Source organism: Flagellimonas profundi (assembly GCF_017313275.1).
Classification (GTDB): Bacteria; Bacteroidota; Bacteroidia; order Flavobacteriales; family Flavobacteriaceae; genus Flagellimonas; species Flagellimonas profundi.
The window spans coordinates 420,455-651,140 of sequence record NZ_JAFLNM010000002.1; the positions used below are offsets into that span (position 1 = coordinate 420,455).

Here is a 230,686-nt window from a genome sequence, read left to right on the forward strand (position 1 = left end):
CTTCATCCTCGTTTCACTCACATTCAGAATGACAAAGTGGGCTTGTAACTTCAACTTGTCATACTGAGCAAAGCGAAGTATCTCGAACAAAAGATAAAATCAACAGGGGATTCTTCATCCTTACTTTGTTCGTCTTCAGAATGACAGGTACTGTGAAGACTTGTGTCATACTGAGCAGAGCGAAGTATCTCAGTGGAGCATTGATGAGATTCTTCATCCTCGTTTCACTCACATTCAGAATGACAAAGTGGGCTTGTAACTTCAACTTGTCATACTGAGCAAAGCGAAGTATCTCGAACAAAAGATAAAATCAACAGGGGATTCTTCATCCTCACTTTGTTCGTCTTCAGAACGACAGGATGGGCAATTTAGTAACCCAACTTTTCGCGAACTCTCGCCAACACTTCATCGGCGACTTTACGGGCTTTTTCTGCACCAAAGGCCAGTGCTTCGTCCACTTCGTTTTTGTGGCTCATATAGTATTCAAACTTTTCCCGTGGTTCTTCAAACCTCTCCAAAATAAGTTCGTACAATGCCTGTTTGGCGTGACCGTAGCCATAGTTCCCAGCTAGATAATTGGCACTCATTTCCTCTATCTGCTCAGGGGAAGCCAATAATTTGTACAAAGCAAATACATTATCCTTGCTCGGGTCCTTGGGGTCTTCCATTGGTGTGCTGTCCGTAACAATGCCCATGATCTGCTTTCGCAACTTTTTGTCCGGTTGGAACAAATTGATGAGGTTGCCGCGGCTTTTACTCATTTTTTCGCCGTCGGTTCCGGGCACGTACATAGTTTGCTCGTGTACCTTTGCTTCGGGCATTACAAAAGTTTCGCCCATTTGATTGTGAAAACGTGAGGCCACATCGCGTGTCATTTCCAGATGTTGCAACTGATCTTTCCCTACAGGAACAATATCCGCATCATACAGCAAAATATCGGCTGCCATTAACATAGGGTAGGTGAACAGGCCTGCGTTTACATCTTCCAACCGATCGGCCTTGTCTTTAAATGAGTGGGCCAATGTTAATCTTTGATAAGGAAAAAAACAGCTCAGGTACCAGGCCAACTCAGCGGTTTGAGGAATATCGCTCTGTCTGTAAAAAACGGTCTTTTCAATATCAAGGCCAAATGCCAGCCAAGCGGCCGCAATAGCATAGGTATTGTTCCGTAGCAGTTCCCCATTTTTAATTTGGGTGAGCGAGTGCATATCGGCAATAAAGAGAAAGGAATCGTTTTTGGGGTCTTCCGCCATTTCAATGGCCGGTGCAATTGCCCCCAAAATATTACCTAAATGTGGTGTTCCTGTACTTTGTATTCCTGTCAGAATTCGGGCCATTCTTAATTTTTGCCCGTAAAAGTACGCATCCGTGACTTATAAAAAAAGTGACATGTTTCTTAAAAAACCGGTTGTTTTTAAAGTAAAATCTTGAAATGCGTTACTTTTGACAGATGCTTCGAGTAATCAAAAATGCAGGGCATTTGTTGTATAGGGTCTGGTTCTATATTTTGGTTACCGTTCCCATTTTCTTGTTTTTTCCGTTTTTGCTCGTGTTTACCATTTCGGAGAGGACCTATGCTCAATTTTTTTGGTTGGCCCGGAATTTATGGGCCCGTCCCATTCTATACGGTATGGGCTGCATTCCTGTAGTTATACGTCAACAAAGGATGATTCAAAGAAAGAGTTACATGTTGGTTGCCAATCACACCAGTATGTTGGATATTATGTTGATGCTTTATGTTAGTAGAAACCCCTTTGTTTTTGTTGGTAAAAAGGAATTGGTGAACATTCCCATTTTTGGCTTTTTCTATAAAAGGGTCTGTATCATGGTAGATCGAGATAGTGTTCGGAGCAGAACGGCCGTTTATCGGAGGGCCCAAAGGAGATTGGACCAAGGTTTGAGCATATGCATTTTTCCTGAGGGGGGAGTTCCTGAAGAAGATGTGGTTTTGGACAAGTTCAAGGACGGGGCATTTAAAATGGCCATTGCCCATAAAATTCCAGTGGTGCCCATGACTTTTTATGATAACAAGAAAAGGTTTTCATTTACATTTTACAGTGGAGGACCGGGCCCTATCAGAGTTAAGGTCCATCAGTTTTTTGAAACAGGTATTTTGAGCGCGGAGGACACTTCCACACTAAGGGAAGAGGTCAGGGAAACCATTCTTGACGGACTGACCTGAACCTTCTTATATTCAAGGCTTTATTTAAACAAGATTCGGAAGCTGTATAACTTTATGTTTTCTATGTATTCCATTATCAAAAGAACTGGTTGTTTTATGGGAAATACCATAGCCTTTAACGGCATTTATCAGTTCAATCTGGTCTTTCCATTTCATCATATTTTCCCTGTACCAACGGTTTTCCAGGTTTTCGGATCCTAAGCCTTTGCAATGATAGTGCACTTCTATCCGCACCATATTTTTTAAGGCTTTTATGCCAATTTTGAAATGTTGGTCGGTAACACCGTTTATAACGGATTGCTCGACCATATTCTCAAATAGCGTAAGTATTACAAATGCGGGTATTACCGCTTCTTCGGACTCGACACTGTTCTCCTTTTCGATGGATATGGTGTAATCGAACGAATCGTCGTACCTCAACTTTTGAAGCTTAAGGTACCAATGCAACATATCGATTTCGGCATATAGCGAGGCCGTATCCTTGCCAAGCTGCTTCAAATAAAAACGAACAAGCCTGCTGAATGTGGAAAAGTAGTCAAGGGCCAATTTTGTGTTCTGGGATGTTATAAAATATTGTATGGCATTTAGGGAGTTAAAAACAAAATGGGGATTTAATTGTGAATTGAGTGTTCTTAACTTAAGCTCCAACATTTCCTCCCGTACTTGTATGAGCTTCCTTCGCTTTTCCAAAAGTCTTTTGTTTGCCCTAACGCTTTTAATTTTTATCGCACAGATGGAAGCTATTGCGGAAAGCATTTTTAGATGCCGTTCGGAAAAGAAGTTTTTTGCGGGGTGTTCACAATCAATTACGCCATAAAGGATGTCCTCATAAGCGATGGGGACACAAATTTCCGAGAGCCTATTGTCATCATCGACTATATAACGGGAATCTGCAGATGTGTCGGGAATTAACTCCGGTTTCCCCGTTTTTGCCACGCTTCCTGTAATCCCTTTACCAATAGCTATTTCCACCGGATTATAAAGCGTTCGGTCTTTTGGGCTTTTTGCATTGTAAGCAGCTTTTTGTACCAGTAAGGTGTCATTTTCATCCACCAAGTAGATCACACAGTCGACAAACCCCAATTTTGAGATACAGTTCTTTGCAACATCCCATAGAATGTCTTCTTCGTTTTCCTTTCCCATAAGTGATTTGGAAAAGTATATGAGAATGTCTTCAAACTGATCAGCTTTCACATTTTCTAAGGGGTTGGTTCAAGTTTACGTAATTAATGTAAGAAAAATACACGGATTTTTACCAATAAAAAAACGCTCCAAATAAATGGAGCGCTTAATTGATTGCATGAAGGAGCAATCTTCCTAACCAACTTTTTACATGTTAAAACCTAAAACTAAAACCGCTATAAACACCAATGGAGTAAGGCCTAAAATCACCTGAAACATTGGAAAAAGTATTTAGTTGGTATTTAAAAACAGGTTCTACATTGAATCTTATTTTTGGACTGAACTTATAATTGAGCCCCATACCCACATTGGCACTAAAATTCAACGAATTAATATTATTCGCTTCGCCCATTTCCGTAACCAAATCATTGGACTCCAGTAAAACGGCATTATCAACAAGAAAGAGTGAGCTTACGCCCCCAATAAGGTCAACACCAAATTTTTTGTCCATAAGAACATAGTTCAGTTCCAGTGGGACTTCAATATATCCAAGTTGTTGAACCATTTTTCCATCTAACGAAGGCGCAGTGTTCAGTGCTATTTCTTTAGAGTTGACAGCCGGCGTGTTTTTGGCATTGTCCTTACTTTGAACCACAATGGATTCTGAGTTTGGACTGTAATCAATATTTGCGATTTTATCCGTTGAAGCTGCTCGCAAGGTAGAGGAGAAAAGCACATCGTTGGTGCTATATCCATAGTTTACACGATGGACCCCTGAGCGAATCTTTAATTTTTTTCCCACTTCGTAGGCTACGGTAAGGCCATAACTCAGATTTAGTTTTCCCGATTTTGAATTGGAAGAGAAGTCGGGCCCAACGGGCGAGCCATCTCCGGAAGCATCAAAATAGACGGGAGCCACGGACGGACCTACCGACCATTTTCCGGATTTGTTTTCGGCAATGGCTTCCTCCTCCTCACGCTGTTCTTCCATTGCATCATAGATGGATTTTTTTTCAGGCTGCTCCTTTTTATCCGTTTCCTGTGAAACTTTATTGCCTTTCTCCGAAGGACCAGTTATGTTTTCTTCCTGGGTTTCTCCAGTATTCATAGCTATGGCAGCGCTATTTCTTGAACTATTTTGTTCTGTGGAAACAGCAACAGCATCAGTCAAACGGTTGTTTTTAGTTTGATTTTCCTCACGTAAACCATTCTTGCTTGAAATGGAAGACGAATTCTCGGCAATCGATACAGCTTTATCTTCATCCGTTTTATTTATGGTTACTTGATTGTTCTCTGATCCAGAGTTGTTTCCATTGGAAGTATTTGCCAATTCCCCTTCTTCATTTTCAGAAGTGATTGTGGCAGGATTGGAATCTTCGCTTTCCGCTTCCACTGACGTACTGGACTCTTGAGGAACGGAAATATTTTCCGTATCCGTGACCGTTTGTTCGTTTACTGGTTCCTCAGTAAATGGATTGAATACCAATAGCAGCAGTACAAGGGCAGCGGCAACGCCCCCCAGACTCCACCAAATGGGTATCACCCGCTTTTTTTGTTTCTTTTTGTCCAAAGAGGCTTCAATGGAGCTCCATACTTTTTCGTCTGGAACTTCTTGAAAATCCTTAAAACGTTCTTTGAACAATTGCTCTAAATTCTTTTTCCCCATCATTGTTCTGTTTAAGCAATGTTTATTTTGGTTTTTTCTATTTTATCCCTCAAAATTGCTTTGGCGCGTGCCAAATTGGACTTTGAGGTACCCGTGGATGTCCCCAACATCTCACTTATTTCCTTATGACTATAGCCGTCCAATACATAAAGGTTAAAGGTTAACCTGTATTTGTGCGGAAGCTCTTGAATATATCCCAAAAGGGTGGATAGACTAATGTCCGTATCCTCTGTATCAACCTCTACTTCGTCTTCTGTATTTTCCGAAACAAGGTTGAGGTATTGGTCTTTTCTGTATTTCTGAAGTACGGTGTTTACGGTTATCCTTTTGATCCAGCCCTCAAAAGATCCTTTGAAGCTAAACTGATCGACCTTGTCGAATATGGTCATAAAACTGTCGTGCAGATTGTCCTCCGCCTCTGTTTTGTTTTTGGAATACTTGAGGCACATACCATAAAGGATACCGGAATACCTCCGGTACAGCTCAGCTTGTGCCTGTCGATTTCCCTTTTTACAGTTATGTATCAATTCTTCAAGATCCAAATGTTGGTCAATTCTGGATTACTATCTTAATTTGTAGGTTCCGCCATCGTTACTGGAACTGTATACTCCAAATAGGTGGCATTTCCATCCGCATCATCGCCGGCATAAAACCTAAAGGTATACTCATCGCTATAAATAACGTTGAACCTTAATGTGGCCACAACTTCCTCAACGGCTTGGGTGCAAACTCTGTTTTCATCTGTCAACACAGAACCGATTACCACAACATCCCGACCGGTTTCTGCAGTTTGAACCACATCAAAACCTTCAAAAAAGGTACAACCATTCGGTCTTAAAAAGGTTACTTCAATATCGTAGGTTTCACCAAATTCAAATGATTCCGGCACATCTGCCTCCACAGTATTCAAGGCAGTAAAGTAAAAATTGGGGGAATCATCGTCCACCTCACAAGAGATGAACCATGAGCATGCCACAATCAAAATAAAGGGCATTAGCACTTTTTTCATAACAAAATCCTTTTACTCCCTAGATGTTCAGTACTAGCAAGGGTTGCGTAGGATTTTATAACCAAAAGTTAATCTACTAAAAAAATCGATAAAAAGGTTATTCGCTTACCGCAGCGATGGCCTCCCTTATTTTACCTTCCAATTCTTCGGATAGTTCGGGGTTGTCCAAAAGAAGTGATTTTACAGCGTCTCTACCTTGACCAAGTTTCGTATCTCCATAACTGAACCACGAGCCACTTTTCTTGACAATTTCGTAGGCAACTCCCAAATCTAGGATTTCTCCAATTTTTGAGATTCCTTCACCGTACATAATATCGAACTCTGCTGTTTTAAATGGCGGGGCAACTTTGTTTTTCACCACTTTTACACGGGTTTTGTTCCCTTGTACGTCACCATCAGTACTTTTTATTTGGGTGGACCTTCTAATATCCAACCTCACGGAAGCATAGAACTTAAGAGCGTTTCCACCAGTGGTTGTTTCAGGGTTTCCGAACATGACACCGATTTTCTCCCTCAATTGGTTAATAAAGACCACCGTACATTTTGTTTTACTGATGGTGGATGTCAGTTTTCGCAAGGCTTGTGACATCAGTCTGGCGTGTAATCCCATTTTGGAATCGCCCATTTCCCCTTCGATTTCACTTTTAGGGGTCAAAGCTGCCACGGAATCGACTATTACAATGTCAATAGCCCCTGAGCGAATCAGGTTATCTGCAATTTCCAAAGCCTGCTCTCCGTGATCGGGCTGGGAAATGATCAAGTTATCGATATCAACACCAAGTTTTTTGGCATAAAAACGGTCAAAAGCATGTTCTGCATCAATAAAAGCGGCAATACCACCAGCTTTTTGAGCTTCGGCAATGGCATGTAAGGTCAATGTGGTTTTACCAGAAGATTCCGGACCATATATTTCTACAACCCTTCCTTTTGGATATCCTCCAACACCAAGGGCAATATCCAACCCCAATGAGCCAGAAGGAATAACCTCGACATCTTCAACAACACTGTCCCCCATTTTCATGACAGCACCTTTGCCGTAGGTTTTATCTAGCTTATCAAGTGTAAGTTTGAGGGCCTTTAATTTTGCATCTTTCTCTTTGCTCATGGTAAAAATTATTAGGAAGGCTAAAATACCATTTCTTTAAATATGCTACAAAGAGCACGCAACCTTTTTAATAACATTACATCTTAAGTGTACTAACTCATCTACATAGAGCTAACTTTAGCTCACAATTGCTATGAGGAAGAAAATAGCTGTGAACAAGAAACAGTGGATCAGGGGGCCGTTAACAGGCCCTTTTGATTTACTCTGCCATTAATTCCTATCTTTGCCCCCACATTTTTAAAGAACCATTCTTTAACTTAATCAGGTATAGCATGCAACTGTACAATACATTAAGTGCAAAAGAAAGGGAAGCCCTTATTGAGGAAGCCGGAAAAGACCGGCTTACCATCTCTTTCTATAAATATGCACATATAGGAAACCCTCAAATTCTGAGGAACCATCTTTTCTTGGCTTGGAACGATATGGAAGTGCTTGGCCGCATTTACGTGGCCCAAGAAGGAATCAACGCTCAGCTTTCGGTTCCTGCGGACAACTTCAATGTTTTTAAGGAGCACTTGGACAGCATCTCATTTTTGGAAAATGTACGATTGAACATTGCCATTGAGCAGGACAACAAATCATTTTTAAAGCTGAAGGTAAAGGTCCGCAAAAAAATCGTTGCCGATGGTTTGAATGATGACACTTTTGATGTGACCAACAAAGGAATCCATGTAGGTGCTCAACAGTTCAATGAACTTATTGAAGATGAGAACACCGTTTTGGTGGATATGCGGAACCACTACGAAAGTGAAATAGGCCATTTTAAAAATGCCGTAACTCCCGATGTGGATACCTTCCGTGATTCCCTCGATATTATTGAACAAGACCTGGCAGAGCACAAGGAAGACAAAAAATTGGTGATGTACTGCACCGGAGGTATACGCTGCGAAAAGGCAAGCGCATATTACAAGCATAAAGGCTTTAAGAATGTCTATCAGCTGGAAGGCGGAATTATTGAATACACCCGACAAGTGCGCGAAAAGCAACTGGAAAATAAATTTCTTGGCAAAAACTTTGTTTTCGACCACAGAAGAGGGGAACGTATTTCTGAAGAAGTGATCGCACATTGTCACCAATGTGGCAAGCCTTGCGACACTCATGTGAACTGTGCCAATGAAGCCTGCCATTTGTTGTTTATACAATGTGAGGAGTGCGCCGAAAAAATGAACAATTGCTGCTCCGTGGATTGTATGGAAGTGCACGCATTGCCCTACGAGGAACAAAAACGTTTGCGTAAAGGCAAGGGAGCCAGCAATAAAATATTTAAGAAAGGTCGCTCTCCTGTCTTGAAATACAAGAAATAGCATTTCACTACTGCAACAAATTGTACTATATTTACAACTAGTAATTTTTATGAACCCTTTTTAAGGAAGTGCTTTAAGTTTCCTTAAATCAAGATATTATATATGGCGTGTAGCAGTTGTTCAACCGGCAAGGATGGACAACCGCGTGGTTGCAAGAACAATGGTACTTGCGGCACTGATGGTTGTAATAAGCTAACAGTCTTTGATTGGCTTTCCAATATGTCGTTGCCCAACGATCAAAAACCCTTTGATTGTGTTGAGGTGCGTTTCAAAAACAGTAGAAAGGAATTTTTTAGGAATACGGAGAATCTCTCGTTGTCCATTGGCGATGTGGTGGCCACCCAGGCCAAATCCGGTCACGATGTCGGGGTGGTTACCTTAACAGGTGAATTGGTTAGGATACAGATGAAACACAAAAAAGTATCTCCGGACGACAAGACCATCCCTAAAATCTACAGAAAAGCTACCCAGCGAGACATTGATATTTGGCAAAAATGTCGTGATAAAGAAGAAGGGATTAAAAAGCGTTCCCGCGAAATAGCCATTTTATTAAAACTTCAAATGAAGTTGAGTGATGTGGAGTTTCAAGGCGATGGCTCCAAAGCCACATTTTATTACACAGCCGATGATCGAGTGGATTTTAGGCAATTGATCAAGGATATGGCCAAGGCTTTTGGCATCCGTATTGAAATGCGCCAAATAGGGTATAGGCAGGAGGCCCAGCGATTGGGGGGGATTGGATCTTGCGGTCGTGAACTTTGTTGCTCCACTTGGTTAACGGATTTCAGGTCCGTGAGCACTGCATCTGCCCGTTATCAACAACTGGCGCTGAACCCACAAAAATTGGCAGGACAATGTGGTAAGCTAAAATGTTGCCTCAACTACGAATTGGACATGTACTTGGAGGCACTTAAAAACTTTCCGCCATCCGATTGCAAATTGAAGACCAAAAAAGGCATCGCATTTTGCCAAAAGGCCGATATTTTTAAAGAAACCCTTTGGTTTTCCTACAAAGATGAGCCAGCAACATGGCATACACTCAGCAAAGACCAAGTATTGGAAATCTTGGAATTGAACAAGAAAAACGAGAAAATTGCTAGCTTGGAGGAATATGCCGCAGACAATGTAATTGAAGAAAAAACAACTTTCGAAAATGTAGTTGGTCAAGATAGTCTTACTCGTTTTGATAGGCCAAAAAAGAAAAAACGCAGAAAGAAAAAACGCAGAAAACCAAAATCTAAAGCATCTTCCAATGCGAAATAAATTTTTGTTACTACTTATTGCGGTCCTCGCCCTATCATCCTGCAATGAGTCGTTGGTTTATTCCGACTATACGCCCATCAAGGATGGTAAATGGGAGATGGACCAAGGTGTCGACTTTCAGTTCTCTGAACTGGATTCCACCCAGACCTACAATATGTTCATCAATATCAGAAATGATGATACGTTTGCCTTTAGCAATTTATTCCTGATTACCGAGTTAGAATATCCGAGCGGAAATACCGTTAAGGATACATTGGAATACAGAATGGCCGAATCCAGCGGGGAATGGTTGGGAAAAGGTATGGGAAGCGTCAAGGAAAATAAACTTTGGTACAAGGAAAAGATCGATTTTCCGAATTCTGGCGTATATAAAGTGAATGTTTCCCATGCCATGCGTAAAAATGGCGATGTGGAAGGCCTTCATGTTTTAGAAGGAGTAACAGATGTTGGTTTGGAAATAGAAAAAGCACCCAAATTATAATGGCAAAGAAGCGTCAAAAAAAACAGAAACAAAATTTTCTTCCTTTTATTAAGTGGTTCTGGATTTTATTCGGGGCAGGAGTACTTTCCGTTGTACTTATTTTTCAATTGGCTTCCTGGGGAGTATTCGGGGAAATGCCCACGTTCGAACGTTTGGAAAACCCAAGTACCAATTTGGCAACGGAGTTTATCTCATCGGATGGAGAAACATTGGGTAAACTATACCTTAACGATAACAGGACCCCAGTTACTTATGACGGACTGCCCGAGAATTTGGTGAATGCATTGGTTGCAACCGAAGATGCTCGTTATTTCGATCACTCAGGAATAGATGCGAGGGGAACACTTAGGGCCGTGGCCTATTTAGGCTCGAAAGGTGGGGCAAGTACCATTTCCCAACAGCTCTCGAAGTTGTTGTTTACGCAAAAACCTTCTGGAGGAATAGAACGGATCATTCAAAAAATAAAGGAATGGGTGATAGCGACCCGTTTGGAAAGACAGTATACCAAAGAAGAAATCATAGCGATGTACTTAAATCAATATGACTTCATTAACAATGCAGATGGTATACGTTCCGCAGCCAGAATTTATTTTGGAAAAGAACCAATCGATTTAAGAACGGAAGAATCCGCTGTTTTGGTGGGCATGCTTAAAAACTCATCCCTTTATAACCCTATGCGCCGGAAGGAACTGGTATTGAACAGAAGGAATACGGTGCTCGGTCAAATGGCCAAATACGGGTACATTACCGAAGAGGAAAAGGATTCGCTCCAAGCGTTGGAGATGAAAATCAACTTTAATCCGGAATCCCACCGAGAAGGTTTGGCCACCTATTTTAGGATGTATCTTCAACGTTGGTTGAACAATTGGGTGAAAGAAAACCCAAAACCGAACGGCGAAGAATATAATATCTATCTGGATGGCTTGAAGGTATATACCACTGTGGATTCCAGAATGCAACGTAATGCCGAGGAAGCCGTGCAAGAACACATGAGTAATTTGCAGGCGGAGTTTTTTCATCAAAACACACCGCAAAGAAATGCGACAGCACCCTTTTTGGATATTTCCAGGGGCGCTATTGACACGATTATGCGAAGTGCCATGAAGCGATCGGCCAGATGGCGTCATTTAAAAAGAGAAGGCCTGTCCGAAAAAGACATTGAAGCCACTTTTCAAGAAAAAACGGAAATGACCGTTTTTGATTGGAACAGTGATTCCTATGAAAAGGATACTATTATGACCCCGATGGATTCCATAAGGTATTACAAAACCTTCCTTCGCACCGCCATGATGTCCATGGAGCCGCAAACAGGTCATGTAAAAGCGTGGGTCGGGGGAATTGACTATAAACATTTTCAATATGACAATGTAATTCAAGGAGCCAGACAAGCAGGTTCTTTGTTCAAGCCTTTTGTATATGCTGCGGCAATTGACCAATTGCGCTATTCGCCTTGTTACACCCTTCCCGATAATCAATATTGTATTGAGGCCGGCAAGCATGGAAATATGGAAATGTGGTGCCCTCACAACTCTGATGGGACGTATTCTGGAGAAAATTTGACATTAAAAAGCGCCTTGGCCAATTCGGTGAATTCAGTTACGGCACAGCTTATTGACAGAGTAGGACCAGGTTCTGTAGCCTCAATAGCTAAGAGTATGGGAGTTACCAAGGAAATACCTCCGGTACCTTCCATTGCATTGGGTACGCCCGATGTAAGTGTCTATGAAATTGTGGGTGCTTTCGGTACTTACGCCAACCAGGGCGTATATGTAAAGCCTGTAATGGTTACCCGTATCGAAGACAAAAACGGAACCGTGCTTTACGAATACAAACCAGAAACCAAAGATGTATTGAGTAAAGATGTGGCCTATGCCATGGTCAACCTTTTGGAAGGGGTTACCGAATACGGATCAGGTGGAAGGTTGCGACACACCTTTGGTAAGGACCAAACCGTGTACAAAGAAATTATAACGGGTTACCCCTACGAACTGACTAATCCCATAGCAGGAAAAACAGGAACCACTCAAAATCAAAGTGATGGATGGTTTATGGGGATGGTGCCCAATTTGGTGACCGGTGTTTGGGTAGGTGGTGAGGACCGTTCCATCCATTTCGAACGATTGGCTTATGGACAAGGAGCTGCCATGGCTTTGCCTATTTGGGCTTTATACATGAAAAAGAACTACGCCAACGAAGAAATTGGTGTATCAAAAGAAGCTTTTGAAGAGCCTGAAGAAATGTCGATTAATATCGATTGCTCCAAGGAGCAAGAAGATGAGGAGGAAGAAAAAATTGATACTGAAGACGATTTGGACGATTTGGATTTTTAAGTCAAAACCATTTCGACAAAATAAAGCCCCAAGCATATCCTAATTTGCTTGGGGTTTTTTTATTTAAATCGTAATTTCAGGGAATATAAATAAGAATTCTATGATCAATAAAAAAGTTGCCAATGTTGCCGAAGCTTTAAGTGGTGTCGAAGATGGCATGACCTTTATGTTGGGCGGGTTTGGTCTGTGTGGAATACCGGAAAACGCTATTGACGAATTGGTCCGTTTGGGCATCAAGGATATCACCTGCATCTCAAACAATGCCGGGGTGGACGATTTTGGTCTTGGGCTGCTCTTACAAAAGCATCAAATCAAGAAAATGATTTCCTCGTATGTCGGCGAAAACGATGAGTTTGAACGTCAAATGCTTAGTGGTGAGCTCGAAGTGGAACTGACCCCTCAAGGCACGCTGGCCGAAAAATGTAGGGCGGCGCAAGCAGGGTTCCCTGCCTTTTATACTCCTGCAGGATACGGAACCGAAGTGGCAGAGGGAAAAGAAACACGTGAATTTGACGGAAAAATGTACGTGCTTGAGCCTGCTTTTAAAGCCGATTACGCTTTTGTAAAAGCTTGGAAGGGTGATGAGGCCGGCAATCTTATTTTTAAAGGAACAGCCCGTAATTTTAATCCCTGTATGTGTGGAGCTGCGACGATAACCGTAGCTGAAGTGGAAGAACTCTTGCCCGCAGGAAGCCTCGACCCGAACGAGATTCATATCCCGGGGATATTTGTACAGCGAATTTTCCAAGGAGAAAAATTTGAGAAAAGAATAGAGCAACGAACAGTACGTAAAATGGAATCAATGTAATAAATTAACCAATGGTTAAAAGGGAAAATGTAATCGTTGCCAAATCCGTTGATTTTGCCCTAAGGATAATTGATTTTTGTGAAGTTCTGGAAAAGAAACAAAAATTTGTTGTTGCTAATCAACTACTAAAATCTGGAACCAGTATTGGCGCTAATATTCACGAAGCACAGAATGCAGAGAGTAGAGCTGACTTTATTCATAAAGTAAAAATTGCCTTAAAAGAACTTGAAGAAGTGAAATATTGGTTGACCCTTTGTGAAAAGGCAGAAAATTATCCTTTTGAACCAACTTTAAAAGATGACATAAAGGAGTTAGGATTAATCATGTATAAAATTATTAGTACGAGTAAAAAGAATCTGAAAAACTAAAATTGATTCATTGCTACATTAAAAACATTAGAACATTTTTGATATGTTAGATAAGAACGGAATAGCAAAACGAATTGCAAAAGAGGTCAAGGACGGATATTATGTGAACCTTGGTATTGGAATACCAACCTTGGTCGCCAACTTTGTACGTGACGATATAAGTGTTGAGTTCCAGAGTGAGAACGGTGTATTGGGCATGGGTCCATTTCCATTTGAAGGAGAAGAGGATGCGGACATTATTAATGCCGGAAAGCAAACAATAACCACTTTGCCCGGCGCCTCTTTTTTTGACTCGGCCATGAGTTTTGCCATGATTAGGGGGCAGCATGTGGATTTGACCATTTTGGGAGCTATGGAAGTTGCTGAAAATGGTGATATCGCCAATTGGAAGATTCCTGGAAAGATGGTGAAAGGAATGGGCGGTGCAATGGATTTGGTTGCATCCGCAGAAAACATCATTGTGGCCATGATGCATACCAATCGAGCAGGAAAATCCAAATTATTGAAACGATGCACCTTGCCATTGACGGGGGTTGGATGTGTAACCACCATTGTGACCAATCTTGCCGTATTGGAGGTTACCGAGGATGGATTTAAATTACTGGAAAGGGCTCCTGGTGTTTCGGTCAAGGAAATCGAAGAGGCCACTGAAGGGAAATTGGTTGTGGAAGGAGATATTCCCGAAATGAATATTTCATAAATATCCTAGGCTTTTTTACAACAAAAATAAGTGATTACACAACATAAGTTTTAAATTGCCATTCATCGATAATATATTTGGTTATATCGAATTTTTTACCCAAATTAACACCGTTAAACCCCGTAACCATGGCACTAAAATCAAAAACTACGATGGACGAAAATGTACAAGTTTACAGAAATGATTTTTTCACAGGTTTTATGCTTTTGATCAAGAAGCTTTTTATGCTATAGATCAGTATTTATCCCCCTGAAAAATATGGAGCCAACGTTTTGTTAGGCTCTTTTTTTTGCAATAATTTTAGGCAAAAGCGATTGCTATGCCCTTATCTGTTCGGGAATGTGTCAGATCTGATTTGGAAACCTTGGTCGTGATGTCCAAAAACACTTTTTCCGAAGCGTTTGAGAAGGACAACGACCCCGAAGATTTCCAAGCGTACATTAAAGAGGCGTTCCACCCCGACAAGCTTGCCGCAGAACTGGCGAATAGGAACAGTCTTTTCTATTTTGTGTTTGATGATGATGAAATCGTCGGCTACTTTAAATTGAATATTGGTGCGGCACAGACCGATGTTCATGATCCCAATGCTTTGGAAATTGAACGCATTTATGTACTGGGAAACCATCAAGGTAAAAAGATAGGCTCCTGGATGCTCCAACAAATAACCGCATTGGCCAAAACCTTTGGTAAGGTCTACATTTGGCTAGGGGTTTGGGAGCACAATCCAAATGCAATTCGTTTTTATCAAAAGCATGGGTTTGTAAAATTTGGGGAACATCCGTACTACATTGGCAGCGACAAACAAACAGATTGGTTGCTACGGTTAAATGTTCAATAAATTTCCAAGGTAAAGCATGTCCCCTTCAGCCTGTAATTTATGGGCAATAGTGTTTTCAAATGCCGCATGGATAAGCAGGGAAATGGCATGGGCATTTAACTTTGTTAAACTATTGGTCCGGTAAACCACATCTCGGATAGTGGAAAAGCTCACATTGCACTTTATGGCAATATTGGCAAAATCGTTTTTAGAAGTATTCCTTCTTAGCACTTCGGAAAGTTGTTCGGTAATCGGCTTTCCATAATCTTCTTCTCCAAAAATCAATTCAGTTTTTACAAGCGGCCCAAGGCCTTTGATTGAACCCATACATATGTAGTGTTTATGATTTATATGTCGGGGTCTTATCCTATTTTCTATATTTGGCCTGTAACCCAATTACAGAAAACTAGATAAATTGCTGCGTTAAGTGCATATTGCGTAACAATATTACACAATATAGAAATAAATGTATATAATTAAGCAGTTAAGGAGAAAAAATAGTATCAGTCAATCACAATTGGGTAAAGAAATTGGGGTCAGTTTGCGTACTATTCAACTCTACGAACGCAAGGACGCCAACATTCCTATTAAAAACCTCACCAAGATCGCGGAGTATTTTGGGCTCACCATTGCAGAGCTATACATGCATGAGGTCAACGATATGGGAGAGGCCTATACCAAACGACAGCCTTTTATCAAACATGGAAGTGTTTTTTACCCTTTGGAGCACGGAAAGTATTTGGTAATGGCTCCGCTTGTATTGGTGGAGTGGCATCAAAAGTACATAAAGGATGTACAGAAGGATAACCTCATCAATCCGTTTCAAGGTGGATTTATTATTGACTTTTTGACCGATGAACCCCATCGCATTTTTGAAGTGTCCGGTGATTCCATGGATGATAAAAGTGCAGCTGCCATTCCGAATAAAGCCTATGTGCTTGGGCTGGAAATCAAAAAAGAATCTTTGACCCGTAACAATGAAACCTATTGGAACCGATCTTACGTATTGGTTTGTACGGACAGGATTATCTGTAAGCGGCTTACAGGGTATCACAAGCAACATAAATCGCTAATGTGCCATAACTTGAATACGTCGCCGGAGTTTCAGGATTTTGAACTGCATCTGGATGATGTATTGCAGGTCTTTAAGGTTGTGAAAAAGCAGTTTTAACCCCTCAACACTCAAATTGAATTCAATATTTGGGAGGCTTTGTCCAAAACATCGTTGGTCTTCGCAAAGCAAAACCGAAGGAATTTCTTGTCATAATCCGACTTGCAAAATACAGAGACAGGAATACTCGCAAGCTTATGTTCCTTGATCAAACGTTCCGCAAAAACCGTATCCTTTTCGTCCGTGATTTCCGAGTACTCCAACAATTGAAAATAAGTGCCGGCCGAAGGAACCATTTTAAATCTGGAGCCTTTGATGGCATTTAAGAAAACATCCCGTTTCTCTTGATAAAAACCACCGAGATTTAGATAATGCTGGGAATCATTTAAGTATTGGGCTAGAGCAAGTTGCAGCGGATGGTTTACCGAAAATACATTGAACTGGTGCACTTTTTGAAATTCCCGCATCAAAGGTTTTGGGGCTACGCAATAGCCCATTTTCCAACCAGTGGCATGAAATGTTTTTCCAAATGATGAACAAATGACACTCCTGACAGCCAAATCTGGATATTTCGACGCACTCTCATGCAACTTGCCATCAAAAACAATATGTTCATAAACCTCATCGCTTAACAAGATGATATCGGTATCCCTTAAAATTTCTTGAAGCTGTAGCATATCGTCTTTAGACCAAATGGTGCCCGTAGGATTGTGCGGAGTATTACAGATGACCATTTTGGTTTTTGGGCTTATGGCCGATTTAAAAGCGCTCCAATTCATTTTAAAATCATTTCCCACTAAAGGCATCGCGACACTTTTGCCACCAAAAAGGGATATGGCGGGTTCGTAGCAATCAAAGGCGGGCTCTATAACAATCACTTCATCTTTGGGGTGCACAAAGGCAGCAATGGTGGTGAAAATCGCTTGGGTTGCACCGGCCGTAACGGTGATTTCAGATTCAGGATGATAATAGGTGCCATACAAACGCTCAATTTTTTCTGAAATGGCCTCCCGAAGGGATAGAGCCCCTTGCATAGGTGCATATTGATTGTTTCCTTTTTTATAAGCTTCGCTCACGAGTTTCAGAAGTTCCGGGTCGGGGTCAAAGTTTGGAAATCCTTGGGATAGATTTATGGCATTGTGGGCACTTGCCAGCTGACTGATGGTTGTAAAAATGGTAGTACCCACATGAGGTAGTTTCGATAGTGGTTCAATCATTGGCGTGATGTTCTTTTAAAGCGTTGAGGACTTTTTCCAGGCAACTTTCCAAGTCTTTTTTCACTTCGGTTTCCCAAAAGCGGAACACGGTGTAACCCATTTGCTCCAATGCTTCGTTCACTTCTTGGTCTCGTTGTATGTTGCGTTCAATTTTGGGAATCCAAAACTCGCGGTTGCTCTTTATCTTATGTTTGCGTTCTTCCCAATTATGCCCGTGCCAGAACTCCCCATCAATAAATATGACGGTTTTGTACTTTTTTAATGCAATATCAGGCCTTCCAATGAGCTTTTTGTAATCCACGCGATATCTGTATCCCGATCGCCATAACGCCTTTCTGAAGGCAAGCTCCGGCTTGGTGTTTTTACCACGTATTTTCCCCATGATCTTGGAACGCTCGGGTGTGGTGTAAAAACCGGATTCCTCATCGAACCGTGGTACTTTTATACGCTCTTTTGGGTATTCTTTGGGCATACCGTAATATACACAAGTTTACAGCAAAAGTAAATAACTGTATGGTATAGTTAAGGTCTTTCAGTCAAAGGTATTGTTTGTCATTCTGAGCACAGCGAAGAATCTCTTTGAAGGTAAAGGGTTGAAAGGTGAAAGAATTGACACGGTTTGCACGAATCCACACTAATTTATAATGTAAAAATGGCTGCGGTGTCATTTCAAAATGAGGAATATAGGGACGAGTGAGAAATCTGGATGTCTTTTGAGATTTCTCACATTCGTTCGAAATGACATAGGGTTTAAAGGCAAAAGGGATGGACACGATTTACGAGAATTAAAAAACCCAAACTCCTAATGGAATTTGGGTTTTCTATATAGTTTAGGATAGCGTTTTTATCCCTTCAAAGTAGCGGATAAGTACTCACGGTTCATTCGCGCAATGTTGGTCAAGGAAATACCTTTAGGGCATTCCACTTCACAAGCTCCGGTGTTGGTACAGTTACCAAAACCTTCCAGGTCCATTTGGCGAACCATATTTTGCACACGCTCTGTAGCTTCGATTCTTCCTTGGGGCAACAAGGCAAATTGAGAAACTTTGGCAGAGGTAAACAACATGGCACTTGCATTTTTACAAGCCGCCACACAGGCACCACAACCAATACAGGTGGCGGCGTCCATTGCTTCGTCCGCTGCGTATTTGTTAATTGGGATGGTGTTGGCATCCACCGTGTTACCAGAAGTGTTTACGGAGATATATCCACCAGCTTGCTGAATGCGGTCAAAAGCGCTTCGGTCCACAACCAAATCCTTGATCACGGGAAATGCTTTGGCTCGGAACGGTTCGATAACAATAGTGTCCCCATCATTGAACTTGCGCATGTGCAATTGGCAAGTGGTCACCATTCTATCCGGGCCATGGGGTTCACCATTGATTTGTAAGGAACACATGCCACAGATACCTTCCCTACAGTCGTGATCAAACTCCACGGGTTCTTCTCCTTTGGAGATCAAGTCTTCATTTAAAATATCCAGCATCTCCAAGAACGACATATCACCTTCTACACCATCTAGGGTATAATCAACTATTTTTCCAGGTGAGGATGCGTCTTTTTGACGCCATATTTTTAGATATAATTTCATAGCTTCTTATTTGTAGGATCGTGTCTTCAGTTCAATATTTTCGTATACCAAATCCTCTTTGTGCAATTTGGCATCTTTTGGCTCGCCTTTGTATTCCCAAGCGGCCACATATTTAAAGTTTTTATCATCGCGGAGCGCCTCGCCTTCTTCGGTCTGGTACTCTTCACGGAAGTGTCCACCACAGGATTCGTTTCTCTCCAAGGCATCTTTGGCGAAAAGCTCTCCCAGTTCCAAGAAGTCGGCAACACGTCCAGCTTTTTCCAACTCTTGGTTTTTGGAATCGATGCTTCCGGGAACTTTAACATTCTCCCAGAAATCTTTTCGTAGCGCGGAAATTTCCTTGATGGCTTCTTTAAGTTCTTTTTCGTTACGGGCCATACCACATTTGTTCCACATGATCTTGCCCAGTTTTTTGTGATAATAGTCCACGGAATGGATTCCTGAACCGCCCGTCAACTTCTCCATTCTTTCACGGACCTGTTGCTCCGCCTCTTCAAACTCCTTGGAGTCTGTTGGAATGGCACCTGTTCTAATATCATCGGATAAGTAATCACCTATAGTGTAAGGCAGAACAAAATATCCGTCGGCCAGACCCTGCATCAAGGCGGAAGCTCCCAAACGGTTGGCGCCGTGGTCACTAAAGTTGGCCTCTCCTGCCGCGTAACAACCGGGAATGGTGGTCTGCAAGTTATAATCTACCCAAAGGCCTCCCATGGTATAGTGTACCGCAGGATAGATCATCATTGGAGTTTTATATGGATTCTGATCCACGATTTTTTCGTACATCTGGAACAGGTTTCCATACTTGGCCTCCACTACCTCTTCACCCAATTTGGTGATGGTTGCTTTGTCTGGATTTTTAAATCCAGAGGTCAGGGCTTTTTCCTTTCCATACCGTTCAATGGCAGATGCAAAATCCAAGAACACGGCTTCACCAGTTTTGTTTACTCCAAAGCCGGCATCACAACGTTCCTTGGCAGCTCTGGAAGCCACATCTCGGGGCACCAGGTTACCAAATGCGGGATACCTTCTTTCCAAATAGTAATCCCTGTCTTCTTCAGCCAGTTCCGTTGGCTTCAGTTTGCCTTCGCGAATGGCAATGGCATCCTCTTTTTTCTTAGGTACCCAAATACGTCCATCGTTTCTGAGCGACTCGGACATCAATGTCAATTTGGATTGATGGTCACCTGAAACAGGAATACAGGTTGGGTGGATTTGTGTAAAACATGGATTGGCAAAGAAAGCGCCCTTACGGTGTGCTCTCCATGCGGCCATTACGTTACTTCCCATGGCATTGGTGGAGAGGAAGAATACATTTCCGTAACCTCCAGTTGCCAAAACCACTGCATGGGCACTATGTCTTTCAATTTCACCGTTTACCAGGTTTCTGGCGATGATACCTCTCGCTTTGCCATCCACCAAAACCAAATCCATCATTTCGTGACGGTTGAAGGCTTGGATCTTACCACGGTTAATTTGACGGTTCATGGCAGCGTAGGCTCCAAGCAATAATTGTTGCCCGGTCTGTCCTTTCGCATAAAATGTCCTGGATACGAGTACCCCACCAAAAGAACGGTTATCCAACATACCTCCATACTCACGGGCAAAGGGAACCCCTTGTGCCACACATTGGTCAATGATGTTGCCCGATACTTCTGCCAATCGGTAAACGTTGGCTTCACGGGAGCGGTAATCGCCACCTTTTATGGTATCGTAGAAAAGGCGGTAATTACTATCACCATCTCCTTGATAGTTTTTTGCTGCGTTGATTCCACCTTGGGCAGCAATGGAGTGAGCCCTACGTGGAGAATCTTGATAACAGAATGTTTTTACGTTGTAACCCAACTCGGCCAAAGTAGCTGATGCGGCACCACCTGCAAGTCCTGTACCTACAACAATGATGTCGATGTTCCTTTTGTTGGCAGGGTTAACTAGATTGATGTCGTTTTTATGCTTGGTCCATTTGTCGGCCAACGGCCCAGATGGAATTTTAGAGTCCAATATGCCCATACTTAATGTGTTATTGGGTTAAGGTGGTGGTATATGGCGATAAATGCAAATGCCAAGGGTACCACTACCGCAAATATTTTAGCAAATTTTTTGAATCCAGCGGTGTACTTGTTGTTCGCACCCATGGATTGTAACGAGGAGGCAAAGCCGTGCCACAAGTGCAAGCCTAGCAACACAAAGGCAACCACGTAAAGAACGGTTCTCCAGATCGGTTCGAATTTCTCGACCGTTTCGTGATAGTAACGTGTTGGGTCCTCAGGATTGGCCTCAACATATTTATAGGCCATTTCGTGCACCCAGAAATCGTAGAAGTGCAATGCCAAGAAAGCAAGGATCACCAAACCTGAATAAATCATGTTTCTGGAAACCCAAGATGCGTTCGCACTGCCTTTGTACTTAACATAACTTACATCCCTGGCCTTCTTGTTCTGGATTTCCAAAACAAAGCCCATTACAAAATGTATGATTACACCTGCAATTAAAATAGGCTGCATCAAAAATTGTACGATGGGGTTGTAGCCCATAAAGTGGGATGCTTCATTAAAAAATTCCGGGGAAATTACCGAGGCCAAATTGATGGTCACGTGAAGAATCAAAAATGTGACCAAAAAAAGACCCGATAGGGCCATGACATATTTTCGGGCCAACGAAGATTTTATCAAACTCATTAGAAGTTAGTTTTTACACAAAAATACAGTACGGATGAGTTTTTAACAAGCTTTCAACATTGTAAAACCGTTTATTTAGATTCATTTTAAGCTACTGGGATTTAATCCTTCGGAATTTGATTTTGCGAATTTTAACCGATATTACGGTTGATTTTCAAACCAATGCAAAAAACATGGATGTCGCCATTCTTTCCGTAAGCCTTAATGTGTATTCCACAGCTAGGATTGCCGAGGAATTTGAAAAGGCAGGCCATTACGTGGAGCATATTGACCATACGAAATGCTCGGTACAATTGGGAGGGGACCAGTCAAAAATTTTTTATGGAACGGAGGATATTACGGATGAGTTCGATGCCGTTGTCCCACGAATCGGTACTACGGTGACCAGACATGGAGCGGCTATTGTAAAGCAGTTTGAGATGAACCATGTTTTTAGTACAGCGAAGTCATTGGGGATCATTAGGGCAAGAAATAAGGTTTCTACCTTACAGATGATGTCCAAAAAGGGTATTTCCGTTCCAAACACGGTGTTTTCCATCAACCCAAACAATGTTGAAGATCAGATAGAGCTTTTGGGCGGGGCACCTGTAATCATAAAACTACAGGAGGGCACCCAGGGTAAAGGGGTTATTTTGGCCGAAAGCAAAAAGTCGGCAAAATCCGTGATAGATACGTTGTACAATATGAACACCAGCATTTTGCTACAGGAGTATATCGAAGAGGCCAATGGAGAAGATTTGAGAATAGTAGTGGTGGGCAACAAAATTGTGGCCAGTATGAAGCGCACCAGTGAACTTGATGATTTTAGGTCCAATGTGCACAGGGGTGCAGAGACCCAGAAAGTACAACTGACCCCACGAGAAAAATTCATGGCCATCAACGCAACCAAGCATCTGGGTCTTGGTGTTGCCGGTGTGGATTTGATAAGATCAAAAAGAGGGCCTTTGTTGATCGAGGTCAATGCCTCTCCTGGTCTTAAGGGCATTGAGGCCGCCACGGGGGTAAATGTCGCCAAATCTATTGTTCAATTTGTAGAAAAGAATGGTAGAAGAAACAGAAAATAAGCTGGTTTGCCCTAGTTTATCCAGGCTGTTCCATTATTTTTTTGTTGATTTCGTTCAAGCTCCATTTTATGGCGTCTTCCAGATTGCAAAATTGACGTATGTTATTTCGAAAGAACATGTTTTCCAACACCAAACTAGCCAATCCACTTTGGTTATAGGCAACTACTGAATAAAATTCCAGTTGATTGTGATGTTTATAGAATTTTAACCAATCCGTTGGAACAATCGAGTAATTATGGATTCGGTTGCTGATATAGGCAAGGGGTTCGTCTTTTCCTAGAACCTCGTTGGCTACCCCTATAATTTTTTCAGCAACTGACCAATCAAAGATCTCTCCTTCCTTCATTTCGGAAATGACCAATCCATTAAAGAAGTAGAACACCCCAAATTCGTATTCCCTGATTTCCCTGATGGTTTTAAAAAATTGTAAATCTTTGACACGCTGCATAATTTCTCTAGTGTTCTTAATGAATAGTATCCATTAAAAATAGATTTAGGCAGTGGGTCTTTTTGAGTATAATCAATCAATGGTGTTTACGAATTGGTACAATGGCCTTTTCAATTGACGACCATTTTTTCATTATAAAAGCCAAAAGAGTTATTCTTACAGAAGCTGTTTTATTACCGTATTATTTCTCCATGCTTTTTAGTTGAATTCCCAATGCTCTTGTGGATAACTGCACTTCCAAAAGGGAGAGAATCAAAGAGATCATTAAGAAAACCAAGCTGATTCCGAAGATGGCATTGGCCCAAACCCGCATTTCCACATAGATCAAAAACATGGTAACTGCAGCCAATAAAAAACTTACGATGGCAGAGGCCTGCATATTTTTAATAATGCCCAAGCGTGTACGTAATTGGTTGATTTGTTGTTTTAGAGGTTGGGCAGAAGTTTCCTCGAACTGCTTGTGAAGTTGGCGGATCAGTGCCGCAATGGCCAGATACCTTGCATTGTATGCTAACATTGTTAAGGAAATAGCAGGAAAAAGAAGCGCGGGAATACTTAGGTTGAGTTGCATTTTTTCAATTTGATAAGGAAGTTAAGGATTTGTCTTCGGTAACGCAATTACCTAAATTTGGGCAAATCAAATCATAGATATGAAATACGCTCAAATAGACAGTAATCTTTTTGTAAAGAACCGTAAAAAATTCACGGCTCAAATGAGGCCTAAAAGTATAGCAGTTTTTAACTCGAACGATATTTATCCCATTGGTGCCGATAGTACCCTGCCCTTTGAACAGGATCGTGATATTTTTTATTTGAGCGGAGCAGACCAAGAGGAAACTATTTTATTGCTGTTCCCCGATGCGATGGACCCCAAGCACAGGGAAATTCTTTTTGTGAGGGAGACGAACGATCACATCGCCGTTTGGGAAGGGGCGAAGCTAACCAAAGAGAAGGCAACAGAAGTTTCCGGCATAGAAACGGTTTATTGGCTCACTGATTTTGACAAGATCTTTTTTGATTTAATGACCGAGGCGGATACCATTTACTTTAATACCAACGAACATTACCGACAAGCGGTGGAAACCCAAACTCGGGAAGATAGGTTCATAGAAAAATGTAAAAAGGAATATCCAGCGCATCAATGGGCCAAGAGCAATCCTATTTTACAAAATATTCGCGGGGTCAAAGAACCAGAAGAGATCAAATTGATGCAAACCGCTTGCGATATCACCGAAAAAGGATTCAGAAGAGTATTGGAGTTTGTAAAACCAGGTGTTTGGGAGCATGAAATTGAAGCGGAATTTTTGCACGAATTTATCCGAAACCGTTCCAAAGGATTTGCATATAGCCCAATTATCGCCTCGGGCAACAATGCCAACGTGCTCCATTACCTGGAAAACAACCAACAAGTACAGGATGGTGATATGATATTGTTGGACCTTGCGGCTGAGTACGCCAACTATTCCAGTGATATGACACGTACCATACCGGCAAACGGTAAATTTACCGATAGACAAAAAGAAGTTTACAAGGCAGTACTCCGTGTAAAGGACGAAGCAACCAAAATGTTGGTGCCTGGAACCATTTGGGCAGAATACCACAAGGAAGTAGGCAAACTGATGACTTCCGAGTTGATTGGTTTGAGCTTGTTGGACAAGGCCGATGTACAAAACGAAAATCCAGATTGGCCGGCCTACAAAAAATACTTTATGCACGGGACCAGCCATCACATTGGATTGAATACCCACGATTACGGCGAATTGAAAAAGCCGATGAAAGCCAATATGGTATTTACAGTGGAACCCGGTATTTATATTCCGGCTGAAGGAATGGGAATCCGTTTGGAGGATGATGTCGTGATCCAAGAAAAAGGGGAGCCGTTCAATTTGATGCGCAATATCCCAATAGAAATTGAAGAGATAGAGGAGTTGATGAATAAATAAATACTCTAAAAGGCAATAAAAGGCAATAAAAGGCAACCTGAAAAAGGTTGCCTTTTTTTATGGAGTTAATTCAACAAAACTGGTTCGTCAGTTAAGAACAAGCATTCATCAATTCAAATCTTTTACCTGTCAATTGGGAAGTATGTAGAAGCTCATTTATTTATAGATTTAATATGAACTGAAACATTAAGATATGAGGCTTTTATTAAAATCATTGATAATCTATTTTGTTGTATGTTCTTGCAGCAACAACAATCCTGAGCCCTACGAAAACGAAGATCTTTCATTGTCACTTAAAGCACCGAACGGAGAACTTTTGGCAAACAATTTAAAGGAATTATCTAAAAAGCTTTCCATAGATTCAAACAACTTACAAATCACTAATATTGAATATTTTAACATAGAACAAAAGGGAAAGTTGGCAGCTTCGGTTGCGTATTCACTGAACAATAATTTACATAAAGTGATCATTGTCAGAAATATTGAAAACTTCAATTTTGAAAAGGGTACCATTTTAAAATTTGAAAGCCGGCCTAAATCTGGCGAGCTAACCGCTAAACTAAATAAAGACATTTATATTAGTTGCTCAGGTGGGCGTTGTTGTTATGCAAGTGGATCCTACGACCCGAATACTGGAACCATTACAACGAGTTGTAAATGTGAAGGCGGCACCAATTCACAATGTGTGATGAAAATTAGTGAAACACCCCCTCAAAACTAGTTATGGTGATAAGTTCATTTAACCTAAGTTTGTAATGAATCAATGAAATAGGGATAATTTGAATAACATTGCGTTTTCCCTGAAGCGAAAATTGATAATAAAATGAATCCCATTCTTCTATTTCAACAAACCAACATTGAAAAAAAGATGGAGGAAGCTCCCGATAGCGCCTACGAAATTGGAGTGGTCATCGGTAGTTACCTCCCTTTCGTGGTTTTGGCGGCCATAGCATATGGTATCTACTACTACAATAAAAAGAAGAAGGATTCGGAATAAGGAATTGAAGTTTCGAGAACCCAGCTTGGCTTTCCACTATAAAACTGCGAACTTCACCAAAAGCGAAATCAATTCATTTTGGAAAAGCAGGATAAACTTTACCGTACCGCATTTGGCCTGGCTTTGTTCACCATCTTTTACAACATTGCAGAAGGCATAGTCTCCACATATTTAGGGTTTGAGGACGAAAGCCTTGCCCTTTTTGGTTTTGGTACGGACAGTTTTATCGAAGTGATTTCGGGGCTCGGCATTGCCCACATGGTTTTGCGTATTCAAAAATATCCTGAGAGCAACCGCGACAACTTTGAACGGACAGCGCTAAGGATAACAGGAGTGGCTTTCTATATCTTGGTTGTAGGACTGGTTGTATCCAGTGTTTATAATATTTGGACAGGGCACAAACCGTTGACCACCTTTTGGGGTGTGGTTATCTCAGCTATATCCATATTAATTATGTGGATTTTGGTTTGGTGGAAACGAAAAGTTGGTCGTCAGCTCAACTCCGCACCGATTATGGCCGATGCCAACTGCACTTTGGTTTGCGTGTACATGTCTATAATCTTGTTGGTGAGTAGTGGGATCTATGAGCTTTTTGAAATACCGTATATTGACAGCTTAGGTACTTTGGGGTTGGCGTATTTTGCTTTTACCGAAGGAAAAGAATGTTTTGAAAAGGCGAAGAGCAACAAGTACTGTTGCTGCGACTAGGAAAATGTCCTAACTTTAGGTTTTTCCAACTAATCCAAATTACAGATAAGATAATGTCCAAAACAATCTCGATTCTTTCACTAATTTTTATGTCCGTTTTTTCCATGGCCGCCAACACAGCGAACAAAACCATTCAAGAAAATTTTAAAGTAACACTGGTTTCACCCGAAAATGGTGCATATACCGTTTCTCCCGAAATTCCCGAAGATGGTATGGTTCCATCCGGAACAGAGTTGACCGTACAGGCCAGTCCTTCCGAAGGATTTAGTTTGGACGCTATTTATTATACCTATAAAGGAGGAATGTGGGGAACCACAAGTGTAGAGAACTTTACTGGCTCCATGAAAATTACCGTAGATAAGGATATGTCCATTGGAGCCACTTTTGTGGAGGATGGCTTGGTGAGCAACTTGAATGTAACCCGCGATGTGGTATATGCAAAGCCAGGAGTAAAACCTTTAAAGTATGACGTGTATTCCCCAAAAGGAGCAGAAAATTTGCCTTTCGCCATTATCGTGCACGGTGGGGGATGGTCATCCAATAATGAGGATATTATGAGAGGCTTGGCTCGTGAGCTTGCCAAAGGTGATCAGTATGTGGTCGTGAGTATAGATTATAGGTGGGTGAACCAATTGGATGGTGATGAAGAACCCAATGCCATGCATGAACTTATTGAAGATGTTTTTGGAGCCATTGCCCACATTCAGGAACATGCTGCCGAATACGGGGGAGACCCAACCAAAATTGCTATAACCGGAGATAGTGCAGGAGGTCATTTATCTGCATCTGCTGCAATATTGAGCCCTATGATCGGTGACGGTGGTTTTGGCAAGGCTAACGATGTTTATGAATTTATGCCATCCTATATGCCAAATGGAAAAACTGTCGAGGCCGTGAATAAAGAAATAACAGAGGCTATAAAAGTCGTAGCGCCGAGTTACGGACCATTTAGCGCTGAGGATTTTAAGCAATTTATGCCTCAACAAGCAGGAAAGGAATATTTTGATGCTGTATCTCCAGCGGCCCATGTGCCCAATGTGGCAGATCGTGCCATACCTCACTTTATAGTAAGAGGAACCCAAGACCCATTGATCAGTAATGAGGTCGTTCAGCCTTACGTGCAAGACTTGAAAAAGAATGGTCAAACGGTCGAATATATTCAAGTTGAAGGAGCAGGGCACGCGTTTTTTGATTGGAAACCCGACGCTCAAACAAGAGCGACCTTTGCTAAATTTGGAGTTCCCTACGCTGCAGAAATGAAATCCTTTTTTGATTCAGTTCTGTATTGACCAAAAATGAGCGAAATGGACAGAAAAACACACTGGGAAACCGTTTATAAAACAAAAAAACCGGATGAGGTAAGTTGGACCCAGGAGATTCCGCAGACTTCTCTGGATTTTATCCATTCGTGCAAACTGGACAAAACAGCAAGAATCATTGATGTTGGTGGTGGCGACAGCAAATTGGTGGATTATTTGCTCAGTGAAGGCTTTGAAAATATTACAGTTCTCGATATTTCGGGCAAAGCCTTGGGGCGTGCCAAAGCAAGGCTTGGCGATAAAGCCCATAACGTTAAATGGGTGGAAAGTGATATCCTCAATTTTAAACCACAAGAAACTTATGATCTATGGCACGATCGGGCGGCATTTCACTTTTTAACGGAACCCGAACAAATTAAAACCTACGTAGAGCTGACCAAAAAAGCGGTAGCTGGACATATGATTTTGGGCACATTTTCTAAAAACGGTCCCAAAAAATGTAGTGGGCTGGACATTAAGCAGTATGATGAAGAGCAAATGGAGGCAGCATTCTTTAATGGTTTTCATCAAATCCAATGCAAGACTGAAGACCATACGACCCCATTCGAAACAACACAGAATTTTATCTTCTGCAGTTTTGAAAGAAAACAGGATTAATTTGGAGTTGGTTGCTTACCGTAAACAATATTCAAAACCACAAATGCGATTAGTGCGGGAAGCACCCAACCGAGTTGGTGTTCGCTAAATGGAATCCAATCAACATAAGGGAAAATTAATTCTTCAAAACCAATGCTTGCCAAAAAATCAGGAACGCTGAACAAGATGGTTGTCCAAACCACTTGTTTAAACACCTTTGGCGAACTCCACTTATTTGGAACAACATTCAGTAAAATCAAAACAATGGTTATCGGATAAATAAACATTAGTGACGGAACAGCTACGGTAATAATATAGCCTACATCAAACTGACCCACGAGCACTCCCAGCAAACAACCAAAAAAAGCGGTAATGCGATAAGCCAATAGGGAATCGTTGAATCGTCCTTTAATAAAATCTGAAGTTCCGGTTACTATGCCAACAGCAGTAGTAAAACAGGCTAAACTTACCAAAACACTGAGTAACAGATTGGCTGTTTGTCCTAAGGTTTTTGAGCTGACTCCCCGTAAAAGAGCTGTCCTGGAAATGTCTGTACCAAAGGAATCCCCGAACAAGGCCCCTGTAAGTATTAAGCCTCCATATACCAAAAACAGGCCGATTCCCGCCCATAGTCCCGCGCTGCCAATGAGTCTCTTTTTTTCTTCAAAGGAAGCAGCTTTTTCTTTTAAGTTGATGGAAATGATGATTACGGCTCCTACCACGACTGCGCCAATGGCATCAAAAGTTTGATAACCTTCCAAAATGCCCGAGCTAAAAGGTTGGTTCATTTGAGCAGGCATAAAGTCAAAATCCAAAGTAAAAACAGCGGTGGAAATCATTATCAAAAGAATGATAAGGATACCTGGGGTCAAAAGTTTGCCCAATGCGTCCAGAACCTTAGTGCGGTTGATGGCAAACACAAACACGAGCATGAAATAAACAAGACTGGTAAGCAATGATGGGGAATCCCAAAATGGCTGGATGGCCATTTCGTGCGTTACAGATGCCGTCCGTGGTGATGGCAACGCAATGGCAATGGCATAGATTAAATAACAGTAGATCACACTAAAAGTGGGCGATACTTTTTTGGCAAAATCAAAAAGGGTGCCCTGTATTTTTGAATGGGCAATTATCCCTAAAATAGGAATAACTACTCCCGAAATACAAAACCCCAAGGTGACCAACCACCACAAATCACCGGATTTAAACCCCAAAAGAGGGGGAAGTACCAAGTTTCCAGCGCCAAAAAAAAGGGAAAAAAGAGCAAAAGCGGTAACTGTTAACGATTTTTTACTAATGCGTTGTTGATAATTTGTTTTCAATGTACTATATTACGAAAGTGTTTTTGAGCGAAAAAAGATGGCTTTTTGTCGATTTTATTGTATTTCATCGAAAAAAATACTTTATGAAAGTAAATATGAAATAAAAAGTTATCAACATTCGTTCCTATTAAAAATGAACTTCTAAAATCAATTTGTATAACAAAAAACTACGAACCAATTTAAGCATTTTTCGAAGCCCCATTTCGTAAATCATCGCTTTTCTCCAAACATGCACCAGCTTATGAAAACAACTACTACGCAACATGGCAACAAATTTTCTTCTTTCTTTTGCAACTTGTTCGGGCACCATTATGTGGTTTCAAAAAAAGTAACCCAGCACATTAAAGAGTACAAATGCATTCATTGCCAAAAAGAGGTCACAACCGATGTTAGTGGCAAGCTTTCTGCCTTGACTCCTCAAATGCAAGAAATAAACAGTACATTGGAAGATATGTACAGAAAAAGAAAAAGCAGGGTAGTGCACCAAGTGGCATAGCCTTTTTTTATTTTAGGAAAGACCCAAATCTTATCCCGGAAACTTAAGTAATTGCCTGCTGCTAATGGTTGCGTGCCCCAATGCCATGATGTAGGGATGCCCTTGATTTTCGGGATTTTTTTATTCGTTGAACGAGTTCCAGCCCTGTGCGGTAATCGGAATTTTGGCCTCCCCTCTCGTAATCAAGTGAATGCCCTCGTTCTTTTCCGTCATATGTCCAATCACGGTCAGGTTAGGATTCCCTTTTATTTTTGGAAAATCTGCTTGGTCAATGGTGAACAATAACTCATAATCCTCACCACCGCTCAAAGCGATCATGGTGCTGTCCATTTTAAATTCCTCTGATGCTGAAATCACGGTCGGGTCCAATGGGATTTTCTCCTCAAAAACATTACAGCCAACATCACTGTGCTTGCACAAATGAATCACTTCGGAAGAAAGGCCGTCGCTAATGTCGATCATTGAAGTAGGCTTTACTTCCAATTTTTTGAGCAACTCAACAATGTCCTTCCGAGCTTCGGGTTTCAATTGGCGTTCAACGATGTAGGAATAGGGTTCAAGATCGGGTTGACTGTTCGGATTTACTTTAAAAACCTCTTTTTCACGCTCCAGCACCTGAAGTCCCAAATAGGCTCCTCCAATATCACCGGTTACAACCAACAAATCGTTGGGTTTTCCGCCTTTTCGGTAAACGATGTCGCTCTCATTTGCAGCACCGATCGCCGTTACGCTAATAATCATTCCCCTTGCGGAAGAAGTGGTGTCGCCACCGACCAAATCCACATTGTACAATTTACAGGCCAATGCAACTCCAGCATAAAACTCCTCTAGCGCTTCCAAAGGAAACCTATTGGAAATGGCCAACGAAACGGTAACCTGAGTAGCTATGGCGTTCATGGCGTAGATATCGGAAAGATTGACCATAACTGACTTGTAGCCCAAATGTTTTAGGGGCATATAACTTAAGTCAAAATGGACCCCTTCCACCAACATGTCGGTGGACAGAACAGTTTTTTTGCCATTGTAGTCCATTACGGCGGCGTCGTCGCCCACCCCAATTATGGAAGATGGTTGTTTGAGCTCAAAGTTTTTGGTTAGATGGTCGATCAGGCCAAATTCGCCTAATTTTTCCAAAGATGTACGTTCTTGATTCTTGTCTTCTAGCATTTTGCAAAAATAATGAGGATAATCGTAAATTCTGGTGTCGGATGGCACATAAAATTTTTTTCGGTGAAACGGCGTCAAAAATCATGTAAATACTTGCGAACAGGGGCTTGATAGGCCTTGTGGAGGTATAAACCTGATTTTCCATAGGAAAAGCCTATGGAATCATACGTTATAATAATGTTAGTTGCTATGGTAAAACCCTATATATACAGTATATTTGTGGGCTATTTAGATTAATTACAAGTAAGATGATTAAGGTTTCAGAATCAGCAAGGCACAAAGTGGTGGCGCTCATGACCGAGGAAGGTTTTGATGCAACCACGGATTTTGTGCGTGTTGGCGTAAAAAGTGGAGGGTGCAGTGGATTGTCTTATGAATTGAAGTTTGATAAATCCGCAGCGGATACAGATAAGGTTTTTGAAGATAATGATGTGAGAATCATTGTGGATAAAAAGAGCTTTTTGTATTTGGTGGGCACCACATTGGAATATTCTGGAGGTTTGAACGGGAAGGGTTTTGTGTTCAACAATCCCAATGCCCAACGAACCTGCGGATGTGGAGAAAGTTTTTCACTATAAACATTGACTAAAGGCCTGTAATTGGCTAACTTAAAGATATATGGCTTATACAGAAGAAGAATTAAAAAAAGAACTGGAGACCAAGGAGTACGAGTATGGTTTCTACACTGACATTGAATCGGACACCCTTCCCAAAGGGTTGAACGAAGACATTGTTATTGCCATTTCCAAAAAGAAGGAAGAACCGGAATGGATGACGGAGTGGCGATTGGAAGCTTTTCGTGCCTGGAAAGAAATGGAGGAACCGGAATGGGCCAATGTGACCTACGAAAAACCGGACTTCCAAAATATTTCTTACTACTCAGCTCCGAACAAAAAACCCAAGTATAACAGCTTGGATGAAGTGGACCCAGAATTATTGGAAACCTTCAAAAAGTTGGGGATTTCCGTGGATGAGCAGAAAAAATTGGCCGGTGTCGCAGTGGACATTGTTATGGATTCTGTTTCAGTGGCGACCACATTCAAAAAGACATTGGCCGAGAAAGGGATCATTTTCTGTTCCATTTCCGAAGCCATTCAGGAACATCCCGAATTGGTGAAGAAATATTTGGGAACAGTAGTTCCAAAAAAGGACAACTTTTATGCCGCCCTGAATTCAGCAGTGTTTTCCGATGGGTCTTTCTGCTATATTCCCAAAGGAGTAAGGTGCCCCATGGAACTTTCCACCTACTTCCGAATCAACCAAGCGGGAACGGGACAGTTCGAAAGAACCTTGGTGATTGCCGAAGAGGGTAGTTACGTGAGCTATTTGGAAGGATGTACCGCGCCAATGCGAGACGAGAACCAGCTGCACGCAGCTGTAGTGGAGCTCATTGCTTTGGACAATGCAGAAATCAAATACTCTACCGTTCAGAACTGGTATCCTGGTAACAATGAAGGAAAAGGAGGGGTTTTCAATTTTGTTACTAAGCGTGGACTTTGTGAAAAGAACGCTAAGATTTCTTGGACACAGGTAGAAACTGGATCGGCCGTAACTTGGAAGTACCCATCTTGTGTATTGAAAGGAGACAACTCGATCGGTGAGTTCTACTCCATTGCCGTGACCAACAATTTTCAGCAAGCAGATACAGGAACCAAAATGATTCACTTGGGCAAGAACACCAAGAGCACCATAATTTCCAAAGGTATCTCTGCCGGTCAGTCACAAAACAGCTACCGTGGATTAGTGCAGGTGAACAGCCGTGCCGAAAACGCAAGGAACTTCTCGCAATGTGATTCCCTGTTGATGGGCAACCGTTGCGGGGCACATACGTTCCCTTACATTGAAGCCAAGAACAAAACAGCACAAATAGAGCATGAGGCAACCACCAGTAAAATTGGTGAGGACCAAATTTTCTATTGTAACCAAAGGGGAATCGATACGGAGAAGGCCATTGCCCTGATTGTAAATGGATTTAGCAAGGAGGTGCTGAACAAACTCCCAATGGAATTTGCCGTAGAAGCGCAAAAACTGTTGGAAATTAGTTTGGAAGGCTCCGTAGGATAATAAACCACCATCATAAAATAATATTTGAAGAAGAATAGCATGCTAGAAATCAAAAATTTACACGCAAGCGTAGAGGATAAGGAAATCCTGAAGGGAATAAACCTAAAGGTGAATGCAGGTGAGGTACACGCCATTATGGGACCTAACGGTTCCGGTAAAAGTACCTTGGCCGAGGTAATCGCAGGTCAAGAAGAATTTGAAGTGGGAGAAGGAAACATTCTCTTGGAAGGAGAGGATTTGGAAGAGCTTTCCCCAGAAGAAAGAGCCCACAAAGGAGTGTTCTTGTCTTTCCAATACCCAGTTGAGATTCCAGGAGTATCGGTGACCAACTTTATGAAGACCGCCATCAACGAATCCAGAAAAGCACAAGGTCTGGAAGACATGCCGGCCAGCGAAATGCTCAAAAAGATTCGTGAGAAGTCCGAAATGTTGGAAATAGACAGGAAATTTCTTTCCCGTTCCTTGAACGAAGGGTTCTCCGGAGGTGAAAAAAAGCGTAACGAAATATTCCAAATGGCAATGATGGAACCCAAATTGGCCATTTTGGACGAGACCGATTCCGGTTTGGATATCGATGCCCTGCGCATTGTGGCCAATGGTGTCAACAAATTACGCAGTAAGGACAACGCTATCATTGTAATTACGCACTATCAACGTTTGTTGGAATACATCATTCCCGATTTTGTACATGTGTTGTACAATGGAAAAATCGTAAAATCCGGAACCAAGGAATTGGCCTTGGAATTGGAAGAAAAAGGATACGATTGGTTAAAAGAAGAAGCTGCGGTATAACCAGTTTTGTCATTCCCATGAAAAGGGGAATCAAAAAAAAAGAATCATTAATTAGATTTCTGCTAACGCAGGAATGACAATTAAAAACGAATGGATTTAAAGGAAAAATTAGTCTCCTCTTTTATGGCTTTTGAAGATGGCTTGGATTTAGATCATCCAGTGCATGAAGAAAGATCCAACGCCATTAAGAACTTTGAGACCAAAGGCTTCCCAACAAAAAAGGATGAAGCTTGGAAGTATACTTCGTTGAAAGGCTTGCAAAAAATCGATTTCAGTATTTTTCCAAAGCAAGAAACGACCTTGGAGTACAAAGATGTGAAGAAGTACTTCCTTCATGATATAGACACCTATAAAATTGTATTCGTAGATGGAGTCTACAGTTCCTATCTGTCTGAAACAACACACGATGGTGTAGATGTTTGCTTGATGAGTTCCGCATTCAGTAAGCCAATGTTCCAACAGGTGATTGAAGTGTATTTCAACAAAGCGGCCTCCAAAGATGAGTCGTTGACCTCGTTGAACACTGCTTTCAGCAAAGAAGGAGCCTATATCTACATCCCAAAAAACAAAATGCCCAAAAAGCCTATCCAAATATTGCATTTGGCCACGGGCAACGAGGCAGCCTTGATGTTGCAACCACGTAACTTAATAGTAGCGGAGGACAACGCTGAGGTCCAGATTATAGAACGTCACCAAAGCTTGACTGGAAATGAGGTGTTTACCAATTCTGTAACGGAGATTTTCGCCGGTAAAGATGCCATTGTGGACTATTACAAGGTTCAGAACGATGCGCCTACCGCTTCTTTGGTGGACAACACCTACATTTCGCAAAAGGATAAAAGTGTAGTGAGGGTACACACCTTCTCTTTGGGCGGAAAACTGATTCGCAACAACCTGAATTTTTATCAGAATGGTGAGCGAATCGATTCTACCTTGAAAGGGATAACTATTTTGGGTGACAAACAGCACGTGGACCATCACACCTTGGTGCACCATGCACAGCCTAATTGTGAGAGCCATCAAGATTACAAAGGAATATTTGGCGACAGCTCCACAGGGGTGTTCAATGGAAAGATCATTGTGGACAAGATTGCCCAAAAAACGGACGCCTTTCAACAGAATAACAACATATTGTTGAGCGATAGGTCGACAATCAACTCAAAACCCCAATTGGAAATCTTCGCGGATGACGTAAAATGTTCGCATGGATGTACCATTGGTCAGTTGGATGAAGAAGCACTTTTCTACCTAAGATCAAGGGGGATTCCAAAGAAAGAGGCCAAAGCGCTGATGATGTATGCGTTTGCCAACAACGTTTTGGAGAGTGTCCGTATTCCTGAGCTAAAGGCGAGAATCAACAAGATTATTGCTGAAAAATTGGGTGTTCGTATGGGGTTTGACCTCTAAACTGAACTTTTCACCACAACATTATAATGATAGAGACCACTTTGGACATACAGGCCATTAGAAAGGATTTTCCCATCCTCCAAAGAGAGGTCAATGGTAAGCCTTTGGTGTACTTGGACAATGCAGCCACCTCGCAGACACCGCAGCAGGTGATCGATGCCATTGTAGATTATTACCAAAGGTATAATGCCAATATCCATCGTGGAGTACATACCTTGTCACAAGAGGCAACCGATGCTTACGAAGCAGCACGTCAAAAAATCCAAAGGCACTTTAACATTGCTCATTCACACGAAGTGATTTTTACTTCGGGAACCACGCAAAGCATTAATTTGGTGGCAACCGGTTTCACTTCTTTTTTAAAGGAGGGTGATGAAATTTTGGTTTCGGCTATGGAGCATCACTCCAATATTGTGCCTTGGCAAATGTTGTGCGAGCGCACTGGTGCTATCCTAAAAGTGATTCCAATGAATTTGGAAGGGGAGTTGGTCATGGAGGAATACCACAAGCTATTGTCAGATAAGACAAAGCTGGTCTTCTGCAACCATGTTTCCAATGCTTTGGGTACCATCAACCCGATAGAAGAAATCATCGAAGCCGCTCATAAAGCAGGAGCCGCCGTATTAATAGACGGTGCACAGGCAGCGGCACACATAAAAGCAGACTTACAAACGCTGGACGTGGATTTTTATACCGTTTCGGCCCACAAAATGTGCGGGCCTACGGGCGTTGGAATGTTGTATGGAAAAGAGGAATGGCTTAAAAAATTACCACCGTATCAAGGGGGTGGTGAAATGATCGCTGAGGTAACCTTTGAAAAGACCACCTATGCCGATTTACCCCATAAGTTTGAAGCAGGAACACCCAATATCTGCGGAGGCATTGCCTTTGGAGCTGCTTTGGATTATATGAACAGCATTGGTTTTGATGCTATTGCCCAATACGAAGATGAGCTAGTGCAATATGCCACGGAACAATTGCTTGCTATTGAAGGCTTAAAGATCTATGGGACCGCAGCGCACAAAACTTCGGTAATATCCTTTAACATTGAAGGCGTTCACCCCTATGACATAGGCACCATTGTGGACAAATTGGGCATTGCTGTGAGAACAGGGCACCATTGTGCTCAGCCCATCATGGATTTTTATAGGATTCCGGGAACAGTAAGGGCCAGTTTTAGCTTTTATAATACCAAGGAAGAAGTGGATAAACTGGTGGAGGGGGTTACACGCGCAAAGAATATGTTGCTGTAGCCGAACCGTTATCTTTATCATAAAGACTTGAATGGCAATCCACCGAGTTGTATTTTTGAATAAAACCATCGCATGACCATAAAAGAGATACAGGAAGAGATAATAGACGAGTTTTCCATGTTCGACGACTGGATGCAGCGTTACGAATACATGATAGAACTCGGAAAATCGCTTCCCCTTATAGAGGAACAGTACAAAACCGATGACAACCTGATCAAAGGTTGCCAGAGCAAGGTGTGGGTGCATGCCGAACTCGATGGGGATAAATTGGTTTTCACAGCCGATAGTGATGCCATTATCACCAAAGGAATCATAGCTATTCTGGTTAGGGCGTTCAGCAACCAAAAACCACAGGATATTATTGATGCCGATGTGGAGTTTATAGATGAAATAGGCCTCAAGGAGCATTTATCGCCCACGCGTGCAAACGGATTGGTAAGTATGATCAAGCAGTTGAAATTATATGCGGTTGCTTATCAAACACAGTTAAAATAACTTAGGATGAGTGAAGAAACTACTATAGATACGCAAGAACTGGGAGAAAAAATCGTAAAGGTGCTCAAAACTATTTACGACCCGGAAATTCCTGTGGATATTTACGAGTTGGGTTTGATTTACGACGTGTTCGTTAACGAGGAATACGAAGTAAAGATTTTGATGACCCTTACCTCTCCCAATTGTCCGGTTGCGGAAACGTTGCCCGTGGAAGTAGAGGAAAAGGTAAAGTCCATTGATATGCTAAAGGATGTAGAGGTGGAAATTACCTTTGACCCCCCATGGACCCAAGAGCTGATGAGCGAAGAGGCGAAATTGGAACTCGGACTCTTATAATAAACCCGAAAAATTTCAAAAAATGACCACAAGACAGATTGATAGGATTATTGAGATGGCTTGGGAGGACAGAACCCCGTTCGAGGCCATTGAATACCAGTTTGGCCTAAAGGAAAATGATGTAAGGGAGGTAATGCGCAGCAACCTCAAACGTTCATCTTTCGAGTTATGGAGAAAACGGGTAAAAGGGAGAAAGACCAAGCACCAAAAAACGTCATCGGCCGACAGATTTAGATCGCAGAACCAAAAACTATAGTGAATTCTCGAAGATTAGCTGGATTTCAGAGGTAAGACTTGAGAATTCTGATGTATATATAAAATAAATATCGAACCCCCGATATTAATACTAAAATCGAATGAAAAAGGGGTTTGAACAAATTGTCTCTTGGCAAAAGGCGAGAGAGTTAAACAGGGAGATATACCAAATCCCTAGTGAAAATGAATTTTGCAGGGATTTTGCCCTTCGAGACCAAATTAGAAGAGCTTCTATTTCAGTCTCTTCGAATATTGCTGAAGGGTATGGAAGAAAAACCAATAAGGAGTTCATTTATTTTTTGAATGTAGCCAAAGCTTCCTGTTATGAAGTGAAATCACAATTATATTTGGCCTTGGATATTGAATATTTGGATGACAAAAATTTTAGAAGGCTTTATGCCATTTGTGATGAAATTTCAATGACTATTCATGGATTGGTAAAACATCTAGAGAAGAAAAATTAAAGTCTTAATCGGACCACTGAAATCTGTATTCTTATGTCTGAAGAAATAATAAACAGAGTAGCCCAAAGCAAGTTGATCACCTTCAATCTGGAGGATTATTATCCGAAAGGGGAGCGTAAGGTCCTGGACATTAAAGATTGGTTGTACGAGGGCTTTATTCTGCGCGAAAAGGAATTCCGTGCCCATGTTGAAGCACACGATTGGTCGGCATACAAAGATGCTTATGTGGCGCTTCAATGTTCTTCGGATGCCATAGTACCAGGTTGGGCCTTTATGCTGATTGCTTCCAAACTACAGCCCTACGCTAAAAAAGTGGTCCAAGGGAGTTTGGAAAACCTGGAAACCGCGCTCTATCAATCCATTTTGGAGAATTTGGATATTACCGAGTTTACCGATAAACCCGTGATCATAAAAGGGTGTTCCAATAAGCCAGTTCCAGAGAATGCCTATTTGATGGCAGTGGCCAGAATACAGGAGGTCGCTAAAAGTGTGATGTATGGGGAGGCTTGTTCCTCGGTTCCGCTTTATAAAAAGAGGAAGTAACGGTTATTCCGTCACAAACCGTGACATTTCTTACTTTTACGGTTCTAAACATTAAACTCCATACTATGAAAAAATTGCTTTTAGTTGGCATGGGATTGTTTTTTGCATTTTCTGCCCAGGCCCAAACCCAAGAAGAGCTCAAATCGGAAATTGGATCAAAAAAGGATTCGATCAAAGCCATTCAGAAAAGAGTGGACGGCCTACAGGCAAAATTGGATGCCTTGCCAGGTTGGAAAGTAGGTGCTTTCGGAACCATTGGGGGAAGTATATCCCAGTTCAACAATTGGTTTGCACAGGGAATTCCGAACAACTCTTCGGGCAATATTGGGTTTACCGTAAACGCTTTTGCCAATCTAAAGGAAGAAAAATTCTTTTGGAGAAATGCGGCCAACCTTAACCTATCTTGGGTAAAGTTGGACGATAAGGATGACCCCAACGATGACGATAGCTTCCGCCAAGCCACGGATGTGTTCAATATCACTTCTTTGTACGGTAGAAAATTGAGTGAAAAGTTTGCTATTTCCACCTTGGCAGAATACCGAACTACCATTCTGAGCAATTTTAACGACCCAGGTTACCTTGACCTTGGTGTAGGTGCTACCTGGACCCCAATAGCGGATTTGGTAGTGGTGATACATCCGCTCAACTACAACTTTGTGTTCAGTAGCGAGGATACCATTTTTGAATCCTCCATGGGTGCCAAGATCGTTGCGGATTATACCAAACAAATTGGTGACGTTAGCTTTAAAAGTAACCTATCTTTATTCCAAAGCTATGAAAGTAGCAACTTGAGCAACTGGACATGGACCAATTCTTTTAGCTATACCTTATGGAAAATGATTGGTGTAGGTTTTGATTTTGGGTTGAGAAACAACAAGCAGGAAACTTTGAATTATATTGTAAACAATGCGCCGACCCCGGATCCTGATGCTACTTTTGACAGCATAGATAATGAATTGCAGACCTATTGGACTTTAGGTTTAAGTTATAAGTTCTAAAAACGGATGGAAACAGCTATAAAAAAAGCCCTCGATCAAGAGGGCTTTTTTGTGGGGTGAAAAATGTTTTCTGTGTTTTTAAGACCATGTCTAAGTAGGTTAAGATCCGTAAGATCTGCGTGTGACACTAAAATGACTTAAAAACAATATGAAAGTAGCTTTTCAGTGGTCACTCCCTAAACTTTTGTTGTGAATTGGCCCAAAAATGTTGTGAACAGGTTTTTGTTTTACCGTTCATCGAGGAACTTGGCTGCTTAACTGTAAAAGTTTTAGTACTCGTCCAGGTGCTCTGGGTATAAAAAGTTGTTGTACGGAAAGCGGGTCACATGAATATCGCGGACGGCATCATAAACACGCTTTCTGAATTCGTCTATGTTTTCCTTGTTCAGGGCAGAAATAAACAAGGCTTTGTCACCAAGTTTATTGAAATAGGTTTTTTTCCATTCTTCCAGGGTAAAATGTGCTTTGGTGCGCTCGGTCACTAAATCGTCTTCATCAATGGTTTCGGGTGTGTACTGGTCTATTTTGTTAAAAACCATAATACATGGCTTGTCCGAACTATCTATTTCATCCAAAATTTGATTAACGGAATCAATGTGCTCCTCAAAATTAGGATGCGAGATATCGACCACATGCAGTAAAAGGTCAGCTTCACGAACCTCGTCCAAAGTACTTTTAAAACTTTCGACCAACTGTGTGGGCAGCTTTCTAATAAAACCTACCGTATCACTCAAAAGAAAAGGAAGATTGCCCAAAACCACTTTACGAACCGTAGTGTCCAGGGTGGCAAATAGCTTGTTTTCTGCAAAAACCTCACTTTTACTGATCACGTTCATTAAGGTGGATTTCCCTACGTTGGTATACCCCACCAAAGCAACGCGTACCAAAGAACCCCGGTTACCCCGTTGGGTCTCCATTTGGCGGTCTATTTTGGCAAGTTTCTTTTTGAGCAAGGCTATTCGGTCACGAACAATACGTCTATCCGTTTCAATTTCCGTTTCACCGGGACCACGCATACCAATACCCCCACGCTGTCTTTCCAAGTGGGTCCAAAGACCGGTCAGTCTTGGCAATAAATATTCATATTGGGCAAGTTCCACCTGTGTACGGGCATAGCTTGTCTTGGCGCGCTGGGCAAAAATATCCAGGATCAGGCTGGTCCTGTCCAAAACCTTGCAGCGGAGTAGCTTTTCAATATTGTTTTGTTGTGCCGGGGAGAGTTCATCATCAAAAATAACGGAACCTATATCATTTTCCTTGACATATTTGCGTACTTCCTCCATTTTACCACTGCCAATATATGTTTTGGGATTGGGTACATCAACACGTTGCACAAATCTTTTTTCGACTTCGCCACCGGCCGTGTAGGTCAAAAATTCAAGCTCATCCAAGTACTCCTTTACTTTCTCTTCGTTTTGGTGCTGGTTCATGACACCAATGAGTACCGCCTTTTCATATTCTATGGACTTCTTTTCTAGCATTAAATGGATTTAGAATACAAATTTACGCAATGTTTTGAAGCTGTTTTATGCTTTTCGCGTTTAAGGGCCGATGAACACGGGAAAAGGCTATTAATTGATGGGATTCTTCCCTATCTTGATGCCCCTAAACCAACCCAGCCAAATAAAAATGCTAAGATTTCAATCTTTTACTCACCGTAAAAAACATCTTTTTCCAGAATTTATCCTTGGTTTTGTTCTGTTGACACTGATATTTCCAGTGAATCTTCAGGCGCAAAATTCATCCATTCCAGACCCTGACGATGTTATTGGATTTGAAATAGGCTCTGATTTTCATTTGGCCACTTACGAACAATCCATTGAATACTTTAAAAAACTGGACGCCGCCAGTGACCTTGTAGAAATGCGGGAAACTGGAAAAACTTCTGAAGGTCGTGCTTGGTATTATGTTCTGATTTCTTCCAAAGAAAACTTGGGCAAGATCGACCACTACAAAGAAATATCCCAAAAGTTGGCCCACCCCAATGGAATGTCCCGTGAAGAAGCCAAAAACTTGGCCGTAAAGGGCAAGGCCATTGTGGACATAAGTGGGGGATTACATGCTTCAGAAGTCGCAGGGGCACAACATATCATTATATTGGCCCATCAAATTGTAACCGAGGCAGACACCAAAAAACTTAAACCCATTCTGGATAATGTGATTTTGGTGTTATGGCCATCATTGAATCCTGATGGACAGGATATTATTGCAAACTGGTATATGTCCAACGTGGGAACACCCTATGAAACTGCAAGGACACCATGGCTTTATCAAAAATATGTGGGACATGACAATAATCGGGATGCGTATATGCTCAATATGCTGGAGTCTCGGGTTGTGGGCAGAACATGGAGGGAATGGGAACCTAATGTGATTCATGTCCATCATCAATCCTCTCCTTTCCCAACCCGAATTTGGTTGCCTCCCTTTGCTGAGCCCATTGCGCCACAAACGCCACCCATTGTTGCCCGTGAGGTGAACATGATCGGAATGGCCATGGCACAAGAATTGGAAACCGAAGGTTTGCCTGGGGCCGTGCACATGGGTAAGGGTTTTGATGCTTGGTATCCCGGGTACATTGATTATTTGCCCGTGATGCAGAACATTCCTTCATTTTGGACCGAAACGGCATTGTACCGATATGCCACCCCTTATTTTTATACCATTCGGGATTTTCCTGAAAACAGAAAGGACTTAAGGGTGGAATCGCTGTACAACAGCCCATGGAAAGGCGGTTGGTGGCGATTGAGCGATGCCATGCAGTATATGCAAACCGCCTCGATTGCCGTATTGGACTATTCTGCCAAGTATAAGGAAACCTTGTTGTTCAATAAATACCAGGCTGCCGTAACCACCATTGAAAAATATAAAAATGAAGCTCCTTATGCTTACATCATCCCGCAAAAACAGCGAGATCCTGTTCGCCCGGTCGAACTTTTAAAGCGTTTGGCTTTCAATGGAATAAAAATCTCCCAATTGGACCAACCAATGGAATATTCGGGGGTTACCTATCCTAAAGGTACTTGGGTGATACCTATGGATCAAGAGTTTGCCGAAATGGCGCGTCAGGTTTTGGATGTTCAAGTGTATCCTGATCTAAGGGAATCTCCGGATGGGCCCTTGGAACAACCTTATGATGCTGCAGGATGGACCCTTCCTTTTCAGATGGAAGTGGAGGTCGTTACGGGAACAATTCCCTTGACGGATGTATTTAGGGAAGCATTGATACCTGTTGAAGGTAACCCGCTCAATACCACGGATGATGAAAAACAAGACCTGAACAAAACCGATTTTGCCCCAGGAGTAGGTTTTGATACGGATAAAGTGGCAGCTGGTATTAAACCATTGTCCGGAACCCTCCGAGGTAGCGGAAGCACATTGTGGCTAGATCCAGCACAAAACAATATTTTCCGGGTTTTAGGAGAAGCCATTAAAAATGGCTACAGTATTGGCTATAATGTGGATACCAAAAAATATGGGGTAAGAGGTGTTTCACGAAGCAAAATAAATCAATGGGTCAAGGAGTATGCAATCCACGCCAACATGGGCTCAGGGTATGGTGATTCCAAAGTAAAATCCAGGATTGGCCTTTACCGTCCATGGACGGCAAGCATGGATATGGGATGGACCCGTTGGTTGCTGGATAATTTTGGTATTCCTTATGCCTCTGTCAGGGATATGGATTTTAAATCCAATAATCTAAAAGATCGTTTTGATGTTATTGTCATGGCTTCCGAATGGCCAGGTTCCATTGAAAATGGGTTGGAGCCCGGCTCAGCACCACCAGAATATGCGGGAGGATTGGGTGAACTTGGTATACGCAACTTGAATGCTTTTGTGGAACAGGGAGGAACATTGATCACGTTGAACCGAAGCTCTAATTTTGCCATCAATGCGCTGCACCTACCCGTAAAGAATGTGGTGGATAAAGTGAACAGGGCAAAATTTTTTACCGGAGGTTCCATTGTTCAGGTGGAAACCAACCCAAGTCATCCGGTTATGGCGGGTATGCTCCGGAAATCCAATGTTTTTGTATATAACAGTCCTATTTTTAGCACTGAAGAAGGGTTTGAAGGTGAAGTCTTGGCCAAGTATCAGGAAAAAGGTTCTCCTTTAATGTCAGGATTCTTGGTAGGGGAAGAATATATGAACGGAAATGCTGTGGCGTTAGACGTAAATCATGGCAAGGGCCATGTTTTATTGTTTGGATACCAGCCCCAGTGGAGAGGTCAGTCCATGGGAACGTTCAGGACACTGTTCAATGCCCTACTGTATGCAAATGATTTACCTAAAATAGATCGCGAGGTTTCCGAAGATTGGCGGTTCATACCAAGTAATCTTGATAAAGATAAATCGAATAACAAAGATGTAGACCCTAATAAGAAATAGTAGCATTGCGGAAAAAGGAAAACAGATATACCATAGCATTTTATAATCTAGAAAACTTTTTTGATACCAAGGACGACCCTTATTTGTTGGATGATGATTTTACGCCCAAGGGATTTAAAAAATGGAACAAATCAAAGTTTTGGAAAAAAGCAAAGAAGATTTCCAGGGCAATTTCAAAAATTGGTTTGAAAGATAGTGGGCATCCACCCGTTTTGGTAGGTATGGCCGAGGTGGAAAACAAGGGTGTGATCGAAACTCTTTTGCAAACCAAAAAACTTCGGAATTTGAATTATGGTGTTATTCATTTTGACTCTCCCGATGAAAGGGGGATCGACACGGCACTGATCTACGACAAAGGACATTTTTCGGTTTTGGATGCAGAGACGATTCCTTTAATCGTTCAAAATACCAATGGAGAGCGCGATTTAACGCGTGACATTCTGTATGTACACGGTAAATTGCATAAAGAGGAAATACATGTTTTTGTAAACCACTGGCCATCCCGAAGACAAGGAGCCGAAGAGACCAGCTATAAGCGAATTAAAGCGGCGGAAATTATGCTGCAAAAGATTGATGAGATCGAAGCTGATCGGCCAAATATCATTATTATGGGTGATTTTAACGATGACCCCAATTCGGAGAGCATACAAACGCTTATGGATACAGGAATGTTCATTAACCCAATGCAAAAGTTATTGTCTCCCGAATCGGGCAGTGCTAATTATCGGGGGGAATGGAACCTTTTTGATCAAATATTAATTTCCCATAGTTTTTTAAACTATAAAAAGGGAACCCACAGCTTTGTAAAAGCAAAAATATTCTCGCCCCGCTTTTTAAAGGAATGGAAGGGAAGGTATAGAGGCAATCCGTTCAGAACTTTTGCTGGATCAAAATATTTGGGCGGTTATAGCGATCATTTTCCAGTATATATCGTTTTAGATGACAATTAAAAGATTGTAAGAAAATAGTTACGCCACATAAAAGTTAATTTTCACAACATATTGAGGTAAAATGCTATGCATTTCGTCGAATAAAGTAGGAATTTTATCGATGAATCTTATATATCCTCATATATTAGTAGTCCAAATCTTACCTAAACTTAATTATGGACTACAGATTTCCTTTAGGGGCCAAGGGAGTTATCTTCTCCATTTTATTCTTGCTTTTAGGCATTTCTTCCACTTATGCCCAATCCAAAAAAGCCAAAGACAACATACGTTCTTCCTACGATCAAGGAAAAATATCCACAGTTATTTCCGCAATGGAAATGGAACACCGATCCAAACTTCGTAAAATAGGAGAGTTGGTAAAGTCCAAAGGACTTGAAGCACTAGAGAACAAAAACAACGGTACTCAAATAGCATTGAAAGATATCGGTACCGATGGCACACCACTTTATTATACTACACTTAACGACCCTGCCTCCCAAACTTCGAGAGCACATACACTTTATGATAAAGGCCTTTTGAATTTGGGCTTGACAGGAACCAATATGGAAGTGGGTGTCTGGGATTCGGGCGTTGCCCTACCTTCCCATCAGGAGTTTGACACTCGCGCTAAAATTGCCGACAATGCGGATGAGATTAGCCTACACGCTACTTTGGTCACTGGAAATCTGATTTCTGCCGGGGTAGAGCCCAATGCCAAAGGTGTAGCTTATGGTGCCCAAGCGTTGACCCACGATTGGAGCCGCGATAAAATTGAAGTGGCTGAAGCGGCTGCGAATGGTATGCTTTTAAGTAACCATTCCTATGGAATTTTGTCCGATAGGGTTCCCGATTGGTATTTTGGGGCATATATTAAGGTGACCCAAGATTGGGATAGGATTATGTACAACGCTCCTTACTATTTAATGGTTACCGCTGCGGGCAATGCTCAAAAATCTTATGATAACGAAGCACCAAATTTTGGCAAAACAGCAGATGGTTTTGATTTGTTGCTTGGCTTTACCACAACAAAAAACGGACTGACCATTGCCGGTGCCAATACCGAAATTGATAGCAACGGTGATTTGAAAAAGGCATCCGTTGCCGGTTACAGTAGTTTTGGACCTGTTGATGATGGCCGAGTAAAGCCCGATTTGGCTGGCGATGGAGGGAACATACTTTCCACAAGCTCCGTTACCAATAGTAGTTACCAGGTTTCCGCTGGAACTTCAATGGCTGCACCAGGCGTAACAGGTACACTTTTGTTGTTGCAACAGTATTACGAAGAATTGTTCGGCAACTATATGAAAGCTGCAACTTTAAAGGGACTTGCGCTTCATACGGCAGATGATGTTGATGCCAAAGGACCCGATTACAAAATGGGCTGGGGCATTATGAATGCCAAATCTGCAGCAGAGGTGCTTCAGAATAAAGAGTATACCACCTTGGTGAACGAAGAAAGCCTATCAAACGGGGAAACCTATAGCATCACGGTAAATGCAATTGAAGGTACTCCGTTGGTTGCTTCCATTTCTTGGACCGATCCAGAATCGGAAAACATCAACAGAGGGGAGCTTAACAGTACTACCGCAGCTTTGGTGAACGATTTGGATATTAGGATAACCAAGGATGGGGAAACCTATTTCCCATGGAAGTTAAATCCCGCAAAAGCAAACGATGCCGCTACCAAAGGAGACAACAAAGTAGATCCTTTTGAGCGGGTTGAGGTGGAAAACGCAAGTGGAGCATATACCATCACAATTTCGCACAAGGGTGTATTGAAAAATGAGCTTCAGGATTTCTCCTTGATCGTTACAGGCGCCCAGATTTCCAGCTGCTCCATTAAAACTCCTTCGGATGTATCTTTGGAAAACTCTTCGATTGAGGGTACGACCATTTCTTGGAAAGAAGCGGAAGAAACCTTGTTCGAGCTACAGTACAAAAGTATTGATTCGGATAACTGGGAAAGTGAATTGATTTGGGAAAACAGTTTTGAACTTGCTGCCTTGGAAGAGGGCAAAGTGTACGAAGCTCGTGTTCGTGCAATTTGTACCGAGAGTACGGTTTCCGAGTTTTCCGAGACCATTGAATTTGAATTCAACGGAGCCGAAACTGCTTTGATGGAAAACACCACCATGTTTGTTCCACAGGAATTGAACATCTCAGTATATCCCAACCCAACCGTCGACTATTTGAATGTAAATGCGGATTTGTCCAAAGATGCCGAGTTCTCCATCGTAACTACGTCGGGGAATATCATCAAAAAGGGCAAGACAGCGGGTTCTATAAATGTGTCTTCCCTTTCTTCAGGACTATATGTGCTGGTTGTTCAGGATTATGCGGGCATCAAGAGCACGAAGTTTTATAAAAACTAGTTCCAATAATCGATTGGTAATTTACAATGGACTCCATACTGATAAAGATTCCATTTGGGTTAATTCGTGAAATTCGTGTCATTCCAGTTTATAATGATCAAAGTTTAATAAGCAATTCAATAGATTCTTCGCTGCGCTCAGAATGACATTGGTCATTGAGAATTGTTTATTGCATAATTGATGACGACTGTCAGTTCGAAGTGACAAATTCCCATTACCACAAACAAAGGTCATGCTGAACTTGTTTCAGCATCCCATGGGAGGGGAGTGAATTCCACATTGCGCTTCGACTCCGCTCAGCGACCAAGGTAGCATTGGTGTATATCCGAACAATTCGTGTCAAACCCACTTTCTTTTGGGTCAGATGGGATTCTTCGCTACGCTCAGAATGACAATGATACTGAACCCTTTACCTACCATCCCCTTTTTACGTTGCACCCAACAAAATCAAACCTTTTTGATTTCATCATCCGTTAAGAGTTCCTCATTGCGCAGTCGCAGGAATACCTGGGCCGTGGTCACCACGTCCAGTTCGCAATAGTTGATAATCCTGTCAATATCGTTTTCCTTGTAGAATACATCTTTTACCATACTACCGTCCATATCTTCCTTGGGGGAGGGAATCCCCAGCACGTGGGCCAGCAGTTTTAAGGAGGTAAAGTGCTTGTAGTCGCCAAATTTCCAAAGTTCCATGGTGTCCAAATGAGGTACTTCCCATGGTTTTTTCCCGAACAAATCCAGTTTATAGGGCAGATTGATGCCGCTTATGATCATTCTGCGGGCGATATATGGGAAATCGAACTCCTTGCCATTATGGGCGCACAAAAGATGTTTTACGCTGCTAAAATAACCTGTGAGCAATTGCTTGAATTCCTTTAGTATTGTAGTTTCATCACCATAAAAAGAAGTGGTCCTAAAGGTTCTTAAATCTCCTTGCGTCTTAAAATAGCCCACGGAAATGCAGACTATTTTGCCAAATTCGGCCCAAATGCCCGCACGTTCATAAAACTCCTCGGGTGTGAATTCATCTTTGCGCTGGTACTGTGTTTTCTGTTCCCATAATTGCTGGGAGGTTTCATCCAAGTCGGAGAAATGTTGTTGTTGGGGTACGGTCTCGATATCCAAAAAGAGGATATGCTCCAGGTTAAGTTTATAAAGCATGGTAATAAATTAAAAAAGAGTCGTCTGCTTTGCAGGACTCTCGTGTTCCAATAACCATTTTTTTCTATGCAGTCCACCTGCATATCCTGTGAGGTCTCCGTTGGTTCCGATTACACGATGACAGGGAACCACAATCCAAAGTGGATTTTTGCCATTGGCCGAGGCTACTGCACGAATGGCCTTTACATCACCGAGTTGTTTGGAAAGTTCCAAATAAGAAATGGTTTTTCCAAAAGGTATTTTTAAAAGGGCATCCCAAACTTTCTTTTGAAAATCGGTGCCAGTAGGATTCAATTTAAGGTTAAATACCGTTCGGTCTCCTTTAAAATATTCCTGAAATTGACGAACAGCATCCTTTAAATCATCAGGAATTGTACCACTTGTTTTTTTATTGTCCAGAACGCTAACAGAGCTCAGGCCATGTACATCACCTTCTAACTTGGCGGTTCCGATAGGTGTTTGTATATAAGCAACTTCCATTACTCTATTTCATCTTCATCTTCAATAATGCCCAATCGCTTCGCTCGGGCGTGCCAGTTCTTTCTGGCCAGCTTTTGAAGGTCTTCGACATTGTCACTTTCGTCCATGATCTCGAAACCGAGCAGGGTTTCGATCACGTCTTCCATGGTCACCAATCCACTTACCGAACCGTACTCGTCCACCACTAAGGAAATGTGTTCTCTTTTCTGAACAAACTTTTTGAAAAGCTCATTGATGGACTTGCTGCGGTTGGTCACCAATAGTTCCCTTCTTAGGGTAGCCAAGGTTTCATTCCCTTTATTGTTGATAATGGCCTCCAACAATTCGTCCTTTAAAAAGAAGCCTGTAATGTTGTCCATGCGATCCTTGTACAGTGGTATCCTGGAAAAGCGTAGGGGTCTGTTTTTTTCAAAAAACTCCTTAATCGGCATGTCTTCCGAAGCAATTTTCATTACGGTTCTTGGGGTCATTACATCCCGCGCTAGGATTTCATCAAAATAGAGCAGGTTTTTGATCATTGTGGATTCCGATTCCTTGAACACTCCTTCTTCGTGGGCGATTTCCGTCATGGCACTAAAATCCTCACGGCTCAATATGCTTCCATGTTCCCCTTTGGCACCGACCAGTTTGGTAAAAAGTTGCAACAGCCATAAGAGCCCTGTCCATTTTAAGATGAATACCATGATGTTCAGCGCCTTGCTGGTAAAGTTGGCCAACTGCTTCCAAAAAGTAGCCCCAATGGTCTTGGGGATGATCTCCGAGGCCACCAAGATCAATATGGTCATTAACGTGGAAACAATCCCCACCATAAGATCTTCGGTAAAGGTGAAACCAAAAATGGTCCGCTCGGTGCTTCCATACATTTCGGCATATGCCACTTTTGCCTGCACCCCTACCAAAATGGCACCGACCGTATGCGCGATGGTGTTCAGGGTGAGGATGGCGATCAGCGGCTTGTCAACGTCCTTTTTAAGGGTTTCCAATGTGGCTGCGTAATCTTTTCCCTCTTGCTTTTTTACATTGATGAAGGTAGGTGTGATGCTCAACAGCACCGCCTCCAGAATGGAGCACAAAAAGGAGAAAAAGATGGAAATAAGGGCATAAAATATTAGTAGTCCCATAGGATGGCAGAATCTTTAGTACCAAGATAGGGAATAGGAATTAATTTTGAATGTTTAATCCTTCTGCTTTATAAAAAACATCTTGTAAGGCTGTTCGGATGTTCAAATCATACAGTTGACGATGGTCTCTGGACGGATAAACCCGGTTGGATAGAAAAATAAAAGTGAGCTTGTTTTCGGGGTCGGCCCAAACAAAGGTCCCAGTAAAACCGGAATGCCCAAAACTTTTTGGTGATGCCAAAGGAGAAGGGTAGGCTTCCTCCAATGGAAGTTCTGCATTATCCAACATGGGTTTGTCAAAGCCCAATCCTCGGCGGTTTTCGTTTTCGGGATATTGTATTTCGGTAAATTCTTTTACGGTCTTTATTGAAATGAGCTGTTTCCCATCTACATTGCCATAATTTTGATAAAAGAGCATCAATTTGGCCAGATCATCTGCAGTGCCGAACAAACCTGCATTGCCCGAAACACCTCCCTTGAGTGATGCATTTTCGTCGTGTACCCAACCTTTTACCAGTGTTTTTCGAAAAAGTGTATCCACTTCGGTGGGAACAATGGCATTTACATAATTGTTTTCTTCAGGCAGATATCCCAACGTATGGCAGCCAAGTGGTCGATAGAAACTGTCATCCAAATAGGTCTGATAATCGGTCCCGGTTAGTTGTTCGATCAAACTTGGAAAAATTAAAAAAGTAAGTCCCGAATACACATATTTTTTTTCATCCGAAACTTTGGACCGGTTGATGATTCGGTTCATTTTTCGTTCAAAACGATTGTTGATGTAAAGTCCATCATATACTTGTCCTTGGTATCTTTTGTCGGATGCACGATGAACAAACCTCTTTTTGATTTTCCCATTTTTCCGAAGCACTTTCTGAAGAAACACAATGTAGGGCACCAATCCCGCCTGATGCGCCAAAATTTCCCGAAGCGTCAGGTCTTTTTTGTCTTTTCGGTGTCTCCAAGGGTTCCAATAGGTACTAAAAGGTTTGTCCAGATCGAGTTTTCCCTCGTCCACTAACTTCATCAGGGCGGGCAGCGGCCCGGAAATTTTGGTGACCGAGGCCAGATCGTACAAATCGTTCAATGCGACGGGTTGGATGCTATCGTAGGTGTGAAAGCCGTATGCTTTATGGAAAATAACGGTATCTTTCTTGGCGACCAAGAGCTGTGCTCCTGGAAAGGCCAGACTATCAATGCCCATCCCCATGATAGAATCCACTTTCTGGTTGATGTAAATTTCATCAAAACCTAGTTTGGAAGGATAGGCGTGGATAAGTTCCCGTTGGCCGAATCCAAAGGGCACCACCAAAGTGATGAGTAGCAACGAAACTGCTAGTTTTTTCATTTTTGGTTAGGGTTTATCCCAAAGTACGGATAAAATCCTTCGCAAAATAACTGGCAATAATATCGGCGCCTGCCCTTTTAATGGCTGTCAATTGTTCGAGCATCACGGCATCGTGGTCCAACCAACCTTTTTCGGCGGCAGCTTTTACCATGGCATACTCTCCCGAAACTTGATATACGGCAACAGGCACTTCGACCTCATTTTTTATTTCCCGAACAATGTCCAAATAGCACAATCCAGGTTTTACCATCACGATATCTGCCCCTTCGTCAATGTCCATTTGGGTTTCCTTGATGGCATCATACCGATTGGCATAATCCATTTGATAGGTTTTTTTATCCTTGGGTACATCAGCAATATCAACGGGAGCGGAATCCAACGCATCTCGGAAAGGTCCGTAAAAGGCACTGGCATATTTGGCAGAATAGGCCATAATTCCCGTGTTGATGAAACCTTCTTCTTCCAAAGCCTCTCGAATAATCAGGATCCTACCGTCCATCATATCGCTTGGCGCCACAAAATCTGCCCCTGCCTTGGCATGGGATATGCTCATTTCGGCAAGGACTTCAGCAGTCTCATCATTTAGGATTTCCCCTTCGGCCACAATACCATCGTGTCCATAAGCGGAAAACGGATCAAGGGCAACGTCTGTCATTACCAGCATTTGCGGACAGGCGTTTTTTACGGTTTTTATGGCACGTTGCATCAATCCGTTGGGATTTAGCGCTTCGGTTCCCTTGTTGTCCTTTAGTTTGTCATCGACCTTTACAAAAAGGAGAACGGAGCACAAACCCATTTTCCATAGTTCCTTCACTTCTTTTTCAAGATTGTCCAAACTCAACCTAAAATAGTTGGGCATGGAGGGTATCTCTTCTTTGATTCCTTTTCCTTCGGTCACGAACAAGGGCACCAAAAAGTCGTCTGGGGTCAAAGTGGTTTCACGAACCAACCTTCTGATGGATTCGGATGCGCGGAGTCTTCTATTTCGGATTAATGGATACATATGCTAGTTTTAAGTTATAAGCTGTAAGTCTTAAGCTTCAAGCTATTGGGTTTAAAGTTGTTCTCAAATATCAATTTCTCCTGTGAGGTAAAGCACGGCCTTGCCCGAAATTTTAACACGTTCGCCCAAATATTCACAGACCAAATCCCCTCCTCGTTTGGAAAGCTGTTTGGCTGTCATTTTGGTTTTGTCCAGGACTTCTGTCCAATAAGGAATCAAGGAAGTGTGGGCGGAACCTGTTACTGGGTCTTCTGGAACACCACAGGCCGGAGCAAAAAAACGTGAAACAAAATCCACATCGTCTCCCGGTGCTGTAATAATAACCCCCCGAACATCCAATTGTGCCAACAGATGATGGTTGGGCTCAATGCTTTCAATCTCTTTCTGAGATCCATAGACCATCATATAGTCGGTTTTGCCTTTCAGGGTTTTTATCGGGGCTTGCCCTATGGCCATATCCAATTCATCAATATTTTGAATGGCGACCAAGTTATCCGCTGGAAAATCCATAGTTAACCAACCATTATCGGCCTTATTTACTGTTAAATCACCACTTCGGCTTGAATAAAACTGAATGGTATCTTTTTCGAGCTCATAAAAATGAAATAACACAAAGGCTGTTGCCAAGGTGGCGTGTCCACAAAGGTCGACTTCCACTTCGGGGGTGAACCATCGTATTTCGTAAAGCTCATCTTTTTTGACGGCAAAAGCGGTTTCCGCCAAGTTGTTCTCTTGTGCAATTTTTTGCATCAATTCGGGACTCAACCATGAATCCAAAATGCATACCGCTGCTGGGTTTCCACCAAAAGGCTGGCTAGTGAAGGCATCTATTTGATAAATTTTCTGTCTCATAAGCTTGTTTTCAGGTCAAAACTACGGATTAAACCCAATTTTTTGGGCTTTGCAATACTTGTATCAATTTCTCTTCTTCGCTTCCTTTTTCCGGATGATGGTCGTAGCGCCATTGCACATGAGGGGGAAGACTCATCAAAATACTTTCGATACGGCCATTGGTTTTTAAGCCAAAAAGAGTACCCTTATCGTGCACTAAATTGAATTCCACGTAGCGGCCTCGACGAATTTCTTGCCAATCCCGTTGTTCTTGGGAATAGGGTAGGTCTTTTCTTTTTTCAACAATCGGGGCATAGGCATCCAAGAAACTATTCCCCACCTCGGTCACAAAATTGTACCAATCCTCCAATCTGGTTTCATCGGTGGCTTTGCAATAATCGAAGAACAGTCCGCCGATACCACGAGCTTCATTTCGGTGGCTATTCCAAAAATATTCGTCACATTTCTTTTTGTAGGCAGGATAAAATACCGGGTTGTGGGCATCACAGGCTTTTTTACAAACAGCGTGAAAATGAGCGGCATCTTCCTCGAATAAATAATAGGGGGTAAGGTCTTGTCCGCCACCAAACCATTGATCTACAATAGTGCCCTCCTTGTCGTACATTTCAAAATAGCGCCAATTGGCGTGAACGGTGGGGACCATTGGACTTTTTGGATGAATGACCAAGCTTAGGCCACAGGCAAAGAAATCCACATCTTCCACTCCAAAATAGTTCTGCATACTTTTTGGCAATGGGCCGTGCACTTTGGAAATATTGACTCCTCCTTTTTCAAAAACGGAACCATTTTCAATCACCCTGGTCCTGCCTCCCCCGCCTTCTTCCCGTTCCCAAAAATCTTGTTGGAACTTGGCGGTTCCGTCCAATTCTTCCAATTTGGAAGTAATGGTGTCCTGTAATTGTTGAATGTACTGGTAGAATTTATCTTTCATCATTGTTCTAAAATATGTACCATTTGGTTTTTGTACTCAGAAAGTACTGAGTTCTCATCGATTTTGATGGATTCCAAGGCCATTTTCTTTAATAGCTCAACGATTTCCCTTTCGGATTTTTCTGCGTTTTGCACAAATATGAAACGACCCACCTCATTGTTGTGCAAATCCATGGCCTTTGGTAATTGTTTGTTCGGAAATGAATCCTCGTGCCAATCGGTTATTTTTTTTGCCCAGGCCAAAACGGTTTGCTCGTTTCTCTGCCATTTAAAACACCGTTTTGCAATCAAATAATTCCAAAAAGCGTGTCTAAAAGCATTTGCCGGACCATTCTTATGATGCATCTTGCCAAAGTTTTTGGTCGAAACGGCTATGCAATCCTTGGTTGCCTTGATGGTGGGCAGTATAAATAACGGACGACTCAAGCCAATAGACATACCTTTCAGTATATTTTTAAAATCAACCCGCTTTACTACTGCAAAAAGGTTCACTCCTTGTAATCTTTTACCGCATCTATAAAGGCTTTGGCATTTTCCACGGGAATATTTGGCAAAATTCCGTGGCCTAGGTTCACGATATATTTATCCTTGCCAAAATCACGAATCATTTGTGTGACCATTTCCTTGATTTTTTCTGGAGGAGAAAGCAAGCGAGCTGGATCAAAATTACCTTGAAGGGTAACATTGCCTCCCGTTAAATATCGTGCATTTTGAGCAGAACAAGTCCAATCCACACCGACGGCGGAAGCACCTGAATTGGCCATCTCCTTTAGTGCGAACCAACATCCTTTTCCAAATACAATAACAGGTGCTTCGTCTTTCAAAGCATCTACAATCTGTTGTATGTATTTCCATGAAAACTCTTGATAATCTTGTGGGGACAACATACCTCCCCAAGAATCAAAGATTTGGACGGCATTTACACCTGCCTTTACCTTAGCTTTAAGATACGCAATGGTCGTATCCGTTATCTTTTGAAGCAGTTCATGTGCCGCTTTGGGTTGGGTAAAACAAAAACCTCGCGCTTTGTCGAAACTTTTGCTGCCCTGCCCTTCCACACAATAACATAGGAGTGTCCAAGGAGAACCTGCAAATCCGATCAAGGGTACTTCATTGTTCAGTTTTTCCTTGGTCATGGTAATGGCATCCATCACATAACCCAAAGTTTCCTGAATATCCGGTACAATTACCTTGTCCAAATCGGCTTGTGACCGGATAGGGTTCGGCAAATAAGGCCCAAAATTGGGTTTCATCTGCACCTCGATGTCCATGGCCTGTGGAATCACCAAAATATCGCTGAACAAAATAGCGGCGTCCATGCCATAACGTCGGATGGGCTGTACGGTAATTTCCGATGCCAGTTCCGGTGTCTGGCAACGGGTGAAGAAATCGTATTTTTTACGGAGTTCCATAAACTCGGGCAAATAGCGCCCTGCCTGTCGCATCATCCATACAGGTGGACGTTCGACGGTTTCACCTTTTAATGCTTTTAGGAACAAGTCGTTTTTTATCATAAGTGTTTAAAATGATTTATCGCCTGAACCAACACATTTTCTATGGTTGGTTTGTTGGCTGGAATAATATTTTTTGAATGTTTTTGAGCTTCAGCGGCCGTTGTGTTACCAATGCAAAACAAGGTGCTGTTTCCTAGGGTGTTTTTCAAAAGATAGCTTCGAATACCACTAGGGCTAAAGAACAGGATACCGTCAAAATCCCTTTGAAAAGCCTTTGCGTTTAATTGGGTTCGATAGACCTCCAACTCTTTATACTGAACGTTATTTTTTTTTAAAGATGCTGGGAGTTCATCCCTTCTTTTATTGCCGCACAGGAATAAAAAAGACTCTTTTTGATGCTTTTTTACCAGAATTTCTGCCAATGCTGATGCATTTTCGGCCATTTCTATAACTTTCACACCGTTTTCTTCCAAAATGGATTTTGTCTTTTCCCCAACACAAAAAGCATTGTAGTTGGACAAATCCAATGCTTTTGCCTGATTTAAAAATGCTTTTACGGCATTTTTACTGGTGAAAATATAGTTGTTGTGATCCAAGGGGATTTCGGTGTTCAAGAAATCAATTTTTAGGGCATCGTACTCCACCAATCCCAAACCAGAATTTAGAAAAAGCTCCTTTTGGGGTAAACTCAACATTTTAGTGGACAGTACTGTTTTCATTTCTGATTTCTTGCATCAATTTGTCACCGCCTTTTTGCAACACTTCTTCCGCGCTGATTTTTCCGAGGCCTTGCACATTGGAGAGCTTTACTTCTTTTTTAATGTCGATTTTTTGCCTTCCATCCAAGGAGAAAACCACCCCTTCAAAATAAACGGTTTCATCTTTTATCTGGGCCAAAGCCCCTATCGGCGCAGTACAACCACCCTCTAAAGTGCGTAAAAATTCACGTTCAATGGTTGTGGACATTTCAGTTTCGGGATGGTTCTGTTTGCCCAAAGCTTCTTTGGTAAAATCGTCCTCTTCTTTGGCAACCACCAACATAGCCCCTTGAGCTGGAGCTGGTATCATCCAATCCAATGGAATGGCATCCTTGGGCAAAAGCTTGATGCGTTCCAGTCCTGCCTGTGCAAAAATGGCACCTTGCCAATCATTTTTGATGAGTTTAAGGAGTCTGGTATTTACATTTCCCCTAAGGTCGACTACTTTATGGTCGGGGTATTTGTTCAACCATTGGGCCTTTCGTCGCAAACTTCCTGTGGCGATAGTGGCAGGTCCGTTGTTTTCCAAAAACCCGGAACCTTTGTGCACTAGGATATCGTTGGTTATGGCTCGTTCCAAAACGGCCACTTGTACAATTCCCTTGGGGAGTTGGGTGGGCACATCTTTCATGGAATGCACTGCAATATCAATATCTCCTTTGAGCAGCGCAATGTCCAAGGTCTTGGTGAATATTCCCGTTACTCCAAGCTCATAAAGTGGCTTGTCCAGCACTTGGTCCCCCATGGATTTTGTAGGTACTAGAATGGTGTCGTACCCGAGTGCTTCCAGCTTTTGTTGCACGGTGGTTGCTTGCCACAGAGCCAATTCGCTGTCGCGGGTTCCAATGCGGATTATTTTGCTCATTTGGAGTGTAGTTCTAGCTGAAATACTTTCTGGATCAGTTCCAGACTATCATCGGTGTCGACCTCGTTGCTCTTTAGGTGATTGGCAAACTGCTTGGTAATTTTTTGAATGATCCTGTCGGAGATGATTTCGGCTTGGATTTGGTCGAAACCTTCGATTTTTTTGGTCTGAAAATCAATTTCCTCGGCCTTCATCATGTTTAATTTGTCCTTAAGTGCATTGATAACAGGGGCAAATTTGCGGGTCTCCAACCATTTTAGGAAATCCTTTTTTACTTTTTCTATTATAGCTTCCGCTTTGGGAACGTATTCTTTTCTTTTGGCCAAGGTTTCATCTGTAATTTGGGAAAGCTCATCCAAATGTACCAAGGTTACATTGTCGAGTTCCTTTACATCGTCCGATACGTTTTTGGGCACGGACAAATCCAATATCAACAATGGTTTTTTTGGATATATCAAAGCTTTTGAAACGGTTGGCAACTGTGCTCCGGTAGCTACTACAAGTATGTCGGTCTTTCGGATTTCTGTTTGCAGGTCACCATAATCCTTCACGGTCAGTTGAAATTTGCCTGCAATGTCTTCGGCCTTTTCCCGGGTTCTGTTGATTAGGGTAATGTGGGAGTTGTTCGAGTGCTTTACCAGGTTTTCACACGTATTTCTTCCAATTTTACCTGTTCCGAACAACAAAATGTTCTTGTTGGAAATATCGTCAACATTGTCCAAAATATATTTTACCGAAGCAAATGCTACCGATGTGGCACCCGACGACAGTTCCGTTTCGTTTTTGATGCGCTTGCTGGCCTGAATCACGGAATTGCACAAACGCTCCAAGAATGGATTGGCCATTTCTTGTTTTTTAGACCGGTAAAACCCCTGCTTTATTTGACTGATGATTTCAAAATCACCTAAAATCTGGCTGTCAAGGCCGGTCCCTACTTTGAACATATGCGAAATGGCATCGTGGTTTTTGTACACGTAGGCTACCTCTTGGAACTCTTCAACGGTTCCATTGGTCTCATCGCAAAGCAATTTGATAAGCTGGTAGGGGTGTTGTGCAAAACCATAAAGTTCGGTCCTGTTACAAGTGGAAATGGCCAAAAGGCCATCTATTCCGATTTCCTTGGCCTTGCCCAGAATATGGTCAATGGCAGGAACATCCAAACTGAACTTTCCTCTAACCTCTGCATCCGCCTTCTTGTAACTCAACCCAACGGCATAGAAGGAATTATGTTTTGAAATATGGTAGTCCCTCATAAAGGATATTAATCGCTGCACAAAAATAACAGGGTTATGGGTCAAAAAATAACGCTAGCGGTACTATAAATGTCCAGGGATGTTATTTTATGGTTTATTTTTGATAAAAATGACCTAAAGCATTGTTATTATTGATAAATTTGGTAATGTAAAACACAATTTAGAGCGATTCTAAATTAATGAAAAAGCAAATTTAGATTGAAAACCAATATGAAAAATATCGCTAGAGGTTCTTATGACGAAATTTTGGTGGAGGACGGGATTTATATTCTAAAAATCCAAAATGACACCCAAGAACCTAAGCTTATAGAGCGGGATATTGATAGTTCCTACATACAATTTCACTTTTGTTTGAAGGGCAAGTCAAAGTTCAATTTTAATGAGGGGAACTACTATTTGGAGGTAAATGAAGAAAACTCCCTGTTACTTTACAATACCCAGAAGGACTTACCGCTGGATCTAGTGGTTTCACCGGGGTCTTGGTTGCTCTCGGTAGTGATGACCATCAGAAAATTCCACTCTTTGTTTTCCGACGAAGCGGATTATATTCCGTTCTTGAGTGAAGAAAATAAGGAGAAGAAATACTATTCCCAAGAAATGGTGTCGCCTGCCACGGCCGTTGTCCTAAGCCAGTTGATGAACTACAACTTGCATCCGTCCATCAAAAAACTGTATTTAAAAGGAAAGGTCTACGAACTGATTTCCCTCTATTTCAATAAAACCGAAGATGCCGATTTGGAGCAGTGTCCCTATTTGGCCGATGAGGACAATGTGCGTCGAATCCGAATGGCGAAAGAGATCATGATTTCCCGTATGGCCGAGCCGCCAACATTGGCCGAACTATCGCAAGAGGTTGGGCTGAGCCTTAAAAAGTTGAAGGAGGGCTTCAAGCAGATTTACGGGGACTCTGTGTTCGGGTTCTTGTTCGATTATAAAATGGAATACGCCCGCAAAATGCTGGAAACGGGCAAGCACAATGTCAATGAAGTTGGGTTGAAAGTAGGCTACAGTACCGCCAGTCATTTTATAGCCTCATTTAAAAAGAAATTCGGCACCACACCAAAAAAATATTTAACTTCAAACGTCTAAACAAACATCTATGAAATCCTTTGCACTTTCGTTGCTTGCTTTTTGTTTTATGTTTCAAATAGCGGCACAAGATGAACCTACAACAGAGGCCGAATCAAAAAAAATGCCTGAATTGGTAATGGTATTTACCAAAACAGAAGGCTGGAGGCACAAATCCATTGAAAAGGGAGTTCAGACCTTAAGGGAACTTGGAAGAAAAAATGGATTTATCCCACTACAAACAGAATCTGGAGAAGATTTTACCCCGCAAAATTTAAATAATTACAAACTCGTGGTTTTCTTGAATACAACTTTGGATGTATTGAACAATGCCCAGCAGAAAGCCTTTGAAGGTTATATACAGGGTGGCGGAAGCTTTCTTGGGATTCATTCCGCATGCGACACTGAGTATGATTGGCCTTGGTACGGAAAATTGGTAGGCGGTTATTTTGATTCCCACCCCAACGACCCTAACGTCCGAAAGGCCACAATTGATGTGGTAAGCAAAGCGCACCCGGCTACCGAACATCTACAGGATTCATGGATAAGAACCGATGAGTGGTACAACTATAAAAACCTAAGTTCCGATACCACAGTTTTGCTCAAATTGGATGAAAACAGCTATGAAGGCGGGACAAACGGCTCCAACCACCCGATAGCTTGGTATCACGAATTTGATGGGGGAAGGGCCTTTTATACCGGGGGAGGCCATACAGAGGATTCTTATGATGAACCCATGTTTCGTCAACACCTTTTAGGTGCCATTGAATGGTGTTTAAAGCGAAAGTAAGGTCGGTCTTGCTACAATAATTCCAATATTGCTTTTGATGTTTTTGAGGTAATCTGCCAAAGGCAATTCAGAAATTTCCACTTCCCCGTTTTTACTGGAGGCATGCAATAAATGCAACCTTCCATCCGGTTGGTGGATGGCAATTCCCGTATGTGTCACGTCCAATCCCTTTATGGAGGTGGCCAGGGCGATGATATCCCCTGACTTGATGAGCTGTTCTTTGCTTTCGATTTGTTTCTGTGGTAAATAGTGGAGCTTTTCCTTGGCAAGTTCCTTTTCCACAGCTAACATCGCTTCAAAGTTTTCATCGCTGGCCAAAAAAGGATATAGGTTACGGTGGGTGCCCATAAAATTAATGGGTTTTTCTAGCTCTATTCCTCCCAGTTCGGCAGTAATGTCCTTTAACAATCCTTTTTTCTCGTTGTTGCGTATCCATTCGGTAAAGTAATGCAAACGAGAGGGATACCCGTCTAAATTGCCATTCCTATACCTAACGGTCTCTAGGTTGCTCGTAAAATTTTCAAAATCTTTTTGCTGTTTTTCCAGCATCAGGCTAAATGCCATTACATTTTCAACAAAGGTGGTACAATCCAACCCGCCAAAATTCACGACCAAGGTTTCTTTGTCCCCGACCTCGAGCGTTTTTTCTACATATGGTGTTCCCAAAAAGGATTGACCTACCAAGGCTATGGTGTCGCCCAGACTGGAGGCTCTTATTTTCTCCAAATCCGAGATCTTGACCTCAAAAAGCGATTTGTCCTCGGGAGAACATGTAATCTGTTGGGCATTGGCATAGGTGGCCAAAATCAAAAAAAGCACAAAAAATCTATTCCTCATTATCGTTGTCTTTACGTTCAACCGTCAATCTCGTGGTCCTTGCAATGCTTTCTGGATAGTTTTCCTGAAGATATACGATCAGTTTTTCCCGGACGTGCACCCTCAAATCCCAGGCAGTAGGGGAATCCTTCGCACTTACTAGCGTTCTTAGCTCTACATAATTGGGCTTGGTATCCGTAACCTGTACCACATTTACGTTACCGTCCCAGAGATCGGTATTTTTCAATATACGTGTTTGTTCTTCGCGTATTTTATCAAAGGGAACATTGTAATCCACATATAAAAAAACGGTTCCCATAAGTTCCGAGGAGGTTTTGGTCCAGTTCTGGAAAGGTTGGTTGATAAAATAGGGGGTCGGGACGATCAAGCGTCTTTTATCCCAAATGCTCACCACCACATAGGTTAGCGTAATTTCCTCAATTCGGCCCCATTCACCTTCAACGATCACCACATCATCCAGCTTTATGGGTTGAGCGACCGCTATTTGGATTCCAGCTAAAATGGTACCGATAAATTGCTGGGCAGAAAATCCAATAATGATTCCCGCCACACCTGCAGAGGCAAAAATACTGATGCCCACTTCACGGATTTCCTCAAAACTCATCAACGTAAATCCAATACCAAGTAGCACGATGATGAAAATAAAAATACGTTCCAGAATGGTAAATTGGGTATATACTTTGCGTGCCTTGAGATTGTCGATTTCTCCAATGTCGTAATTGCTGATCACAACTTTTTTAATGATTTTGATCAAAGCGATCATTACCCAGGCCATGGCAAAAATAAAAAGGATCGTACTCGCTTTTCTGAACCAGAAACCTGCATCCTCAAGACTCAAAATTTCCCTTAGGGCCTTTAATCGGAGCAATACGGAGACAAAAATCAAAATCAAGGGAAATGCCAAGCGTTTAAAAGCACTTTTGGGCAAGAGGTATTTTGGATTTTTGCCCAAACGCTTTAACACTACCGAGGTACTCCAATAGAGAATAATGAGCACTAGCAGGGCAACACCCAAGTAGATGAGGGATTCTTTGGAAACATTGTTATAGAAGGACTCCATATTCCAAAAATAAGACAGAAATACCCAAGGAAGGAAGATTGCTTAAACAAAATCGAGAAACATTATTTCATCATAAGAAAGTATTTTGATGAGGAAAAGGTGAAGTCCACTTCGTGTTGTATTTTAGCGGCCTAAACTAAAAGCCGTGAAAAAAGGAGTTTTATTGGTCAATTTGGGTTCTCCGGATAGCCCTACCGCAAAGGACGTAAAGCCATATTTGGATGAATTTTTGATGGACGAACGTGTTATTGATGTGAATCCCATTTTGAGGAACATTATCGTTCGCGGAATAATTTTGAACACCCGTCCCAAAAAATCGGCCGAGGCCTATTCTAAAATTTGGTGGGAGGAAGGCTCCCCATTGATCATCCTTTCCGAAAGATTTACGGAAAAAGTGCAAAAGCATACAGACCTGCCCGTGGCTCTTGGAATGCGTTACGGTTCCATGTCCATTAAAGAAGGATTGCAAGAGTTAAAGGATAAAGGTGTTGATGAGGTCTTCTTGGTGCCCTTGTATCCGCATTATGCCATGTCTTCTTATGAAACGGTTGTTGTAAAGGCATTGGAGGTACAACAACAGGATTTTCCGGAAATGCAGGTGACCACATTGCCCGCCTTTTACAGTAACCCGGATTACATCAAGGTTTTATCAAAAAGTATTGCCGAAGGGCTTAAGGGTTTTGATTACGACCATATCCTTTTCTCTTATCACGGAATTCCCGAAAGGCATATCAAAAAATCGGACCCGACCAAGTTCCATTGCCAGTTGAACGGGCAGTGCTGCAAAATCAACTCTGTGGCGCACCATACTTGTTACAGGCACCAATGCTACGATACCACCGAATTGGTAAAAAAAGAGCTTGGACTGCCCGAGGATAAAGTGAGCACCTCTTTCCAATCCAGATTGGGCAGTGACCCATGGTTGCAACCCTTTACGGATAAAGAATTTGAACGATTGGGGAAAGAAGGTGTTAAAAAGTTGGCCGTGATCACCCCGGCATTTGTTAGTGACTGTTTGGAGACCTTGGAGGAAATCGCCATGGAAGGCAAGGAACAGTTTGAAGAAGCAGGAGGCGGCGATTACATCCACATTCCATGTTTGAACGACCGCGAAGATTGGGCCGAACTTATGGCCAAGTGGATAAAGGAATGGGAAGAAAAAGACACTTTGCCCGAAACCAACATCCGATAGATCGCAAAAAAAGAGAACAAAAATTTCCTATGAAAACTGAAAACTTGCAGCAGGAGCTTCAACCCTTGCGTGAACAACTCAGGAACCATCCACTATATGCCCAATTGGAATCGGTTAGTGATATTAAAACCTTTATGGAGAGCCATGTCTACGCCGTTTGGGATTTCATGTCGCTTCTAAAAGCCTTGCAGCAGCACCTTACATGCGTGGGCTTGCCATGGCATCCAGAAAAGGACACCTCGGTGGCACGATTCATCAATGAGATCGTATTGGAAGAAGAGAGCGATTTCAACGAGAAAGGAGAAGCAAAAAGCCATTTCGAAATGTACTTGGACGCGATGCAAGAGGTACATGCCGATACGGAAAAGGTTTTAGCGATCATTTCTTCTTTTACCGATTTGGAAACTATTTCAGCAAAAATTGAAGCTACCGAACTCGATCAGGCAGAAAAGAATTTTCTGCAGTTCACCTTCGAGGTCATCAACAGTCAACAACCACACCTTATAGCCGCTGCCTTTACCTTTGGTCGCGAAGACTTGATTCCCGATATGTTCCTGGGCATCATCGAACAATCCGGGGAACATGGTGCCAGCAAGTACAAAAAACTGGAATACTACCTCAAAAGGCATATCGAATTGGATGGTGATGAACACGGGCCCTTGGCCTTGCGCATGATCAAGGCCCTATGTGGTTCCGATGACCAAAAATGGAACGATGTACTGGAATACAGCAAGCAGGCGCTGCACTATCGAATTGAACTTTGGGACAGTATCGCCGAAAAACTAAAAGAGAACAAAGGTAATTTGGTGAATGCGTTGTAGCTTTGAGTCAGATTTGCTGTTCACTCTAATATAAAATACAACGAATACCCACTGGCATGGCCAAAATCACCTCTGATGAACTTGGGCAAGAGCCCATTGGAAAAATACTGATCAAACAGGCCGTACCCGCTTCTATCGGTATTTTGGTGATGTCGCTGAACGTTCTGGTGGACTCTATTTTTGTGGGAAACTGGATAGGTTCCATTGCCATTGCCGCTATTAATGTGGTATTGCCCGTATCCTTTTTTATTGCTGCCTTGGGAATGGCCATTGGTATTGGTGGGTCTAGCATTATTTCACGTGCACTGGGTGCCAATAATCGGGAAAAGGCCCTCAAAACCTTTGGGAACCAGATTACATTAACCTTATTGGTTACCGTTACCATGGTAGCCCTTGGGCTTTACTACGTTGACAACCTCATTCCCACCTTTGGAGGCAAAGGTTCCATTTTTGAACCTGCAAAGATTTATTACACCATCATTTTGTACGGGGTTCCTTTCTTGGCACTTTGTATGATGGGCAATTCCGTAATCCGTGCCGAAGGCAAACCGCGATTTGCCATGATCGCGATGATCATTCCATCCGTAGGTAACCTGCTCATGGACTATATTTTCATCTACGTGTTCGATTGGGGCATGCACGGAGCGGCATGGGCAACGACTGTTGGTTATTTGCTTTGCTTCTTTTATGTCTTTTATTTTTTCTTATCGGACAACTCCGAATTAAAGATCGATGTTTCCCACTTTGGATTGGACCGCCCCATTCTTCGAGAAATCGGTTCGTTGGGATTTGTGACCTTGGCCCGCCAAGCGGTGACCAGCATCACCTATTTATTGATGAACAATATATTGTTCAATTTGGGGGGAGAGGCCATGGTAGCAGTGTATGCCATTATCGGTAGAATGCTGATGTTCGCCCTGTTTCCGGTCTTTGGGGTCACACAAGGATTTTTGCCCATTGCTGGATACAATTATGGAGCGGTAAAGTACGATCGTGTAAAGGAATCCATTTATACGGCTATTAAATATGCGGCTTTGGTCGCCACGGTGGTTTTTGTTTTGCTCATGATATTTCCGGGGGAAATAGCCTCATTATTTTTGAGTGACAGGCCTGGGTTATCGCCTGAAGAAATTGAAGCCAATGCCTTTGTTCTGGAGCATATACCCTTAGCCATGCGATTGGTGTTTGCCGCTACGCCTATCATTGCCATACAGTTGATCGGGGCAGCTTATTTCCAGGCTATTGGCAAAGCCATTCCTGCCTTATTGTTGACCTTAACACGTCAAGGTTTCTTTTTTATCCCGTTAATATTATTGCTTCCCAATTTTATGGGTGAAATTGGGGTATGGGTTTCATTTTGCATAGCCGATGTGCTTTCGACCATTGTAACGGGAATTTTTCTTCAAAAAGAAATTAAGACTGAACTATCCTAATGCTTCCTTTTTGATTTAGAATGTTTAATTTGGATGCCCTAACCAAACAGCCATGAATAAAATTGTTCTTATGGGCTTAATTGCAGTTTTGGCAATGGCCTGCACCGAAAAAACTGAAGAAAAACCCATGTATACCCTGTTTGTTGGAACATATACCGACGGTGACAGCGAGGGCATTTACACCTATACTTTCGACGCGAATACAGGTGAGCTTTCCAACAAAAAACTGGCAGCAAAGCTGACCAACCCTTCCTATTTGGCGATTTCGAAGGATAAGAAGAACCTATATGCCGTTCAGGAAACAGCCGATTTTGACAGCTTGGGTGGAGGAGTTACTGCCTTTAGTTTGAACATGGGAATTTTGGAACTCCAAAACAGTATGGGAACACAAGGGGCCCACCCTTGTCATGTTTCACTTTCCGGGGATGGTCAATTGGCCGTTGCCAACTATACAGGGGGGAATGTTTCCATATTTTCTTTAAATGATGACGGTTCACTTGCCGAAAACCCACAAATAATTGATCATAAACCATTGGATTCCGTGAAAACCTCACATGCACATATGGCCCAGTTCAATGCCGATGGCCTCATGGTAACGGATTTGGGACTGGATGCGGTTAAAAGATATAAGAAAAAAGAGGGAAAGTTTTCCCCAGCAGAGCAATATTCCCTACCGTTTGAAGATGGGGCGGGTCCACGACATTTCACCTTTGGTGAAAATGGTCGGCTGTTATATGTCATCAACGAACTGAACAGTACCATTTCGGTTTTTGAAAAAGGGACCAAGGGTAATTATAAAGAAGTTCAGGTAGTGCCCACCTTGGCGGCCGATTTTGATGGCGAAAGCTTTTGTGCCGACCTTCATTTATCGCCGGATGGCAAATTTTTATATGGTTCCAACCGTGGTGAAAATACCATTGTGATTTTTGCGGTCGATCCTACTTCAGGGCAATTGGAATTGGTGGGCAGGGAATCCGTTCATGGGGATTGGCCCAGAAATTTTTCCATGGATCCTACGGGGGAGTTCTTGTTGGTCGCGAATAAAAAGACAAGCAATATTGTGGTTTTCAAAAGAGACAAGGAAAATGGGACACTAACTTTTTTGAATGAAATCAATCACCCAAACCCTGTTTGCTTGGTGTTTATGTAAAGGTCTCCATGTCATTCTGAGTGTAACGAAGAATCTCGTGATTAGTCAATAGATACTTCGTCATCCTTTTGAAACGCTCGGTATGACTTCTAATAAAATTATTTTTTGGCAAGGAAGACGATTACACCTATAACGGCGATTACAGCAAGTACGGTAAAGAAGATTTTCCAAAAACTATAGGGACGTGTGCCCGAAATTCGTCCGTTTTCCCCGTTGATGAAAAAATTATATTCCTTGCTGTTGTAACGGTAGGCACTCACATAAACGGGCAATAGAATGTGTTTAAACGTTTCCTCGGTTAATTTCATGTCCATTGAAAGCACACGTTGGGTGTCGCCGCCAATATCGCGTCTGCACCAAGAATCTGCAATCCCCTTAGCTACTTCTTTGGAATGAAGGTGGCCATCTTTTAAGGGAATAGTATATTTTTCCGTAACAAATCCAGAGAGGAACCCACTGTTGAAAGGCTGGAGTTTATTTAAGTCCCAAGAAGCAATTTTGTAAGGAATCCGACCCGTTTTTTGGTGTGAAGCCTTGATCAATGTATCGTCCACAAAGCCCGAAACCTCTCCGGATGCTGGGTACCATCTCGTTTTTCTGACTCTTTGGGTTACCATTTTGCCGTTAGAATTGCGGACCCTTCGCGTCTCGTAATAATATTCGCCCCGCTGGCCTGTGTAGGATGCGTACAGTTGTGCATCAAAAGTCCAATAGGGCAAGTATAATCCTTTGGTAAATTGAGGGTCGAGAGATGCTTTTTTTAAGTTGTTCGGTGCAAACCACAGTCGTTTTACCCAATTTTTAAATATGATAAAGGATTGTTTTTTATCTATTTGAAAGGGCAAGACCGCACCTGGCAAAATCCAGTTTTCCTTGTAAGCATCTTCGATTACTAAAGGTTGTCCACAATACACACAATGGAGCGATTTGTAATTTTCCTCTACATGTTGATCGGCACCGCAATTTTTGCAGTGCAGCATGGAAATTTCCTCACTGTGCTTTTGTGCGCCCATTTCCTTTAGGAAAGGGTACAGCTCCAATTCCTCAAACCCCTTCCCATCCAATGATATGGTTTCCTCATGGCCACAATACTCACAACTGATACTTGTGGTCCCTGGCTTGTATTTTAGTTCTGCCCCACAATTGGCACAGGCTTTTTTGAGTTCGGTCTTTTGGATTTTCTGTTCTTCCATATCTTCATTCCCGTAAAGGCGGGAATATTGATGGTTTATTGGATTCCTGTTTTCATAGGAATGACAGGATGAAAAATGATTACTCCGTTGGCAAAGGCGGTGGCGTATAGCCTCCCAAGAACGATTTTAATTCTTCCACTTCTTTCAATGCCGTCCATGCGGACATGCCCTGTTTCCACACCAAACTATCACGGTTAATGGTTCGAGAAGCGAACAGGGATTGCATTTGCTCAAAACTCACTGGACCATGTTGTGTTCCGTTTGTAGCATAATAATACATGGTTTGTGTTGGCATTGGGGGAGGCACCGCCCCTGTTGGCTGCACAGTTTGTTGAGGTGCATTTTGAGCGTTTCCGCCCATCATACCGCCCATTTGTTGGGCCAGGACAAATCCCATTCCCATTCCCATTCCGGCGCCGGCAGTGCCACCTTCGTTCTGGGCAGCGGCTTCAATGGCCTTGGCTGTTTTGAATTTGGTCAATTTATCCAAGTCAAGTTTATCAATTCTACTGTACTCGAAGATTTCTTTTTTAAGATCCTCGGGCATGGATACATTTTCGATGTAGAATTTTTCCAAGGAAATACCTACACTTTCAAATTCGGGAGACATTACCTCTCGGCACGTATCCGAAAGCTCGGTGGTATTGGCCGCATAAAGCTCAATGGGCAAATTGGCTTGGCCAACGGTATTTGTGAATCGCGTAGCGATCAAACTTTTTAAGTGTTCATTGATTTCAAAATTGGTAAAGTTGCTGTCGGTCCCTACAATATCTTTGATGAATTTTCCAGCATCGGAAATTTTAAAAGCATATGTTCCAAAGGCTCGTATCTCAACCAAACCAAAACGGTCATCACTTAAGGTAATTGGACTTTTGGTGCCCCATTTCTCGTCGGTAAATAGATGGGTATTTACAAAGTAAATTTCTGCTTTAAAGGGAGAATTAAACCCATATTTCCAACCCTTTAAGGTGGCTAAAATGGGCAGGTTTTGGGTAGTAAGCTCATAGGTGCCGGGTTCGAACACATCGGCCAATTGACCCTCGTTGATGAAAACAGCGGTCTGTCCTTCACGAACGATCAGTTTTGCGCCATTCTTTATTTCATTTTGATACCGTTCGAACCGATAGGCAATGGTATCATCTGTGTAGTCGAGCCACTCAACAATGTCAATAAACTCATTGCTGAGTTTTTCCTTTATTTTTCCAAAAATATCCATGGTAGTGTTTTTAGTTTATCCGATGTTTAATTTATAAAAAAAGAAGATTGCTTCACTTAGATTAGTGTAAAATGACAGAGGATTGTTACAGATGGTATATCATCGGTCTATTTTCCCTGCCTCTTTCAACATCTCCAACACTTTTTTCTTTGGAAGTGCCTCAATTTTGTGCCCATCACGTCCAACAGTAGTTTCACCAGCAAAAAGGGAGTTCAGAATAGCTTCTTCGGTTGCTTCAATGGTAGCAAGGAACAACGGTGTCATGGCCTCATTCCGTAAGGTCGGTACTTTTTGAATTGGGCTGTCCGATTCATAAGGAATTCGACATGCCTCCGCTGTAGAAACAGCAATCACATAATCTCCACTTCCATTACTGGCAATCCCTCCTGTTCTAGAAAGGCCCAACATGGCCCGTTTGGCCAAGCGTTCCAGGTTTCTGGAATTCAATGGAGCATCGGTAAGTACTACCATCATACAGGAACCATCGGGCGAATATGTAAAACTGTTGGAATAGCGCCCTAGTTTTTTACCGACTTCCACACCAGCCACTTGGAGGACCCCGCCAAAATTGGTCTGTACCAAAACCCCCACGGTATAACCTCCCGACTTTTTTGGCAACACTCTGGATGATGTCCCTATACCTCCTTTATAACCAAAGCAAATGGTTCCCGTGCCTGCTCCAACATTACCTTCGGTAACAGGTCCTGATGTTGCGTTTTCAATGGCTTTGAGCACATGCTCTTCTATGATATGTCGTCCTCGGATATCGTTAAGATAGCCATCGTTGGTTTCACCGACCACGGCGTTGACAGACCGCACATTATCATTTTCTGGAAGATTGAGTGTGTAACCGATCATGGCATTCACTGCTATTGGAACACTCAAGGTATTGGTCAAGATAATAGGAGTTTCCAAGTTGCCCAGTTCCTTTACTTGTGTGTAACCTGCCAATTTTCCAAATCCATTGCCCACATAGATGGCCGCGGGAACTTTTTCCTGAAAAATGTTTCCGGAATGGGGTAAAATTGAGGTAACCCCAGTTCGTATACTATCTCCTTTATTTAATGTGAAGTGACCAACTTTGACCCCAGGAACATCTGTGATGGCATTGAAAGTCCCAGGGTGCAGCACCCCTATCTCAACACCATGATCTCGAAGTCTGTTTTGTGCTAGCATCAATACTGGGAATAAAAAAAGTAAAAAACAAAAATATTGCTTTGGTCCACCCATAAATCTATTGATTTTTTAACACACTAACCGTTACCAATAATTGCCCCACATGACGTTGGCTATGCTCTGCTGCATGAAACAGTAATCCGATCACGGTCGTGGGCAATTTTTTACGCCCCACAAATCGTTGTTCGGTGAGAATGGTTTCGGGGATGGTTTTAAAATAAGCCAACGCTTCGCCCACTTTTTGTTCAAAATCTAAAATCAATTGTTGTAAAGAAGGAGCTTTCTCGCCGTTCCCCTCGTTTTTCAAGAACTGGAATTGGGCTTCTGTCAAACTTTCTTCTTTGGCGTAGGTGAGTAAGCGGTCCAACACACCACTCAAATGCCTTAGATGAAACCCTACCGCAGCCCTTCCAAAAGGTTTTTCCCAAAGTTTTTCTTCTGGAAAATCGGAAACATACTCCTTTACCTCCCTAACCGATTGCAACAAGGCATGGGCCGCAGGTTGCAAAAGTGCTGGTATTTCAGGGATGGGGCCGCTCAACCAGTACTCTTCGGGGGGTGACATGGGATTTTGTTTTTTCATAAATTAAAAATCCCGATAATCCCCGGCCAAATATTTATTGGCTTTTTCTTCCTTGAACCGGGCGGTTTCTGCATCCCAATGCAAGGTTTCACCAGGGAACCTTCCGGCGATGGTACCCAACAAAATGGTTTCGGTCAATCTGGCCGCATAATCAAAAGGGGCTGTTGTGGTGTCCTTGCCCAAACAAGCATCCACAAACTGGTGGTAGTGCTTTGGCCCTTCGGTGGCATAATTTCTGATGGGTTCTCCCAAATTGTGTTCTTCGGAAACCTTGGCAATTTCTTTGGAGATGTCCACATATTTCCCTCTTCGTATCTTTTTTGGTAATTGCATAAAATGGGGCAGGAGCAAACGTCCTTTGGTACCTACGAACATAGCGCCCTGTTCCGGCAATTCGTTTTCTGCGGCTACACCGGCATCCAAGGAAATGCTGTTATCATCATTTTTCTTGTTTGTGTTTTTGCCCTTTTTCATTTCCATTCCCGGTAACATTAGGTCCTCGTGCATCTCGGGAGCTCCGGGACCATCGTACCAAATCCATTTAAGTGATTTGTCAGTATATTTTGTTCCGGGGAACTCGTAAGTAACTGTATTCTTTTCGGGGAACCCAAATCCGTTTGTGGGTCGGCACTCCGTCATAATGGTTCTGGGCACATCCAGCTCCAAAGCATTGTAGGGTGTATCAAAGATATGGACTCCCATATCGCCCAAAGTGCCACAGCCGTAATCCATGAGTTTCCTCCAGTTTCCGGGATGGTACATATCTTTTTTATAAGGACGTTCTTTGGAGGTGCCTAGCCAAAGGTTCCAATCCAATTGGTCCGGAACGGGATCCTCACCTTCTGGCAATGGGCCATCGTATCCCCAGTTTTTGGGAGACCATGCATGTACGGTGTGTACCTTTCCAATAATCCCGGATTGAATTAAAAGCGTGGCCAGTTTGTAATCGTAAAACGAGTGCACCTGTATCCCCATTTGAGTGACCAAGCCTTTTTCGGCAGCTATTTTTTTCATCTCCCTGGATTCGGAAACATAGTGGGTCAGTGGTTTTTGACAGTACACGGGTTTGTCCATGTTCATCGCCATTAATGAAGCGGGTGCATGTGTATGGTCTGGTGTTGAAACAATTACCGCATCTATTTCATCGCCCATTTCTTCCAACATGGCACGATAATCAAAAAAGATACGTGCTCCCGGGTGCATTTTATGTGCCGTTGATAGATTGATGGCATCAACATCGCAGAGTGCCACTACTTCCACTGCCCCGTGCGATGAAACCGCTTTTAAATCCTCCATTCCCATATTACCGACTCCAATGTGGGCCGTTCTAAGCTTGTCTTTTGGAAATCCTGCCTTTAAAATGGAAGGTGCCAGCATAATACCGAGTGCACCTACACTACTTTTCTTGATAAATTCTCTTTTGTTCATTTTCTGGGGGTTATAGTTTTTTAATTTTTATGTTTCTGAACCAAATTGGGCTCGCATGGTCTTGAAGGGCAATATAGCCCGTTTTGTATTTTCCGTAATCGGGGGCATTGTCCCATTTTCCTGAATTTTTTTTGGCTTTCCAATCGTCGGACCATGGCACAAATTCCAATAATTTTTTGCCGTTTAGCCAGTGCTCCACTTTTTCGGGAGTGAACACGATTTTAGAGGAATTCCATTCGCCCACGGGATTTAATTGTTTTTGCGAATCGTCCGCAACGTGCATGGCATAATCGGCACCTGTTTTCTGCCAATCTTGAAGCAATTCCGGGTGCTCGGCGCCAAACTGTGAATTGTAGCCCACCAAATCGTGGATGTCCGCGTAGTTCGCATCATCGATGATTTGATATTCCGGAGCCACTTCAGGCGGACCGTCATACCCTTCTTTCACATGGTAAAAAATACCACTATTGGCTCCTTCAGGTATTTTCCATTCCAGATAGAGCTCAAAATTATCGAACTCTTCGGCTCCATAAATAATATCTTTTCCACCCGTATAATTCTGTTCCAGTCCTAATTCTGTGTCAAAAGTGAGGATGCTGTCTTTAATGGTCCATCCAGGAGGGAGCGAATCCATATTGTAGCCGCGCCATCCTTCCAAACTGGTGCCATCAAAAAGACAGGTCCATTCAGATGTTTTTTGTTCGGGCGGGGCCGTTGTTTCTTCTGTTTTTTTGTTTGATTGGTCCTTACAAGCTGCAATGATCAAAAGTAAAGTTGCGAGCTTAAAAAATTTGAGCATGATTTAGTTTTTGAGTTTTTATGCTGGGTTAAAGTACAAAATATTGGGCAACTTTTTTTGCGCCTTTTTCACTACATTTAAGGCTGACTAACTCAACACTTTTAACATGAAGACTTGCTTTTTCAAATTTGGTATGCTTTTGCTTACCGCAACCTTGTTTATTACCCCAATGCATTCCCAGCGCAGGAACAAAAAACAAAGCGCGCCTGAATATCCCGAAGAACTTTACTCGAGCTTGGATTACCGATTGATCGGCCCTTTTCGCGGAGGACGTTCCGGAACGGTTGCCGGAGTTCCTGGAGAACCGAACTTATTTTATTTCGGTGCCACAGGAGGAGGTGTTTGGAGAACTAAGGATGGAGGTCGTTCCTGGGAAAACATTTCGGATGGTTACTTTGGTGGCAGTATTGGTGCCGTTGAGGTAGCGCAAAGCGACCATAATGTGATTTATGTAGGTGGTGGTGAGCAGACCGTTCGTGGAAATGTCTCTTCAGGATATGGCATTTGGAAGACCGAAGATGCCGGTAAAACATGGACATCTTTGGGCTTGGATAAAAGCCGTCATATTTCCCGAATGAGAATCCATCCCAAGGACCACAATATTGTATATGCAGCGGTAATGGGAAACCTGTACAAGCCAACCACCGAGAGAGGTGTCTATAAAAGTACGGATGGTGGCAAAACATGGAAAAAAGTACTTTATGCCAACGATATGGCAGGGGCTGTTGATCTTACTTTTGATCCCAACAATCCTAGAATATTATATGCATCAACATGGAGAGTACAACGTACACCTTATAGCTTAAGCAGCGGCGGCGAAGGTTCCGCGCTATGGAAAAGTACCGATAGCGGGGAAACTTGGACGGAAATTTCCAACAACGAAGGTTTTCCGACCGATACATTAGGTATTATTGGTGTGACCGTTTCGCCTCAAAACAGTAATAGAGTGTGGGCGATGGTGGAGAACAAGGACAAAGGTGGTTTGTACCGGTCGGAAGATGCAGGTAAAACGTGGTCCTTGGTTAATAGTGATAGAAGTTTGAGACAGCGTGCTTGGTATTACACAAGGGTTTATGCCGATACCAATGATGAAGACGTCGTATATGTTTTGAATGTGCGTTACCATAAAAGTACCGATGGGGGAAAAACCTTTGAATCCAACAATGCTCCGCACGGTGATCACCATGACCTTTGGATTGCTCCAGAAGATTCCAACCGTATGATCATGGCCGATGATGGTGGGGCCCAGGTAAGTTACGATGGTGGAGAAACCTGGAGTACCTATCACAATCAGCCCACTGCACAGTTTTACAGGGTCACTACGGATAATGCATTCCCATATCGAATTTATGTGGCACAGCAGGATAACTCAACGGTAAGAATCAACTATAGAAGCGATGACGGGTCCATAGGAGAGGATGATTGGGAATCTACAGCAGGAGGTGAGTCTGCTCATATTGCCGTAGACCCAACCAACGACGATATTGTATACGGTGGCAGCTATGGTGGATTTCTTACTCGTATCAACCATGCTAAAAATACCAGAAGAGCCATAAATGTTTGGCCAGATAACCCTATGGGTTATGGTGCTGAGGGAATGAAGTATCGTTTTCAGTGGAACTACCCTATTATGTTCAGCAAGCATGATCCCAAAAAGCTATACACCTTCTCCAACCATGTTCACATGACAACGAATGAAGGTCAAAGTTGGGAATTGTTGAGCGGTGACCTCACTAGGAACGACCCTTCGAAATTGGTGTCCAGTGGAGGACCCATTACCCAAGATAATACCAGTGTGGAATATTACTGCACCATTTTTGCAGCCAACGAAAGCCCCTTAAAAGAAGGGTTGCTTTGGGTAGGCAGTGACGACGGACTTATCCACGTGACCAAAGATGGAGGCCAAACTTGGGAAAACGTGACTCCTCCGAACATGCCCGAGTGGAACATGGTCAATAGTATTGAGCCCTCTGCTTTTGATGAAGGTACTTGCTACGTTGCCGCTACACGCTATAAACTGGGCGATTTTGCACCCTACTTGTACAAAACCACTGATTATGGTAAAACTTGGACCAAAATCACCAATGGAATAGAAAATGAACACTTTACCCGTGTGGTCCGTGAAGACCCAAAAAGAAAAGGCTTATTGTATGCGGGAACCGAGACAGGCATGTACATCTCCTTTAACGATGGTGCCGATTGGGAAAAGTTTCAATTGAACCTGCCCATAGTACCTATTACTGATCTGGCCATTAAAGATGATAACTTAATCGTGGCAACCCAAGGTAGAAGTGTTTGGGTGATCGATGATCTTACCGTTCTACATCAATTGGATGAAGCAAAGAAATCCGCAGATGCCATTTTGTACAAGCCAAGAGATAGCTATAGAACCAAAGGTAGAGCTGCAAGTAGGCCATCCAAAACAGAAGGTGAAAACCTGGCCAATGGAGTAATTACCCATTTTTACTTGAAAGATTTCTCCGAAAAGGATAGTATCGCATTGACCTATACCAAAATGAACGGGGATACCTTGGCTACCTACAGTACTTATGCTGAGGAAAAAGACAAAAAGTTGGAGGCAAAAAAAGGAGGCAATACCTATGTTTGGAATACAAGAGGTAAAGGAGCTGAATTGTTGAAGGGTATGATTCTTTGGGGTGCCAACTTAAATGGGCCAAAAGCAGTACCGGGAACATACAAAGTTACATTGAACGTAAACGGCGAGACCCAAACGGAAAACTTTACCATTCTCCCTGATCCCAGGGCCGAGGTAACGGTGGCCGATATGCAAAAACAATACGATTTCATCACCGAAGTGAACGAAACTGTGGACAGGGCACATCAATCCATCAAAAAGATCAGAGTTATTAATGGTAAGTTGGATGAATTCATCAAAAAGTATAAAGATGATGAAGCAACAAAAGCTTTGGTGGATAAGGCCAAAAAGTTGAAAGAAGAGTTTGGGGCAATCGAAAAGGAACTCTATCAAACCAAGAACAGAAGTCGTCAGGACCCATTGAACTTCCCCATCAAGTTGACCAATAAATTAGCGCATTTGAACAGTTTGGTTTCCTTTGATGATTTCCCTCCAACAGAGCAGGATATTGCTGTTAAAAATGAGATGTCAGGAAAAATAAACGCACAATTGAATGCTTTTGATGCCTTGATCGACAAGGAAATTTCAGCCTTCAATGAAGAATTCAATCAGCTTAAATTGGATTATTTGAGCATTGAAGAATAGATAAAAAGGCCCTTATGTTTTTCATAGGGGCTTTTATTTTACACATTACATTACTTCTTTAAAACAAACCAACCAACACCATGAAAAAAGGACTTCTTTTTTTAGTAAGTGCAATTTTTGGAACACTCACTTTTGCACAGACCGCCAACGATTATTTTGAACCGATGAAATTTAGGAACATTGGCCCTTTTAGGGGTGGACGTTCCGTAACCGCAAGTGGCGTAGTAGGTGACCCCTTGACCTATTATATGGGCACAACTGGAGGTGGTCTTTGGAAAACCACCAATGCTGGAGGCCTATGGGAAAACATTTCGGATGGATTTTTTGAAATGGGTTCAGTGGGAGCGGTTGCCGTATCGCGATCCAACCCTAATGTTGTGTATTGTGGAATGGGGGAACATGCACCAAGGGGCGTAATGACTTCCTATGGTGATGGCATGTACAAATCCAACGATGCAGGAAAAACATGGATAAAGTTGGGTCTCGAAAAAACACAGCACATTTCGCGGATCATTGTCCACCCGACCGATCCAGATATTGTTTACGTGGCAGCTCAAGGCGCATTGTATGCTCCAAATCAGGAAAGAGGGGTATACCGTTCCATGGATGGAGGAAAAAGTTGGGAGAAGATTCTTTATGTGGACCAAGGCACTGGCGCAGCGGAACTTTCCATGGATGCCAACAACCCCTTGGTATTGTATGCGGCCATGTGGGAGCATCAGCGTAAACCCAATAAAGTGATCAGCGGAGGACCGGGAAGCGGTTTGTATAAAAGTACCGACGGCGGGAACACTTGGAAAGAGATGACCAAAGGTCTTCCAACAGAAAAAGGGAAAATGGCCATATCTGTGAGTCCTGCCAATTCGGATAAGGTGTATGCTTTGATTGAAAGTGACTCCAACCAAGATAAAGGAGGTTTGTTCGTCTCCAACGATGCTGGGGAAAGTTGGCAGATGGTAAGTGGAGATAACCGTTTGGTGCAACGCGCTTGGTACTATATCGAAGTTTTTGCAGACCCAAACGACGAAAACACGGTGTATGTGTTGAGTGCACCCATGCTGCGTTCGGAAGATGGGGGTAAAAGCTGGGAAACCATTTCCGTTCCCCATAGTGATACCCATGATCTTTGGTTCAATCCGGAGGATTCAAAAAACATGGTCATGGCAAATGATGGTGGGGCTACAATCACTTTCGATTATGGGAAAACCTGGACACCATTGGACAATATGCCAACCGCCCAATTTTATCGTATTAACACGGACAACCTTTTTCCCTACAATATTTATGGAGGTCAGCAGGACAATACTTCGGTCAAAATCGCAAGTTTATCTGTGGGTAGATGGAGTATCGGAAGAGAAGACTGGCACTATTCCGCTGGGGGTGAAAGCGCCTTTTTGGGCTTTGACCCGGATAACCCCCGCTATGTAATGGGCGGTAGTTATTTGGGAACCATTGAACTATTGGACATGGAATCTAAAATGTCCAGCAATGTGATGGCGGCACCTATTCAATATTTGGGACGTGATGCCCGCGATATGAAATACCTGTACAATTGGAATGCACCCATAATTTGGTCCAAGCACGAGCCAGGAACTTTTTATCATGGAGCACAATTGGTCCTCCGAACAAGGGATAACGGGGTAACTTGGGAAGAAATATCCCCAGACCTTACCCGGGACCAAGATGAACTGCAAGGAAAAGGCGGCGGGCCATACACCAACGAGGCGGTAGGAGCGGAGAACTATGGAACTTTGGCTTACCTTATTGAATCACCACATGAAGCCGGTGTTTTGATCACAGGCAGTGATGACGGGTTGGTGCACATGACCAAAAACGGTGGTGAATCCTGGGAAGATATTACCCCAAAAGGGTTAAAGGAATGTTTGGTGAACGCCATTGAAGTATCCCCCCATGATCCAGCAACCTTATACATTGCCACCACTCGATATAAGTTCAACGATTATACCCCTGGACTTTACAAAAGTACCGATTACGGGAAAAGTTGGACCAACATTAGCGAAGGAATCCCTTATGGGGCCTTTACCCGTGTAGTCCGCGAAGATCAGGAACAAAAAGGATTGTTGTACGCGGGCACCGAGAAGGGACTTTATGTATCGTGGAACGATGGTAAAAAATGGGAGCCTTTGCAACTGAATTTACCGAAAACACCGATTACCGATTTAAAAGTGCACAAAGGGGACTTGATCGTGGCGACATCCGGAAGGAGTTTCTGGATTTTGGACAACATTACCACACTTGCTCAGTACAAAGGGGCTGCCAATGCGCTAAAACTATATCAACCTGAAGAAGCCATTCACGCCAACTGGGGTAGCCCAATGAGCCGTAATTCCAAAAACCTGGATGGCACCGATCCTTATGAGGGAGTGAATCCTGCCAACGGCATGGTGATCTATTACAATCTTCCAGAAAAAATGGATTCCAGTGAAGTGACCATGGAAATTTTGGACGGACAGGGCAAAGTAGTTCGCAGTTTTACCTCCACAAAAGATGAAAGTTATATTCCGCACAATGGAGGAGGGGCGCCACCAAAACCTGTTTTGGGAACAGAAAAGGGACTGAACCGTTTCGTTTGGGATTTAAAAACACCTATTGTTCCAGGTGTGCCGGGAGTTTATATCGAGGCCAATTTTACAGGACATAAGGTGCCGCCGGGGAATTACACCATCAATTTGAAAGCCGGAGATAAAACAGTCTCAACCCAAGGAACTATTGTACCAGCACCAAACACCGATATTTCCCAAGAAAGGTTTGAAGAGTACCACGCCATAATGACGGATTTCGAGACCAAGTTGACGGACATGCACAACAAAGTGAACAAATTGAAAAAAGTGCAAGACCAGTTGGAGGAGCTTTTGAAGGATTTGGATAATGAGGAACTTAAAAAAGAAGGTCAGACATTGCTCGATAAATTAAAGAATTGGGATGGAGAAATGGTTCAACGCAAATCACAAGCGTATGACGATGTGGAGAACTTCCCCAACAAGTTTACCGCAGAATATCTGTTTGTAATGAACCATAGCAACAGTGCATTGCCACAAATCAACCAACCATCAAAAGATAGAAAAGCGGCACTGGAAGCACAATGGGTCGGATTAAAGCAACGTGCAGAGATCTTAATGAATACAGAAATCCCTAATTTTAACACCAAACTTTGGGAGAATGGCATTGGTGCCATTCGTATGTAAATTTTAAAAGTTGGACAATTGCTATATCCCTATATAAAATCGCTGCACCTCATATTTGTGGTAACCTGGTTTGCGGGTTTGTTTTACATCCCCAGGCTTTTTATCTACCATATTGAAGCTTGGCAAAAACCATCGCCCGATAAGGAAATACTATCCGATCAACTAAAGTTGATGACGAAAAGACTTTGGTATATCATCACTTGGCCGTCGGCAGTTTTGTGTACGCTTACGGCGATTTGGTTGTTGATTTTAATGCCAGGGTGGTTGCAACAACCTTGGATGCACGTAAAACTGGCTTTTGTGCTTTTACTTTTTGTGTACCATTTTAAATGTCATCAAATATTTAAGCAGTTACAGCGCGATGAGGTCAAATACACTTCAAAATTTATGCGGATGTGGAACGAGGTGGCCACTATTATCCTTTTTGCAGTCGTTTTTTTGGTGGTTCTAAAAAGTGCCTTCAATTGGATCTATGGCATAGTGGGCATGATTGTGCTTATGGTGCTACTGATGCTCGGCATTCGATGGTACAAGAAAGTACGGGACAGGAACCCCAATGCGTAGCAAGTCCGAATTAAAGCCCAAGTTAAACAATCAGGGAAATGGTCGCCTTTTTTGGGATTTGAAGTCGACTCCTGTACGTGTACTTTATTTGGCTCGATAATTGCTAAATTTAACATTAAATCAAACGATCTTGCTAAGAAAACTCTCCTTACGGTCGCGCATATTCATTGCCATGATTACCTTGGTAGTGCTGGCTTCCGTATTGATTGCAGGGGTCACTGTTTATCAATATAAGGAGCAGGGGAACGATTATCACAAAGAAAGGTTGGAGCGAAAGGAGGAACAGTTGATGAAGAGCATTAATTACACGCTCAAAGAGACTACCTACCCAATTACGACCGAAAACCTCCATCTGATCTTCAGCGAAGAGATCTATGAGATAGCCAATATCCAGAATGTTAATTTTAATATTTACGACCTCGAGGGCAATTTGATCAAAAGTTCAAGGCCTACCTTTGAATCCAATACCATAGCGACTTGTCTTGATGCCGAAGTGCTGAATTTTCTAAGAGAAAGTGGGGAAACCAGATTTGTTGAGGAAAAAAGGGCGGCAGGAGACAACTATCAGGCTACCTATAGGTACATCTACGACCTCAAGTTTAAGCCCATCGGCATTATGAACCTTCCTTATTTTGAAGATAACACCTTCAACAATATGGAGTTGAAGGAGTTTCTTTTCAGATTGGGGATGGTGTACCTTTTAATGCTTATAGTTGCCATCATCTTAGCTTATTTTATTTCAAAATACATTACAAGATCGCTTCAGACCATATCCGACAAGATCAACCGGACCAACTTGACCCATCAAAATGAAAAAATATATTTGGAAAGCCCAGGTGAGGAAATTGCCAAATTGGTGGACTCTTATAACCGGATGATCGATGAATTGGAAGAAAGCGCTGTAAAATTGGCACGAAGCGAACGGGAACAGGCATGGCGCGAAATGGCAAAACAGGTTGCCCACGAAATCAAGAACCCATTGACGCCATTGCGCCTTTCCGTACAAAGCTTTGAGCGCAAGTTCGACCCGAACGACCCCGACATACAGAAAAAGGTGAAAGAGTTCTCCAAAACCTTGATTCAGCAAATCGATACCATGAGCAACATTGCCACCGCCTTCTCCAGTTTTGCGGATATGCCGGCGCAACAAAACGAGACCTTGAACGTGGTAAAAGTGGTAAAGCTGGCACTGGAAATTTTTAATGAGGATTACATTCATTTTATAGCTGACGAGGAAGAAATCATAGCCAAACTAGATCGCACACAATTGATCCGCGTTATCACCAACTTGGTGAAGAACGCCATTCAGGCCGTTCCCGATGTGGAATCGCCCAGGATTTTGGTAACGGTTGCCACGGTGGGTGAGCATGTAAAAATCTCCATAGCAGATAATGGACTTGGTATTGCCGACGAGTATAAGCATCGTATTTTTGAGCCCAAGTTCACCACTAAGTCCAGCGGAACGGGATTGGGCTTGGGCATGGTAAAGAACATTGTGGAAAACTATGGGGGAACCATTAACTTTACCTCAAAAGTGGGAAAGGGAACCGTGTTTACCATTGAGTTTCCTAAAGAACATAAATAATAATGGCGGACACGTCACAGACCGTCTCAAACATCAGTATATATGGATTTTGAAAACATTTACATTGAGGAAGAGAACAATTTGGCCACCATAACCATAAACAGACCCAAAAAGCTCAATGCCCTTAACAAAAGAACCATTGATGAGCTCCATGTAGCTTTCAAGGAATTGGATGAGGACAATGAAACAAAAGTCATTATTATAACCGGAAGCGGTGAAAAAGCTTTTGTAGCGGGTGCCGATATTTCTGAATTTTCCGATTATTCCGTTAAAGAGGGGCGTCAATTGGCCGCCGCAGGGCAACGGAAACTCTTCGATTTTGTTGAAAACCTTTCCACGCCGGTTATTGCCGCTATTAATGGTTTTGCTCTTGGTGGTGGATTGGAGCTGGCCATGGCCTGTCATTTTAGGGTAGCCAGCAGTAATGCAAGAATGGGACTTCCTGAGGTCTCGTTGGGGGTTATCCCAGGTTATGGAGGCACTCAACGACTGCCCCAGTTGGTCGGAAAGGGCCGTGCTATGGAAATGATCATGACAGCGGGGATGGTTGATTCCGACAAAGCCTTTGGTTATGGATTGGTGAATCACGTTGTATCCAGTGAAGAACTGTTGCCATTCTGCAAAAAAATAGCGGGCAGGATATCGAATAATTCTACCGTTGCCATAAAACACGCAATAAAAGCAATAAATGCTGGTTTTAAGTATGACGCTGATGGCTATTCGGTGGAAATTGATGCTTTTGGCACTTGCTTTGGTACCGATGATTTTAAAGAAGGTACTTCCGCGTTTTTGGAAAAACGTAAAGCCGATTTCCCCGGATCATGACCATTGGCCTAACCAAGCCAGACCATGAAAAAAACCCTATTACTACTTTGCTTTGTACTTGCAGGCATGGCGGTGAACGCCCAAAAAATGCCGGTATCCTACGATTTTGGTGAAAAGTATCGCGACAGATATCGCTATTCCAACCTTGTTGCCTTGGATGAAGACGATTCGGGAGGATACATTTTAGTGCGTGCTTACTACCAAGGATTGATTCTTAAACCCAAAGGATACCTTATTGAAAAATACAACAGCGATTTGGAACTGGTATCCGAATACAACTATAAGCTCAAGGGACTGGATTTTCTGAATGCCTTTCTCAAAAATGGTCAGTTGAACTTGATGTTCCTCAATTATAATGGGTTAAGTGGACAATACGAATATTGGATACATACCAGCCCCATTATAGATTTTAATTTTAAGGAGAAGAAGTTGCTTTCCATCGCTTCTGAACAGGTGAACGATCCCGTAGGGAAAAACTACTACAATAGGGATTTTTCGAGAGGGTTTACCACCGCCATTCTTTTTGATGAAAATAAGGCCGGCTTTGTAATCAGTACGCACCATAAAAGAGGGAAGAGCAACAAGCATATGATCCATATGTTCGATACGGCACTTAACAAAAAATTCGAATACGACTTTTCCGATGAAATAGAAGAAAAAAACTATGCTTTTGAAAATGTTGCTTTTTCGCCAGACCTTAAAACAGCATATGTGGTTGGTAAGGCGTATTTTAAAAAGCGACGTTTTAGGGTAGATGAGAGAAAGTTTCAGTACGAGTTGATCAAGTTTTCACCATATGGCCACAAAACGCAGTCTTTTGTGGATCCGGGAAAATACCCGGAAGCATTGTATCCGGTTCCCATTAAAGATAAACTGGTGTGCGTAGGCTTTTATGCGGATAGAAAAGACAATCGGTACAACGGCATTGTCTATTTTGACACAGACCCTAACACCTTGGACATTAGGACACAAAAATACAACCCGTTCTCACAACAGTTCATGGAAGACAAATTTGGTCGTGAAGGAGATAATGACATTAAAAATTTGGTTTTTAAGGGTGTGGAGGTAACAGATGAACAAGAGATTTTATTTAATGCGGAAGAGTATTTTGTAACAACCGGATTGGAAACAACAGGGGCCGGACAACGCGTAAAGATCGAGCGGTATCATTACAACGATATTGTCAGTGTTAAACTGGGCCGGAACGGCACTATGGAATGGGCACGCAACATTAATAAAACCGAGGTGACACAAGGTGATGGTGCTTACGCATCCTATAGTTCCTATTGTAAAGATGGCAGCACGTATTTCTTTATCTGTACTTCTGCGGAAAACCCGCAACTTATCAATAACGAACGATTGATTTTTAAACAAGGATTCAGTCGTAACCGCAATGTTTTCATGATTTCTTTGGATGAAAATGGGGTTATGGATTATGAAAAGATCATAGATCAACAAGAAGCCAGATTACCGTTTATGGTTTCCAAACCACTCAAGGACCAGAGCCAGGACAAAATGCTTTTCTACGCTAAAAGAGGGAGCAGAAAACAATTGGTGAAAGTGGATTTCAAATAAATTGAATAGCCGTAATCAATCATAAAAGCAATAAGTTGTCAGGTCGGGCGCAGTCGAGAGATCTTATAAACAAATTAACTCTAACCCTTGCTGGCAAATAGGAGATTCTTCACTCTGTTCAGAATGACATGATCTTCTGTGGTTGTGGACATTTGTGTAATTCTTGTCACCCTTTATTTCTGAAGTGTCATTTCGAGTGCAGTCGAGAAATCTCATAAACGAAATGATTTTTCACCCTTGCTGGCAAATAGGAGATTCTTCACTTCGTTCAGAATGACATCATCTTCTGTCTTTGTGGACATTTATGTGATTCGTGTCAACCCTTTATTTCTGAAGTGTCATTTCGAGCTCAGTCGAGAGATCCCATAAACAAATCAACTCTCACCCTTGATACCAAGGTGGAGATTCTTCACTTTGTTCAGAATGACATCATCTTCCGTCTTTGTGGATATTTGTGTAATTCTTGTCACCCTTTATTTCTGAAGTGTCATTTCGAGCGCAGTCGAGAAATCTCATAAACAAAATGATTTTTCACCCTTGCTGGCAAATAGGAGATTCTTCACTTTGTTCAGAATGACATCACCTTCTGTGGTTGTAGACATTTGTGTAATTCTTGTCACCCTTTATTTCTGAAGTGTCATTTCGAGCGCAGTCGAGAAATCCCATAAACAAAATGATTTTTTATCCTTGTTGGCAAAGAGGAGATTCTTCACTTTGTTGAGAATGACATCATCTTCTGTCTTTGTGGACATTTGTGTAATTCGTGTCAACCCTTATTTCTGAAGTGACAGCACACGAAGAAGGTTTTTGGACCATAAGAAAATAAATCACCCACAAAAGAAAATAATGGCCCCGGTTCGGGGCTTTTTAATTTTTCATCGACCAAAAAAGAAAGAAAAAACCTACAATAAATTTTGGTTATCAATTCTTAACCGTCATTCATCAAACCATAACCACCATTGGTTAGTTAGGCCCCAAAACCACCCTACATCTGCAATACTTTTGGAGCCATTAACCCTTTTAACAATTAATAAAAAGTTATGAAAACATTAAAATTTTTAAGTATGGCCATCATGTGTATGGCAATGGTTTTGGTTTCTTGCACAGGGGATCGGGGAGAGACCGGACCTCAAGGAAAGCAGGGAATAGCCGGAGCCGATGGTGCCAATGGTGGTGATGGTGCTGATGGCACCGATGGTATTAGCTGTTGGGACCTTAACGGAAATGGTGTAGGGGATGCCGATGAAGACATTAACGATGATGGTAATTTTGATGCATTGGATTGCCAAGGAGCCGATGGCACCAATGGTGTTAATGGCTCCGATGGTAATGCAAATGTTCAGGCATTTAATATTCTTCTTACTGATTTTTCAGGAACTAACTTGCCATTTACAATACCAATGGATCCTGTTGACCTACCAAATTATGCCATGCTTTTCTATCTAACGAATAAGAATAATGTAGTTTATGCTGTACCAGGCCCAATGGAGGCGAATCTTTTCTATACAAGATTGTTTTACAACCAAGATAGCAGTAATGGTTCGATTCAATTCGTAGACTCGACCAATGACGCGGCTTATAATATCTCGGCAGGATATTTTATTAATTTAAAGATAATCGCCATAGAAACTACAACCGGTGCTAAAAATGCTCAACAGAGTATTATGGACGAACTTAAAGCTGCTGGAGTGGATACCAACGACTATGATGCTGTGGCTGAATATTTTGGTTTGGATAAATAAGTAAAGGATATTTTTACCCTCTAATCGAGGCAACCTGACCATTGACTAAAAGCTGGGCAAATGCCCGGCTTTTTTATTTGGCAAAGAGGAGATTCTTCACTCCGTTCAGAATGACATCATCTTCTGTCTTTGTGGACATTTGTGTAATTCTTGTCACCCTTTATTTCTGAAGTGTCATTTCGAGCGCAGTCGAGAAATCCCATAAGCAAATGAACTTTCACCCTTGCTGGCAAGGTGGAGATTCTTTACTTCGTTCAGAATGACATCATCTTCTGTCTTTGTGGACATTTATGTGATTCGTGTCAACCTTTATTTCTGAAGTGTCATTTCGCGCGCAGTGGAGAAATCCCATAAACAGATTAACTTTCATCCTTGATGCCAAGGTATAGATTGTTCACTTCGTTCAGAATGACATCATCTTCTGTCTTTGTGGACATTTGTGTGATTCGTGTCATCCTTTACTACATGAATCATTTTGGTTGTTTGTTGTCCATTAATCCTTTGCCCTTTACCCTTTACCATCAACACCGCTCCTCAATGTCCCGACCGCACTCGATAGGACAGAGCCTATAGTTAATTGACAATGATAAACGGAATAAATCCATATATTTGGAATAAATCCATAAAATGTCGTTCAAAGAATTTTTGAAAGGAAGGGGCGCTCAACAAAATACGAGCAACAGGTTTTTAGAACATGTGTTCGAAACACGGGATGACTTTTTGGAATTCTGCAGGTTGGAAGGTGAAGAAGCGGAAAGCAACAAAACCAAATACATTCCTATTTTTCCAAAGACCATTGTGAACAAAGTCGATAGTCCGGATGTTGGAATGATGTATTCCATGAACCCCTACCAAGGCTGTGAACATGGCTGTATTTACTGCTATGCCAGAAATACCCACGAGTATTGGGGTTATAGCGCCGGTCTGGATTTTGAAAGAAGCATATTGGTCAAGAAATCGGCACCAGAACTTCTGGAGGCAAAGATCAAACACAAAAAATGGACGGCACAGACCATTGTTTTATCGGGGAACACCGATTGTTATCAGCCAGCGGAGCAAAAGCTTGGGATTACGCGCAAATGTCTCGAAGTGTTTTTAAAGTATAAACATCCCGTGGGCATCATTACAAAAAATTCCTTGGTATTAAGGGACCTTGATATTTTAAAAGAATTAAATAAACACCAATTGGTAGGTGTGAATGTTTCGGTGACCACATTATCGGAAAAAACAAGAAGGATACTGGAACCAAGAACTGCATCGATAGCTAAGCGTTTACAGACCATAAAAACACTCTCCGAAAACAACATCCCGGTCAACGCCATGTTGGCTCCCATTATTCCAGGAATTAATTCCCACGAACTATTACCACTGGCCAAAGCTGTCGCCGACCACGGTGCACTATCTTTTGGGCTCACGGTGGTAAGGCTCAACGGGGCCATAGGACAACTGTTTTCAGATTGGATAAAGAAGACCATGCCCGATAGAGCCGAAAAGGTACTCCATCAAATTCAGGATTGTCACGGAGGAACCGTAAATGATAGCCGTTTTGGTACTAGAACAAAAGGAGAAGGGAAAATCGCGGAGCAAATACACGAAATGGCTCAAATAGCCAAAAAACGATACTTTAAGGGGAAAAGCTTTCCGTCTTTAAACAGCCAACTCCATGAACAATACAAAAATGGTCAGCTAAAACTGTTTTAATATAATGGAGCAATGAGCAATGAAAATATGTCATTTCGAGCGCAGTCGAGAAATCCCATAAACAAATGAACCCTCACCCTTGCTGGCAAAGAGGAGATTCTTCACTCCGTTCAGAATGACATCATCTTCTGTAGTTGTAGGCATTTGTGTAATTCATGTCAACCTTTATTTCTGAAGTGCCATTTCGAGCGCAGTCGAGAAATCCCCTGAACAAATGAACCCTCACCCTTGATAGCAAGGTGGGGATTCTTCACTTCGTTCAGAATGATATCATCTTATGTGTTTGTGTGCATTTGTGTAATTCATGTCAACCTTTATTTCTGAAATGTCATTTCGAGCGCAGTCGAGAAATCCCATAAACAGATTAACTTTCATCCTTGATGCCAGGTCGAGATTCTTCACTTCGTTTAGAATGACATCATCTTCTGTGTTTGTGGGCATTTGTGTAATTCGTGCTAAACTTTATTTCTGAAGTGTCATTTCGAGCGAGTTTGCGACGAAAACTCCCATAAACAGATTAACTCTCTTCGTTGATGGCAAGGTGGGGATTCTTCACTTCGTTCAGAATGACATCATTTTCTGTCTTTGTGGGCATTTGCGTGATTCGTGTTTAGCCAAGCATTATAAAAACAAAAAATGACCCCCAAGCAGGGGCCATTTTCCAGTACTGTTATTTGTTGATCTATTACAGTTCCCAACCTTCGCGGTAATCTCTGGTTACCCAGTCGTTTGCCTTTTCGTAGTTGGTGATCTTCATATTGTCACCGTCCCAGAACAACTTTCTTCTTCCTGGAAAAGCATAAGGCGCCCAATCACCCACTTTTTTGCCTTCTTTCAATTCTTTGTATTGATAAGCTTTTACGGCGAGGTTACCCATGAGCACGGTCTCTGTCAATCTACCGGCTTTTTCAAAATTGGAAGAGGTTGGTGTACCATTTTGGCAACCATCCACAAAATTGGCAAAGTGACCTCCGATACCTCCTGGAACCCTTGGGTATTTTGGTTCTGGGGCGTTATAGAGGTCCATCATTTCTGAAGGCAACAATCTGGCATTTTGGGAATACGTATCACATACCAGGATTCCTTTGTCTCCATAAATTACGGTACCACCACCGGTGTCACCAATGGTTTCATCATCTTTGAGTTCGTCCGGCAGGTTGGGCTTTAATCCCCCATCGTACCAATTCAAGGCAATATCACCGTGTTCCTCATGCTCGAATTTCAAGTGTATTTTGGAAGAAGGTGGACAGGAATGGCTGTAATCTGCCTCCACAAAATCATCTACCCATACCGTTGTACAACTTGCCTCCGCCTCAGTGGGATATCCAAGATCCAATACACTAAATGGCGTTTCCATGATGTGGCATCCCATATCACCTAGAGCCCCGGTACCAAAATCCCAGAACCCTCTCCATTTAAAAGGAAGATACGCATCGTTATAATCTCTCATTTTTGCAGGGCCTAACCAAAGATCCCAATCCAATTCTCTTGGAATACGGTCTCGTTTTGTGGGCATGGGCACTCCTTGTGGCCAAACAGGACGGTTGGTCCAACAATCTATGGTATGTACGTTTCCAATTATGCCAGACTCTACCCATTCACGAGCTATTCGGCTACCATCGCTGGAGGCTCCCTGGTTCCCCATTTGGGTTACAATGCCATTTTCTCTAGCAGTTTTGGTCATTAACCGTGCCTCATAAATATTGTGTGTAAGGGGCTTTTCCACATAAGCATGCTTTTTTTCACGCATAAACGGTAAAGCTATGGTAGCGTGTGTATGGTCCGGCGTAGCCACGGCTATGGCATCAATGTCGTTCAGATGTTTGTCAAAAACCTTTCGAAAGTCCTTATATCGTTTTACATCCGGAAATTGTTCGTAGGTTTCTTGGGCACGACGGTCATCCACGTCGCAGAACGATACGAATTTCACTCTTCCAGTGTCGTTCAAGCCATTGATTACATTATTTCCCCTTCCTCCAACACCAAAAGCACCTACATACAAGGTGTCGCTTGGGGGAATATGGGTTTTGCCTAAAACATGACTGGGAACAATGGAAAAAGCAGCTGAAGCGGCTGCCGTATTCTTGATGAACTTTCTTCTTTGCATTTTGTTTAGTTTGATTTATGTGAATCCCTAAGATACAAAAAAGAGTAAGAGCACTGTTATGGACTATTCTTTGCCATTCCACTCTTTGTAAAACTGTTCCAGATACTTCAGCATGAACAGATGCCGTTCCTCGGCCAGTTTTTTTCCTGTTTCGGTGTTCATTTTATCCTTGAGCAGCAATAGCTTCTCATAAAAATGATTGATGGTGGGAGCAGTGGATTTTTTGTACTCCTCTTTGGTCATGTTTGGTTGTGGTGGAACAGCTGGATTGTAAAGTTCCCTGTTTTTAAAACCTCCGTAGTTAAAAGCTCTGGCAATTCCAATGGCTCCAATAGCATCCAAACGATCGGCATCTTGTACTATGTGAAGCTCCTTTGAGCTAAACCTTGTTCCATCTTTTTCCAAACTATTTTTAAAGGACATGTGCTTGATGATGTTGACTACGTGTTCGATGGTCTTCTCATCAACGGATTGGGATTCCAGAAAGTTTCTGGCCATTTTTGGTCCTATACGTTCATCCCCATTATGGAATTTTGGGTCGGCAATATCATGAAGCAATGCAGCCAATTGAACAATCAAGGAATCCCCCTTTTCATGTTTCAACAATAATTTGGAGGTATTGAAAACACGTTCAATATGGAACCAATCGTGACCCCCTTCCGCGTTTTTAAGTTCGCCCTTAACAAAATCAATGGTATGGTTTATCAATTGGTCCTCCTTCATAATTTGGCATCAACCCCAGAAACAATCTGTTTTTCAATTCGGGCTATGAGTTCATCGGCGTTTCCGCTGTTTTCAATGGGAGGATGTACATTGAAAGTAACATGTGACCCTAATCCCATCGGAAATTTACCATAACGCAATAACTTCCATGAGTTGTTTATACTTATGGGGACGATCAATGCAGAGGGTGCATTTTTCATCATCACTTTAAGTCCCGTAGTCCTAAAAGGTTTGGGAACTCCGTTCCTGCTGCGTGTGCCTTCGGGGAAAATAACGGCACTCCGGTTGTTCGCCTCAATATATTTCGCCAACTTTTGAAGTTCGGCGATGGATTGCTTCGGGTCCTTTCTGTCAATCAAAGCAGAACCGCCATGCCTTAAGTTGTACGATACACTTGGAATTCCCTTTCCCAATTCAATTTTGCTCACAAATTTGGGATGGTACTTTCGCATATACCATATAATCGGTGGTATATCGTACATGCTTTGGTGGTTGGTGACAATGATGAGCGGCCGATCGGTAGGGATATCTTGTTCGTTTTTAAAACGATATCGAGTTCCGAGCACATTGGTGCACCGCATAATGAACCAATTTAGTATGGAAACACTTTTTTTGTGCGCATTGTACCCGAATATTTTAAGGCAAACCCATTGAATGGGATGGAAAATGACCAGGACCAAACCAAACAACAAAAAGAAAATGATGGTGAGGGGGTACGATAACAGTTTTAGCACGGTTATATGTTTATTGATTGGCGTAAAAATAAAAAAACCACCCTTTAAGGGGTGGCCTTTCCATATCTTATTTACTTGAATTTAGCAAAATTCGTTGTAAGCTTCCATCAGGTTTTCTGCAATAAGTTCAGCAGGTCTTCCTTCAATATGGTGCCTTTCGATCATGTGAACCAATTCTCCGTCTTTGAACAAGGCCATGCTTGGGGAAGAGGGAGGGAATGGGACCATGTGGTTTCTGGCCGTTGTAACAGCTTCCATGTCCACACCGGCAAAAACAGTGACCAGGTTATCTGGTGTTTTACTATTTTGCAGGCTCAATTTGGCTGCTGGTCTTGCGTTGGCCGCTGCACAACCACAAACCGAATTTACCACCACCAAGGTGGTTCCGTCCTTTTTTAAGGCATTTTCAACTGCTTCACTTGTATGTAGTTCTTCAAACCCGGCTCCGGCCAAGTCTTCGCGCATAGGTTTTACCAATTCTTCTGGATACATAGACTTCTTTTTGATTTTGTTACAAAGATACAGTATTGTTGGGTTTTTTCATTACCCTTAACATTGCTTAAAGCTTTGTTTACCTATCAAACCCCTATCTTTGCGCTTTAATTTTTGAAGTATGATCAAGTGGATAGCCGCTTTTATCGGTTATTTTTTATTTCGATTTCCCGGTGCGGTTTTAGGATTTATCGTCGGGACTTTTTTGGATAATTTCGGAGGCTCTGGTAAAAAATCGGGATCCGTGTTCCAAGATTTCACAAAACAGACCGTTTCTCCGGCAGATTTTGAGTTGAACTTGTTATCGCTTTGTTCCGTTATCATAAAGGCAGATGGGCAAGTAAATCAGCGTGAGCTCGATTATGTACGCCAGTATTTTTTGAGCACATATGGAAAAGAAAGGGCGAATGCTATTTTTAGGACGTTCAACGAGGTTATAAAAAAGCGGGAGATATCCACGCAGCGCATATGTAATTTTATGGTGCAACGTACCAGATATGAGGTGAGGTTGCAAATGCTTCACTTTTTGTTCGGTATAGCACAGTCCGATGGTCAGGTAAGCAAAGCTGAAGTTCAAAAATTAAGGGAGATTGCCGGGTATTTTCGAATAAATGAACACGATTTTGAAAGTATCATGGCCATGTTCATTAAGTCGGTGGACAACTCTTACAAGATTTTGGAGATAGAAAGGACTGCTACGGATGAAGAGGTAAAGAAGGCCTACCGAAAAATGGCCAAAAAATACCATCCCGATCGTGTGGTCACTGAAAATGAAGCGATCAGAAATGGGGCCGAGGAAAAATTCAAAGAAGTGCAAAAGGCCTATGAAACCATACAAAAGGAAAGGGGATTATCTTAACCAATGGTTATGCAGGAGTTTTTATTTTATATCAAATTAGGTCTTGATCATGTTCTCGATTTTAGCGCTTATGATCATATTTTGTTCCTATCCGCCTTAACAGTTCCTTTTACATTTAGGAACTGGAAACGTGTATTGGTCTTGGCCACTATTTTTACCCTAGCCCATTGCACCTCCTTGGCATTATCCGTTTACGAGGTGGTTACCATGGATGTCGGTCTGATCGAGTTTTTGATTCCCGTCACCATCTTGCTCACTGCTCTTTTCAATTTTGCCTATGTGTACAAAGAGTCCTTGAACGTTGGTATTTTACTTCATATTTTGGCTACAGCTTTCTTTGGATTGATCCATGGTTTTGGTTTCTCCAACTATTTTAAGATGTTAATGGCCGAGGAAGAGGACAAGATTACACCCTTACTTGGTTTTGCAACCGGCATAGAGTTATCTCAAGTTACCATCATATTGATTGTTTTGGCTATTTCATACGTGATTTTGGAACTGTTCAAGGCAAAGCGCTGGATTTTTATTGCCATAGCATCAATTTTGATCATTGCCATTACAATACCCTTGCTGATTGCTACGTTCCCCTTGTAGGAACTACGTTAAATTTTATCGAATAAGGTTGTAAGGGTCTTTCAAAGCAGGTATATTTAATTAATTATCAGCGTTTTTGGATAAATGAAGGCGAGCAAACAAGAAAAATACGATAAAGCCTACTTGCGAATGGCCCAGGAATGGGGCAAACTATCTTATTGTAAAAGAAAACAGGTTGGTGCCATTATTGTAAAGGATAGAATGATCATATCCGATGGGTATAACGGAACTCCCACGGGATTTGAGAATATTTGTGAGGATGATGAGGGATTTACCAAATGGTATGTGCTCCATGCCGAGGCGAATGCCATTCTTAAAGTTGCTTCGTCCACACAATCTTGTGAAGGGGCTACATTGTACATTACATTATCCCCATGTAGGGAATGTAGCAAGCTTGTGCACCAAGCTGGCATAAAACGTGTGGTATACCTGAATGCGTACAAAGATGACTCTGGATTAAAATTTCTGGAAAGGGCAGGAGTGGAGATCGTGCATTTGCCCATTTTGGAAGAAATGGTTTAACACCATAATTGCTATATGAAAAAGATCAAAGGATATATTTGGCCAACACTTCTTGCTTTAGCGGTGGCACTCGGTATTTTTATTGGAGGCAAGCTCCATTTTAACGACTCACCTGAAAAGCTTTTTTCCACCAATTCCAAAAAAGACAAACTCAATCGGCTTATAGACTATATCGACTACGAATATGTGGATGATGTGGATACCGATAGCATTGTTGACGTCACCGTAAACAATATTCTTGGAAAACTAGACCCGCACTCCGTTTATATTCCCAAAGATGAAATGAAGGATGTAGCCGAAAGTATGAAAGGTGACTTTGCAGGTATAGGGGTGAGTTTTTATATGTTCAGGGATACCATTACGGTTATTAGAACCATCAAAAACGGGCCAAGTTACATCAGCGGGATAAAACCTGGGGACCGAATTCTAATGGCGGATAGGGACACCCTGTTCGGGAGAAGAATTTCCAACGATGATGTGGTCTCTACCCTTAAAGGTAAAATAGGTACCAAGGTAAATCTAAAGGTGTATAGAAAAACCGAGGATAAATTGATGGATATCCCCGTGGTTCGAGACCGGGTCCCGATCAGGAGCGTGGATGCCTATTATATGCTCACCAAGGATATAGGATACATCAAAATAAACAGATTTGCAGAGTCCACTTTTGATGAGTTCAAGGATGCCCTTAGAAAATTAAAGCTACGGGGCGCGAAAAAATTAACATTAGACCTTAGGGACAACCCGGGCGGCTATTTGGGAATTGCTGAAAAATTGGCCGATGAATTTTTGGGAGAGGATAAGTTGATCCTTTTTACCAAGAACAAAAAAGGCAGGATAAAAAAAGCATACGCAACCAAAAAAGGCGATTTTGAGGATAAGCCGGTATATGTATTGATCAACGAACGGTCTGCTTCGGCCAGTGAAATAATTGCGGGAGCCTTACAGGATAACGATATAGGGACCATAGTGGGAAGACGTTCCTTTGGAAAAGGATTGGTGCAACGGGAAATGGATTTGGGAGACGGTTCTGCGGTAAGGCTGACCGTATCCAGATATTACACCCCAACGGGTCGATCTATCCAAAAATCGTATAAGGACGGCAACCACGATTATTACAAAAGATTCATGGAACGCTATTCCAACGGCGAACTTACATCCGCCGATAGTATAAAAGTGGCGGACTCTTTAAGGTTTGTAACGCCCAAAGGGAAAGTGGTTTATGGCGGTGGCGGTATTATTCCCGATGTTTTTGTGCCAATCGGAAGCAACCAGGAAGAGGCCATAGAAAGTATGGAGGATACCTATCAATTTTTTGCAAGATTTGTTTTTGAACACTTGGAAGAAGATAGAACCTTATATGACGATTACACCCAAAACCAGTTTTTGGATGAATTTAGTGTGGATGATATTCTCTTTGACAATTTCATTCAATTTGTATTGGACAGAAAGATAAAATTGGATTTCTATGCCTACGAGGATAAAATAAAAGCATACTTAAAGGCCAACATCGCCGAACAATTGTATTCGCCCAATCTTTCTGCGCAGATCAAAGGAGACCACGACTCCATGCTTAAAAAGGTGAAAGCATTGGATAAAGCGGATATCGATCAATCCCAAATTGGCGCTGTAGAAATTAAACCTTGATCTATTTCTTCAGCTTTTTGTCGATTTTTTTGGAAGTCATAAAAATCAATGTCAACACAATAGCACATAAAGAGGCCAAAATACCGATCAAGGCAATAGTGCTGTCACCTTGAATTGGATTTTCAAAATCCACCAAGGTCACGTTGTAAGCAATAAGTGCCAACGCAAGAATAATTAAAACTATAGCAAAGGTCTTGTTCATATCTATGTGTTAAGCGGCGTGAGACAGTAGCTCATTTATATTGGTGGCAAATAGTTTTACGGCAATTGCCATAAGGATAACACCAAACACTTTTCGTATAATATTGAGTCCATTTTTTCCCAAAATCCGCTCAATTCGAGCACTGGACTTTAGTACGATATACACAAAGATAACGTTTATAATTATGGCCACTATAATGTTCTCCACATGATATTCTGCCCTAAGGGACAAAATAGAGGTCAAGGTACCTGCACCGGCAATAAGTGGAAATGCAATGGGTACGATAGAAGCGGTTTCCGGCTCATCATCCCTGTAAAGTGATATACCCAAAATCATTTCAATGGCCAGGAAAAATATGATGAAAGCACCGGCAACGGCAAACGAATTTACATCGATTCCTATTAAAGAAAGAATGCTTTCCCCAACAAACAAAAAGGCAATCATGATCGCGGTGGCCACAATCGAGGCCTTTTCAGATTGCACATGACCAACCTTGTTGCGCAGCGATAGAATAATAGGGATACTTCCCAAAATATCTATTACGGCAAACAATATCATTCCAGCGGTCGCTATTTCTTTAAAGTTAAAATTCATACCCTCATTTTTTTCGGACGGCAAATTTACGTGTAAAAAATACTTTTGGACCATATAGTATGTTTAGAAATCATCAATTTTTTGGTTTTGAATTACCTTTGCCAAAAAGTTGAGGTCTGTATGTTTCAAATAGGGAAAACCATTGTATCCGAAGAAATATTGGAAAACGATTTTGTATGCAATCTAAACGCCTGCAAGGGAGCTTGTTGTGTTGGAGGGGAGTATGGAGCACCGTTGGAAGATTCGGAAACCGATAAGCTGGTCGACATCTATCAAGATGTGAAACCTTTTTTACGCCCCGAAGGGATAGCGGCCATCGAGGAGCATGGAGTGTTCGTTAAAGGAGAAGATGGTGAGTGGGAAACCCCTTTGGTGAACAACAATGAATGTGCTTATGTGGTTTTTTCGGAAGATGGGATAGCCAAGTGCGGACTGGAGGCTGCCTATGAGGCAGGTGCCACCAAATGGAAAAAGCCAATTTCTTGCTATTTGTATCCGGTAAGAACCAGGGAGTACTCCGAATTTACAGCGGTAAACTATCATAAATGGGAGATTTGTGACCCGGCTTGTGCCTTGGGCGAGGAATTGAAGGTTCCTATTTACAAGTTTGTAAAAGATGCCTTGATCAAAAAGTTTGGAAAGTCTTGGTGCCAAGAACTGGAAGAAGTAGCAGCGGAGAATACTAAATCGTAGGGATATTTAAAACCACTTTGGTACCAATGGGGTTACCTTTGGTATCGAAAAGATCCAAAATATCCACATCAAACTTATTTTGGTAATCCTTGGCAAAATTGGCCAGTCGCTCCTTGGTAATGCGAATACCCAATGATTTTCTTTTGAGAACCCTATTTTCTTTATTGACCTCTGCCATGGTCCTCCCTATACCATTGTCCACAATTTCTATGCTCACGTGGCCCTTATCTTTGTTCTTTACATTGATCTGGATTTTCTTGTCACCCTCTTTTGGCGAGAGTCCGTGCCAAAGGGAGTTTTCCAAAAATGGCTGTAATGTTAGGGAGGGAATTTTGATATTGTCTATATTGATATCCTTGTCCACCTGTATTTTAAATTCTATTTCGTTCGAGAACCGTATATTTTCGATATTCATATAGAGTTCCATTGTTCCAAGTTCCTCGGATAAAGGAATTTCTTTTTGCGAAGAGGCCTCCAGAATTTTTCGAACCAACTTGGAAAACTTATTTAGATAATGTACTGCATTTTTTTGCTCATTATTTATAATGTACAGCTTTATGGAGTTTAATGAGTTGAACAAAAAGTGTGGGTTCATTTGACTTCGCAGCATCTTTTGTTCCAAGGTAAGAACCCTTTTTTCGTTTTTGTTCTGGTATTGACGATAAAGTATATAAAGAATGGAGGATATTAGCCCTACGATCAATGCACTCACCAATAGGGTTGTCTGTTGTTTCTTTAACCTTAAGCGAACAATCTCATTTTCTTTGGCGAGGACGGCAATTTGGCTGTTCTTCTTGTCGTTCTCGTACTTGATGATGATGTCGTTCATGTACCGAAGGTTGGTAGCACTGGAAATCTCCTTATCGATCTCATCGGCTTTTTTATAAAACTCATAAGCCTGTTTGTAATCACCTTTTGTATTTTCAAGGTCCGACATTTTCTCATAGGCATACAAAATGTTACTTGGAATATTTCGAGTTTGGGCCATTTGCAATCCTTCTTGAATAAAGTTCTCCGCCTCGTTATAATTGCCCAGTTTTGTATGCGCCCACCCTGTGTTGATATGAACAACAGAGGTTATGGAATAGTCACCGATTCTCTTGGATTCCTCAATAAGCGGTTCTAGCAGTACCAATGCCAGGTAGGGCATATCTTGTTTTAGATATATCTGGGCGAGGCTGTTCTTACAGATTACCCGACCAATGTCCGAATTTATTTCTTCGTTGTATGCCAGTGATTTCCGGTAATTTTCAAGGGCTGCTTCCAAATCCCCCTTTTCTTCCAAACAATGTCCAATATTTTGATGGTTGATGGCCAAGCCAAGTTTGTTTCCAAGTTCCTCTTCAAGTTTTAACGCTCTTTCAAATTGTAAGATGGCCAAATCATATTGTTCCAAGGCTTGATACAGGTTCCCGATACCGTTTAAAGCTACATTGATGCTTCTTTTGATATGGTTTGAAGGGTTTTCAACCTGCTCGGCCAATTCCAATGCTTTTTGATTGTAGTCCAAAGCCGTTTTAATTGCATCTGTGCGCCTGTACACAACACCGAGCATATTTAGGCTAAGAACCCTGAATTCGGTGTTATTGGCTTCCTGGGAAGCAGCGAGGGCCTGTCCATGAAGTTCCGCGGCCTTTTCATATTGTGAAATGTTTCTATAATTCATTCCCAAATGGTTCAGCGCATATGCCTCACCCTCCAAATAATTGGCCTCCCTACTTAAATTGGCAAAATATCGCAACAGCGTGGTGTCTCTTTTTTCAGGATAGAGTTCTTTATCCAGTGACTCATAGGTCTTAGGTCTCAGTTGAACAAGTGTTTCAACTTTTTCTTGAAATTCTTTAGGAATGTCTTGTGCCCTTAACGAACCAAAAAGGAAAAATAACAGTAGGGCGAGCAGCGCAATTGTTCGCATTCGATGTAGGCTTTCGATTTGTTGGAACTTTGTTATAGGCACTGGAACATTATGGATTTAAAGCATATCCAAAAAATCGGATTTTTTTTGCCGGGAAACAGGAATTTTATGATTGGATTCCAAAACCACATAACCGTCGGTTTTTAGGAATTCCTTTATTTTGTTGAGATTGATGATGTAAGAATTATGTATTCTAAAGAAGCTGCTCTCGGGCAAAAGTGCATTTACTTCCTTTAGTTTTTTGGTAAGGAGTATTTTTTGGCCATCGGCAAGGAAGATTGTACTGTAATTACCGTCCGATTCTGCATATAGGATATCGTCACTATTCAAGAAAACCAACTTTCCGTCTGTGTTGATGGTGATTTTTTTGCTTTTGGATTCTGCATTAAAATTCAACAGAATCTTCTCCAATCGCTCTACAGTAAGGTTTTTGGCATTGTACCTTTTTATTTTGGCAATTGTTTCCTCGAGGTCATCCGTATCAATTGGCTTTAAAAGGTAGTCGATGGCCTCATTTTTTAATGCTTGTAATGCGTACTGGTTATAGGCAGTGGTAATTACCACAGGGAAATCCTTGTTCTTAAGGTTTTTAATGAACTGGAACCCATCCATAGCTGGCATCTCTATATCCAAAAACAAACAATCTGGGGTGTTTTGCTCAAGATAGTTCAAAGCTTCGCCCGCATCGGTGAACGATGCAACAATATCCACTTCATCACTCAAATTGGTAAGTTCCCAACTTAAGCTTTGAAGCGCCTTTATTTCGTCGTCAACTATTACTGCTTCTAGCATAATATAGAATAGGTAATATCAAATTTAGGATTATTCTTTACATAGTAATAAAATTATGTGTTAATGGATATTTAGCGCGTATAACTGGTACAAAAAATTAAACCAAGTGAAAAAGCCGTTTATTCTCAGTACTTAAACCCAAGATTGTAAGAAAACACTAGCATTTTCTAAAAAACCAAACACCAACTATACACAAAAAGCAACAATTTATACATAGACCCAACACGAGAGGTTTTTTGTTGTCTATATTCGAACGTCGATATTTAAAGGACAATTTGAATTAATCTGATTATGAAAAAATGTGCGGTGTTGTTTCTGATTTTAGTAGTGGCATTGATCTTTGCGGCTATTTCAGAAAAGAATGATGCGGAATTAGTTTCGGATTTGAATGAGGTTGCTGCACGAAAATAATCTTGTAGCCAACCAAACATCGTATTTGCTCTTAGAAATTTTGTATTACCAAATAATGGTACGGCCACAGCAACCAATCTTTTGATTGTATTAACCGCTTGCACGATTAAATCTTCAGTTGGGTCAAATCCATTTGATTTTAGGTTTCGGGGGAACTACCTAGAGCAAAAAAGGATTTATCAAGGCCATAATTGAAGAGGCCGTACTCTTTGGTAATATTTGGCCAATGGCCAGTTCATCATAAAAGAAAGACCAAGTTAGTATGTGGTGATACTTCTTGGTCTTTTTATTTGTACCATTTGTTTACATACTTGCCCTGTACGTTGTCTTCTATCCTAGATGTCAACATTTTATGTTAAAAACTTTATGTGGTTTTAAGGGGGTCAAACTTTAAAATTTGATCACATTTTTAAATATTTGCCTAGCTAACTTTTGGATTGAGATTTATAGGATTCTACCTTCCCGATCTATAAAAAGCAGAAACAATTTTTTGAAAAGAATCGAAAAGATAGCTGTATATTATTTAAGCTGTTGCTTAATGTGTGTGTAGTTCAATTTGTACTGAAAATTCAGTACGTGTGATAGTGTTTATTGATTTAATACCTCGGAGAAGTTCACCCCACTTTGGAACATTCCGGGGTATTTTTATAAAATTAAAGACATAAAAAAAACCTCCAGTTCTGGAGGTTTTTATTTTTAGTTGTGCAAAGACAATATTTATAACGACCAAGCTTTTCCACCGGTCAATGTCTCGAGGTCCCCACAGGGAACGTACTCCCCGGGAATGGGCAAATAAGCCAATACTTCCTCACCGACATATTCTGAGTTTTTGTAGGCCCAAGTGGCCAGATCCCTCAAATCGTTGGCAAAGGAGAAACGGGCGATTTCATCGTCCAATACGGCCTCGCCACCTTGCATAATGGCCTGCATATAGCTCATGATGGCCTCGGAATGTGCCTCTTCTTCTTCATCGGTACGTTTCTTGAGATATGTTTGCAAGGCTGGCTCAATGTCCGCTGCCTCAATATCCATTAATGTTTCCTTACCTGAATCCGCAAGTACCTTATCGTAGAATTTGTTCATTTTCATGACGACAAAATCCCTTTGGTCCAAGGGCATTACTTCATCCAGATAAGCATCGATGAATACATGTACATTCACTTCGGTTGCAGAAGGGGTATCTGTTTTAGGAAGGATCACGTCCAATGTCTGTGCCATGGCATATCCCTGTTCCTTGTCAAGGAAACTAGGAGTCCATTCGGCATAGGCTGGCTTGTTTTTACAGCTCTGCAATAACGATAATAAGGTCGGTGTGGCCACGGCATATCCAAAGGCCAATCCCATATTTTTAAGTGCTGATCTTCTTTCCATTATATATTTCCTTTTTTAAGTTCTTGGGCGGCGTGGTTGGCGGCCCTTGCAGTAAATGCCATATAGGTCAACGATGGGTTTACGCAACTTGCGGAAGCCATGAAGGCACCATCGGTAACATATACGTTTTCACATCCGTGTACTTGGTTGTTGCCATTTACAACGGAAGTTTTTGGGTCTAGTCCCATACGCGCAGTACCCATTTCGTGGATACCCAGTCCAAGTGCATAAGGAGCATCAAAAGCCATAACATCCTTAGCTCCGGCTTTTTCTAGCATTTGAACAGCTTGTTCCTGCATGTCCTTGCGCATGTTATATTCATTTTCCCTGATTTCGGCATCGAAAGTTACAGTAGGTAGGCCCCATTGGTCCTTTTTGTCGTAATCCAAGGTCATTTTGTTTTCATGATAAGGAAGTGTCTCACCGAAAGCATTGATGCTCATGTTCCATCCTCCTGGTGTCATCATGGCATCTTTATAGGCTTTTCCGTAAGCAGCTTCAGCAACCATTTCTTCATAATTGCCCCTACTGGCACCACCTTGGTAACCATATCCGCGGATAAAGTCTTTCATGTTGGAGTCACCGCCAAGGTTCCTAAATCTTGGGATATATACTCCATTAGGTTTTCTACCCTTGTAATATTTGTCTTCGTATCCTTCAAACTTACCTCTCGCACCTACCAAGAAGTGGTGATCCATTACGTTGTGTCCCAATTCTCCGGAATCGTTACCTAATCCATTAGGGAATCTGTCCGATTTGGATTGCATCAATATGGAAGTTGAGGCAATGGCTGAGGCACAAAGGAAAATCACTTTGGCCTTGAACTCAAATTCTTCTTTGGTTTCCCTATCGATTACCTTGACACCTGTAGCTTTTTTGGTATTAGGGTCATAAATGACTTCATGAACTATGGAATCTGGTCTTAGCGTCATATTACCTGTAGCCTCTGCTACTGGCAGTGTGGATGATACGCTGCTAAAGTATGCTCCGAAAGGACATCCTCTGATACAGCGGTTCCTGAATTGACAGCGCACTCGGCCATCACCTTCAAATTGCTTGTCACTATTAATATGCGCAACTCGACCAGCTGTAATTACACGACCGTTAAAATGTTCGGCAACTTTCCCCCTTACATGGTCTTCTACACAGTTAAGCTCCATCATGGGCTCAAATTGTCCGTCGGGTAGTTGTGGCAAACCTAAATTTTCACCGGAAACTCCAATGAAACTTTCAACCTTATCGTACCAAGGGGCTATATCTTTATAGCGTACTGGCCAATCTACGGCAATTCCATCATTTTTGTTTGCAGAAAAATCAATATCGCTCCAACGGTAACTATGTCTTCCCCACATAATGGAACGTCCACCAACATGGTAACCTCTCATCCAATCAAACCTTTTGGTTTCATTGTAAGGGTGTTCCAAATCGTTTACGAACCAATGTTTGGAAGCTGCTCCAGTGGTATAACCGGTTCTGGATTGTTTCTCTTGTTTTTTAACGTCTTCTCGGGTTGCTCTTCCCGCATGAGGAAAATCCCATGGATCTTTGTTGGCTGTTGGGTAATCTTCACGGTGTTTTACCATGGGTCCACGTTCCAAGACCAAGGTCTTGAGACCGTTTTCGCACAATTCTTTGGCAGCCCAACCACCGCTGATACCCGTACCTACCACGATGGCATCATAGGATTCCTGCTCCTGATTGTAATAAAATTTACTCATTTATTCGGATTGTTTATTTGCTAAATGTATTAATTATTAAATTAATTTTCTACATTTAATCCCTATGTTTATTGAGAATTCAGCACTATAACGTTGTAGTTTTTGGATTCCGCACTAAATTAACTAACGCAATAATATGAACAGAAGTAGATTAACACAAAAAAGTATTGTTACACTCATTGCAGTGGCTTTATTCGGATTTTATTCCTGTAAACAGAACCCAAAAAAGGAAACAACCGAAGAAACAACAACTGAAGCGGTAGCGGCAGAAGAAACCAAACCGGACATTAAGCTCTCTTTGGCACAATGGTCTATCCACAAAATGATTTTTGAAGAAGGCGTAGATCCTTACACTTTTGCAGAAAAAGCTAGTAAATGGGGATTTGAAGGTCTTGAGTATGTGAGTGCCCTCTATTATAAGGAATTGCAAGCAGCAAACTTTTCTGAAGAGGCCATGAACAATTGGGTGGAAAAAAGCAAGGCCGAAAGTGAAAAATACGGTCTAACAAATGTTTTGATCATGGTTGATGGGCAAGGAGATATTGCCGTTCCCGATGAAGCTGCAAGAACAGAGGCAGTGGAAAACCATTATAAATGGGTAGATGCAGCTGCAGCCTTGGGTTGCAGTTCTATTCGTGTTAACCTGAACGGAAGTATGGAGCCAGAAGTTTGGATGCCGGCATCTGTGGCAGGATTAAAACAATTGGCGACCTATGCTAAGGACAAGAATGTAAATATCATTGTAGAAAATCACGGAGGCCCTTCTTCCAATGCGCAGATGTTGGCCGAGGTAATGGAAAAAGTAGGAATGGACAATTGTGGCACCTTGCCCGATTTTGGCAATTTCTGTATCAAAAGGGAAGAGGGTGATTACTATTCATCCAAATGCTTGGAGGAATATGATCGCTACAAGGGAACCGAGGAGTTGATGCCGTACGCCAAAGGTGTTAGTGCAAAATCCTACAGCTTTGATGAAGAAGGAAATGAAACCAGAGTGGATTACCCAAAAATTATGGATATAGTTTTGGATTCTGGATATGAAGGTTTTGTAGGTGTCGAATATGAAGGCTCGGAACTGAGTGAAGAGGAAGGAATTCTGGCCACCAAAAAGCTTTTGGAAAGAATACTGGAATAATCCAAGTTAAAATGGGCCGATGAAGGGATTTTTGCAACAACTCTTCGATTACAATTATTACTGTAATAAAAAAATCATGCAACAATGCAGTGGTCTGGACCATGTTCCGGGCAACTGCATTAGACTTTTTAGTCACATGCTCAATGCCCATCATATTTGGAACCATAGAATTTTGGGTACGCCCACGGAGTTTGGTGTTTGGGACAAACACAATATTGATCAATGGGAAGATATCCATTACGAAAACCAACGTACATCTTTTGAAATTGTTTCCAATACGGATACTTTTGAAAAACGAGTGGAGTATACAAACAGTGAGGGAAAGAATTATTCAAGTGTGCTAAAGGATATACTTTTTCATATAGTTAATCATTCCACTCATCACAGAGGACAGATTATGATGGAATTGAGGAACTCTGGAGTTGAGCCAAAACCTTTGGATTACATACATTACAAACGATAACTACTAACTAAATACTTAACATGAATATTAAAACCAAATTTCAACTGTCCTTTATGATGTTCCTGGAATTTTTTATCTGGGGCGGTTGGTTTGTTACCTTGGGGACTTTTCTGGGTAACAATCTTGAAGCTACGGCAGGACAATCATCAATGGCATTTTCAACACAGTCGTGGGGGGCAATTATTGCACCCTTTATTATTGGATTGATAGCCGACAGATATTTTAATGCTGAACGAATCTTGGGTGTGCTGCACTTGATAGGTGCATTTTTAATGTACCAAATGTATCAATCAACAGATTTTGTGGCCTTCTATCCGTATGTGTTGGGTTACATGATCTTGTATATGCCTACATTGGCTCTGGTCAACTCCATTTCTTTTAATCAAATGAAAGACCCGGCAAAGGAGTTTTCCAACATTCGGGTTTTTGGTACCATCGGGTGGATTATTGCTGGATTGGTGATAAGTTATCTGTTTGTCTGGGACTCACCAGAGGCCTTGGAAGCGGGATTGCTTAAAAATACATTTTTGATGGCAGGGATTGCCTCGGCAATTTTGGGGGTTTTCAGTTTTACATTGCCAAAGACCCCTCCAAAAGTGGACAAAAGTGAAAAAGTTGCCATTTCGGATGTGTTGGGCTTGGACGCCCTTAAACTATTGAAGGATAAAAACTTCTTGGTTTTCTTTATTTCTTCGGTTTTGATCTGCATACCATTGGCTTTCTATTATCAGAATGCCAATCCGTTCTTAGCTGAAATAGGACTTCCCAATCCAACGGGCAAAATGGCTATCGGTCAAGTATCGGAAGCATTGTTTATTCTTGCACTGCCATTCTTTTTTACCAAATTCGGATTCAAAAAAACCATTTTGGTGGGAATGTTGGCTTGGACAGTACGTTACGTATTGTTCGCTTATGGTAATGCGGACGAACTATCCTTTATGTTGATCATTGGTATCGCATTGCACGGAATCTGCTACGATTTCTTCTTTGTTTCCGGACAGATCTATACGGACACAAAAGCAGGGGAAAAGTACAAAAGTGCCGCACAGGGACTGATTACTTTGGCAACTTATGGTGTTGGTATGCTTATCGGTTTCTGGATTGCAGGACAAATAACAGATTCGCTAACAATGGATGATGGAGCACATGCATGGGAAACCATTTGGATGTATCCTGCAGGATTTGCAGCGGTAGTATTCGTGTTGTTCGCATTAATATTTAAAAACGAAAAAGTAGAATATAAATCATAAAGAAAAATGCCTAAAAAGATTAGACTTGGAATTCTTGGAGGAGGAGGCGATTCTCTTATTGGGGTGTTGCACAGAGTGGCCTCTTTCATTAATGACAATTATGAAATCGTAGGAGCTGTATTCAACCCTAATTTTGAGGACAACATGCAGTTTGCCAAGGAAATAGACATTCCCACAAATAGAATTTACAAAGATTTTGATACGCTTGTCGAGGAAGAAATGAAGTTGCCCGAAGATGAACGTATCCAAGTTTGCTCAATCCTTACACCAAACTTTCTTCACTTTCCAATGGCGAAAAAGTTATTGGAGAACGGTTTCAACGTCATCTGCGAAAAACCGATGACCACAACATATGAGGAGGCCAAAGTGTTGCAGGAAACCTTGGAAAAAGCGGGAACCGTATTCGCCGTAACCCACACCTATACAGGTTACCCCATGGTTAGGCAAATGCGTGAAATGATAAAAGAAGGTGTTATTGGCAAAGTTCATAAAGTTGATGCGCAATACTATCAAGGCTGGATGAATCCGATTATCCACGACAAGGAAAAGCGTGGCACCGTTTGGAGATTGGACCCTAAAAAAGCGGGAATAAGTTCTTGCATGGGAGATATTGGTGTCCATGCATTCAATATGGTCGAGTACACAACTGGGTTGCAGGTACAGTCCCTATTATGCGACTTTAATTATCTCTATGATGACAACCAGATGGATATGGACGGCACGGCCCTTATCCGTATGGACAAGAACGTTAAAGGCGTAATTAGGGCCAGTCAAGTGGCAACAGGGGAAGAAAACAACCTGTCCATTGCTATTTACGGTCAAAAAGGAGGATTAAAATGGGAACAGGAAAACCCTAATTATTTATACAAATTGAACGATCCCGAACCATTACAGGTATATAAACCAGGACACGAATACAATTCCAAATTGTCTTTGGACGGTACAAAATTACCGCCAGGACACCCAGAAGGTATATTTGATGCCATGGCCAACATTTACCTAGGGGTTGCCAAGGCTATCCGCAAAGAGGAATACAACAGCGGGGAATTCCCAACCATGAAAGATGGGGTTAGGGGCCTCAATTTTATTGAGAATACCGTAGCTTCCCATAAACAAGGTAATATTTGGGTAGACATGGATTAATAGGAAACCCAAAAAACAGGAATGATGGCTGCCTACTGGCGGCCATTATTTTTTGTAGAGCATCTCAAACTCCTCAAAAACCACGATCATACTTTCCTTGGGAGTTTTGCCAAACTCCGCAAGTTCTCGGGTATAGTAATCCCAATGTGTTTTTTTCCAATGATCAAGGCTTTTATCGCCCTCACCTTCTAAACGCGCATGCTCCTCACGAATGCTGAAATAGGGCAGCAGTTTTACCCTGGTCGTTCGGATGATGCATTTAGCATTTCCATTCCAATCGGTGACCACATGGAAATCTCCAATTTTGGGCAAGGCCTCATTACGTAGTTGCAGCCCTTGCAAAGAGTGGCTGGTAGCTCTTTTGGTTTCTTTGCATATCAAATCGGCACATAAATCGGCATCTTTTTCATTATCACAAAAATGAATGACCTTGGGCGCATCTTCGGAAGCAAACTCTAAATGGGCATCCAAAAAATCGCCCCACAGATTTCGGGCAGAAGCATTTTCCATAAGCAGGTTTTAAGAAAATTTATGTTGTTTGAATTGTTCAGCGGCATGATTTGCTGCCCTTGCGGTAAAGGCCATATAGGTTAGAGATGGATTTACGCAACTGGCAGAGGTCATAAAAGCACCATCGGTTACATAAACATTGGGAACCGAGTGCAATTGATTGTGCTTGTTCAATACGGAAGTTTTTGGGTCGTGTCCCATGCGTGCACCTCCCATTTCGTGTATGCCAAGTCCAGGGCCCGTCTCGGTATCGTATGTATGGACATCTGTAAAACCAGCAGCTTTTAGCATGGCAGCAGCTTCCTCTTTTATGGCTTCACGCATTTTATATTCGTTTTCCTTGAACTCGACATCAAAATCCAATTGTGGAAGTCCCCATTGATCTTTTTTGTCCTTGCTCAAGGTAACCCGATTATCATGATGCGGCAACATTTCGCCAAAACCGGTCATGCCTATTTCCCATCCACCAGGTTTTAAAATCGCCTCTTTATAGGCGGCCCCATGTCCAAGTTCAGCAACCGTTTCGGACCAACTGCCCCTACTTGCCCCGCCTTGAAAGCCAAAACCACGTAAAAAATCCGTTCGCTTTGTTTTCTCATCAAGGTTGACAAATCTCGGAATGTAAAAACCGTTCGGTCTTCTTCCTTTATAGTATTTGTCCAAATGCCCATTAACTTTGGCAGAAGCCCCTAATTGATAGTGATGGTCCATGATGTTCCGCCCCAATTGATCGTGATTGTTTCCCATACCATTGGGGAACTCCTTCGATTTGGATTGTAATAAGATCCCAACAGAGGCCATTGCCGAAGCACAGAGAAATACAATTTTGCTTTTATATGCTATTTTTTCATGGGTCTCGGCATCGATTATGTTTACCCCGGCTGCTTTTTTACTATTTTCATCATAAGAGATTTCATAAACGATGGAGTTTGGCCTTAATGTCATATTTCCGGTTCGTTCCGCAGCGGGAAGGGTAGAGGAGTTACTGCTAAAATAGCCTCCAAAGGGGCATCCTCTCCAACAACGATTACGATATTGGCAAGGTCCGCGACCTTCAATATCCGTTGTGTTTTCAGTAATATGGGCTACTCTTCCAATGGTGAGCAAACGCCCATCCTTAAAATTTCCTAAGGACGCCTGTAAATCTTTTTCAACACAATTCAACTCCATAGGCGGCTGAAACTTACCATCGGGCAGTTGTTTAAGTCCTAAAGCTTGACCGCTAACACCAATATAGGATTCCACTTTGTCGTACCACGGAGCTATATCTTTATAGCGAACAGGCCAATCCACTGCAATGCCTTCTTTCTTGTTGGCTTCAAAATCAAGGTCGCTCCATCGGTAACTTTGACGCCCCCAGGTTAAGGATCGCCCACCAACTTGGTAGCCTCGAATCCAATCAAATCGTTTGGTTTCTTGATACGGATGTTCCAAATCGTTTACAAAAAAGTGCTTTACATCATCTTTTGGAGCCCATCCCACTCTGAGTTGCTTATGGTATTTTTCTTTGTCATCTCGGGTAAGTTCCCCTTTAAAAGGATAATCCCAAGGGTCGTCGTTCATGGTTTTGTAGTCTTCAACATGCTTTACCATGGGACCGCGTTCCAATACTAGAACGTTGAGGCCATTTTCGCATAGTTCCTTGGCTGCCCAACCACCACTTATTCCTGTACCTACAACAATAGCATCATAAACTTTGGTTTCAATCACTTTAATGTTGTTTTAATTGTTAATGAATCCCTATATTTATCTCTTACCACATGAGACTTAAAAATAGCATAGTTTTTTTCTTAAATATAGAAGATAAATCCCAATTTATTTGGGATTTCCTAATTCCTAAAAATTAAATTCAATGAAAACAATAAAAGGACCAGCAGTATTCCTAGCACAATTTGTGGACAGTGAGCCTCCGTTCAATTCTTTGGATGGAATATGTAAATGGGCCGCTGATTTGGGCTATAAGGGTATCCAGATTCCAACAACGGAATCGTTCCTGATAGATTTGGACAAAGCTGCAGAAAGTCAAGATTACTGCGACGAACTAAAAGGGAAAATCAATTCGTACGGTTTGGAGATTACCGAACTGTCCACGCACTTACAAGGCCAATTGGTAGCGGTGCATCCGGCTTACGATATTATGTTCGATAATTTTGCGCCAGATGCTTTAAAAGGAAAACCGAAAGAACGGACCAAATGGGCAGTGGACCAAGTAAAAAAGGCGGCTACGGCCAGTCGAAGATTAGGTCTAAAGGCACATGCAACCTTCTCCGGTTCACTTTTGTGGCATACTATGCACCCTTGGCCGCAAAGGCCGGACGGTTTAGTGGAAATGGGTTTTGAGGAGCTGGCAAAAAGATGGATGCCCATCCTTGATCATTTTGATGAAGAAGGTGTGGATGTCTGTTACGAGATTCACCCAGGGGAAGACCTTCACGATGGAGATACTTTTGAACGTTTCTTGGAAGCAACAGGAAACCACAAAAGGGTCAACATTTTGTACGATCCAAGTCACTTTGTATTACAGCAATTGGATTACATCGAATACATCGATTTTTATCATGAGTTCATCAAATCGTTCCATGTAAAGGATTCTGAATTTAACCCAACAGGAAAAAAAGGTGCCTTTGGAGGATATAACGATTGGGGAGACAGGGCTGGAAGATACCGTTCCCTTGGAGATGGACAAATCGATTTCAAGACCATTTTCTCAAAATTGACCCAATACGGTTGCGATGTTTGGGCCGTAATGGAATGGGAATGCTGCATAAAAAGTCCAGAACAAGGGGCAAGGGAAGGGGCCAAATTTATCAAGGACCACATTATAGAGGCAACCACAAAGACCTTTGATGACTTTGCTGGCGGAGATATAGATGAACAAAAACTTAAAAATATATTGGGACTATGAGAAAATCAATATGGTTTGTAGCACTTGCTCTTGTTTTTGCCTGTAAGGATAAACCAAAAGAAAGCCAGGAGGAAATGGAAGAGACAGTTGAGGCAACAAAGGAAAAAGAATCCGATTGGGTCACGTTATTCGACGGAACAAGCTTTGATGGTTGGCACATGTACAATGGTGGTGAAGTAACCGAGCCATGGAAGTTGGAAGATGGGGCAATGGTGCTTTACCCACCGGAGGAAAGACCAGAGGGCGCCAATTATAATTTGGTGACCGACCAAGAGTTTACCGATTTTGTGCTTACCATGGATTGGAAGATTGCCGAAGGTGGCAACAGTGGTTTCTTTTGGGGAGTAAAAGAAGATGAGAAATATGGAGAACCCTACCTTACCGGACCAGAAATACAGGTATTGGATGATGAGAGACATCCAGATGCACAGAATGGTACCGATCGCTTGGCCGGTGCTTTGTACGATATGGTCTCTCCGTCGGAAAATGTAGTTAAGCCAGCAGGAGAATGGAACTCAGTTGAGTTAATGATAAATCATAAAACCAATGAAGGCCACGTAATTTTGAATGGTGTAAAGATAGTAGAGTTCCCGGTTCAAGGACCAGAATGGGAAGAGTTGGTCGCCAATTCAAAATTTGCAGATTGGGAAGATTTTGCCGCTTTTAAAACAGGTAAAATAGGACTACAAGATCATGGGAACATGGTAGCCTTCAGAAATATTAAAATTAAAGCATTGTAGTATGTCAAGATTAACAAACAGACTATTGGTTTTGTCCCTACTTGTTGCCGGATTTATCACCGCACAAGAGGTAGAACCGACAACCCCCGAGGAAACGGAATTTTATAAGCCCGTTCCCCCTAAAGTTACCCCAGGGGAAAATGGAGCCCCTCCCAGTGATGCCATTGTACTTTTTGATGGCACCTCTTTGGATAAATGGATAAGTTCCCGAGATAGTACTGCGGCAAAATGGATTTTAAATGAAGATGGGAGCATGACCGTAAATGATAGGACCGGCGATATTCAGACTAAACAAAATTTTGGAAGTGTACAGCTTCACATTGAGTGGAAATCGCCCGCTGAAGTGCAGCGTGATGGTCAAAACCGGGGCAATAGCGGAGTGTTTTTAAACAACCTTTATGAGGTCCAGGTATTGGACAACAACGACAACGACACCTATGTAAACGGGCAAGTAGGCTCCATTTACAAACAACATGTGCCCTTGGCAATGGCTTCGGTGCCCACTGGTGAATGGAACACTTACGATATTATCTACCATGCACCCGAGTTCGAAAAGGGCCAAAAAGTGAAATCCGGTACGTTGACGGTGATCCACAATGGCGTTTTGATTCAGGATCATGTGGAGATCAAGGGAACCACTCCATATATCGGATGGCCCAAAAACCCACCACATGGTAAGGGACCGTTAAGACTTCAGGACCACGGCGATAACAGCAGGGTAAGTTATAGGAATATTTGGGTAAGGGAGCTGGATTAGCTCCCTTAACCCAATCTTAAAATAGAAATCCACTAAAAGGGCCAAAAACCTATTTTGGTTACCTTTGACAAAATTTATCATAGGTATATGATTCAATCCATGACAGGCTTTGGGAAGCATGTAGTGCAGCTTCCTTCCAAGAAAATCACCATTGAGTTGAAATCGCTCAACAGTAAAAACCTGGACATCAATGCCAGACTTCCCCAATTTTACCGGGAAAAGGAACTGGAACTACGTAAAATGATCGCTAGTGCCTTGAACAGGGGCAAGGTGGATTTTAGTCTGTACGTTGAAATTACCGGAGAGGAAACCACCGCTGAGGTGAACAAAGGGGTGGTGAGAAACTATATGGACCAATTGGCCGATATAGCCAAAGGCGACGATATAAAATTATTGGAAATGGCCCTGCGGATGCCCGATACCCTCAAAACCGATAAGGACGACATTGATGAGGAGGAATACAATGCAATAAAACAGGCCATGGACGAGGCACTTTCCAAAATAGTGGAATTCCGAAATGAAGAAGGAAAGGTGTTGGAGAAGGATTTTGTGGCAAGGCTTAAAAACCTTAACGAATTATTGGAAGCCGTTAAGGCTATGGACCCAGAACGCTTAGCAACGGTCCGGGAGCGATTGGAGAAAGCAGTGGCCGACCTTAAGGTGGAACTGGATGCCAATAGGTTTGAACAAGAACTGATCTACTATCTGGAGAAATATGACATCACCGAGGAAAAGGTCCGCTTGGCCAACCACTTAAAATATTTTGAAACTACTTTGAATTCAGATGATTCCAATGGAAAAAAACTTGGGTTTATTTCGCAAGAAATCGGAAGGGAGATCAATACCATCGGTTCCAAGGCCAATTACGCCCCAATGCAGCAGTTGGTGGTCCAGATGAAAGATGAACTGGAAAAGATAAAGGAACAAATGCTCAATGTGTTATGACAGAAGGCGGTAAACTTATTATTTTCTCGGCACCTTCGGGCAGTGGTAAAACCACAATCGTGAAGCATCTGCTGAATCAGCCTGAATTGAACCTGGCTTTTTCCATTTCTGCCACATCCCGTCCGCGTAGAGGAAAGGAAAAGAATGGGGTCAACTATTATTTTATGTCCGTTTCCCAATTTAAAAGACACATTAAAGAAGGTGATTTTTTAGAGTGGGAGGAAGTATACCGAGATAACTTTTACGGGACCCTTAAAAGTGAAGTGGAACGACTCTGGGCAGAAGGTAAAAACGTAATTTTTGACATTGATGTTTCAGGTGGATTACGAATCAAAAAAAAGTTTCCGGAAAAAACCTTGGCCGTGTTCGTAAAGCCCCCAAGTGTTGATGAACTTAAAATCAGACTGAAGAAACGGAGCACGGAAAGCGACGATAAAATCAACATGAGGATTGCCAAGGCATCCGTGGAACTTGCCACCGCCCCCCAGTTTGATAAAATCATCAAAAACTATGACCTTGATGTCGCCCTGGACGAGGCGCATAAATTGGTCGCTGATTTCGTGGGAGCGGAAATACCCCCAAAAGAAGATTAGGTATGAAAAAGGTAGGGCTCTTTTTTGGAACCTTTAACCCCATACATATCGGCCATTTGGTAATTGCCAACCATTTGGTGGAGTATTCCGATTTGGATGAGGTTTGGTTCGTTATAACGCCACAAAGTCCATTTAAAGTAAAGCAATCACTTTTAGATAACAACCATCGCTATCAAATGGTGTTCGAGGCCGTGCAGGACTATCCCAAGCTACAACCCTGTAAAATCGAATTTGATTTGCCCCAACCGAATTACACCTCCGATACACTTGCCCACTTGGATGATAAATATGGTGAAGACCATCAATTTTCCCTTATTATGGGAGAAGACAATTTAAAAAGTTTCCATAAATGGAAAAATTATGAGGCCATTTTAGAACTCCATTCCATTTATGTGTATCCCAGGATTTCTCACGGTGAGATAGAGCATCAATTTAAGGGGCACTCAAAAATCACAAAAGTTGATGCGCCCATCATGGAAATCTCATCGACCTTTATTCGTAAGTCGCACAAAGCGGGTAAAAATGTGCGCCCGTTGCTCCCACATGCTGTATGGAAGTACATGGATGAAATGAACTTTTACAGGTAAGGCTATTCTTTTGTAGTGACCACACCCACCATACTATCGGCAGTTCCATAATACAAATACCATGTTCCATTGAACATAACAAGTCCTTCCACAAAGGTTGTTCCGTCTTTGTATTGTCCCGATTTTTCAAAAGGCAGTTCCGGTTTGATGAATGGTTCATTGGTTCGGTCCAAAAGTTTCCATGGTTCATTGACGTCAAAAAGAGCCTGTCCGCCGGTATAAATTCTATTGCCCAGATCTTTCACCCCAATGTTTTGTGAATTCCCTGCGTTATAAAGCATTACAATACCATTACTGGTGAGCAATGGTGGTGGACCGGCCTCCACTAGCCAAGAATCAAAATAGCCTGGTCTAGGGCTTAAAACTGGAGCTAACTTACCTTCATAAGTCTCTACAGGTTCCCAATCTATTAAATTCGTTGAAGAAGCCAACCAAACGTGGGGTACACCGTAGTACATCCAATATTTGCCATTGATTTTGGCAGCTACTAATTTTCCATGCTGTAGTTCGGTAACGATGGCACCCGATTTGCTCTCCTTTTCGTGATAAATGCCGTTTTTATAGTTTTGAAAAACGGGGCCGTGTTTCTCCCAATTCACTAAGTCTTTTGATGTGGCAACAGCTAGATTGGGTACTTTTCTGTTCCATTGGGTATAGGTCAACACATAAAGCCCATCTTCGGTTTCAACTATCCTTGGGTCTTCAACTCCGCCCGGCCATTCGTTGGTTTTTTGATTGTCGTTTTGTGGGTAAAAAACGGGTGCTGGCCATCTGTTATAAGTGAGCCCATCGGAAGAAGTGGCCATACCAATCCGTGAACGGTGCCCACCGATTTCTTTCTCTCCCAATTTTTCTTCGGCACGGTAGAGAACATAGATGGAGTCACCTTTTACAATTGCAGCAGGATTAAAAGTGGCCATGGATTCCCAGTGAACTGTTTTATTGGTTATGGGATCGGTAAAGGTAGATGCACCATCTTTTTGTAAGATCGGTCGAGCATTATCTGGACGCTTAAATGGTCCCAACATCCATTCTTTTTCTTTGGTTTGTGAAAATATGTTGGTGTTAGAAAGTAAAAGAATGGATAGCGATAGAATTGCTGTTCTCATTAATTTTAAATTTTTTCCAATGTATCTGTCCCCAAGTATTTATCATCCTTGTTAACATACCAAGCCCTGGTCTTTGGCATTTTTATCCCGTTGATTTCCTCCAGGCCTTTCAAAAGAATGTATTCACCATCATTTTTGCTCTCATCATGGTAAAACTGATAAACTTCCATGGCGTAGGTAGTGGGGTCAAAATAAAAATACCATTCATCGGTGCCTACCTCTGAATCATAGGTGACGTTCAGCACCAAATATTCCTTGTTTTTAAATGTCCTTTTTTGGACTTCGGGGTTCAAATGGGTGCCGGGGTCTTTTAATTTCATGGGAAGACCGTACAAGTAGGTATAGTAGTCTTTCATGAATTGACCACGCTCGCAGTTCAACCTGAATTCTTCAGCTTCATCTTGCGAAAAGTCCGTACTTCCATTCAAGCGAATTTCACAAGAATCTTCATCAAAAGAATAGGCGTATGAACTGCCATCCTGTTCAACGTCCAAAGTAAATTTTTGCTGAGGAAAATCCAGTCCAATAAGACTTGTACGTTTTGGACGGCTTGGGGTTTCCATAACTACTTTAAAAGTAGTGTTCAAACTTGCCCAATTGCTATTGGGATCATGATAAGCAATGGCTTTCTCCAATACCTCTTCCGCAGAAAGCGACTGCGCATTACCAGCAACAACGGAAAATAACCCGAGGGTTAAGAAAGCTAAACAATATCGTTTCATATCAAATTAATTAAGTTGATAGGAAAGATACCGCTTTTTATTTCTTTTCGATGGTAGCTGGAGTTATGGAACTGTCATGCTCCGCATAATACTGCTCCAAAAGGTTCATCATGGCTGTGATCAAATCCTTGCTTTCCAATAATAGGGAGAAATAGAGGGTGGTGTTCTTTGGACTGGATTCCTCGGTCCTGGTTCTGGAAACCTGCTGATTGATTTTCTGCGAAACCATCTCGTAAAGCTTCTCTTTGGAATTTAGAACCGTACCAATTTGCTCAAAAGAACGGTCTTCAAAAGCTTTTTGGGTGCTGTTGAACACATTTTCCAAAGCGACATCGATTTCTTTGAGCTCTTTGATCTGGTTATACTTTAATTTTTTGTGATTGTTGTTCACATGGTTGTAGCTCACCTTACCAATATATTCCAAGGACTGGGACATGTCCGTTAAGTGTCCCATAACGTTGATGTAAAAGTTACTGGCACCTACATGGGCTTCATCCAAATTTTTGATGAAGTAGAACGTATCGTTTCGCAATCCTTCGATTTCATTGGCCAATTTTTTACTCTGCTTCTTATTCTTTTTCAAGAAATCAAGATCGTGCTTGGATAATCCTTGCATAGAATTGGAGTAAATACGGTTACTACGCTTAACCACATTGGCAATGTTGGCGGCAGTTTCCTCGATAACACCTTGAATGGAACTGCTTTCGGCTCTTCTTAGGCTATCCTCTGCCTTAATTTCCTTGGTTTTTTTGTTGTGGGAGATATAATTGCGAAGCAAAATGGCAGCTGCGGCAATCAACATCAACACCAGTGACACGAACTTTCCGACAAACAACAAATATGCGATTAAAGCTGCAGCAACAAACGCACTAAGAGCGGTAAAGAACCATCCACCTATAACATTAAGCACCCCTGCTACACGGTACACCGCACTTTCCGCTCCCCAGGCCCTATCGGCCAGAGAAGTACCCATGGCCACCATAAAGGTTACGTAAGTGGTGGACAACGGTAGTTTCATAGAAGTGGCAATGGAGATAAGCACGCTCGCCACCATAAGGTTTACAGAAGCCCTGACCAGGTCAAATGCAGGTTGTTCCTGTGTTTTGCTTTTGGGCACGTAGGTCTGTGGTAAAACAAACTGCTTATCTATTCTGGACTGAATGGATGGCGGAACAATTTTCGAAATATTCTCAAAGGCAACAATACTGAACTTTACAATTTGTCTGGACAGATAATTAGGCTGGAAGCGCTCGTCGCCTTCGTCTTGTCTCGCCAAATCGACACTCGTTTTTACTACTCCTTTCGCTTTTGATGAAAACCAAAGTGTAATCACCATGACCGCTCCGGAAAGCAACAATAGCATGGTTGGTGTTTGTACAGCGGCCGCCAATCCCCTCATATTAAACTCCCCGGGAGCTATACCGGAAGCTTGCCAGTCCTGATAGGATTGAAGTGCGGCGATTGGCACTCCGATAAAGTTGACCAAGTCGTTACCTGCAAAGGCCATGGCCAAGGCAAAGGTTCCAAAACCAATAACTATTCTATAAATATTCCATTTTAATAGGTTGGCCACAATAAATGAACCCATGGTCCAGAACACAAAATTACCAGCTAAAAAAGCCAAAGGCTGGGTTGCAACAAACTCCGAAAGCACACCATCAAAAAGAGCGGCACTTTTAAGTCCTTTCACCAATATAAAATAAACTATGGCTGTTATGGCCAGACCGCCAAAAACAGACTCGACCCATTTGGATCTATTTTGAAATTTAAAGGAAATCAATGCCCTGGAGATAAATTGCACCAAGGCACCAATGGAAAATGCTATGAAAACGGAGAGGAGTATTCCAAATATAATTTCAGCGGCCTTGTCGGTATTGATGTAGGTGGCCAAATCTGAAAAACCACCTTGCGTATCGGCTATTTTGATGAGGGAAATGGCCACGGAAGCACCCAACAGCTCAAAAACAATGGATACCGTGGTAGAAGTAGGCATTCCCAAGGTGTTGAAAAAATCCAGTAGGAGAATGTCGGTGATCATCACGGCCATAAAAATGAACATGATTTCCTCGAAAACGAACTCGCCGGGGTTAAAGATTCCTTTTCTGGCAACTTCCATCATTCCACTAGAAGACATGGCACCGAAAGCAATACCGACACTGGCAACGATCATGATGGTCCTAAAAGAAATCGCTTTGGAACCAATGGCCGAGTTCAAAAAGTTAACGGCATCGTTGCTAACGCCCACTACCAAATCGGTTATGGCCAATATGCCGAGCGCCACAACCATGAAAATGTAAATATTCTCCCCCATTCTTTCAGAAATATGACAAAAATGCCATTATAAATCCGCAATAAGGTTAACAAAATGTTACCAAATACGGCCCCAAAAATATCAATATTTTCCATGTGTTGGACATAGGTTCATCTTTTGATATATCTTCGCTACAAATCAATGGCCAATGAACTGGGAGCAGTTACTCTCTTTAAAACGACACGGAGATACAGGAAAACGACTACGAAAGGAACAAAATGAGACCCGACTAGGGTTCGAGGTGGACTACGACCGAATTGTTTTTTCGTCGGCTTTTAGAAGTTTACAGGATAAAACCCAAGTATTTCCCATGCCCATTGCCGTAGGTTCACAAAAGAACTTTGTGCATACGCGATTGACGCATAGTATGGAGGTGTCGGTTGTGGGAAGAAGCCTTGGGCGAATTGCCGGGCAACAGATTTTGACCAAATACCCATTTTTGTCCGAGGTCCACGGACACCATTTTAATGATTTTGGAGCTATTGTGGCCGCTGCGGCGTTGGCCCACGACATTGGGAACCCTCCATTCGGACACAGTGGGGAAAAGGCTATTGGCAATTATTTTAAACAGGGCAAAGGGAAATTCTACGAAGATGCATTAACGCCAGAGGAATACCAAGACCTTATCGACTTTGAAGGCAATGCCAATGGGTTTAAACTTTTGACCGAATCCAGGGAAGGGGTTCCGGGCGGCTTACGGTTGAGTTATGCCACTTTGGGCGCTTTTATCAAATATCCAAAAGGATCATTGCCCAAGAAACCGTCCAAAAATATTGTCGATAAAAAATTTGGCTTTTTTCAATCTGAAAAGGAGTTTTTTTATGAACTCGTGGAAGAAATTGGTTTACTGCCCAACCCGACCCATCCAGAAACCGGGTTTTTGAGACATCCATTGACCTATTTGGTGGAGGCAGCAGATGATATTTGCTACACCATCATTGATTTTGAAGATGGAATCAATTTAGGGTTGATTCCCGAGGAATATGCTTTGGAATATCTTATCAATCTGGTGAAGGATAACATCAATACCAAAAAGTACAATGCCATGACTACCTCAAGTGACCGATTGAGTTATTTGAGGGCACTTGCCATCAGTACTTTGATAGGGGATGCGGTCGATGTTTTTGTGAAGAACGAAGCCAAAATCCTAAAAGGCGAGTTCAATGTATCGTTGTTGGACAAAGGCAAGTATACCGCACAGGTGGAAGACATCATTAAATTGAGCGTGGAGAAAATTTACCAATCCACCGAAGTAATCGATAAGGAATTGGCGGGCTACCGAATCATATCTGACTTATTGGATATGTACACCACTGCCCTGATCAATGTGAAGGAGGGAAACGATACCAATTATGATCGATTGCTTATTAAAAGCTTGCCTGAAAATTACCGGAACACGGGTGCATCGCTTTATAAAATATTATTGGATACGAGTTGTTTTGTGGCCAGTTTGTCCGATAGTGCAGCGGTACATATCCACGATAAACTAACAGGACGTAACATCTAAAAAGAATAGAGCAATCCAACCCCCAGTAGTTGTTTAAACTGGATTTTTGCCACTCCCGGGTTGATTACGGTACCGTCCTGCGCAATTTCTTCATCAAACTTAATGTCATCATCATAGATGATATGAGTGCCGATGTTGGCATTTAGATATTCGTTTACCTTGAGATTAAAGTTCAACTCCCAATCCACATCTATGTTTCCAAAACTTTGGAGATAATCGGTATAAAGATTGAGCCGATGACTCATCTGGACATTATTGGCAATTTGGGTATCCCAGGTATTGGTAATCAGGAAACCAAGTTCCAAAAAGAGGTTTTTCCCTTTCTCGACACCAAAAGCGCCTTGGTTGGAGAGCGCCTCATCCAACACAAAGGTAGATTTCATAGTGGCAGGTGAAATATAAAGGTTGAATTGGTCCTTGGGTGGAATATAGGATGTACCGACACCGACAAACAAATACCCAGGGGCCATAAATCTGGAAATCGGTGTTTCCCGATCAGGATATTTATAACCATTGGAAAACTGGGTTCTTATATTGGCCTTTACGGAATAGTACCAGTTGGTAATGGTGTCCTTTCTGAAACTGAGTGTGGTGGACAATCGGATTTGGTCGTCCGTTTTCCGAAGTTTTCTACCCTCTTGTGCATTGAGACCGTACCGAAGTTGTGCCTCATTGTTCCAACTTAAGTATCGGAATTTGTAGTTTCGGGCAAAATCTGCACTTGCAAGTGCCGACACGGAGTTATCGCCCCCTGCATTCCAGTTCACAAAGGAAACTTCGCTTATGTTAAGTCCGAATTTGTTGACTTTTTTCCAAAATGATGTGGGATGGAACCGATTGTACCAAATGCGCAATGGCTTTACCCTATTTAAAACGGTACGGGGGTCGGTGAGCTTGGCACTCCTGGTCAAGTATCTTAGTTTAACATCCTTGATACGAACAATTTTAAACCCAGAATCAGTACTGTCTGGTTCAAAAACCTTTAAACGGGTTATCTGTGCATTGGCAGAAAGAAAAACAGTAAGGAATAGAATTAAAAAACAATTTATTCGCATTGGTCTAAGGTTGATTGTATGTAAGAATGTATCGTATCAAAATCCATACCAGCCAGTTTGTGGGTTTCAGGTATGGTTCCCTGCTCCACAAATTGATCGGGAACACCGAAAATTTTAATGGGTTTTGTTAGTCTTTCTTCATTGGCAAATTCAAGCACTGCTGAACCAAAACCACCCATTTTTGCACCATCCTCAACGGTTACGATGTGTTGGTAGGAATTAAAAATGGTACGAAGAAGATCCTCGTCCAAAGGTTTTACAAAACGCATATCGTAAAGCCCTACGGCTTCAGGGGTATCCAAGCTTTCAATAAGTTTGGAAATGCCATTACCCATATGTCCTATGGTGAGTATGGCGATTTTCGATCCTTTTTTCAAACATCTTGCTTTACCTATCTCAATCGGCTCAAAGTCATTTTTCCAGTCTATGGTGGCACCTCGTCCTCTGGGATATCTTATCGCAATGGGTTTGTCCAGACCTAATTGCGCGGTGTACATTATATTCCGAAGTTCCATTTCGTTCATTGGGGCAAAAACGATGAGGTTGGGAATACAACGTAAGAAGGCCATATCAAAAACACCATGATGTGTTGGGCCATCCTGTCCCACCAAACCAGCCCTGTCCAAACAAAAAATAACGGGAAGCTTTTGTAGGGCGACATCATGTATCACCTGATCATAGGCCCTTTGTAAAAAAGTGGAGTAAATATTGCAAAAAGGCACCAAACCTTGGGTGGCCATACCCGCTGCCAATGTTACGGCATGCTGCTCGGCAATGCCCACATCAAATGCTCTGTCGGGCATTTGGTCCATCATAAATTTTAGGGAGCTTCCACTGGGCATGGCCGGGGTGATCCCAACAATTTTTTCATTTTTTTGAGCCAATTCCACAATGGTATGCCCAAACACATCTTGATATTTGGGTGGTTGCAATTGCCCGGATTTCTTCAAGCGCTCCCCTGTGATTTTATCAAACTTTCCAGGGGCATGGTACACCACTTGGTCTTCCTCTGCCTGTTTTAGCCCTTTCCCTTTTGTAGTGATGATATGGAGCAATTTTGGACCGTCAACGTGTTTCAAACGTTCCAATTCCGCAACCAAAGCTTTCACATCGTGTCCATCAATAGGGCCTGTATAGTTGAGGTTGAGGCATTCAAAAATATTTTCGTCCTTGGCGGTACCTGCCTTTACGTTGGTAAGATACTTTTTTAAGGCCCCAACACTGGGGTCAATCCCAATGGCATTGTCGTTAAGAACAATAAGTGCATTTACCTGGGTCACTCCCAAATGGTTGAGTCCTTCAAAGGCCATTCCGCTGGCAATTGAGGCATCGCCCACAACGGCAATATGCTGTTTTTTAAAGTCACCTTTAAGTTTGGAAGCCATTGCCATGCCGAGTATCGCAGAAATGGAGGTAGAGCTGTGCCCTGTTCCAAAATCGTCGTACTTGCTCTCGCTTCGTTTGGGAAAGCCACTTATGCCGCCCAATTGGCGGTTGGTTTCAAAAATTTCTTTGCGGCCGGTCAAGATTTTGTGTCCGTAGGCTTGGTGTCCCACATCCCAAATAAGTTTGTCAACAGGTGTGTTGAACACATAGTGCAGGGCTATGGTGAGTTCCACAACCCCCAAACTGGCACCTAAATGCCCCTCTTTGGTCGAAACAATGTCAATGATGAATTCCCTCAATTCTTGGGCAAGTTTGGGTAACTCGTCCAAGGTCAATTTTTTGAGGTCCTCGGGGGATTCGATATGTGTCAACAGTCTTTCCAATGAATAAAAAACAAAAGTATCGATTCTCCCTAAAATTATTTTATGTGTAGCTTAGCAATCTGTTGAAAAATCACATAATAATTGTGGAGAACCCTTTTGATGACAATTATTTTATGAAGAAGGCCCTGCAAGAGGCCGAAATCGCCTATGAAAATGGTGAAGTTCCTGTTGGTGCCGTTGTTGTGGTGGACAACAGAATAATTGGAAGGGCCCACAACCTTACCGAACGGTTAAAAGATGTTACGGCACATGCCGAAATGCAGGCAATTACGGCGGCATCGAACTTTTTGGGCGGGAAATACCTTCAGGGCTGCACGTTGTACGTTACTCTGGAACCTTGTCAAATGTGTGCAGGAGCATTGTATTGGAGCCAAATCTCGAAAGTGGTGTATGGAGCCGCTGACCTAGAGCGCGGATTTAGTGTGATGGGGGGACATTTGCACCCTAAAACCAAATTGGTGGGCGGAGTAATGGAAAAAGAGGCTGCGGAACTTCTGAAACGATTCTTCATCCAACGGAGAAACTTGAACTAAATAAAAAAACCCCGGCTTTGCCGAGGTTTTAAATCAAAATCAAAATAAAATATTATTATCCGATTACTTGCACTTGTGCAGCAACCACTCCTTTTCTTCCTTCTTCTTCGATGTATTCTACTTTGTCGCCTTCGTTCAATTCCACTCCGTTCAATGCCGTAACATGAACAAAGATGTCTTTTCCTGTGTCGTCGTTCGTAATGAACCCATAACCTTTGGACTCATTAAAAAATTTTACTGTACCAGTCATTAAAAAATAAATAAAATGTTAAAATACGAAAGTAGTTTATTTTGTGGGTGATTGTATGAAAAGAACTTTAAATCTTATGAAAATTATTGATTTTCAGGGTTTTTGCGTTCTTTTTCTTGCATTTTCTTAATATTTTCATGGGTGAGCATGTAATCTTTCATGTTTTTTACCTTACTCTCTTTCCAAAGAAAAAGAGGCATGGCCACCAAAAATAGCCCAACGGTACCACCTCCAATGTATTTTGGTGCATCCGGATGTTCTTCATCCAAAGACAGCCCGTAAAAAATAGCACCTAGCGATGCCAGCATGATGAGGAAAATGATATGTTTCAGTTTTATTTTCATTGGGAATAATTAATCAATTTTCTACGATAGGCAGTCAACATTTTTGATTTGGAGATGAAGCCCTCATATTTACCGTTTTTGATGACGGGCAGGTTCCAAGCGCCACTATCTTGAAATTTTTTCATCACCTGTTTCATGTTGTCCGTTTCGTAAAAGATAACCTCTGGCGGCGCATGCATCAAATTTTCAACAAAAACAGTGTCGTACAGATCGGTATCGAACATCATAGGCCTAATATCGTCGAGGACTATAATTCCGATTAATTTTTTATCATCATCCAAAACGGGAAAAAGGTTTCTTTTGGATTTGGATACGGATTGATGCAGCATTTCTCCCAAGGTCATTTGTGGAAGTACGGGCCTGAAATTTTTTTCTATCACATCGTCCATTTCCATTAGTCCTAGCACCATTTGGTCTTTGTTATGTGATAAAAGCGCTCCGATTTTGGCCAGTTCCTTAGTGTAAATGGTGTAGTCCAATGCGTTTTTGGTAATCAAATAGGAAATTGCTGCTGTAATCATCAAAGGGACAAAGAGTTGATAACCCCCTGTTATTTCCGCAATCAAGAAAATGGCGGTCAGTGGAGCATGGATTACCCCTGCGATCAAACCTGCCATTCCTATAAGGGTAAAATTACTTTCGGAAACAGAGAATCCCAAGCCTAGGTTGTTGATTACTTTGGCCACTACATTTCCAAGCGCGCTTCCCATAACCATGGTTGGAATAAACACTCCACCCGCACCTCCGGCACCAATGGTCGTTGTCATTGCAATTGCCTTGAAAATGGTAATTCCGAACAAAAGGGCAATAACCACCCAGATATTATGGGTGTAATCATCAAAAGGAGTAGTGCCAAGTGCTTTTAAATGGTCGCCATCCAACAAATTGTTTATAAAACCGAAACCTTCACCGTAGAGAGGGGGGATTGCATAGAGCATTACTCCTATGGCAATTCCACCTACCAATAGCTTATACTTTGGACTTTTCAATTTTTTGAAAAGAGAGAGTATGGCGAAATACATTTTGGTAAAATATATGGAAGCGAACCCTGTACCCACGCCCAACAAAATATAAAAAGCGGTATCCTTCAGTTTAAATCCTTCGGAAAGGGAAAAACTGAAGAGGATTTCATTTCCCAGAAAGAAATAGGATGTCAACACCCCTGAAATCGATGCTAAAAGTAAGGGCAGCATGGACATCATGGTCAGGTCCAATGTAAAAATCTCCACAGCAAATATGATGGCGGCAATGGGGGACTGAAAAATTGAAGCAATAGCCCCAGCAGAGGCACAGGCCACCAAAAGGGTTCTGGTCTTTGCATCGATATGGAACAAACGACTTAGGTTGGAGCTGACTGCCGAACCTGATTTGACGGCCGGTCCCAACAAACCCACTGAACCACCAAAACCCACCGTGAGCGGAGCGGTGATCAAAGGGGTGTAGATGTCCTTTAGGCGGAGCAACCCTCTTTTTTTGGAAAGAGAGAATATAATTGAGGAGACAGCGTGCTGCAGTGGTTCTTTGTGAACAAATTTCACATACAGATAGATTAGGGTAAGCCCTATTGTTGGTAGTATAAAATACAGTTGGTTCTCCGAAAAAACGATTCCTTTTTTTAATAGGGATTCGATAAAATAGGTAGAGTTTTTTAAGGTAACGGCCACCGAACCAGCCAAAAACCCTACGATTAGACTCATTATTTGAATAAAAGTCCTGTTGGAGATATTTCTATATCGCCATTTGAGAAAACGGGTAAACAGTTTTTTAGTGCTGTAGGGCATCGAAGTCTATAATACTACTAAAAGTATTAAAAAATCCCGCTTTATCGCGGGATTTCAATAGATTATAGGTCCAATTTTAAATGGAGTTCTTTTAGCTGTTCGTCATCAATATGGGCAGGGGCATCGATCATAACATCGCGTCCGCTATTGTTTTTAGGAAAAGCAATAAAATCTCGAATTGTTTCCTGTCCTCCCAAAATAGCTACCAATCTGTCCAGGCCAAACGCAATACCGCCATGGGGTGGAGCCCCGTATTGGAAGGCATCCATTAAAAATCCAAATTGTGCCTTCGCCTCTTCAGGGGTAAAGCCCAAATGTTTGAACATGGTCGCTTGGGTCTCTTTATCATAAATCCTGATAGAACCTCCGCCGATTTCATTTCCGTTCAACACCAAATCGTAGGCATTGGCCTTTACTTCGGCGGGCTTTGTGTCCAACAATTCCAACTGTCCTGGTTTTGGCGAGGTGAACGGATGGTGCATAGCGTGGTAAGCACCTGTTTCCTCGTCCAATTCCAACAATGGGAAGTCCACTACCCATAATGGTGCGAATTCATCGGGTTTTCTGAGGCCCAAACGGGTGGCCAATTCCATACGCAATGCACTTAATTGAGCACGGGTTTCGTTGGTGTTTCCAGAAAGCACACAAATAAGATCTCCGGTTTTGGCTCCTGTTACCTCGGCCCATTTTGCCAGATCTTCTTGGTCGTAGAATTTGTCCACGGAAGATTTGTAGGTACCGTCCTCATTACACTTTACATAAACCATTCCCTTGGCACCGACTTGTGGACGTTTTACCCAATCCACCAATTTGTCTATTTCTTTTCGGGTATAGGAAGCAGCTCCCGGAACGGCAATCCCAACCACCAATTCTGCGGAATTGAATACATTGAAATCTTTGTGTTGTGCCACTTTGTTCAGTTCACCGAACTGCATTCCAAATCGGATATCGGGTTTATCGTTACCATAAAGTCGCATGGCATCATCGTAGGTCATACGTGGGAATTCGTCCACCTCTACACCTTTTATCTCTTTCAAAAGATGTTTTGTCAAACCTTCAAAAGTATTCAAAATGTCTTCTTGCTCAACAAACGCCATTTCGCAGTCAATTTGAGTAAACTCGGGTTGGCGGTCGGCACGAAGGTCCTCATCCCTAAAACATTTCACAATTTGGAAATACTTGTCCATTCCACCGACCATCAACAATTGTTTAAAAGTCTGTGGAGATTGGGGTAGGGCGTAGAATTGCCCCTCGTTCATACGACTTGGCACCAAAAAATCCCTAGCTCCCTCGGGTGTGGATTTAATCAAATAAGGTGTCTCAATATCAATAAAACCTTGGTCGGACAGGTATTTTCTGACCTCCATGGTAACTTTATGCCTGAAGATAAGTTTGTTTTTGACAGGATTCCTTCGAATGTCCAAGTATCGGAACTTCATTCTAATATCCTCACCACCATCGGTCTCATCTTCAATGGTGAAAGGAGGAAGTAAGGAATTGTTCAGGACGGTAAGCTCTGTTACCAGCACCTCAATTTCCCCTGTTGGAATATTTGGGTTTTTTGAAGCGCGTTCTATCACTTCACCTTTTGCTTGGATAACGGTTTCACGACCCAATTCACGGGCTTTTTCCAAAAGGTCTTTGGAAGTTCGTTCTTGGTCAAATACCAATTGAGTAATACCATAGCGGTCGCGTAGGTCGACCCAGGCTACAAAACCTTTGTCGCGTACTTTGTGTACCCATCCACTTAAAATAACTTCTGAACCTATGTCCGATGCCCTTAAAGCACCGCAAGTATTGCTTCTGTACATGATGTTAATTATAAGAGCGCAAATTTAATAGGAATGTGGGTAATTTTTAGGAGATATGCTTTTTTTCTGCTTACTGGGATTTTAAACAGTAAGAAACTGATGAATCTAAGACTTTCGGATAACGTTAAGTTAACATTTTGGATACATTTTAGAGATTTTATAGCAGATAAAAGCCTAAAAATCGATGTTAAAACCCAAAATTGGAAGATTTATATAATATTTAACTATTTGTAATACAAGTATTTGACAATTTAAAGTTAATTTAATGTAAACTAAATGTTACGTAAATGTGTGATTAACGTAAAATTTAAGTAACTTTGTTACGTTATCATTAGGTAATAACAATATTAAAATCCCATATCATATGAAAAAAGCAGTATTATTTTTGGCGGTGATGTTTGTGGTTGGCGTATCTGCACAAGATACCGAACCGACCTTTGAAAAAATGGGAAATATGGTGAAAGCCACTTATTTTCACGACAATGGCGAAATTGCCCAAACAGGTTATATGTTGAACGGAAAGTTGCATGGAGATTGGGTCATGTTCAATGTCGAAGGTAAAAAAATTGCCACTGGCCAATACGAAAACGGACAAAAGAGCGGTAAATGGTTCTTTTGGAAGAATGATGAACTAAGCGAAGTGGACTTTACGGATAACCGTATTGTAGAAGTAAAAAATTGGAGCCAAGGCGATGCCGTTACGGTAAACCAATAGTTAAAATCAATGTTTAAGAAAAAGCCCCGACCATTTGGTCGGGGCTTTTTTTGTTGAGCGTTTCATAAAGACTATACCGAAACAGGCTCTATCCTTTCTTGCTTGCGCTCCTGTCTTTCTAATTTTCTTTTTCGAATCCTTAGTTTTAATTTATACACCAAACTAAATAGTATGGGTACAACCACCAATGTTAAGAAGGTGGCTACCAGCAATCCGTAGATAACCGTCCATGCCAAAGGTCCCCAGAAAATTACGTTGTCACCACCAAAATAGATATTCGGGTCAAAGTCGCTCATCAATGTAAAAAAGTTGATATTGAACCCTGTGGCCAATGGAATCAAACCTAGAATGGTGGTTATTGCCGTAAGCAACACAGGACGTAATCTCGCCTTTCCACCTTTTACAACAGCCTCCATAAAGTCATCCGGCTCCAACAATTCGTCCTCTTCCAAATCCAATTTCACTTTCCTTCGATCAATCAACAGTTGTGTGTAGTCCAAAAGTACCACACCATTGTTCACCACAATTCCCGCCAACGAAATAATCCCCATCATGGTCATCATGATTACAAAGGCACTACCTGTGGCAACAATTCCACCGAAAACACCTATCAAACTCAGGAAAATAGCAAGCATTATAATTCCTGGTTTACTAATGGAGTTGAATTGGAATATCAGTATAAAAAAGATAAGGCCGAGACCTGTGAAAAAGGCGCCCATCAAAAAGGCCATTTGCTTGTTCTGCTCCTCGATTTGTCCAGTGTAATCAATTTTGATGTTGTCCGGAAGATTTTCAAAATCATTCATCTCTTCCTGAATCTTGCCCACAATGGCACCGGCATCCGTATAGCCTGAAGCCAATGCAGAATACACCGTGACCACACGTTTTACATCGCGGTGCTTTATGGCGCTGAATCCTGTGCTGCTTGTTTGTTTGGTCACAGCGGAAATCGGAACCTCCTTGATTTGGCCACTGGAAGGATCCCTAAACGTAATGCGTTGGTTGAACAAAGCACTTTTGTTGTATCGGTCGTCCTCGTTAAACCTCACGTAAATGTCATAATCCTCACCACCTTCTTTGTAAATACCTGCCTTGGAGCCGAAAATGGAACTTCGCAATTGTTGCCCTACTTGACCTGTGGCTATACCAAGCTCACCGGCCTTTTTACGATCTACGTCGACCAGTAGGGAGGGTTTTGATTTGTTCACATCTATTTTAAGTTCATCGATTCCTGGAATGTTGCGCGAATTAATAAAGTTTCGCATTCCTTCGGCGGTGGCTATCAACTCTGTATAATCTTCCCCTTCCAATTCGATGTTGATGGGATATCCTACAGGAGGGCCAACGGCATCCTTCTCCACGGAAATGGCAACGCCTGGATAAACATCCTTTAGGGCTTCTTGGACCTTTCTCAGCAATTCCTGACTGTCCGCACCCTCACGATATTTAAACTCACGAAGCGTAGCGGTAATTTTACCCCTGTTCGGCATTTCGGCACTCGAACCACCGTCCGTTTGTGGATTACCGGCACCTTCTCCAACTTGTGAGACAGCACTTTCCGTCATAAAATTGTAATCCCCGTGCATGTAGGCCTCAGAGTTGATGATGTCATAGACCTTTCCCTCAATATCCTTGGTAATTTTATTGGTTTTTTCAATATCGGTGCCTTCCGGGTATTCGATATATACAATGATCTGGTTGGGCTTGTTATCTGGAAAGAACTCCACTTTGGTTCTCTGGCTTCCTACCGATGCGCCGAACCCAACAAAGGCAATCAATAATAAAATAAAAGTGGTGATCGCAATAAAAATGGGTTTTCGTCCAGCCAAGGCATATCGCAAAGTTTTCTCGTAAAAGCTCTCCCATCGGGGCAATATGCTGTTTTGAAAAATGCTGGCCCAGTTTCTCAGGAACAGGCGATAAATCCATAGTAAGATGGCGGTTACCACCATTACGCTTCCCAAGGCTCGGTATTCACCACCAAAAATAATGATGAGGATACCTATTGCCGAGATAATGGAAGTGATGCGAATGATTTGTTTTAAAGGCATTTCCTTGTCTTCGGTGGTCATATATCGCGATACCAGAACCGAGTTGAAGAAGATGGCCACAAAAAGCGAGGAGCCCAAAACCACGGAAAGTGTTATGGGGAAATACTTCATAAACTGCCCCATAATACCCGGCCAAAGACCTAGCGGCACAAATGCTGCAACAGTGGTCAATGTGGAGATGATAATCGGGAAAGCGATTTCTCCAATACCTTTTTTGGCCGCTTCGATTCGTGGCATCTTTTCCTCGTCCATGAGTCTGTAAATGTTCTCTACGACCACAATACCGTTATCCACCAACATACCCAATCCCATGATCAGTCCAAAAAGAATCATGGTGTTCATGGTGTACCCCATGGCATTCAATATCATGAGGGACATGAACATGGACATGGGGATCGCAAATCCAACGAACAAGGCATTTTTAAACCCTAAAAAGAACATCAATACCGTTACCACTAATATGATTCCGAAGATGATGTTGTTCACCAAATCATCCACTTGACCAATGGTTTTGGAAGATTGATCATTGGCAATGGTAACCTTAAGGTCCTGTGGAAATTCATTTTCAATGGCATCATCAACGATCACTTTGATTTGATCTACGGCGGCCACCATGTTTTTACCGGAACGTTTCTTCACATCCAGCATTACCACGGGTTCTCCGAACTCTCTGGCGTACGTTGTTTTATCCTCTTCCTTAAAAGTGACCTTGGCCAAATCTTTAAGGTAAATAGGATTTCCATTTTCCGATTTCACCACAAAATTTTCAAGTTCTTGAGGTTCATCTATTTCCCCAACAATTCTGATGGTTCTTCGTTGCCCACTGGCAACAAGGTTTCCAGCCGAAGTTGTCAAGTTTTCGTTGCTGATACTACTTATGATATCATTAAAACTGACTTTGGCGGCCATCATTTTATAAATATCCACGGCAACTTCAACTTCTTTTTCTTGGGCTCCACGGATATCTACTTGTTTGATTTCTGAAAGGCCCTCTATTTCATCTTCGAGGTATTCACCATATTCTTTCAGCTTCTCAATAGGATAATCCCCGGAAATATTAATGTTGAGTATGGGCATTTCCTCGGACAGACTCAAATCGAAAACATTGGGCTCCACTTTGGCTCCGTTAAAGGTGGGCCAGTCTTCACCAGCTGTTTTGGAGTCCACTTCGTCCTTTACTTTTTGTAAAGCGGCTTCCACCGAAATATTTTCATCGAACTCCACAATGATCATGGAATAATCTTCTTGGGAGTTGGAGGTGATCTCTACCAGATTGCTCACGGTCTTGAGTTCATCCTCCAAGGGGTCGGTAATCAGTTTTTCAATATCCTCCGCCGTATTTCCCGGATAGATGGAACTAATATATATCTTGGTTTCTTTTACCTCTGGAAAGCTTTCCCTCGGCATACTAAAATAGGCCATGCCACCAAGAATTAAGATAACCAAAATCAGCACGTACATGGTGGTCTGGTTATCGATGGCCCAGGAGGACAACCGAAACTCCTTATCTACACTTTTCTTTTGTTTGCTCATAATTTGTTCTTGCTTTGGCTGTCCTAGCTATTTTTTATATTGACTTTCTGTCCTTCTTTTACGCTTCTGGCACCTTCATCTATAATGGCGTCCCCTTCGTTGATTCCGGAAAGCACTTCTACATAGTCCCCTTGGGTTTTTCCTGTTTGTATGACCACTTTTTTGGCCACTGGATCATTTTGAACGGAATCTGCTTCGACAAGGAAAACGTACTGTTCACCCTCTGCGTTTTCGGATAGAATACTTTGAGGGATAAGAATGGCGTTTTCACTGGTATAATCGTTGATCATGACCCTTGCCGTAAGATTGGGCTTTATTTTACCTTCGTGGCTGGGAACAGGAATCTCCGCTGTAAAAGATCGGTTGCTTGGATTAATAAAATTACCGGTCTGTCTAATTTTGGTTGCGACACTATCACCTAGCACTGGAAAGTAAACTTTTACGTCTTTTCCAGCAGTTACGTTGGGCAAATGACTCTCGGGCACTTCCACTTCAATATACATGTTGGAAAGGTTTACGATCCGGAATACCTCAGCACCTGGACCAGGGCTTACAACAGTACCTTCATCTTTGATTACATCATCTATAATTCCGGCAAATGGAGCCCGAATACTACTTTTTCCTACTTGACTTTCCATTTGTTTTACGGCACTTTGTTGTGCTTCGTAATTGGTTTTGGCCTGTAGGTACTGTATTTCTGAACCAATATTTTGTTCCCAAAGTCTTTTTTGACGCTCAAAAGTGGTCTTGCTCAATTCTGCTTGTGTTCTAAGCTGTGCCAATTGGCTGGATAGACCGCCATCATCAATGGTGGCCAATAATTGTCCCTTGGATACTTTTTGTCCCTCTTTTACATATACCCTATTAAGGGTCCCTGACATTTCAGGGTAAATCAGCACATTTTGCTTGGTCATCACATCTCCTTGAAGTTCTAAGTAGTGGTCGAACTTTTGTGGATGAACCTCTATGGTGGTCACTAGTGGAAGCTTGGCCCTATCGTCTAAAAGGGCAATGGCGGAATCCAAGGATTTTAACTGCATTTCCAGAGCTTTCTTTTCCGAGGAAATCTCTGCGTGCTTGGCACGAATGGCCTCAACATCCTTGCTGGCCATTACTTTTTCCACAGATTTGCCGCTTTTGTCCCCACATGATGCCAGAACCGCTGCTGTTAGTGTTATATATATTGCTTTTCTCATGATGGAATGGTTTTCTCTTGTTTATTGATTTAAAATGTTTTCCAGCTCGGTCTTTTTGTTGATGACATCGACCATGGATTGCAAATACTCTTGTTGACTGGTATATAATTGGGTCTGGGCCTGCCTCAGCTCAAAACTGGTTGCCAAACCTTCGGAATATTTAATTTGATTTTTCTTTTCGATGCGCTCCGCAAGCTCCAAATTGTCCTTGTAGGTACCATACTGTTCTATGGCCAGGATATAATCACTTTTGGCACTTTCCAATTGAAGGCGGATCTGTGCCTGTGCTTCTGTAAATTGGGTTTTTGCTTTTTCCAAAGCAATCTTGGCCCGTTGGGTACTGGCACTTCTTTTTAAGGAACTAAAAATCGGAATATTAAGGTCTATCCCTAAAATAGATGAGCCAAACCATTGTTGGCCGCTATTTAAAAAGTTGAAATTGTCGCTAAAGGAATTCCCTCCATAATTGACAAAGGCGTTCAATGTGGGCAAAGCATAGCTTTTGGCCAATTTTAACTCCAATGCCCGTTGTTGGTTGAGGTTCGCGGCCATTTTGTAGTCCACATTGTTTTCTATGTTGAATTCGGAATCAATCAATCCCAAATCAATTTTGCTTTGGGTAAGGTCGTCCAAGTTTTCCGTAAGCACAGTTGGGCTTTCAATGGGAAGCCCTAGAACAAGGTTCAACATTTGTAAGGTGATTTCCTCCATGCGACGGGCATTTTTAAGTTGGTTGTCCACCGTGGATAGGGTTATCTGCAATTGGTCCACACTTTCTTCGTCACCCAGTCCGTTTTCGTAAATGCGCTTGGTTTCATAAAGATTTTCTTCAAGTGTAGCCTTGTTCCTCTCCGAGATCAATACGCTCTCCCGGGCCAGTAGTACGTTGCCATAAGCCTCTACAACGGCTTTTCGAACATCCAGTTCGGTTTTTTCCTTGTTGTTTTGACTATATTCCAAAAAGGTTTTGGTTGCTTGCACCCCAACAATGTAGGAGCCATCAAAAATTTGTTGTGTCAATGTCGCTGTTGCCGACATGGATTGTGCTTGTCCAAAAACAACTTCTTGGTATGTTCCAGGTTCCCCGCCAAAAAATTCCGCAGGAATCTGGGCAACGGGTTGCTTTAATTGATTTTGATAACTCACTGCCCCGGAAATTTGAGGAAGTCCATCTGCAATGGTTTCCCATTTTTGTTTTTGTGCATCTATAATGTCTCTCGAGGCATTGATAGCGCTGTAATTGTGTTCCAATGCATAGGATATTGCCTGGTCCAAGCTAAAGCTGGGTATGGTATCTTGTGCAGATGCCATCCAGGGAAGTATGAGCAGTAGACTGATTAACGTTTTTCGCATTTATTCTTGATTTGAATTGATGATTGAGTTGAGTATTTTTCTTCCTTTTGGCGTAACAATGCCTCTTAGGTGATATTCCAAATAGTTGTCCAACAATTGCGGTTGACTAAAAATATCGGTGGGGAAAAGTTTGTTGTTTTTAATGGCCATAACCCCGGTAAAATAAATTCGGGATACAAATTCAACATTGAGATTGTCCCTGTATATCTCCATTTCCATGCCCCTCTTTACATTTTCCGAGACACATTTATTGGTGCACTCAAACTGTATTTCCATAAGGGACTTGAATATTTTGGGGTAATATTTTTGTAGCTGGTACAATGGTGAGGATTTTTCATCTTTCATATGGACCATGACGAATTTTTTAATCTCGTAGAGTTCTTCAATAGGGTTCTTTTCCAACGAAATGATATCGTTGATACCGCATGTGATAAATTCGGACATGGTCATGGTTGTTTGTTCGACCAAATCACTTTTGTTTTTGAAATAGGTGTAAATCGTTTTTTTGGATATCCCCATTTCATTGGCAAGATCGTCCATGGTAACGCTCTTGAACCCTAGGTTCAAAAACATTTCAGATGCTTTTTGTATAATACTTTCCTTCATAATGAGGGGCCAAATGTATACATGGAAACTTTAAAAACAAAAAAAGTTTCCATGGTTTTACATTTTTTTAACGAAGGATTGATTTTTTGTTTAAATGGATTCCTTTCCATTTACCAACACGGGGCTAAGTTGGGGATCCTTGTTCTCGGTGTCGGCATCAATTTTGCCCAATCGCCAAAAAAAAGGACTGAATCGTGGTACGTATTTCTTTTTATGGCTATTCTTCTTTTGCTTTATCATGATTCTCGTTTTTGATTTTTTCAACATATGCTTTAAAGGCTTCTTCGCCCTCCTCTTTCCAAAATTGGTCATAGTGTTTCCACTCATCAAAATCCCTTCTCCAGGGCGTACATTTATTGGAGGATTTAATTTTCTTTTTGTGACTTGAGCCTCCCTTGCTTTTTCCACCGCCACCTCCTCCAAAGCCAAATAATAGTTTAGCAAGGATGAAAATTCCAAGGGCCTGCCAATAGGTAACCGTTCCCACACCAAAAAGGTCGGGCATGAGCCAGTTCCAAAGCCTCATCAACAAGTAGTTGGCCAACAGGAATATCAGTACGCCCAGTATGACCATGGCAATAACTTTAACCACTTTTTTTACGGTATTTTCCACCTTCTTTTCTACAGCCTTCTCAAATTCTTTTTTATGTTCCATAACTCAGTTCTTTTAAATTCTCCAATGTTTTTGATAATTCCGACATGGCACGATGTCTTCGGGACATCAGGGTTCCTGCCGGTATTCCGGTTTTTTCTGCTATTTGTTTGTAATTGTATCCTTCAAAATCTATGGCAATGATGATGTCCCTGTATGCCGGTTTTAAATCTTCAACGGCATTTTTAACGGCTTGCTCCATTTCTGGGGAATATCGGTTGTCCGCATCACCATAAAATAATTCCGCAAATTCCCGCCATTGTTGATCAATATCCTCGCTGGGCAGTTTTCTTTCTTTTTTGCCACGCATAATATCTATGATCCTGTTCCGTATGGCATTGTACACAAAGCCGCCCACATTGGTTATGGGCAGAGCATCGTCCGATCGGGAAAACATCCGTAAAGCAACATCCTGTACAATGTCCTCAGCTTCACGCTCCGATGTATCCCTGATCTTGGACTTCACGTAGGAGCGCAGCGATCCGTACTCCTCATTAAAGAAGTTGGCCAGATTGTTACGGTTATCGGTTTTGCTTGCCATTCAGTTGGATCAGGTTGCTTTTCACTTATAGAGACGAATAAAAATTATTTCATTGCAGTTTTTCTGAAATTTTTTCAAAACGGAGCCCATTTTTCAAATTTGGATACTACGAATCCATGTTTTAAGCTGGAGTCTTCATCTCAAATTCAATATTTGAATGTATTTTTGGCTCCATGTCAGATATCGATATCATTAGTCAGTATAGGGAGCAGTTTGTTACGGATCTTAAGGCAAGGACCCAGTTAGGGGAGCCTAAGAATTTGTATGAACCTGTACAATATATTTTGGGGTTGGGAGGTAAAAGAATGCGGCCCATACTTACTTTAATGACGGCCGAGGCCTTTGGAGGAAAAGCCAAAGATGCGCTGGATGCCGCCTTGGCGGTAGAAATGTTCCATAATTTTTCCTTGGTACACGATGATATTATGGACGATGCACCATTACGAAGGGGAAAAACCACGGTGCATGAAAAATGGGATGTGAACACGGGAATCCTTTCGGGCGATGCCATGTTGATTTTGTCCTATCAATTTTTTGAAAGCTATCCGGCAGAAACATATTTTAAACTGACCAAGTTGTTCAGCAAAACGGCCCTTGAGGTATGCGAAGGCCAACAATATGATGTGGATTTTGAGACCCGTGACGATGTAACAATCCCGGAGTATTTGAAAATGATCGAATATAAAACTTCGGTTCTGGTCGCTGCTGCGATGAAGATGGGTGCCATTGTGGCCAATGGATCTGAGAAGGATGCAGACGCCATTTATGAGTTTGGTCGTAATCTAGGTATTGCATTCCAATTGCAGGACGATTACTTGGATGCTTTTGGCGACCCCAAAACTTTTGGTAAACAGGTCGGGGGGGATATTATGGAAAACAAAAAGACTTATTTGTACTTAAAATCCTTGGAAAAAGCCTCTAAGGACGATCAAGATGGTTTGTTGCACCTATACTCCATTAAACCAGAAGATTCCACCGCGAAAGTAGCCGCGGTAACAACTATTTTTAAGGAAAGTGGTGCCGTGGAAGAAACCAAAAAGGCCATAAAAAGTTTTACTCAAAAGGCGTTTGATGCTTTGGCGGAAACCGAACTTCCAGAGAAAAATAAGGCATTGCTAAAGCAATTTGGCGAAAGTTTGATGGAGCGGACCACTTAAAAGATCCGCTTAAACAAAGCTTTAATAAACGGCATGGGCTTGGGAGCCGTTACAATTTTGAGCTCTTCCCATAAATTGGTTTCATTCTCGAGAAATTTTAAGATCAGCGAAGCTTTTCTTCTTTTGAACATCGACTCAAAAATTTCGTGTCCCAAGTGATTGTTCTCGTACAGAATATCCAACAAAAGCATATCGTAAAAAGTAAACCTGCTTTTTTGGTAAAATTGGGATAATGGTTTGCCTGCCTTTACATGTTCCACCAATTTGGGTACTTGCCTACTTGTGTTGTAAAAGGTATAACCTGTACTTGGTTTTGCCCATCCACCGACAATTCCAATATAAAATATCCGGTCGGAATTGTGCTTATGGAACGGATAACAGGTCATTGGGATACTACCATATTCAGTTTCTTCAATCGTGTATGGAGTGTCGCCAAACTTGGTTTTAATATATGTTTTGATGGCTTCCTCGTACTCATTTGTTTCCAATAAATGCTCAGAGAACAAGGTGTACTCCACCAAGGCTTGGTTTTCCGAAAAAGGAAGCACATACATAAAGCGCGTGTTGCCTTTTTGGGGGACCGAAAAGTCCATAAAAGTGGCTTCTCCAAATTTAAATACCGACTGTTCGGTTTTTATTGTCCATCCTACAAAATGTTGTTGTAAAACGGGGAATTTACTTTGTTTTAAAGGGATTGAAGCATCATACAGACTGGAAAATACCGTTTGTCCTGTATATTTTTTAGAGGCAGTGGTCACTAAAACCTCTTTTTCTTGCTCATCAACATCGGTTACTTCTTCCTGCGCCCAGGTAATGTTGGGATAGGCTTTTACCTTAGGTAAATAGTGGTTGTTGAAGTCAATACCGCGTAACATCTTGTAGGTGTATGGTGCAATGGAAGTTGATTTTTGAAGTTGTTGACCGCCTACATAAATATGGTCCCAAGTTTTATAAATCAACCCATCATAAGGGCCATTACCCCGTTCCCAAAAACACCAGGTACGGTCGTTTTTGGATTTGTTGTCCTTATCCAGCACCAAAATGGATTTGGAAGCAAAGAACTCGTCCTTGCCCAAGGCATCGGCCAACAAAAGGCCGGCAGCTCCCGCTCCTATGATGATGTAATCGTAATGGGGCATTCTTCAAAAATAAGAAATGTGAAGTGTTGAATATTACTTTTCATCAAACAGTAGACAGGATAAAACACTAATGCTCCTTCGAGAATCTTTTGACAATATTATATCTAATGGGAAAATTTGAAATTAAAAACATCCGGTCGAGCGTAATGCCCAACTACATCAAACATTCTTTTTGCTTTTATTATATCCTGTAAATTGATATCCGCATATAGGATTCCTTCTTCTGCTTCTAAAGGTCCTGCGATTATTTTTCCGTTGGGCGCAATAATGAGACTATTGCCCACATTTATCCATTCCCTGTCTTTAGGGTAAAGGTTCTTAAATTCAAATTCATCAGGAATATTATCCATTTTTAGGGCCATACAGGTACTTATTACAAACAATCCTCCTTCTCTTGCAATATGTTGCATGGACTGAATCCAGTTTGGACTTTTATCCCAAGTGGGTGAAGTCAAAATTTGCGTACCCATTTCATAGATTGCCGTTCGAGCCAAGGGCATATAGTTTTCCCAACAGATCAATCCAGCTATTTTCCCAACAGAGGTGTCATAAGACGATAGCGTACTGCCATCGCCTCGAGACCAAACCAATCGTTCTCCACCTGTAGGAATCAACTTTCGGTGTTTACCCAGGATTTTTCCGTTATGGTCAATAAACAAAAGACTATTAAATAAGCTAGTATTACTGGTTTCTGAATTACGCTCATGCAATCCGATTACAACATTGATTTTTGCTTCTTTGGCGGCCTTGCATAGTTTAATTGTGAATGCATCGGGAATAGAAACAGCATTTTCCACCAATCTTAAATAAAGCTCGTTTAATTCTGCTCCTTTACTATTGGGAACAAGCCATACCCAATCTGGATATCCAGAGATAAATGCTTCTGGAAATACAATAAGTTCGGCTCCCTTTCCCCCAGCTTCTTTAATGGCATTGCAGGCTTTCTCAACTGTTCTTTCTTTATCAAGGAAAACAGGGGTAAGTTGGGCAGCGGCTACTTTTTTTATATTTCTGGCCATATGAATCGATTTACATTTCCTATGTAAGGTAGTTAATCTTTATTCAACTCTAAAAAACCGTATACCGTAATCCAAAAAAACCACGTATGCCCTGATTGGGTCCGTACACATAAGAAGGGTCGAAGGTAAGTGCATAGGGATTGTTCTGAGTTGCCACGGCATTGCCGCTATTGTCAAACGTGACTTCCTTGTCAAAAGGGTCGTTAGCCCGTGCGATAATAAATGGGTTGCCACGGTTTGGTGTCCAATCCAATAAGTTTTTCACTCCTCCATACACCTCAAAATTGTTCAGTCCTTTGTAGGTAAATTGAATGTTCTGGATGCTCCAAGTGGGTGAATACTCACTTCGTGGGTCCATATCGCCCAAAAGAGGCAGTCGCATCGGTCCGTACAAGTTCCCTGTATAATCCGCGGTAAGCTTTAGCGAATGAAAAGTGTACGATAAATTCCACGTAGCTGTAATACTTTCGGTTAGGATTTGCTGTTGGGTAACCCCATTTTCGGTGCTACTTACGTCTTGCCAAGTGGCCCCGACCATAATCTTAAAACTGCTCGGAAATGCTATGTCCAAGTTGGCGCTTACCCCTTGGGAAACCGATTTTCCGTCTAGGTTATCATAAATGATTTGGTTGGGATCAGTCTCATAATCTGGGAGGATAACGTTCGAGAATCGAGTGTAAAATGCAGAAGCATCCAACCCGATGAAAGTACCATTGTCGCTATATATTTTCTTCAAATAATTGATGTTTACATTCACGGAGCGTTCTGGCTTCAGTTCTTCTGCTATGATAACCTCCCTAGACCCTGTAAGCGCTGCATGATCTTCGGTAAACAAGTTGACTACACGAAATCCAGTACCCGCATTTACCCGAAAGATATCGTTGTCGGAAACCTTCCACTTGTAAGCTGCTCGTGGGGTTAGAATGTTGCCGTGGCGTTGGTCATAATCGTACCGTAGTCCGGCCAAAAAAGAATGTTTTGGAGCAAAGGTGTATTCGTCCTGTGCAAATACACTAGGAATCCAGATATTGTCGGCCTCGGTGGTCGCGGGCGTATTGTCGTCGTAATAATTATAACGGATTGCACTCCCCAACAACAGATCGTGATTCCCAGCCGCCTTGTCCCAGGTCAATTGCGCAAAACCAATACGTTGGTCCGCCAAATATTCCGTATCGCCGTATACCGAGTTTTGATTGTGATCATTATAGGAGAAGGAGAGGAGGAACTTTTCCTTGAACGGCAACTGATATTTCCCTAGCAATTCCCATCTTCGGGTATAAATGCTTTCCCCATAGATTTCATCCCCGCCTCGGTACTCTGGGGTCCACTGCATTTCGCCACCCCAGCGGTCCTCGTAGAAAAACCGTCCTGCCAAAGAGAACAACCGGTTGTCCTCTCTTTCAAAATCCCATTTTTGAAATATGGAGATGCGGTCCTGAAGGGTCAGATCGGTAAAATTATCACCGTTATTGTCCACAGGAACATCATAATTGAAGTAGTTGAGGCCCAAAAGCAGGTTCGTTTTATCACTGACCGATATTTTACTGCCCACATCCAAATTATACTCTCCCCAGCCTGTGGCAAAGCCATCGGCAAAAAATTCGGGTGCACTCAAAGCATTTTTTGTAATGATGTTGATGAGTCCACCGACCGCTTCGCTGCCATAAAGTGAGGAGGCGGGACCTTTAACGATTTCAATCTGCTCGATCAGGGAGTTTGGGATGCCTGTGAGGCCATACACTGTACCCAAACCACTTACAATGGGCATCCCATCGATAAGAACAAGGGTATATGGTCCCTCCAATCCATTGATATGGATATCGCCCGTATTACACACGTTACAATTGATCTGTGGACGAACCCCGTTCACATTTTGAAGGGCATCAAAAACGCTGGCGGTAGGGTTCTTTTTCAAAAACGTAGGGGAGTAGACCTCCACTGGCACAGGACTTTCCAATCGGCTTACCGGTTTTAGGGTGCCCGTCACTACTGTTTCGTCCAAACTTTGTGCGGAGGGTTCCAATTGTATGTTGATGGTTTTATTGGCTCCTGCTCCTAGGCTGATTTTGGTTTGATACGGTTGATATCCCAATGAAGTCACTAAAACCACATAATCTCCTGCCTGAATGTTGGTCAGCTCAAATACACCATCAATATCCGTGGCCGTTCCTATTTCAGTTTCTTTCAACAGCACGTTGGCTAAGGGCAAGGGCTCTCCGTTGCTGGTAACCTTACCGTTCAAAGATGCCGATTGGGCAAAACAATAATTGCAAGCCAAGGCCATCCATAAGAAGGCGAGATGTCTGTAGATTGATTTCAATTAATAAAAATTTAAATTTAGACAAAACTAAAAATAGATTTTGTTAAATAAAAATGTATTTTTGAAAAAAGATTTTTTAATGACCCGATCAGAGGAGAATTATTTAAAGACGATTTTTCATTTGGGAGGTGGCGATTCCAAGTCCATTACCACCAATGCCATTGCGGAGCAAATGGAAACAAAACCATCTTCGGTAACCGATATGGCCAAAAGATTATCGGAAAAAGGATTGGTGGATTATGTTCGCTATCAAGGTGTGTCGTTGACCGATGCTGGGGTGAAAACAGCTTTGTCCATTATTAGAAAGCACCGTTTATGGGAAGTTTTTTTGGTAAAGAAACTTGATTTTACTTGGGATGAGGTACACGAGGTGGCCGAACAATTGGAGCACATCAAAAGTGAAAAGTTGATCGATAAGATCGATGAGCTTCTTGATTTTCCCAAATACGATCCGCATGGGGATCCCATCCCAACCAAAGATGGAAAGTTTCAGGAGCGCGATGAAAAATTGCTCAGTGAAATTCCCATCAACTCCCAAGGAGTATGTGTGGGAGTCAAAGATTCTTCAGTACCCTTTCTAAAATTCTTGGACAAGAATAAAATCGCTCTTGGGAACACCATTAAAGTAATGGACAAGGAAGATTTTGACAATTCCCTTCGTATTCAAATGGAAGGAAAAGAAATGCGAATATCACATCAAATTGCAGCTAACCTTTATGTAAAAAAGAACGACTGATGGAACACGTAATTCAATATTTTCAAGAAATAGACCCTGTATTGGCAGCTTTGTACGCTACACTTTTTACTTGGGGACTGACCGCTGCTGGGGCAGGTCTGGTGTTTTTGTTCAAAAGCCCGAATCGGGCCCTATTGGATGGAATGTTGGGATTCACTGGAGGTGTAATGGTAGCTGCCAGTTTTTGGAGCTTGTTAGCGCCAGGAATTGAAATGAGTCCTGGTGACGGTTTTGTTAAAGTGATTCCGGCAGCTGTTGGCTTTTTAACGGGCGCAGCCTTTATTTTTGGGCTGGATAAAATTTTACCTCACTTGCACATCAATTTTAAAATAGATGAGGCAGAAGGGGTAAAGACGCCTTGGCATCGTACCACCTTGTTGGTCTTGGCCATTACATTGCACAATATTCCAGAAGGATTGGCAGTTGGTGTTCTCTTTGGAGGAGTAGCTTCAGGCTTTGAAGGGGCAACCATTGGTGGTGCTGTGGCTTTGGCGTTGGGCATCGGTTTGCAAAACTTTCCAGAAGGTTTTGCCGTTGCGGTACCTATGCGTAGGCATGGTCTCAGCCGAAGAAAAAGTTGGATGTACGGTCAGGCATCTGCCTTGGTAGAACCCATTGCTGGTGTATTGGGGGCTTGGGCGGTATTGACCTTTGAACCTATATTGCCCTACGCACTTGCATTTGCCGCTGGAGCGATGATCTTTGTGGTAGTGGAAGAGGTGATTCCGGAAACACAACAGGATAAATACACCGATATCGCCACAATGGGCTTTATCGGTGGATTTATAATTATGATGACCTTGGATGTGGGTCTGGGGTAAATTGATCTATCCTCCGATCAAATCAAACACACCCTTGACCAAAAATTGGTCTGTTTCGTTAAGTCCGGTCGATATGATCTCGGTATACCCATCAAAGGTACCACCTTGTTTTACAGCCACTCTCTCAAAGGTGTAGCCTCCATCCTTTTTATCGATCAACTTAAGCACATAATAGTTGCCCTCTGATTCGATTACGGCTTCTTCGGGCAACGACCAAGTTTTGGTTGTATCGGTCATGATCATCGCATCTACGAACATTCCCGGCAGAAAGTTACCGTCCTCTTCGTGGGCCAAGTGTCCATGGACCTTAATTGTTCGTTTGGCATCGTCAATGGATGTTCCCACTAAATGTACTTCCGCATCAAAGGCTTCTTCGGAAGCTTCTGGAATCTTGAACTGGATTTTTTGACCCTTCTTCACTTTTAAAATATCCTTCTCAAAAACCGTGAGCTCCAAATGTACATGGTCATTGTCAACGATTTCCAAAATTTCGGTAGCGGGCGAAACATAGCTTCCCTTGGCCACGTTCATTTTTGTAATGCTTCCAGCAATGGGAGCATAAATGGCCGCCTGTGATGAGATATTTCCTTGTTCCACTTTACTTGGCGAAATATTCAGCATTTGTAATTGCTCTTTCAAGCCTTGATAGCGTGCCTTGGCCATTTCGTAGTTGCTTTTTGCTTGAAGAAAGTTTTTTTGGGAGGCGATTTTCTCATCAAACAGCGTTTGGTTCCTTTCAAACTCTGCCTTTAGGTAATCCAATTGATTGAATACCTCAAGGTAATCCTGCTGCATTTGTACAAACTCCTGATTTTCCAACACTACCAATAGTTGCCCTTTTTTTACCTGATCACCGACAAGTAGCGATGTCTGTTTTACAAAACCGCCCATAAACGCAGTAATGCTGGCCCGGTTTTCTGGTGGAACATCGATCATTCCGGATGTCTCCACCATTTTGGGAAAGGTTCTTTTTTCCATTGCACCGATCATAAGGTCGTTGGTGTCGAATTGATCCTGTGTGACCACGATCCCAGATTCTTCCCCTTGTTCTTTGGTAGCGGATGCTTCCTTGTTCTTATCGCCGCAGCCCATCAACAGAAGGAAAACAGCAGCTATTTGAAATATATGTTTCATTGTTATAATGTTATTGTCAAGTAATTAATGGCGATTACGGTTTGATTGTATTGGTTGAGCACATCCAAATAATTGAGCTGGATGTCGTAGGCGTTTTCCAAACTTTGTATGTATTGGAAAAAGTCGATTTCCCCATTTTGAAAGTTTCCGGAGGCCGCTTTCAAAATTTGATCGGAAAGAAGACCGCCTTCATCCTCATAGTAAGAGAGCTCCTTGGCCTGTTGCTCGAGTTGCCCTAGCAACGTTTTATAACGCTGGTTCATGGCTACAGTGATTTCGGTGTTCTCCATCTCTGTAATCTTTGTCTGGATTTTGGACGACTTCACTTTACTACTGTGTCCAAAGAAGAAAATTGGTATACGGACCCCTAATTGAATGCCGTACAAAGATGTTCCAAGACCACTGTTGGTTCCTTGAAAATATTCCAAGTTGAGGTCGGGCAACAATCTATTTTCCTCCAGACTCTTTTGGGCATTGCTCAGCTCTTGGCGATTGTCCAAAAAGGAGGTCTCCGTTTGCAACATCCCTTGGGAATTCAGTACCACGAGCTTTTCTGGTTTTTCATCCATAATTTGCAGGGTATCCTCACTTTGCACCAAACTCACAATCCGGCCATAAGTGGTCAGGATTTGTTGCTTTACCTTCGAATAGGTGTTCGCAATCTGACGTTGTTTGGCAGTGGCCGTCACTTTTTCCAAATAGTTGGTCTCGCCGAGTTCAAAACGTCTGTTGGCCGCATGGGCGAATTTGCTGTAAATACTATCGAGTGTACTGTAAAGTTTTGCTTTTTGATTTAATGTCTGATATTGATAGTAGGCATTGCTCAACGATTGGTACAGTTGCTTCTTCTGAATTTCAAACGATGATTTCTGAAGTTCATAATTCGATTTTTGAAGCCTGTTCTTGGCGCCGTATACCGTAGGGAACTCGAACTGTTGTTGCGCCCCAAAAACCTTGAGGGGTTCTCCGTTCAATGCCAAGTTGTTCTCATCATACTGGTAGTAAACATCAGTTTTATCGAACTCAAAAGCCGTTCCTTTAAGGGTTTCTGCTTGATCTACCATTAAAGAACCAGCTTGGATTCCCTTATTGTTTTCCAACGAAAGGGCCATCAAATCTTCCAAGTTCAATTTGGTTTGTGAAAAACCCGAAAGAGAAACCAGTAGTAGCATCATTGTCAATGCGTTTCGTTTTCTCATTCTTCGTTCTTTCCTTCTTTTTCTCATACCACGGAATTTTATGTTGTGGGTGTAGGCATATAAAACGGGCAATATTACCAATGTGAGCATGGTGGCCGTCACCAATCCACCGATTACCACGGTAGCAAGGGGTCGCTGCACCTCGGCACCTGCATTGGTGGATACTGCCATCGGCAAAAAGCCCAAAGCGGCAGCGGAAGCTGTCAACAATACCGCACGTAGTCTATCCTTGGTTCCCTGTTTGATCAGGTCCTCCATGGAGTCAAAGTCTTTTCCTTTGAGTTCTTTAAAATGTTCAATCAATACAATTCCGTTCAAAACGGCAATACCAAAAAGAGCGATAAACCCAACTCCAGCGGAAATACTAAAGGGCATATCTCGTAACCAAAGCAGTAGTACACCGCCCACTGCGGAAAGTGGAATGGCAGAGAAAATAAGCAAAGCTTCCTTCACTGAGCCAAAAGCAAAGTAGAGCATGATAAAGATGAGCAACAATGCAATGGGCACAGCGATCATTAATCTTGCTTTAGCATTTTGAAGGTTCTCGAACTGCCCACCGTAGGTAATAATGTATCCAGGAGGCAATGAAATGTTTTCATCAACCAAGAGTTGTACATCGTCCACAACGGATTGAAGGTCTCGGTTCCGCACGTTGATGCCCACTACAATACGTCTTTTGGTATCATCACGTGAAATTTTTGCTGCTCCTTTTTGATAGGTGATCTCAGCCAATTCACTCATCGGGATTTTGCCGCCGTTGGGAATATCCACATAAAGGTTTCTGAGGTTGGATATATCCTGACGATTCTCCGAATCCAATCGAACGGCAAGATCAAACTGTCTTTCCCCTTCGAATACACTTCCCACGACTTTGCCTGCAAACCCCATGGAAATCATTTCATTGAGGTCGGCAATGTTAAGTCCGTGACGGGCGATTTTGGCACGGTCGAAGGATACGTTCATCTGCGGAAGACCTTCTACTTTTTCCACAACAATATCGGATGCCCCTTCCACATTTTGGATAAGATCTTTGATCTCGTTGGCCTTTCGGTTCAATGTTTCCAAGTTCTCCCCAAATATTTTAATGGCAATATCGGCACGTACCCCGGTAATCAATTCATTGAAACGCATTTCAATGGGTTGGGTAAACTCGACCTCCATTCCTGGAATCACTGTTAGGGCTTCTTTGAACTGATCGGCCAATTCATCCTTGGTTTCGGCGGAGACCCATTCATCTTTGGGCTTTAATGCAATAATCACATCACTTTCTTCCATCGACATGGGGTCCGTGGGCACTTCCGCGGCACCGATACGGCTCACCACTTGCTTTACCTCAGGAAACTGATCTATCAGAATCTGTTCAATTTTAGTGGTCGTCTCCACGGTCTTGGCCAACGATGTTCCGGTTTTTAGTATGGGTTGAATCACAAAATCCCCTTCATCCAAAGTCGGTACAAATTCGCCTCCCATGGTAGAGAACAACAAGATGGCCCCTACCAGCAAGGCAGCGGCAATGGAAAGCACCATTTTTTTGCTTTTCATGGCCCATTCGATTACGGGTTCATATTGCTTGTTGATCCAGTTGACCAAACGAACGGATATGTTTTTTGACGATTCCTTTGCTGGTTTTAGGAATAGGGCAGAAGCTACGGGCACATAGGTAAAACATAACAAAACAGCTCCCAAAAGGGCAAAACTGAATGTCAATGCCATGGGCTTGAACATTTTCCCCTCTACACCGCTAAGTGATAGTATCGGGATGAAAACAATTAAAATAATGAGCTGTCCAAATACGGCAGAGTTCATCATTTTAGTGGCTCCCTCTACAGTGATTTTATCCTTAATGGATTGAGTAGCTTCCTTACCTAAGTTGACAATTTCTGCCTGTTTTCGAGAGATTTGGAAAGCAATGTACTCCACAATGATCACGGCCCCGTCTATAATGATACCAAAGTCAATGGCCCCAAGACTCAACAAGTTTGCATCGACCCCAAAAATGTTCATTAAGGTGAGTGCGAAAAGCAAACAAAGGGGTATTACAGAGGCTACAACAAGGCCCGAACGCCAGTTGCCCAGCAGCAGTACCACTACAAAAATCACAATTAAGCACCCTAAGACCAAGTTCTCGGTAACAGTGAATGTTGTTCTTCCGATAAGCTCACTGCGATCCAGAAATGGGTTAATGTAAACCCCTTCCGGAAGCGATTTGGAAATGGCATCCACTCGTTCCTTGACCGCTTCGATGACGCGTTTGGAATCGGCATCCTTAAGCATCATGATCTGGCCGAGCACTTTTTCGCCCTCTCCATTTCCTGTAATGGCACCAAAACGGGGCGCACTTCCAAAACCAACTTTGGCCACGTCCTTAATATAAATAGGAATGCCATTTCTTGTGGTCACCACAATGTGTTCAATATCCTTAAGATTACTCACCAAGCCTTCGCCGCGAATAAAATAGGCTTGGTTCACTTTTTCGATATAACCGCCACCGGTAACACTGTTGTTTTTTTCCAATGCAGTAAAGACCTCTCTTGCCGTAATGTTCAAGGCATTGAGCTTTTGGGTCTGGATGGCCACCTCGTATTGCTTGAGGTGTCCTCCCCATGTATTTACTTCGACCACACCTGGAATACCCGAAAGCTGACGTTTTACGATCCAATCTTGGATGGTGCGCAGCTCTGTGGAGGAGTACTGATCTTTATATTTGGGCTTTACATCCAGAATGTACTGATAGATTTCTCCCAACCCTGTTGTGATGGGACCCATCTCGGGGCTTCCAAATCCTTCGGGGATTCGGCTGGATGCAGATTTAATTTTTTCGGCGATGAGCTGCCTTGGCAAAAAGGTGCCCAAATCGTCTTCAAAGACTATGGTAACCACGGATAGCCCGAACTTGGATACCGAACGGATTTCCTTTACGCCCGGGAGGTTGGCCATTTCCAGTTCTACCGGATAGGTGACAAACTTTTCCATGTCCTGTGTGGACAAGCTCCTCGAGGTCGTGATTACCTGGACCTGATTGTTGGTAACATCGGGAACGGCCCCGATAGGTATTTGGGATAGTGAGTATAAACCCACAATGGCTATGGCCGTTGTAAATAATAGAACAATAAACTTGTTCCTAATACTAAAGTTGATAATTTTTGAAAACATGATTCATATAAATGATAGCATTATTAAAATGGAATAAGGCTTGATACAAGTCTTCAGCTAAGCTGAAAAAATATGAATTATGCTTGTTTGGGCGGCTGAAAGGGATCGTCTCCCCAAATGTGGGAGTAAGATATTTGATAGTGAAAATTTCCTTTGGTGGCTACGGGTATTTCGGAACGGGAGTCAACAAAGTTGTCAGCGCCAAGCACAAAAACCAAAGGCTGTGCACATTGGGTTTGATGCTGAAAAGGCAATTTTTCGTGCTCTTTTTGTTCTTCTTGGTGCTTTTCGCTGTGTGAAGCTTTAAGTTCCCCGTAGTGTTTGGAAACAAAAACCATAAAGCTATCACCATATTCCTCGTTGTGGAATTGGTAATGCTCAACTAACTGCCCGAGTTCCACCAAATCCTTAAAATGGATATTGGCACTTTGGAGTAAAATGAGCAGGGATATCCCTATGGTTACAATTTTATTCATCCTGACAAGGTAAAATTAAGAATAATACGCTGTAGGATAAATGACTGTGCTTAATTTAGAATTAATCTGATTTTAGGGGTTTACCCCTCAATGTTGAAAATTATGGCCTGATAGGGCTTCATTTTTACAGAATTCTCAAAGAATTCAACATCTGGGTAATTATTGATCAATATGGAGGGGTTGTCCCACTCATCTTTGAGTTTTGTTTCCGAGGTTTCTTCAGAAAAGTTTAACAGAACCAGCACTGTTTTATCGTCTAAAATCCTTGTAAATGCATAGATATTAGGATGTTCTGGAGCTACAAGTTCATAAGAACCATACACCAAAACAGAGTTTTGCTTTCGGAGCTCTGTCATTTTCCTAAAGTGGTTCAGTACAGAGTTTGGATCATCGTTTTCATCTTCTACATTGATATCCACATAATTGTCATTCACTGGAAGCCATGGTGTTCCATTGGAAAAACCTGCATGTTCGGAGTTGTCCCATTGCATTGGAGTTCTCCCATTGTCCCTGGATCCAAAATTGAGCTTCTTCATAAAAAGTTCCATATCCTCTCCTTCAGAAAGTGCTTTTTGATACCCATTGATCGCGGCAATATCCTGATACTGTGATATGGAGTCAAAATCGATGTTGGTCATACCCAATTCATCTCCGAAATAGCAATAAGGAGTGCCCCGCATGCTAAGTATAAAAGTATTCAAGAGTTTGGTAGAGGCACTTCTAAAATCATCGCTGTCGTTGCCCCACCTGCTCACCATTCTAGCTTGGTCGTGGTTGGCCAAGAAAATGGAAAGCCAACCATCTTCGGCAAATTCCCTGTCCCACTTGGTAAACACATCTTTCATGGTCTTTAGGTCGTATCCTTCATATTTGGGGATGTCCACACCTTCGAAAGCGTAGGCCATGTTCAATTCGTTACGGTCTTGGTCCACCAGTTTGTGGGCATCTTCAAAATTTCTCCCAGCCCCTTCGGCAACGCTCATCACGTTGTATTTGCTAAATACTTCCTCACTCATTTCCTTTAAATAGCTGTGCAATCCATCTTGCATGGCATAGTATTGAATAAAGTCCTTTTCAAACCCATCTGGAAACTTAGGGTAGGTAGTGTCCTTTGCAGCAAACTGGAAAGCGTCCAAACGGAACCCGTCCACACCTTTGTCGGCCCAAAATTTCATGATGTCGTAGACTTCTTGCCGTACTTTGGGATTGGACCAGTTGAGGTCTGGCTGTTTTTTGGCAAAATAATGTAAGTAGTATGCATCTGTAATGGAATCGTATTGCCATGCATCGCCCTTGGCATCGAACAAACTGTACCGGTATGGAGGTTCGCCCTTTTCGGATGGCCACCAATGGTAATAATCGCGATAAGGGTTGTCCCGTGAACTTCTGGACTGTTTAAACCATTCATGCTCGTCACTGCTGTGGTTTACCACAATGTCCATTACCAATTTAATGTCCCGTTGGTGCATTCCCGCAAGTAAACTGTCAAAATCCGCCATAGTGCCGAATTCTTCCATGATATCCCTGTAGTCGCTCACATCATAACCATTGTCTGCATTGGGTGAAGTATAGATGGGGTTGAGCCAAACAGCTGTAATGCCCAAACTTTTGATGTAATCCAACTCCTGAATGATACCTTGTAGGTCTCCGACCCCATCACCATCCGAATCTTTAAAACTACGGGGGTAGATCTGGTATACGATGGCTTCTTTCCACCATTTGGCATTTTCTACGGGAGGATCATGCTTTTCATCTTGTTTTTCTTTGCATGAGAAAGCGATTAAAAAGAAAGAGCAAATCATCACTTTTATAAAGGAACGGTTCATAACAGTTGGTTTATGTACAGATATCCTTAAAGGTAACGATTTGCTCTTTATGGTCTTGGCTGTTGGAATACCTAATCCGAACTTATAGTGGGTTTCCCGTGATCCTCTAAAATGGTATTTACTCTTGGAAGCTCTTTTTCCAATGCGTTGTTCAATTTGGTCATATGGCCGTCCAATTCAGCGGTAAGCTCATCGAATACCACATAGGCGGCATCCGTTGGCCTTGCATCCCCATTTTCAATGCTTCTTTGCAAGGCATTGAACCTGTTGTTCAATTTGATGGGGAAGTTCAAAGGATCTTGACCCGATTGGTTTTTGGTCTGATAGAGGTCCTCTTCGATTTCGGTCAAGGTTTCCATCAAATCTTCGGATAGCTTTGTGAACTTTCTACTGGAAATTCCCTTGCCCAAACTGTCAATTTGTTTGCGGATGCTTCTTATTTGGATGACCGCTTCGTTGGCAATAGTGGCTTTTTCCGTGATTTTGGAAGCCAGTTCAAACTGTTTTTGAAGGTCTTCCGCCGTTATTCCTTTTAGGTTGGGGTCCATTTCTATTTTAAATGGATAACTCTTGATAACTTCTGGTCCGACTTTCATTTGTACCGTATAGGTGCCGAGCGGGGCTTTGGGGCCCACTTCGGCAGATGCCCCCCAAATAATAATACCGTCAAAAGTGGTAGGGCCGGGATATCTCAAGTTCCAAGTAAAGGTATTGATGCCTTTGGCCGTGGTGGGTTTGGTGCTGCTAAAACGACTCCACCACGATGAACTTCCATCATCTTCGTATTTTGGTTTGTTGCCTCCAAAAGATTCAATGAGATTATTGTTGACGTCAAAAATGGAAAAAGTCACCGTATCCACTTCTTCTTCCAAATAGTATTGGAAGTTGGCATTGTAAACACCTCTAATGGCATCGGTGGGCTTAAACAATACATTTTTCTGACTTTTTAAATCTTCAGAATATTCCCTAAAGGGTTGAATATCGTCCAAAATCCAAAACCCTCTACCGTGAGAGCCTAGAACCACATCGTTGTCCTTGATGACCAAATCCCTGATCGGGGTATCGGGCAAGTTCAATTGAAGCGATTGCCATTCAGCACCATCGTTTATGGAAAAATAAACTCCGTGTTCGGTAGCCAAGAACAATAGGCCTTCCCTTTCATGGTCTTCGCGAATTGCTCGGGCAAAGTGTCCGTCCTCTATTCCTGCAATGATTTTGGTCCAGGTTTTTCCATAATCATGTGTTTTAAAAACATAGGGAGCCCTGTCATCCACTTGGTATCTGTTGGCAGCCACGTACAAGGTTCCAGGGTTGTGGATGGATTCCTCAATAATGCTTACTCTTGAATATTTTGGAAGATCTTCGGGCGTAATATCCTCCCAGTTTGCTCCACCATCTCGCGTAATGTGAATTTTTCCATCGTCGGAACCTGCCCAAATGGTATTGATATCGTGATTGGACGGAGCCAAAGCGAACACGGTTGCATAAATCTCTGGTCCATTCATGTCCATGGTTAAAATACCTCCCGTTTTGCCCAAGGTTTCCGGGTCGGCATAGGTAAGGTCCGGACTTATCTTTTCCCAGGTCTGCCCATCGTTGGTAGTTTTCCAAACGTGTTGGGAGCAGGTATACATTACATTGGGGTCCTTGGGCGCGAACATAATGGGGAACGTCCATTGCCAACGCTCTGGGAGTGCACTTGCTGGTTCGCCTGAGAAAAACCGTGGGTATACTTGAATATCCCTAATCTGACCGTTACTTCGATCGTAGCGAGTTAACAATGCACCTTGGCTTCCAGCGTAAAAAATATCGGGATTGGTCGGACTTTGGGTGATCCAACCACTTTCCCCACCACCTACGGCATAGTACCACCCATGGTTTGGACCGCGGGCTTGCTTAAAATCCCATCCATCACTTGGCATGGCCAAGGTAGAATTGTCTTGTTGGGCACCAACTACATGATAAGGGACATCGCTAGTGGCCATTACATGATAAAACTGTGATGTTGGATAGTCCTGTTCGGTCCAGGTTTTCCCTCCGTTGATACTTACCACACCACCTCCGTCATTGGAATTGATCATTCTATCGGGGTTATTGGGGTCTATCCACAGATCGTGGTTATCGCCATGTGGCGTTGTTATCCTTTCATCAAATGTTTTTCCTCCATCGGTAGATTTAAAGAAACCCACATTTAGGCCATACACTACATCTTTGTCCTTGGGGTCCGCATAAATACGGGAGTAATAAAAGGCACGTTGCCTTAGTTTACGTTCGTTGTTGGTCAATTCCCAAGTTTTACCAGCATCATCCGAACGGAAAACACCACCTTCGTTGGCTTCCACGATGGCCCAGACCCTATTAGAATCTACAGGGGAAACGGTAACACCGATTTTTCCGATAGGACCGTCGGGCATTCCCGGATTTTTGGTCAGGTCTGTCCAAGTTTCCCCGCCATCCATGGATTTCCAAAGTTTACAATCGGGACCACCGCCCCACATTTTCCATGCTTTACGGTATACTTGCCAAGTACTGGCATAAAGAACATTAGGGTTATTCCGGTCTATGATCAAATCGGCGGCACCTGCCTTGTCGCTGACATAAAGTACTTTTTTCCATGTTTCGCCTCCATCAACCGATTTAAAAACACCGCGTTCCTCATTATCGCCGTAGGGGTGTCCCAAAGCGGCAACGTAAACAATATCTTCATTTGTAGGATCTACTCGAACTCTGGAAATGGCTTGGGTTTCTTCCAACCCTAGGTGGGTCCAGTTTTTTCCGCCATCTGTTGTCTTGTAAACACCATCACCTTGGGTAATGCTTCCTCTTAACTGGGTTTCCCCCATTCCAATGTAAACCACGTCCGGATTGGTTTCGGCCACGGCCACGGCCCCTACCGATGAACTGGTTATTTGGCCATCGGTTACACATTTCCATGTATTTCCTCCGTCGATGGTCTTCCACAGACCACCGCCAGTAGCTCCAAAATAATATTCATTAGGTCTTGATGGACTTCCAGAGGCACCTAAAGAACGTCCGCCCCGGTCAGGGCCAATGTTCCTCCATTCAAAACCGCTATAAAAACTGGTATCAACAGTAATGGGCGATGCATTTTGTGCGTAAATAAATAAGGTTGAAAAAAGCATGGAAAGTAGCGTCCATGTCTTCATAGAGGTTGTTGGCATTCTCATGATGTCAAGGTTGGTTATGAGTAGTTAGAATAAAGATACAATTTACTCAATATCGATGAGAAAATTTAGACAAACAACCCAAATCCTTGCATATTTTGAGACATTCTAAAGAATTTGCTGCGTTTTATTGGGGGTGGTCAATAATAGAGTTCTTCGAGAACCACACCGTAATCGTGTTGCAAGTCTTCATGGAGCAAAGGGATTTTCTTTTTGATGTACTCCAATTGTCGGTTGTACAAATTCTTAAGGGTGGTATTTCGGTTAATGGAAGGCCGAAACGATTTCATTTTTTCACAGAAATATAGCAAAAGCTCCACCTCGGTGGCCTTGTTCCCAGAATATCGAATATATTTTTTGATGGTGCGAAGTATTTTTCGAACGCTTTTTTTGATGTAGAAATAACTGTTGATGTTGATGTCGGCGAACATGGCATCAACTTCTTCTTTTACGGTTTCTATGTATCCTTCCTCGCTGTCGGACTCAAAAAGAAGATAGGTAAGCAACTCCTTGTTTTCTTTTTTAAATCGTGCCAAACGCAGACAGAGTTGCATTACCTCTTCTTGCGATTTGAATTGGAGTTCTTTTTTGAGTTGTGCGACGGTAGCGGCCTTCATAAACTTAACTTCTTAGGTAGGATGCGCCGTTTACATCGATAATTGTTCCAGAAGAGTAAGCTGCCTCGGGCGATGCCAGGAACAATACGGCGTAGGCCACCTCTTCGGGTTGTGCCATTCGTTTAAAGGGAGATTCACGCAACAGATTTTCCCGCTCGGCAGGGGTGAGGGTTTCTTTGGCCATTTCGGTTTCGGTAAACCCAGGCGCGACTACCCCTACATAAATGTGGTGCGGCGCCAATTTTTTGGCAAGGGACTGGCTCATGGAATTCAGTGCAGCTTTGCTGGCCCCGTAGGCTGGTTTGGTGGGCTCTCCTCTAAAAGCGCCACGTGAGGACACACTCACGATATGACCGCCCCCGGTTTTCATCATTGCATTGGCTCCCCAATAGCATAAATTGGCAACGGCAAATAAGTTGGTTTCGAAGGTTTTTTCCCAGGCGTTGGTCCAATGGTCAAAGTCGACTTTATCAATTTCATGAAAAATGGAAATGCCAGCATTGTTCACCAATACATCAAGGCGACCAAATTCCTCTATAAAATCATTGATCAAGGCTTCGGTTTCTTGCTTTTGGGAAATATCCCTTTTAAAAAGTTGGTGTCCATCACCAGGCAATTCGGCCAAGGTTTGTTTTGCAACCTCGTCATTGCTTCTATAATTGATGCCTACTTTAGCTCCTTTTTTGGCGAACGCCATGGCTGTTGCTTTTCCAATACCCCGGGAGGCACCTGTAATCAATACGTTTTTTCCAGTAAAATCCATATGTTTAACTATAGCTATTCTAAATTCTGGTCTATTTTTTTGATGAGCTTATCAATGTCAGACAAGGTGGTTTTAAGAAAATTGTCTTGCATGACGAGAAGATAACCTATGCCGTAAAGATCGGAAATTAAAACAGAACTTTTATGAAACTCGACTTGGTCAATAGGTCTTAGTTCTGTATCCAGATTTAACTGGGCCTTGGCAAATTCTCGGGTAAAAAATTCGGGAAACGCCTCGTCAACAACTTTTCGGTTCATCTGAACTAAACGTTCTTGAACCCCTTCCGAATAATTGTATTCGTAATAATTGGTTAACATATTTTTGAGTTGGTTACCCTTGATCACGCTGATAGTTTCCGCGGAAAGCATATTGTTGAAGGTAGTTGTGCTTGGTTCAAAAAGGCGATAGTCCACAAAAACATCCGAAGACTGGTTAAAAACGGCGATGCGTTGTTGGTTGTTCAGTGTATCGGAAAAGGTGCCCATCATATCGCTGACAACTTTTTTCTTTTTAATGTTGAACTCCAATACTTTTTTAATGTTCAATGAATCTTGAATGAGACTGGACCTTATTTCACTTAGATAGAATTGCTCCTTGTCACTCTGAATTTTTTCGTTATTGCAGGTATTGATCTGTAAGGCCAATAAAATTCCAATTACTACCAAAATAATCTCGCCAAGAGCATATAATAGGTACTTGGAAAACTTATTTTCGGACAATAGGGCTTTCCTTATTTTTCTGAAAATGGTCGGCATGGTCAGTGGTTTGTTTAAAGATAATAAGTTAGGGCACAATATTGTACAGATTCCAATGTTGTTCTATTAATTACTTTTGTTCCTAACAAAATGCTTCTGGGGCAAAAGGTTTTTCGAGAAATACTATGACATCAAAAAAAAGACATTGGTTGTGGAACGTTTTGATCGTCCTGACCGTGATATTATGTGTTCTTGCCTTTGTGGAACACTATAAAAACTGGCACAAAATTGAGGAGGGTAATCTAAAAATCCTCTCCGGAATTTACTATCAAAAAATACCTTTGGCCGAGCTGGACAGTGTTCTTTTGGTAGACAAGTTGCCCGAAATGGAACGTTCCAGTGGTTTTTCTTGGATGGAAAAAGAAAAAGGAGTTTTTAACGACTCCATTACCAATACCAAAGTTTACGTTTTTGTGGACGACCTCTATCAGCAAAAAATAAAAGTAGTGCACCACGATTCCCTTAAAATGTATGTGAACCTTAAGGATAGTATAAAAACCGAGGAATTATTTGCATTTTTGCAGACTGAATTGTTGAACAACAAAGAAACAGCCAAAGGAGTCCAATAAGTATGAAAGCCATTGTTTTTCTATTGCTATTGCCAGTTATCGGATTTTCCCAGAACACGCTTTCTATCCAGGTCAACAACGTGGAGTCCGCCAAAGGAATGGTTAGTGTGGCCGTTTACGATTCCGACGAAGCTTTTTTGTCTTTTGATCATGTATTGAAGGCAAACAGTGTGATTGCCAATGAAGGAACGGTGGTATTGCACATTCCCAATCTACCTGCGGGGGAATATGCTCTTGCCATTTTTCATGATGAGAACAATAATGGAAAACTGGACACCAACTGGTTGGGAATTCCTAAAGAAAAGGTGGCCTTTTCCAGGGGTAAGATGAAAACATTTGGTCCGCCCAAGTTCAATGAATGTGCCTTTAAAATGAGCTCGGACCACGAAATCCATATAGATCTATAAGAGTATGGGAACAATTTTTATGGCCCAATTGATGGGTGCGCTATACGGACTTTTGGCAGTAATATTGGGAGCATTCGGTGCCCATGCATTAAAAAAGAAATTGACCCCCGAACTGCTGCACAGTTTTGAAACAGGGGTCAAATATCAGATGTACCACGCTATCGTGTTATTGGTCTTGGGATTTAATTTAAGCTTTGATAAACCACTGGATTCTTGGATAGTCAATTGCTTTATTTTCGGAACCCTTTTGTTCTCCTTTAGTATTTATGCCCTTTGTTTGGGGGCGGCAAAAGGGAACAAACCTCGGTTTTTAGGTCCTGTGACCCCGCTTGGGGGACTACTTTTGGTCGTGGGTTGGACCCTGTTGCTCTATTCCTTTGTTTCCAATTTGATTTAAAGACGCAAGTACATGTTCCCGTTTATGGTATTCAATTTTAGGCGATGGGCGGCATTGTCGAATCTGCCTTCCACTTTTTGGCCTACGTAGCGATCGGACACGGTCAGGTTCATCTCCTCATCGGCATAAATATTCCCATGGATGGTCTCTGCGACCAATCTGGAATTCTTCATCACCAAATCTATTTCCCCGTTAATGGTCTGTAGGTCCATGTCCCCATTGTATTTGGCAATGTCAATATCCCCATTGATCAATTCAGCGGTAAAATCACCTTCGATGATATCCGATCTAAGGTCACCGTTTATGCTGCTTACCTTAAAGGTGGCCCCTTTGGGGACATAAAGCACATAGTTGAACTCGTAGGTTTCACCGGTAAAATAATATCCCTTTTTATCGGAGTGGGTTTTCTCCCATTCTTCTTTGAACGCGTCAAAAACATCCTCTACATTGGAAGCAATAATAAGTGTACTACTGTTTTCATCGATATCCAGTTTAAATTTATCCAGGTACTTCCCATCTTTTATGCTGATATCGGCCTTGAAATAGATGGTGGATTTGTCCCAAGTCTTTACCTGGATGTCCTTGGCAAATTTTACATCCAATTCAATGGATTGCCCGGAATAGTTGAAGTTTTTTTCAATGATTTTCTGCGCACTCAAGGTCAGTGTGGCCAACCCCACAAATGCGGTAATGATGATTTTTTTCATGACTGTTCGATTTTTGATTTTAGTATTTAATTGATGTTTTGTCATCTTGAGCCTTTCGACTTCGCTCAAGACAAGCTCCTTCGAAAGATGGATAAGAACATCTCGAATGCGCTCGATGTGACACTTTAAAACTTATTTCTTTCTGAGATACATGTTTCCGTTAGTGGATTTCATGGATATTTTCACACCCCCGCCATTAATGGATGTGTTGATGTTCCTTCCCAATACAGATTTTAATCCGTCCTTATCATCGGCTTGTACGTCAAAGTCGGTATATACGTTGCCGTTAAGGGTACTCAGTGCCAAGTTTGCCGGCGTGTTCGAAGGAAGGCTAACATCCACAGCTCCGTTAGTGGAATATAGGGAAATAGGAGAGCTTTGGGTTACTTTTCCGAAGACCACTTCCAGTGCGCCATTCAATGAATTGGCCGTGACAGGTCCGTTTACGTCCATTAGTTTTATACTTCCATTGAGTTGTGCATCGGCTTCTATTTCCCCGGAAAACCCTTCAATCTCGATATCACCGTTCCACGTACTTTTAACGGCAATGTTCTGTGATGCAGGCAAATAGATCTCGGCCCCTTTGTTTTTACGTAAGTTGTAAACGATCAGGGTGTTGCCATCCTGAACTACGGAAAAACCAACATTGGTATTGTCCGTGCCACCTTCTCCGACCAATTTTAGGCCCTTCGCACGATCAGGTGTTTTTACTTCCGGCCCCGATTTGATCAACAGTTCGTTGGCGCTATGGGTTTTCACCACAATGTCTGTTTTCGAATCGATCTTAACCCATTGAATTCCATTCAGGGATTTGGTATAGTCGTTTTGCGCCTTGGCGATGGTGCCCATAAAAAGGGCCATTAAAATGAATGTGAATTTTCTCATGATATTCGCTTTTTGATGTTTATGTTATGCTTGGCAATACTGCCCTGATCTGATTTTTGATAAAGGGTTGTGTGTCTTCTTTTTCCAATAGTTTTTTCATGGGTTCGGCGGCTTTTTTCTCCTGAATTTGAACCAAGGCTTGAATAATGGCAACCTGAATGCTTGGGTTCTTTTCTTGCCCCAAGGCTTCTATAAAGGCGTTTTTGACAGTTTCAGAGGAGCTGAAGTTGGCCAATGCCTCAAAGGCGGTCATCCGTACATTGTCGTTTTCATCGTAGAGCAATCGATTGGCAAGAGCTTGGATAATGGCTTCATCGGGCTGCTCAAACTCTTCGATGTAATTTACCCCTTGAATTCGTTTGCTCGCCGATTGGTTTTCCATTAAGGATAGCATGGCCGTTTGCTTCATCTGATTGGTCTCTTCCTGAAGCTGTGCGATGTCATCGCTTACTTTTCGCTGTTGAAAAAGACTTCCCATCTGAAAGGCGGCCACCAGTAAAGCAATACTAGCTGCAATTTTTAAAGCACTGCCTGTCCAGTTTGATGATTTCTTCCCGCTCATTTGAACTACTCTGCCCTGATTTGTTTTTTCCTGCTCTAGGGCCGATTCAAACTTTGCCCTAAGTCTACTTGATGGCGTTGGCACTTCCTCTTCAAACAGATTGAAAAGCATTTTCATCTCTTCCATTTCCTTTTGGCAATCGGCACATTGATGTATGTGTTTTTCGAATGCCGTCTTGGCGGATTTGTTCAAATTGCCATCCAGATAATCTGGTATTTGGTCAAAAACATGATTCTTTTCCATGGCTATATACTTTCTAAATAAATATTCTTCAATTTTTTTAAGATCCTACACACTCTGGTTTTTACGGCACCCGGGGTACTTCCCATAATTTCCGCTAGATCATCGTACTTGATTTCCCGGTATCGGTTCAAAATCACAAGTTCCCTGTCGTAGGGGTCCAATTGGCTAAGGGCATATTGTAAATGCGCATTGTTTTCGCTCACATCATTCTCCTCTTCCACCGCTTTGTACGACAAAACCTCAATATTGTCATGGGGTTTATGGTTTCTTGTGTAATGTGTTTTTAGGCTATTACGAGCTATTGTGAACATCCACGACAAAAAGGACCCATTGTTGTATGAGTTCCGATACTTGATCAGTTTGTAAAAAACATCCTGTGTAAGATCTTCGGCCAACATATGATCACCCGACATTTTGTACAGAAAATTGTACACGTGTTTGTGGTGTCTATCAAAAAGTTCCTTGAGCAAATCCAAGTTTCCCTCAGATACTTTTTGCATGATCATTTCATCTGAAAGCGTTTCCAAATGCTTTTTTTTAGTTGGCGTTTATCTTATATACTCGGGGAATTGTAAAAGGTTACAGAAGGTTGTAAAAAAATGTAGTTTTTAGGTAATTAGGGAGAAAAAGTTGTTAATAGGTGGTTATTTTTATCACACCACTGCCACCCCTGGACCCATATGAGGCAGCTTCTGAGCTGGATAGCGCACTTATGCTTTTTATGGTCGCGCTATCCACCAATTGATCTAGGGATTCGAAGGAGTTGCCCAGGATATAACCATTCAAAACGTACAAAGGTTCGGTCGCGGTCCCGGAAATTTGGTTGGCCGATTTCATAAAATAGGGTATGCCACCTCTAAGAGTGATTCCCGGTAAACGCCTTATCCTGTCCAACAACGGAATGGTTTTGTTGTTTTTGTCGGCTATTTCTTCGGCCAGATTGCCATTGTAAGCGGTGGTTTTGCCCGAAGAGCAACTTCCCAACATCATAATAAATGTTAGGGACAGGATGAGTGCAAGATTTTTCATTGGTGTGAAATTGTGCTACAATCTACCCAATTTTGATGAAAAAGAGATATAAAAATACCCAGGAAATCAACTGCAGCCACAGTTGTCCTGCCCACATGAATTGGAATTGTGGTTTCCTTTGCGGAAGAGCGATTTGGGAAGTAAAAATTTCCAAACCAAATAGCCTGCCGCTAGCAATAAAGTCCCGTATGCCAAAAGTTGTTGAATCATGCTGGTATTAAATTAGAATTTGATAGGCTATCAATGCTATAATATAGGCAAAAACACTCATAAAGCCTAACTGAATCAGCGGCCATTTCCAAGAGTTGGTCTCTCGTTTTACAATGGCGAGTGTGCTCATGCATTGCATGGCAAAGGCATAGAACAACATTAAGGAAATACCGGATGCCAGGTTGAACAATGGCTTACCATCTTCATCCAATTCAGCGGCCATTCTATTTTTAATGGTTTCTTCCTCGTCGCTGCCCACGCTATAAATGGTGGCCAAGGTCCCCACAAAAACTTCACGTGCGGCAAAGGAGGTCAATACGGCAATCCCGATTTTCCAATCGTAGCCCAAAGGTTTTACAAGAGGTTCAAAAGCTTTTCCTGCCTGACCGATGTATGAATGCTCCAATTTGTAACTGGCAACTTCTTGAGCCACGGCCCTTTCGGAAAGTTCCGAAGTTAAAAGCACAACGGAATCCTGCAGAGCGTTGGGTGCCATGCCTTCGTTTAGGGCAGATTCACGATACGACTCGATGTTATTTTGGATATAATTTTTACTGTAAGTGCTCAATCCCTGTTTTTCTATTCTTTCGGTGACAATGCTCTCGGCGTTTTCAAAATCATCGGAATATCCATTGGACCCCAAAAACCATAATACTATGGAAATGGCCAAGATGATCTTACCGGCGCCCAGTACAAAGCTTTTTGTTTTTTCTATCACCGTATAGGCAACATTTTTTAACAAGGGCAGGCGATAGGTGGGCATTTCCACCATAAAAATGGACCTCGTTTTAATCTTGAGGACCTTATTCAGCACCATGGCGGACAACAGTGCCATCCCAAATCCGATCATGTAAAGTAGCATAAGGGTCAGCGCTTGATAACTGAGTCCCATAAACTTGCCCTCGGGAATAACGAGGGCGATCAAAATTAAATACACGGGCAGTCTTGCGGAACATGTGGTGAAAGGTGTCACCAGAATAGTGATCAGTCTTTCTTTCCAGTTTTCAATGGTGCGTGTGGCCATAATCGCGGGAATGGCACATGCATTTCCCGAAATCAATGGAACCACACTTTTACCGCTTAATCCAAAAGGACGCATCAGTCTGTCCATTAAAAATACTACACGGCTCATATATCCAGACTCCTCCAAAAGGGAAATAAACAGGAACAAGAAAGCGATCTGGGGGATAAAAATTACGATTCCACCGATACCTGCAATAATACCCTCGGCCAATAAATCTGTAAATAATCCCGGTGGCAACGTATCCTTGATCCATTCGGCTGCCATGGCAAATTGCTCATCGATAAAGTCCATGGGGTATCCGCTCCAATCAAAAATTGCCTGGAAAATGGTGAGCAAGATCACAAAGAAGATGAGGTATCCAAAAATTTTGTGGGTCAGAATCTTATCGAGGGACGCACGCAGTCCTTTGGCGGCCATAAAATCCACCTTGTAGGTTTCTTTTAGGATATTGTTGATCAGCTGGTAGCGGAGTACTGTTTCTTTATGCTGTAATTTTTTGAGTTCCTCCTTGGACTTTGTAGTGAAATCCGTGGCATCCTGAATCCGCTTTTTCTCAATGGGCATAAAATTCACATCCTGCGTGATTACGAGCCATAGTTTGTAAAGGTCGTTTTGTGGGAACGTCTTTTTTAGGCGGTCAAAATATTCAGGTGAAATTCTATTGGGGTCCAAAATGGGTTTGGAAGAAATACTCTTATAATCTGCAATGAGCTCTTTAATGCGTTCAATGCCCGTGTTTTTTCGAGTACTGACCAAGGCGATTTTGGTATCCAGCTTTTTTTCCATGGCCTCCACGTCCAACGATATTCCTTTGCGGTCCATCCTATCGGCCATGTTCACCACCAAAATAGTGGGAATTTTGAGGTCTTTTATCTGGGTGAAAAGAAACAGGTTCCTTTTCAGGTTTTCCACGTCGCTGATTACAACGGCAACATCTGGGTAATCCTTATCATTTTTGTTGAGCAATAGCTCTACCACCAAACTTTCATCCAGAGAGGTCGTGTTCAAACTATAAGTGCCGGGAAGGTCTAGGATATGGGCTTTAACTCCTCGAGGAAGTTTACAGATACCTTCTTTTTTTTCGACCGTGATACCTGGATAGTTCCCGACCTTTTGTTTGAGTCCGGTAAGTTGATTAAAAACAGAAGTTTTTCCCGTATTTGGATTCCCAATTAAGGCTACATTGATGTTCTTGCTCATTTGGCCTGTGTTTCTTCAATGATTTCCAGCTCTATAAGTGCTGCCAAAGACCTTCTTATTGCCAAATGACTTCCGCTAAGATTGATGTAGATGGGATCGTTAAAGGGAGCAATTTGTAAAAGTTCCACACTATTGCCGGGGAGACAGCCCAGCTCCAACAATTTGATAGGAAGGATGTGCTCCGTAAAATCCTTTATAATTCCCTTTTGTCCATATCGTAAATCTGCAACGGTCACCACTGTATTTATTTAGAATAAATTTAATTAAGAACAAAAATAGGTAAAAATGAAAAACTACAAGTTATTATCATGGATAAAGGTTTAGAGGGTTATTCCTTGTAACTGGCTTTAAGGATTTTGATATCCTCAAGAAGCTTATTTATTTCTTCCCGATTGGTACCATCATAAAAACCCCGTATCCGCTTTTCCTTATCCACCAAAATAAAGTTTTCGGTATGAATCATATCAAATGGACCACCGTCACCATCATTTTTTACGGCCAGATACGACTTTCGGGCCAGCTCATAGATTTGCTTTTTATCCCCGGTCACCAGATTCCATTTGCTATCGATCACGCCTTTTTCCAGCGCATATCTCTTTAGTTGGGCAACGGTATCTATTTGTGGGGTAACCGAATGGGAGAGCAACATAATATCGGGGTCGCCCTTAACTGCCTCTTGTATTTCCCCCATGTTCTTGGTCATTATGGGACAAATGGTAAGGCAGGTGGTAAAAAAGAAATCGGCCACATATATTTTGTCCTTGTAATTTTCTTGGGTTATGGTGTCCCCATTTTGATTGACCAAAGCAAAATCGGCTACTTTATGGTATTTTTTGGTGTAATGCAATGTGCTGTCCACCAGAGATTTGTCCACCATGGATGGCTGGTATACCGGCAGCATTTTTTGGGGTTGCAGTGCGTTGTAGAAAAGATAAATAATTACGGCGGACAACCCCAACATTACGATTCCGAACAGCTTATACTTGGCAAAAAATGATCCCATGGTTACAAAATTACGGTCCAAATGGCTATTCATCAAGGAGAAAGCTATCTTTTGTTGCTAAATCTTTCTTAAATAACAAGTGGGATTAAAACCGAGGTTTTTTTATCAATCCCTAAAAGGTTACTTTTGTTCGTTTTAAGAAAATACGACGGATGACGCCTATAGTTATAAAAACCATACAATTCTTTCTGAGCTTATCGCTTTTAATCGTGCTTCACGAACTGGGACACTTTATCCCGGCAAAGCTTTTTAAGACCAGGGTGGAGAAGTTTTATCTGTTTTTTGATGTTAAGTTTTCGTTGTTCAAAAAGAAAATAGGGGAAACTGTTTATGGTATCGGTTGGTTGCCCTTGGGCGGATATGTGAAGATATCCGGGATGATCGATGAGAGCATGGACAAGGAGCAGATGAAGGAAGAACCTAAACCTTGGGAATTCCGAAGTAAACCAGCTTGGCAGCGATTGATCATTATGCTTGGCGGTGTGACCGTTAACTTTATTTTGGCGGTTATTATTTTTATTGGACTGGTTTTTACTTATGGAGAGCAGTACATCGCCAATGATAGTCTAAAGGATGGAATTTGGGTGACCGAGAAAAGTCTGGGTGACGAGTTGGGAGTTAAGACCGGGGACAAAGTTTTGTCCGTTGATGGTAAAAAAATTGAAGCATTACAGCAGATACTTCCGGAAATGGTTTATGGCGAAAGCTATACCATTGAAAGGGACGGACAGGTCATAGAAAAGAAAATCCCGGTTGATTTTATACAGACGTTGTCCGAAGACAAGGACAAAGCACGTTTTATTTATTACCGAGTCCCTTTCGTGATCAGTGCGATACCCAAAAAATCGCCAAATGTGGACAGTGGTCTACAAAAAGGGGATGCCGTTGTTGAAATGGCAGGTACACCGGTAGAGTACAAAGACCAGGTAATTCCTATACTTGAAGCCAATAAGGGAGGAACAGTGCCCGTAAAGGTCAGGCGTAACGGTGAACTGGTCGATTTGACATTGAACGTTTCTGAAGAAGCAGCTCTGGGAGTTGGTTTGGGAATGACCCCGGAGGAATACAAGGAAGCTGGATACCTGGAGCAGAAAACATTAAAATACTCTTTTTTGGAATCGATTCCCGCAGGATGGAACAAAGGGGTTAAAACCCTTACGGACTACATTCGGGGGATGAAGAAAATATTTAACCCGGATACCGGTGCTTATAAAGAAGTGGGTGGATTTGCCGCTATCGGTGGCATGTTCCCAGATACTTGGAACTGGCCAGCTTTTTGGGCAACAACGGCTTTTATATCCATTATTTTGGCCTTTATGAATATTTTGCCCATTCCTGCTCTGGACGGTGGGCATGTGGCCTTTTTGTTGTATGAAATGGTAACAGGGCGCAAGCCAAGCGATAAATTTTTGGAGTATGCCCAAATGATCGGTTTCTTTATTTTAATTGCTTTGTTGCTGTTTGCGAACGGTAACGATTTATATAAATGGCTTTTTAAATAGAAAAGCGATTTTTTTGTTTGTGGTGTAAAAAAGATTCCATTATATTTGCACCCGCTTAAGGTAAAATATTCCTCCTTAGCTCAGTTGGTTAGAGCATCTGACTGTTAATCAGAGGGTCCTTGGTTCGAGTCCAAGAGGGGGAGCATAAATTTTTAAAACGGCTATACTTTTAGAGTGTAGCCGTTTTTTTATATTGGATATCTAAAAGAATTTAAAATGAAAAAGATTATTTATTTCCTTTTTTTGAGCGTTCCTATGATTGTGTTTTCTCAAAGTGAATACAAGATTACATCTTATAATGATAAAGGCAATAGGGCTCCTAATACCCATTATTTAGGAGATGCATGGTTAAATAGTTTACTTCAGTCGGATCAAGAGCTGCCATATGGTATAACTAAGGCAACATTTAGGGCCAATTCCACTCTAGATTGGCATTTCCATACTTCTGCACAGGTGTTGATTATAGTTAAAGGGGAAGGGTACTATCAAGAACGCGGTAAGAAACCTATTCGAATGAAAACAGGTGATATTATTAAATGTGATAAAGAAACCGAACATTGGCATGCTTCATCAAAAGAAGAAGACGTTACGTATCTAGCATTATATGGAGGAACACAACCAACTACCTGGACCGAAGTATTAACGCAAGAATATTATGATGAGGTAGCCAATGAATTGAAAAAGGAATAATCCCTTGATAATCTATTTTTTTCAATCAAAGTCACAAATGCATTGCTTTACGCTGCATCTTTGAACAAAAGGGGAGAAGAGAGATGAATGAAGCCGTACGAAAGTGCGGCTTTTTCTTTTAGTTATCGATGATGTTTTGTAACACGACATGAAGTTTTACTAATCAAAATCAAACAAATCTTTTATTCTAATGTCCAAAGCCTGAGCTATTAGGTTTAAATTGACAATTGAAGTGCTGATCTCCCCACGCTCTATTCTTCCTACTTGATTTTTGGACATTTTAGCATCAGTTTCCAAAGCTGTTTGTGATAAACCTGCTTGTTCTCTCAATTCCCTTAAATGGTGCCCAAACTTCTTTAAAAATTGTATCTCCTTTTCGGTATACTTTCTTCGCATGCCCCAATTTGCATCATGGAAAGAAGAATATTAACCACATGCATGTGGTAATTTAAAAGATTTGATTTATCTTACTTCCAATTAGTACTGCATAACCCCCTAATCTTAGATTAATAGCGCCATGTCCAATATCAACGTTTTAGGGGAGATCAAGTGGTTTTTAGACAATCCTTCGCCAAAATCACTCGAAATTGTTTTTGAAACCTTGGAAATTCAAACTTTTACCAAGGGTATGTTTTTACATTCAACGATTAAAAAGGCAGGTAAGGTCCGGGTACACATGGCTGAACAAAATGGCATGCCCCGAATGGATGTATTAGACCATCTTGTGTTCCGATTTTCCTTTCAATTTCCACACCCGAAGGATTTACCTTTTTTCGAAACTACTGCATTGGTCTTGCCCAGACCCTTGGCCAATGGTTTCCTAAGAATGGATTCCGAAAAGATGCAATTGGAATTCACCATAGATGCACCTAATGAAAATTCACAAGTACATGTGAAACACTTATATGTCAATACTATACAGGTAAGAAGTATAGATTCAAAATTTTTTAAAAACTAATATGCTTTAGAAAACCTCAATTTCCGTAGTTTGTAGAAATGAAGTTAATCAAAAAGACCACCGATCGGTGGTCTTTTTGCTAATAAGTTTGTTTTTATTTTAAGATGGCTTTACACCAATAAAAGCACAATGGTCAATAAAAAGCCAGCAGCGGCAAAGTAGAGTCCTTTTTTGTAGATGGGGGCGCTGGGCCTAAACATAAAAAAGGCCGAAACCGCAAAGAACAGCAAGGCAATACCAAAGAAGATACCCAACCAGAACAAAGGATTTCCAGTATGCATTTTATGTAGTTTGTTCATGCTTTCCAAAACTGCGGGCAACCGCTTTTCGGTATAAGAAGCTTCACCAGTTTGCATATTATAGGTTCCTCCTGCAAAATACATAAGGTCACCTTCGGTTTTGTCCACGGTAAACCCACGTTTTCTTAAAGCAGAACCAAGGGCTTCTTCATTTAAGTTGGCTTCGAGGGTGGTATTCACCTCGTATTCACTTTTCATAAAATCGGTGGTTCTAAAAGTAAGTACAATACCACTAATGGCATAAACGGCCATAATTCCGGCCAAAAAGAATCCGAGGTAACGGTGGAATTCCCTAAAGGTGTTTTCTGATTTTCTTCCCATGGTTAAGATTTGTATAAAATAAACGAAGAAAGGCGTTGGGGCCTTTCTTCGAGGTAAATATAATACTATTTTTATTGCTGTGCCATCTCAAGGTTAATGGTCATTTCTACATCATCGCCCAAAGTTGCTGTATCTCCACCAACACCAAACTCCAATCGGTTAACGGTACCGGTGAGTTTTAATCCGGCCTTTAATTTTCCGCTTCGTTGGTCGGTTATAATTCCATTTACTTTTCCATCCAGGGTAACTGTTTTCGTAACTCCGTGCATGGTCAGGTCACCGGTAAGTTTAAAGGTTTTGTCCCCTGTTTTCTCAAAGCTGTTACTCTTAAACGTAATCGATGGATATTTTTCTGCGTCAAAAAAATCGGCACTTCTCAAATGATCATCACGTCTATCGTTGTCAGTATCGATACTCGTTGTTTTGATGTCAACGGAAAATTCGGCCTCATCAAAGGTGTCAGTGGCCGTAGCAGTGATGTCAAATTCACCGAAATGACCCTCAACTTCGGATATCATAAGGTGGGTGATGGCAAAGCCTACTTTTGAGTGTGCCCCGTCCGATTTCCACGTGGATTGGGCGGCTACCATTAAACTGGTCAAAAATGCCAATGTAAAAAATGCTTTTTTCATGATTGTGTGATTTTATGTGTTTGTTATAATGTTAATATACAATCCCATACGTATTGTAAGGTTAAATATGGGCAATCCAACTGCAAACCATAAATTTTTTCTGTCAACGACATATGTTAACCTCCAATCAACCAATAGATTAAATAGATTATGAGTGTAAAATGTCGTTCACAGGGTAAATTTGGTTGTTGGTAAAGCTGCTTTTCTTTTAGAGGAGTATTATATATAATTTAGGCTCAAATAATCGTGGTACATTGATTTCCAAGAAAGAACTTCTTTTTCAAATAGTATTGCACATACTGGTTCTTCTGTTTTTCTCTTTTGATAGAAACACGGGGAATATTGTAGTGCACAGGGCCATATTTATTTTGTTTTATGGTGCCGCCACTTTAATTATTACGTACTATCTGATGCCGAAATTTTTGTACAAGAAAAAATATTGGCAATTTTTCCTGGGCTGTGCCTTGGTGGTAGCGGTTGTTATTACCATTGAAGAAGTAATATTGGAGCCCATTATATTTCCTGGAACTAGAAGAGGGGATACTTTTCCGGGTGTTTATGTTTCACTTTTGGGAATTTTGCCGGTAATGTTTATTCTTTCGGGCTGTAAATTTGGATGGGATGCTCTTAAAAAGCAAGCCGAGATAGACGAACTACAAAGCACCATACAAGAAAGTGAACTGCAATTTTTACGCAGTCAGATTAACCCGCATTTCTTGTTCAACAACCTAAACAACTTGTATTCCTATGCACTACAGGAATCACCGAAAACCCCGGAAATTATTCTTGAAATGAGCGGTGTTTTGCGATACATGCTTTATGAATCCAAGGAACAGTTTGTACCTTTAAAAAAGGAATTGGAGCAATTGGGCAATTTTATCCGATTGTACAAACTTCAAATAGAAGATAGGGGGGAGGTTCATTTTGATGTGGAGAAGATTAAAGGGGAGTATAAGATAGCACCCTTGATTTTGATCGTATTTATTGAAAATGCCTTTAAACATAGTCAATCCGGTCAATCGTCCGATATTGAAATCGATATCTCTGTAAAACTGAACAACTCTATCTTGGAATTTCGTTGTAAGAACAATTACGAGCCAGGCTTTAGTTTGGATAGTGTTGCCAAGGGTATAGGATTACAAAATGTACGGAAACGTTTGGAACTATTGTACCCGAAAAAGCATCTCTTGCACATAGAAGAGGCGAACAATTCCTATAAGGTGCTGCTAAAATTGGAATTGGAAAAAGTATAGGTTATGAGGTGTATTATTGTCGAAGACCAACCGCCTGCCCAGCGGATATTGAGAAAATTTATACAAGATGTGCCCACCCTGGAATTGGTGGAGGTGTTTTCCGATGGTTTAAAGGCCATGGAGTTCCTGAACACGGAATCCATAGATCTCATGTTCTTGGATATTCATTTGCCAAAGATCAATGGGTTAGATTTTCTTAAAAGTATACCGGACCCTCCACATGTAATCTTAACTACTGCATTTTCCGAGTATGCTTTGGAAGGTTATGATTTAAATGTTGTGGATTATTTGTTGAAGCCTTTTTCGTTCCAACGATTCTTACAAGCTGTGAACAAGGTGAATGCCAAACACGAGCACATGATTTCCAAGAATGAAAGTGTTCCACTTACCGAAATCTATGTAAAGTCCAGTCACGAACACATCAAGGTATTGGTAAAGGATATTTATACCATTACCTCGGACTCCGATTACACCGAGATACATTTAAAGGATAAGAAAATATTGTCCAACGAGCCTTTAAGGCATTGGGTGGAAGTACTGGGAGGCAGCCAATTTTATCAGATACACAAATCCCATATCATCAATACCAAAAAGATTGATAGGATTTCCGGCAATTTGGTACTCTTGACCAATGATGCCAAAATACCTATGGGCCGAGCTTATAAAGACAACTTCTTAAAAAGTATTCTATAATAAAAAAAGCCCAGCAAGTTCGCCGGGCTTTTGATTTTTTTTAGGTCGAATTTCTATTTCGCAAAGTAGATATAAATGGCAATTACCACAATAGTGATAAATGCACTCGCATATTTTACATGCTTCCAAGGCTCAATGGATACCTGTTTGGTATACTCCAACTGGAAAGGTTCTTTTCTTGGATAGAATTTACCGATGATCAGCATGATAGCTATGTTGGAAACGAACAATATTGCCATTACGTGAAGGTAATGGGGGTATGCCCCGGCTTCAACTAGACTTAGTTCAGCAGGATCGGTAATTCCATTTGCCTTGGCCTCTGCAAGGGCATTGGCCACCATTTTTGGTCCCACTATAAACTGACTGATGATATATAGAATAGATCCGGACAGAATACCAATTTTCGCTGCAATGGCTGGAACCCTTTTTGTTAAATATCCTACCACGATAATCGTGAAAATTGGAATGCTATAGATGCCGTTGATCTCTTGTAAATAATTGAACAAACTTCCCGCATTGGCAATCAGTGGTGCAATGAACATTGCGGCAAGCGCCAGGCACACACCGAACACTTTACCATATTTTACCACGGTCATTTCTGAAGCATCTTTGTTGATGTGCTGCTTGTATATATCTATTCCGAACAAGGTAACGGAACTATTGAGCACACTGTTGAACGAGCTCAAAATCGCACCGAACAATACAGCGGCAAAGAACCCCATCAATGGTTTTGGAAGCACGGCCCTTACCAATTCTGGGTAAGCAAGGTCACTGCTGGCAAGTCCTCCTTCAAAATAGTAGTAGGCAATCATTCCCGGCAATACCAGGATGATGGGCCCCAAAATCTTTAAAAAGGCGGCCAATAAAAGTCCTTTTTGACCTTCAGCAAGGTTTTTTGCCCCCAATCCCCTTTGGATAATTTGTTGGTTGGTTCCCCAATAGAAAAGCTGAACCAACATCATTCCAGTAAAAATCGTGGCAAAGGGAACTTCTTGTCCTGGGTTTCCGGTAGAATCGAAACGTTCTGGGTTGGCAGCCATCAAGGTTTCCAAACCGCCAAAAACGCTTCCGTCACCAATGGCCATCAAACCAAAGACAGGTATAAGAATACCTCCAATTATGAGTCCCACTGCATTAATACTATCTGAAACGGCAACAGCCTTTAAGCCTCCAAAAACGGCGTAAATAGAGCCTATAATGCCAATTCCCCAAATACAAATGACCAATGCTGTGGAATCGGAAACCCCCAATAGTTCCGGAACATTGAACATGCCACTGATGGCCACAGAACCTGAATATAAAATTACGGGAAGCAGTACAACTACATATCCTGTTAGAAATAGACCGGATGTTATCGTTTTAGTGGTAACATCGAATCGTTTGGCCAAAAACTGCGGTACTGTTGTAAGTCCACCTTTTAAATAACGAGGTAAAAGAAATAAGGCGGTGACCACGATGGCGAGTGCGGCCAACGTTTCCCATGCCATTACAGAAAGCCCATCTTTATAGGCGCTTCCGTTTAGACCAACGATTTGTTCTGTGGATAGGTTGGTTAACAGTAATGACCCTGCTATTACACCAGCGGTAAGGCTCCTGCCTCCTAAAAAGTAACCATCAGATGATGTTTCATCTGTTTTTCTAACGGACCACCACGATATAATTCCTACCAAAAGCGTGAATCCTAAAAACGAAATAAGTGCCATAAATTAAAGTTTGATGTTTTGGTTTTGAGCCAAAACGGTTTGTTTAGTTGGTTGTTGATCAAATATATTGGTTAATAATATTTTCGAACAACTCTTGCTGACCGCTGATGCTTCTTATGTTTTGATGGGTTGCTGCATGGTCATAAAGGTCTTCCAAAGAGAGTTTACCATCTTCAAACGCCTTTCCAGAACCCGTATCAAATGATGCATAGCGATTTCTACGCATGCTAATATAATTGGAATTTTCCAAAATATCGTTTGCGGCAAGCAATGCCCTGGCAAAGGCGTCCATTCCTCCAATATGTGCATAGAAGATATCCTCCAGATCTGTGGAGTTTCTGCGCATTTTAGCATCAAAATTAATGCCCCCACCTTTAAAACCGCCTGCCTGTAGAATAACCAACATGGCCTGGGTTAGCTCATAAACATCCACTGGGAACTGGTCGGTGTCCCAGCCGTTTTGGTAGTCTCCTCGGTTGGCGTCTATACTTCCCAAGAGGTTATGGTCCGCGGCAACTTGGAGTTCATGTTCAAAAGTGTGTTGTGCCAAAGTTGCATGGTTAACTTCTATATTGAGCTTAAAATCATCCAAAAGGTCATATTTGGTAAGAAAACCTATCACTGTTGCCACATCAAAATCGTATTGATGTTTTGTAGGTTCCATGGGTTTGGGTTCAATAAAAAAGGTTCCTTTGAATCCTTGTTTTCTCGCATAATCCTTGGCCATATGTAGAAAACGCGCCATATGCTCTTGTTCCCGTCCCATGTCGGTGTTCAAAAGGGACATGTAGCCTTCTCTTCCTCCCCAGAAAACATAATTTTCACCTTCTAGCTTTATGGTTGCATCCAGTGCATTTTTTACCTGTGCCCCAGCAGCGGCCACCACATCAAAATCTGGATTGGTCGCTGCCCCGTTCATATATCTGGGATGACTGAAACAATTCGCCGTGCCCCAAAGTAGTTTAACTCCGGAATGCTTCATTTTTTCTTGGGCATAATCCGTTATGATCTGTAATCTTTTCTCGGATTCTGCGAGTGAGTTCCCTTCTGCAATCAAGTCAAAATCATGAAAGCAAAAATAGGGAGCACCTATTTTGGTGATGAATTCAAAAGCCGCATCCATCTTGTCCTTGGCTTGTTGTACAGGGTCTAAACTTTGTAACCATGGAAAATTCTTGGTCGGTGCTCCAAAAGGGTCGGACCCCACCCCAGTGAACGTATGCCAGTAGGCAACAGCAAATTTAAAATGCTCTTTCATGGTTTTGGCACCTACTTTACGATCTTGTTCGTAGTATTTAAATGCCAATGGGTTGTCCGATGATTTTCCCTCAAATGGAATTTTATCTATTCCTTTAAAAAATTCTTTGTCTCCTGTGGTAATCATATTTGTTTTGTTCAGTTAATCCATATATTCATTTAGTGCCTGCTCCCATACTTGGTAGGCATTTTGGTATTCGTTGGTCGAGGGGTCGGGTTCGTATGTTTTTTGTACGGTATCGGATGCCGTAGCTTCTGCAATGCTCTTAAAGTCACCAAAAGCATATGCTGCAGCTCTGGCCGCTCCAATAGCTCCGGTTGTCTCTACAATGTCAATTTTGGCTTGAGTTAGTGTGGCAATCGTTTTTGAGAACACACTTGACCTAAAAAGGTTGTCATTTCCCGCTTTTATCGCGGAGATATTGACGCCGTCATTTTTTAAAATACCCATTCCGTATACAAACGAAAAGGCGATACCTTCCAAAGCTGCCCGATATACATGTGCGGCTTTATGGATATTGAAATTAAGATGAAGGATTTGGGAGCCTTTTCCTCGATTTTCCAACATGCGTTCCGCCCCATTTCCAAACGGAAGGACACAAAGACCATCAGAACCGATCGGGATGGATTCCGCCCATTTGTTCATTTCATTGTAAGAAAGGTTCGGGCTCATTTCATTTTTGATCCAACTATACTGAATTCCTGTTCCATTAATGCACAATAGTTTTCCAATCCGTGTTTTTTCCATGGAATGGTTGGTGTGCGCAAAACTGTTTATTCTTGTGTGCTCGGTTGTGCTTTGTTGTTCAGAAATGGCATAGACAACCCCAGAAGTTCCACCTGTGGCAGCAACTTGCCCCGGTTCCATTACATTTAAGGCAAGGGCATTGTTGGGTTGGTCACCAGCCCTGTACATAATGGGTATTCCCTCCGGAAGTCCGGATTCGAGGGCGCCTTTTTTACTTACAGTACCTTGTTCGGAAAATGAAGATCGAATCTCTGGAACCAAAGAAGAATCGACCCCGGAATTTTCCAAAAGCCATGCTGCAAGTTGATTTTCTTTAAAGTCCCACATAATTCCTTCGGAAAGTCCTGAAGGCGTAGTGATGCATTCCCCGGATAATTTTAAAGCGATATAATCGCCTGGCAGCATAAATTTGTGGATTTTCTTGTAAATGGAAGGCTCATTTTCTTGGATCCATTTAAGCTTGGATAAAGTGAAATTTCCGGGAGAATTGAGCAAATGATCAACGTATTTATCCTCACCGACCGATTGAAACAATTTTGCTCCAATATCCACGGCCCTGCTATCGCACCAGATTATTGAAGGCCGAAGCGGATTGTACTTTTTGTCTACAATGACCAAACCGTGCATTTGATAGGAGATACCAATGCCTTTGATACTCGTATTTTTAATGTTGTTTTCCGAGAGTAATTTTTGGGTTGCGGTACATAGGTTTTGCCACCAAATTTCGGGGTCTTGCTCCGCCCAACCACTTTTCTTGGAAATGATGGACATTTCTTTTTCTGGAAACTGAACAATATCGACGGCACTACCATCATGTACGTTCACCAATGCAGCTTTTATAGAGGAACTACCAACATCAAAACCTATCCAATACATTTGACAAGATTAAAATCACAATGAAAATAGCCATTTAAAATCAAGTGCAACGTCTTGCCCCGATAATTCCTCTGCCAATTTTTCAATAAAGGTTTCCATCAACTATATTAAAAATCTTGGGAGTGTTCATCCCAAAAGAAGTCGAGAGGGGTCCCTGTAAAATTCCAAGTTTAACTCCGTTTGATTCAGTTTATCAGTTTGCATGAATGCAAAAGGCCTGTACATAGGTGCGGGTCTTTCTATTGGGGGCAACTGAATAATAGCTGCGGTTTTTCCCAAAATAGTTACCTTAGGGGCAGTGTATTTTAACTATATGGAAGAAGAACTTTTAGGAATATTCAGCAACTATTTTGAACAACCCCTTATTGATGAGATACTTGAAGAGGGAAAATTAATGGAAGTCCCTGCGGGCGAAACCATAATGGACATTGGCCAATACATAAGAAGTATACCATTAATGTTGTCTGGAGCCATAAAAGTACTTCGAGAAGATGAAGAGGGCGATGAATTGCTTTTGTACTATTTGGAACAAGGTGAAACCTGTTCGGTAACCATGGCTTGTTGTATGGGGCATACAAAAAGTGAAATCAGGGCGATTACGGAGACCGAAACAAAACTTGTGATGGTCCCGGTCCAGAAAATGGAGGAATGGATGGCAAAGTACAAAGGGTGGCGCAATTATGTCTTTGATAGTTATCAAAATCGCTTAAACGAGCTACTTCAGACTGTGGACAGTATTGCTTTTAAAAATTTAGATCAACGACTTATGGATTATCTCAAAAAGAAAGTTGAGGTAACCAAGGATAACCGCATAAAAAGTACACATCAAGAGATTGCCTATGACTTGCATACCTCAAGGGTAGTAGTTTCCAGATTACTCAAAAAACTGGAAAAAATGAAAAAGCTAGTACTCCACAGAAACTATATTCATGTTAAAGACCTATAAAGAGGACACTTTTACCATAGCCTCTCCTTTTTAAGGCTTAATTTTTTCAAAAACCGATTACATGCTCAAAAGGATTTTTCCTTTTTTATCGTGGATACCCAACTATAACCGTGCTACCTTGTACGGGGATTTTATGGCGGGGGTCACATTGGGAATTATGATCCTTCCACAGGGAATGGCCTATGCCATGATAGCCGGCATGCCGCCAATTTATGGTTTGTACGCTTCCTTGGTGCCACAATTCTTCTATGCCATTACGGGAACTTCCAGACAATTGGCAGTTGGCCCGGTTGCCATGGATTCCTTATTGGTTGCAGCTGGAATCGGAGCCATGCATTTTGCCAGAACAGAAGATTATATTTCTGCAGTAATATTTTTGACCATGCTTATTGGAATGGTCCAATTGCTTTTCGGTATTATTAGGGTGGGCTCCTTTGTCAATTTTTTGTCCAAACCTGTCATCAATGGATTTACTTCGGCCGCCGCCATATTGATTGGTCTGGGGCAATTGAAGCACATTCTCGGTATACAATTGCCCCAATCGGGAAAAATACACGTATTGTTTGGGAGCATTTTTAAAAATTTGGGACAGGTACACCTTTTGACATTTGGCTTGGGTGTCCTTGTGATACTTCTCATCATCGGTTTGAGAAAAATAAGCAAAAAGTTGCCCATACCATTGTTAATAGTAGCGCTCGGTATCTTGGCAGTGGGATTGTTTGGTCTTGAGGCCAAAGGAATTCAAGTTGTGGGTGAAATACCGAAAGGTTTGCCCGATTTTCAGTTGCCGTTGCCCCAATGGGACAAGTTGGGCAAGTTTTTGCCCATTGCACTTACCGTAGCTTTGTTTGGTTTTATGGAATCCATTTCCATTGCCAAAACCGTGGAGGAAAAGCATCCGGAATACGAATTGGACGTGAACCAGGAACTCCGGGCATTGGGAATGTCTAATTTTTTAGGTTCTTTCTTTCAGTCTTTTGTGGTTTCCGGCTCATTTTCCAGAACGGCGGTAAATGATGAAGCCGGTGCAAAAACAGGTATGTCCCTAGTTTTTAGTACGCTGGTCATAGCTGCCATCCTGTTGTTTCTTACCCCACTGTTCCACGATCTACCAACATTGGTTTTGGGCGGAATAATCATTGTTTCCGTTTTTGGTTTGATTGATATCAAGTACCCATTGTTTCTTTGGAAAAATAGAAAGGATGAATTCCTTTTGTTGTTAGCAACCTTTGTGATGACACTTTCCATTGGGTTGATTGAGGGGATTCTTTTGGGCGTGTTGCTTTCCCTTTTGTTGCTGGTTTATAGAATCTCCAAACCCCATTTTGCTGTTTTGGGCAGGATAAAGGGAACAAACTATTTTAAGAACATTACCCGCTTTTCGGAAGATGTGGAGGTATACGAGGATACATTGATTATTCGCTTTGATGCACAACTTTACTTTGGGAACAAGGACTATTTCAAAAAACAGCTTTATCAAGAAATCCGAAAAAAGGGTACTGCGTTAAGGTTTGTGGTTCTTAATGCCGAGGCCATAAATTATATAGATAGTAGTGCTGCGGTATTATTGGAACGCATAATTATTGAACTTCGGAAAAAAAACATTCAATTTTTGATTGCCGGGGCCATTGGGCCCACTAGGGACATACTTCAAAACAGTGGTATTACGGACACACTGGGCGTCGAAAATCTCTTTGCACAAACTTTTGAGGCCGTTGATAGTTGTCATAAAGCATTGGAAAGAAGTACGATACAAAAAAAGGTCTCACTTCAGACAAAGAAATAGAGTTTGTAACTTTAGTCACACAACTTTTCAAACTACAATTATATATTTGGGAAAAACCATAGCACATGATAATTGAACAGATTTACACAGGATGTTTGGCGCAAGGGGCGTATTACATTGAAAGTGAAGGAGAAGCGGCCATCGTGGATCCGTTGAGAGAGGTAAAGCCCTACATCAAAAAAGCTGAGGATAATGGAGCAAAGATCAAATACATATTTGAAACACACTTTCACGCAGATTTCGTGAGTGGACACGTAACCTTATCCAAACAAACAGGGGCGCCCATTATTTATGGACCAACTGCAAATCCGGCCTTCGAGGCCTTGGTTGCTGAGGATGGACAGGAATTCAAATTGGGAAAACTTACCATTAAGGTATTGCACACTCCAGGGCATACCATGGAAAGTACCACCTACCTTTTGAAGGATGAAAACGGGAAGGACGTTGCCATTTTTAGTGGAGACACCCTATTCCTTGGGGATGTAGGTAGGCCCGATTTGGCCCAAAAGGCGGCACACATGACCCAAGAAGAATTGGCGGGGACCTTGTTCGATAGTCTTCGAAACAAGATTATGCCCTTGGCCGATGATGTAACGGTTTACCCAGCGCACGGAGCGGGATCCGCATGTGGAAAAAACATGATGAAGGAGACCGTGGATACTCTGGGCAACCAAAAGAAAATGAACTATGCCCTTAGGGCGGATATGACAAAGGAGGAATTCGTCCAAGAAGTTACCGAGGGCCTTTTGCCACCGCCTCAATACTTCCCGTTGAACGTGAAATTGAACAAGGAGGGTTATGAGGATATCGATACCGTCTTGGAGAGAGGAACCCAGGCTTTGAGTCCCGATGCTTTTGAAGTTGCAGCAAACGAGACCGGTGCCGTTATTCTTGATGTCCGTCATCAAGACGATTTTGCAAAGGGACACGTGCCAAGATCCATCTTCATTGGATTGGATGGAAGCTTTGCACCTTGGGTGGGAGCCCTAATAGCCGATGTTGAGCAGCCTATCTTGTTGGTTACTCCCAAAGGAAGAGAGGAAGAAACCGTTACCCGACTTTCTAGGGTTGGTTTTGACAAAACCTTGGGATACTTGGAAGGTGGTGTCGAAGCTTGGAAAGAAGCTGGTAAGGAAGTGGACACCGTTGCCAATGTAAACGCTGAACAATTCAAGAAAAAAGTGGATGAAGGTGTACCTGTGTTTGATGTCAGAAAAGAATCCGAATTTAAAGCAGAGCACGTTGTGGATGCGCATTTGACACCATTGGACTATTTGAACGACCATATTGCAGAATTTCCAGAAGAGGAAACCTTCTATATCCATTGTAGAAGTGGTTACAGAAGTATGGTGGCCGCGTCTATCCTTAAAAGTAGGGGAATCCATAACCTAGTGGATGTTTCCGGAGGTTTTGAAGACATTAAAAAGGTGGGAACTCCCGTAACCGATTATGTCTGCCCTTCAACCCTTAAATAAAATGGGACTAATTAAAAGTGTTATAAGACTTACCCTATACCTTTTGTTTTTTGTGAATGTTGTTTCTTGCCAATCACAGCAAGAAACAACCATTCACAAAATTGACAAGGAGACCGTTATGGCAGAGGTTGTTGGCAAGGAGGTACAGCTTGTGGATGTAAGGACCCCGGGAGAATACAATTCCGGACACATCGACGATGCCGTTAATTTTGATTTGAGCCGACAAACGACTTTTATGGAACAGATCAATACCTTGGACAAAAATCAGCCCGTTTATTTGTACTGTGCTGTTGGGTCACGTAGCGCCTATGCAGCAAAAATTCTGGAACGTGAAGGCTTCACCAAAATTTTCGATTATTCTGGTGGATACATGGATTGGGTAAGGAACCAATAGGTTTTCGCTTTATTTTTTCTTGTGTAACCATCGTTACTGACCAGACTTTTTATCCTAGGTATTTTGCCCTATATAAATAGTAAAACAACATATGTCATTATTAAGTTTTTTGTTCAAAGGACAAACACTTCCCGATGAAGTTGAAATCTTGGATAGAGAGGATTATAAAAAGGCCATTTCCAAAGGAAAGGTTCAGGTGGTAGATGTGAGGACTAAAGGTGAATTCATGTCTGGCCATATCAAAGGGGCTAAGAACATAGATTTATTTCAAGGGTCTGCGTTTGAGTCCGCTTTTTCAAAATTGAATAAGGACAAACCAGTATACCTATACTGCCAATCGGGGAACAGAAGCCGAAAGGCAGCCCGAAAACTCGTGAAAATGGGCTTTACCAAAGTATACGATTTAAGGGGTGGATATAGGACATGGACCTATTAACCGGTTATAGAACAAGATGAAAACCACGTTCCAAATACAAAATCTCAAGTGTGGAGGTTGTGCCAAATCCATTACCAAAAAGCTTTCGGAACTAAAAGAAATTAACGATGTGATTGTGGAGAAGGATAGCTCATCGGTCAGCTTTGATCATCAAAGCGCCGATGATGCTTCCTTAGTTAAAGAGACCCTTAGGAATCTTGGTTATCCCACTATCGATGATGACAACAGCATTGTCGAAAAAGCTAAATCCTTTGTAAGTTGTGCTAGTGGTAAAATAGCGCGATAATGAGAACAATTTCCATTTCCATATTGTTTGTACTCCTCATGCTTTCATGCAAGCAGGGGCCCAAAACATCTGATGCGGACCCGGAGGAGATAGTGCAATTGACCACTTCTTCAGAAGAAGGCAAAAGGTTGATGGAAACCAAATGTTACGTTTGCCATAATCCTTCCGCTCCGGAAAATGGGCAACGTATTGGCCCACCCATGGTTGCCGTTAAAGCGCATTATTTGGATGTTTACAAGGATAAAGATGCATTTGTAAAAGGTGTTGTGGAATTTGTAAAATCACCTTCAGAACAGAACACCAAAATGCGAGGTGCGGTCCGACGATTTGGATTGATGCCTTCCCAACAATTTGATGAAGGGGAAATCCGAAAGATTGCCGAATATATTTTCGATTATCAGATTGAAGAACCTGATTGGTTCAAAGAACATTGGATGGGTCGCAGGGGTGACTCCTTATACAACAAGGGGAAAAAATCAATGGTTTCACTCAAAGAAGAAAGCCCTAAAGAACTGGGAATGAAATATGCCCTGGAAACCCAAAAAGTACTGGGCAAAAACCTCATGGGAACCATCCAGAATAAAGGAGTCGAGGAGGCGGTTGTTTTTTGTAATGAAAAGGCCTATCCGTTAACGGATAGCATGTCCACAAAGTTCAATGCCCGAATAAAAAGAGTCTCCGACAAACCTAGAAACCCTAACAATAAAGCCAATGCAGGGGAATTGGCACACATAGCAACTTTTAAAAAACAGGTTGCCGATGGGGAATCTGTTGAACCTATTGTAAAGGAAGCGAACGGGAAAATCTATTTCTATTATCCCATTGTTACCAATACCATGTGTTTAAATTGCCATGGAACCCCAGAGAAAAATATAGCTCCCGAAGTATTGACCCATTTATCACAACTTTATCCAGATGATAAGGCTACAGGGTACGGGCCAGATGAGGTTCGAGGCATATGGAGCATTGTTTTTGAAGCTACAAATCAAGCCAACTAAACACCTCGATTTATTTTTTTGGCTTTTTAAATCCATATACCAATTGTCCCCAAAACCCTTTGGGCAATTTTTCATCACCGGGAAATCCCAATTTAATCTTACCACTGCTTTCGGGAATGTAATTCGTTTTGAATAAATAATCCCATATACTCAGACTTATCCCAAAATTTACACCGTAGGAACCTTCTGGAATATAATATGCGTGGTGGTAAAGGTGCATCACGGGATTGTTCAATATATATTTCAATGGCCCGTAAGTCAATTTAATATTGGAATGGTTAAAATGTCCTATGGCAATAGCTGCAAAATGGACAATATAAGCCTGCTCCGGTTCAAACCCACCAAGAACCATTACTCCTATTGTTTTTAAAGGCTTGTAAAGGATGTTTTCCATCCAATGGTACCTCAAATGGGCGGCAAAACCCATCTCTTTTACACTATGGTGCACTTTATGGAATTGCCAAAGCAATGGATATTTGTGCAAAAGCACATGGGTAAACCACTGCACAAAATCCAGCACCACAAAAAACACGAGCAATTGGACCCATTGTGGCCAATGTGCAATATCTACGATGGTCAAGGTTGTTGCAGTGATTCCGAAATCCTTAAAAAGCACACCAAGTAACTTATAAACCCCACTTATAACAATGGCAAAAATGAAAAAGTTGAAGAACATGTAAAATGCATCCAACCAAAAATCTTTCCTGAAAATGGATTGGTCTTTGCGCCAAGGAAAAAGGATTTCCAGCCCCCAGACCAAAAGGGAGATAATAATAAGGCCCCAAAAATAATTGGAGTACCAGGGAACTTCAAATAAAATCGATTTCCATGTCCAGCGCACCGTTCCTAAAAAACCATTGGCGAGGGCATCAAAATATTCGGTCATAATCAATCAATATCATTCAATGTTAAGTCGTGCATTCCAATTAAAACTTACCGGTATGCAACAAAATTAAATATACTTTAAAAATAAAAGGAGCAGTGTAACCAAGGTTACCATAGTTTTCATTCCCAAAACCTACTTTTGGTATAAGCTCCGTTAGAAACCGTAATGGATAAGGTGCTGATGATCAGTTTCTTTTTGGTAACTTGTGTTAAGAATCATAAACTATCAATTATGAAAAAAAACATGGGCGGCGCAGACCGTACAATTCGAGTTATCTTGGCACTTGGTGTTGGAGCATTGTATTATTTTAATGTGATTACAGGAACATTGGCATATATACTGCTGGCATTGGCAGTCATATTTGTTCTTACAAGCTTTGTTAGTTTTTGTCCTTTGTACACCCTGTTTGGGATCAACACATGCAAGGTCAAGAATTAGGTTTTTTAGTTGATTGATAAAAGGAAGCCGCTCTATTAAGAGCGGCTTTTTTTATTGCTAATTGATGATATCCATGTTAAAAAGCCTTCAAATTGTCAATCATGTAACTTTTGTTACAATATTTTATGACATTCCTCAATATTTTACCGAGAATTGAATTTAATTGAACAAACATGAAGTCACATTATCAGATTTTAATAATTGGAGGAGGAACAGCCGGTATTATGACAGCTGGCCAATTGTTGAGGAAAAACAAAAAGCTGGATATAGCTATAATAGAACCCTCCGAAACACATTATTATCAACCAGCATGGACCCTTGTCGGAGCCGGAACCTATGATTTTGAAAAAACGAAAAAGCCCATGGCCGATGTAATGCCCAAAGAGGTGGATTGGATCAAGGACAAGGCTGCTGTATTTGATCCAGATAAAAATACGGTTTCTACCGAAAGTAGTGGTGATATTACCTATGATTATTTGGTAGTGGCTACTGGGTTGGTCATGGAACCTAGTATGATCAAAGGACTTCCAGAGGCTTTGGAAAAGGGAGTGGCCTGCAGCAACTATATCGATCCAGAGTTTACATGGGAGACCATAAGAAACTTTAAAAAAGGAAATGCACTCTTTACCCAGCCCACAACGCCTATTAAGTGTGGTGGTGCACCACAGAAAATCGCCTATTTAGCAGCGGACTATTTCAGAAAACATGGACTCAAAGACAGTGCAAACGTGATTTTTGCCACTCCGGGATCTGTGATTTTTGGTGTAAAGGAGATTCGTGAAACCTTGAACAAGGTCATCGATCGTTATGGCATTCACTTTAAACCATTTTATGCTCCCAAAGAAATTGATATTGAAAACAGAATAGTACACTTTAGTCATACAGCTCCCGAGGAGAACAGGTGTATTATAAATGAAGATAATGAACTGGGCGAGAAAATGATCGGGGATGTGGATATCCAAGTTCCGTTTGATATGTTGCACATTGCCCCTCCACAGGCAGCACCAAAATTTGTTCGCGAATCAGTTTTGTCCAACGAGGCGGGCTGGTTGGATGTTGACCATTACTCCATGCAGCACAATAAGTATGCAAACATTTTTGGTTTGGGCGACGTAGCCGCTCTCCCCACGGCAAAAACGGGAGCGGCGGTTCGTAAGCAAGTGCCCATTGTGGTTGACAATATTATGAGTTTGATCCAAGGGAAAACTGTTGAGAACCATTCCTATAATGGGTATTCCTCTTGCCCTTTGGTTACAGGATATGGCAAAATGACTTTGGCAGAATTCGATTATAACAACAATTTTATACCAGACCCAAAACTCAAGCGCATGCTGGTATTTAACAGTGCCAAAGAACACTGGAGGCTTTGGATGTTGAAAAAGTACGGATTGCCATATTTGTACTGGAACAAAATGATGAAAGGCAAGAACGTTTAACAGCTAACCCATGGCAAATCGTATTCCTGAGGAATATCATGTTTTGACGCATGTTTTCCGATTAAATTTGATTCAAGTAAAAACCAATACATTTTGAAAGCACTGAATATTCCTTTGGTAGTTTGGGAGAACGGTATCTGGATGATAGGATTGTTCGCCCTCGTGGTCATCATACTTATTGTAGCAGTTTTGGCCATGATGAACAGTGGTAAAAAGTAAACACTAGCCGCAGATAAGAGATGGATTTAATACGGAGATAGTTTTTTTGTGTTAGATCCATCTTGTTTGTGACTTTAGTAGCCTAATAAAATAGCCTTCAAGCTTATTTTTGATGCACTAATTGTTGCCTATGGGAACCGAAATTCTCGCTCGGATTCAATTCCCAAATACAGCTGATTCAACCCATTAACGGAATTTAGAAGGAATATTCAATATGGCCCCCTTCAACAAAATTGTTGTGGATTATAAACCAACTCAAACCTAAAGACCCTGAATTAGCGGGGTCTTTTTTGTTAATGTTTTGTTGAAAGTAATGGGTATGGTAACCATTGTTACAGAGTTTATTACGGTTAATGGTGATTTTTATGGGAAAAAGCTATGAAATTACTTGTGAAAAGAATTGGTTACGTTTTTATGATGGTGTTGTTTGTATCTGTGATGATTTTTGGTTGTTCGGATTCAAATGATGACCCAATCGACCAGCGGATTGAGAACAGTTTAGATGATGACGATGCCAATGATGATGTTTCCGACGACGTTTCTACTCTTACGGTGGATGATGAAGATGCATTGTTGTTTATGCTGGAAGAGGAGAAATTGGCCAGGGACACCTATAAGTTTTTGAACGAATACTGGGGCATGGTCCAATTTGAGAACATTATGCAAAGTGAACAATCCCATATGGATGCCGTGGAAACCTTATTGGTTGCCTACGATATTGAATATGACATATTGGAAGATGGCGTGTTCGAGAATGAGGACCTCCAGAACTGGTACGACACATTTGTTCAAGATGGAATAGTTGATGAGGTAGCGGCGCTAACGGTAGGTGCTACCATTGAAGATTTGGACATTGTTGACCTGGAAGAACATATAAAGGCCACCTCCAATACAGACATTGCAGATGTGTTTTCAAGTTTGCAGTGTGGTTCTCGAAACCACTTGAGAAGTTTTGTTCAGAGCATCGAAAACCTTGGGGAGACCTATACCCCACAATTTCTTACCCAAGAAGAATATGAGACAATTTTGGATGGTTCGCACGAACAGTGCAATTGAATCCGATAGCATATTACAATAATCAAAGTCTATTTTGCCGTATCGAGGGCTACATGATATAAATGCTTAAGCCCTGATTTTCATCATTGTTCAATACCTCAATACAGATTTATTTTGTAAAGATTTCTCTGTATTGAGGTTTTCTTTTATGCAATTTGCTCAGTAACACAGGTTACTGTGAGGGTATATTAACAAATCTATTTTTGGCACAAATTAATTAGGTATATGAAACGATTGTTTGTTTTAATAATATTCTTTTATACACAGGCACAGATATTTGCCCAAGATCATGTAAAGATTTCTTTACAGGATGTCTTGATGAGGGTACAAGAGTCCAACGCAAGTATAAAGGTGTCGGAGCAAGAGGCCAAGATGGCCAAATACGACTATAGGTTCTCCAACTCCATCTTTTTGCCACAGATCTCTGTTTCACATACAGGAATGGCAACAACAAACCCTTTGATGGCCTTCGGTTCCAAACTCAACCAAGAGATTCTGACCCAGGCAGACTTCAATCCTGATTTGTTGAACGATCCCGATCAGATCGAGAACTATGCCACAAAAGTTTCCGTGGAACAGCCTTTGATCAATTTGGATGGGTTTTATCAGCGTAAAGCTGCCAAAACCACTATGGAGGCCAAAGAGCTTCAAGCCATGCGAACTAGGGACTATCTTGATTTTGAAGCACAGAAAGCCTATGGACAATTGCAATTGGCACATAGAGCAGTGTCGGTACTTCAAAAAGCATACGATGCCGCAAATGCAAACTTGAACATGGCACAAAACAGCTTTGATCAAGGATTGCTTCAAAAAGCGGATTTGTTGGAAGTGAAAGTTCGGGTTACCGAGGTTTCCGATCAATTGAAAACAGCCAAGAGCAATGTGAAAAACGCATCGGACTATTTGGCTTTTTTAATGAACGAACAGGGAGATGTGGTTTACGAACCAACCGAAGATTTAGTACCGGATAATCTTGGTGGAACAGTAGAAGGTTCCCTGGAAAACAGAGCGGATGTAAAAGCCATGGATTTGGTTTCTGAGGCCTACAAAGCCAATATGCGAGCCGATAATATGACCTTTTTACCAAGACTCAATGCATTTGCCAGTTACGAAATGTACGATGATCAGATCTTTCAGGCCGATGCAAAAGGATACATTATTGGGGCAAGTTTAAGCTGGGATGTTTTTAAAGGTTCTCAACGATTTGCCAAAGCAGGAAAGAGCAAAACAAGTTATGAAAAAGCGAAACAAGAATACGAACAGTACATTGCCAAAAGTACTATGGAGCTACAACGCACCAAACGGATGGTCGAAGATGCGAAAAGCAGGCTCCAGACCTCAAAATTGGCTATGGAGCAATCTGAAGAATCACTGAGGATTCGTACCAACCGATTTAAGGAAGGCTTGGAAAAAACAACCGATTTATTAATGGCCGAAGCTACCTATGCCGAAAAGCAATTGGCATATTATCAAACCATTTTTGAATACAATCAAGCACAATCCTTACTAACATTTTTAACCAAAGAATAATTGCAAGATGAAAAACACTACGATATATAAAAGCTTCATAATAACCATATCCTTGGGATTGGTCCTAATGGGATGTGGCAGTGACGAAAAACAGACTGCGGACAACAGGGAAGCAGTTCCGGTAACCGTTGCCGATGTAGATATGGGCGATAGTTCCACCATTTTGGCAGGAAGTGGTCAAATAAAAGCCGTGAACAGTGCCACATTGAGCACTCGAATGATGGGCTATGTAGAGTCCCTGCCTGTAAAAATTGGTCAAAAAGTAAATAAAGGGGATTTGCTGATCTCTATCAACAATGTAGACCTACGAGCCAAAAAAGCACAAGTGGAAGCATCCATTACCGAGGCACAGGTGGCTTTTAACAATGCCAAGAAAGATTATGAAAGGTTCCAGAACCTTTTCAATGAAAACAGTGCTTCACAAAAGGAGTTGGATGATATGACTGCTCGCTACGAAATGGCAAAGGCCAGATTGGAAGCTGCGAACCAAATGAAGAACGAGGTAAACTCCCAATTTGCCTATGCGAATATTAGATCACCCTTCAGTGGGGTTGTGACCAATACTTACATTGATGAGGGTGATATGGCCAACCCTGGTGTTCCATTGGTGTCCGTAGAGTCACCTAGTGGATTTGAGGTAGTGGCCAAAGTAGCTGAGAACAACATCTCTGGTGTAGCGGTGGGAACCAAAGCCCACATTATGGTAAAGGCATTGGATACCACGATTACAGGTAAAGTATCAGAATTAAGTGTTTCGGCACAGCACACGGGTGGACAATATTTGATGAAGGTTTTATTGGACAAAACAGAAGCCAATATTTTGTCAGGCATGTATGCAACCGTTAGGCTGGAGGCAGATGATCAAGGCAATGGCAAAACAGTTGTTACCATTCCGTCCAAAGCCTTGGTGCATAAAGGTCAGCTAACAGGTGTGTACACTCTAGGACAGGATAATGTTGCCCTTTTACGCTGGTTGCGATTGGGCGAGAATTATGGAGAAGAAGTAGAAGTATTGTCCGGCTTGTCCAAAGGAGATCAGTATATCGTTTCAGCCGAAGGAAAGCTTTACAACGGAGCCAAAGTAACCATTCAATAACCTAAAAAAGGTACTAATGAAAGACGGACTTGCAGGAAAAATAGCCAAAGGGTTTATGGGTTCCAAACTTACGGTACTCCTTATGATCGTATTTATGGTCATAGGGGTGTACAGTTCTTTTCTTATCCCAAGGGAAGAGGAGCCTCAGATAGATGTGCCCATGGCAGATTTGTTTGTGGGGTACCCTGGTGCCAGCCCAACGGAGGTGGAATCCAGGATTACCAAACCACTGGAAAAAATAATATCGAACATTAAAGGCGTGGAGTATGTGTACACCACTTCTATGCAAGAGCAGGGAATGGCCATTGTACAATTCTATGTAGGTGAGGATATCGAAAGATCTTTGGTGCGTTTGTACGATGAAATCAACAAACACATGGATCAAATGCCGGAAGGTGTTACCATGCCCTTGGTAAAAACCCGTGCCATTGATGATGTGCCCATGCTTGCTCTTACGCTTTGGAGTGATGAATACGATGATTTTCAATTAAGAAGGATTTCTGGTGAATTGATCAACGAGATCGAAAAGGTAAACGGAGTCTCGATCACCAAAAAAATCGGAGGACGAAACCGTCAGCTAAGGGTTGTCGTGGACAAGGATAAAATGGCCGAATCCGGAATCGATATGTTGGCCGTGGCCCAAATGATCAAGGCCAACAACCAGCAGATGGATGCCGGTAATTTTCTTTCCAATGATACGGAGTTCCACATCAGTACAGGCAACTTTTTGGAAACAAAAGAAGATCTCGAAAACCTGATTGTGGGCACCAAACAGGGTCAGCCCATTTACTTGAAACAAGTGGCAACGGTTTTGGATGGTCCGGAACTTCCTAAAAACTATGTTTCCCTTGGATTTGGTGCTGCTAGCGAAAAAGCGGAAACCTATAAATCGGAATATCCAGCTGTAACCATTTCCATCGCCAAAAGAAAAGGAGCAGATGCCATGAAGATTGCGGATGTGGTGTTGGAAAAAGTAGATCATCTCAAATCAACTCTTATTCCAGATGAAGTAAAGGTCGAGGTAACCCGAAACTACGGGCAAACCGCATCGCAAAAAGTATCGGAGTTATTGATGCACTTGATCGGTGCGATCATCGCCGTGACTTTTGTGGTAATGTTGGCCATGGGATGGAGAGGTGGATTGGTAGTGTTCCTATCTGTACCGATCACATTTGCATTGACCTTGCTTAGTTATTATATGCTCGATTACACTTTGAACCGGATTACTTTGTTTGCATTGGTTTTTGTAACGGGTATCGTGGTGGACGACTCCATCATCATCGCGGAGAACATGCACCGCCACTTTAAGATGAAACGCTTGCCGTTCAAAGACGCAGCGATTTACGCTATTAATGAAGTAGGGAACCCGACCATTTTGGCCACCTTTACGGTTATTGCATCCGTATTGCCCATGGCATTTGTATCCGGTTTGATGGGACCCTATATGTCGCCCATGCCGATTGGTGCTTCAATTGCCATGTTGTTGTCGTTGTTCGTCGCATTGACCATTACTCCTTATTTGGGATATATTTTCCTTAGGGAGAAGGATAAAAAGAAGAAAAAGGAAAAAGAAGCAGTCGAAATACAGGACACTTTTATTTACAAAGCCTATGCACGATTTGAACAGCCTTTAATAGAGAGTAAGAAAAAAAGATGGATGTTCTTGGGAATTACCTTCTTCTTGTTGATTGCTTCTGTGGCTATGTTCTTTACAAAATCGGTAGCGGTAAAAATGCTTCCTTTTGATAACAAAAATGAGTTCCAGGTAGTGATTGACCTTCCCGAAGGAACCACTTTGGAGCGGACTTCTGCAGTAACCAAGGAAATAGGGGCATATTTGTCCACGCGACCCGAAGTGGTCAACTATCAGAGTTATGTGGGCACATCCGCACCGATAACCTTCAATGGTTTGGTAAGGCACTACGATCTACGTGGCGGTAGCAATATGGCCGACATTCAGGTCAACCTTGTGGATAAGCACGATAGAAGCGTGCAGAGTCATGATATTGCCAAATTGTTCAGACCAAAAATCCAAGAGTTGGGTAAAAAGTACAATGCGAACATCAAGGTTGTTGAGGTGCCACCGGGACCTCCTGTATTGTCTACCATTGTTGCCGAAGTCTATGGCCCGGATTATGACAAACAAATAGAACTCGCCGATAAGATAAAGGGCATTTTGAACAACACCAACGATGTCGTGGATGTGGACTGGATGGTGGAGGATGATCAAGTGGAATATGATTTTGTGATCGACAAGGAAAAAGCCATGCTTTATGGAGTAACCCCACAACAGATTGTTCAAGTGATGGCCATGGCTTTCAGGGAAAGGCCCGTATCCCATATTTATCACGAAGATGCTTTTGACCAAATCGGAATTGTTTTGTCCATAAGTGAAAAGGACAAATCATCCTTGGATCAAATCAAACAATTGAAAATAACATCCCAACAAGGGAATATGGTATCTGTAGGAGACCTGGTTCAAGTAAAAGAGGGGACCAAGGCCAAGAGCATCTACAGAAAAAACCAGAAACGAGTGGTGTATGTCATGTCCGACATGGCCGGTGAACTCGAAAGCCCCGTGTACGCCATTTTGGGTATGACCGATAAGTTGGACCAATTGGAGCTTCCAAAAGGATATTCCATTAATGAACTCTATATGGAACAGCCTCAATTTGAAGATGACTATACCGTAAAATGGGATGGGGAATGGCAGATAACCCTTGAAGTGTTCCGAGATTTGGGAATTGCCTTTTTGGGTGTTATCGTGATCATATACATGCTTATTGTAGGCTGGTTCCAGAACTTTAAGGCACCTATGGTGATGATGGTGGCCATACCATTGTCGTTGATCGGCATTGTGCTGGGGCATTGGTTGCTCGGAGCCTTCTTTACCGCGACTTCTTTTATCGGTATGATTGCCTTGGCAGGTATTATGGTGCGGAACTCGGTATTGTTGATTGACTTTGTCAATTTGAGGTTAAAAGAAGACATTCCTTTAAAACAAGCCGTGATCGAAGCGGGTGCAGTGCGTACCACGCCCATTTTATTGACTGCGGGGACCGTGGTTATCGGAGCTTTTGTGATTTTGTTCGACCCTATTTTCCAGGGGTTGGCCATATCACTTATGGGAGGAACCATTGTGTCCACTGTTTTGACACTATTGGTAGTCCCATTGGTTTATTATATGATTGAACGTAAAAATTACAACTAACATGAAAATGATCATTGTTACCACAGTTGAGGAATATAAAAGCGAGGTCTTTAAGTTGTTTAAAAAGGCCGGCGTTGAAAGCTTTAGTGAATCCGATATTGATGGCTACAAAAGTGCTGCGCCACTAATGTACACAAGCAGTTGGTTTCCCAGTGAAAAGGGAGGAGCGGCATCAAATATGTTTTTCTCCTTCACCGAAGAAGAAAAAGTAACCGAATTGTTTGCACTGATCAAGCAATTCAATACAGAAAGTGAAACAACAAACCCTATTAGGGCAGTAGAAATTCCAATTCAAAGAACCGTATAAAAATCAAAGATGAGAAATAGAATTGTAAGAGGAGTGGCAGGCACTTTTATCCTGATAAGTTTAGCTTTAGCTATTTATGTGAATATCAACTGGTTATGGTTTACCGCTTTTGTCGGGGCCAATCTTTTGCAGTCATCGTTGACCAAGTGGTGTTTACTGGAAGATATCTTGAAAAAATTTGGTATTTCAGATTCTGAAAAAAATAGTGCTTAATACCATGTTTTGGGTTTTATTATTAAGGGATTTTACTTATTTTGAAGGATAATAATTAATTAAAACAAACAAATGATTTATCAACCTTGGCCCTGGTATGTCGCAGGGCCGCTTATTGCCATTTTGATGGCAATACTGATCCTAATGGGAAAAAAGTTCGGCATGTCCTCAAATCTTGAAACCTTCTGTTCTATTGGTGGTGCGGGCAAATTCGTCGATTATTTTAAAATGGATGTCAAATCCAAGCGTTGGAACCTTTTTGTGGTTCTTGGCTCAGCAATTGGTGGTTTTATCGCCGCTCATTATCTGACGCCAAACCAAGCTGTGGATATTTCACCAAAAACTGTGGAAAGTTTACAGGAACTTGGCTTTGAAAGTGCGGGTACCGCCTATTTACCGACTGAACTGTTCAGTATGGAGGCGTTATCCGAACCCAAGGTCTGGATTATCCTGTTGGCAGCCGGATTCTTGGTTGGATTCGGTACACGCTATGCATCGGGTTGTACCTCGGGGCATGCTATTTCCGGACTGAGTAATTTGCAGAAACCATCACTGATCGCCGTAATCGGATTCTTTATCGGGGGACTTGTCATGGTTCATTTGTTGTACCCTATAATTTTTGGATCATGAAGAATTTGACATTTATTGCCATAGGCACATTTTTTGGAATTGTTCTCTACAAATCGGAGGCAGCATCTTGGTTTCGGATTTATGAAATGTTCAAATTCGACTCATTCCATATGTACGGTATCATTGGTTCCGCATTGATTTTAGGAATCATCTTTGTACAATTGATCAAAAGATCAAAGACAAAATCCTTTTTTGGGGAAGAAATCAAGATTGCAGACAAAGAACCTTCATTTACCAGATACATCCTTGGAGGAACCATATTTGGTTTAGGATGGGGATTGGCCGGATCTTGCCCTGGTCCCATCTATATTTTGACCGGTGCGGGCTATTGGCCTATATTGATCGTGCTTGTAGGATCATTGATCGGCGCCTTTGTATATGGTGCGGTCAGGGGTAAATTACCCCATTAGGGTTGACTTAACGGTATATTTGGGTCAAACAACGAAAATGAGTGGTCGGCTGGATAAAAGCTTATAGCTTTGATGGTCCCAATCTTACTAAATAGTCCCATTATGAAGCTTACCACGCTTATTATAGACGATGACCTGGTGTCCCAATTTGCGACACGATACTGTATACAACAATCCCATGGTGATTTTAACATAGTTACCTGTTCCAGTGGCGAAGAGGGAATTCAAGCCTGTTTTAGTTCAGTGGAGGAAAGCGACAGGTTACCGGATATTATTTTTTTAGACCTTGTGATGGACGGGATGAATGGTTGGGAATTCTTGGAAAATCTCAAAAATTTGTTCAAAGAGCACGAATTGCCAAGTGTATATGTGCTTTCGGCTTTTACCAATTCTTCGGACCGTGCCATTGCCAAGGATCATGGATTGATCGCCGGTTATGTGGATAAACCTTTATCACGGTCATATTTGGAGAAAATCCTAAAAAAAGAGGAAAAAAAGCGGACTGTTGGCTAATTGGGAAATCTCTTGGTAGGCTTTCACTTTGCCATGACTCTAATTTGATTCAAGCGCTTGCAATAAGTTTTTAAAAAAACTTATTTTTGCAATCCATTTATGTAGATGGCCCCGTAGTTCAATGGATAGAATAGAAGTTTCCTAAACTTTAGATGCAAGTTCGATTCTTGCCGGGGCTACTTTTTGACTTCCCAATGATTCAATGAATGGAATTCAAACAAGCAGCGTGTAAAAAGTTCTTCTATTCATGCCAAATCAATCAACCAATATCTTGATGAGTTCTATTCAGGTTTGTTCCATTCATTCCAAAGATTACGGAAAATACTCTCAGCCTAATAAAAACCAGATAATTTTTAGCTTAAAATTGAATTTTGGAGTTTTCACATCGGGTGTTTTCAATTCTATATAGGGCACCGTCCTGCTATTTGAATAAATTGCCTTTTTCACGGAAAAGAGGGTACAGCCCAGTAAAATCAAGGTGTTTTTCACGGAAAAGTGAAATGCACATTTGTGATTTGGACAAAACTTGCCTCGCTCAGTAGTATTAGTTAAAGGTAAGATTTGGGGCTTGCAGCGCGAAACTAGGTTTCGCTCGCTTTAAATTGAGTTTTATAATAAGTTAATAATAAAAAATGCCAGAGTTTTTATTCGATTTTTTCCCAATAACTGATTTATCGTCCATAGCGTAAAGTCATCAAATGAGCACGGATAAACTGTTTGGAACTTGTGAGATACTAAGTATGAGAACCGGAATGAATAAGGAGAACTATTTTAAATCCATTTGTAAGTTCAAAACAATTTTAAAAAAAATCCTATTATAGCCATATTAGTAGAAGAAAAAGGAATTGCTGTATTCAGATGTATGTACTGAACCAAAGAATTAATTTATTTCTAAGCATCTTTTATCGCTCTTAACCTTTTTTATTCTTGGTTAACTTTCGTTGTCTTTTCCTTAATGTTATCATGTTTTCAATACTTCTATTTTAGCCGCCGACCGCCAATAATATGACATTTGTCATAAAAAGGCCTTTGTATTGACAACCAATAAATAAATTATGACTCCAAATGAATATCCGGGGAAATACCCCGGCCAGCTCTCCCGTGTGAATGAGAGAAAATGGCAATCGATGGTACTACTGTTACTGGGCCTTGTTTTCATTCCCAGAGCAATGAACGCACAGACTCCATCCGACGCCTTGATGATGCGATCAAAAAACATATGTGTCCTGTTTTCCTATGATATGGGCACTTTTGATAGGTATTGGGAAGGTTCTTATCTACGGTCGAACGAAACCATTGCCACTGTGGATAGGAACACTGTGCTTCCCATGGCCGCTATCGGTATTTTTGATGACCTTAACTTTTATATCAGCTTACCCTACGTTAAAACGGAGTCCTCCATACCCAATGGAGGAAAATTTGCCGGGGCCCGTGGATTTCAGGATATAGGGTTCGCACTAAAATACAGGGCCGTACATACGGATTTGGGCACGGGAAAATTCACTGCACTGGCAACGGCCGGGTTTTCGACCCCGTTTACCAATTACCTCTCCGATTACAGGCCCTATAGTATCGGCTCGGGAGCACCTGAGTTTTCCTTACGGGCCATAGGACAGTATGAGCATAGTAGCCAATTCTATTTACGGGCATCGATTGCCCATTTGTGGCGTGGCTATACCGAGGCGGAACGTGACTATTATTACAACAACGGAAGCTATTATACCGCTTGGATGGATGTTCCCAACGCATGGACTTACGAGGCCATTTTTGGTAAGTGGCTCTTTGATACCTCCTTAAAGCTGGAATTGAGCTATACCACGCTGAATTCCACCAGTGGGGACGACATTCGTGCCTATAATGCTGCCCAGCCCACCAATAAGGTGGAATTCGACCGTGTGGGGTTCGCAGCCCAATATTACCTAAAATCAGTAAAGGGGTTGGGATTTGTGGCCTACCACAATAGAGTGGTCAATGGGAGGAACGTTCCCAAGTTCAGCAATACCGGTATTGGGCTTACCTACCAATTCAATGTAATTAAGAAACAAACAGATACTACCGATGGACAATAAAATATTTACCTTGTTTATGGCCCTGGGCCTTTTGTTATTGACTTCTTGTGAGAAGGATCTCCCAAAGTACACCCCCTATGAAGGATATGCGTATTCCGAACTTGATGTCGATGGCGGGAACTGGATTCCTGTACTTGAAGAATCAGGAGCATCCATAGAGGTGCCTGTTCCCGACGCCACGGATTCCGAAACCTATCTAAATGAATTGGAAGAGCTGAAGCAAGCAATGTCAGACATTACTTCCGACCAAAAAAGGGCCATAACCTATTGGACCAACAATCCTGCGGTCCGCTGGAACGAGATTGCTTTGGAATTGATCGCTAAATACAACATCATACCGGGACCCAATGCAGATGCAAGCTATACGTTGCCCAATCCTGCGAATCCAGAAGGTCCGCCGGCCTTTCCCTTTGCACACCCTCCCTATGCCTGTAGGGCATTGGCCTATATGTCGGTGGCCCAGTTTGACGGTCTTATATCCGCCTGGCACCATAAATACCAATATAATAGGGCTGCACCTTATGTCTTGGATGGAGATATCGACTATGCTTATGAAGAAAATGATATCCCCTCATATCCTTCGGATGGTGCCGTGATCGCTAGGGCATCCAAAAATATTTTAACGGCAATGTTTCCACTGGAGGCTGATTATCTTCAGCAAATGGAAGATGAGCATCTGGAAAGCCTACTGCTTTCAGGTGGCAATGTTATGAGCGATATAACTGCAGGAACAACAATTGGGGATGCCGTTGCCGAAACAGCTTTGACCCGGGCCTCCAATGACGGTATGAAGGATGCACAAACTCCAAAGGCAGTATCAGACTCCATTAAACAAGCGGCATATGATCGGTTTGGTTGGGCATGGGACAATTTGGAGATACCTGAACGACCTGTTGGATTAACGCCCTTGTTCAGTCAAGTTACGATGTGGAGCATTGACGACGTGGAAAGTGTAAGACCGGTTCCGCCCCCTGCGCTGGATTCCCAAGAATTTTTGGACGATGTGGAAGTATTAAAGGACTATGCACAAAACATGACCGACGAAAAAAGAAGGTTGGCCAATTTTTGGCAAGATGGCCTAGGCACCTATACGCCTCCTGGCCATTGGAACCGAATAGCCAATGAATTTATCGTGCAGTATCGCTTAAACCCCTTGCAGACGACTCGTACCCTTGCTTATATGAATATGGCCATCATGGATTCGGGCATTAGTTGTTGGGATGCCAAATATTATTATCATTACCCTAGGCCAATCCAAATGATCGATGGATTCGAGACAATTGCAGGAACACCAAACTTTCCAAGCTATACATCTGGACATAGTGTGTTCTCTGCCGCTGCATCGGAAGTTTTGGCCTATATCTTTCCAGAAGAAGCGGAACAGATGAGAGCTTGGGCCGAAGAAGCTGCCATCTCCAGGGTCTACGGTGGTATCCATTGGAGCTTTGATGCAACAGTTGGGACGGATCAAGGCAGAGAAGTTGCTCAATACACCTTGAACAGGGCAAGGGCGGATGGGGCCGATAACTAGTTTCAATTTTGATTAAAAGCCTAGGTTTATTTGGGATTTGATACTTCCGTCCGGTTTTTAGACAAATTGACAAAACCTGCGAGATTTTACCAATGATTGGCCCTTTAAAAGAATATTACCACAGCTTCTTATATTTTGGCTTTTGGCCAAATATCAGTAAGTCGATTTTTAAAGGATCACTTAGTGACCTTCACTACTGATGTGTTTAGTTTAGTATACAATTTGCAATTGGATCAATTGGTACTAAGGTGGATGGTGATGTTATTAACGAAAATTAAGTTTCGATTAAGAAACGATTAAAATGGAAAATAATCTTGCTTATCGTTCTCAACCCCTTCATTTTTGGGCAAAACCATTGGATTGTTATGTTTAGATATATCTTTTCATTTCTTGTTTTTACCTTGACCATGGGCCATTTGGCAAACGCACAGCAGACCATAAATGGACAAGTTGTGGATCAAGTGGACAAACAGCCGTTGATGGGGGCATTGGTCATACTAAAATATAGTGGTAAAAGTACCTTGACCGACAATCAGGGATACTTTCAAATGGTCCATAGGGCAAAAGCGGATACCTTGTTGATCCAGTACCTTGGTTATGATGAATCCCGAATACAGGTTTCCGCAAATACCTCGGATTTGGGAACAATCGGTATGCAACGTAGCAATACAACCTTGGATGAGGTTGTTGTGAGCGCATCCCCCAAAAATTTTAAAAGTGAGTTCAAAGGGAGCAATTTCAGGGTCAACCCCGTCTTAATGAAGCATATCAATCCTTTGAGCACAGAAGAGGTGCTTCGGACCGTTCCAGGGGTCAACATAGTTGGGGATATGGGATTGTCCAACCGGCCGAACATCAGTATTCGCGGTTCGTGGGGCAGGCGTTCCAAAAAAGTGCTTTTGATGGAAGATGGTACCCCGGCGGCCCCGGCACCTTACATAGCTCCAGGGGCCTATTATAATCCGGTCAGTGATCGCATTACCTCCATTGAGGTCTACAAGGGAGCGGATTTATTACGATATGGTCCGAACAATATGTATGGCGCCGTTAACTACATCACTGCCCTGCCACCACAAAAGCCGACCCTGCGACTAAAATTAACGGGAGGTCAGCGCAACTATACTTCGGGCCTGTTTTCCTACGGTGGTACCTGGAACGATATAGGTGGTTTGGTAGAGGGGGTCTACAAGAAGTTTGATGGTTTTACCGATAATTCTTCCGTTGAGATCTTGAACCTGAATGCCAAGATCTTTGCCAAGCTGTCGGATGACCAATCCTTGTATTTTAAGGTCAGCGGACAATTTGAGGACAATCAGGCCTCTTTGAGCTCCCAGACCCCATTTACCTTTGAAACGGACCCGACCCAAAACCCTTTGGATGCAGACCAATTTACTATGAGACGCTATGGGGTGGATATTATCCATAAATGGCTTCCGGAGGATGGACTGAGCTTTACCACAAAAGTATATGCTTCGGATTTTGAACGGGATTGGTGGCGACAGGTCACGGCCAAGGTGCTGGCATCGGAAGTTCAAGATTATGTGGGCGATGAAATCTTTAACGATAGATACCGATATTTAGCTGGAAGCACATTTGATGATGAAGACTATGTGATCGTCGGTCGGGTGGAGAACGGACTGGAGAGCACCACGGACAGTCGGTGGATCTATCGTGTTTCAGGAATCAAGGAAACTGTAAATGCAGATTGGGAAGCCTTTGGGGCTAGGAGTGCGTTCGAGGGCAGTATCAACCTGCACCGTGAAACCTTCAAGGATGTTTTCTTGGAGGCGGACAATTCCAGGTGGGCCAGATATGGGACGGCGACCAAAGATTTGTGGTACCGCTTGTGGTCGGCCAATGGATATGTCCGAAATGAGTTCCTTTTTGGAAAACTGGGAGTTACCCCCATCCTTCGTTTTGAGCACGTCGATATGTTTCGGCAGGACCTATTGGCTTTATCACAAAACCCTGATTTGGAGAGTACCACAGAAGGTCGGGAGCCCAATGTTTACAATCAATTTTTACCAGGAACGACGATAAACTATGAGTACGGTGACGGAGAATTTTATGGAAGCGTATATCAAGGAATGATAGCTCCCTCCAAAGTCTTCGGGTTTTTAGTGGAGCAAGATGGTGTGGTCACCAATCCATTGGCGGGACAGAGCATCAATATTGACCCGGAATTAAGCTGGAACAAGGAAATCGGTTGGCGGGGCGGCATATTGGACAACCATATCCAAGGCCAATTGACCTATTTCCACAATGCGAGCAGGAACTTTTATGCGGGAGGGCGAAATGAAGTGTTTACCGAACTGGGGGCAATCAATGTACAGGGAATTGAATTGGCCATCAATGCCGAACTTTTGGACACCAGTGGTCATCAACTGCACTTTTTGGGCAATGTGACCTATATGGATTCCAAGGTAAAGGCAGGGAAATTAGAGGACAGGGACCTTTTCTCACAGGTCGTCCATGGAAACGCTACAAGTAATGAATACATTGCCAAGGTCAATGGGAATAGAGCTGCCTATGAGGTATATGTAGATAATGGGAATGGCGAAGCATTGTTGACCGACGAAACCCTTGATGCTTCACAATTTGATAATATTACCAGAAGTGTCATTACCTTTGGGAACGAAGGTATTTCTGATGCTGAGGCACCCTATACACCCCACATCAATATGAGCCTAGGCCTCAATTATGATTGGGACCGATTGTCCAGTGGCTTTAATGTGCACCACGTTGGTGAGCAGTATACCGAATTCCACAATTTTAAGAACGAATCTGCAGATGGAGCCATAGGCCAGTTGCCTGCCTACACTACCATCGATGCATTTGTGAACTATGATTTCAGCATTGGTGAAAAAATGGACGCGAGTATTTTCGTCAATGGAAAGAACATTACCGATAAGCTTTACCGGGCCTCACGATTGAACAGAGCCACTTCAGGTGTTTTCGGCGGTGGTTTTAGACAAATCATATTCGGTGTCCATTTAAAAATCTAATTGTGGATAGATGGTTGTCAACCGAACAGAAAATAATTTATAAAGCTTTTTTCACACTAATAAAATTAATAACCCTATGGGTTTAAGCTTTAATATCAGTGATTTAACTCAGCTTGTTTAACTTTGAAATGACGAAAGTCAAATTGACTTTAAGAGTTCACAAATCGTCAACATTTTGAAATCAAAAAGTGGAAACCCTGATAAAAACCAATGAATTTTTAGCTTAAAAAACTGGATTTTGAAGCACAGAATCAAGTTGTCTTAAATTCTTAAGTGCCATTGTTTTGTTTCTCGAAGTGATTGCCCTTTTCACGAAAATTGGCCGATAAGAACACTGGCATTTGGTTGAAGTTTACCTCGCTCTGTAGTATTGGTTAAGGGTAAGGTTTGGGACGCTTGCAGCGCGAAACAGAGTTTCGCTTGCCTTGACTTCAATTTACCGTTAATGACAGAGGTTCTTAATCCACCGTTTTATTGAACTTCAACACTTATGTGATATCGCTAACATTTCAGAGTTTACCTTGTTGTAAATGAAATAATCAATCTCAAATTTTCTAAGGTTTGACATTGTACATTTTAACTAACAATTATTTAATCTTAGAAATTGCTATTCTTCTCAATAAAAGTGAGTAATTTGAAACATAAATTTATTATTTGTAAACATTGATTGATAAAGGTTCGGTCAGAAAACGACCAGGATTTGTATTTGTTCTGCATGCGTCACTTGCTGCTTTTGGTACTTACTTTTGCATGTATGCCTTTAGAAAACCATTTTCGGTAGCTACTTTTGATGGGTTGGTCTTTATGGGAGTGGATTACAAGATTCTTCTGGTCATCACTCAGGTTTTGGGATATGCTCTATCCAAGTTTATTGGGATAAAAGTCATCTCGGAGCTCAAACCGAACCGAAGGTTGCTTTACCTGGTTTCACTAATTGTACTTGCAGAAATTTCCCTCTTGCTTTTTGCATGGGTGCCGCCACCGTACAATATTCCTTTTATGTTTCTAAATGGATTCCCCTTGGGAATGATTTGGGGGATAGTCTTTTCCTACATTGAGGGCAGAAGGTTTACCGATATTTTGGGAGTGGTGCTGTCCTCAAGCTTTATCGTGTCCAGTGGGGTGGTTAAATCCGTAGGGCTTTTTGTAATGAATTCTTGGGGTGTCAGTGAATTTTGGATGCCATCCATCACTGGTGCTCTTTTTTTTATTCCTCTTTTGGTTTGTTCCTATCTTTTACAACGTGTACCTCCTCCCACAGCCGAAGATATCGCCAATAGGACAGAGCGGATTCCAATGACTGCTGCAGATAGAAAAAACTTGGTGAAGAAGTTCTTTTTTCCATTGCTCTTAATTGTATTATTCTATACATTTTTAACGTCTTTTAGAGACTTTAGGGACAATTTTGCCAGGGAACTTTGGGACAGTATCGGATATAGCGGTGATGTTTCCGTTTTTTCTACTTCGGAAATTATCATTGCTATAGTGGTATTAGTCATTATTGGAGCCATTTTTCACATCAGGGACAACTATAAAGCCTTGCTTACCTATCATCTATTGCTTATTCTTGGAACAGTGGTTTTGGCAGTAAGCACCCTCATGTTTCAAACAAGGATGTTGGACCCTTTTGTATGGATGGTTTGCACCGGTTTTGGTCTATACATTTGTTATGTACCCTTCAACTGTCTCTTTTTTGATCGTTTTATCGCTACGTTCAAGGTAAAGGGAAATTCAGGATTTCTTATTTATATAGCCGATGCGTTTGGGTATGTGGGCAGTGTTTTGGTGTTGCTCTATAAAAACTTTGGGCAGGCCAATCTGTCTTGGCTCAACTTTTTTGTTTATGGTACTTACACTGTTGCCTTCATTGGGATATGTAGTACCATATTTCTATTTATCCACTTTGCTTCTCGCCGCAAAGCGGAACAACTCAACAACCAACTGGAATATGGACAATAAATACGATGCCGTCATTGTAGGCGGTGGTGTTTTAGGGACTTTTCATGCGTATCATGCACTCGAATTGGGCTTAAAGGTATGCTTGGTGGAAAAAGATCCATACCCCAAGGGGGCGACCACCCAAAATTTTGGACAAGTGGTTCCTTCGGGCATGAACACCAAATGGCAAAAGTTTGGTCGAGAAAGCCTTCATATTTATAAAGAAATCCAGTCTAAGTTCGATATCAGTATGCGTCAAAACGGAACGGTGTATTTGGCATCCAATGAAGAGGAGGAACAATTGTTGGTAGAGCTTAGGGCCATAAACAGTTCCAACGATTATGAATCCAAAATGCTTACCCAACAGGAGTGTTTGAAAAAATTTCCTGGACTTCGAAAGGATTATGTGGTTGCAGGATTGTTTTTCCCGCAAGAGGTTACGGTAGAGCCTAGGGTTATGATCCATAAGCTTCAGGAATACTTGGTTATTCAAAAAGGTTTGGACATTAAGTTTGATTTTCCTGTGATTTCCTGTGAATCCGATAGGGAGGGGGTATCGGTCCGGAATACCAAAAACGAAGAAGTGTTCGGCAAAAAGGTAATAATATGCAATGGGACAGATTTTAAAAACTTGTACCCGGAGACTTTTGCAGCCAGCGACCTTGAGGTTTCCAAATTACAGATGATGCAGACCAAGCCACAAGAAAATTACGAACTGAAAGGGTCAATCCTTACAGGTTGGTCCATTCGTAGGTACGAAGCCTTTCATGAATGCCCGTCTTTTGCAAGAATCAAGGAAAATGAACCAAAGGAAAGCCTTCAAAAAAAATGGGGCGTGCATATTCTTTTTAAACAAGCGGCCGATGGCTCGGTAATTTTGGGCGATTCCCATCAGTATGCCGATGCGGCCAAAATTGAAGATTTAGGGTATGACCTGGATATGGATATCGACAATTTTATGATCGAGGAGGCCAAAAAAATAGTTGACCTGCCCACCTATCAAATCCAGAAACGGTGGTATGGGATGTACTCGCAATGTAAGAACAGTGATATTTTTCAAAAAACCATTGATGACAATATCCATATTATAACGGGAATCGGCGGAAAAGGGATGACAGGCAGTGCGGGGTTCTCGAAAAAAAATATTGCTTCTATCTTTAATACGAAGAAAATCAACTTATGAAAAAAATAGAATTGGCCGTTTTTGATATGGCGGGCACTACGGTGAACGAAGATAATGTGGTATACAAAACCGTTAAGGCCGCTTTGGCCAAATCTGGGGTGGAGGTTTCTTTGGATACCGTGCTGGAATTTGGTGCGGGCAAGGAAAAGTTCAAGGCCATTGCCGATATATTGGAGAAAACCAAAACAACCGGGGTGGACCCCAATGCAGTTTTTAAGGATTTTAAAAATATGTTGGAAGAGGCCTACGCCAATCTTGATGTGACCACTTATGATGGTGTTGAGGAACTCTTTAAACTATTAAAATCTAAAGGAGTGAAAGTGGTGCTCAATACGGGATACGACCATAAAACGGCAAAATCACTTTTAAGTAAGCTTGGTTGGATTCCTGGGGAACAAATAGATGCATTGATTACTGCAGATGATGTGGTAATGGGAAGACCATCTTCGGAAATGATAGATAAGGCCATGGCGATGTTCGGAATTACAGCACCTGATAAGGTTTTAAAGGCAGGTGATTCCGTGATCGATATTGAAGAAGGTAAAAACGCAAACTGTGGTTGGACCGTGGGAGTATTGACCGGGGCGCAAACGCGCGAACAATTGGCAACTGCGGAACCATCCATGATTTTGGATTCCTTGTCCGATTTGGCCGAGCAATTGTTTCCTTGATCAGATAAAGAAATAGACCACCAACATTTTAGAGGGAATTTTCCCTCGGTTAATAGGAACATGGGGGATTCTGCCATCAAAAAATATGGAATCCCCTTCTTTTAAAAGTACTTCTTGATCACCTATCTCGTAGTAACATTCTCCTGTTAATATATATTTGAACTCAAAAGCATCGGTAACTACTTTGTCGCGTTTCGAGTTGGGTTCAACTTCCAACAGTACACTTTCAAAACCAACGGAGTTCAGTTGTTTCCCAAAAATATAGTTATAGGTAAAGCCGACAGCTTCGTCTTCTTTTTCAATGATGGATTGCTCATCCTTACGGGTCACTAAAAAGTTATGGCCATTGGCTTTTGGGATTCCATCAAAAAAATCGGTCATCTCGGTTTCCAAGGCCCCGACTATTTTTAAAAACACAGGCAAGGAAGGGATGGTTCGTCCATTTTCAATCCGTGAAATAAGCCCAGCGGTTACCCCGGCACTGTTGGCAACATCATTTATGGTCTTTTTATTGTTTTTACGTATTTGCTTGATTCTTTTCCCAATGCCAATGAGGTAATCTTCCATTTTTATGTGTGCTTCTAAACTTTAGTATTTATAATATTCTTTTATGAATCAAGATTAAGAAAAAAATTGGTTAATCCACTGCAGTACTAGGATTTCATATAAAATATAGTATTGTCATCGATTTTAAAAAATTGCATATTTGTAAATAATGTTTACATAACATTCAACCGTTTCTTTTAACCTTTCCGTATCATTTTTTTAATCTGTTTAAAGGCCTGCCTTAACTCTTGTGTTGGATATTTGTTGATAAATAATTAACCAAATTTTACAAATACTCAACAAATGAAAAAATCAATTTTAACGTTTTTACTTGCCTTCACCGTAAGTATCATTGGTTATTCCCAAGTTACTTTTACAGGGCAGGTGGTTGACGAGAACAGCGTGCCATTGCCTGGAGCATCGGTGGTTGTAAGAGGTAGTAGCGTTGGTGTTGCTACAGACTTTGATGGGAACTTTGAAATAGAGTTGCCCCAGGGAGGAGAGACCTTAGTGGTTTCTTATATAGGTTATATTCCTCTAGATTTTGACACCACTGGAAAACGTACTGCAACCATTGTGTTGCAAGAGGACTCCCAACAGTTGGATGAGGTTGTGGTAACGGCCTTGAACATTACCAGGGACGAAGAGTCTTTGGGGTATTCCGTTCAAAAAGTGGCAGGTGAGGAAATCTCACAATCCACAAGTACCAATACAGTGAGTACCTTATCCGGTAGAACTGCTGGTGTACAGGTGGTTACAAACGGTACGGGGCCTGGACAGTCATCTTCGGTTGTCATTAGGGGATATTCGTCCATGCAGGGTGATAATCAGCCATTGTTTATTGTAGATGGTATACCAATTAACAATAACACGGATACCAGGACCAATACGTTAGGTGGTGCTTCCAACATGAACCTTGATTATGGTAACGGTGCTGCAGAGATCAACCCGGATGATGTCGAATCCATATCTGTGCTTAAAGGTGCGAACGCAACCGCTCTTTATGGATCTCGAGCAGCTAACGGTGCTGTGATCATTACCACAAAATCAGGTAAGGGCCGTAAAGGAGGTATTAGTTTTAGTTCCAAGACCACTTTTGAAAGTGTATTAAAAGCTCCGGAATATCAAGGGGTATATGGTCAAGGAAAGAACTTTGATTTTGCCTTTGTGGATGGTTACGGAAGCGGAACTTACGATGGTGTGGATGAATCTTGGGGGCCACTTTTGGATGGTACTTTAAGACCTCAGCACGATTCCCCAACATCCAATGGGCTTCGTGGAGGTGACGTCCACGGCTTGGATTACGTACTTGGATCTTCTGGTGTTGATTTGGCAAGGAGAGGAACCATTACCCCAACACCCTTTGTGTATGGAGGAAATCCAGCGGAAGAATTTATGGAAACAGGTAGAACCTTGATCAATACAGTTTCCTTTTACGGGTCCAACGATAACGGAAATTATAGGGTGAGCTACACCAATTTGGACAATAAGGGTATTGTACCCAACACAGATATCAAGAGAAACACGATCTCCGCTTCGGGGGATTATCAGATTACCGATAGACTAAAGGTGTCTTCCAAAATCAATTATATACGTTCGGATTCGGATAACCGTCACGTGAACGGATATGGTACAGAATCCGTGATGTATTTGTTCATCTGGTGGGGACAACAGGTCAATGTAAATAGTTTAAGGGACTACTGGCAAGATGGTCTTGAAGGCTTCCAGCAGTTCAACTACAACTATAATTATCATGACAACCCTTACTTCACCATGTACGAGAATACCAATGGTCTGGCCAAAGACAGAATCATTGGGAATCTTTCTGCAACCTATGACATCAGTGATGATTTTAAGTTTATGGTTCGAGGAGGGCGCGATTTCTTCTCGGAATATAGATTCATTAAAAGAGCGTACTCCACCCAACGTTTTCCAAACGGTCAGTACAGGGAAGATAAAATCAATTTCCAAGAGACCAACTTGGATTTCTTGTTGACCTTTGATAAGGATGTTACCGATAAATTCCATGTAAATGCCAACTTTGGAGGAAACAGAATGGTACAGAAGAACCATTTTAACTCCTTGATGGCCAATAAGCTTTTGATCCCTGGAATCTATTCTTTCTCCAACGTGGATGGAGCCTTGGTACAGCGTACAAGCCGTCCCGAAAAACAAATCAATTCCTTGTATGCATTTGCGCAGTTGGGTTGGGACAACAGTATTTATTTGGATCTCACGGCCCGTAATGACTGGTCGTCCACCTTGCCGGAGCAGAACAACTCCTATTTTTACCCATCGGCATCCTTGAGTGTGGTGCTTACAGATCTGTTCGATTTTGGAGATCAAGATATTTTGAGTTTTGCCAAACTAAGAGGTGGTTGGGCACAGGTTGGTAGTGATACCGATGCTTATAGACTTTCCGATTTTTATGCCTTGGGAACGCCGGTTGGTGATAACCCTACGGCCAGTCCTGCGAATACGTTGCCCAATTTTGATTTAAAGCCGGAGATACAGACCTCTTACGAGTTCGGTACGGATTTGAGATTTTTTAATAATAGACTTTCTTTGGATGCTACCTACTATAATACAGTTTCCAAAAACCAGATTTTGGATATCGATTTGCCAATTACTTCAGGTAAAACCGCAAGGACTATCAATGCTGGTAAAATCCGTAACCACGGGCTGGAAATTATGCTGGGTATCAACCCGATACAAAACGAAGACTTTAACTGGAACACTTCTTTCAATTTTGGTTTGAACAGAAACAAGGTACTGGAATTGGCAGACGGTGTTGAAAGATACCAATATGGAGGAAATGGAATATCATTGGTTGCTGAAGAAGGAGGCTCCCTAGGTGATATGTGGGGAACTGGATTGGTAAGGGTCGAGGACGAGAACAGTCCTTACTTTGGTGAGGTCATCTTTAACGAAGGACTCGTTCAACAGGACAATACCTTGAGAAAACTTGGAAACTTCAACCCGGACTTTACGCTGGGCTGGAACAATACCATCTCCTACAAAAACCTTTCGCTAAACTTCCTATTCGATTGGAGACAAGGTGGTGAATTACTTTCTAGAACACGCTTGATTGCTGCAACTTCCGGTAACGTCGTAGAAACCCTTTGGGGCCGTTCTCCTGAATATGGTGGGCCTCATCCAGGTATTACCGATTCTGGGCTTTCCTATGTTAATGGCGATGGGGTTACCCAAACGGACGGTATTATTGGGGCCGGTGTAAAGCTACAAGATGGTGAATATCTTCCCAATGATGTTATCGTACCTGCAAATGCTTACCATAACAACAGATATCGAAGAAACAATGAAACGGAAGGTATTTACGATGCCACTTTCATAAAACTTAGGGAAGCCAGATTGACCTATGATTTCCCGACAAGATTGTTCAGGGGAGACGACATTAAAAAATTGAGCTTCTCCTTGATAGGGACCAACCTTTGGTTGTGGGCCAAGGATTACAACCACGGAGACCCGGAACTTTTGTCCTTTGGAGGCGGAAGCTATGTGCCAGGGGTGGAAAATGCCACCGTACCTACAACACGTAGTTTGGGATTTGCAATCAACGTAGAATTTTAATCAGGTTAACAATAACAACATGAAAAAGATATTTTTAACAGCGACAGTACTTGCGATGACCCTCTGGTCCTGTGACAAGTTTGACGTAAGCAACGAGAATCCGGATGTTGCCTTGAACATTAACCAAAACCCCGAACTTCTTTTGACCAATCTTCAAAGAAGATCGATTAGGGAAGCCGTTGGTGGATCTTGGAGCGAAGGAAACCTTATGGGACAATATGGAGCCCGAATTGTATTTACCTCCTTCGATTTATTCGATTGGGGTGACCAAAGCGGGGCATGGAACAATTATTACTATGCCATTAGAGATGCCAAAGAATTGGAAAAATTGGCTGGTGAGACGGACTTGAACAGTTACGTGGCAGTTTCCAAAATTATGCAAACATGGGCCTTTAGTATCTTGACCGATATGTGGGGCGATGTGCCTTACTCCGAAGTCAATCAGGCGAGCGAGCAAAATTATACGCCAATGTATGATGAGCAAGAGGCCATTTATACTTCAATGCTCTCTGAGCTGGCAACTGCAAACACCCTTTTGTCCGGTTCTAACTTGACCCAAATTAAAGGGGACCTCTTGTTTGGGGGCGATTTGGAAATGTGGAGAAAGTTTGCCAATTCACTAAGAATGCGGTTGGCACTTCGTTTAAGCGAAGTTTCACCATCTGTCGCTTCTGGGGTGATTAGCGAAATCTATAATAACCCAGGTCAATTCCCGATAATGGAATCCAATGATGATAATGCGGCCCTCACATTTTTGGCTGCAAATCCAGATGCACACCCAGTGACCGAAGAGTCCGTTTATCGTGTGGGGTCTTATAACGAATACAGAATTTCTGAGCATTTCGTGACTATGCTGGAAGGGTTGAACGACCCTCGATTGGAGTTCTTTGCCGACCCAACAGCCAATTCAGTGGAACAAGGTACGCCGGAGATTGTCGGTATGTTGAACGGGGTAGTGGATGGTCCTGCATACACCTACCAAGGGGGTGATGCATTCCTTTCCAAATTCAATATAGATTATTTCTATTTTCAGCCCAATACCAACCAAGCAAGGCTAATGCTCTTTTCAGAGGTGCAATTTATCTTGGCCGAAGCCGCGCAAAGGGGTTGGATCAATGCCGAAGCCCAAACATTTTATGAAGAAGGGGTTACATCCAACTTTGATTACTGGGGAGTGGAATTGCCCGCAGATTATTTAACAAGTGCAGGAGTTGCTTTTGACAATAGTTTGGAAACTATTATGACCCAGAAGTACATTAACCTGTTCTATACCGATTACCAAGGATTTATCGAGTATAAAAGAACTGGATTCCCTGCGACCATCCAACCAGGACCGGATGCTTTCTACGACGTATACCCAAGTAGGTTTGAATATCCTAGTAACGAGGAGTCCTTGAACAACGCAAACTATTCGGAAGCCTCTAGTAGAATAGGAGGAGACCAGATAACTACCAAGGTTTGGTGGGAAAACTAAGGTTTGCCAATGCTTAAAAGAAAACTTCATAAAGTAATGATCATGACCATGGGAATTTTGTTCCTGTGGTCTTGTTCTTCCAAAAGGGAGCAAACTCCAAAGGGAATTCAACATGTCGTTGTTATAGGAATAGATGGGATGAGTCCCGATGGGATTCAAAAAGCAAATACCCCCACCTTGGACTCCATGATTCAAAATGGGGCAGCTACCATGCATGCAAGGTCTGTACTTCCCTCAAGTTCTAGTTCCAATTGGGCCAGTATGATCATGGGCGCCGATACCGAACAACATGGAGTAACCTCCAATGGTTGGGAAAAGTTCGACCATCAGTTGCCCCCCATTGTTGTTACCAAAAACGGAACTTTCCCGACCATATTTACCCTTTTTAAAGATCAGGAGCCCAAAGCTCATGTTGGGGCTATCTACGATTGGGACGGATTTGGACGTTTGTTCGAAAAAGCTGATGTAGATTTTGATATTGATGGAGATCACGAAGATAAAACTACCCAAGAAGCGGTCAGTTACATTAAAGAAAGTACGCCAAATTTCACTTTTGTACACCTAGATCATGTAGATCATGCAGGTCATGCCTTGGGTCACGGAAGCCCTGATTATTATAAATCGATTGAAAAGGCCGATTCCCTTATTGCAGAAATTGTAGATGCCGCCAAACAAGCTGGAATTTTTGAAAAAACCATGTTCATTATATCCGCAGATCATGGAGGATTGGGCTTTGGTCATGGAGGGGAAAGCTTGGCCGAAATGGAAATTCCTTTCATTTTATATGGCGCAGGCATCAAAAAAGGCTACAAAATAGAAGAAACCGTTTACCAGTACGACAATGCACCGACCGTTGCCTACGCTATGGGTTTACAAACACCCCAAGCTTGGATAGGCAGACCAGTAAAAGGCGCTTTTATAGGAAATGAAGCCCCAAAACTTAGCTATAAGCGCAAAAAGCAAATAATCCAACCCAAGATTCTTCCGGATGCTGGCTATTTTGAGCCAGCCGGGGGAGTTTTTAAAGCGGATTCTGTTGCCGTGGTAATGCAAAACCCAAACAATGTGGGTGAGGTGCGATATACCATTGGCAACAACCTGCCTACACTGCAAAATAGCCAGGTATACCAGGATACATTTTACTTAAAGCAAACAAACATGGCCAAGGCAGGCGTCTTTCAGAATGATCGATTGGTGAGCACCGTTGCCGAAGGAAGTTTTAGGATTGTGCCAAAGACCAAACAAGATCCTGTCAAATTTCGAGTTTATCAGGTTAATGGTATAGAAAAATTGCCCGATTTTACATCTTTGAACCCCATTTATAAAGGTTTTGTCACCGAATTTTCCCATAAGCAAGTACTGACAGACGATATGCCGCAAGAACAAGTAGCTGTGGTTTTTGAAAGTTATTTGGAAGTGTCCGAAGAAGGGCAATATGGTTTTTTCACCAATAGTGATGATGGTAGCAAACTTTACGTGAACGGAACCGAAATCGTAAACAATGATGGAGACCATGGAGTTTTAGAACGCAGCGGCTCTTTGAAACTTTCAAAAGGAACACACTTGGTCCGCGTTGAATTTTTTAATGGAGGTGGGGGCTATCATTTGGATGTAAAATATTCTGGTCCCCATATCCCAAAACAAATCATTCCAGCAAATCAATTGTATAGAGAAAAATAAATATGCATTTCAACCTCAAAAGAACTTATCTCCTAGTCATTATTTTAATGGTGCAACTTTTACAAGGGCAACAACAATTGCCAGAGTGGCAACCTGGGTATTTGGATATCCACCACATTAACACGGGTAGGGGCGATGCTGCTTTTATGGTATTTCCCGATGGAACAACTTTCTTGGTGGATGCTGGGGACATGTCCGAAACCCATCCGAGGACAACATCGGGCAGAAATGCAAAACTGGTTCCGAATAGATCCAAAACGGCTCCTGAATGGATAGTGGATTATATTGATCAATTTCTGCCCAAAAAGCAAGAACGAAAATTGGATTATGCCTTGATCACCCATTACCACGATGATCATTTTGGTGAGATCGATTCCTTGCGAATAATTGCGCCTGGAGGGTATCAACTTACGGGAATTATGGAAGTGGGTACGTTGATTCCCATTAAAAAAATGATTGATCGCGGCTTTGATTTTCCTATCGACCTAAAGGATAAAAAGGTGCAATCCCAAGAACGGTTTTCGAAGGATGCCTATGGAATGATTCCCACCCTGAAAGACTATTGGAAGTTCATTGATCATCAATCGGATAAAGTAGGCTTGAAAAACGAAGCTTTGCAAGTGGGCAGCAACCATCAGATAACATTAAAGCACCATCCAAACGATTATCCGGGCTTTTCTGTTCAAAACATTGCTTCCAATGGCAATATTTGGACGGGTTATGATGATTCTGTTTATTCCCTTTTCAAGGAGGGTGAATATCCCGGTGAGAACCCTTTAAGCAATGTCATCCGAATAGATTATGGCAAGTTCAACTATTACACTGGTGGTGATATCTCGGGGATAGATGGTTTTGGACAAACAGATATGGATGCACTGGAATCCCACGTAGCACCCGTTATAGGGGCAGTGGATGTGGCCACGTTGAATCATCATGGAAACCGAGATTCCCAAAATCCATTGTATGTACGGACCATTCGACCTAGGGTCTGGATACAACAAAACTGGACGGCGGATCACCCAGGGGAGGAGGTCCTCCGAAGGATAACATCAAAAAAACTATACCCGGGCGACCGGGATATTTTTTCGACCATTATGCTGCAAGGCACGAAAGATGTGATTGGTGGCAGGTTGGATCAATATAAAAGTCAAGAAGGACATATTGTTGTCCGGGTTTACAACAACGGGGATTCTTACGATATTTATGTATTGGACGATACCTCCGAAAAACGAGAAATAGTAAGCAAGCATGGACCATATAAAGCGCGATAGGCACAACATGGAATCTGTTGTGGAAGGTGACATCAACCGGACTCCTGCCCGGAGCCAATGGTTGCAGAATGAAATCAGCGAAGAAACTAGGGAATTATTGGAAAAGGATGCCAAGTATTTTATGCATCAATCCATGTCGACTCCATGTTTGGACGTGCTCCAAAATTGTGAAGGTGCATATATTGAAAGTGTTTCTGGGAAAAAGTATCTGGATTTTCACGGGAACAATGTGCACCAAATCGGGTTTTCACATCCAAAATTGGTTGCTCGGCTAACGGAACAACTTCAAAACCTGACTTTTTCCACCAGAAGATATACCAATGAAACAGCAGTTCAGTTTGCAGAAAAATTAACTACCTATACCCCCGAAGGACTTAACCGTATTTTGCTCACCCCTAATGGAAGCTCAGCTATCGGAATCGCACTAAAACTGGCTCGGGCCGTAACAGGAAAACACAAAGTGGTCTCCTTTTGGGATTCGTTTCATGGCGCATCTCTAGATGCCATAAGTGCGGGTGGAGAAGCGGTTTTTCAGGAGCAAATGGGGCCATTAATGCCCGGTGTAGAGCGTATTCCACCCCCAATTAGCTATCGTGGCATATTTGAGGGGAATGAGGATAAAGCATTAGAGTATTTGGAATACGTATTGGAAAAAGACTATCAAATCGGAGCTTTTTTGGCAGAAACCATTCGCAATACCGATGTGCAGATTCCATCTAAAAAATTCTGGAAAGCCGCTAGGGAGCTTTGTACCAAACATGGTGTTTTATTGATTTTAGATGAAATCCCTATTGCTTTCGGAAGAACGGGCACCATGTTCGCTTACGAATTGTTTGGCATTGAACCCGATATTCTCTGTTTAGGTAAAGGCCTTGGAGGTGGTATTTTTCCACAAGCCGCTATTGTGACTCGCGAAGAGTACAATACATTCGGACACATTTCACTTGGGCATTATACCCATGAAAAAAGTCCGTTGGGGTCTTTGGCAGGCTTGACACTTTTAGAGGTGTTGGAAGAAGAGAGCATCTTGCAAAAAGTGAAGGAAGACCAAGAATTTATGAGAAAAGCCCTGTACAAAATGCACCGAAAATATTCCTTGATCGGTGATGTTCGTGGAGTAGGGTTGCTATGGGGCATTGAACTGGTGACCAATCGGACCACCAAAGAAAAAGCAACGGCCGAAGCTGAAGAAATTATGTACGAGTGTCTAAAACAAGGATTGAGCTTTAAGGTTTCCAAAGGAAATGTACTGCAACTTTCACCCCCATTGACCATTACCAGGGAAGAACTGGAAAAAGCCTTTGAAATATTGAACTCTGCCTTTTTAAAAACCAATGCTATAGCCTAATTATAATAATCCAAAACAATGAAAAACAGATTTTTAATTTTTATCATGTTGCTGTTCACATCAATGGCAACGTATGCTCAAAAAGCCGAGAACATCAAGGTTATATTGATTACGTTGGATGGTTTTCGCTGGCAAGAACTATTCACAGGCGCAGATTCACTTTTGATCGGCAACAAAGAATATGTACACGATACCGAAATGTTGAAGGAAGCTTTCTGGAGAGAAACACCAACTGAAAGAAGAGAAGCATTATTGCCGTTTTTTTGGAATCAAGTGGAAAAAATGGGTCAGATTCATGGAAATCGAACATTGGGAAGCAAAGTGGACTTGACCAACTCCATGTGGTTTTCTTACCCGGGTTATAACGAAATTTTGACGGGAACCGCGGATGACGAAAACATCCGAAGCAATGCCAAAATGCCCAATCCCAATACTACCATTTTGGAGCGATACAACAATACTCCCGAAGGAAAAAGCAAGGTGGCTGCCTTTGGCAGTTGGGACGTGTTTCCATTTATTGTGAACGAAGAGCGTTCCGGGGTTCCGGTAAACGCGGGATTTGAAGAAGCTACAGGCGATTTGACCGAAAAGGAAAAATTCTTGAACCAATTACAGGGGCAGATTCCAAGCCCTTGGGGAAGTGTGCGACTGGATGCGTTCACCCATCATTATGTCTTGGAACACATGAAAAAGAAGCATCCAAATCTGGTGTATATTTCTTATGGAGAAACAGATGATTTTGCCCACGACGGGGATTATCAAGCCTATTTGAAATCGGCGCACAATACCGACGCCCTGATCAAGGAGATATGGGAGTTTACCCAACAGGATGATTTTTACAAAGACCAAACCGTGTTTTTGATCACTACGGATCATGGACGCGGAACAGAGCCGTTGAAAACATGGAGAAGCCATGGAAGCGATGTAAAAGGGGCAGGCTCCGTTTGGATGGTTGCTTTTGGAAAAGATGTTGATCCCGTTGGAGAAGTTGGGACGGAAGAACAATTGTATTCCAATCAATTTGCACCCACTATTTTAAAATTATTGGGAATGCCCATTGCCAGAGAAATTAAAGGTAGCCCCGTAAAATTATAAGTTTAAGTAGTTTTGATTCAGTTTATTAGTTTGCATGAACGCAAAAGACCCGTACATAAGTGCGGGTCTTGTTTTTTTGGGCCTTTCAAAATCATTCATCTATATTAAAATGGTTAACAGATGGAATAATTGTTTTGTAATTGGGTTTTAGTAACTAGTTAAATGCAAATAGGTGATCTAAAATCAATCATTTACAGTTGTTTGTTTATATTTGAAATGACGAAAGACAAATCAATCGCAAAAGTTCACAAATCGTCAGCATTTTGAAATCAAAAAGTGAAAACCCCAATAAAACTGGGGGGTCCGGGGAAAAAGTTCGATTCTTGCCGGGGCTACTTTTTGACCTTCAAGTGATTCAGTAAAGTGTAGGATAAAAAGTTAGATTCATATATAACTCTCCCTAAAAATCGGATATTTCCTCAAAAGAAGAAGCAGACAAAAAAGTGATTCAAAAAAAATCAGAATCTTTTACCTTCAATGGTGTACTTGCTATAAAACGAAATCCATACCGATTTTCACCTTTTAAGTGTAGATTTATCTATCCCAATCACAATGATTTCTGATATGGACGTTATACTTATAAAGTTTGATGCTTATGAGAGTAGTAGAAAGAAATTTACTTTGGGTACTGGTATTTTTTGTAATGAGTTGTTCCTCCAACGGGGATTCAGGTGAGCAGGCACAGACTCCGGAAGAAACTATTGATAAAGCTGCGAATCAACAAGCGGTGGGTGATTCATCTCAGGGGTTGTTGGATGATAATAGCTTTACGTCACTATACATTGGAATTTATTATGTTCAGGGACTCCGTCCAAGCTCGGAAACTGTTGAACACTTCAAAGGGTTTTTAAATGAACGATTGAACAAACCGGACGGAATTAACATTGAATTGTTTGAAATGGATTCCCCTGGACAGGGTGTTTATTCCATTACAGATGTCCGAAAAATAGAGGATGAGGTCAGAACGGCATATAACGAGGGCTCGACATTGAAGGTTTTTGGGCTTTTTCTGGATGGTGAATATGCTGAGAATACCGAAAGCGGATCGGTCTTGGGCGTTGCTTACAGAAATACTTCATTCGTGCTTTTCTCCGAGACCATCAGGGAATTCAGCGGCCAGCCTCTTTCCCCAAGCACAACGGTTTTGGAGAGTACGGTATTGGACCATGAATTTGGTCATTTGATGGGGTTGGTCAATGCCGGAACACCATTACAAAGTCAACACCAGGATATTGAACATGGCAGACATTGTACGACCGAGGATTGTTTGATGTATTGGACCGCGGAAACCGGTGAGGGGCTGGTAAATATGATAAGTGGAGGAACCGTTCCAATACTGGATCAGGCATGTCTCGACGATTTACAGGCCCATGGAGGAAAATGAATTTTAATAAAAAAAGCCCCTTATTCGGGGCTTTTTGGTATAATGGATTGATTCTCCTTCCTTAGGGAGTTGTTCCAATTACAGTCACATTGGCATTCAACTGAAGTGCTGAGGTTACTTCCAAAGCCCCTAAGTCAAGACCTGTAGTGGACTCCACTTCCAAGGTGGAATTGAAATAGAATTGGTTGCCATCCTGTGTGTATGACACAAAGATCAGCTCGTATTCACCTGTTTCCAAAAAGTTGAGGCTGTAGGAATTGTTGATGCCTCCCACTTCGGCACTGGTAATGGCATTGGCAAAACGGATATTGCTCTCGCCCTGTCCCTGGGTTTCAACTTCCGCATTGTACGTACCCTTTTCATAGGCATATACCACGATTTTGTCCGATGTGTTCTCCGCATCGTTCACCGTGCCCTTTATTTCACCTGTAGCTTCCTGATTTACGGTACGTAGGCCGGCGCTGAGTTCGGAAGCGGTCACGAAGTTGAAGTCGCTTTCCAAAGTTCCCTGTTCTTCCTTTACGGTCTTTCTCAGGTCAAAATCAATGATGATTTCGTTGGTATTGGTTGCAAATACTTCAAAGCTATCCGTAATATCAATGGATTGCGAAGTGGATTCGATCTTGTCCTTCGATCCATCGGCCATTTCCACATAACATCCGGGAGCATTGCCGTCCATGTCGGCATCATAGTCCAATACCAATTCGATATTGCTATAGGAACCGGCTTCCATTTGGAGGTTTCCCAAGGTCTTGGTCTGTCCGTTTACCAATGCGGAAAGGTCGAATGTGGTCTTATTGAAGCCCTCTAAAGAGGTGCCGTCCACCCTTACATCGGAAACTGTAACGAACACAGCCTCGATTTCGGCATTGTCCACGGGCGCATCCGTGATTTTGTAGGTTGTACTGTAGGTTTCACTTTCTGGATTTCCATTTTCATTATCCTTACTACAAGAAAACATCATGATTGCTATTCCCATAGTAATACCGACATTTTTCAAAAAAGGTTGCATAAAATTTAAGATTTTGAGATTTATATTGTTTGTAAAAATAACAACCTGAAAGTGACAAACCCTACCCGAAAATGTCAAAGATTTTATGCTATTCGAGGAGGGGTTTGACAGTCAAAAAGTTATGGTGAACTTTAAGATTTGTTATTCCTTTTAAATGAAACAATATGTAGAAGAGGGAACTTGGCTAACAGGAATTGTTGAAGCTTTAAACCAGAACAATCATATTGTATTTGGGCATTATTAAGATGTATTGGATATCCAATGTTATTATCTTCTTGGTTTCTAAGATAAAATTTCCTTTCTCCCTGATTATTACCGGGGCTACTTTTTGACCTTCAAGTGATTCAATGAATGGAATTCAAACAAGCAGCGTGTAAAAAGTTCTTCTATTCATGCCAAATCAATCAACCAATATCTTGATGAGTTCTATTCAGGTTTGTTCCATTCATTCCAAAGATTACGGAAAATGCTCTCAGCTTTATAAAATCAGGTAATTTTTAGCTTAAAATTGAATTTTGGAATCTTTGAATCAAGGTGTCTTCAATTCTATTTAGAATATTGTTTTGATTCTTTAATCCATTACATTATTCACGAAAAAATGAATATTGCGACCGAGTTTTGGTTAAAAATCACCTCGCTCAATAGGATTGGTTTCAGTAAGATTTGGGGCTTGTAGCACTCCACTTCGTTGCGTTCGCCTTTTTATCGATTTTTAGTTCAAGACAAGGTTTTTTATGGTACCATTTTATTCAAAATTTAGAATTATGTTTTTTGAATAGGCACGGGTGATTGCCATTGAACAAAGTTTGGAACTTAAATTGTACGCATTGGTCCAAGGAGGGATTTCCAACCTTAATTTTCAGAATTCATAAATGTCTCCATTTCTCGTTGACCTACAATTGTTAATTTACCTAAATGGAAAACTTGCGATTAGGGAACAGCGCTTTAATGTTTTGATTGGCCATTTTATCAAATTCTTCAGTACTTAGATTGCTTTTAAGCTCAGAAAGTAACTTGTCCACAACTGGTCTTGGAGCAAAAAATGCATCGGATCCGAACAAAATGTGTTCTTTGGCTATTTTATCTGTTAATCTTAGAACATCAGGATCTACATTTAGAGCTGTATCGAACCACATCCGCTCTATATAGGAGGAAATACTTTTTTCGACCATGGCCCAACGATCTTTCACCTGATTGGAGACAGGCATGGCGTCACGTACATGCTCCATTCGTGGGAAGGTGAACTCAACCCTTGAATGCAAATAGGGCAATGTTCCTCCCATGTGTGAAAAGATGAACTGCACATCAGGACAACGCTCCGTGGTGGCACTATAAATTAGATTTGTAGCCGCCCTAGTGGTGTTAAAAGTAAATTCCGTGATGAAATCGATCGGAACAAACTCCGGTCTTTTTATCGAGCTGTCAGGAGAACTTGGGTGCACATAAACCACCGCTTTATATTCTTGCAATATATCCATGAGTTCGTCAAAACAGGAATCCCCCAAAAATGATCCTCCGTAATTGGAAAGTAGACCAATACCATCCAATTTCAAAACATCCAAAGCATATTTTACCTCTTCGATACTTGCCTCTACATCTGGCATGGGCAATACTGCAAATGCACCAAAACGATCGGGATACTTTTGTTTGGCAATTGCCATGAACTCATTGGTTTTTCTGGCCAATGTTTTTGCCTTTTCGGGTGATTGAACATAAACTTCACGAAGCGCGGGCTCTGAAATTGACATGAACGCTGTTTCAATGTGAAGTGAGTCCATAAAATCGAGGCTCATGTCAACGTTCCATGGGTCTATCGATTTTCCACCGGAATGGGTAATTCCAATTTCGGCCAATCCTTCCCTGTACACATCTGGTATGATGTGGTGATGAACATCTATCAGGGGGCTATAATTTGTTTCTGACATTTCGAAGATTTAATGAATGCCAAAAGTATATGGTTGTCTTGTTTTAAAAATTAACAAATGATAAAAAAGAATCAGGCTTGGCTTTTAATGCGGCTTAAACTCTCCTGTGTAATTCCAAGGTAACTGGCCAAAACTTTATTGGACAACCGAGCTATCATTTGTGGTCTATTGTCCATTAAAGCATCAAACCGTTCTTTGGCAGTCATATTCTGAAAAGCTTCTATACGACCATAATGTAGGGAAAATGCTTGCTCAATGCGATTGATGTAAAATGCACGCCAAGCAGGAACAGTTTCATTTAGTTTTCTAAAATTGGCATAGGAAAGTTCGTATACAATACTATCTTCCAATGACTGAATATTTTCTGAAGAGGGAACTTGATTTATAAAACTATCAAAACTGGTTGCGAACTCATTTTCAAACGCAATTCTTCGTGTGGATTCCTGATTCCCATCATCTGAAAATACACGAATAATCCCCTCGCCAACCAAATATACTTTTCTGGCTACATTGCCAGCCAACAACAAAAATTCATTCTTATGAGTCTCGACTTTGTTGAATGCATCCAACATAACACTCATTTGTTCATCCTCAAGCTGATACCGTTCTTTTAAAAGCTTTAGAAATTTTTCCATAAATTAAGTTTCTGGGAAATAAAAATACAATGAATAAAATCTCCATGAATTAAGCAGGAAAAGGAGTCAAAAAAATTAAAGTTCAAATAAACAATGGGAACTCAACCGTATATAATATAACAAATCTTGAGCATAGCCCTCCCTATTGAAATGTATATGCCCAGTAAAGTTCCGCATGTAAACAAGTTGTGTTTCATTATAACCAACCAATAACCCATGATAAAATTCTTCAGAAAAATTAGACAAAAGCTACTCTCTGAGGATAAATTCATTAAATATCTGCTTTACGTAATTGGAGAAATTGTACTCGTGTTTATTGGTATTCTTATTGCGTTACAAATAATTAACTGGAATGAATGGAAAATACACTTCTGCAATTAGTATGTTCGATTCTCTCATTGACCAGTTTGATTTCTTGTTTCTAAGAGATATCAAAGTTGCTAAAGAACCCAGTGCATTATTCTTTGCTTATTCATAGTTCTATATTCAAATGCACAAAATCGAATTGATCACTTATATTTTTTAAGCTTTCACAACAAAATTTCCAAATAAATGTCCAAAGCTGCTAATTTCAATTAACATTAAATTTTAAGACATGTACAAGGAAATTTATTTGGTTGATGATGAGGAGCTCATCAATACCGTAAATGCAATACAGTTTAGAAAATTGGGGCTTGAAGACAAAGTCAAAAGCTTCACAAATCCGGAATGGGCCCTGGACAATCTTCGATTTCGAGAAGATTCCCCGGAAAGGATAATTGTTTTTTTAGATATCAATATGCCTGAGATGAGCGGATTCGAATTTTTGGAATTCATGTATCTTGAAAAATTCCCACAAATTATAGATGTGGTGATAGTTACCTCATCCATTTCGGAGGATGATTTAGAAATGTCCAGGAAATTTAAAAAATATGTGCGCGGCTTTATTAAGAAGCCATTGAAAAAGGAAGATATACAAGCGTATCTTAAGGTTGATATGCCCCTTCCAGAAACTAGCGTTGCAGGCTTTTAGGAAATAGTAATTCTCGCGGTAATCCAATATGAATAGGGATTCAAACGTCCGTTTTAAGCCTTTGAATCAAGAGCATGTTCCTGAAGTTCAGATTTAAAACGTAAAATAAAGTTTGTGCCCTCATTTATTTGACTTTCACAGATTATTTCACCTCCTAGCATTTCCACAAAATCTTTAATGATCAACAAACCAAAACCTGTGCCTTTTTCACCAAATGTACCTCTTGTTGATTGTGGCTTATCGCTATGTGTTGTTAGATTAAACCGGGAAGAATCCATACCCACTCCAAAGTCTTTTACCCCCATTTCAATATGTCCGGAATCTTGTTGTGACCACAACAGTATTTTTTGACCCTTATTGCTAAACTTTATTGCGTTCGAAATTAGATTTCGTAAAATGACTTTTAGGATATTTTCATCTGTAACAATTTCAGAACATGAAATATCCAATTCAATATCAATATCCTTGTCCTCTACCATTCTTTCAAATTCATTTTTAACGGTTGTAAAAACCTCCGATAAATCACATCTTTTTTTGTTGGGTTTTATCCCTTCAAGTTGACTGTAGGACCATTGGAGTAATTCATTCACCATGTCGATTTTATCGGAAATTTCACCTTTGAGTTTTTCAAAGATTTGCTTCATTTCATCATCCTGTATCTGTTCTTCTATCATGGCGATGATTACACTAATATTGTTAAGTGGGGACCTTACATCATGGGTAATTAGGGAGAATAGTTTATTCTTAAGCTTATTTGTCCTTTCCAGCTCTTCATTTTGTATTTCAAGTGAGTTATTTGCGATTTGCAGGTTTTTGGTTTGTCGGTCTACCTCGGATGTAAGCTTTTGGTTTGCATCTAACTGAATTTTCATGTTCTCATCCTCAAGCGATTTAAACTTATAGCCGAGCAAAAGTGAGAAAAGAATAAGCTGAAGGGTGACTAAAATTGAAGAAGTCAGTATTATTGGATCTGCATTGAAACTGAATTGTCTTTTCAAAAACCATGCGCTTATATACAATAGTGCTGCCAATAATATTGGGGCATAAGAATATAGGTAGTACTTATTGAATTTTTGAGCGCTGAAAAGCCAAAATCCCGAAAAGATATTCAGAAGTATAGAAGCCATCGAGGTAATTGCCGCAAGTATGACAATTGCATCATTGAACCAGACTATTCCTGTAAAAAGGGTATTGGCCAGGTGCAGTACTGGAAGACTTACCACGATGATTATGAAAGACTTGTAGATTTTCGATAATTTGTGATATTCCTTCCTTGTGATATTCAGATAGTTCTTTGTGAACATCAACAGCCCAAAAGTAGTGAGCATCGCAGTGGTCAAGGAGGCTTTATCCGCAAATTTTGCAATGGCGTCGTCAAATGAATTATTGATGAAAAAAGAAAGGCTCCAATGTAAGGTAAGCCCTAAAATCAGTATAAAATAATAAAGTAAAATTTTATGTCTCAATATTAGGTAAGACAGCAGGTGGTAAACCGCGAAAACCCCAAAAATAGCTGCAAATACAACTGTTGTAAAAAGTCTGAAATCCAGATTATCCATAATTTATTGCACAAAAATCAACGTGTGAATATAATCTTATAATAAATTATTATGTGCATAATTAAAACTTTTGTAACATGATTTAAATCTATTATTTAAACCCAATTTATTTATTTTTGAAATGCCGAAAGGCAAATCCATCACAAAAGTTCACAAATCGCCAACATTTTGAAATTAAAAAGTGAAAACCCCAATTAAACTGGGAATCAGGGAAAAAATAGTTCGGTTCTTGCCAGTGCTACTTTTACTATAGTGCCTCACACTTTTTTAATGCCATCTTCAAGTTAACATCATTTTTGGTCGATAAAATCGCCTCAATTTTGACAACGCAAATTTTTTTTTATAATTTTTCCATACAATCACATTTGTTCTAACTTAGAGCAAGAAGTAATCACCATATCATGAACAACCTCAAACGCGTAATTGTAGACTATAAAAAACTGACCTCCGAGGTACTCAAGCTTTTGGTGGACAAGTATCCTGATGGATATGGGGACGATGATGTCATCAACTTCAAAAATATTAAAGGCGAATATATCGAGGCCGTAGAGGTTTCTACCGAGGACACCAAATACCTCGTGAAAATCAGTTCCAAATTAGAGCGGACCATGGCCGATTTCGATGAGGATGATGACGATGATGATTTCGACTCCGAAGATTACGATAAGATTCCCGAGGATGACGAAAACTTCTCGGATTCCGAAGAAGAAGATGAGGACGACGAATAAATCCCTATCCCTTTAAGTTTTTAAGCATCTCTAGGGTTGTTTGGTCCAAATCAAACCTTGGTTCCCAGCCCCACTCTTTTCTTGCGGCCGAATCGTCTATACTACTAGGCCAAGAATCTGCGATTTCTTGTCTAAAATCCGGGGCATAGCTTATTTTAAATTCGGGAATGTGCTTGGCAATACTATCTGCCATTTGTTTTGGGGTAAAGTTCATACCCGCTAAATTGTAAGAAGACCTGACTTTGATTTTTTCTGCTGGTGAATCCATTAGGCTTACGGTAGCTCTAATGGCATCGTCCATATACATCATGGGAAGCTCTGTATCGCTGTCCAGAAAACATTCATAGGATCCTTTTTTTAAAGCTTCGTGGTAAATTTCCACAGCATAATCGGTGGTTCCCCCGCCAGGCATGGTCTTCCAGCTGATCAGCCCGGGATATCGAACGCTTCTAACATCAACGCCATATTTTTTGTAATAGTACTCGCACCACCTTTCTCCCGACTGTTTACTTATGCCATAAACCGTACTGGGCTCCATAATAGTACTTTGAGGCGTATTTTGTTTAGGGGTGTTAGGACCAAAAACAGCTATGCTGGAAGGCCAGAACACCTTGGATATTTTTTTCTCCTTCGCCAAGTTGAGGACATTGAACAGGGAATTCATGTTAAGGTTCCATGCGCGCATGGGAAATTTTTCCGCAGTAGCACTCAGCATGGCTGCCATTAAATAAACCTCATCAATTTCGTAGTGCATCACCACATCTTCAATTGCAGCGTAGTTGGTAGCGTCCAAAAGCTCAAAAGGTCCCGATTGCATCAGAGCTTCTCCTCCCTCGCGAATATCACTTGCAATTACATTTTCGTCCCCGTATTTGCTTCTTAGTTCAAAAGTGAGTTCGGTTCCAATTTGCCCACATGCGCCGATGATCAAAATAGGTTTGTGCATTAAAATCGAAGTTAATTTAGTTTAATGGCAAAGATACCCTTTATTAAAATTTGTACATTCGCCTATGCAAAAATTGTTAGGCATACTTGTCTTGTTCTTGGTTTTTGGCGCTTGCAAAAAAACCGAGAAAACTGCAGCCGTGGTTGAAAATTCGGATTTGGAATTCAATTATCAGAAAATGCCCGATAAAATTGGAATAAACCCGGAAGCAACGGCCATTGTGGAAAAATGGGAAGAGTTCAAAGCACTGAATACGAGCATTGATGTACTCTACAAAGCCACTAATAACGAAGATTTAGCCTTAGCCATTGATGACCTTATAGAAAAGGAAAAGAATATGGCCGATGGAGAGTACCCTGAACTTTTTGACACCTTTCAAGTAAAAAGCAGGCAAAGGGTGCTTCGTACTTTTTTGTACAAGGTAAAAGCAAGTATATTGGAAAATCAACCCACCACGGAGCCAACGATAGCTGTATTGGAAGCATACAATAATATCCGCCGACAGCTAAATGTACTCGTAAATAGCCAGTTGGATAAAAAACTGATTCTAGATGAAGCATAAAATTATTTTGTTGACCTTGTTCATGGCTTCCATAACATTTTATGGTCAGAATTCAGAAAAGCAAAAGATAAATGAGGTATTGGATAGTTGGCACTTGGCAGCTGCCAATGCCGATTTTGATACCTATTTTGATAAAATGACCGATGACGGTGTGTTTTTGGGAACTGATGCTATGGAGAATTGGCAAAATGAAGAATTCCGAACTTTTTCCAAACCCTATTTTGATAGGGGTAAGGCATGGAGCTTTACTTCGGTTCAACGAAACATTTATTTGAATGAATCAAAAACCTTTGCTTGGTTTGATGAGCTTCTGGACACCCAAATGAAGATCTGTCGTGGCTCGGGAGTACTCAAAAAAGTAAATGGGCAATGGAAAATTGCCCATTACGTGCTGTCTATAGCCGTTCCAAACGAAAATGTGGCGGAACTTATCCAAATCAAGGAAGAAAAGGATAATGAACTCCTGCAGGAACTAAAAAAGAAGCAGTAACTAACTTAGTTTTCAGCTCCCTCGGTAGACCCTTTTTTTCTGGATTCCAGCGCCTGCTTGCTCAAGCTCGCCAAGTTAAAGTTTGGCGCAATTTTAAGGGCTTCGTCAATAGAAACAATGGCGCCATCAATATTTTCTTTGTCCTGATTAAAATCAGCCAACCCTTTTAAATGGTAGAAAGCAGCTTTTAAAGGCACCTCGTAAGGTTGCTGTCTCTCGTAAAAAGCATATTTCATATCATCGGTGGAGTTGGCAATACCATAATCGATATTGGCAACGGCTCCGGCCATATCACCTGTTTGAATTTTTAAGTCGGCCATTTCATAGGCTAAATAAGGCGATGGGTTTCTGGAATTCAATTCCTCGAAATGCTCCAATGCCCTTTTAGGCTGGTTCAAAGCCTTTAGGGAAAAAGCCTTTACTTGAACCGCAAGGTCAGAGTCATCAGCATTCTTCTCTATCCCTATCGTGTTAAGTGCTTGCATGTGCCTGCCATTGTTCATGTATACAAAGGCCAACGTATCCCTTCGCTCTTTGGATGGAGCAATAACGTTCAGGTGCGTCAGAGCACTTATTACGCCATTTACATCGCCTTGTAAGCGCATTTCATTATAATAGGCTTTGTAATGTTTCAAAAGGGCATCGTTTGTTTGCGAAATACCACTAAAGCCCACCAAAAGGAGCAATAAGAGTACAGTCTTTTTCATTGAAATTCAATTTAGTGCGCCAAATCTAACAAAATAATCCCAACCTAGCTGTTAAGAATTCAATAAGTGATTACAGGGATTTTTAGGAAACAATAGAGGTGTGGAACGTATGTCCTTTTTCCAAAAAGTTCTTGCCCAGCACCAATTTTCCCTTATTTTGGGACGATTCGGTTTTGTAACGGGGAGCTGGCAGCCCTCTTTTCTGTGCTTCTTCAAAATAGTACACTTGCTTTTTGGGATGATGTGGATATACCCCGTTGAAAATTTCTCCCCAATAACCTTCCTTCAAAATGGTGGTGATCATATGGATACAATCGTGAAGATGTATCAGGTTGATGGGATTGTTTCCTCCGTGTAGGTTTTCCTTGCCCGATAACATGGTCACTGGGTGGCGGTTTGGGCCGATTAAACCTCCAAACCTGATGATAGTAGTTTTAAAACTTTCATCATCCCGAAACATTTTTTCGCATTCCACCAGTTGCTTGCCCGATTCTGTTACGGGTTTTGTGGGGGACTCTTCGGAAACTTCACCTTCTGCCTCCCCGTAAACAGCAGTACTGCTCACAAATATGATTTTGGAAACTTTGTTCTTTTTGATTTCTGTATGCAGATACTTCATCTTTTCCACAAAGTTTTCGCTGTTCTTACCACGAAGTTTGGGCGGCACATTAATGATCAAGGTTTCGATATGGGACAAAAAACCTTCAATATTTCCTTGGATTCCCTTTTCTGATAAATTTACTTTGAATGCATTGATCCCCTCGTTTTCTAGAATCCCTAATTTATTGGAAGATGTGGTGGTACCATAAACGGTGTGCCCATCTTCTATCAATTTTTTGGCCAAGGGCAATCCCAGCCATCCACAGCCTAAAACGCCAACGTTTTTACTCAAATCTCAAAGTTTTTATGGTCAATATAGCATCATTTAGTACAAAAGGCATCGGAATACTGCTTTTTGGTCGCTCTGGAATGCTGAATTCCGGATGTGTCAAAAGATCATTGGAAGCTTCATACAAAGTAAGCTCCAAAACGGAATCTTTCGGAAATTTCAGCTGTAGTTCCGTAAAATCATTATTGGTAATGTAGTGCGTTACCAATTTGCTCCTTCGATTCTCCAGAAAGTAGGACGATAATTCAACACGATTTACCTTAGCCGACTTTAAATCAATTGGATTTGTAAATACCTCCAGCCTATTTACATTCCTTTTTGGAGTGATGCAAAGCTCAATCATTCTATCGTCACCTATAATAGTATCGATAACAGTGTCAATGTAGGGCAATTGAATTTCTTTTTTAGGTGCATCCGCTACGTAACTCAGATTTGTACGGTACTTGCTGGATACGGTCTGCCCGTTAGCTTCTCTTTTGTTGTTTTTGAAGAATTGACCGTTCCATCCGATCAATACATTGTCATAGGTGGCCCATAAAGTTGAATCATTATCCGCATCGTATACATACATCAAGCTGCTTGGTTTTGGCCTTACCTCAGAGAAATCCGATTGGATGTGGCTTGTGATACCAAATGCGAAGAAGAGGAGCAAAAATAGGTATGCCAATCTCCCCTTACTTTTTAGCTGTCCAAAAAATGGAAGGGCCAAGAAAAACAATAAAGTGGTAAAGAGCGTTGCTCCCACCATCATTTTTAAGCCAAGCCCCACGGGAAACATTTTAATGAAAGGCGAATAGATCAGTACGGCAGGCAAAGCCAAGAACACCATTAAAAAGGAATTGGGTTTTTCTTGGTTGATGGTTACCAACAGACCTGCCAATAGGCCGAACAAAGGAACTATAAAAAAGCTAGCCCCTTTTAAGTACTGAGCCACCAGCCCGCAGATGATCAACCAAATAAAAATGGGTGCCACCAATAAATTGGGCGTACTTGTTTTTCGAAATTTATGATAGGTGTAAAAACAAATAAACAAGGAGAACAATACATACACGGTAATGTAAGTGTACCCATTATAGGTAAACCCCTGTAAGATATCTTTAAAGTCGGGATACCACCAAGTAATTATGGACCAACAAAAATAACCTGCAAGTCCGTTAACAATAAGGGTCACAAGTACAGGTACAAACCCTTTAAAAATACCCTTTGTATTAAGCACCTCTTTCTTAAATCCTGTAAAGAGCAACAGTACAAACGTTAGAACAGCAAAACTGAACATGGGCCAAATCCATTCAAAAGGGTAGGAGATAAGTTTAAAAAACGACATGTTAAAATATACATGGTCGTTCAAGCTTTTTAAGTCACTCAGATCAGCATCACTAAAATAAGTAAGCAGTGGCATTAAATAGCTGCCTTGGTGTGCCAAGGTGTTTCTGTCCAATCTTTCGTAAGTGTCCAATGCCGTATGATAATCATAATGATCATCTATAAAAGCAAAATTGAAACCTTCAATATCGGCATCCTCCCTAAAAACTGTGAGGTCGGTATCATTCGGAAGCATTTTATATATGCTGTATGCGAGCGAATTGGCCACCGGATATTTTGGATTGGCCCTTGTGAATTCCTTGATCAATTTACCATTACCGCGGTTGGTTTCAATAAGCATATAGCTCGGGCCTCCACTACCTCGGGCTTCAAAATTTAGGGCAAGTCCAACATCTTTTGCCCACGGATGGCCGTTTACAAAAAGGTCTGCTCCGTTAAGGCCCAGTTCCTCAGCATCTGAAATAAGAATAATGATATCATTCTTTGGAGTTTTGTTCTCACTTAAAAAGGCACGGATTCCTTCCAAAATGGTGGCAACACCACTTCCTGCATCGCTGGCTCCGTAAGAAGAATGCGGATTGCTATCGTAATGCGAAAGCAAAAGAAGGGCTTTTCCATCCTCACTTGCACTTCCCTTAATTCTGGCCAAAATATTGGTTACTTTGCTTAGGTTTGCCCAATCACCGGCAGTATACCCTTCTTGTGTGATGGTTTCCAACCCCATTTTTTTGAGCTCTGAGATTATATAAGCTCTAGCCCGTTCATGTCCAGGAAAACCAACGGCATGAGGTTCTTTGGACAACTGTTTTACATGCTCCAGAGCCCTGTCGGTAGAAAAGGAATTAATAGATACATCTTCATTGGCGTTATAAGAAGGCATCAAGGATTTAAAACTCCAATACACTGCAAAAAATAGCAGGAGCAAGGCAAGGGTTCGGGAAAATTTCATTGTGTCGGCTTGTTGAATCTTAAAAGTATGAAATTATGAAAGGTTCTTATATTTTGATAGGTAAAATTAGGTTATTCGCTAAAAAAAGCTATATTTATTAATCAACTTTAAAATCTAACCGTATGGCAATCAAGAGTTTTCAAGGCGTAAGGTCTAAGGAAGAGAACAAGAAGAAATACAATGCCCCAATATTGGTGGAGGATTATATGACCAAGAAATTGATCACCTTTTCTCCAGACCAATCCATTCTGGAAGTAATGGAGACTTTTGCCAAACACCATATCTCTGGTGGGCCGGTTCTTGATAAAAATGGTTTTTTGGTCGGAATCATTTCTGAGGCGGATTGTATGAAGCAGATTTCCGAAAGCCGATATTTCAACCAACCTATTCTGGATAAGAACGTGGAGCGATTTATGACCAAAAATGTGGAGACCATTCCGCACGACATGTCCATTTTTGATGCTGCCGGTGTTTTTGATAGGCACAATAGGCGTAGGCTGCCTGTAATGAAAAATGATATTCTGGTAGGCCAGATCAGCCGAAAGGATATTGTTGTTGCAGCTTTAAAACTCACTTCACATAGTTGGAAGTAGTTTATTCCCTTTTTACAATCATAAAATAATCGTTGTCGAGCGGTAAATACCCTAGATCGTATACGAAAAAATACGTGCTGCCCTTTTTTGTGGTGTACA

213 protein-coding genes, 2 tRNA genes and 2 pseudogenes (1 of these 217 only partly in view) are annotated in these 230,686 nt (G+C 41.8%); 116 read left to right on the forward strand and 101 right to left on the reverse strand.

Annotation, left to right across the window (positions count from 1 at the left end; all coding sequences use genetic code 11):
- Positions 1 to 368: 368 nt before the first annotated feature.
- Entirely contained in the window at positions 369 to 1,337 is a 969-nt protein-coding gene (gene trpS / locus J0654_RS10835; RefSeq protein ID WP_207028833.1) for a tryptophan--tRNA ligase, read from the reverse strand.
- A gap of 113 nt (positions 1,338 to 1,450) precedes the next feature.
- On the opposite strand from trpS, the gene J0654_RS10840 reads away from it, so the two are divergent.
- Positions 1,451 to 2,182, forward strand: coding sequence for a lysophospholipid acyltransferase family protein (locus J0654_RS10840; protein WP_207028835.1), 732 nt, complete (start codon positions 1,451 to 1,453; stop codon positions 2,180 to 2,182).
- Positions 2,183 to 2,206: 24 nt separating this feature from the next.
- On the opposite strand, the gene J0654_RS10845 is transcribed toward J0654_RS10840, so the two are convergent.
- The 5 genes from J0654_RS10845 to recA form a co-directional block, all read right to left on the reverse strand.
- A complete protein-coding gene (locus J0654_RS10845) occupies positions 2,207 to 3,325 on the reverse strand; it encodes a histidine kinase (RefSeq protein ID WP_207028837.1) in 1,119 nt (372 codons plus the stop codon).
- A gap of 193 nt (positions 3,326 to 3,518) precedes the next feature.
- Positions 3,519 to 4,973, reverse strand: a complete 1,455-nt coding sequence (locus J0654_RS10850; RefSeq protein WP_207028839.1) for an outer membrane beta-barrel protein — start codon at positions 4,971 to 4,973, stop codon at positions 3,519 to 3,521.
- An 8-nt stretch (positions 4,974 to 4,981) separates the two neighbouring features.
- Positions 4,982 to 5,512, reverse strand: a complete 531-nt coding sequence (locus tag J0654_RS10855) for an RNA polymerase sigma factor (RefSeq protein WP_207028841.1) — start codon at positions 5,510 to 5,512, stop codon at positions 4,982 to 4,984.
- 26 nt (positions 5,513 to 5,538) lie between these two features.
- Entirely contained in the window at positions 5,539 to 5,979 is a 441-nt protein-coding gene (locus J0654_RS10860; RefSeq protein WP_207028842.1) for a hypothetical protein, read from the reverse strand.
- A gap of 97 nt (positions 5,980 to 6,076) precedes the next feature.
- Positions 6,077 to 7,084, reverse strand: a complete 1,008-nt coding sequence (gene recA / locus J0654_RS10865) for a recombinase RecA (RefSeq protein ID WP_207028844.1) — start codon at positions 7,082 to 7,084, stop codon at positions 6,077 to 6,079.
- Positions 7,085 to 7,356: 272 nt separating this feature from the next.
- Here recA and trhO point away from each other — a divergent pair, with 272 nt between their 5' ends.
- From trhO to J0654_RS10905, 8 genes are all read left to right on the forward strand, one after another.
- Complete coding sequence (gene trhO / locus J0654_RS10870) at positions 7,357 to 8,388, forward strand: oxygen-dependent tRNA uridine(34) hydroxylase TrhO (RefSeq protein WP_207028846.1); 1,032 nt, start codon at positions 7,357 to 7,359, stop codon at positions 8,386 to 8,388.
- Between the two features lie 102 nt (positions 8,389 to 8,490).
- Entirely contained in the window at positions 8,491 to 9,651 is a 1,161-nt protein-coding gene (locus tag J0654_RS10875; protein ID WP_207028848.1) for a PSP1 domain-containing protein, read from the forward strand.
- Positions 9,641 to 10,132, forward strand: coding sequence for a gliding motility lipoprotein GldH (locus J0654_RS10880; RefSeq protein WP_207028850.1), 492 nt, complete (start codon positions 9,641 to 9,643; stop codon positions 10,130 to 10,132). Before J0654_RS10875 ends, J0654_RS10880 begins: the two co-directional genes overlap by 11 nt.
- Complete coding sequence (locus J0654_RS10885) at positions 10,132 to 12,462, forward strand: transglycosylase domain-containing protein (RefSeq protein ID WP_207028860.1); 2,331 nt, start codon at positions 10,132 to 10,134, stop codon at positions 12,460 to 12,462. Before J0654_RS10880 ends, J0654_RS10885 begins: the two co-directional genes overlap by 1 nt.
- 100 nt (positions 12,463 to 12,562) lie before the next feature.
- Positions 12,563 to 13,270 (forward strand): CoA transferase subunit A, encoded by a 708-nt coding sequence (locus J0654_RS10890; RefSeq protein ID WP_207028862.1) that lies wholly within the window; start codon positions 12,563 to 12,565, stop codon positions 13,268 to 13,270.
- A gap of 11 nt (positions 13,271 to 13,281) precedes the next feature.
- A complete protein-coding gene (locus J0654_RS10895; RefSeq protein WP_207028864.1) occupies positions 13,282 to 13,638 on the forward strand; it encodes a four helix bundle protein in 357 nt (118 codons plus the stop codon).
- Positions 13,639 to 13,681: 43 nt separating this feature from the next.
- Complete coding sequence (locus J0654_RS10900; RefSeq protein WP_207028866.1) at positions 13,682 to 14,338, forward strand: CoA transferase subunit B; 657 nt, start codon at positions 13,682 to 13,684, stop codon at positions 14,336 to 14,338.
- 319 nt (positions 14,339 to 14,657) lie between these two features.
- Positions 14,658 to 15,176: a GNAT family N-acetyltransferase gene (locus J0654_RS10905; protein WP_207028868.1), complete on the forward strand. Its 519-nt coding sequence runs from the start codon at positions 14,658 to 14,660 to the stop codon at positions 15,174 to 15,176.
- Here the strand turns inward: J0654_RS10905 and J0654_RS10910 are convergent.
- Entirely contained in the window at positions 15,162 to 15,482 is a 321-nt protein-coding gene (locus J0654_RS10910; RefSeq protein WP_207028869.1) for a hypothetical protein, read from the reverse strand. The two genes, J0654_RS10905 and J0654_RS10910, sit on opposite strands and share 15 nt — an antisense overlap.
- A gap of 139 nt (positions 15,483 to 15,621) precedes the next feature.
- On the opposite strand from J0654_RS10910, the gene J0654_RS10915 reads away from it, so the two are divergent.
- Entirely contained in the window at positions 15,622 to 16,326 is a 705-nt protein-coding gene (locus J0654_RS10915) for a helix-turn-helix domain-containing protein (RefSeq protein WP_207028871.1), read from the forward strand.
- 11 nt (positions 16,327 to 16,337) lie between these two features.
- On the opposite strand, the gene J0654_RS10920 is transcribed toward J0654_RS10915, so the two are convergent.
- The 5 genes from J0654_RS10920 to J0654_RS10940 form a co-directional block, all read right to left on the reverse strand.
- Positions 16,338 to 17,483, reverse strand: a complete 1,146-nt coding sequence (locus J0654_RS10920) for a methionine aminotransferase (protein WP_207028873.1) — start codon at positions 17,481 to 17,483, stop codon at positions 16,338 to 16,340.
- Entirely contained in the window at positions 17,476 to 17,955 is a 480-nt protein-coding gene (locus tag J0654_RS10925; protein WP_207028875.1) for a very short patch repair endonuclease, read from the reverse strand. The genes J0654_RS10920 and J0654_RS10925 overlap by 8 nt, the downstream gene beginning before the upstream one ends.
- Before the next feature lie 372 nt (positions 17,956 to 18,327).
- Positions 18,328 to 19,074, reverse strand: coding sequence for a succinate dehydrogenase/fumarate reductase iron-sulfur subunit (locus J0654_RS10930; protein WP_207028877.1), 747 nt, complete (start codon positions 19,072 to 19,074; stop codon positions 18,328 to 18,330).
- Between the two features lie 6 nt (positions 19,075 to 19,080).
- The gene (locus J0654_RS10935; RefSeq protein ID WP_207028879.1) at positions 19,081 to 21,084 is read right to left on the reverse strand and encodes a fumarate reductase/succinate dehydrogenase flavoprotein subunit; all 2,004 of its coding nucleotides are present in this window, start codon (positions 21,082 to 21,084) and stop codon (positions 19,081 to 19,083) included.
- A 2-nt stretch (positions 21,085 to 21,086) separates the two neighbouring features.
- Complete coding sequence (locus tag J0654_RS10940) at positions 21,087 to 21,752, reverse strand: succinate dehydrogenase cytochrome b subunit (RefSeq protein WP_207028880.1); 666 nt, start codon at positions 21,750 to 21,752, stop codon at positions 21,087 to 21,089.
- A 122-nt stretch (positions 21,753 to 21,874) separates the two neighbouring features.
- Here J0654_RS10940 and J0654_RS10945 point away from each other — a divergent pair, with 122 nt between their 5' ends.
- Positions 21,875 to 22,816, forward strand: coding sequence for a RimK family alpha-L-glutamate ligase (locus tag J0654_RS10945; RefSeq protein WP_237685959.1), 942 nt, complete (start codon positions 21,875 to 21,877; stop codon positions 22,814 to 22,816).
- 16 nt (positions 22,817 to 22,832) lie between these two features.
- On the opposite strand, the gene J0654_RS10950 is transcribed toward J0654_RS10945, so the two are convergent.
- Both J0654_RS10950 and J0654_RS10955 read right to left on the reverse strand, forming a co-directional pair.
- The gene (locus tag J0654_RS10950) at positions 22,833 to 23,264 is read right to left on the reverse strand and encodes a hypothetical protein (RefSeq protein ID WP_207028882.1); all 432 of its coding nucleotides are present in this window, start codon (positions 23,262 to 23,264) and stop codon (positions 22,833 to 22,835) included.
- Between the two features lie 181 nt (positions 23,265 to 23,445).
- A complete protein-coding gene (locus tag J0654_RS10955; protein WP_207028884.1) occupies positions 23,446 to 23,835 on the reverse strand; it encodes a DUF2721 domain-containing protein in 390 nt (129 codons plus the stop codon).
- Between the two features lie 79 nt (positions 23,836 to 23,914).
- Between J0654_RS10955 and J0654_RS10960 the strand changes: the two genes are divergently transcribed.
- The 6 genes from J0654_RS10960 (at position 23,915) to J0654_RS10985 (ending at position 28,828) form a co-directional block, all read left to right on the forward strand.
- On the forward strand, positions 23,915 to 25,207 hold the full coding sequence (locus tag J0654_RS10960; RefSeq protein ID WP_207028885.1) for an aminopeptidase P family protein: 1,293 nt from the start codon (positions 23,915 to 23,917) through the stop codon (positions 25,205 to 25,207).
- A gap of 193 nt (positions 25,208 to 25,400) precedes the next feature.
- The gene (locus J0654_RS10965) at positions 25,401 to 25,928 is read left to right on the forward strand and encodes a hypothetical protein (RefSeq protein WP_207028888.1); all 528 of its coding nucleotides are present in this window, start codon (positions 25,401 to 25,403) and stop codon (positions 25,926 to 25,928) included.
- 102 nt (positions 25,929 to 26,030) lie between these two features.
- The gene (locus J0654_RS10970; RefSeq protein WP_207028890.1) at positions 26,031 to 26,204 is read left to right on the forward strand and encodes a hypothetical protein; all 174 of its coding nucleotides are present in this window, start codon (positions 26,031 to 26,033) and stop codon (positions 26,202 to 26,204) included.
- Positions 26,205 to 26,282: 78 nt separating this feature from the next.
- On the forward strand, positions 26,283 to 26,912 hold the full coding sequence (locus J0654_RS10975; RefSeq protein WP_237685960.1) for a cation efflux transmembrane domain-containing protein: 630 nt from the start codon (positions 26,283 to 26,285) through the stop codon (positions 26,910 to 26,912).
- A 53-nt stretch (positions 26,913 to 26,965) separates the two neighbouring features.
- The gene (locus tag J0654_RS10980; RefSeq protein ID WP_207028892.1) at positions 26,966 to 28,201 is read left to right on the forward strand and encodes an alpha/beta hydrolase; all 1,236 of its coding nucleotides are present in this window, start codon (positions 26,966 to 26,968) and stop codon (positions 28,199 to 28,201) included.
- A 6-nt stretch (positions 28,202 to 28,207) separates the two neighbouring features.
- Positions 28,208 to 28,828: a class I SAM-dependent methyltransferase gene (locus tag J0654_RS10985; protein WP_207028894.1), complete on the forward strand. Its 621-nt coding sequence runs from the start codon at positions 28,208 to 28,210 to the stop codon at positions 28,826 to 28,828.
- Here J0654_RS10985 and brnQ read toward each other — a convergent pair.
- Positions 28,825 to 30,129, reverse strand: coding sequence for a branched-chain amino acid transport system II carrier protein (gene brnQ, locus J0654_RS10990; RefSeq protein ID WP_207028896.1), 1,305 nt, complete (start codon positions 30,127 to 30,129; stop codon positions 28,825 to 28,827). The genes J0654_RS10985 and brnQ overlap by 4 nt on opposite strands.
- A gap of 241 nt (positions 30,130 to 30,370) precedes the next feature.
- On the opposite strand from brnQ, the gene J0654_RS10995 reads away from it, so the two are divergent.
- Entirely contained in the window at positions 30,371 to 30,625 is a 255-nt protein-coding gene (locus tag J0654_RS10995) for a hypothetical protein (protein ID WP_207028898.1), read from the forward strand.
- A 120-nt stretch (positions 30,626 to 30,745) separates the two neighbouring features.
- Here the strand turns inward: J0654_RS10995 and thiL are convergent, their stop codons facing one another.
- Complete coding sequence (thiL, locus tag J0654_RS11000) at positions 30,746 to 31,792, reverse strand: thiamine-phosphate kinase (protein WP_207028900.1); 1,047 nt, start codon at positions 31,790 to 31,792, stop codon at positions 30,746 to 30,748.
- Between the two features lie 248 nt (positions 31,793 to 32,040).
- On the opposite strand from thiL, the gene J0654_RS11005 reads away from it, so the two are divergent.
- From J0654_RS11005 to J0654_RS11055, 11 genes are all read left to right on the forward strand, one after another.
- Positions 32,041 to 32,370, forward strand: coding sequence for a HesB/IscA family protein (locus tag J0654_RS11005; protein WP_207028902.1), 330 nt, complete (start codon positions 32,041 to 32,043; stop codon positions 32,368 to 32,370).
- 40 nt (positions 32,371 to 32,410) lie between these two features.
- Positions 32,411 to 33,856, forward strand: a complete 1,446-nt coding sequence (gene sufB / locus J0654_RS11010) for a Fe-S cluster assembly protein SufB (RefSeq protein WP_207028904.1) — start codon at positions 32,411 to 32,413, stop codon at positions 33,854 to 33,856.
- Positions 33,857 to 33,895: 39 nt separating this feature from the next.
- Positions 33,896 to 34,648: a Fe-S cluster assembly ATPase SufC gene (sufC, locus tag J0654_RS11015; protein WP_207028906.1), complete on the forward strand. Its 753-nt coding sequence runs from the start codon at positions 33,896 to 33,898 to the stop codon at positions 34,646 to 34,648.
- Between the two features lie 90 nt (positions 34,649 to 34,738).
- Positions 34,739 to 36,055, forward strand: coding sequence for a Fe-S cluster assembly protein SufD (gene sufD, locus J0654_RS11020; RefSeq protein WP_207028908.1), 1,317 nt, complete (start codon positions 34,739 to 34,741; stop codon positions 36,053 to 36,055).
- A gap of 26 nt (positions 36,056 to 36,081) precedes the next feature.
- Positions 36,082 to 37,308 carry an aminotransferase class V-fold PLP-dependent enzyme gene (locus J0654_RS11025; protein ID WP_313783718.1) on the forward strand — a complete coding sequence of 409 codons (1,227 nt, stop codon included), beginning with the start codon at positions 36,082 to 36,084 and terminating at the stop codon, positions 37,306 to 37,308.
- A gap of 72 nt (positions 37,309 to 37,380) precedes the next feature.
- The gene (locus tag J0654_RS11030) at positions 37,381 to 37,803 is read left to right on the forward strand and encodes a SufE family protein (RefSeq protein WP_207028910.1); all 423 of its coding nucleotides are present in this window, start codon (positions 37,381 to 37,383) and stop codon (positions 37,801 to 37,803) included.
- A gap of 6 nt (positions 37,804 to 37,809) precedes the next feature.
- Entirely contained in the window at positions 37,810 to 38,139 is a 330-nt protein-coding gene (locus J0654_RS11035) for an iron-sulfur cluster assembly protein (RefSeq protein WP_108245524.1), read from the forward strand.
- A 22-nt stretch (positions 38,140 to 38,161) separates the two neighbouring features.
- On the forward strand, positions 38,162 to 38,395 hold the full coding sequence (locus J0654_RS11040) for a TIGR03643 family protein (RefSeq protein WP_207028912.1): 234 nt from the start codon (positions 38,162 to 38,164) through the stop codon (positions 38,393 to 38,395).
- A gap of 100 nt (positions 38,396 to 38,495) precedes the next feature.
- Positions 38,496 to 38,858 (forward strand): four helix bundle protein, encoded by a 363-nt coding sequence (locus J0654_RS11045; RefSeq protein ID WP_207028914.1) that lies wholly within the window; start codon positions 38,496 to 38,498, stop codon positions 38,856 to 38,858.
- 33 nt (positions 38,859 to 38,891) lie between these two features.
- Positions 38,892 to 39,401 carry a DUF2480 family protein gene (locus J0654_RS11050; protein WP_207028916.1) on the forward strand — a complete coding sequence of 170 codons (510 nt, stop codon included), beginning with the start codon at positions 38,892 to 38,894 and terminating at the stop codon, positions 39,399 to 39,401.
- A 65-nt stretch (positions 39,402 to 39,466) separates the two neighbouring features.
- On the forward strand, positions 39,467 to 40,399 hold the full coding sequence (locus J0654_RS11055) for a DUF3078 domain-containing protein (protein ID WP_207028918.1): 933 nt from the start codon (positions 39,467 to 39,469) through the stop codon (positions 40,397 to 40,399).
- Positions 40,400 to 40,668: 269 nt separating this feature from the next.
- Here the strand turns inward: J0654_RS11055 and hflX are convergent, their stop codons facing one another.
- Entirely contained in the window at positions 40,669 to 41,880 is a 1,212-nt protein-coding gene (gene hflX / locus J0654_RS11060) for a GTPase HflX (RefSeq protein WP_207028920.1), read from the reverse strand.
- Positions 41,881 to 42,028: 148 nt separating this feature from the next.
- Here hflX and J0654_RS11065 point away from each other — a divergent pair, with 148 nt between their 5' ends.
- The 3 genes from J0654_RS11065 (at position 42,029) to J0654_RS11075 (ending at position 48,089) form a co-directional block, all read left to right on the forward strand.
- Positions 42,029 to 44,788, forward strand: a complete 2,760-nt coding sequence (locus J0654_RS11065) for a M14 family metallopeptidase (protein ID WP_207028922.1) — start codon at positions 42,029 to 42,031, stop codon at positions 44,786 to 44,788.
- Between the two features lie 5 nt (positions 44,789 to 44,793).
- The gene (locus J0654_RS11070; protein ID WP_237685961.1) at positions 44,794 to 45,738 is read left to right on the forward strand and encodes an endonuclease/exonuclease/phosphatase family protein; all 945 of its coding nucleotides are present in this window, start codon (positions 44,794 to 44,796) and stop codon (positions 45,736 to 45,738) included.
- Between the two features lie 155 nt (positions 45,739 to 45,893).
- Positions 45,894 to 48,089: a S8 family serine peptidase gene (locus J0654_RS11075; protein WP_207028924.1), complete on the forward strand. Its 2,196-nt coding sequence runs from the start codon at positions 45,894 to 45,896 to the stop codon at positions 48,087 to 48,089.
- Positions 48,090 to 48,536: 447 nt separating this feature from the next.
- On the opposite strand, the gene J0654_RS11080 is transcribed toward J0654_RS11075, so the two are convergent.
- The 12 genes from J0654_RS11080 to hemA all read right to left on the reverse strand — a co-directional run bounded on the left by J0654_RS11080 (position 48,537) and on the right by hemA (position 59,314).
- The gene (locus tag J0654_RS11080) at positions 48,537 to 49,250 is read right to left on the reverse strand and encodes a 3'-5' exonuclease (RefSeq protein ID WP_207028926.1); all 714 of its coding nucleotides are present in this window, start codon (positions 49,248 to 49,250) and stop codon (positions 48,537 to 48,539) included.
- Positions 49,251 to 49,259: 9 nt separating this feature from the next.
- Positions 49,260 to 49,730 carry a methylated-DNA--[protein]-cysteine S-methyltransferase gene (locus tag J0654_RS11085; RefSeq protein WP_207028928.1) on the reverse strand — a complete coding sequence of 157 codons (471 nt, stop codon included), beginning with the start codon at positions 49,728 to 49,730 and terminating at the stop codon, positions 49,260 to 49,262.
- Positions 49,730 to 50,851, reverse strand: a complete 1,122-nt coding sequence (locus J0654_RS11090; RefSeq protein WP_207028930.1) for a CNNM domain-containing protein — start codon at positions 50,849 to 50,851, stop codon at positions 49,730 to 49,732. The genes J0654_RS11085 and J0654_RS11090 overlap by 1 nt, the downstream gene beginning before the upstream one ends.
- Before the next feature lie 40 nt (positions 50,852 to 50,891).
- Positions 50,892 to 52,199 (reverse strand): serine hydrolase domain-containing protein, encoded by a 1,308-nt coding sequence (locus J0654_RS11095; RefSeq protein WP_237685962.1) that lies wholly within the window; start codon positions 52,197 to 52,199, stop codon positions 50,892 to 50,894.
- A gap of 13 nt (positions 52,200 to 52,212) precedes the next feature.
- Positions 52,213 to 53,202 (reverse strand): porphobilinogen synthase, encoded by a 990-nt coding sequence (gene hemB / locus J0654_RS11100; protein WP_207028932.1) that lies wholly within the window; start codon positions 53,200 to 53,202, stop codon positions 52,213 to 52,215.
- Between the two features lie 63 nt (positions 53,203 to 53,265).
- Positions 53,266 to 54,054, reverse strand: a complete 789-nt coding sequence (locus J0654_RS11105) for a PhzF family phenazine biosynthesis protein (RefSeq protein WP_207028934.1) — start codon at positions 54,052 to 54,054, stop codon at positions 53,266 to 53,268.
- Between the two features lie 28 nt (positions 54,055 to 54,082).
- A complete protein-coding gene (hemF, locus tag J0654_RS11110) occupies positions 54,083 to 54,985 on the reverse strand; it encodes an oxygen-dependent coproporphyrinogen oxidase (RefSeq protein WP_207029602.1) in 903 nt (300 codons plus the stop codon).
- Positions 54,985 to 55,422 carry a DUF6973 domain-containing protein gene (locus J0654_RS11115; RefSeq protein WP_207028937.1) on the reverse strand — a complete coding sequence of 146 codons (438 nt, stop codon included), beginning with the start codon at positions 55,420 to 55,422 and terminating at the stop codon, positions 54,985 to 54,987. Before J0654_RS11115 ends, hemF begins: the two co-directional genes overlap by 1 nt.
- 50 nt (positions 55,423 to 55,472) lie before the next feature.
- Positions 55,473 to 56,498 (reverse strand): uroporphyrinogen decarboxylase, encoded by a 1,026-nt coding sequence (gene hemE, locus J0654_RS11120; RefSeq protein WP_207028939.1) that lies wholly within the window; start codon positions 56,496 to 56,498, stop codon positions 55,473 to 55,475.
- Positions 56,495 to 57,157, reverse strand: a complete 663-nt coding sequence (locus tag J0654_RS11125; protein WP_207028941.1) for a uroporphyrinogen-III synthase — start codon at positions 57,155 to 57,157, stop codon at positions 56,495 to 56,497. Before J0654_RS11125 ends, hemE begins: the two co-directional genes overlap by 4 nt.
- Positions 57,135 to 58,061: a hydroxymethylbilane synthase gene (gene hemC, locus J0654_RS11130; RefSeq protein WP_207028943.1), complete on the reverse strand. Its 927-nt coding sequence runs from the start codon at positions 58,059 to 58,061 to the stop codon at positions 57,135 to 57,137. The genes J0654_RS11125 and hemC overlap by 23 nt, the downstream gene beginning before the upstream one ends.
- Positions 58,058 to 59,314, reverse strand: coding sequence for a glutamyl-tRNA reductase (hemA, locus tag J0654_RS11135; protein ID WP_207029603.1), 1,257 nt, complete (start codon positions 59,312 to 59,314; stop codon positions 58,058 to 58,060). Before hemA ends, hemC begins: the two co-directional genes overlap by 4 nt.
- A 210-nt stretch (positions 59,315 to 59,524) precedes the next feature.
- Here hemA and J0654_RS11140 point away from each other — a divergent pair, with 210 nt between their 5' ends.
- Together J0654_RS11140 and J0654_RS11145 are read left to right on the forward strand one after the other, a co-directional pair.
- Positions 59,525 to 60,403, forward strand: coding sequence for a helix-turn-helix domain-containing protein (locus J0654_RS11140; RefSeq protein WP_127136166.1), 879 nt, complete (start codon positions 59,525 to 59,527; stop codon positions 60,401 to 60,403).
- Between the two features lie 10 nt (positions 60,404 to 60,413).
- Positions 60,414 to 61,172 carry a ThuA domain-containing protein gene (locus tag J0654_RS11145; protein WP_207028945.1) on the forward strand — a complete coding sequence of 253 codons (759 nt, stop codon included), beginning with the start codon at positions 60,414 to 60,416 and terminating at the stop codon, positions 61,170 to 61,172.
- On the opposite strand, the gene J0654_RS11150 is transcribed toward J0654_RS11145, so the two are convergent.
- Both J0654_RS11150 and J0654_RS11155 read right to left on the reverse strand, forming a co-directional pair.
- Positions 61,158 to 62,009 (reverse strand): N-acetylmuramoyl-L-alanine amidase-like domain-containing protein, encoded by an 852-nt coding sequence (locus J0654_RS11150; RefSeq protein ID WP_207028947.1) that lies wholly within the window; start codon positions 62,007 to 62,009, stop codon positions 61,158 to 61,160. The genes J0654_RS11145 and J0654_RS11150 overlap by 15 nt on opposite strands.
- On the reverse strand, positions 61,999 to 63,069 hold the full coding sequence (locus J0654_RS11155) for a mechanosensitive ion channel family protein (protein WP_207028949.1): 1,071 nt from the start codon (positions 63,067 to 63,069) through the stop codon (positions 61,999 to 62,001). The genes J0654_RS11150 and J0654_RS11155 overlap by 11 nt, the downstream gene beginning before the upstream one ends.
- A 145-nt stretch (positions 63,070 to 63,214) precedes the next feature.
- On the opposite strand from J0654_RS11155, the gene hemH reads away from it, so the two are divergent.
- From hemH to J0654_RS11175, 4 genes are read left to right on the forward strand one after another with little or no spacing between them, the layout of a single operon-like run.
- Positions 63,215 to 64,261, forward strand: coding sequence for a ferrochelatase (hemH, locus tag J0654_RS11160; protein WP_207028951.1), 1,047 nt, complete (start codon positions 63,215 to 63,217; stop codon positions 64,259 to 64,261).
- A 29-nt stretch (positions 64,262 to 64,290) separates the two neighbouring features.
- Complete coding sequence (locus tag J0654_RS11165; RefSeq protein ID WP_207028953.1) at positions 64,291 to 65,082, forward strand: DUF3050 domain-containing protein; 792 nt, start codon at positions 64,291 to 64,293, stop codon at positions 65,080 to 65,082.
- A 56-nt stretch (positions 65,083 to 65,138) separates the two neighbouring features.
- Positions 65,139 to 66,515: an MATE family efflux transporter gene (locus J0654_RS11170; RefSeq protein WP_207028955.1), complete on the forward strand. Its 1,377-nt coding sequence runs from the start codon at positions 65,139 to 65,141 to the stop codon at positions 66,513 to 66,515.
- Between the two features lie 52 nt (positions 66,516 to 66,567).
- Positions 66,568 to 67,665 carry a lactonase family protein gene (locus J0654_RS11175; RefSeq protein WP_207028957.1) on the forward strand — a complete coding sequence of 366 codons (1,098 nt, stop codon included), beginning with the start codon at positions 66,568 to 66,570 and terminating at the stop codon, positions 67,663 to 67,665.
- Between the two features lie 98 nt (positions 67,666 to 67,763).
- Here J0654_RS11175 and J0654_RS11180 read toward each other — a convergent pair whose 3' ends face one another.
- From J0654_RS11180 to J0654_RS11205, 6 genes are all read right to left on the reverse strand, one after another.
- Positions 67,764 to 68,858 (reverse strand): TFIIB-type zinc ribbon-containing protein, encoded by a 1,095-nt coding sequence (locus J0654_RS11180; RefSeq protein WP_207028959.1) that lies wholly within the window; start codon positions 68,856 to 68,858, stop codon positions 67,764 to 67,766.
- Positions 68,859 to 68,937: 79 nt separating this feature from the next.
- Positions 68,938 to 70,074: an SPFH domain-containing protein gene (locus tag J0654_RS11185; protein WP_207028961.1), complete on the reverse strand. Its 1,137-nt coding sequence runs from the start codon at positions 70,072 to 70,074 to the stop codon at positions 68,938 to 68,940.
- A gap of 99 nt (positions 70,075 to 70,173) precedes the next feature.
- Entirely contained in the window at positions 70,174 to 71,250 is a 1,077-nt protein-coding gene (locus J0654_RS11190; protein WP_237685963.1) for a DmpA family aminopeptidase, read from the reverse strand.
- Between the two features lie 58 nt (positions 71,251 to 71,308).
- Entirely contained in the window at positions 71,309 to 71,815 is a 507-nt protein-coding gene (locus J0654_RS11195) for a DinB family protein (protein ID WP_207028965.1), read from the reverse strand.
- Positions 71,816 to 71,836: 21 nt separating this feature from the next.
- Positions 71,837 to 73,261: a Gfo/Idh/MocA family protein gene (locus J0654_RS11200; protein WP_207028967.1), complete on the reverse strand. Its 1,425-nt coding sequence runs from the start codon at positions 73,259 to 73,261 to the stop codon at positions 71,837 to 71,839.
- Positions 73,262 to 73,271: 10 nt separating this feature from the next.
- On the reverse strand, positions 73,272 to 74,060 hold the full coding sequence (locus J0654_RS11205; RefSeq protein WP_207028969.1) for a 3-keto-disaccharide hydrolase: 789 nt from the start codon (positions 74,058 to 74,060) through the stop codon (positions 73,272 to 73,274).
- Between the two features lie 106 nt (positions 74,061 to 74,166).
- Between J0654_RS11205 and J0654_RS11210 the strand changes: the two genes are divergently transcribed.
- The 8 genes from J0654_RS11210 (at position 74,167) to J0654_RS11245 (ending at position 88,499) form a co-directional block, all read left to right on the forward strand.
- The gene (locus tag J0654_RS11210; RefSeq protein ID WP_207028971.1) at positions 74,167 to 77,301 is read left to right on the forward strand and encodes a WD40/YVTN/BNR-like repeat-containing protein; all 3,135 of its coding nucleotides are present in this window, start codon (positions 74,167 to 74,169) and stop codon (positions 77,299 to 77,301) included.
- Positions 77,302 to 77,381: 80 nt separating this feature from the next.
- Entirely contained in the window at positions 77,382 to 80,507 is a 3,126-nt protein-coding gene (locus J0654_RS11215) for a VPS10 domain-containing protein (RefSeq protein ID WP_207028973.1), read from the forward strand.
- Positions 80,508 to 80,525: 18 nt separating this feature from the next.
- The gene (locus J0654_RS11220; protein ID WP_207028975.1) at positions 80,526 to 81,071 is read left to right on the forward strand and encodes a CopD family protein; all 546 of its coding nucleotides are present in this window, start codon (positions 80,526 to 80,528) and stop codon (positions 81,069 to 81,071) included.
- A gap of 172 nt (positions 81,072 to 81,243) precedes the next feature.
- Positions 81,244 to 82,656 (forward strand): sensor histidine kinase, encoded by a 1,413-nt coding sequence (locus J0654_RS11225; RefSeq protein ID WP_207029604.1) that lies wholly within the window; start codon positions 81,244 to 81,246, stop codon positions 82,654 to 82,656.
- A gap of 42 nt (positions 82,657 to 82,698) precedes the next feature.
- Complete coding sequence (locus J0654_RS11230) at positions 82,699 to 83,481, forward strand: enoyl-CoA hydratase/isomerase family protein (protein WP_207028977.1); 783 nt, start codon at positions 82,699 to 82,701, stop codon at positions 83,479 to 83,481.
- 24 nt (positions 83,482 to 83,505) lie between these two features.
- Positions 83,506 to 85,056 (forward strand): hypothetical protein, encoded by a 1,551-nt coding sequence (locus J0654_RS11235; protein ID WP_207028979.1) that lies wholly within the window; start codon positions 83,506 to 83,508, stop codon positions 85,054 to 85,056.
- Between the two features lie 1,040 nt (positions 85,057 to 86,096).
- Positions 86,097 to 86,798 carry a hypothetical protein gene (locus J0654_RS11240; RefSeq protein ID WP_207028980.1) on the forward strand — a complete coding sequence of 234 codons (702 nt, stop codon included), beginning with the start codon at positions 86,097 to 86,099 and terminating at the stop codon, positions 86,796 to 86,798.
- A 627-nt stretch (positions 86,799 to 87,425) separates the two neighbouring features.
- On the forward strand, positions 87,426 to 88,499 hold the full coding sequence (locus J0654_RS11245) for a PA0069 family radical SAM protein (protein ID WP_207028982.1): 1,074 nt from the start codon (positions 87,426 to 87,428) through the stop codon (positions 88,497 to 88,499).
- Between the two features lie 685 nt (positions 88,500 to 89,184).
- Here the strand turns inward: J0654_RS11245 and J0654_RS11250 are convergent.
- The 4 genes from J0654_RS11250 to J0654_RS11265 all read right to left on the reverse strand — a co-directional run bounded on the left by J0654_RS11250 (position 89,185) and on the right by J0654_RS11265 (position 92,555).
- Positions 89,185 to 90,606, reverse strand: a complete 1,422-nt coding sequence (locus J0654_RS11250) for a Gfo/Idh/MocA family protein (protein WP_207028984.1) — start codon at positions 90,604 to 90,606, stop codon at positions 89,185 to 89,187.
- A 63-nt stretch (positions 90,607 to 90,669) separates the two neighbouring features.
- Entirely contained in the window at positions 90,670 to 91,329 is a 660-nt protein-coding gene (locus J0654_RS11255; RefSeq protein ID WP_207028986.1) for an HD domain-containing protein, read from the reverse strand.
- Positions 91,326 to 92,063, reverse strand: coding sequence for a lysophospholipid acyltransferase family protein (locus J0654_RS11260; protein ID WP_207028990.1), 738 nt, complete (start codon positions 92,061 to 92,063; stop codon positions 91,326 to 91,328). Before J0654_RS11260 ends, J0654_RS11255 begins: the two co-directional genes overlap by 4 nt.
- Before the next feature lie 81 nt (positions 92,064 to 92,144).
- Complete coding sequence (locus tag J0654_RS11265) at positions 92,145 to 92,555, reverse strand: BrxA/BrxB family bacilliredoxin (protein ID WP_207028991.1); 411 nt, start codon at positions 92,553 to 92,555, stop codon at positions 92,145 to 92,147.
- Between the two features lie 121 nt (positions 92,556 to 92,676).
- Between J0654_RS11265 and J0654_RS11270 the strand changes: the two genes are divergently transcribed.
- The 4 genes from J0654_RS11270 to J0654_RS11285 all read left to right on the forward strand — a co-directional run bounded on the left by J0654_RS11270 (position 92,677) and on the right by J0654_RS11285 (position 96,174).
- Positions 92,677 to 93,414, forward strand: a complete 738-nt coding sequence (locus J0654_RS11270; protein WP_207028993.1) for a TerB family tellurite resistance protein — start codon at positions 92,677 to 92,679, stop codon at positions 93,412 to 93,414.
- A 9-nt stretch (positions 93,415 to 93,423) separates the two neighbouring features.
- Positions 93,424 to 94,008: a HupE/UreJ family protein gene (locus J0654_RS11275; protein WP_207028995.1), complete on the forward strand. Its 585-nt coding sequence runs from the start codon at positions 93,424 to 93,426 to the stop codon at positions 94,006 to 94,008.
- Positions 94,009 to 94,092: 84 nt separating this feature from the next.
- On the forward strand, positions 94,093 to 94,530 hold the full coding sequence (locus J0654_RS11280) for a deoxycytidylate deaminase (RefSeq protein ID WP_207028997.1): 438 nt from the start codon (positions 94,093 to 94,095) through the stop codon (positions 94,528 to 94,530).
- Between the two features lie 15 nt (positions 94,531 to 94,545).
- Positions 94,546 to 96,174 (forward strand): S41 family peptidase, encoded by a 1,629-nt coding sequence (locus J0654_RS11285; protein WP_207028999.1) that lies wholly within the window; start codon positions 94,546 to 94,548, stop codon positions 96,172 to 96,174.
- Between the two features lies 1 nt (position 96,175).
- On the opposite strand, the gene J0654_RS11290 is transcribed toward J0654_RS11285, so the two are convergent.
- A complete protein-coding gene (locus J0654_RS11290) occupies positions 96,176 to 96,376 on the reverse strand; it encodes a hypothetical protein (protein ID WP_207029001.1) in 201 nt (66 codons plus the stop codon).
- A 9-nt stretch (positions 96,377 to 96,385) separates the two neighbouring features.
- Positions 96,386 to 96,970 (reverse strand): MarC family protein, encoded by a 585-nt coding sequence (locus J0654_RS11295; RefSeq protein ID WP_207029003.1) that lies wholly within the window; start codon positions 96,968 to 96,970, stop codon positions 96,386 to 96,388.
- A 120-nt stretch (positions 96,971 to 97,090) separates the two neighbouring features.
- Between J0654_RS11295 and J0654_RS11300 the strand changes: the two genes are divergently transcribed.
- Positions 97,091 to 97,663 carry a DUF3109 family protein gene (locus tag J0654_RS11300; RefSeq protein WP_207029005.1) on the forward strand — a complete coding sequence of 191 codons (573 nt, stop codon included), beginning with the start codon at positions 97,091 to 97,093 and terminating at the stop codon, positions 97,661 to 97,663.
- Here J0654_RS11300 and J0654_RS11305 read toward each other — a convergent pair.
- The 4 genes from J0654_RS11305 to J0654_RS11320 form a co-directional block, all read right to left on the reverse strand.
- Positions 97,653 to 99,578 carry a tetratricopeptide repeat-containing sensor histidine kinase gene (locus J0654_RS11305; RefSeq protein ID WP_237685964.1) on the reverse strand — a complete coding sequence of 642 codons (1,926 nt, stop codon included), beginning with the start codon at positions 99,576 to 99,578 and terminating at the stop codon, positions 97,653 to 97,655. The two genes, J0654_RS11300 and J0654_RS11305, sit on opposite strands and share 11 nt — an antisense overlap.
- A gap of 57 nt (positions 99,579 to 99,635) precedes the next feature.
- Positions 99,636 to 100,370 (reverse strand): LytR/AlgR family response regulator transcription factor, encoded by a 735-nt coding sequence (locus tag J0654_RS11310; protein ID WP_207029009.1) that lies wholly within the window; start codon positions 100,368 to 100,370, stop codon positions 99,636 to 99,638.
- Positions 100,371 to 101,498: 1,128 nt separating this feature from the next.
- Entirely contained in the window at positions 101,499 to 102,152 is a 654-nt protein-coding gene (locus tag J0654_RS11315; protein ID WP_207029011.1) for a gluconate 2-dehydrogenase subunit 3 family protein, read from the reverse strand.
- The gene (locus J0654_RS11320; RefSeq protein WP_207029013.1) at positions 102,152 to 103,870 is read right to left on the reverse strand and encodes a GMC oxidoreductase; all 1,719 of its coding nucleotides are present in this window, start codon (positions 103,868 to 103,870) and stop codon (positions 102,152 to 102,154) included. The genes J0654_RS11315 and J0654_RS11320 overlap by 1 nt, the downstream gene beginning before the upstream one ends.
- A 136-nt stretch (positions 103,871 to 104,006) precedes the next feature.
- On the opposite strand from J0654_RS11320, the gene J0654_RS11325 reads away from it, so the two are divergent.
- From J0654_RS11325 to J0654_RS11340, 4 genes are read left to right on the forward strand one after another with little or no spacing between them, the layout of a single operon-like run.
- Complete coding sequence (locus tag J0654_RS11325) at positions 104,007 to 105,005, forward strand: sugar phosphate isomerase/epimerase family protein (RefSeq protein WP_207029015.1); 999 nt, start codon at positions 104,007 to 104,009, stop codon at positions 105,003 to 105,005.
- A gap of 19 nt (positions 105,006 to 105,024) precedes the next feature.
- Positions 105,025 to 105,468 carry a DinB family protein gene (locus J0654_RS11330; protein ID WP_207029017.1) on the forward strand — a complete coding sequence of 148 codons (444 nt, stop codon included), beginning with the start codon at positions 105,025 to 105,027 and terminating at the stop codon, positions 105,466 to 105,468.
- A gap of 20 nt (positions 105,469 to 105,488) precedes the next feature.
- Positions 105,489 to 106,718: a nucleoside permease gene (locus tag J0654_RS11335; RefSeq protein WP_207029019.1), complete on the forward strand. Its 1,230-nt coding sequence runs from the start codon at positions 105,489 to 105,491 to the stop codon at positions 106,716 to 106,718.
- Positions 106,719 to 106,724: 6 nt separating this feature from the next.
- On the forward strand, positions 106,725 to 107,861 hold the full coding sequence (locus tag J0654_RS11340; RefSeq protein WP_207029020.1) for a Gfo/Idh/MocA family protein: 1,137 nt from the start codon (positions 106,725 to 106,727) through the stop codon (positions 107,859 to 107,861).
- 45 nt (positions 107,862 to 107,906) lie between these two features.
- Here the strand turns inward: J0654_RS11340 and J0654_RS11345 are convergent, their stop codons facing one another.
- Positions 107,907 to 108,371 carry an ASCH domain-containing protein gene (locus tag J0654_RS11345; RefSeq protein ID WP_207029022.1) on the reverse strand — a complete coding sequence of 155 codons (465 nt, stop codon included), beginning with the start codon at positions 108,369 to 108,371 and terminating at the stop codon, positions 107,907 to 107,909.
- A gap of 9 nt (positions 108,372 to 108,380) precedes the next feature.
- On the reverse strand, positions 108,381 to 110,081 hold the full coding sequence (locus tag J0654_RS11350; RefSeq protein ID WP_207029024.1) for a GMC oxidoreductase: 1,701 nt from the start codon (positions 110,079 to 110,081) through the stop codon (positions 108,381 to 108,383).
- 142 nt (positions 110,082 to 110,223) lie between these two features.
- Between J0654_RS11350 and J0654_RS11355 the strand changes: the two genes are divergently transcribed.
- From J0654_RS11355 to nadD, 6 genes are all read left to right on the forward strand, one after another.
- A complete protein-coding gene (locus tag J0654_RS11355) occupies positions 110,224 to 111,276 on the forward strand; it encodes a sugar phosphate isomerase/epimerase family protein (protein ID WP_207029026.1) in 1,053 nt (350 codons plus the stop codon).
- A complete protein-coding gene (locus tag J0654_RS11360; RefSeq protein ID WP_207029028.1) occupies positions 111,273 to 112,016 on the forward strand; it encodes a 3-keto-disaccharide hydrolase in 744 nt (247 codons plus the stop codon). The genes J0654_RS11355 and J0654_RS11360 overlap by 4 nt, the downstream gene beginning before the upstream one ends.
- A gap of 1 nt (position 112,017) precedes the next feature.
- Complete coding sequence (locus J0654_RS11365; RefSeq protein ID WP_207029030.1) at positions 112,018 to 112,773, forward strand: 3-keto-disaccharide hydrolase; 756 nt, start codon at positions 112,018 to 112,020, stop codon at positions 112,771 to 112,773.
- A gap of 87 nt (positions 112,774 to 112,860) precedes the next feature.
- Positions 112,861 to 113,718, forward strand: a complete 858-nt coding sequence (locus J0654_RS11370; RefSeq protein WP_207029032.1) for a YicC/YloC family endoribonuclease — start codon at positions 112,861 to 112,863, stop codon at positions 113,716 to 113,718.
- Positions 113,715 to 114,311, forward strand: coding sequence for a guanylate kinase (gmk, locus tag J0654_RS11375; RefSeq protein ID WP_207029035.1), 597 nt, complete (start codon positions 113,715 to 113,717; stop codon positions 114,309 to 114,311). Before J0654_RS11370 ends, gmk begins: the two co-directional genes overlap by 4 nt.
- A 2-nt stretch (positions 114,312 to 114,313) precedes the next feature.
- On the forward strand, positions 114,314 to 114,898 hold the full coding sequence (gene nadD, locus J0654_RS11380; RefSeq protein ID WP_207029036.1) for a nicotinate (nicotinamide) nucleotide adenylyltransferase: 585 nt from the start codon (positions 114,314 to 114,316) through the stop codon (positions 114,896 to 114,898).
- Positions 114,899 to 114,900: 2 nt separating this feature from the next.
- Here nadD and J0654_RS11385 read toward each other — a convergent pair whose 3' ends face one another.
- The 3 genes from J0654_RS11385 to J0654_RS11395 are packed head-to-tail and all read right to left on the reverse strand — an operon-like array spanning position 114,901 to position 119,040.
- On the reverse strand, positions 114,901 to 116,007 hold the full coding sequence (locus tag J0654_RS11385) for a glycoside hydrolase family 130 protein (protein ID WP_207029038.1): 1,107 nt from the start codon (positions 116,005 to 116,007) through the stop codon (positions 114,901 to 114,903).
- 5 nt (positions 116,008 to 116,012) lie between these two features.
- Positions 116,013 to 116,729 (reverse strand): DUF6503 family protein, encoded by a 717-nt coding sequence (locus J0654_RS11390; RefSeq protein WP_207029040.1) that lies wholly within the window; start codon positions 116,727 to 116,729, stop codon positions 116,013 to 116,015.
- A gap of 37 nt (positions 116,730 to 116,766) precedes the next feature.
- The gene (locus J0654_RS11395; protein WP_207029042.1) at positions 116,767 to 119,040 is read right to left on the reverse strand and encodes an inorganic phosphate transporter; all 2,274 of its coding nucleotides are present in this window, start codon (positions 119,038 to 119,040) and stop codon (positions 116,767 to 116,769) included.
- A 148-nt stretch (positions 119,041 to 119,188) separates the two neighbouring features.
- Between J0654_RS11395 and dgt the strand changes: the two genes are divergently transcribed.
- On the forward strand, positions 119,189 to 120,547 hold the full coding sequence (gene dgt, locus J0654_RS11400) for a dGTP triphosphohydrolase (RefSeq protein WP_207029044.1): 1,359 nt from the start codon (positions 119,189 to 119,191) through the stop codon (positions 120,545 to 120,547).
- Here the strand turns inward: dgt and J0654_RS11405 are convergent.
- Positions 120,544 to 121,602: a DUF3078 domain-containing protein gene (locus J0654_RS11405; RefSeq protein WP_207029046.1), complete on the reverse strand. Its 1,059-nt coding sequence runs from the start codon at positions 121,600 to 121,602 to the stop codon at positions 120,544 to 120,546. The two genes, dgt and J0654_RS11405, sit on opposite strands and share 4 nt — an antisense overlap.
- A complete protein-coding gene (gene dxs, locus J0654_RS11410; protein WP_207029048.1) occupies positions 121,593 to 123,371 on the reverse strand; it encodes a 1-deoxy-D-xylulose-5-phosphate synthase in 1,779 nt (592 codons plus the stop codon). The genes J0654_RS11405 and dxs overlap by 10 nt, the downstream gene beginning before the upstream one ends.
- Positions 123,372 to 123,454: 83 nt before the next feature.
- On the opposite strand from dxs, the gene J0654_RS11415 reads away from it, so the two are divergent.
- The gene (locus J0654_RS11415; protein ID WP_207029062.1) at positions 123,455 to 123,904 is read left to right on the forward strand and encodes a nucleoside deaminase; all 450 of its coding nucleotides are present in this window, start codon (positions 123,455 to 123,457) and stop codon (positions 123,902 to 123,904) included.
- 55 nt (positions 123,905 to 123,959) lie between these two features.
- Here the strand turns inward: J0654_RS11415 and J0654_RS11420 are convergent, their stop codons facing one another.
- From J0654_RS11420 to aspS, 4 genes are all read right to left on the reverse strand, one after another.
- Positions 123,960 to 124,154 carry a cold-shock protein gene (locus tag J0654_RS11420; protein WP_163624136.1) on the reverse strand — a complete coding sequence of 65 codons (195 nt, stop codon included), beginning with the start codon at positions 124,152 to 124,154 and terminating at the stop codon, positions 123,960 to 123,962.
- Positions 124,155 to 124,237: 83 nt separating this feature from the next.
- Positions 124,238 to 124,498, reverse strand: coding sequence for a hypothetical protein (locus J0654_RS11425; RefSeq protein WP_207029063.1), 261 nt, complete (start codon positions 124,496 to 124,498; stop codon positions 124,238 to 124,240).
- Complete coding sequence (locus J0654_RS11430; protein ID WP_207029065.1) at positions 124,495 to 126,279, reverse strand: chloride channel protein; 1,785 nt, start codon at positions 126,277 to 126,279, stop codon at positions 124,495 to 124,497. The genes J0654_RS11425 and J0654_RS11430 overlap by 4 nt, the downstream gene beginning before the upstream one ends.
- Positions 126,280 to 126,341: 62 nt before the next feature.
- Complete coding sequence (gene aspS, locus J0654_RS11435) at positions 126,342 to 128,090, reverse strand: aspartate--tRNA ligase (protein ID WP_207029067.1); 1,749 nt, start codon at positions 128,088 to 128,090, stop codon at positions 126,342 to 126,344.
- Between the two features lie 364 nt (positions 128,091 to 128,454).
- Here aspS and J0654_RS11440 point away from each other — a divergent pair, with 364 nt between their 5' ends.
- The gene (locus tag J0654_RS11440; RefSeq protein WP_207029069.1) at positions 128,455 to 128,805 is read left to right on the forward strand and encodes a toxin-antitoxin system YwqK family antitoxin; all 351 of its coding nucleotides are present in this window, start codon (positions 128,455 to 128,457) and stop codon (positions 128,803 to 128,805) included.
- 71 nt (positions 128,806 to 128,876) lie between these two features.
- Here the strand turns inward: J0654_RS11440 and J0654_RS11445 are convergent, their stop codons facing one another.
- The 7 genes from J0654_RS11445 to J0654_RS11475 form a co-directional block, all read right to left on the reverse strand.
- Positions 128,877 to 132,389 (reverse strand): efflux RND transporter permease subunit, encoded by a 3,513-nt coding sequence (locus J0654_RS11445; protein ID WP_207029071.1) that lies wholly within the window; start codon positions 132,387 to 132,389, stop codon positions 128,877 to 128,879.
- Positions 132,390 to 132,412: 23 nt separating this feature from the next.
- Complete coding sequence (locus tag J0654_RS11450) at positions 132,413 to 133,585, reverse strand: efflux RND transporter periplasmic adaptor subunit (RefSeq protein WP_207029073.1); 1,173 nt, start codon at positions 133,583 to 133,585, stop codon at positions 132,413 to 132,415.
- Positions 133,586 to 133,606: 21 nt separating this feature from the next.
- On the reverse strand, positions 133,607 to 134,938 hold the full coding sequence (locus J0654_RS11455) for a TolC family protein (protein WP_207029074.1): 1,332 nt from the start codon (positions 134,936 to 134,938) through the stop codon (positions 133,607 to 133,609).
- The gene (locus J0654_RS11460; protein ID WP_207029076.1) at positions 134,939 to 135,544 is read right to left on the reverse strand and encodes a TetR/AcrR family transcriptional regulator; all 606 of its coding nucleotides are present in this window, start codon (positions 135,542 to 135,544) and stop codon (positions 134,939 to 134,941) included.
- A gap of 90 nt (positions 135,545 to 135,634) precedes the next feature.
- Positions 135,635 to 135,784: a hypothetical protein gene (locus J0654_RS11465; protein ID WP_207029078.1), complete on the reverse strand. Its 150-nt coding sequence runs from the start codon at positions 135,782 to 135,784 to the stop codon at positions 135,635 to 135,637.
- Entirely contained in the window at positions 135,762 to 136,199 is a 438-nt protein-coding gene (locus J0654_RS11470; RefSeq protein ID WP_207029080.1) for a hypothetical protein, read from the reverse strand. Before J0654_RS11470 ends, J0654_RS11465 begins: the two co-directional genes overlap by 23 nt.
- Positions 136,189 to 136,737, reverse strand: a complete 549-nt coding sequence (locus J0654_RS11475; protein ID WP_207029082.1) for an RNA polymerase sigma factor — start codon at positions 136,735 to 136,737, stop codon at positions 136,189 to 136,191. The genes J0654_RS11470 and J0654_RS11475 overlap by 11 nt, the downstream gene beginning before the upstream one ends.
- A 173-nt stretch (positions 136,738 to 136,910) precedes the next feature.
- Between J0654_RS11475 and J0654_RS11480 the strand changes: the two genes are divergently transcribed.
- The gene (locus J0654_RS11480; protein ID WP_207029084.1) at positions 136,911 to 137,894 is read left to right on the forward strand and encodes a polyprenyl synthetase family protein; all 984 of its coding nucleotides are present in this window, start codon (positions 136,911 to 136,913) and stop codon (positions 137,892 to 137,894) included.
- Here J0654_RS11480 and J0654_RS11485 read toward each other — a convergent pair.
- The 3 genes from J0654_RS11485 to J0654_RS11495 form a co-directional block, all read right to left on the reverse strand.
- Positions 137,891 to 139,033, reverse strand: coding sequence for a lycopene cyclase family protein (locus tag J0654_RS11485; RefSeq protein ID WP_207029086.1), 1,143 nt, complete (start codon positions 139,031 to 139,033; stop codon positions 137,891 to 137,893). The genes J0654_RS11480 and J0654_RS11485 overlap by 4 nt on opposite strands.
- A 104-nt stretch (positions 139,034 to 139,137) precedes the next feature.
- Complete coding sequence (locus J0654_RS11490) at positions 139,138 to 140,052, reverse strand: carbon-nitrogen hydrolase family protein (protein WP_207029087.1); 915 nt, start codon at positions 140,050 to 140,052, stop codon at positions 139,138 to 139,140.
- Between the two features lie 49 nt (positions 140,053 to 140,101).
- The gene (locus J0654_RS11495; protein WP_207029605.1) at positions 140,102 to 142,336 is read right to left on the reverse strand and encodes a TonB-dependent receptor; all 2,235 of its coding nucleotides are present in this window, start codon (positions 142,334 to 142,336) and stop codon (positions 140,102 to 140,104) included.
- A 115-nt stretch (positions 142,337 to 142,451) separates the two neighbouring features.
- On the opposite strand from J0654_RS11495, the gene J0654_RS11500 reads away from it, so the two are divergent.
- Positions 142,452 to 143,108, forward strand: a complete 657-nt coding sequence (locus tag J0654_RS11500; protein WP_207029089.1) for a metal-dependent transcriptional regulator — start codon at positions 142,452 to 142,454, stop codon at positions 143,106 to 143,108.
- The gene (locus J0654_RS11505; protein WP_207029091.1) at positions 143,108 to 143,929 is read left to right on the forward strand and encodes a ZIP family metal transporter; all 822 of its coding nucleotides are present in this window, start codon (positions 143,108 to 143,110) and stop codon (positions 143,927 to 143,929) included. Before J0654_RS11500 ends, J0654_RS11505 begins: the two co-directional genes overlap by 1 nt.
- Positions 143,930 to 143,935: 6 nt before the next feature.
- On the opposite strand, the gene J0654_RS11510 is transcribed toward J0654_RS11505, so the two are convergent.
- The 8 genes from J0654_RS11510 to J0654_RS11545 all read right to left on the reverse strand — a co-directional run bounded on the left by J0654_RS11510 (position 143,936) and on the right by J0654_RS11545 (position 157,037).
- Positions 143,936 to 145,063, reverse strand: a complete 1,128-nt coding sequence (locus tag J0654_RS11510; protein ID WP_207029092.1) for an efflux RND transporter periplasmic adaptor subunit — start codon at positions 145,061 to 145,063, stop codon at positions 143,936 to 143,938.
- Between the two features lie 2 nt (positions 145,064 to 145,065).
- Positions 145,066 to 149,415 carry a CusA/CzcA family heavy metal efflux RND transporter gene (locus tag J0654_RS11515; protein ID WP_207029094.1) on the reverse strand — a complete coding sequence of 1,450 codons (4,350 nt, stop codon included), beginning with the start codon at positions 149,413 to 149,415 and terminating at the stop codon, positions 145,066 to 145,068.
- Between the two features lie 77 nt (positions 149,416 to 149,492).
- Entirely contained in the window at positions 149,493 to 149,891 is a 399-nt protein-coding gene (locus J0654_RS11520; RefSeq protein WP_207029096.1) for a hypothetical protein, read from the reverse strand.
- 80 nt (positions 149,892 to 149,971) lie between these two features.
- The gene (locus J0654_RS11525) at positions 149,972 to 151,717 is read right to left on the reverse strand and encodes a glycoside hydrolase family 13 protein (RefSeq protein ID WP_207029098.1); all 1,746 of its coding nucleotides are present in this window, start codon (positions 151,715 to 151,717) and stop codon (positions 149,972 to 149,974) included.
- A 71-nt stretch (positions 151,718 to 151,788) separates the two neighbouring features.
- Positions 151,789 to 154,884, reverse strand: coding sequence for a VPS10 domain-containing protein (locus tag J0654_RS11530; RefSeq protein WP_237685966.1), 3,096 nt, complete (start codon positions 154,882 to 154,884; stop codon positions 151,789 to 151,791).
- Between the two features lie 158 nt (positions 154,885 to 155,042).
- Positions 155,043 to 155,519 (reverse strand): hypothetical protein, encoded by a 477-nt coding sequence (locus J0654_RS11535; protein ID WP_207029102.1) that lies wholly within the window; start codon positions 155,517 to 155,519, stop codon positions 155,043 to 155,045.
- Between the two features lie 4 nt (positions 155,520 to 155,523).
- A complete protein-coding gene (locus J0654_RS11540) occupies positions 155,524 to 156,282 on the reverse strand; it encodes an SDR family NAD(P)-dependent oxidoreductase (protein WP_207029104.1) in 759 nt (252 codons plus the stop codon).
- A 14-nt stretch (positions 156,283 to 156,296) separates the two neighbouring features.
- A complete protein-coding gene (locus tag J0654_RS11545; RefSeq protein WP_207029106.1) occupies positions 156,297 to 157,037 on the reverse strand; it encodes a DUF6090 family protein in 741 nt (246 codons plus the stop codon).
- 125 nt (positions 157,038 to 157,162) lie between these two features.
- On the opposite strand from J0654_RS11545, the gene J0654_RS11550 reads away from it, so the two are divergent.
- From J0654_RS11550 to J0654_RS11560, 3 genes are read left to right on the forward strand one after another with little or no spacing between them, the layout of a single operon-like run.
- The gene (locus J0654_RS11550; RefSeq protein WP_207029108.1) at positions 157,163 to 157,606 is read left to right on the forward strand and encodes a hypothetical protein; all 444 of its coding nucleotides are present in this window, start codon (positions 157,163 to 157,165) and stop codon (positions 157,604 to 157,606) included.
- 2 nt (positions 157,607 to 157,608) lie between these two features.
- On the forward strand, positions 157,609 to 158,013 hold the full coding sequence (locus J0654_RS11555; protein ID WP_207029111.1) for a DUF2141 domain-containing protein: 405 nt from the start codon (positions 157,609 to 157,611) through the stop codon (positions 158,011 to 158,013).
- Between the two features lie 4 nt (positions 158,014 to 158,017).
- Complete coding sequence (locus tag J0654_RS11560; RefSeq protein WP_207029114.1) at positions 158,018 to 158,410, forward strand: DUF423 domain-containing protein; 393 nt, start codon at positions 158,018 to 158,020, stop codon at positions 158,408 to 158,410.
- Here J0654_RS11560 and J0654_RS11565 read toward each other — a convergent pair.
- From J0654_RS11565 to J0654_RS11600, 8 genes are all read right to left on the reverse strand, one after another.
- Positions 158,407 to 159,117, reverse strand: a complete 711-nt coding sequence (locus tag J0654_RS11565; protein WP_207029116.1) for a DUF4097 family beta strand repeat-containing protein — start codon at positions 159,115 to 159,117, stop codon at positions 158,407 to 158,409. The genes J0654_RS11560 and J0654_RS11565 overlap by 4 nt on opposite strands.
- A gap of 132 nt (positions 159,118 to 159,249) precedes the next feature.
- Positions 159,250 to 160,002 (reverse strand): DUF4097 family beta strand repeat-containing protein, encoded by a 753-nt coding sequence (locus tag J0654_RS11570; protein ID WP_207029118.1) that lies wholly within the window; start codon positions 160,000 to 160,002, stop codon positions 159,250 to 159,252.
- 19 nt (positions 160,003 to 160,021) lie between these two features.
- The gene (locus J0654_RS11575) at positions 160,022 to 160,807 is read right to left on the reverse strand and encodes a HEAT repeat domain-containing protein (RefSeq protein WP_207029606.1); all 786 of its coding nucleotides are present in this window, start codon (positions 160,805 to 160,807) and stop codon (positions 160,022 to 160,024) included.
- Positions 160,808 to 160,809: 2 nt separating this feature from the next.
- Complete coding sequence (locus tag J0654_RS11580; protein WP_207029120.1) at positions 160,810 to 161,334, reverse strand: RNA polymerase sigma factor; 525 nt, start codon at positions 161,332 to 161,334, stop codon at positions 160,810 to 160,812.
- Between the two features lie 106 nt (positions 161,335 to 161,440).
- Entirely contained in the window at positions 161,441 to 161,836 is a 396-nt protein-coding gene (locus J0654_RS11585; RefSeq protein WP_207029122.1) for a TonB-dependent receptor plug domain-containing protein, read from the reverse strand.
- A gap of 217 nt (positions 161,837 to 162,053) precedes the next feature.
- Positions 162,054 to 164,270, reverse strand: a complete 2,217-nt coding sequence (feoB, locus tag J0654_RS11590) for a ferrous iron transport protein B (protein WP_207029124.1) — start codon at positions 164,268 to 164,270, stop codon at positions 162,054 to 162,056.
- Positions 164,267 to 164,509 (reverse strand): FeoA family protein, encoded by a 243-nt coding sequence (locus J0654_RS11595; RefSeq protein WP_207029125.1) that lies wholly within the window; start codon positions 164,507 to 164,509, stop codon positions 164,267 to 164,269. The genes feoB and J0654_RS11595 overlap by 4 nt, the downstream gene beginning before the upstream one ends.
- An 89-nt stretch (positions 164,510 to 164,598) precedes the next feature.
- Complete coding sequence (locus J0654_RS11600) at positions 164,599 to 165,273, reverse strand: SCO family protein (protein ID WP_207029127.1); 675 nt, start codon at positions 165,271 to 165,273, stop codon at positions 164,599 to 164,601.
- Positions 165,274 to 165,425: 152 nt separating this feature from the next.
- Between J0654_RS11600 and rseP the strand changes: the two genes are divergently transcribed.
- The 3 genes from rseP to J0654_RS11615 all read left to right on the forward strand — a co-directional run bounded on the left by rseP (position 165,426) and on the right by J0654_RS11615 (position 167,465).
- Positions 165,426 to 166,775 (forward strand): RIP metalloprotease RseP, encoded by a 1,350-nt coding sequence (gene rseP / locus J0654_RS11605; RefSeq protein WP_207029129.1) that lies wholly within the window; start codon positions 165,426 to 165,428, stop codon positions 166,773 to 166,775.
- 69 nt (positions 166,776 to 166,844) lie between these two features.
- Positions 166,845 to 166,918: transfer RNA gene (locus J0654_RS11610), tRNA-Asn, on the forward strand.
- A gap of 73 nt (positions 166,919 to 166,991) precedes the next feature.
- A complete protein-coding gene (locus tag J0654_RS11615; protein WP_207029131.1) occupies positions 166,992 to 167,465 on the forward strand; it encodes a cupin domain-containing protein in 474 nt (157 codons plus the stop codon).
- A 159-nt stretch (positions 167,466 to 167,624) separates the two neighbouring features.
- On the opposite strand, the gene J0654_RS11620 is transcribed toward J0654_RS11615, so the two are convergent.
- The gene (locus tag J0654_RS11620; RefSeq protein ID WP_207029133.1) at positions 167,625 to 167,861 is read right to left on the reverse strand and encodes a helix-turn-helix domain-containing protein; all 237 of its coding nucleotides are present in this window, start codon (positions 167,859 to 167,861) and stop codon (positions 167,625 to 167,627) included.
- A gap of 121 nt (positions 167,862 to 167,982) precedes the next feature.
- On the opposite strand from J0654_RS11620, the gene J0654_RS11625 reads away from it, so the two are divergent.
- Positions 167,983 to 168,423 (forward strand): hypothetical protein, encoded by a 441-nt coding sequence (locus J0654_RS11625; protein ID WP_207029134.1) that lies wholly within the window; start codon positions 167,983 to 167,985, stop codon positions 168,421 to 168,423.
- A 110-nt stretch (positions 168,424 to 168,533) separates the two neighbouring features.
- Here J0654_RS11625 and J0654_RS11630 read toward each other — a convergent pair whose 3' ends face one another.
- Both J0654_RS11630 and J0654_RS11635 read right to left on the reverse strand, forming a co-directional pair.
- Positions 168,534 to 169,118, reverse strand: coding sequence for a PepSY domain-containing protein (locus tag J0654_RS11630; protein WP_313783885.1), 585 nt, complete (start codon positions 169,116 to 169,118; stop codon positions 168,534 to 168,536).
- Complete coding sequence (locus J0654_RS11635) at positions 169,115 to 169,675, reverse strand: YceI family protein (protein ID WP_207029137.1); 561 nt, start codon at positions 169,673 to 169,675, stop codon at positions 169,115 to 169,117. Before J0654_RS11635 ends, J0654_RS11630 begins: the two co-directional genes overlap by 4 nt.
- 254 nt (positions 169,676 to 169,929) lie before the next feature.
- Between J0654_RS11635 and J0654_RS11640 the strand changes: the two genes are divergently transcribed.
- Positions 169,930 to 170,928 (forward strand): sensor histidine kinase, encoded by a 999-nt coding sequence (locus J0654_RS11640; RefSeq protein ID WP_207029139.1) that lies wholly within the window; start codon positions 169,930 to 169,932, stop codon positions 170,926 to 170,928.
- A gap of 3 nt (positions 170,929 to 170,931) precedes the next feature.
- Positions 170,932 to 171,621 (forward strand): LytR/AlgR family response regulator transcription factor, encoded by a 690-nt coding sequence (locus J0654_RS11645; RefSeq protein ID WP_207029140.1) that lies wholly within the window; start codon positions 170,932 to 170,934, stop codon positions 171,619 to 171,621.
- A 53-nt stretch (positions 171,622 to 171,674) separates the two neighbouring features.
- On the opposite strand, the gene J0654_RS11650 is transcribed toward J0654_RS11645, so the two are convergent.
- The 3 genes from J0654_RS11650 to J0654_RS11660 are packed head-to-tail and all read right to left on the reverse strand — an operon-like array spanning position 171,675 to position 176,205.
- Entirely contained in the window at positions 171,675 to 173,324 is a 1,650-nt protein-coding gene (locus J0654_RS11650) for a solute:sodium symporter family transporter (RefSeq protein ID WP_207029142.1), read from the reverse strand.
- Positions 173,325 to 173,382: 58 nt separating this feature from the next.
- Positions 173,383 to 174,708, reverse strand: a complete 1,326-nt coding sequence (gene xylA / locus J0654_RS11655; protein ID WP_207029143.1) for a xylose isomerase — start codon at positions 174,706 to 174,708, stop codon at positions 173,383 to 173,385.
- 15 nt (positions 174,709 to 174,723) lie between these two features.
- Positions 174,724 to 176,205 (reverse strand): xylulokinase, encoded by a 1,482-nt coding sequence (locus J0654_RS11660; protein WP_207029147.1) that lies wholly within the window; start codon positions 176,203 to 176,205, stop codon positions 174,724 to 174,726.
- Positions 176,206 to 176,518: 313 nt separating this feature from the next.
- Here J0654_RS11660 and J0654_RS11665 point away from each other — a divergent pair, with 313 nt between their 5' ends.
- From J0654_RS11665 to J0654_RS11695, 7 genes are all read left to right on the forward strand, one after another.
- Complete coding sequence (locus J0654_RS11665) at positions 176,519 to 177,151, forward strand: Crp/Fnr family transcriptional regulator (RefSeq protein WP_207029149.1); 633 nt, start codon at positions 176,519 to 176,521, stop codon at positions 177,149 to 177,151.
- Positions 177,152 to 177,212: 61 nt separating this feature from the next.
- On the forward strand, positions 177,213 to 178,937 hold the full coding sequence (locus J0654_RS11670) for a SulP family inorganic anion transporter (RefSeq protein WP_207029151.1): 1,725 nt from the start codon (positions 177,213 to 177,215) through the stop codon (positions 178,935 to 178,937).
- Between the two features lie 65 nt (positions 178,938 to 179,002).
- A complete protein-coding gene (locus J0654_RS11675) occupies positions 179,003 to 180,412 on the forward strand; it encodes an MBL fold metallo-hydrolase (RefSeq protein WP_207029153.1) in 1,410 nt (469 codons plus the stop codon).
- 1 nt (position 180,413) lies between these two features.
- Positions 180,414 to 180,806 (forward strand): rhodanese-like domain-containing protein, encoded by a 393-nt coding sequence (locus tag J0654_RS11680; protein WP_237685967.1) that lies wholly within the window; start codon positions 180,414 to 180,416, stop codon positions 180,804 to 180,806.
- A 91-nt stretch (positions 180,807 to 180,897) separates the two neighbouring features.
- The gene (locus J0654_RS11685) at positions 180,898 to 181,242 is read left to right on the forward strand and encodes a rhodanese-like domain-containing protein (RefSeq protein WP_207029155.1); all 345 of its coding nucleotides are present in this window, start codon (positions 180,898 to 180,900) and stop codon (positions 181,240 to 181,242) included.
- A gap of 16 nt (positions 181,243 to 181,258) precedes the next feature.
- Positions 181,259 to 181,528, forward strand: coding sequence for a heavy-metal-associated domain-containing protein (locus J0654_RS11690; RefSeq protein WP_207029157.1), 270 nt, complete (start codon positions 181,259 to 181,261; stop codon positions 181,526 to 181,528).
- Positions 181,528 to 182,526 (forward strand): c-type heme family protein, encoded by a 999-nt coding sequence (locus tag J0654_RS11695; protein ID WP_207029159.1) that lies wholly within the window; start codon positions 181,528 to 181,530, stop codon positions 182,524 to 182,526. The genes J0654_RS11690 and J0654_RS11695 overlap by 1 nt, the downstream gene beginning before the upstream one ends.
- Positions 182,527 to 182,536: 10 nt before the next feature.
- Here J0654_RS11695 and J0654_RS11700 read toward each other — a convergent pair whose 3' ends face one another.
- On the reverse strand, positions 182,537 to 183,412 hold the full coding sequence (locus J0654_RS11700; RefSeq protein ID WP_207029161.1) for a sterol desaturase family protein: 876 nt from the start codon (positions 183,410 to 183,412) through the stop codon (positions 182,537 to 182,539).
- Between the two features lie 231 nt (positions 183,413 to 183,643).
- On the opposite strand from J0654_RS11700, the gene J0654_RS11705 reads away from it, so the two are divergent.
- The 20 genes and pseudogenes from J0654_RS11705 to J0654_RS11790 all read left to right on the forward strand — a co-directional run bounded on the left by J0654_RS11705 (position 183,644) and on the right by J0654_RS11790 (position 204,868).
- A complete protein-coding gene (locus J0654_RS11705) occupies positions 183,644 to 183,850 on the forward strand; it encodes a YgaP family membrane protein (protein ID WP_119607428.1) in 207 nt (68 codons plus the stop codon).
- A gap of 173 nt (positions 183,851 to 184,023) precedes the next feature.
- On the forward strand, positions 184,024 to 185,286 hold the full coding sequence (locus tag J0654_RS11710) for an NAD(P)/FAD-dependent oxidoreductase (protein WP_207029163.1): 1,263 nt from the start codon (positions 184,024 to 184,026) through the stop codon (positions 185,284 to 185,286).
- 93 nt (positions 185,287 to 185,379) lie between these two features.
- Complete coding sequence (locus tag J0654_RS18370) at positions 185,380 to 185,505, forward strand: hypothetical protein (protein WP_262897166.1); 126 nt, start codon at positions 185,380 to 185,382, stop codon at positions 185,503 to 185,505.
- Between the two features lie 378 nt (positions 185,506 to 185,883).
- Positions 185,884 to 186,561 (forward strand): DUF2202 domain-containing protein, encoded by a 678-nt coding sequence (locus J0654_RS11715; RefSeq protein WP_237685968.1) that lies wholly within the window; start codon positions 185,884 to 185,886, stop codon positions 186,559 to 186,561.
- 225 nt (positions 186,562 to 186,786) lie between these two features.
- Positions 186,787 to 188,091 carry a TolC family protein gene (locus J0654_RS11720; RefSeq protein WP_207029165.1) on the forward strand — a complete coding sequence of 435 codons (1,305 nt, stop codon included), beginning with the start codon at positions 186,787 to 186,789 and terminating at the stop codon, positions 188,089 to 188,091.
- A gap of 7 nt (positions 188,092 to 188,098) precedes the next feature.
- Complete coding sequence (locus tag J0654_RS11725; protein ID WP_207029167.1) at positions 188,099 to 189,187, forward strand: efflux RND transporter periplasmic adaptor subunit; 1,089 nt, start codon at positions 188,099 to 188,101, stop codon at positions 189,185 to 189,187.
- A gap of 16 nt (positions 189,188 to 189,203) precedes the next feature.
- Positions 189,204 to 192,398, forward strand: a complete 3,195-nt coding sequence (locus J0654_RS11730) for an efflux RND transporter permease subunit (RefSeq protein WP_207029169.1) — start codon at positions 189,204 to 189,206, stop codon at positions 192,396 to 192,398.
- Position 192,399: 1 nt separating this feature from the next.
- Positions 192,400 to 192,705 carry a hypothetical protein gene (locus tag J0654_RS11735; RefSeq protein WP_207029171.1) on the forward strand — a complete coding sequence of 102 codons (306 nt, stop codon included), beginning with the start codon at positions 192,400 to 192,402 and terminating at the stop codon, positions 192,703 to 192,705.
- A gap of 9 nt (positions 192,706 to 192,714) precedes the next feature.
- The gene (locus J0654_RS11740) at positions 192,715 to 192,918 is read left to right on the forward strand and encodes a YgaP family membrane protein (protein ID WP_207029173.1); all 204 of its coding nucleotides are present in this window, start codon (positions 192,715 to 192,717) and stop codon (positions 192,916 to 192,918) included.
- Between the two features lie 72 nt (positions 192,919 to 192,990).
- A complete protein-coding gene (locus J0654_RS11745) occupies positions 192,991 to 193,548 on the forward strand; it encodes a YeeE/YedE family protein (protein ID WP_207029175.1) in 558 nt (185 codons plus the stop codon).
- Complete coding sequence (locus tag J0654_RS11750) at positions 193,545 to 193,958, forward strand: YeeE/YedE family protein (protein ID WP_207029177.1); 414 nt, start codon at positions 193,545 to 193,547, stop codon at positions 193,956 to 193,958. Before J0654_RS11745 ends, J0654_RS11750 begins: the two co-directional genes overlap by 4 nt.
- A gap of 102 nt (positions 193,959 to 194,060) precedes the next feature.
- Positions 194,061 to 194,471: a response regulator gene (locus J0654_RS11755; RefSeq protein WP_207029179.1), complete on the forward strand. Its 411-nt coding sequence runs from the start codon at positions 194,061 to 194,063 to the stop codon at positions 194,469 to 194,471.
- Positions 194,472 to 194,578: 107 nt separating this feature from the next.
- Positions 194,579 to 194,650, forward strand: a tRNA-Arg gene (locus J0654_RS11760).
- 34 nt (positions 194,651 to 194,684) lie between these two features.
- Positions 194,685 to 194,807 (forward strand): annotated as a pseudogene (locus J0654_RS18435) (hypothetical protein); the annotation flags it as partial.
- A gap of 791 nt (positions 194,808 to 195,598) precedes the next feature.
- Positions 195,599 to 196,540 (forward strand): transporter, encoded by a 942-nt coding sequence (locus J0654_RS11765; RefSeq protein WP_237685969.1) that lies wholly within the window; start codon positions 195,599 to 195,601, stop codon positions 196,538 to 196,540.
- Positions 196,530 to 198,071, forward strand: coding sequence for a vanadium-dependent haloperoxidase (locus tag J0654_RS11770; RefSeq protein WP_207029183.1), 1,542 nt, complete (start codon positions 196,530 to 196,532; stop codon positions 198,069 to 198,071). Before J0654_RS11765 ends, J0654_RS11770 begins: the two co-directional genes overlap by 11 nt.
- 365 nt (positions 198,072 to 198,436) lie before the next feature.
- A complete protein-coding gene (locus J0654_RS11775) occupies positions 198,437 to 201,076 on the forward strand; it encodes a carboxypeptidase-like regulatory domain-containing protein (RefSeq protein WP_207029187.1) in 2,640 nt (879 codons plus the stop codon).
- Positions 201,077 to 201,826: 750 nt separating this feature from the next.
- Positions 201,827 to 203,035 (forward strand): DUF5690 family protein, encoded by a 1,209-nt coding sequence (locus J0654_RS11780; protein ID WP_237685998.1) that lies wholly within the window; start codon positions 201,827 to 201,829, stop codon positions 203,033 to 203,035.
- Entirely contained in the window at positions 203,025 to 204,197 is a 1,173-nt protein-coding gene (locus J0654_RS11785; protein ID WP_207029189.1) for a TIGR03364 family FAD-dependent oxidoreductase, read from the forward strand. The genes J0654_RS11780 and J0654_RS11785 overlap by 11 nt, the downstream gene beginning before the upstream one ends.
- Positions 204,194 to 204,868: a phosphonatase-like hydrolase gene (locus J0654_RS11790; protein WP_207029191.1), complete on the forward strand. Its 675-nt coding sequence runs from the start codon at positions 204,194 to 204,196 to the stop codon at positions 204,866 to 204,868. Before J0654_RS11785 ends, J0654_RS11790 begins: the two co-directional genes overlap by 4 nt.
- Here the strand turns inward: J0654_RS11790 and J0654_RS11795 are convergent, their stop codons facing one another.
- A complete protein-coding gene (locus J0654_RS11795; RefSeq protein WP_207029193.1) occupies positions 204,869 to 205,435 on the reverse strand; it encodes a helix-turn-helix domain-containing protein in 567 nt (188 codons plus the stop codon).
- 282 nt (positions 205,436 to 205,717) lie between these two features.
- Between J0654_RS11795 and J0654_RS11800 the strand changes: the two genes are divergently transcribed.
- The 7 genes from J0654_RS11800 to J0654_RS11830 all read left to right on the forward strand — a co-directional run bounded on the left by J0654_RS11800 (position 205,718) and on the right by J0654_RS11830 (position 217,257).
- Positions 205,718 to 209,005, forward strand: coding sequence for a SusC/RagA family TonB-linked outer membrane protein (locus J0654_RS11800; protein ID WP_207029195.1), 3,288 nt, complete (start codon positions 205,718 to 205,720; stop codon positions 209,003 to 209,005).
- Positions 209,006 to 209,024: 19 nt separating this feature from the next.
- Entirely contained in the window at positions 209,025 to 210,479 is a 1,455-nt protein-coding gene (locus J0654_RS11805) for a SusD/RagB family nutrient-binding outer membrane lipoprotein (protein WP_207029197.1), read from the forward strand.
- A gap of 9 nt (positions 210,480 to 210,488) precedes the next feature.
- A complete protein-coding gene (locus J0654_RS11810) occupies positions 210,489 to 212,159 on the forward strand; it encodes an alkaline phosphatase family protein (RefSeq protein WP_237685970.1) in 1,671 nt (556 codons plus the stop codon).
- Positions 212,160 to 212,206: 47 nt separating this feature from the next.
- On the forward strand, positions 212,207 to 213,430 hold the full coding sequence (locus J0654_RS11815) for a ComEC/Rec2 family competence protein (protein ID WP_237685971.1): 1,224 nt from the start codon (positions 212,207 to 212,209) through the stop codon (positions 213,428 to 213,430).
- On the forward strand, positions 213,408 to 214,778 hold the full coding sequence (gene pbfA / locus J0654_RS11820; RefSeq protein ID WP_207029201.1) for a (R)-1-hydroxy-2-aminoethylphosphonate ammonia-lyase: 1,371 nt from the start codon (positions 213,408 to 213,410) through the stop codon (positions 214,776 to 214,778). Before J0654_RS11815 ends, pbfA begins: the two co-directional genes overlap by 23 nt.
- Positions 214,779 to 214,796: 18 nt before the next feature.
- Positions 214,797 to 215,873, forward strand: a complete 1,077-nt coding sequence (locus J0654_RS11825) for an alkaline phosphatase family protein (RefSeq protein WP_207029203.1) — start codon at positions 214,797 to 214,799, stop codon at positions 215,871 to 215,873.
- A 595-nt stretch (positions 215,874 to 216,468) separates the two neighbouring features.
- Positions 216,469 to 217,257 carry a membrane metalloprotease gene (locus J0654_RS11830; protein WP_237685972.1) on the forward strand — a complete coding sequence of 263 codons (789 nt, stop codon included), beginning with the start codon at positions 216,469 to 216,471 and terminating at the stop codon, positions 217,255 to 217,257.
- Positions 217,258 to 217,318: 61 nt separating this feature from the next.
- On the opposite strand, the gene J0654_RS11835 is transcribed toward J0654_RS11830, so the two are convergent.
- On the reverse strand, positions 217,319 to 218,236 hold the full coding sequence (locus J0654_RS11835; protein WP_237685973.1) for a DUF4382 domain-containing protein: 918 nt from the start codon (positions 218,234 to 218,236) through the stop codon (positions 217,319 to 217,321).
- A gap of 391 nt (positions 218,237 to 218,627) precedes the next feature.
- On the opposite strand from J0654_RS11835, the pseudogene J0654_RS18440 reads away from it, so the two are divergent.
- Positions 218,628 to 218,753 (forward strand): annotated as a pseudogene (locus tag J0654_RS18440) (hypothetical protein); the annotation flags it as partial.
- 427 nt (positions 218,754 to 219,180) lie between these two features.
- Here the strand turns inward: J0654_RS18440 and J0654_RS11840 are convergent.
- Positions 219,181 to 220,194: an amidohydrolase family protein gene (locus J0654_RS11840; protein WP_207029207.1), complete on the reverse strand. Its 1,014-nt coding sequence runs from the start codon at positions 220,192 to 220,194 to the stop codon at positions 219,181 to 219,183.
- Positions 220,195 to 220,265: 71 nt separating this feature from the next.
- Positions 220,266 to 220,829 carry a Crp/Fnr family transcriptional regulator gene (locus J0654_RS11845; RefSeq protein ID WP_207029210.1) on the reverse strand — a complete coding sequence of 188 codons (564 nt, stop codon included), beginning with the start codon at positions 220,827 to 220,829 and terminating at the stop codon, positions 220,266 to 220,268.
- A 595-nt stretch (positions 220,830 to 221,424) separates the two neighbouring features.
- On the opposite strand from J0654_RS11845, the gene J0654_RS11850 reads away from it, so the two are divergent.
- Positions 221,425 to 221,841 (forward strand): response regulator, encoded by a 417-nt coding sequence (locus J0654_RS11850; protein WP_207029211.1) that lies wholly within the window; start codon positions 221,425 to 221,427, stop codon positions 221,839 to 221,841.
- Positions 221,842 to 221,894: 53 nt separating this feature from the next.
- On the opposite strand, the gene J0654_RS11855 is transcribed toward J0654_RS11850, so the two are convergent.
- Positions 221,895 to 223,400 (reverse strand): sensor histidine kinase, encoded by a 1,506-nt coding sequence (locus J0654_RS11855; protein ID WP_207029213.1) that lies wholly within the window; start codon positions 223,398 to 223,400, stop codon positions 221,895 to 221,897.
- 401 nt (positions 223,401 to 223,801) lie between these two features.
- On the opposite strand from J0654_RS11855, the gene J0654_RS11860 reads away from it, so the two are divergent.
- Positions 223,802 to 224,128, forward strand: a complete 327-nt coding sequence (locus J0654_RS11860; RefSeq protein ID WP_207029215.1) for a hypothetical protein — start codon at positions 223,802 to 223,804, stop codon at positions 224,126 to 224,128.
- A gap of 4 nt (positions 224,129 to 224,132) precedes the next feature.
- On the opposite strand, the gene J0654_RS11865 is transcribed toward J0654_RS11860, so the two are convergent.
- Positions 224,133 to 225,074, reverse strand: coding sequence for an NAD-dependent epimerase/dehydratase family protein (locus J0654_RS11865; protein ID WP_207029217.1), 942 nt, complete (start codon positions 225,072 to 225,074; stop codon positions 224,133 to 224,135).
- 64 nt (positions 225,075 to 225,138) lie between these two features.
- Here J0654_RS11865 and J0654_RS11870 point away from each other — a divergent pair, with 64 nt between their 5' ends.
- The gene (locus J0654_RS11870; RefSeq protein ID WP_207029219.1) at positions 225,139 to 225,636 is read left to right on the forward strand and encodes a hypothetical protein; all 498 of its coding nucleotides are present in this window, start codon (positions 225,139 to 225,141) and stop codon (positions 225,634 to 225,636) included.
- Positions 225,626 to 226,126, forward strand: coding sequence for a nuclear transport factor 2 family protein (locus J0654_RS11875; protein WP_207029221.1), 501 nt, complete (start codon positions 225,626 to 225,628; stop codon positions 226,124 to 226,126). The genes J0654_RS11870 and J0654_RS11875 overlap by 11 nt, the downstream gene beginning before the upstream one ends.
- Positions 226,127 to 226,131: 5 nt before the next feature.
- Here the strand turns inward: J0654_RS11875 and J0654_RS11880 are convergent, their stop codons facing one another.
- From J0654_RS11880 to J0654_RS11890, 3 genes are all read right to left on the reverse strand, one after another.
- Positions 226,132 to 226,833 carry a hypothetical protein gene (locus tag J0654_RS11880; protein ID WP_207029223.1) on the reverse strand — a complete coding sequence of 234 codons (702 nt, stop codon included), beginning with the start codon at positions 226,831 to 226,833 and terminating at the stop codon, positions 226,132 to 226,134.
- An 82-nt stretch (positions 226,834 to 226,915) separates the two neighbouring features.
- Entirely contained in the window at positions 226,916 to 227,725 is an 810-nt protein-coding gene (locus J0654_RS11885; RefSeq protein ID WP_207029225.1) for an SDR family oxidoreductase, read from the reverse strand.
- Positions 227,718 to 229,994, reverse strand: a complete 2,277-nt coding sequence (locus tag J0654_RS11890; protein ID WP_207029227.1) for a M28 family peptidase — start codon at positions 229,992 to 229,994, stop codon at positions 227,718 to 227,720. The genes J0654_RS11885 and J0654_RS11890 overlap by 8 nt, the downstream gene beginning before the upstream one ends.
- Positions 229,995 to 230,116: 122 nt before the next feature.
- On the opposite strand from J0654_RS11890, the gene J0654_RS11895 reads away from it, so the two are divergent.
- Positions 230,117 to 230,587, forward strand: coding sequence for a CBS domain-containing protein (locus J0654_RS11895; protein WP_207029229.1), 471 nt, complete (start codon positions 230,117 to 230,119; stop codon positions 230,585 to 230,587).
- A 1-nt stretch (position 230,588) separates the two neighbouring features.
- Here J0654_RS11895 and J0654_RS11900 read toward each other — a convergent pair whose 3' ends face one another.
- Positions 230,589 to 230,686, reverse strand: the 3' portion of a protein-coding gene (locus J0654_RS11900) for a hypothetical protein (RefSeq protein WP_207029231.1). The gene runs 256 nt beyond the window's last position; only the last 98 of its 354 coding nucleotides appear in the window; the start codon falls outside the window, past its right edge; the stop codon is at positions 230,589 to 230,591.

Bases quoted from the DNA above. Each gene is read 5' to 3' on its own strand.
- trpS (WP_207028833.1), bottom strand. From the start codon at position 1,337: ATGGCCCGAATTCTGACAGGAATACAAAGTACAGGAACACCACATTTA.
- J0654_RS10840 (WP_207028835.1), top strand. From the start codon at position 1,451: ATGCTTCGAGTAATCAAAAATGCAGGGCATTTGTTGTATAGGGTCTGG.
- J0654_RS10845 (WP_207028837.1), bottom strand. From the start codon at position 3,325: ATGGGAAAGGAAAACGAAGAAGACATTCTATGGGATGTTGCAAAGAAC.
- J0654_RS10850 (WP_207028839.1), bottom strand. From the start codon at position 4,973: ATGATGGGGAAAAAGAATTTAGAGCAATTGTTCAAAGAACGTTTTAAG.
- J0654_RS10860 (WP_207028842.1), bottom strand. From the start codon at position 5,979: ATGAAAAAAGTGCTAATGCCCTTTATTTTGATTGTGGCATGCTCATGG.
- recA (WP_207028844.1), bottom strand. From the start codon at position 7,084: ATGAGCAAAGAGAAAGATGCAAAATTAAAGGCCCTCAAACTTACACTT.
- trhO (WP_207028846.1), top strand. From the start codon at position 7,357: ATGCAACTGTACAATACATTAAGTGCAAAAGAAAGGGAAGCCCTTATT.
- J0654_RS10875 (WP_207028848.1), top strand. From the start codon at position 8,491: ATGGCGTGTAGCAGTTGTTCAACCGGCAAGGATGGACAACCGCGTGGT.
- J0654_RS10880 (WP_207028850.1), top strand. From the start codon at position 9,641: ATGCGAAATAAATTTTTGTTACTACTTATTGCGGTCCTCGCCCTATCA.
- J0654_RS10885 (WP_207028860.1), top strand. From the start codon at position 10,132: ATGGCAAAGAAGCGTCAAAAAAAACAGAAACAAAATTTTCTTCCTTTT.
- J0654_RS10890 (WP_207028862.1), top strand. From the start codon at position 12,563: ATGATCAATAAAAAAGTTGCCAATGTTGCCGAAGCTTTAAGTGGTGTC.
- J0654_RS10895 (WP_207028864.1), top strand. From the start codon at position 13,282: ATGGTTAAAAGGGAAAATGTAATCGTTGCCAAATCCGTTGATTTTGCC.
- J0654_RS10900 (WP_207028866.1), top strand. From the start codon at position 13,682: ATGTTAGATAAGAACGGAATAGCAAAACGAATTGCAAAAGAGGTCAAG.
- J0654_RS10905 (WP_207028868.1), top strand. From the start codon at position 14,658: ATGCCCTTATCTGTTCGGGAATGTGTCAGATCTGATTTGGAAACCTTG.
- J0654_RS10910 (WP_207028869.1), bottom strand. From the start codon at position 15,482: ATGGGTTCAATCAAAGGCCTTGGGCCGCTTGTAAAAACTGAATTGATT.
- J0654_RS10915 (WP_207028871.1), top strand. From the start codon at position 15,622: ATGTATATAATTAAGCAGTTAAGGAGAAAAAATAGTATCAGTCAATCA.
- J0654_RS10920 (WP_207028873.1), bottom strand. From the start codon at position 17,483: ATGATTGAACCACTATCGAAACTACCTCATGTGGGTACTACCATTTTT.
- J0654_RS10925 (WP_207028875.1), bottom strand. From the start codon at position 17,955: ATGCCCAAAGAATACCCAAAAGAGCGTATAAAAGTACCACGGTTCGAT.
- J0654_RS10930 (WP_207028877.1), bottom strand. From the start codon at position 19,074: ATGAAATTATATCTAAAAATATGGCGTCAAAAAGACGCATCCTCACCT.
- J0654_RS10935 (WP_207028879.1), bottom strand. From the start codon at position 21,084: ATGGGCATATTGGACTCTAAAATTCCATCTGGGCCGTTGGCCGACAAA.
- J0654_RS10940 (WP_207028880.1), bottom strand. From the start codon at position 21,752: ATGAGTTTGATAAAATCTTCGTTGGCCCGAAAATATGTCATGGCCCTA.
- J0654_RS10950 (WP_207028882.1), bottom strand. From the start codon at position 23,264: ATGCAGCGTGTCAAAGATTTACAATTTTTTAAAACCATCAGGGAAATC.
- J0654_RS10955 (WP_207028884.1), bottom strand. From the start codon at position 23,835: ATGCAACTCAACCTAAGTATTCCCGCGCTTCTTTTTCCTGCTATTTCC.
- J0654_RS10960 (WP_207028885.1), top strand. From the start codon at position 23,915: ATGAAATACGCTCAAATAGACAGTAATCTTTTTGTAAAGAACCGTAAA.
- J0654_RS10965 (WP_207028888.1), top strand. From the start codon at position 25,401: ATGAGGCTTTTATTAAAATCATTGATAATCTATTTTGTTGTATGTTCT.
- J0654_RS10970 (WP_207028890.1), top strand. From the start codon at position 26,031: ATGAATCCCATTCTTCTATTTCAACAAACCAACATTGAAAAAAAGATG.
- J0654_RS10980 (WP_207028892.1), top strand. From the start codon at position 26,966: ATGTCCAAAACAATCTCGATTCTTTCACTAATTTTTATGTCCGTTTTT.
- J0654_RS10985 (WP_207028894.1), top strand. From the start codon at position 28,208: ATGAGCGAAATGGACAGAAAAACACACTGGGAAACCGTTTATAAAACA.
- J0654_RS10995 (WP_207028898.1), top strand. From the start codon at position 30,371: ATGAAAACAACTACTACGCAACATGGCAACAAATTTTCTTCTTTCTTT.
- thiL (WP_207028900.1), bottom strand. From the start codon at position 31,792: ATGCTAGAAGACAAGAATCAAGAACGTACATCTTTGGAAAAATTAGGC.
- J0654_RS11005 (WP_207028902.1), top strand. From the start codon at position 32,041: ATGATTAAGGTTTCAGAATCAGCAAGGCACAAAGTGGTGGCGCTCATG.
- sufB (WP_207028904.1), top strand. From the start codon at position 32,411: ATGGCTTATACAGAAGAAGAATTAAAAAAAGAACTGGAGACCAAGGAG.
- sufC (WP_207028906.1), top strand. From the start codon at position 33,896: ATGCTAGAAATCAAAAATTTACACGCAAGCGTAGAGGATAAGGAAATC.
- sufD (WP_207028908.1), top strand. From the start codon at position 34,739: ATGGATTTAAAGGAAAAATTAGTCTCCTCTTTTATGGCTTTTGAAGAT.
- J0654_RS11025 (WP_313783718.1), top strand. From the start codon at position 36,082: ATGATAGAGACCACTTTGGACATACAGGCCATTAGAAAGGATTTTCCC.
- J0654_RS11030 (WP_207028910.1), top strand. From the start codon at position 37,381: ATGACCATAAAAGAGATACAGGAAGAGATAATAGACGAGTTTTCCATG.
- J0654_RS11035 (WP_108245524.1), top strand. From the start codon at position 37,810: ATGAGTGAAGAAACTACTATAGATACGCAAGAACTGGGAGAAAAAATC.
- J0654_RS11040 (WP_207028912.1), top strand. From the start codon at position 38,162: ATGACCACAAGACAGATTGATAGGATTATTGAGATGGCTTGGGAGGAC.
- J0654_RS11045 (WP_207028914.1), top strand. From the start codon at position 38,496: ATGAAAAAGGGGTTTGAACAAATTGTCTCTTGGCAAAAGGCGAGAGAG.
- J0654_RS11050 (WP_207028916.1), top strand. From the start codon at position 38,892: ATGTCTGAAGAAATAATAAACAGAGTAGCCCAAAGCAAGTTGATCACC.
- J0654_RS11055 (WP_207028918.1), top strand. From the start codon at position 39,467: ATGAAAAAATTGCTTTTAGTTGGCATGGGATTGTTTTTTGCATTTTCT.
- hflX (WP_207028920.1), bottom strand. From the start codon at position 41,880: ATGCTAGAAAAGAAGTCCATAGAATATGAAAAGGCGGTACTCATTGGT.
- J0654_RS11065 (WP_207028922.1), top strand. From the start codon at position 42,029: ATGCTAAGATTTCAATCTTTTACTCACCGTAAAAAACATCTTTTTCCA.
- J0654_RS11075 (WP_207028924.1), top strand. From the start codon at position 45,894: ATGGACTACAGATTTCCTTTAGGGGCCAAGGGAGTTATCTTCTCCATT.
- J0654_RS11080 (WP_207028926.1), bottom strand. From the start codon at position 49,250: ATGCTTTATAAACTTAACCTGGAGCATATCCTCTTTTTGGATATCGAG.
- J0654_RS11085 (WP_207028928.1), bottom strand. From the start codon at position 49,730: ATGGAAGTTGCTTATATACAAACACCTATCGGAACCGCCAAGTTAGAA.
- J0654_RS11090 (WP_207028930.1), bottom strand. From the start codon at position 50,851: ATGGGACTACTAATATTTTATGCCCTTATTTCCATCTTTTTCTCCTTT.
- J0654_RS11095 (WP_237685962.1), bottom strand. From the start codon at position 52,199: ATGAAAAAACTAGCAGTTTCGTTGCTACTCATCACTTTGGTGGTGCCC.
- hemB (WP_207028932.1), bottom strand. From the start codon at position 53,202: ATGTATCCATTAATCCGAAATAGAAGACTCCGCGCATCCGAATCCATC.
- J0654_RS11105 (WP_207028934.1), bottom strand. From the start codon at position 54,054: ATGAGACAGAAAATTTATCAAATAGATGCCTTCACTAGCCAGCCTTTT.
- hemF (WP_207029602.1), bottom strand. From the start codon at position 54,985: ATGAAAGATAAATTCTACCAGTACATTCAACAATTACAGGACACCATT.
- J0654_RS11115 (WP_207028937.1), bottom strand. From the start codon at position 55,422: ATGTCTATTGGCTTGAGTCGTCCGTTATTTATACTGCCCACCATCAAG.
- hemE (WP_207028939.1), bottom strand. From the start codon at position 56,498: ATGATAAAAAACGACTTGTTCCTAAAAGCATTAAAAGGTGAAACCGTC.
- J0654_RS11125 (WP_207028941.1), bottom strand. From the start codon at position 57,157: ATGAAAACAGTACTGTCCACTAAAATGTTGAGTTTACCCCAAAAGGAG.
- hemC (WP_207028943.1), bottom strand. From the start codon at position 58,061: ATGAGCAAAATAATCCGCATTGGAACCCGCGACAGCGAATTGGCTCTG.
- hemA (WP_207029603.1), bottom strand. From the start codon at position 59,314: ATGAGGGACTACCATATTTCAAAACATAATTCCTTCTATGCCGTTGGG.
- J0654_RS11140 (WP_127136166.1), top strand. From the start codon at position 59,525: ATGAAAAATATCGCTAGAGGTTCTTATGACGAAATTTTGGTGGAGGAC.
- J0654_RS11145 (WP_207028945.1), top strand. From the start codon at position 60,414: ATGAAATCCTTTGCACTTTCGTTGCTTGCTTTTTGTTTTATGTTTCAA.
- J0654_RS11150 (WP_207028947.1), bottom strand. From the start codon at position 62,009: ATGAGGAATAGATTTTTTGTGCTTTTTTTGATTTTGGCCACCTATGCC.
- J0654_RS11155 (WP_207028949.1), bottom strand. From the start codon at position 63,069: ATGGAGTCCTTCTATAACAATGTTTCCAAAGAATCCCTCATCTACTTG.
- J0654_RS11165 (WP_207028953.1), top strand. From the start codon at position 64,291: ATGAAAACTGAAAACTTGCAGCAGGAGCTTCAACCCTTGCGTGAACAA.
- J0654_RS11170 (WP_207028955.1), top strand. From the start codon at position 65,139: ATGGCCAAAATCACCTCTGATGAACTTGGGCAAGAGCCCATTGGAAAA.
- J0654_RS11175 (WP_207028957.1), top strand. From the start codon at position 66,568: ATGAATAAAATTGTTCTTATGGGCTTAATTGCAGTTTTGGCAATGGCC.
- J0654_RS11180 (WP_207028959.1), bottom strand. From the start codon at position 68,858: ATGGAAGAACAGAAAATCCAAAAGACCGAACTCAAAAAAGCCTGTGCC.
- J0654_RS11185 (WP_207028961.1), bottom strand. From the start codon at position 70,074: ATGGATATTTTTGGAAAAATAAAGGAAAAACTCAGCAATGAGTTTATT.
- J0654_RS11190 (WP_237685963.1), bottom strand. From the start codon at position 71,250: ATGCTAGCACAAAACAGACTTCGAGATCATGGTGTTGAGATAGGGGTG.
- J0654_RS11195 (WP_207028965.1), bottom strand. From the start codon at position 71,815: ATGTCACCCCCCGAAGAGTACTGGTTGAGCGGCCCCATCCCTGAAATA.
- J0654_RS11200 (WP_207028967.1), bottom strand. From the start codon at position 73,261: ATGAACAAAAGAGAATTTATCAAGAAAAGTAGTGTAGGTGCACTCGGT.
- J0654_RS11205 (WP_207028969.1), bottom strand. From the start codon at position 74,060: ATGCTCAAATTTTTTAAGCTCGCAACTTTACTTTTGATCATTGCAGCT.
- J0654_RS11210 (WP_207028971.1), top strand. From the start codon at position 74,167: ATGAAGACTTGCTTTTTCAAATTTGGTATGCTTTTGCTTACCGCAACC.
- J0654_RS11215 (WP_207028973.1), top strand. From the start codon at position 77,382: ATGAAAAAAGGACTTCTTTTTTTAGTAAGTGCAATTTTTGGAACACTC.
- J0654_RS11225 (WP_207029604.1), top strand. From the start codon at position 81,244: ATGATTACCTTGGTAGTGCTGGCTTCCGTATTGATTGCAGGGGTCACT.
- J0654_RS11230 (WP_207028977.1), top strand. From the start codon at position 82,699: ATGGATTTTGAAAACATTTACATTGAGGAAGAGAACAATTTGGCCACC.
- J0654_RS11235 (WP_207028979.1), top strand. From the start codon at position 83,506: ATGAAAAAAACCCTATTACTACTTTGCTTTGTACTTGCAGGCATGGCG.
- J0654_RS11240 (WP_207028980.1), top strand. From the start codon at position 86,097: ATGAAAACATTAAAATTTTTAAGTATGGCCATCATGTGTATGGCAATG.
- J0654_RS11245 (WP_207028982.1), top strand. From the start codon at position 87,426: ATGTCGTTCAAAGAATTTTTGAAAGGAAGGGGCGCTCAACAAAATACG.
- J0654_RS11250 (WP_207028984.1), bottom strand. From the start codon at position 90,606: ATGCAAAGAAGAAAGTTCATCAAGAATACGGCAGCCGCTTCAGCTGCT.
- J0654_RS11255 (WP_207028986.1), bottom strand. From the start codon at position 91,329: ATGAAGGAGGACCAATTGATAAACCATACCATTGATTTTGTTAAGGGC.
- J0654_RS11265 (WP_207028991.1), bottom strand. From the start codon at position 92,555: ATGTATCCAGAAGAATTGGTAAAACCTATGCGCGAAGACTTGGCCGGA.
- J0654_RS11270 (WP_207028993.1), top strand. From the start codon at position 92,677: ATGATCAAGTGGATAGCCGCTTTTATCGGTTATTTTTTATTTCGATTT.
- J0654_RS11275 (WP_207028995.1), top strand. From the start codon at position 93,424: ATGCAGGAGTTTTTATTTTATATCAAATTAGGTCTTGATCATGTTCTC.
- J0654_RS11280 (WP_207028997.1), top strand. From the start codon at position 94,093: ATGAAGGCGAGCAAACAAGAAAAATACGATAAAGCCTACTTGCGAATG.
- J0654_RS11285 (WP_207028999.1), top strand. From the start codon at position 94,546: ATGAAAAAGATCAAAGGATATATTTGGCCAACACTTCTTGCTTTAGCG.
- J0654_RS11290 (WP_207029001.1), bottom strand. From the start codon at position 96,376: ATGAACAAGACCTTTGCTATAGTTTTAATTATTCTTGCGTTGGCACTT.
- J0654_RS11295 (WP_207029003.1), bottom strand. From the start codon at position 96,970: ATGAATTTTAACTTTAAAGAAATAGCGACCGCTGGAATGATATTGTTT.
- J0654_RS11300 (WP_207029005.1), top strand. From the start codon at position 97,091: ATGTTTCAAATAGGGAAAACCATTGTATCCGAAGAAATATTGGAAAAC.
- J0654_RS11305 (WP_237685964.1), bottom strand. From the start codon at position 99,578: ATGCGAACAATTGCGCTGCTCGCCCTACTGTTATTTTTCCTTTTTGGT.
- J0654_RS11310 (WP_207029009.1), bottom strand. From the start codon at position 100,370: ATGCTAGAAGCAGTAATAGTTGACGACGAAATAAAGGCGCTTCAAAGC.
- J0654_RS11315 (WP_207029011.1), bottom strand. From the start codon at position 102,152: ATGGAAAGAAGATCAGCACTTAAAAATATGGGATTGGCCTTTGGATAT.
- J0654_RS11320 (WP_207029013.1), bottom strand. From the start codon at position 103,870: ATGAGTAAATTTTATTACAATCAGGAGCAGGAATCCTATGATGCCATC.
- J0654_RS11325 (WP_207029015.1), top strand. From the start codon at position 104,007: ATGAACAGAAGTAGATTAACACAAAAAAGTATTGTTACACTCATTGCA.
- J0654_RS11330 (WP_207029017.1), top strand. From the start codon at position 105,025: ATGAAGGGATTTTTGCAACAACTCTTCGATTACAATTATTACTGTAAT.
- J0654_RS11335 (WP_207029019.1), top strand. From the start codon at position 105,489: ATGAATATTAAAACCAAATTTCAACTGTCCTTTATGATGTTCCTGGAA.
- J0654_RS11340 (WP_207029020.1), top strand. From the start codon at position 106,725: ATGCCTAAAAAGATTAGACTTGGAATTCTTGGAGGAGGAGGCGATTCT.
- J0654_RS11345 (WP_207029022.1), bottom strand. From the start codon at position 108,371: ATGGAAAATGCTTCTGCCCGAAATCTGTGGGGCGATTTTTTGGATGCC.
- J0654_RS11355 (WP_207029026.1), top strand. From the start codon at position 110,224: ATGAAAACAATAAAAGGACCAGCAGTATTCCTAGCACAATTTGTGGAC.
- J0654_RS11360 (WP_207029028.1), top strand. From the start codon at position 111,273: ATGAGAAAATCAATATGGTTTGTAGCACTTGCTCTTGTTTTTGCCTGT.
- J0654_RS11365 (WP_207029030.1), top strand. From the start codon at position 112,018: ATGTCAAGATTAACAAACAGACTATTGGTTTTGTCCCTACTTGTTGCC.
- J0654_RS11370 (WP_207029032.1), top strand. From the start codon at position 112,861: ATGATTCAATCCATGACAGGCTTTGGGAAGCATGTAGTGCAGCTTCCT.
- gmk (WP_207029035.1), top strand. From the start codon at position 113,715: ATGACAGAAGGCGGTAAACTTATTATTTTCTCGGCACCTTCGGGCAGT.
- nadD (WP_207029036.1), top strand. From the start codon at position 114,314: ATGAAAAAGGTAGGGCTCTTTTTTGGAACCTTTAACCCCATACATATC.
- J0654_RS11385 (WP_207029038.1), bottom strand. From the start codon at position 116,007: ATGAGAACAGCAATTCTATCGCTATCCATTCTTTTACTTTCTAACACC.
- J0654_RS11390 (WP_207029040.1), bottom strand. From the start codon at position 116,729: ATGAAACGATATTGTTTAGCTTTCTTAACCCTCGGGTTATTTTCCGTT.
- J0654_RS11395 (WP_207029042.1), bottom strand. From the start codon at position 119,040: ATGGGGGAGAATATTTACATTTTCATGGTTGTGGCGCTCGGCATATTG.
- dgt (WP_207029044.1), top strand. From the start codon at position 119,189: ATGAACTGGGAGCAGTTACTCTCTTTAAAACGACACGGAGATACAGGA.
- J0654_RS11405 (WP_207029046.1), bottom strand. From the start codon at position 121,602: ATGCGAATAAATTGTTTTTTAATTCTATTCCTTACTGTTTTTCTTTCT.
- J0654_RS11420 (WP_163624136.1), bottom strand. From the start codon at position 124,154: ATGACTGGTACAGTAAAATTTTTTAATGAGTCCAAAGGTTATGGGTTC.
- J0654_RS11425 (WP_207029063.1), bottom strand. From the start codon at position 124,498: ATGAAAATAAAACTGAAACATATCATTTTCCTCATCATGCTGGCATCG.
- J0654_RS11430 (WP_207029065.1), bottom strand. From the start codon at position 126,279: ATGCCCTACAGCACTAAAAAACTGTTTACCCGTTTTCTCAAATGGCGA.
- aspS (WP_207029067.1), bottom strand. From the start codon at position 128,090: ATGTACAGAAGCAATACTTGCGGTGCTTTAAGGGCATCGGACATAGGT.
- J0654_RS11440 (WP_207029069.1), top strand. From the start codon at position 128,455: ATGAAAAAAGCAGTATTATTTTTGGCGGTGATGTTTGTGGTTGGCGTA.
- J0654_RS11445 (WP_207029071.1), bottom strand. From the start codon at position 132,389: ATGAGCAAACAAAAGAAAAGTGTAGATAAGGAGTTTCGGTTGTCCTCC.
- J0654_RS11450 (WP_207029073.1), bottom strand. From the start codon at position 133,585: ATGAGAAAAGCAATATATATAACACTAACAGCAGCGGTTCTGGCATCA.
- J0654_RS11455 (WP_207029074.1), bottom strand. From the start codon at position 134,938: ATGCGAAAAACGTTAATCAGTCTACTGCTCATACTTCCCTGGATGGCA.
- J0654_RS11460 (WP_207029076.1), bottom strand. From the start codon at position 135,544: ATGAAGGAAAGTATTATACAAAAAGCATCTGAAATGTTTTTGAACCTA.
- J0654_RS11465 (WP_207029078.1), bottom strand. From the start codon at position 135,784: ATGATAAAGCAAAAGAAGAATAGCCATAAAAAGAAATACGTACCACGA.
- J0654_RS11470 (WP_207029080.1), bottom strand. From the start codon at position 136,199: ATGGAACATAAAAAAGAATTTGAGAAGGCTGTAGAAAAGAAGGTGGAA.
- J0654_RS11475 (WP_207029082.1), bottom strand. From the start codon at position 136,737: ATGGCAAGCAAAACCGATAACCGTAACAATCTGGCCAACTTCTTTAAT.
- J0654_RS11480 (WP_207029084.1), top strand. From the start codon at position 136,911: ATGTCAGATATCGATATCATTAGTCAGTATAGGGAGCAGTTTGTTACG.
- J0654_RS11485 (WP_207029086.1), bottom strand. From the start codon at position 139,033: ATGCCCCATTACGATTACATCATCATAGGAGCGGGAGCTGCCGGCCTT.
- J0654_RS11490 (WP_207029087.1), bottom strand. From the start codon at position 140,052: ATGGCCAGAAATATAAAAAAAGTAGCCGCTGCCCAACTTACCCCTGTT.
- J0654_RS11495 (WP_207029605.1), bottom strand. From the start codon at position 142,336: ATGGCCTTGGCTTGCAATTATTGTTTTGCCCAATCGGCATCTTTGAAC.
- J0654_RS11500 (WP_207029089.1), top strand. From the start codon at position 142,452: ATGACCCGATCAGAGGAGAATTATTTAAAGACGATTTTTCATTTGGGA.
- J0654_RS11505 (WP_207029091.1), top strand. From the start codon at position 143,108: ATGGAACACGTAATTCAATATTTTCAAGAAATAGACCCTGTATTGGCA.
- J0654_RS11510 (WP_207029092.1), bottom strand. From the start codon at position 145,063: ATGAAACATATATTTCAAATAGCTGCTGTTTTCCTTCTGTTGATGGGC.
- J0654_RS11515 (WP_207029094.1), bottom strand. From the start codon at position 149,415: ATGTTTTCAAAAATTATCAACTTTAGTATTAGGAACAAGTTTATTGTT.
- J0654_RS11520 (WP_207029096.1), bottom strand. From the start codon at position 149,891: ATGAATAAAATTGTAACCATAGGGATATCCCTGCTCATTTTACTCCAA.
- J0654_RS11525 (WP_207029098.1), bottom strand. From the start codon at position 151,717: ATGAACCGTTCCTTTATAAAAGTGATGATTTGCTCTTTCTTTTTAATC.
- J0654_RS11530 (WP_237685966.1), bottom strand. From the start codon at position 154,884: ATGAAGACATGGACGCTACTTTCCATGCTTTTTTCAACCTTATTTATT.
- J0654_RS11535 (WP_207029102.1), bottom strand. From the start codon at position 155,519: ATGAAGGCCGCTACCGTCGCACAACTCAAAAAAGAACTCCAATTCAAA.
- J0654_RS11540 (WP_207029104.1), bottom strand. From the start codon at position 156,282: ATGGATTTTACTGGAAAAAACGTATTGATTACAGGTGCCTCCCGGGGT.
- J0654_RS11545 (WP_207029106.1), bottom strand. From the start codon at position 157,037: ATGCCGACCATTTTCAGAAAAATAAGGAAAGCCCTATTGTCCGAAAAT.
- J0654_RS11550 (WP_207029108.1), top strand. From the start codon at position 157,163: ATGACATCAAAAAAAAGACATTGGTTGTGGAACGTTTTGATCGTCCTG.
- J0654_RS11555 (WP_207029111.1), top strand. From the start codon at position 157,609: ATGAAAGCCATTGTTTTTCTATTGCTATTGCCAGTTATCGGATTTTCC.
- J0654_RS11560 (WP_207029114.1), top strand. From the start codon at position 158,018: ATGGGAACAATTTTTATGGCCCAATTGATGGGTGCGCTATACGGACTT.
- J0654_RS11565 (WP_207029116.1), bottom strand. From the start codon at position 159,117: ATGAAAAAAATCATCATTACCGCATTTGTGGGGTTGGCCACACTGACC.
- J0654_RS11570 (WP_207029118.1), bottom strand. From the start codon at position 160,002: ATGAGAAAATTCACATTCATTTTAATGGCCCTTTTTATGGGCACCATC.
- J0654_RS11575 (WP_207029606.1), bottom strand. From the start codon at position 160,807: ATGGAAAAGAATCATGTTTTTGACCAAATACCAGATTATCTGGATGGC.
- J0654_RS11585 (WP_207029122.1), bottom strand. From the start codon at position 161,836: ATGAAAAATCTTGCACTCATCCTGTCCCTAACATTTATTATGATGTTG.
- feoB (WP_207029124.1), bottom strand. From the start codon at position 164,270: ATGAGCAAGAACATCAATGTAGCCTTAATTGGGAATCCAAATACGGGA.
- J0654_RS11600 (WP_207029127.1), bottom strand. From the start codon at position 165,273: ATGGGATCATTTTTTGCCAAGTATAAGCTGTTCGGAATCGTAATGTTG.
- rseP (WP_207029129.1), top strand. From the start codon at position 165,426: ATGACGCCTATAGTTATAAAAACCATACAATTCTTTCTGAGCTTATCG.
- J0654_RS11615 (WP_207029131.1), top strand. From the start codon at position 166,992: ATGAAAAAGATTATTTATTTCCTTTTTTTGAGCGTTCCTATGATTGTG.
- J0654_RS11620 (WP_207029133.1), bottom strand. From the start codon at position 167,861: ATGCGAAGAAAGTATACCGAAAAGGAGATACAATTTTTAAAGAAGTTT.
- J0654_RS11625 (WP_207029134.1), top strand. From the start codon at position 167,983: ATGTCCAATATCAACGTTTTAGGGGAGATCAAGTGGTTTTTAGACAAT.
- J0654_RS11635 (WP_207029137.1), bottom strand. From the start codon at position 169,675: ATGAAAAAAGCATTTTTTACATTGGCATTTTTGACCAGTTTAATGGTA.
- J0654_RS11645 (WP_207029140.1), top strand. From the start codon at position 170,932: ATGAGGTGTATTATTGTCGAAGACCAACCGCCTGCCCAGCGGATATTG.
- J0654_RS11650 (WP_207029142.1), bottom strand. From the start codon at position 173,324: ATGGCACTTATTTCGTTTTTAGGATTCACGCTTTTGGTAGGAATTATA.
- xylA (WP_207029143.1), bottom strand. From the start codon at position 174,708: ATGATTACCACAGGAGACAAAGAATTTTTTAAAGGAATAGATAAAATT.
- J0654_RS11660 (WP_207029147.1), bottom strand. From the start codon at position 176,205: ATGTATTGGATAGGTTTTGATGTTGGTAGTTCCTCTATAAAAGCTGCA.
- J0654_RS11665 (WP_207029149.1), top strand. From the start codon at position 176,519: ATGGAAGAAGAACTTTTAGGAATATTCAGCAACTATTTTGAACAACCC.
- J0654_RS11670 (WP_207029151.1), top strand. From the start codon at position 177,213: ATGCTCAAAAGGATTTTTCCTTTTTTATCGTGGATACCCAACTATAAC.
- J0654_RS11675 (WP_207029153.1), top strand. From the start codon at position 179,003: ATGATAATTGAACAGATTTACACAGGATGTTTGGCGCAAGGGGCGTAT.
- J0654_RS11680 (WP_237685967.1), top strand. From the start codon at position 180,414: ATGGGACTAATTAAAAGTGTTATAAGACTTACCCTATACCTTTTGTTT.
- J0654_RS11685 (WP_207029155.1), top strand. From the start codon at position 180,898: ATGTCATTATTAAGTTTTTTGTTCAAAGGACAAACACTTCCCGATGAA.
- J0654_RS11690 (WP_207029157.1), top strand. From the start codon at position 181,259: ATGAAAACCACGTTCCAAATACAAAATCTCAAGTGTGGAGGTTGTGCC.
- J0654_RS11695 (WP_207029159.1), top strand. From the start codon at position 181,528: ATGAGAACAATTTCCATTTCCATATTGTTTGTACTCCTCATGCTTTCA.
- J0654_RS11700 (WP_207029161.1), bottom strand. From the start codon at position 183,412: ATGACCGAATATTTTGATGCCCTCGCCAATGGTTTTTTAGGAACGGTG.
- J0654_RS11705 (WP_119607428.1), top strand. From the start codon at position 183,644: ATGAAAAAAAACATGGGCGGCGCAGACCGTACAATTCGAGTTATCTTG.
- J0654_RS11710 (WP_207029163.1), top strand. From the start codon at position 184,024: ATGAAGTCACATTATCAGATTTTAATAATTGGAGGAGGAACAGCCGGT.
- J0654_RS11715 (WP_237685968.1), top strand. From the start codon at position 185,884: ATGAAATTACTTGTGAAAAGAATTGGTTACGTTTTTATGATGGTGTTG.
- J0654_RS11720 (WP_207029165.1), top strand. From the start codon at position 186,787: ATGAAACGATTGTTTGTTTTAATAATATTCTTTTATACACAGGCACAG.
- J0654_RS11725 (WP_207029167.1), top strand. From the start codon at position 188,099: ATGAAAAACACTACGATATATAAAAGCTTCATAATAACCATATCCTTG.
- J0654_RS11730 (WP_207029169.1), top strand. From the start codon at position 189,204: ATGAAAGACGGACTTGCAGGAAAAATAGCCAAAGGGTTTATGGGTTCC.
- J0654_RS11735 (WP_207029171.1), top strand. From the start codon at position 192,400: ATGAAAATGATCATTGTTACCACAGTTGAGGAATATAAAAGCGAGGTC.
- J0654_RS11740 (WP_207029173.1), top strand. From the start codon at position 192,715: ATGAGAAATAGAATTGTAAGAGGAGTGGCAGGCACTTTTATCCTGATA.
- J0654_RS11745 (WP_207029175.1), top strand. From the start codon at position 192,991: ATGATTTATCAACCTTGGCCCTGGTATGTCGCAGGGCCGCTTATTGCC.
- J0654_RS11750 (WP_207029177.1), top strand. From the start codon at position 193,545: ATGAAGAATTTGACATTTATTGCCATAGGCACATTTTTTGGAATTGTT.
- J0654_RS11755 (WP_207029179.1), top strand. From the start codon at position 194,061: ATGAAGCTTACCACGCTTATTATAGACGATGACCTGGTGTCCCAATTT.
- J0654_RS11765 (WP_237685969.1), top strand. From the start codon at position 195,599: ATGGTACTACTGTTACTGGGCCTTGTTTTCATTCCCAGAGCAATGAAC.
- J0654_RS11770 (WP_207029183.1), top strand. From the start codon at position 196,530: ATGGACAATAAAATATTTACCTTGTTTATGGCCCTGGGCCTTTTGTTA.
- J0654_RS11775 (WP_207029187.1), top strand. From the start codon at position 198,437: ATGTTTAGATATATCTTTTCATTTCTTGTTTTTACCTTGACCATGGGC.
- J0654_RS11780 (WP_237685998.1), top strand. From the start codon at position 201,827: ATGTATGCCTTTAGAAAACCATTTTCGGTAGCTACTTTTGATGGGTTG.
- J0654_RS11785 (WP_207029189.1), top strand. From the start codon at position 203,025: ATGGACAATAAATACGATGCCGTCATTGTAGGCGGTGGTGTTTTAGGG.
- J0654_RS11790 (WP_207029191.1), top strand. From the start codon at position 204,194: ATGAAAAAAATAGAATTGGCCGTTTTTGATATGGCGGGCACTACGGTG.
- J0654_RS11795 (WP_207029193.1), bottom strand. From the start codon at position 205,435: ATGGAAGATTACCTCATTGGCATTGGGAAAAGAATCAAGCAAATACGT.
- J0654_RS11800 (WP_207029195.1), top strand. From the start codon at position 205,718: ATGAAAAAATCAATTTTAACGTTTTTACTTGCCTTCACCGTAAGTATC.
- J0654_RS11805 (WP_207029197.1), top strand. From the start codon at position 209,025: ATGAAAAAGATATTTTTAACAGCGACAGTACTTGCGATGACCCTCTGG.
- J0654_RS11810 (WP_237685970.1), top strand. From the start codon at position 210,489: ATGCTTAAAAGAAAACTTCATAAAGTAATGATCATGACCATGGGAATT.
- J0654_RS11815 (WP_237685971.1), top strand. From the start codon at position 212,207: ATGGTGCAACTTTTACAAGGGCAACAACAATTGCCAGAGTGGCAACCT.
- pbfA (WP_207029201.1), top strand. From the start codon at position 213,408: ATGGACCATATAAAGCGCGATAGGCACAACATGGAATCTGTTGTGGAA.
- J0654_RS11825 (WP_207029203.1), top strand. From the start codon at position 214,797: ATGAAAAACAGATTTTTAATTTTTATCATGTTGCTGTTCACATCAATG.
- J0654_RS11830 (WP_237685972.1), top strand. From the start codon at position 216,469: ATGAGAGTAGTAGAAAGAAATTTACTTTGGGTACTGGTATTTTTTGTA.
- J0654_RS11835 (WP_237685973.1), bottom strand. From the start codon at position 218,236: ATGGGAATAGCAATCATGATGTTTTCTTGTAGTAAGGATAATGAAAAT.
- J0654_RS11840 (WP_207029207.1), bottom strand. From the start codon at position 220,194: ATGTCAGAAACAAATTATAGCCCCCTGATAGATGTTCATCACCACATC.
- J0654_RS11845 (WP_207029210.1), bottom strand. From the start codon at position 220,829: ATGGAAAAATTTCTAAAGCTTTTAAAAGAACGGTATCAGCTTGAGGAT.
- J0654_RS11850 (WP_207029211.1), top strand. From the start codon at position 221,425: ATGTACAAGGAAATTTATTTGGTTGATGATGAGGAGCTCATCAATACC.
- J0654_RS11855 (WP_207029213.1), bottom strand. From the start codon at position 223,400: ATGGATAATCTGGATTTCAGACTTTTTACAACAGTTGTATTTGCAGCT.
- J0654_RS11860 (WP_207029215.1), top strand. From the start codon at position 223,802: ATGAACAACCTCAAACGCGTAATTGTAGACTATAAAAAACTGACCTCC.
- J0654_RS11865 (WP_207029217.1), bottom strand. From the start codon at position 225,074: ATGCACAAACCTATTTTGATCATCGGCGCATGTGGGCAAATTGGAACC.
- J0654_RS11870 (WP_207029219.1), top strand. From the start codon at position 225,139: ATGCAAAAATTGTTAGGCATACTTGTCTTGTTCTTGGTTTTTGGCGCT.
- J0654_RS11875 (WP_207029221.1), top strand. From the start codon at position 225,626: ATGAAGCATAAAATTATTTTGTTGACCTTGTTCATGGCTTCCATAACA.
- J0654_RS11880 (WP_207029223.1), bottom strand. From the start codon at position 226,833: ATGAAAAAGACTGTACTCTTATTGCTCCTTTTGGTGGGCTTTAGTGGT.
- J0654_RS11890 (WP_207029227.1), bottom strand. From the start codon at position 229,994: ATGAAATTTTCCCGAACCCTTGCCTTGCTCCTGCTATTTTTTGCAGTG.
- J0654_RS11895 (WP_207029229.1), top strand. From the start codon at position 230,117: ATGGCAATCAAGAGTTTTCAAGGCGTAAGGTCTAAGGAAGAGAACAAG.